The sequence below is a fragment of the Desulfovibrio biadhensis genome, assembly GCF_055388615.1.
The window spans coordinates 1,259,244-1,489,929 of record NZ_AP042477.1 but is presented as its reverse complement, the minus strand read 5'-3'; the positions used below and the strand labels follow the sequence as shown (position 1 = coordinate 1,489,929).

203 protein-coding genes, 1 tRNA gene and 1 pseudogene (1 of these 205 running past the window's edge) are annotated in these 230,686 nt (G+C 54.1%); 104 read left to right on the top strand and 101 right to left on the bottom strand.

Going from position 1 to position 230,686, the window contains the following annotated elements:
- Positions 1 to 209: 209 nt before the first annotated feature.
- Positions 210 to 557 carry a hypothetical protein gene (locus ACZ5EH_RS06540; protein WP_464277325.1) on the bottom strand — a complete coding sequence of 116 codons (348 nt, stop codon included), beginning with the start codon at positions 555 to 557 and terminating at the stop codon, positions 210 to 212.
- Between the two features lie 330 nt (positions 558 to 887).
- On the opposite strand from ACZ5EH_RS06540, the gene ACZ5EH_RS06535 reads away from it, so the two are divergent.
- Entirely contained in the window at positions 888 to 1,247 is a 360-nt protein-coding gene (locus ACZ5EH_RS06535) for a DUF488 domain-containing protein (RefSeq protein WP_464277324.1), read from the top strand.
- A 33-nt stretch (positions 1,248 to 1,280) separates the two neighbouring features.
- Positions 1,281 to 1,796, top strand: a complete 516-nt coding sequence (tpx, locus tag ACZ5EH_RS06530) for a thiol peroxidase (protein ID WP_464277323.1) — start codon at positions 1,281 to 1,283, stop codon at positions 1,794 to 1,796.
- 126 nt (positions 1,797 to 1,922) lie between these two features.
- Here tpx and ACZ5EH_RS06525 read toward each other — a convergent pair whose 3' ends face one another.
- Genes ACZ5EH_RS06525 through ACZ5EH_RS06515 form a run of 3 tightly spaced genes read right to left on the bottom strand, consistent with a single transcriptional unit; the run spans position 1,923 to position 2,837 of the window.
- Entirely contained in the window at positions 1,923 to 2,123 is a 201-nt protein-coding gene (locus ACZ5EH_RS06525) for a hypothetical protein (protein ID WP_464277322.1), read from the bottom strand.
- Positions 2,124 to 2,131: 8 nt separating this feature from the next.
- On the bottom strand, positions 2,132 to 2,509 hold the full coding sequence (locus tag ACZ5EH_RS06520) for a phage holin family protein (RefSeq protein ID WP_464277321.1): 378 nt from the start codon (positions 2,507 to 2,509) through the stop codon (positions 2,132 to 2,134).
- 1 nt (position 2,510) lies between these two features.
- A complete protein-coding gene (locus tag ACZ5EH_RS06515) occupies positions 2,511 to 2,837 on the bottom strand; it encodes an ElaB/YgaM/YqjD family protein (protein WP_464277320.1) in 327 nt (108 codons plus the stop codon).
- A 559-nt stretch (positions 2,838 to 3,396) separates the two neighbouring features.
- On the opposite strand from ACZ5EH_RS06515, the gene ACZ5EH_RS06510 reads away from it, so the two are divergent.
- The 16 genes from ACZ5EH_RS06510 to ACZ5EH_RS06435 all read left to right on the top strand — a co-directional run bounded on the left by ACZ5EH_RS06510 (position 3,397) and on the right by ACZ5EH_RS06435 (position 20,585).
- On the top strand, positions 3,397 to 4,932 hold the full coding sequence (locus ACZ5EH_RS06510) for a 2-isopropylmalate synthase (RefSeq protein ID WP_464277319.1): 1,536 nt from the start codon (positions 3,397 to 3,399) through the stop codon (positions 4,930 to 4,932).
- Positions 4,917 to 6,179, top strand: a complete 1,263-nt coding sequence (leuC, locus tag ACZ5EH_RS06505) for a 3-isopropylmalate dehydratase large subunit (RefSeq protein ID WP_464277318.1) — start codon at positions 4,917 to 4,919, stop codon at positions 6,177 to 6,179. The genes ACZ5EH_RS06510 and leuC overlap by 16 nt, the downstream gene beginning before the upstream one ends.
- A gap of 14 nt (positions 6,180 to 6,193) precedes the next feature.
- Positions 6,194 to 6,691, top strand: a complete 498-nt coding sequence (locus ACZ5EH_RS06500) for a 3-isopropylmalate dehydratase small subunit (RefSeq protein WP_464277317.1) — start codon at positions 6,194 to 6,196, stop codon at positions 6,689 to 6,691.
- Positions 6,692 to 6,977: 286 nt separating this feature from the next.
- A complete protein-coding gene (locus ACZ5EH_RS06495) occupies positions 6,978 to 8,150 on the top strand; it encodes a radical SAM protein (RefSeq protein WP_464277316.1) in 1,173 nt (390 codons plus the stop codon).
- 9 nt (positions 8,151 to 8,159) lie between these two features.
- A complete protein-coding gene (locus ACZ5EH_RS06490) occupies positions 8,160 to 9,047 on the top strand; it encodes a glycosyltransferase (RefSeq protein ID WP_464277315.1) in 888 nt (295 codons plus the stop codon).
- A gap of 77 nt (positions 9,048 to 9,124) precedes the next feature.
- Positions 9,125 to 10,372: a nucleotide sugar dehydrogenase gene (locus tag ACZ5EH_RS06485; RefSeq protein ID WP_464277314.1), complete on the top strand. Its 1,248-nt coding sequence runs from the start codon at positions 9,125 to 9,127 to the stop codon at positions 10,370 to 10,372.
- Between the two features lie 29 nt (positions 10,373 to 10,401).
- Positions 10,402 to 11,163: a hypothetical protein gene (locus ACZ5EH_RS06480; RefSeq protein WP_464277313.1), complete on the top strand. Its 762-nt coding sequence runs from the start codon at positions 10,402 to 10,404 to the stop codon at positions 11,161 to 11,163.
- On the top strand, positions 11,160 to 12,104 hold the full coding sequence (locus ACZ5EH_RS06475; protein ID WP_464277312.1) for a hypothetical protein: 945 nt from the start codon (positions 11,160 to 11,162) through the stop codon (positions 12,102 to 12,104). Before ACZ5EH_RS06480 ends, ACZ5EH_RS06475 begins: the two co-directional genes overlap by 4 nt.
- Positions 12,101 to 13,192 carry a sulfotransferase domain-containing protein gene (locus tag ACZ5EH_RS06470; protein ID WP_464277311.1) on the top strand — a complete coding sequence of 364 codons (1,092 nt, stop codon included), beginning with the start codon at positions 12,101 to 12,103 and terminating at the stop codon, positions 13,190 to 13,192. Before ACZ5EH_RS06475 ends, ACZ5EH_RS06470 begins: the two co-directional genes overlap by 4 nt.
- A 19-nt stretch (positions 13,193 to 13,211) precedes the next feature.
- Positions 13,212 to 14,345, top strand: a complete 1,134-nt coding sequence (locus tag ACZ5EH_RS06465; protein WP_464277310.1) for an acylneuraminate cytidylyltransferase family protein — start codon at positions 13,212 to 13,214, stop codon at positions 14,343 to 14,345.
- 4 nt (positions 14,346 to 14,349) lie between these two features.
- A complete protein-coding gene (locus ACZ5EH_RS06460; protein ID WP_464277309.1) occupies positions 14,350 to 15,168 on the top strand; it encodes a hypothetical protein in 819 nt (272 codons plus the stop codon).
- A gap of 1 nt (position 15,169) precedes the next feature.
- Positions 15,170 to 16,558: a B12-binding domain-containing radical SAM protein gene (locus ACZ5EH_RS06455; protein WP_464277308.1), complete on the top strand. Its 1,389-nt coding sequence runs from the start codon at positions 15,170 to 15,172 to the stop codon at positions 16,556 to 16,558.
- Positions 16,559 to 16,570: 12 nt separating this feature from the next.
- A complete protein-coding gene (locus ACZ5EH_RS06450; protein WP_464277307.1) occupies positions 16,571 to 17,311 on the top strand; it encodes a class I SAM-dependent methyltransferase in 741 nt (246 codons plus the stop codon).
- Positions 17,312 to 17,322: 11 nt separating this feature from the next.
- Complete coding sequence (locus ACZ5EH_RS06445) at positions 17,323 to 18,555, top strand: O-methyltransferase (RefSeq protein WP_464277306.1); 1,233 nt, start codon at positions 17,323 to 17,325, stop codon at positions 18,553 to 18,555.
- A 209-nt stretch (positions 18,556 to 18,764) separates the two neighbouring features.
- Positions 18,765 to 19,250 carry a transcription elongation factor GreA gene (gene greA / locus ACZ5EH_RS06440; RefSeq protein ID WP_464277305.1) on the top strand — a complete coding sequence of 162 codons (486 nt, stop codon included), beginning with the start codon at positions 18,765 to 18,767 and terminating at the stop codon, positions 19,248 to 19,250.
- A 114-nt stretch (positions 19,251 to 19,364) separates the two neighbouring features.
- Positions 19,365 to 20,585 carry an iron-containing alcohol dehydrogenase gene (locus ACZ5EH_RS06435; protein WP_464277304.1) on the top strand — a complete coding sequence of 407 codons (1,221 nt, stop codon included), beginning with the start codon at positions 19,365 to 19,367 and terminating at the stop codon, positions 20,583 to 20,585.
- Positions 20,586 to 20,679: 94 nt separating this feature from the next.
- Here ACZ5EH_RS06435 and ACZ5EH_RS06430 read toward each other — a convergent pair whose 3' ends face one another.
- On the bottom strand, positions 20,680 to 21,444 hold the full coding sequence (locus ACZ5EH_RS06430; RefSeq protein WP_464277303.1) for an N-acyl homoserine lactonase family protein: 765 nt from the start codon (positions 21,442 to 21,444) through the stop codon (positions 20,680 to 20,682).
- A gap of 79 nt (positions 21,445 to 21,523) precedes the next feature.
- Positions 21,524 to 21,781 carry a toxin-antitoxin system HicB family antitoxin gene (locus tag ACZ5EH_RS06425; RefSeq protein WP_464277302.1) on the bottom strand — a complete coding sequence of 86 codons (258 nt, stop codon included), beginning with the start codon at positions 21,779 to 21,781 and terminating at the stop codon, positions 21,524 to 21,526.
- A 350-nt stretch (positions 21,782 to 22,131) separates the two neighbouring features.
- On the opposite strand from ACZ5EH_RS06425, the gene ACZ5EH_RS06420 reads away from it, so the two are divergent.
- The 6 genes from ACZ5EH_RS06420 (at position 22,132) to ACZ5EH_RS06395 (ending at position 27,413) form a co-directional block, all read left to right on the top strand.
- Positions 22,132 to 23,112 carry an arsenic resistance protein gene (locus ACZ5EH_RS06420; protein ID WP_464277301.1) on the top strand — a complete coding sequence of 327 codons (981 nt, stop codon included), beginning with the start codon at positions 22,132 to 22,134 and terminating at the stop codon, positions 23,110 to 23,112.
- Positions 23,113 to 23,125: 13 nt separating this feature from the next.
- On the top strand, positions 23,126 to 23,632 hold the full coding sequence (locus ACZ5EH_RS06415; protein WP_464277300.1) for a universal stress protein: 507 nt from the start codon (positions 23,126 to 23,128) through the stop codon (positions 23,630 to 23,632).
- Positions 23,633 to 23,744: 112 nt separating this feature from the next.
- On the top strand, positions 23,745 to 24,644 hold the full coding sequence (locus ACZ5EH_RS06410; protein ID WP_464277299.1) for an NAD(P)/FAD-dependent oxidoreductase: 900 nt from the start codon (positions 23,745 to 23,747) through the stop codon (positions 24,642 to 24,644).
- A gap of 93 nt (positions 24,645 to 24,737) precedes the next feature.
- Entirely contained in the window at positions 24,738 to 26,081 is a 1,344-nt protein-coding gene (locus tag ACZ5EH_RS06405) for a hybrid sensor histidine kinase/response regulator (protein WP_464277298.1), read from the top strand.
- A 121-nt stretch (positions 26,082 to 26,202) separates the two neighbouring features.
- Entirely contained in the window at positions 26,203 to 26,985 is a 783-nt protein-coding gene (locus tag ACZ5EH_RS06400; protein ID WP_464277297.1) for an urease accessory protein UreH domain-containing protein, read from the top strand.
- The gene (locus ACZ5EH_RS06395; protein WP_464277296.1) at positions 26,973 to 27,413 is read left to right on the top strand and encodes a MarR family winged helix-turn-helix transcriptional regulator; all 441 of its coding nucleotides are present in this window, start codon (positions 26,973 to 26,975) and stop codon (positions 27,411 to 27,413) included. Before ACZ5EH_RS06400 ends, ACZ5EH_RS06395 begins: the two co-directional genes overlap by 13 nt.
- Before the next feature lie 155 nt (positions 27,414 to 27,568).
- Here the strand turns inward: ACZ5EH_RS06395 and ACZ5EH_RS06390 are convergent, their stop codons facing one another.
- Entirely contained in the window at positions 27,569 to 28,483 is a 915-nt protein-coding gene (locus ACZ5EH_RS06390; protein ID WP_464277295.1) for a nitroreductase family protein, read from the bottom strand.
- A gap of 316 nt (positions 28,484 to 28,799) precedes the next feature.
- Here ACZ5EH_RS06390 and ACZ5EH_RS06385 point away from each other — a divergent pair, with 316 nt between their 5' ends.
- The 4 genes from ACZ5EH_RS06385 to ACZ5EH_RS06370 all read left to right on the top strand — a co-directional run bounded on the left by ACZ5EH_RS06385 (position 28,800) and on the right by ACZ5EH_RS06370 (position 32,660).
- The gene (locus tag ACZ5EH_RS06385; protein ID WP_464277294.1) at positions 28,800 to 29,015 is read left to right on the top strand and encodes a hypothetical protein; all 216 of its coding nucleotides are present in this window, start codon (positions 28,800 to 28,802) and stop codon (positions 29,013 to 29,015) included.
- A 365-nt stretch (positions 29,016 to 29,380) separates the two neighbouring features.
- The gene (locus ACZ5EH_RS06380; protein WP_464277293.1) at positions 29,381 to 29,602 is read left to right on the top strand and encodes a hypothetical protein; all 222 of its coding nucleotides are present in this window, start codon (positions 29,381 to 29,383) and stop codon (positions 29,600 to 29,602) included.
- A 221-nt stretch (positions 29,603 to 29,823) separates the two neighbouring features.
- Entirely contained in the window at positions 29,824 to 30,765 is a 942-nt protein-coding gene (locus ACZ5EH_RS06375) for a bifunctional riboflavin kinase/FAD synthetase (protein WP_464277292.1), read from the top strand.
- 23 nt (positions 30,766 to 30,788) lie between these two features.
- Complete coding sequence (locus ACZ5EH_RS06370) at positions 30,789 to 32,660, top strand: chloride channel protein (RefSeq protein WP_464277291.1); 1,872 nt, start codon at positions 30,789 to 30,791, stop codon at positions 32,658 to 32,660.
- Between the two features lie 11 nt (positions 32,661 to 32,671).
- On the opposite strand, the gene ACZ5EH_RS06365 is transcribed toward ACZ5EH_RS06370, so the two are convergent.
- Together ACZ5EH_RS06365 and ACZ5EH_RS06360 are read right to left on the bottom strand one after the other, a co-directional pair.
- Positions 32,672 to 33,484 (bottom strand): class I fructose-bisphosphate aldolase, encoded by an 813-nt coding sequence (locus tag ACZ5EH_RS06365; protein WP_464277290.1) that lies wholly within the window; start codon positions 33,482 to 33,484, stop codon positions 32,672 to 32,674.
- A gap of 89 nt (positions 33,485 to 33,573) precedes the next feature.
- Positions 33,574 to 34,722, bottom strand: a complete 1,149-nt coding sequence (locus tag ACZ5EH_RS06360; RefSeq protein WP_464277289.1) for an NOL1/NOP2/SUN domain family protein — start codon at positions 34,720 to 34,722, stop codon at positions 33,574 to 33,576.
- A gap of 467 nt (positions 34,723 to 35,189) precedes the next feature.
- Here ACZ5EH_RS06360 and ACZ5EH_RS06355 point away from each other — a divergent pair, with 467 nt between their 5' ends.
- Positions 35,190 to 36,902 (top strand): FG-GAP-like repeat-containing protein, encoded by a 1,713-nt coding sequence (locus ACZ5EH_RS06355; protein ID WP_464277288.1) that lies wholly within the window; start codon positions 35,190 to 35,192, stop codon positions 36,900 to 36,902.
- Positions 36,903 to 37,168: 266 nt separating this feature from the next.
- Here the strand turns inward: ACZ5EH_RS06355 and ACZ5EH_RS06350 are convergent, their stop codons facing one another.
- The 6 genes from ACZ5EH_RS06350 to ACZ5EH_RS06325 form a co-directional block, all read right to left on the bottom strand.
- Positions 37,169 to 38,473 carry a TRAP transporter large permease gene (locus ACZ5EH_RS06350; protein WP_464277287.1) on the bottom strand — a complete coding sequence of 435 codons (1,305 nt, stop codon included), beginning with the start codon at positions 38,471 to 38,473 and terminating at the stop codon, positions 37,169 to 37,171.
- Complete coding sequence (locus ACZ5EH_RS06345) at positions 38,470 to 38,988, bottom strand: TRAP transporter small permease (RefSeq protein WP_464277286.1); 519 nt, start codon at positions 38,986 to 38,988, stop codon at positions 38,470 to 38,472. The genes ACZ5EH_RS06350 and ACZ5EH_RS06345 overlap by 4 nt, the downstream gene beginning before the upstream one ends.
- A gap of 102 nt (positions 38,989 to 39,090) precedes the next feature.
- Entirely contained in the window at positions 39,091 to 39,822 is a 732-nt protein-coding gene (locus tag ACZ5EH_RS06340; RefSeq protein ID WP_464277285.1) for a fumarate reductase iron-sulfur subunit, read from the bottom strand.
- Between the two features lie 3 nt (positions 39,823 to 39,825).
- The gene (locus ACZ5EH_RS06335) at positions 39,826 to 41,844 is read right to left on the bottom strand and encodes a fumarate reductase flavoprotein subunit (RefSeq protein WP_464277284.1); all 2,019 of its coding nucleotides are present in this window, start codon (positions 41,842 to 41,844) and stop codon (positions 39,826 to 39,828) included.
- Between the two features lie 9 nt (positions 41,845 to 41,853).
- On the bottom strand, positions 41,854 to 42,516 hold the full coding sequence (locus ACZ5EH_RS06330) for a succinate dehydrogenase/fumarate reductase transmembrane subunit (protein ID WP_464277283.1): 663 nt from the start codon (positions 42,514 to 42,516) through the stop codon (positions 41,854 to 41,856).
- Positions 42,517 to 42,654: 138 nt separating this feature from the next.
- Complete coding sequence (locus ACZ5EH_RS06325; RefSeq protein WP_464277282.1) at positions 42,655 to 42,825, bottom strand: hypothetical protein; 171 nt, start codon at positions 42,823 to 42,825, stop codon at positions 42,655 to 42,657.
- Positions 42,826 to 43,061: 236 nt separating this feature from the next.
- Here ACZ5EH_RS06325 and ACZ5EH_RS06320 point away from each other — a divergent pair.
- Together ACZ5EH_RS06320 and ACZ5EH_RS06315 are read left to right on the top strand one after the other, a co-directional pair.
- Positions 43,062 to 43,253, top strand: a pseudogene (locus tag ACZ5EH_RS06320) (chemotaxis protein CheB); the annotation flags it as partial.
- 40 nt (positions 43,254 to 43,293) lie between these two features.
- Positions 43,294 to 43,458, top strand: a complete 165-nt coding sequence (locus ACZ5EH_RS06315; RefSeq protein WP_464277281.1) for a hypothetical protein — start codon at positions 43,294 to 43,296, stop codon at positions 43,456 to 43,458.
- A gap of 116 nt (positions 43,459 to 43,574) precedes the next feature.
- Here the strand turns inward: ACZ5EH_RS06315 and aldA are convergent, their stop codons facing one another.
- The 8 genes from aldA to ACZ5EH_RS06275 all read right to left on the bottom strand — a co-directional run bounded on the left by aldA (position 43,575) and on the right by ACZ5EH_RS06275 (position 54,846).
- Positions 43,575 to 45,011 carry an aldehyde dehydrogenase gene (gene aldA / locus ACZ5EH_RS06310; protein ID WP_464277280.1) on the bottom strand — a complete coding sequence of 479 codons (1,437 nt, stop codon included), beginning with the start codon at positions 45,009 to 45,011 and terminating at the stop codon, positions 43,575 to 43,577.
- Between the two features lie 683 nt (positions 45,012 to 45,694).
- Entirely contained in the window at positions 45,695 to 46,684 is a 990-nt protein-coding gene (locus ACZ5EH_RS06305; protein ID WP_464277279.1) for a hypothetical protein, read from the bottom strand.
- Positions 46,685 to 46,735: 51 nt separating this feature from the next.
- Entirely contained in the window at positions 46,736 to 47,503 is a 768-nt protein-coding gene (locus tag ACZ5EH_RS06300; protein WP_464277278.1) for an exodeoxyribonuclease III, read from the bottom strand.
- 125 nt (positions 47,504 to 47,628) lie between these two features.
- Positions 47,629 to 47,892 carry a hypothetical protein gene (locus tag ACZ5EH_RS06295; RefSeq protein ID WP_464277277.1) on the bottom strand — a complete coding sequence of 88 codons (264 nt, stop codon included), beginning with the start codon at positions 47,890 to 47,892 and terminating at the stop codon, positions 47,629 to 47,631.
- Positions 47,893 to 48,078: 186 nt separating this feature from the next.
- Positions 48,079 to 51,129, bottom strand: a complete 3,051-nt coding sequence (locus tag ACZ5EH_RS06290; protein WP_464277276.1) for an efflux RND transporter permease subunit — start codon at positions 51,127 to 51,129, stop codon at positions 48,079 to 48,081.
- 22 nt (positions 51,130 to 51,151) lie between these two features.
- Positions 51,152 to 52,345, bottom strand: coding sequence for an efflux RND transporter periplasmic adaptor subunit (locus ACZ5EH_RS06285; RefSeq protein WP_464277275.1), 1,194 nt, complete (start codon positions 52,343 to 52,345; stop codon positions 51,152 to 51,154).
- A gap of 20 nt (positions 52,346 to 52,365) precedes the next feature.
- A complete protein-coding gene (locus ACZ5EH_RS06280; protein ID WP_464277274.1) occupies positions 52,366 to 53,031 on the bottom strand; it encodes a TetR/AcrR family transcriptional regulator in 666 nt (221 codons plus the stop codon).
- A 357-nt stretch (positions 53,032 to 53,388) separates the two neighbouring features.
- Positions 53,389 to 54,846: an IS1182 family transposase gene (locus tag ACZ5EH_RS06275; protein ID WP_464274022.1), complete on the bottom strand. Its 1,458-nt coding sequence runs from the start codon at positions 54,844 to 54,846 to the stop codon at positions 53,389 to 53,391.
- 61 nt (positions 54,847 to 54,907) lie between these two features.
- On the opposite strand from ACZ5EH_RS06275, the gene ACZ5EH_RS06270 reads away from it, so the two are divergent.
- Positions 54,908 to 55,420 carry a WG repeat-containing protein gene (locus ACZ5EH_RS06270; protein WP_464277273.1) on the top strand — a complete coding sequence of 171 codons (513 nt, stop codon included), beginning with the start codon at positions 54,908 to 54,910 and terminating at the stop codon, positions 55,418 to 55,420.
- A gap of 4 nt (positions 55,421 to 55,424) precedes the next feature.
- Here the strand turns inward: ACZ5EH_RS06270 and ACZ5EH_RS06265 are convergent, their stop codons facing one another.
- Genes ACZ5EH_RS06265 through ACZ5EH_RS06240 form a run of 6 tightly spaced genes read right to left on the bottom strand, consistent with a single transcriptional unit; the run spans position 55,425 to position 60,743 of the window.
- Positions 55,425 to 56,159 carry a P-loop NTPase family protein gene (locus tag ACZ5EH_RS06265; protein WP_464277272.1) on the bottom strand — a complete coding sequence of 245 codons (735 nt, stop codon included), beginning with the start codon at positions 56,157 to 56,159 and terminating at the stop codon, positions 55,425 to 55,427.
- Positions 56,156 to 56,464 carry a hypothetical protein gene (locus ACZ5EH_RS06260; RefSeq protein WP_464277271.1) on the bottom strand — a complete coding sequence of 103 codons (309 nt, stop codon included), beginning with the start codon at positions 56,462 to 56,464 and terminating at the stop codon, positions 56,156 to 56,158. The genes ACZ5EH_RS06265 and ACZ5EH_RS06260 overlap by 4 nt, the downstream gene beginning before the upstream one ends.
- Entirely contained in the window at positions 56,442 to 57,467 is a 1,026-nt protein-coding gene (locus ACZ5EH_RS06255; RefSeq protein WP_464277270.1) for a metallophosphoesterase family protein, read from the bottom strand. The genes ACZ5EH_RS06260 and ACZ5EH_RS06255 overlap by 23 nt, the downstream gene beginning before the upstream one ends.
- The gene (locus ACZ5EH_RS06250) at positions 57,460 to 58,920 is read right to left on the bottom strand and encodes an AAA family ATPase (RefSeq protein WP_464277269.1); all 1,461 of its coding nucleotides are present in this window, start codon (positions 58,918 to 58,920) and stop codon (positions 57,460 to 57,462) included. The genes ACZ5EH_RS06255 and ACZ5EH_RS06250 overlap by 8 nt, the downstream gene beginning before the upstream one ends.
- Positions 58,921 to 58,964: 44 nt before the next feature.
- Entirely contained in the window at positions 58,965 to 59,753 is a 789-nt protein-coding gene (locus ACZ5EH_RS06245) for a tRNA1(Val) (adenine(37)-N6)-methyltransferase (RefSeq protein WP_464277268.1), read from the bottom strand.
- Between the two features lie 12 nt (positions 59,754 to 59,765).
- Positions 59,766 to 60,743, bottom strand: coding sequence for an HD-GYP domain-containing protein (locus ACZ5EH_RS06240; protein WP_464277267.1), 978 nt, complete (start codon positions 60,741 to 60,743; stop codon positions 59,766 to 59,768).
- A 215-nt stretch (positions 60,744 to 60,958) separates the two neighbouring features.
- On the opposite strand from ACZ5EH_RS06240, the gene ACZ5EH_RS06235 reads away from it, so the two are divergent.
- Both ACZ5EH_RS06235 and ACZ5EH_RS06230 read left to right on the top strand, forming a co-directional pair.
- Positions 60,959 to 62,206 carry an HDOD domain-containing protein gene (locus tag ACZ5EH_RS06235; protein WP_464277266.1) on the top strand — a complete coding sequence of 416 codons (1,248 nt, stop codon included), beginning with the start codon at positions 60,959 to 60,961 and terminating at the stop codon, positions 62,204 to 62,206.
- Between the two features lie 19 nt (positions 62,207 to 62,225).
- Positions 62,226 to 64,634: a sensor domain-containing protein gene (locus ACZ5EH_RS06230; RefSeq protein ID WP_464277265.1), complete on the top strand. Its 2,409-nt coding sequence runs from the start codon at positions 62,226 to 62,228 to the stop codon at positions 64,632 to 64,634.
- Positions 64,635 to 64,653: 19 nt separating this feature from the next.
- On the opposite strand, the gene ACZ5EH_RS06225 is transcribed toward ACZ5EH_RS06230, so the two are convergent.
- On the bottom strand, positions 64,654 to 65,262 hold the full coding sequence (locus ACZ5EH_RS06225; protein ID WP_464277264.1) for a DUF445 domain-containing protein: 609 nt from the start codon (positions 65,260 to 65,262) through the stop codon (positions 64,654 to 64,656).
- Positions 65,263 to 65,349: 87 nt separating this feature from the next.
- The gene (locus ACZ5EH_RS06220; RefSeq protein WP_464277263.1) at positions 65,350 to 65,619 is read right to left on the bottom strand and encodes a helix-hairpin-helix domain-containing protein; all 270 of its coding nucleotides are present in this window, start codon (positions 65,617 to 65,619) and stop codon (positions 65,350 to 65,352) included.
- A 46-nt stretch (positions 65,620 to 65,665) separates the two neighbouring features.
- On the opposite strand from ACZ5EH_RS06220, the gene ACZ5EH_RS06215 reads away from it, so the two are divergent.
- Both ACZ5EH_RS06215 and ACZ5EH_RS06210 read left to right on the top strand, forming a co-directional pair.
- Positions 65,666 to 67,069 (top strand): cobyrinate a,c-diamide synthase, encoded by a 1,404-nt coding sequence (locus ACZ5EH_RS06215; RefSeq protein WP_464277262.1) that lies wholly within the window; start codon positions 65,666 to 65,668, stop codon positions 67,067 to 67,069.
- A gap of 25 nt (positions 67,070 to 67,094) precedes the next feature.
- On the top strand, positions 67,095 to 67,760 hold the full coding sequence (locus tag ACZ5EH_RS06210; RefSeq protein ID WP_464277261.1) for a precorrin-8X methylmutase: 666 nt from the start codon (positions 67,095 to 67,097) through the stop codon (positions 67,758 to 67,760).
- A gap of 84 nt (positions 67,761 to 67,844) precedes the next feature.
- Here the strand turns inward: ACZ5EH_RS06210 and ACZ5EH_RS06205 are convergent, their stop codons facing one another.
- Positions 67,845 to 68,990 (bottom strand): hypothetical protein, encoded by a 1,146-nt coding sequence (locus ACZ5EH_RS06205; protein WP_464277260.1) that lies wholly within the window; start codon positions 68,988 to 68,990, stop codon positions 67,845 to 67,847.
- A 271-nt stretch (positions 68,991 to 69,261) separates the two neighbouring features.
- Here ACZ5EH_RS06205 and ACZ5EH_RS06200 point away from each other — a divergent pair, with 271 nt between their 5' ends.
- The 11 genes from ACZ5EH_RS06200 (at position 69,262) to ACZ5EH_RS06150 (ending at position 85,961) form a co-directional block, all read left to right on the top strand.
- Positions 69,262 to 71,865, top strand: a complete 2,604-nt coding sequence (locus tag ACZ5EH_RS06200; protein ID WP_464278270.1) for a type VI secretion system Vgr family protein — start codon at positions 69,262 to 69,264, stop codon at positions 71,863 to 71,865.
- A gap of 10 nt (positions 71,866 to 71,875) precedes the next feature.
- Positions 71,876 to 74,470 carry a DUF2169 family type VI secretion system accessory protein gene (locus tag ACZ5EH_RS06195; protein ID WP_464277259.1) on the top strand — a complete coding sequence of 865 codons (2,595 nt, stop codon included), beginning with the start codon at positions 71,876 to 71,878 and terminating at the stop codon, positions 74,468 to 74,470.
- Positions 74,470 to 75,420 carry a pentapeptide repeat-containing protein gene (locus ACZ5EH_RS06190; RefSeq protein WP_464277258.1) on the top strand — a complete coding sequence of 317 codons (951 nt, stop codon included), beginning with the start codon at positions 74,470 to 74,472 and terminating at the stop codon, positions 75,418 to 75,420. Before ACZ5EH_RS06195 ends, ACZ5EH_RS06190 begins: the two co-directional genes overlap by 1 nt.
- A gap of 14 nt (positions 75,421 to 75,434) precedes the next feature.
- A complete protein-coding gene (locus tag ACZ5EH_RS06185) occupies positions 75,435 to 76,109 on the top strand; it encodes a DUF3540 domain-containing protein (RefSeq protein ID WP_464277257.1) in 675 nt (224 codons plus the stop codon).
- An 11-nt stretch (positions 76,110 to 76,120) separates the two neighbouring features.
- Positions 76,121 to 76,513, top strand: coding sequence for a DUF4150 domain-containing protein (locus tag ACZ5EH_RS06180; RefSeq protein ID WP_464277256.1), 393 nt, complete (start codon positions 76,121 to 76,123; stop codon positions 76,511 to 76,513).
- A gap of 180 nt (positions 76,514 to 76,693) precedes the next feature.
- Complete coding sequence (locus ACZ5EH_RS06175; protein ID WP_464277255.1) at positions 76,694 to 77,377, top strand: hypothetical protein; 684 nt, start codon at positions 76,694 to 76,696, stop codon at positions 77,375 to 77,377.
- Positions 77,374 to 78,486 carry a class I SAM-dependent methyltransferase gene (locus tag ACZ5EH_RS06170; RefSeq protein WP_464277254.1) on the top strand — a complete coding sequence of 371 codons (1,113 nt, stop codon included), beginning with the start codon at positions 77,374 to 77,376 and terminating at the stop codon, positions 78,484 to 78,486. The genes ACZ5EH_RS06175 and ACZ5EH_RS06170 overlap by 4 nt, the downstream gene beginning before the upstream one ends.
- Positions 78,487 to 78,628: 142 nt before the next feature.
- A complete protein-coding gene (locus ACZ5EH_RS06165; RefSeq protein ID WP_464277253.1) occupies positions 78,629 to 80,302 on the top strand; it encodes a hydantoinase/oxoprolinase N-terminal domain-containing protein in 1,674 nt (557 codons plus the stop codon).
- A gap of 135 nt (positions 80,303 to 80,437) precedes the next feature.
- The gene (locus ACZ5EH_RS06160; RefSeq protein ID WP_464277252.1) at positions 80,438 to 82,150 is read left to right on the top strand and encodes a hypothetical protein; all 1,713 of its coding nucleotides are present in this window, start codon (positions 80,438 to 80,440) and stop codon (positions 82,148 to 82,150) included.
- On the top strand, positions 82,147 to 82,329 hold the full coding sequence (locus ACZ5EH_RS06155) for a hypothetical protein (protein ID WP_464277251.1): 183 nt from the start codon (positions 82,147 to 82,149) through the stop codon (positions 82,327 to 82,329). Before ACZ5EH_RS06160 ends, ACZ5EH_RS06155 begins: the two co-directional genes overlap by 4 nt.
- 389 nt (positions 82,330 to 82,718) lie before the next feature.
- Positions 82,719 to 85,961, top strand: a complete 3,243-nt coding sequence (locus tag ACZ5EH_RS06150; RefSeq protein ID WP_464277250.1) for an autotransporter outer membrane beta-barrel domain-containing protein — start codon at positions 82,719 to 82,721, stop codon at positions 85,959 to 85,961.
- A 94-nt stretch (positions 85,962 to 86,055) separates the two neighbouring features.
- Here the strand turns inward: ACZ5EH_RS06150 and ACZ5EH_RS06145 are convergent, their stop codons facing one another.
- Positions 86,056 to 87,726 (bottom strand): peptidoglycan DD-metalloendopeptidase family protein, encoded by a 1,671-nt coding sequence (locus ACZ5EH_RS06145; protein ID WP_464277249.1) that lies wholly within the window; start codon positions 87,724 to 87,726, stop codon positions 86,056 to 86,058.
- A 674-nt stretch (positions 87,727 to 88,400) separates the two neighbouring features.
- On the bottom strand, positions 88,401 to 89,393 hold the full coding sequence (locus tag ACZ5EH_RS06140; RefSeq protein ID WP_464277248.1) for a TRAP transporter substrate-binding protein: 993 nt from the start codon (positions 89,391 to 89,393) through the stop codon (positions 88,401 to 88,403).
- Between the two features lie 228 nt (positions 89,394 to 89,621).
- Between ACZ5EH_RS06140 and ACZ5EH_RS06135 the strand changes: the two genes are divergently transcribed.
- Entirely contained in the window at positions 89,622 to 90,677 is a 1,056-nt protein-coding gene (locus ACZ5EH_RS06135; RefSeq protein WP_464277247.1) for a MerR family transcriptional regulator, read from the top strand.
- Between the two features lie 99 nt (positions 90,678 to 90,776).
- Here the strand turns inward: ACZ5EH_RS06135 and ACZ5EH_RS06130 are convergent, their stop codons facing one another.
- The 5 genes from ACZ5EH_RS06130 to panC all read right to left on the bottom strand — a co-directional run bounded on the left by ACZ5EH_RS06130 (position 90,777) and on the right by panC (position 95,098).
- On the bottom strand, positions 90,777 to 91,721 hold the full coding sequence (locus ACZ5EH_RS06130) for a hypothetical protein (RefSeq protein WP_464277246.1): 945 nt from the start codon (positions 91,719 to 91,721) through the stop codon (positions 90,777 to 90,779).
- A gap of 89 nt (positions 91,722 to 91,810) precedes the next feature.
- The gene (locus tag ACZ5EH_RS06125; RefSeq protein ID WP_464277245.1) at positions 91,811 to 92,062 is read right to left on the bottom strand and encodes a hypothetical protein; all 252 of its coding nucleotides are present in this window, start codon (positions 92,060 to 92,062) and stop codon (positions 91,811 to 91,813) included.
- A 296-nt stretch (positions 92,063 to 92,358) separates the two neighbouring features.
- Positions 92,359 to 93,525, bottom strand: a complete 1,167-nt coding sequence (gene metK, locus ACZ5EH_RS06120) for a methionine adenosyltransferase (protein WP_464277244.1) — start codon at positions 93,523 to 93,525, stop codon at positions 92,359 to 92,361.
- Positions 93,526 to 93,537: 12 nt separating this feature from the next.
- A complete protein-coding gene (locus tag ACZ5EH_RS06115; RefSeq protein ID WP_464277243.1) occupies positions 93,538 to 94,218 on the bottom strand; it encodes a DUF502 domain-containing protein in 681 nt (226 codons plus the stop codon).
- A 19-nt stretch (positions 94,219 to 94,237) separates the two neighbouring features.
- Complete coding sequence (panC, locus tag ACZ5EH_RS06110) at positions 94,238 to 95,098, bottom strand: pantoate--beta-alanine ligase (protein ID WP_464277242.1); 861 nt, start codon at positions 95,096 to 95,098, stop codon at positions 94,238 to 94,240.
- A 228-nt stretch (positions 95,099 to 95,326) separates the two neighbouring features.
- Here panC and ACZ5EH_RS06105 point away from each other — a divergent pair, with 228 nt between their 5' ends.
- The 5 genes from ACZ5EH_RS06105 (at position 95,327) to ACZ5EH_RS06085 (ending at position 101,379) form a co-directional block, all read left to right on the top strand.
- On the top strand, positions 95,327 to 97,786 hold the full coding sequence (locus ACZ5EH_RS06105) for a Lon protease family protein (protein WP_464277241.1): 2,460 nt from the start codon (positions 95,327 to 95,329) through the stop codon (positions 97,784 to 97,786).
- Positions 97,787 to 97,974: 188 nt separating this feature from the next.
- Positions 97,975 to 98,799, top strand: coding sequence for a hypothetical protein (locus ACZ5EH_RS06100; RefSeq protein ID WP_464277240.1), 825 nt, complete (start codon positions 97,975 to 97,977; stop codon positions 98,797 to 98,799).
- Between the two features lie 19 nt (positions 98,800 to 98,818).
- On the top strand, positions 98,819 to 99,994 hold the full coding sequence (locus ACZ5EH_RS06095) for a potassium channel family protein (RefSeq protein WP_464277239.1): 1,176 nt from the start codon (positions 98,819 to 98,821) through the stop codon (positions 99,992 to 99,994).
- On the top strand, positions 99,991 to 100,497 hold the full coding sequence (locus ACZ5EH_RS06090; RefSeq protein WP_464277238.1) for a cyclic nucleotide-binding domain-containing protein: 507 nt from the start codon (positions 99,991 to 99,993) through the stop codon (positions 100,495 to 100,497). The genes ACZ5EH_RS06095 and ACZ5EH_RS06090 overlap by 4 nt, the downstream gene beginning before the upstream one ends.
- A 201-nt stretch (positions 100,498 to 100,698) precedes the next feature.
- Positions 100,699 to 101,379, top strand: a complete 681-nt coding sequence (locus ACZ5EH_RS06085; protein WP_464277237.1) for a septal ring lytic transglycosylase RlpA family protein — start codon at positions 100,699 to 100,701, stop codon at positions 101,377 to 101,379.
- Here ACZ5EH_RS06085 and ACZ5EH_RS06080 read toward each other — a convergent pair.
- The 6 genes from ACZ5EH_RS06080 to chrA form a co-directional block, all read right to left on the bottom strand.
- Complete coding sequence (locus ACZ5EH_RS06080; protein WP_464277236.1) at positions 101,366 to 101,659, bottom strand: integration host factor subunit alpha; 294 nt, start codon at positions 101,657 to 101,659, stop codon at positions 101,366 to 101,368. The genes ACZ5EH_RS06085 and ACZ5EH_RS06080 overlap by 14 nt on opposite strands.
- 27 nt (positions 101,660 to 101,686) lie before the next feature.
- On the bottom strand, positions 101,687 to 102,103 hold the full coding sequence (locus ACZ5EH_RS06075; protein ID WP_464277235.1) for an HIT family protein: 417 nt from the start codon (positions 102,101 to 102,103) through the stop codon (positions 101,687 to 101,689).
- A gap of 191 nt (positions 102,104 to 102,294) precedes the next feature.
- The gene (gene truA / locus ACZ5EH_RS06070; protein WP_464277234.1) at positions 102,295 to 103,101 is read right to left on the bottom strand and encodes a tRNA pseudouridine(38-40) synthase TruA; all 807 of its coding nucleotides are present in this window, start codon (positions 103,099 to 103,101) and stop codon (positions 102,295 to 102,297) included.
- Positions 103,101 to 103,697, bottom strand: coding sequence for a MotE family protein (locus ACZ5EH_RS06065; RefSeq protein ID WP_464277233.1), 597 nt, complete (start codon positions 103,695 to 103,697; stop codon positions 103,101 to 103,103). Before ACZ5EH_RS06065 ends, truA begins: the two co-directional genes overlap by 1 nt.
- Before the next feature lie 28 nt (positions 103,698 to 103,725).
- Positions 103,726 to 104,169 (bottom strand): flagellar export protein FliJ, encoded by a 444-nt coding sequence (gene fliJ, locus ACZ5EH_RS06060; RefSeq protein ID WP_464277232.1) that lies wholly within the window; start codon positions 104,167 to 104,169, stop codon positions 103,726 to 103,728.
- Between the two features lie 143 nt (positions 104,170 to 104,312).
- A complete protein-coding gene (gene chrA / locus ACZ5EH_RS06055; protein WP_464277231.1) occupies positions 104,313 to 105,479 on the bottom strand; it encodes a chromate efflux transporter in 1,167 nt (388 codons plus the stop codon).
- Positions 105,480 to 105,591: 112 nt separating this feature from the next.
- Here chrA and ACZ5EH_RS06050 point away from each other — a divergent pair, with 112 nt between their 5' ends.
- A complete protein-coding gene (locus ACZ5EH_RS06050; protein ID WP_464277230.1) occupies positions 105,592 to 106,536 on the top strand; it encodes a radical SAM protein in 945 nt (314 codons plus the stop codon).
- Between the two features lie 239 nt (positions 106,537 to 106,775).
- The gene (locus ACZ5EH_RS06045) at positions 106,776 to 108,122 is read left to right on the top strand and encodes a glutamine synthetase family protein (protein WP_464277229.1); all 1,347 of its coding nucleotides are present in this window, start codon (positions 106,776 to 106,778) and stop codon (positions 108,120 to 108,122) included.
- 216 nt (positions 108,123 to 108,338) lie between these two features.
- Here ACZ5EH_RS06045 and ACZ5EH_RS06040 read toward each other — a convergent pair whose 3' ends face one another.
- The 6 genes from ACZ5EH_RS06040 to ACZ5EH_RS06015 all read right to left on the bottom strand — a co-directional run bounded on the left by ACZ5EH_RS06040 (position 108,339) and on the right by ACZ5EH_RS06015 (position 116,835).
- Positions 108,339 to 109,217 carry a tetratricopeptide repeat protein gene (locus ACZ5EH_RS06040; protein WP_464277228.1) on the bottom strand — a complete coding sequence of 293 codons (879 nt, stop codon included), beginning with the start codon at positions 109,215 to 109,217 and terminating at the stop codon, positions 108,339 to 108,341.
- A 6-nt stretch (positions 109,218 to 109,223) separates the two neighbouring features.
- Entirely contained in the window at positions 109,224 to 111,653 is a 2,430-nt protein-coding gene (gene gyrA / locus ACZ5EH_RS06035; protein WP_464277227.1) for a DNA gyrase subunit A, read from the bottom strand.
- 79 nt (positions 111,654 to 111,732) lie between these two features.
- Positions 111,733 to 114,156 (bottom strand): DNA topoisomerase (ATP-hydrolyzing) subunit B, encoded by a 2,424-nt coding sequence (gyrB, locus tag ACZ5EH_RS06030; RefSeq protein ID WP_464277226.1) that lies wholly within the window; start codon positions 114,154 to 114,156, stop codon positions 111,733 to 111,735.
- Position 114,157: 1 nt separating this feature from the next.
- The gene (gene dnaN / locus ACZ5EH_RS06025) at positions 114,158 to 115,315 is read right to left on the bottom strand and encodes a DNA polymerase III subunit beta (RefSeq protein ID WP_464277225.1); all 1,158 of its coding nucleotides are present in this window, start codon (positions 115,313 to 115,315) and stop codon (positions 114,158 to 114,160) included.
- A gap of 139 nt (positions 115,316 to 115,454) precedes the next feature.
- Complete coding sequence (locus ACZ5EH_RS06020) at positions 115,455 to 116,663, bottom strand: DnaA ATPase domain-containing protein (RefSeq protein ID WP_464277224.1); 1,209 nt, start codon at positions 116,661 to 116,663, stop codon at positions 115,455 to 115,457.
- Between the two features lie 25 nt (positions 116,664 to 116,688).
- A complete protein-coding gene (locus ACZ5EH_RS06015; protein ID WP_464277223.1) occupies positions 116,689 to 116,835 on the bottom strand; it encodes a hypothetical protein in 147 nt (48 codons plus the stop codon).
- A gap of 214 nt (positions 116,836 to 117,049) precedes the next feature.
- Between ACZ5EH_RS06015 and ACZ5EH_RS06010 the strand changes: the two genes are divergently transcribed.
- From ACZ5EH_RS06010 to ACZ5EH_RS06000, 3 genes are read left to right on the top strand one after another with little or no spacing between them, the layout of a single operon-like run.
- Complete coding sequence (locus tag ACZ5EH_RS06010; RefSeq protein ID WP_464277222.1) at positions 117,050 to 117,973, top strand: patatin-like phospholipase family protein; 924 nt, start codon at positions 117,050 to 117,052, stop codon at positions 117,971 to 117,973.
- 27 nt (positions 117,974 to 118,000) lie between these two features.
- The gene (locus ACZ5EH_RS06005; protein WP_464277221.1) at positions 118,001 to 118,522 is read left to right on the top strand and encodes a TRAP transporter small permease; all 522 of its coding nucleotides are present in this window, start codon (positions 118,001 to 118,003) and stop codon (positions 118,520 to 118,522) included.
- Positions 118,519 to 119,796 carry a TRAP transporter large permease gene (locus ACZ5EH_RS06000; RefSeq protein WP_464277220.1) on the top strand — a complete coding sequence of 426 codons (1,278 nt, stop codon included), beginning with the start codon at positions 118,519 to 118,521 and terminating at the stop codon, positions 119,794 to 119,796. Before ACZ5EH_RS06005 ends, ACZ5EH_RS06000 begins: the two co-directional genes overlap by 4 nt.
- A gap of 10 nt (positions 119,797 to 119,806) precedes the next feature.
- Here the strand turns inward: ACZ5EH_RS06000 and ACZ5EH_RS05995 are convergent, their stop codons facing one another.
- The gene (locus tag ACZ5EH_RS05995) at positions 119,807 to 120,394 is read right to left on the bottom strand and encodes a hypothetical protein (RefSeq protein ID WP_464277219.1); all 588 of its coding nucleotides are present in this window, start codon (positions 120,392 to 120,394) and stop codon (positions 119,807 to 119,809) included.
- Between the two features lie 186 nt (positions 120,395 to 120,580).
- On the opposite strand from ACZ5EH_RS05995, the gene ACZ5EH_RS05990 reads away from it, so the two are divergent.
- From ACZ5EH_RS05990 to ACZ5EH_RS05980, 3 genes are all read left to right on the top strand, one after another.
- A tRNA-Phe gene (locus tag ACZ5EH_RS05990) sits at positions 120,581 to 120,656 on the top strand.
- A 79-nt stretch (positions 120,657 to 120,735) separates the two neighbouring features.
- Entirely contained in the window at positions 120,736 to 121,677 is a 942-nt protein-coding gene (locus ACZ5EH_RS05985; protein ID WP_464277218.1) for a hypothetical protein, read from the top strand.
- 79 nt (positions 121,678 to 121,756) lie between these two features.
- Positions 121,757 to 123,007, top strand: a complete 1,251-nt coding sequence (locus tag ACZ5EH_RS05980) for a GGDEF domain-containing response regulator (RefSeq protein ID WP_464277217.1) — start codon at positions 121,757 to 121,759, stop codon at positions 123,005 to 123,007.
- 189 nt (positions 123,008 to 123,196) lie between these two features.
- Here ACZ5EH_RS05980 and ACZ5EH_RS05975 read toward each other — a convergent pair.
- The 5 genes from ACZ5EH_RS05975 to ACZ5EH_RS05955 all read right to left on the bottom strand — a co-directional run bounded on the left by ACZ5EH_RS05975 (position 123,197) and on the right by ACZ5EH_RS05955 (position 128,554).
- Positions 123,197 to 124,293 (bottom strand): IS3 family transposase gene (locus tag ACZ5EH_RS05975; protein ID WP_464277216.1). Its coding sequence is split into 2 segments (ribosomal slippage): positions 123,197 to 124,041 and positions 124,041 to 124,293, totalling 1,098 coding nucleotides; the frame shifts between segments, so codons are not numbered across the junction.
- A 668-nt stretch (positions 124,294 to 124,961) separates the two neighbouring features.
- Positions 124,962 to 125,273, bottom strand: a complete 312-nt coding sequence (locus ACZ5EH_RS05970; RefSeq protein ID WP_464277215.1) for an STAS domain-containing protein — start codon at positions 125,271 to 125,273, stop codon at positions 124,962 to 124,964.
- A gap of 42 nt (positions 125,274 to 125,315) precedes the next feature.
- Positions 125,316 to 126,587: a PP2C family protein-serine/threonine phosphatase gene (locus ACZ5EH_RS05965; protein ID WP_464277214.1), complete on the bottom strand. Its 1,272-nt coding sequence runs from the start codon at positions 126,585 to 126,587 to the stop codon at positions 125,316 to 125,318.
- Positions 126,584 to 127,627 (bottom strand): D-glycero-beta-D-manno-heptose-7-phosphate kinase, encoded by a 1,044-nt coding sequence (gene rfaE1, locus ACZ5EH_RS05960; RefSeq protein ID WP_464277213.1) that lies wholly within the window; start codon positions 127,625 to 127,627, stop codon positions 126,584 to 126,586. The genes ACZ5EH_RS05965 and rfaE1 overlap by 4 nt, the downstream gene beginning before the upstream one ends.
- Positions 127,628 to 127,648: 21 nt before the next feature.
- Positions 127,649 to 128,554, bottom strand: coding sequence for a ParB/RepB/Spo0J family partition protein (locus ACZ5EH_RS05955; protein ID WP_464277212.1), 906 nt, complete (start codon positions 128,552 to 128,554; stop codon positions 127,649 to 127,651).
- A 92-nt stretch (positions 128,555 to 128,646) separates the two neighbouring features.
- On the opposite strand from ACZ5EH_RS05955, the gene ACZ5EH_RS05950 reads away from it, so the two are divergent.
- Positions 128,647 to 129,054, top strand: coding sequence for a hypothetical protein (locus ACZ5EH_RS05950; protein ID WP_464277211.1), 408 nt, complete (start codon positions 128,647 to 128,649; stop codon positions 129,052 to 129,054).
- A gap of 79 nt (positions 129,055 to 129,133) precedes the next feature.
- Here the strand turns inward: ACZ5EH_RS05950 and ACZ5EH_RS05945 are convergent, their stop codons facing one another.
- From ACZ5EH_RS05945 to ACZ5EH_RS05920, 6 genes are all read right to left on the bottom strand, one after another.
- On the bottom strand, positions 129,134 to 129,910 hold the full coding sequence (locus ACZ5EH_RS05945; RefSeq protein WP_464277210.1) for a ParA family protein: 777 nt from the start codon (positions 129,908 to 129,910) through the stop codon (positions 129,134 to 129,136).
- A gap of 54 nt (positions 129,911 to 129,964) precedes the next feature.
- Positions 129,965 to 130,267: a GAK system XXXCH domain-containing protein gene (locus ACZ5EH_RS05940; RefSeq protein ID WP_464277209.1), complete on the bottom strand. Its 303-nt coding sequence runs from the start codon at positions 130,265 to 130,267 to the stop codon at positions 129,965 to 129,967.
- 91 nt (positions 130,268 to 130,358) lie between these two features.
- On the bottom strand, positions 130,359 to 131,372 hold the full coding sequence (locus tag ACZ5EH_RS05935) for an NAD-dependent epimerase (RefSeq protein WP_464277208.1): 1,014 nt from the start codon (positions 131,370 to 131,372) through the stop codon (positions 130,359 to 130,361).
- 66 nt (positions 131,373 to 131,438) lie between these two features.
- Positions 131,439 to 132,104, bottom strand: a complete 666-nt coding sequence (locus ACZ5EH_RS05930) for a hypothetical protein (RefSeq protein ID WP_464277207.1) — start codon at positions 132,102 to 132,104, stop codon at positions 131,439 to 131,441.
- Positions 132,080 to 133,315, bottom strand: a complete 1,236-nt coding sequence (coaBC, locus tag ACZ5EH_RS05925) for a bifunctional phosphopantothenoylcysteine decarboxylase/phosphopantothenate--cysteine ligase CoaBC (protein ID WP_464277206.1) — start codon at positions 133,313 to 133,315, stop codon at positions 132,080 to 132,082. The genes ACZ5EH_RS05930 and coaBC overlap by 25 nt, the downstream gene beginning before the upstream one ends.
- A 22-nt stretch (positions 133,316 to 133,337) precedes the next feature.
- On the bottom strand, positions 133,338 to 133,817 hold the full coding sequence (locus tag ACZ5EH_RS05920; protein WP_464277205.1) for a hypothetical protein: 480 nt from the start codon (positions 133,815 to 133,817) through the stop codon (positions 133,338 to 133,340).
- Between the two features lie 246 nt (positions 133,818 to 134,063).
- Here ACZ5EH_RS05920 and queA point away from each other — a divergent pair, with 246 nt between their 5' ends.
- The 6 genes from queA (at position 134,064) to aroE (ending at position 139,095) form a co-directional block, all read left to right on the top strand.
- Complete coding sequence (gene queA, locus ACZ5EH_RS05915) at positions 134,064 to 135,143, top strand: tRNA preQ1(34) S-adenosylmethionine ribosyltransferase-isomerase QueA (RefSeq protein ID WP_464277204.1); 1,080 nt, start codon at positions 134,064 to 134,066, stop codon at positions 135,141 to 135,143.
- A gap of 254 nt (positions 135,144 to 135,397) precedes the next feature.
- The gene (locus tag ACZ5EH_RS05910) at positions 135,398 to 135,643 is read left to right on the top strand and encodes a 4Fe-4S dicluster domain-containing protein (protein ID WP_464277203.1); all 246 of its coding nucleotides are present in this window, start codon (positions 135,398 to 135,400) and stop codon (positions 135,641 to 135,643) included.
- Positions 135,643 to 136,713 carry a 3-methyl-2-oxobutanoate dehydrogenase subunit VorB gene (locus tag ACZ5EH_RS05905; RefSeq protein ID WP_464277202.1) on the top strand — a complete coding sequence of 357 codons (1,071 nt, stop codon included), beginning with the start codon at positions 135,643 to 135,645 and terminating at the stop codon, positions 136,711 to 136,713. The genes ACZ5EH_RS05910 and ACZ5EH_RS05905 overlap by 1 nt, the downstream gene beginning before the upstream one ends.
- Positions 136,714 to 136,722: 9 nt before the next feature.
- Positions 136,723 to 137,493: a thiamine pyrophosphate-dependent enzyme gene (locus ACZ5EH_RS05900; protein WP_464278269.1), complete on the top strand. Its 771-nt coding sequence runs from the start codon at positions 136,723 to 136,725 to the stop codon at positions 137,491 to 137,493.
- A 12-nt stretch (positions 137,494 to 137,505) separates the two neighbouring features.
- A complete protein-coding gene (locus ACZ5EH_RS05895) occupies positions 137,506 to 138,063 on the top strand; it encodes a 2-oxoacid:acceptor oxidoreductase family protein (RefSeq protein ID WP_464277201.1) in 558 nt (185 codons plus the stop codon).
- A gap of 171 nt (positions 138,064 to 138,234) precedes the next feature.
- Entirely contained in the window at positions 138,235 to 139,095 is an 861-nt protein-coding gene (aroE, locus tag ACZ5EH_RS05890) for a shikimate dehydrogenase (RefSeq protein ID WP_464277200.1), read from the top strand.
- A gap of 60 nt (positions 139,096 to 139,155) precedes the next feature.
- Here aroE and ACZ5EH_RS05885 read toward each other — a convergent pair whose 3' ends face one another.
- Positions 139,156 to 140,772, bottom strand: a complete 1,617-nt coding sequence (locus ACZ5EH_RS05885; RefSeq protein WP_464277199.1) for a LysM peptidoglycan-binding domain-containing protein — start codon at positions 140,770 to 140,772, stop codon at positions 139,156 to 139,158.
- A gap of 374 nt (positions 140,773 to 141,146) precedes the next feature.
- Between ACZ5EH_RS05885 and rlmB the strand changes: the two genes are divergently transcribed.
- Positions 141,147 to 141,908 carry a 23S rRNA (guanosine(2251)-2'-O)-methyltransferase RlmB gene (gene rlmB / locus ACZ5EH_RS05880; protein WP_464277198.1) on the top strand — a complete coding sequence of 254 codons (762 nt, stop codon included), beginning with the start codon at positions 141,147 to 141,149 and terminating at the stop codon, positions 141,906 to 141,908.
- 123 nt (positions 141,909 to 142,031) lie between these two features.
- On the opposite strand, the gene fliQ is transcribed toward rlmB, so the two are convergent.
- From fliQ to era, 10 genes are all read right to left on the bottom strand, one after another.
- On the bottom strand, positions 142,032 to 142,301 hold the full coding sequence (gene fliQ / locus ACZ5EH_RS05875; RefSeq protein ID WP_464277197.1) for a flagellar biosynthesis protein FliQ: 270 nt from the start codon (positions 142,299 to 142,301) through the stop codon (positions 142,032 to 142,034).
- A gap of 19 nt (positions 142,302 to 142,320) precedes the next feature.
- Positions 142,321 to 142,983 carry a flagellar type III secretion system pore protein FliP gene (fliP, locus tag ACZ5EH_RS05870; protein WP_464278268.1) on the bottom strand — a complete coding sequence of 221 codons (663 nt, stop codon included), beginning with the start codon at positions 142,981 to 142,983 and terminating at the stop codon, positions 142,321 to 142,323.
- Between the two features lie 115 nt (positions 142,984 to 143,098).
- The gene (fliO, locus tag ACZ5EH_RS05865; protein WP_464277196.1) at positions 143,099 to 143,644 is read right to left on the bottom strand and encodes a flagellar biosynthetic protein FliO; all 546 of its coding nucleotides are present in this window, start codon (positions 143,642 to 143,644) and stop codon (positions 143,099 to 143,101) included.
- Positions 143,637 to 144,191, bottom strand: a complete 555-nt coding sequence (fliN, locus tag ACZ5EH_RS05860) for a flagellar motor switch protein FliN (RefSeq protein ID WP_464277195.1) — start codon at positions 144,189 to 144,191, stop codon at positions 143,637 to 143,639. The genes fliO and fliN overlap by 8 nt, the downstream gene beginning before the upstream one ends.
- 48 nt (positions 144,192 to 144,239) lie before the next feature.
- Complete coding sequence (locus tag ACZ5EH_RS05855; protein ID WP_464277194.1) at positions 144,240 to 144,725, bottom strand: flagellar basal body-associated FliL family protein; 486 nt, start codon at positions 144,723 to 144,725, stop codon at positions 144,240 to 144,242.
- A 25-nt stretch (positions 144,726 to 144,750) separates the two neighbouring features.
- Positions 144,751 to 145,479 (bottom strand): OmpA/MotB family protein, encoded by a 729-nt coding sequence (locus ACZ5EH_RS05850; protein WP_464277193.1) that lies wholly within the window; start codon positions 145,477 to 145,479, stop codon positions 144,751 to 144,753.
- Between the two features lie 6 nt (positions 145,480 to 145,485).
- The gene (locus ACZ5EH_RS05845) at positions 145,486 to 146,364 is read right to left on the bottom strand and encodes an OmpA/MotB family protein (RefSeq protein WP_464277192.1); all 879 of its coding nucleotides are present in this window, start codon (positions 146,362 to 146,364) and stop codon (positions 145,486 to 145,488) included.
- Positions 146,365 to 146,368: 4 nt separating this feature from the next.
- On the bottom strand, positions 146,369 to 147,130 hold the full coding sequence (locus tag ACZ5EH_RS05840) for a motility protein A (RefSeq protein WP_464277191.1): 762 nt from the start codon (positions 147,128 to 147,130) through the stop codon (positions 146,369 to 146,371).
- A gap of 31 nt (positions 147,131 to 147,161) precedes the next feature.
- Complete coding sequence (locus tag ACZ5EH_RS05835) at positions 147,162 to 147,863, bottom strand: YggS family pyridoxal phosphate-dependent enzyme (protein ID WP_464277190.1); 702 nt, start codon at positions 147,861 to 147,863, stop codon at positions 147,162 to 147,164.
- A 294-nt stretch (positions 147,864 to 148,157) separates the two neighbouring features.
- On the bottom strand, positions 148,158 to 149,087 hold the full coding sequence (gene era / locus ACZ5EH_RS05830) for a GTPase Era (protein WP_464277189.1): 930 nt from the start codon (positions 149,085 to 149,087) through the stop codon (positions 148,158 to 148,160).
- Positions 149,088 to 149,410: 323 nt separating this feature from the next.
- Between era and ACZ5EH_RS05825 the strand changes: the two genes are divergently transcribed.
- The 5 genes from ACZ5EH_RS05825 (at position 149,411) to ACZ5EH_RS05805 (ending at position 158,300) form a co-directional block, all read left to right on the top strand.
- Positions 149,411 to 150,583 carry a pyridoxal phosphate-dependent aminotransferase gene (locus ACZ5EH_RS05825; protein ID WP_464277188.1) on the top strand — a complete coding sequence of 391 codons (1,173 nt, stop codon included), beginning with the start codon at positions 149,411 to 149,413 and terminating at the stop codon, positions 150,581 to 150,583.
- 120 nt (positions 150,584 to 150,703) lie between these two features.
- Positions 150,704 to 152,056, top strand: coding sequence for a glucose-6-phosphate isomerase (locus ACZ5EH_RS05820; protein ID WP_464277187.1), 1,353 nt, complete (start codon positions 150,704 to 150,706; stop codon positions 152,054 to 152,056).
- A 218-nt stretch (positions 152,057 to 152,274) separates the two neighbouring features.
- A complete protein-coding gene (locus tag ACZ5EH_RS05815; RefSeq protein ID WP_464278267.1) occupies positions 152,275 to 153,696 on the top strand; it encodes a sensor histidine kinase in 1,422 nt (473 codons plus the stop codon).
- Between the two features lie 30 nt (positions 153,697 to 153,726).
- Entirely contained in the window at positions 153,727 to 155,100 is a 1,374-nt protein-coding gene (locus ACZ5EH_RS05810; protein WP_464277186.1) for a sigma-54-dependent transcriptional regulator, read from the top strand.
- Between the two features lie 122 nt (positions 155,101 to 155,222).
- On the top strand, positions 155,223 to 158,300 hold the full coding sequence (locus ACZ5EH_RS05805) for a DEAD/DEAH box helicase (protein ID WP_464277185.1): 3,078 nt from the start codon (positions 155,223 to 155,225) through the stop codon (positions 158,298 to 158,300).
- 234 nt (positions 158,301 to 158,534) lie between these two features.
- Here the strand turns inward: ACZ5EH_RS05805 and ACZ5EH_RS05800 are convergent, their stop codons facing one another.
- The gene (locus ACZ5EH_RS05800; RefSeq protein WP_464277184.1) at positions 158,535 to 159,332 is read right to left on the bottom strand and encodes a sulfite exporter TauE/SafE family protein; all 798 of its coding nucleotides are present in this window, start codon (positions 159,330 to 159,332) and stop codon (positions 158,535 to 158,537) included.
- Between the two features lie 14 nt (positions 159,333 to 159,346).
- Complete coding sequence (locus ACZ5EH_RS05795) at positions 159,347 to 160,102, bottom strand: FadR/GntR family transcriptional regulator (RefSeq protein WP_464277183.1); 756 nt, start codon at positions 160,100 to 160,102, stop codon at positions 159,347 to 159,349.
- A 464-nt stretch (positions 160,103 to 160,566) separates the two neighbouring features.
- Here ACZ5EH_RS05795 and ACZ5EH_RS05790 point away from each other — a divergent pair, with 464 nt between their 5' ends.
- Entirely contained in the window at positions 160,567 to 160,866 is a 300-nt protein-coding gene (locus ACZ5EH_RS05790) for an HU family DNA-binding protein (protein ID WP_464277182.1), read from the top strand.
- A 47-nt stretch (positions 160,867 to 160,913) separates the two neighbouring features.
- Positions 160,914 to 161,183: an HU family DNA-binding protein gene (locus ACZ5EH_RS05785; protein WP_464277181.1), complete on the top strand. Its 270-nt coding sequence runs from the start codon at positions 160,914 to 160,916 to the stop codon at positions 161,181 to 161,183.
- An 87-nt stretch (positions 161,184 to 161,270) separates the two neighbouring features.
- Here the strand turns inward: ACZ5EH_RS05785 and ACZ5EH_RS05780 are convergent, their stop codons facing one another.
- Positions 161,271 to 161,882: a DNA polymerase ligase N-terminal domain-containing protein gene (locus ACZ5EH_RS05780; protein ID WP_464277180.1), complete on the bottom strand. Its 612-nt coding sequence runs from the start codon at positions 161,880 to 161,882 to the stop codon at positions 161,271 to 161,273.
- Positions 161,879 to 164,803, bottom strand: coding sequence for a UPF0182 family protein (locus ACZ5EH_RS05775; protein WP_464277179.1), 2,925 nt, complete (start codon positions 164,801 to 164,803; stop codon positions 161,879 to 161,881). The genes ACZ5EH_RS05780 and ACZ5EH_RS05775 overlap by 4 nt, the downstream gene beginning before the upstream one ends.
- Before the next feature lie 194 nt (positions 164,804 to 164,997).
- On the opposite strand from ACZ5EH_RS05775, the gene ligD (ACZ5EH_RS05770) reads away from it, so the two are divergent.
- From ligD (ACZ5EH_RS05770) to ACZ5EH_RS05755, 4 genes are all read left to right on the top strand, one after another.
- Complete coding sequence (ligD, locus tag ACZ5EH_RS05770) at positions 164,998 to 165,975, top strand: non-homologous end-joining DNA ligase (protein WP_464277178.1); 978 nt, start codon at positions 164,998 to 165,000, stop codon at positions 165,973 to 165,975.
- A 16-nt stretch (positions 165,976 to 165,991) separates the two neighbouring features.
- Entirely contained in the window at positions 165,992 to 166,936 is a 945-nt protein-coding gene (gene ligD / locus ACZ5EH_RS05765) for a non-homologous end-joining DNA ligase (RefSeq protein ID WP_464277177.1), read from the top strand.
- 185 nt (positions 166,937 to 167,121) lie between these two features.
- Positions 167,122 to 169,419, top strand: a complete 2,298-nt coding sequence (locus ACZ5EH_RS05760; protein WP_464277176.1) for a hypothetical protein — start codon at positions 167,122 to 167,124, stop codon at positions 169,417 to 169,419.
- Positions 169,416 to 170,693 (top strand): glycosyltransferase, encoded by a 1,278-nt coding sequence (locus tag ACZ5EH_RS05755; RefSeq protein WP_464277175.1) that lies wholly within the window; start codon positions 169,416 to 169,418, stop codon positions 170,691 to 170,693. The genes ACZ5EH_RS05760 and ACZ5EH_RS05755 overlap by 4 nt, the downstream gene beginning before the upstream one ends.
- 28 nt (positions 170,694 to 170,721) lie before the next feature.
- Here ACZ5EH_RS05755 and ACZ5EH_RS05750 read toward each other — a convergent pair whose 3' ends face one another.
- The 7 genes from ACZ5EH_RS05750 to ACZ5EH_RS05720 all read right to left on the bottom strand — a co-directional run bounded on the left by ACZ5EH_RS05750 (position 170,722) and on the right by ACZ5EH_RS05720 (position 181,046).
- Entirely contained in the window at positions 170,722 to 171,396 is a 675-nt protein-coding gene (locus ACZ5EH_RS05750; RefSeq protein ID WP_464277174.1) for a S1 family peptidase, read from the bottom strand.
- Positions 171,397 to 171,419: 23 nt separating this feature from the next.
- On the bottom strand, positions 171,420 to 172,364 hold the full coding sequence (locus tag ACZ5EH_RS05745) for a glycine betaine ABC transporter substrate-binding protein (protein ID WP_464277173.1): 945 nt from the start codon (positions 172,362 to 172,364) through the stop codon (positions 171,420 to 171,422).
- A gap of 39 nt (positions 172,365 to 172,403) precedes the next feature.
- On the bottom strand, positions 172,404 to 174,113 hold the full coding sequence (locus ACZ5EH_RS05740) for a BCCT family transporter (RefSeq protein ID WP_464277172.1): 1,710 nt from the start codon (positions 174,111 to 174,113) through the stop codon (positions 172,404 to 172,406).
- 409 nt (positions 174,114 to 174,522) lie between these two features.
- The gene (locus ACZ5EH_RS05735; RefSeq protein WP_464278266.1) at positions 174,523 to 174,969 is read right to left on the bottom strand and encodes a diguanylate cyclase; all 447 of its coding nucleotides are present in this window, start codon (positions 174,967 to 174,969) and stop codon (positions 174,523 to 174,525) included.
- The gene (locus ACZ5EH_RS05730; protein ID WP_464277171.1) at positions 174,903 to 175,520 is read right to left on the bottom strand and encodes a response regulator; all 618 of its coding nucleotides are present in this window, start codon (positions 175,518 to 175,520) and stop codon (positions 174,903 to 174,905) included. Before ACZ5EH_RS05730 ends, ACZ5EH_RS05735 begins: the two co-directional genes overlap by 67 nt.
- A gap of 19 nt (positions 175,521 to 175,539) precedes the next feature.
- Entirely contained in the window at positions 175,540 to 179,502 is a 3,963-nt protein-coding gene (locus ACZ5EH_RS05725; RefSeq protein WP_464277170.1) for a hybrid sensor histidine kinase/response regulator, read from the bottom strand.
- Positions 179,503 to 179,642: 140 nt separating this feature from the next.
- Positions 179,643 to 181,046 (bottom strand): serine hydrolase domain-containing protein, encoded by a 1,404-nt coding sequence (locus ACZ5EH_RS05720; protein ID WP_464277169.1) that lies wholly within the window; start codon positions 181,044 to 181,046, stop codon positions 179,643 to 179,645.
- 246 nt (positions 181,047 to 181,292) lie between these two features.
- On the opposite strand from ACZ5EH_RS05720, the gene thiM reads away from it, so the two are divergent.
- Positions 181,293 to 182,105: a hydroxyethylthiazole kinase gene (thiM, locus tag ACZ5EH_RS05715; RefSeq protein WP_464278265.1), complete on the top strand. Its 813-nt coding sequence runs from the start codon at positions 181,293 to 181,295 to the stop codon at positions 182,103 to 182,105.
- A gap of 15 nt (positions 182,106 to 182,120) precedes the next feature.
- Here thiM and ACZ5EH_RS05710 read toward each other — a convergent pair whose 3' ends face one another.
- The gene (locus ACZ5EH_RS05710) at positions 182,121 to 183,026 is read right to left on the bottom strand and encodes a hypothetical protein (protein WP_464277168.1); all 906 of its coding nucleotides are present in this window, start codon (positions 183,024 to 183,026) and stop codon (positions 182,121 to 182,123) included.
- 243 nt (positions 183,027 to 183,269) lie between these two features.
- Positions 183,270 to 184,958: an ATP-binding protein gene (locus tag ACZ5EH_RS05705; protein ID WP_464277167.1), complete on the bottom strand. Its 1,689-nt coding sequence runs from the start codon at positions 184,956 to 184,958 to the stop codon at positions 183,270 to 183,272.
- A 359-nt stretch (positions 184,959 to 185,317) separates the two neighbouring features.
- Here ACZ5EH_RS05705 and ACZ5EH_RS05700 point away from each other — a divergent pair, with 359 nt between their 5' ends.
- Positions 185,318 to 186,229: a spermidine synthase gene (locus ACZ5EH_RS05700; RefSeq protein WP_464277166.1), complete on the top strand. Its 912-nt coding sequence runs from the start codon at positions 185,318 to 185,320 to the stop codon at positions 186,227 to 186,229.
- A gap of 1 nt (position 186,230) precedes the next feature.
- Positions 186,231 to 186,857 carry a fused MFS/spermidine synthase gene (locus ACZ5EH_RS05695; RefSeq protein ID WP_464277165.1) on the top strand — a complete coding sequence of 209 codons (627 nt, stop codon included), beginning with the start codon at positions 186,231 to 186,233 and terminating at the stop codon, positions 186,855 to 186,857.
- Between the two features lie 8 nt (positions 186,858 to 186,865).
- On the opposite strand, the gene ACZ5EH_RS05690 is transcribed toward ACZ5EH_RS05695, so the two are convergent.
- Positions 186,866 to 188,101 carry an ATP-binding protein gene (locus ACZ5EH_RS05690; protein WP_464277164.1) on the bottom strand — a complete coding sequence of 412 codons (1,236 nt, stop codon included), beginning with the start codon at positions 188,099 to 188,101 and terminating at the stop codon, positions 186,866 to 186,868.
- A 40-nt stretch (positions 188,102 to 188,141) separates the two neighbouring features.
- Positions 188,142 to 193,034 (bottom strand): CheR family methyltransferase, encoded by a 4,893-nt coding sequence (locus ACZ5EH_RS05685; RefSeq protein WP_464277163.1) that lies wholly within the window; start codon positions 193,032 to 193,034, stop codon positions 188,142 to 188,144.
- 791 nt (positions 193,035 to 193,825) lie between these two features.
- On the opposite strand from ACZ5EH_RS05685, the gene ACZ5EH_RS05680 reads away from it, so the two are divergent.
- Positions 193,826 to 194,893 (top strand): SEC-C metal-binding domain-containing protein, encoded by a 1,068-nt coding sequence (locus ACZ5EH_RS05680; protein ID WP_464277162.1) that lies wholly within the window; start codon positions 193,826 to 193,828, stop codon positions 194,891 to 194,893.
- A 73-nt stretch (positions 194,894 to 194,966) separates the two neighbouring features.
- On the opposite strand, the gene ACZ5EH_RS05675 is transcribed toward ACZ5EH_RS05680, so the two are convergent.
- Entirely contained in the window at positions 194,967 to 196,130 is a 1,164-nt protein-coding gene (locus tag ACZ5EH_RS05675; protein WP_464277161.1) for an MFS transporter, read from the bottom strand.
- A 247-nt stretch (positions 196,131 to 196,377) separates the two neighbouring features.
- Between ACZ5EH_RS05675 and ACZ5EH_RS05670 the strand changes: the two genes are divergently transcribed.
- On the top strand, positions 196,378 to 197,172 hold the full coding sequence (locus ACZ5EH_RS05670) for a 4Fe-4S binding protein (RefSeq protein ID WP_464277160.1): 795 nt from the start codon (positions 196,378 to 196,380) through the stop codon (positions 197,170 to 197,172).
- A gap of 53 nt (positions 197,173 to 197,225) precedes the next feature.
- Here ACZ5EH_RS05670 and ACZ5EH_RS05665 read toward each other — a convergent pair whose 3' ends face one another.
- From ACZ5EH_RS05665 to ACZ5EH_RS05655, 3 genes are read right to left on the bottom strand one after another with little or no spacing between them, the layout of a single operon-like run.
- A complete protein-coding gene (locus ACZ5EH_RS05665; RefSeq protein ID WP_464277159.1) occupies positions 197,226 to 198,794 on the bottom strand; it encodes a DHA2 family efflux MFS transporter permease subunit in 1,569 nt (522 codons plus the stop codon).
- Between the two features lie 9 nt (positions 198,795 to 198,803).
- Positions 198,804 to 200,060 carry an HlyD family secretion protein gene (locus ACZ5EH_RS05660; RefSeq protein WP_464277158.1) on the bottom strand — a complete coding sequence of 419 codons (1,257 nt, stop codon included), beginning with the start codon at positions 200,058 to 200,060 and terminating at the stop codon, positions 198,804 to 198,806.
- 49 nt (positions 200,061 to 200,109) lie between these two features.
- On the bottom strand, positions 200,110 to 200,883 hold the full coding sequence (locus ACZ5EH_RS05655) for a TetR/AcrR family transcriptional regulator (protein ID WP_464278264.1): 774 nt from the start codon (positions 200,881 to 200,883) through the stop codon (positions 200,110 to 200,112).
- A gap of 252 nt (positions 200,884 to 201,135) precedes the next feature.
- Between ACZ5EH_RS05655 and ACZ5EH_RS05650 the strand changes: the two genes are divergently transcribed.
- The 6 genes from ACZ5EH_RS05650 (at position 201,136) to fliD (ending at position 209,069) form a co-directional block, all read left to right on the top strand.
- Positions 201,136 to 201,414, top strand: a complete 279-nt coding sequence (locus ACZ5EH_RS05650; protein WP_464277157.1) for an anti-sigma factor family protein — start codon at positions 201,136 to 201,138, stop codon at positions 201,412 to 201,414.
- Positions 201,395 to 202,057, top strand: coding sequence for a flagellar hook assembly protein FlgD (locus ACZ5EH_RS05645; protein WP_464277156.1), 663 nt, complete (start codon positions 201,395 to 201,397; stop codon positions 202,055 to 202,057). The genes ACZ5EH_RS05650 and ACZ5EH_RS05645 overlap by 20 nt, the downstream gene beginning before the upstream one ends.
- A gap of 20 nt (positions 202,058 to 202,077) precedes the next feature.
- Positions 202,078 to 203,670, top strand: a complete 1,593-nt coding sequence (locus ACZ5EH_RS05640) for a flagellar hook protein FlgE (protein WP_464277155.1) — start codon at positions 202,078 to 202,080, stop codon at positions 203,668 to 203,670.
- A gap of 10 nt (positions 203,671 to 203,680) precedes the next feature.
- Positions 203,681 to 205,765, top strand: a complete 2,085-nt coding sequence (flgK, locus tag ACZ5EH_RS05635) for a flagellar hook-associated protein FlgK (protein ID WP_464277154.1) — start codon at positions 203,681 to 203,683, stop codon at positions 205,763 to 205,765.
- Between the two features lie 9 nt (positions 205,766 to 205,774).
- Positions 205,775 to 207,268, top strand: a complete 1,494-nt coding sequence (gene flgL, locus ACZ5EH_RS05630) for a flagellar hook-associated protein FlgL (RefSeq protein ID WP_464277153.1) — start codon at positions 205,775 to 205,777, stop codon at positions 207,266 to 207,268.
- 94 nt (positions 207,269 to 207,362) lie between these two features.
- Positions 207,363 to 209,069, top strand: a complete 1,707-nt coding sequence (gene fliD, locus ACZ5EH_RS05625) for a flagellar filament capping protein FliD (RefSeq protein WP_464277152.1) — start codon at positions 207,363 to 207,365, stop codon at positions 209,067 to 209,069.
- A 95-nt stretch (positions 209,070 to 209,164) separates the two neighbouring features.
- Here fliD and ACZ5EH_RS05620 read toward each other — a convergent pair whose 3' ends face one another.
- Complete coding sequence (locus ACZ5EH_RS05620) at positions 209,165 to 210,040, bottom strand: flagellin N-terminal helical domain-containing protein (RefSeq protein WP_464277151.1); 876 nt, start codon at positions 210,038 to 210,040, stop codon at positions 209,165 to 209,167.
- Between the two features lie 118 nt (positions 210,041 to 210,158).
- Complete coding sequence (locus tag ACZ5EH_RS05615; protein WP_464277150.1) at positions 210,159 to 210,857, bottom strand: RNA polymerase sigma factor; 699 nt, start codon at positions 210,855 to 210,857, stop codon at positions 210,159 to 210,161.
- A gap of 212 nt (positions 210,858 to 211,069) precedes the next feature.
- On the opposite strand from ACZ5EH_RS05615, the gene ACZ5EH_RS05610 reads away from it, so the two are divergent.
- The 5 genes from ACZ5EH_RS05610 (at position 211,070) to ACZ5EH_RS05590 (ending at position 218,410) form a co-directional block, all read left to right on the top strand.
- Positions 211,070 to 211,846, top strand: coding sequence for a response regulator (locus ACZ5EH_RS05610; RefSeq protein WP_464277149.1), 777 nt, complete (start codon positions 211,070 to 211,072; stop codon positions 211,844 to 211,846).
- A gap of 10 nt (positions 211,847 to 211,856) precedes the next feature.
- Entirely contained in the window at positions 211,857 to 213,326 is a 1,470-nt protein-coding gene (locus tag ACZ5EH_RS05605) for a sensor histidine kinase (protein ID WP_464277148.1), read from the top strand.
- A gap of 367 nt (positions 213,327 to 213,693) precedes the next feature.
- On the top strand, positions 213,694 to 216,651 hold the full coding sequence (locus ACZ5EH_RS05600; protein ID WP_464277147.1) for a hypothetical protein: 2,958 nt from the start codon (positions 213,694 to 213,696) through the stop codon (positions 216,649 to 216,651).
- Between the two features lie 304 nt (positions 216,652 to 216,955).
- On the top strand, positions 216,956 to 217,495 hold the full coding sequence (locus ACZ5EH_RS05595) for a VPLPA-CTERM sorting domain-containing protein (RefSeq protein WP_464277146.1): 540 nt from the start codon (positions 216,956 to 216,958) through the stop codon (positions 217,493 to 217,495).
- Positions 217,496 to 217,831: 336 nt separating this feature from the next.
- Positions 217,832 to 218,410, top strand: coding sequence for a VPLPA-CTERM sorting domain-containing protein (locus tag ACZ5EH_RS05590; protein ID WP_464277145.1), 579 nt, complete (start codon positions 217,832 to 217,834; stop codon positions 218,408 to 218,410).
- 181 nt (positions 218,411 to 218,591) lie between these two features.
- Here ACZ5EH_RS05590 and lon read toward each other — a convergent pair whose 3' ends face one another.
- The gene (gene lon / locus ACZ5EH_RS05585) at positions 218,592 to 220,616 is read right to left on the bottom strand and encodes an endopeptidase La (RefSeq protein ID WP_464277144.1); all 2,025 of its coding nucleotides are present in this window, start codon (positions 220,614 to 220,616) and stop codon (positions 218,592 to 218,594) included.
- 367 nt (positions 220,617 to 220,983) lie between these two features.
- On the opposite strand from lon, the gene ACZ5EH_RS05580 reads away from it, so the two are divergent.
- The 6 genes from ACZ5EH_RS05580 to ACZ5EH_RS05555 all read left to right on the top strand — a co-directional run bounded on the left by ACZ5EH_RS05580 (position 220,984) and on the right by ACZ5EH_RS05555 (position 225,101).
- Positions 220,984 to 221,442, top strand: a complete 459-nt coding sequence (locus ACZ5EH_RS05580; RefSeq protein ID WP_464277143.1) for a hypothetical protein — start codon at positions 220,984 to 220,986, stop codon at positions 221,440 to 221,442.
- A 42-nt stretch (positions 221,443 to 221,484) separates the two neighbouring features.
- A complete protein-coding gene (locus ACZ5EH_RS05575; RefSeq protein ID WP_464277142.1) occupies positions 221,485 to 221,931 on the top strand; it encodes a hypothetical protein in 447 nt (148 codons plus the stop codon).
- Positions 221,932 to 221,988: 57 nt separating this feature from the next.
- The gene (locus ACZ5EH_RS05570; protein WP_464277141.1) at positions 221,989 to 223,080 is read left to right on the top strand and encodes a sulfite exporter TauE/SafE family protein; all 1,092 of its coding nucleotides are present in this window, start codon (positions 221,989 to 221,991) and stop codon (positions 223,078 to 223,080) included.
- A gap of 2 nt (positions 223,081 to 223,082) precedes the next feature.
- Entirely contained in the window at positions 223,083 to 223,931 is an 849-nt protein-coding gene (locus ACZ5EH_RS05565; RefSeq protein WP_464277140.1) for a universal stress protein, read from the top strand.
- Positions 223,932 to 224,006: 75 nt separating this feature from the next.
- Positions 224,007 to 224,300, top strand: coding sequence for a hypothetical protein (locus tag ACZ5EH_RS05560; RefSeq protein ID WP_464277139.1), 294 nt, complete (start codon positions 224,007 to 224,009; stop codon positions 224,298 to 224,300).
- A gap of 336 nt (positions 224,301 to 224,636) precedes the next feature.
- Positions 224,637 to 225,101 carry a hypothetical protein gene (locus tag ACZ5EH_RS05555; RefSeq protein WP_464277138.1) on the top strand — a complete coding sequence of 155 codons (465 nt, stop codon included), beginning with the start codon at positions 224,637 to 224,639 and terminating at the stop codon, positions 225,099 to 225,101.
- A gap of 5 nt (positions 225,102 to 225,106) precedes the next feature.
- Here the strand turns inward: ACZ5EH_RS05555 and ACZ5EH_RS05550 are convergent, their stop codons facing one another.
- The gene (locus tag ACZ5EH_RS05550) at positions 225,107 to 226,294 is read right to left on the bottom strand and encodes a putative sulfate/molybdate transporter (RefSeq protein ID WP_464277137.1); all 1,188 of its coding nucleotides are present in this window, start codon (positions 226,292 to 226,294) and stop codon (positions 225,107 to 225,109) included.
- A gap of 266 nt (positions 226,295 to 226,560) precedes the next feature.
- Here ACZ5EH_RS05550 and ACZ5EH_RS05545 point away from each other — a divergent pair, with 266 nt between their 5' ends.
- Entirely contained in the window at positions 226,561 to 227,319 is a 759-nt protein-coding gene (locus ACZ5EH_RS05545; protein WP_464277136.1) for a hypothetical protein, read from the top strand.
- Positions 227,320 to 227,323: 4 nt separating this feature from the next.
- Here the strand turns inward: ACZ5EH_RS05545 and ACZ5EH_RS05540 are convergent, their stop codons facing one another.
- A complete protein-coding gene (locus ACZ5EH_RS05540) occupies positions 227,324 to 227,695 on the bottom strand; it encodes a helix-turn-helix transcriptional regulator (RefSeq protein ID WP_464277135.1) in 372 nt (123 codons plus the stop codon).
- A 107-nt stretch (positions 227,696 to 227,802) separates the two neighbouring features.
- Between ACZ5EH_RS05540 and ACZ5EH_RS05535 the strand changes: the two genes are divergently transcribed.
- Positions 227,803 to 228,024: a hypothetical protein gene (locus ACZ5EH_RS05535; protein ID WP_464277134.1), complete on the top strand. Its 222-nt coding sequence runs from the start codon at positions 227,803 to 227,805 to the stop codon at positions 228,022 to 228,024.
- Between the two features lie 81 nt (positions 228,025 to 228,105).
- On the opposite strand, the gene ACZ5EH_RS05530 is transcribed toward ACZ5EH_RS05535, so the two are convergent.
- From ACZ5EH_RS05530 to ACZ5EH_RS05520, 3 genes are all read right to left on the bottom strand, one after another.
- Positions 228,106 to 228,963: an amino acid kinase family protein gene (locus tag ACZ5EH_RS05530; RefSeq protein ID WP_464277133.1), complete on the bottom strand. Its 858-nt coding sequence runs from the start codon at positions 228,961 to 228,963 to the stop codon at positions 228,106 to 228,108.
- Between the two features lie 130 nt (positions 228,964 to 229,093).
- Entirely contained in the window at positions 229,094 to 229,789 is a 696-nt protein-coding gene (locus ACZ5EH_RS05525) for a M15 family metallopeptidase (RefSeq protein ID WP_464277132.1), read from the bottom strand.
- A 114-nt stretch (positions 229,790 to 229,903) separates the two neighbouring features.
- Positions 229,904 to 230,686, bottom strand: partial view of a PrsW family glutamic-type intramembrane protease gene (locus tag ACZ5EH_RS05520; RefSeq protein WP_464277131.1) — the 3' portion only. The gene runs 90 nt beyond the window's last position; 783 of the gene's 873 nt are visible here — the last part of the coding sequence; its start codon lies beyond the right edge, outside the window; it ends in the stop codon at positions 229,904 to 229,906.

Sequence of the window (230,686 nt, the reverse complement as noted above, 5' to 3'; positions counted from 1 at the left end):
GCAGCAAAGCGAAAGAACCGTTTGCTCTTTTTCATTTTGCTTGTCAAGCACAATTCATAAAGCTGTAACAATCTACAATTTATACCAAATTAGGATCACCATCGCCACAACAAACAGGACTGGACAGAAGAACAACCTGGACCATGCAGGCCACACTGTGCAAACGCGAAAGCCTGCACGTCATGGCGCAAAAGGCAACGCCCCCGTTATCAGATTTGGTCGATAAACTGCACGGGGGCGAATTTGTTTTCGCTCCCCCTTTCTGCTGGTGGCACATCGATACCCAGCAGTTCCAGCGCCTCGCGGAGCGTGTTGCAGGTTCTGTCTTCAGTCATTTCACCAATAGGGTTGTATTCGCACAAAAGCACTGGCTGGTTCAGCCCTGTAAAAGTCTCGCCTTCGCTAGGCAAGAGGGCCACGCTCCCAGAAGAGCCTTTCTTTCCCAGATATTTGACATATCCAAGAACACCTGCGCGTGTTTGTCGCGGTACAAACCCCTGGGAACATAACAGGCTATCCAACCACCCTGCGGCGTCTTTCTGATGATCTGTTGCCATATGTGCACTGCTCCCTTTCAATACATTACTCCATTCCATACCTTAATGCCCGCCTATACCACAGACGTCAAGGCCACCTGAGAAGACTTTGGGCAATAGAATATGCCGGGTTAATAAGGATTCCCGATTTATCCCGGATTTCTCCCCTATTTCTTTTTTACGAATACTATATTGTGGCTAGAGTAAAAAAATATTTCCAAGCGTGGTTTCACATCGCCCTTATGCCAACGTGGCGCTGTAGCTAATCGTTCCATTGAGCAGGATTTTTATCTGTGCTCTTCGAGATTGCTTCAGATCATTTATTGTTTTTTTCACCACTGGAGGTATATTATGATCAAGACTAAGCGGATCTACGATGAGCCGGAAGCCAGGGACGGCATGCGGGTGCTGGTCGACAGAGTATGGCCGCGGGGTGTTTCCAGAAACAATGCCGCCATCCAGGACTGGTTGAAGGATCTGGCGCCGAGCGAACATCTCAGACAATGGTTTGACCACGACCCCAAAAAATGGGCCAAATTCAGACAGAGGTATCGCGCAGAATTGCAGGCAAAACACAAGGCAATACGCATGCGCAAACTTGCTTCCATGTCGCGCTTGCAACCTGTGACGCTGGTATATGCAGCTAAAGATAAAAAACATAATAACGCCGTCGCCTTGCAGGACTTCATCAGTAAAATGGATCAGAACTGACAAAGCTGGGCGCGGCACGAAAGGAGAACACCGATGCAGGAACGTCAAGGTCTCATCACATTCCAGGGCAACCCACTGACGCTGCTTGGGCCTGAACTCAAAGTAGGGGACAAAGCACCCGACTTCACCGTTCTGGCCAACGACCTGTCGCCGAAAACACTGGCCGATTTCAAGGATATGCCCTTGATCATCGCCAGCGTGCCCTCCCTGGACACCGACGTTTGCTCGTTGGAAACCAAGCGGTTTGATGACGAAGTCAAAAACCTGGCCGCGCCTACCAAGATGCTGACCATCAGCATGGACCTGCCTTTTGCCCAGGCGCGCTGGGTAGGCGAGCACGAAGCCGGCAACCTGGCCACCCTCTCGGACCACGCCCAGGCCTCTTTTGGCGAAAACTGGGGCGTGCTCATTAAGGAACTGCGGCTGCTCGCCAGGGCTGTTTTCGTCCTGGACCGTAGCCACACCATCCAATACATCGAACTGGTGCCTGAAGTGACCAACGAGCCTGATTACGACAGGATCATCGAGGAAGCCAAGAAACTGGCGTAACCAGACCAGTATTCAAAAAAATACGGGGAGATGCGCATGGACGCGTCTCCCCATTTTTGTGTAACCCGTCAAAAATTGTCTGGAGCAGACAAGGGCGGGGCCCATTATAACAGGCCCCATGCGGCGCTACCTGCCGCGGCGAAACAGAGAAGAAAGCATACGCCCGGCGCGCATGCCCAGGCTGAGGAAGTCAAATATCCGGGCTGCGTTGCGCGTGGCTTCACGAGACTCTATCCGCAACATGCCGCGATACATCGCCGCGTTGCTCTGCAGCAAATCCAGCCGCATCCGGGTCATGCGCGAGGAAGTTTTAGATAAAGGGCGCATGGCAATACTCACAGGCTTTCACGGTCACGCCGGAATTCTTCAATGGTCCGACGAAGCGGCTTGCCCAACTGTGTGGCGGATTTCCTGAGCATGACCAGCGCCAGCACAGCCAGCAGGATGAACACCCCTGTTATGCCCAGGAGCACCCACCCTCGCGCGTCCGCCGGCGAGAGCCAGACCGCTGTGATGCTGGCCAGCACAAGCGCCAGCAGCGTTAGCTGCACGGCAAGCAGCGCATTCACCAGCACGCGCACGAATGACTGCATCTCCTCGCGCACTTCCAGAGAAACAAGCTCGAGCCTGTTTTCAAGCAGCAGCAAGGCCAGCTCGGCTGCGCGCCTGGCCTTGTCTGTCAGCTCCCGCACACTGGCGCCGGAAGGGAACATGCTATTTCCTATGCATCACGAGGCCAACAAGCAGCCCCACGCCAAAGGATATACCCAAAGAGTGCCAGGGGTACTCGGCCACAAGCTGCTCGGTCGCCTGGGCTTTTTCGTGCACCGTGTCGGCCACGCGCCCACCGAGTTCCTCGTAGCGGGCCTTCATTGCTTCATAATTCTTTTCCAGCTGGGTGCGCGCCTCGCCGGCCTTGCCGCTCAAATCGCCCTTTGTGGCTTCGAGCAGCGCCTGCGTGTCTTGCATAAGCACCTTGAAGTCGTCGTTCAGCTTCTGGCGCGCGGCTTCGCTATTGCTGGCAGATGTCTTGGCAGCCATGGTGGCCTCCTTATGTTTTTTCGAATGCACAATAATTACCGGTTCTTCTTACCATATAATAATGACACTTGGGCAGTAGTCTGTCCAGGGGAGAAAGCGGGTAGGAGAATATGAGCTGCAAATCGTCACTATGACGGGTGATGGCGGCAACCATGCGGACACAAAGTCGTGCCCCGTTCATCGACTCCACATTACCCCGCTAAGATCATATCCTTTTCATTTCAGACACAAGCTAAGCCTTGATATCATCTTTTTTCAACCTGGTGGTGACTCTGTCCCCGCCCCCCTCTTGACAGCCACCCCACCCCGTGGCTAAGGTCCATGTATGTTCGTTTCCGAAACACCTTCCTTTGCCGCCCGCGAGGCGGTTCACGGCAGCGCCCAGGCGCTAGCCACTTCCATTCTCCTACTACGAGAGTTCTCACTCTCGTAACCTATTTTCGTTTCCACATACGGCGGACAACCGCCACCGTTGATCATGTATATACGCTATCATGCGGACACAGGTGCATTTTTTGTCTGATGTCCGCGGTTTGCCAGCCACACACAGGAGGAAACCATGGCAGACAGCATCATTATTTTCGATACTACACTCCGTGACGGGGAGCAGTCTCCCGGCGCCACCATGAACCTGCAGGAAAAGATTCGCCTTGCCAGGCAGCTGGAAAAGCTGGGCGTGGACGTCATAGAAGCCGGCTTTCCCATTGCCAGCCAGGGGGATTTCGAAGCCGTGCAAGCCATTGCCGGTGCGGTGAAGGACATGCAGGTGGCCGGGCTCAGCCGGGCCATGGAAAAAGACATCGACCGCACCTGGGAAGCGGTGAAGAACGCGGCCAATCCGCGCATCCACACGTTTCTGGCCACATCGCCCCTGCACATGAAGTACAAGCTCGGCAAGGAACCCGATCAGGTTCTGGCCATGGCTGAGGCCGCCGTGCGCCACGCCGCCAAGTACACTTCCAACGTTGAGTTTTCCCCCGAGGACGCCAGCCGCTCCGAATGGGAGTTCCTGGCCAAGGTCATCGAGACGGTCATCGCCGCCGGCGCCACCACGGTGAACATCCCCGACACGGTGGGCTACTCCCAGCCTGATGAATTCGCCGGCCTGATCCGTTACCTCATCGAAAACGTGCCCAACTCGGACAAGGCCGTGTTCAGCGTGCATTGTCACAACGATTTGGGGCTTGCCGTCGCCAACACCCTGGCCGCCCTCCGCGCTGGCGCGCGGCAGGTGGAAGGCACCATCTCCGGCATTGGCGAACGCGCAGGCAACGCCAGCATAGAAGAAGTGGTCATGAACCTGCGCACAAGGCCCACGTATTTCAACCTGGACTGCAATGTGAAGAGCGAGCACATCTACCCCACCTGCAACCTGCTCTCCATGATCATCGGCCAGCCCATTCCGCCGAACAAGGCCATTGTGGGCGCCAACGCCTTTGCCCATGAGTCGGGCGTGCACCAGGACGGCGTGCTCAAGAACCGCCAGACCTACGAAATCATGACCCCGGAAAGCATTGGCCGCGCCAAGAGCGAGCTGGTGCTGGGCAAGCACTCCGGCCGCCACGCGCTCAAAAGCAAGCTGGAGGAATTGGGGTACGCACTGAATGACGAGCAGCTCGTCACCGTGTTCGAGGCTATTAAAAAGCTTGCGGACAAGAAAGAGCGCATTTACGACGAAGACATCCAGGCCGTGGTCCTGGAAGAAGTCTACCGCATTCCGGACAAGTTCCGGCTGGAAGAACTGAGCGTGCAGTGCGGCACCTCTGGCATGCCGCCGACGGCCGCCCTTATTCTCCAGGTGGAAGGCGCTGAAAAGCGCAAGGCCAACTTCGGTGTCGGCCCCATCGATGCGGTTTTCAACACCATTGCTGAACTGGCGGAGCGTAAGCCCACACTCAAACGTTTTACCGTAAACGCCATCACCAGCGGAACAGACGCCCAGGGCGAAGTACTGGTACGGCTGGAAGAAAACGGCCGCTCCGCTGTGGGGCGCGGCGCAGACCCTGATATCATTGTGGCCAGCGCAAAAGCATATATCAACGCCTTGAATCGCATTGCCAAGAAAGAGGAGGAACGCGAATGCGTTACACTGTAGCCCAAAAGCTCCTGGCCGCCATGAGTGGACAGGACGAGGTGCCCGCCGGCGCCATCATCCAATGTCCTGTCTCGTTGGTTTTGGCCAACGACATCACCGCCCCCCTGGCTATCAAAAGCTTTAAGGCCATGGGCGCGGAAAAGGTATTCGACAAGGACAAGGTTGCCCTGGTCATGGACCACTTTACGCCCAACAAGGACATAGACTCCGCAGAGCAGGTCGCCGGCGTGCGCCGCTTTGCCGAGGAAATGGGCATCACCCATTATTACGAAGGCGGCAACTGCGGGGTTGAACACGCACTGCTGCCCGAATTGGGCCTTGTTGGCCCGGGGGATGTCGTCATTGGCGCGGATTCCCACACCTGCACCTATGGTGGCCTGGGCGCATTCGCCACGGGCATGGGCTCCACGGACATCGCCGGCGCCATGGCGCTGGGCGAAACATGGTTCAAAGTGCCCTCCACCATCCGAGTGGAATGTGAAGGGCAGCTCCAGCCCCATGTTTCGGGCAAGGACCTGATCCTCAAGGTCATCGGTGAGATAGGCGTTGCCGGAGCGCGTTACAAGGCCCTGGAATTCGGCGGCTCGGCCATCGACTCCCTGAGCGTGGAAGGCCGCATGACCATGGCCAACATGGCCATCGAAGCGGGCGGTAAGGTCGGCCTCTTTCCGGTTGACGCCAAAACCCTGGAATACGCCAAGGCCCACGGCCGCACAGGCGACAAGGAACTGGCTCCCGACGACGGCTGCGAATACGAGCGCGTGGTCCACATCGACGCCGCCGCGCTTTCCCCGCAGATCGCCTGCCCGCACCTGCCCGAGAATGTGAAGCCCGTGGAGGAAGTGGCCGGGTTGACCATCAACCAGGCCGTCATCGGCTCCTGCACCAACGGCCGCATAGAAGACCTGCGCGCCGCCGCCGCAGTGCTCAAGGGACGCAAGGTAGCCAAGACCGTCCGCGCCATCATCCTGCCGGCCACGCCCAACATCTGGAGCCAGGCCCTGGACGAAGGGCTTCTCAGAATCTTCATGGATGCCGGCTGCGTGGTTGGCCCGCCGACCTGCGGCCCCTGCCTTGGGGGGCACATGGGTATTCTGGCCAAGGGCGAACGCACCATCGCCACCACCAACCGAAACTTCAAAGGACGCATGGGCAGCCTGGAGAGCGAAGTTTACCTTTCCAACCCGGCAGTCGCCGCAGCCAGCGCAGTCAGCGGCGCCATCGTCCACCCCGACAGCTTGAGCTGACAAGGAGCCCGCACATGAACTTCAACGGAAAAGCACATATGGTCGGTGAGCATATCGACACCGACGCCATCATCCCCGCCCGCTTTCTGGTGACCACCGACCCGGACGAACTGGGCGCCAACTGCATGGAAGGCCTGGAGCCCGGTTGGATAAACCGCGTCAACAATGGCGATTTCATCGTGGCCGGCCAGAACTTCGGCTGTGGATCCTCGCGCGAACACGCGCCTATCGCCATTCTGGGGTCGGGTGTACCTGTTGTCATCGCGCACAGCTTTGCGCGCATATTCTACCGCAACGGCTTCAACATGGGGCTGGTGCTGCTGGAAATCGGCGACGACATCGCCAAACTCCATGACGGTGACGAAATCGATGTGGACGCCAAGGCCGGCGTCATCGAGAACAAAACCACCGGGGAAAAGATTACCTGCGCCCCTGTGCCGCCCTTCATGCAGTCCATTCTGGACAAGGGCGGCCTGGTGCCCTACGTGCGCGAACGCCTGGCCAAGGCGTAAGCAGGGTACGATACGGCAAGTATTTGCATGGGGTGTCCTTTCTTTCATGAATGGGCACCCCATGCTCCTTCTCCATATTAATCCGTAATCTATTACCTTTTTACTCTCCCACCCCCTTTTCCTCTTCTCGGGATGATTTTTGCATGCCTTTCCCCGGGCGGCAGCCTTTGCCGCATGATTTGCTGTTTTTTAATAATCGGATAAAAAGTTTACAGGGAGAGCGCGAGAGGCAACCTTTTTCGTAAGATTATCCTCGCAAACCCATACTCTCCCCAGCGAGCCATTGATGCGACAGCAAGCCACGCTCAGGGAATGGTCTCCCGAAAAAAAATGGAACCCGTTCAACAGCTACAAGCTGTTATCACAGGTGTATCGGTGGCGGCTCATCCAGCGCCCCGGCCCGGTGCCGCAACCGGCCCTCGTTACCGTGGACCCGGTGAACGCCTGCAACCTGGCCTGCGCCTGGTGCAACGCGGGGCGCATCCTCACAGACCGCCACGGCATGATACAAAATAAGACCTTGGACGACCTGGCCCACGGCCTGGCCAACTGGCAGGGGCATCCCAAATGGGAAAAAGGGGTGGAAGCCGTGTGCATAGCAGGCGGCGGCGAGCCGCTTTTGCACCCCGGCGTGGGCGATTTCATCCGCAAGCTCGTGGACAGCGGCATCGAAGTCGGCGTTGTCACCAATGGCACACGCATCCACGAGCACATCGAGGCTCTTTCCCTGTGCACCTGGGTGGGCGTCTCCGTGGATGCAGGGAGCGCAGCCACCTTTGAGCAGCTCAAGGGCAAGGACCGTTTCGGCCGTGTCTGCGACAACATCAGCATGCTTACAGACTACATCAAGGGGCGCGATTGCACACTGGGCATGCAGCGCCCCGGCTATGGCGTGAGCTACAAATATCTGTTGTATAACGGGAACATCAACGATGTATACCAGGCAACCCGCACCGCCAAGGAACTGGGGTGCAGAAACTTCCACCTGCGACCCGCCGGCCTTGCCTGGTACAAGCTTGGACAGGGCGAAAAAAGCATGTTCACCCCCGTGGACCGGGTGCGGCTTTCCGAACAGTTGGAAAAAGCCAGAAAGCTGGAAAGCGAAGATTTCGGCGTTTTTGGCATCACCCATAAATTTGATGACGCACTGAACAAGGCCAACCAATTTTCCACCTGCCACGCAGTATTCATGACATGCGTCTTCATGCCCCCCCGCAAAGGACACGACGAAGCTTTCTGTGTCTCGCTCTGTTGTGATCGCAGGGGCGATTCCCGGTTGGAGTTCAGCGCCCCTATGCGCAGCTTTGCGGATGTGGAAAGCCACTGGGGCCGAGACGAGCACTGGAGGATTCACGACGCCATAGATCTGGAGCAGTGCCCCCGTTGTACGTACCAGCCGCACAATCAGATCTTTGAGCATGTGATTCTCGAAGACAGCATGACCTACAAGTTCATATAAGGGAGCAACGTGCTGCAGCCGGAATGCATCGATACGACATTGCCGCCGCTCGTCAGCGTGGTGGTGCCCTCATATAACCAGGCGCATTATCTGCCCATGGCCTTGGACAGCGTCATGTTCCAGGATTACCCGAACATCGAACTGCTGCTCTGCAACCATGGCTCCACGGACGCCACCAGCGCAACCATCGCCGCCTACGTGGAAAGCGTTGCCAATGAGCGCGTTGACTACCTTGCACACATGGAGGTTGAAGCAGGCGCCCCTCGCTTTATCCGGGAAACAGCCTCCCGCTTTCCACTACAGGGGCGCAGCCTCCGAGTTTTTGAAAGCAGAGAAAACATCGGCCCGGCCGCCTCTTTCAATGTAGGGTTCCAGCACGCCACGGGCAAATACTGCATGTATCTGGTGGGTGATGACACACTGCTGCCGCAGGCGCTTACCAGCATGGTGGCGGTGCTGGAGAAGACAGACGCAGACGTGGTCTACGCCGACATGCACGTCATAGATGACAAGGGGCGCATCCTGCAGCGTTTGACCAAGCCTGAATACGATTTCGAGACCTGCTTTGCCAGGTGGTTTCATCTGGGCGTATGCCGGCTGTACCGGCGCGAACTGCATCAGCGCGCGGGGTGGTATGATCCCGAATTTAGAAACGCCAACGATTACGACATGTTTTTGCGTTTTGCCATGGCAGGGGCGCGGTTTCGCCACCTGAACCGGGTGCTCTACAACGTGCGTGTTCACGATGCCGACAACCCGGACGAACCGGCATCCTGGCGGGGAAGCGGGTACCAGAATCTGCTTGACGAAAGCGTGCGCTGCGCCAAGCGCGCCAGGGCCTGGCAAAAGGAACAACAGGGCAAGGCGAGCATAGCGCCTGCTACGCCTGCACCATAACTGTTAAATAGCTCTGGAAGGGGAAGCCCGGGGGGAGGCCCCCTCGGAAACTCTCGCAAAGTACGTAAGGACCAATAATGCGTGTATCCGTATTCGGACTGGGCAAACTGGGCCTGTGCACGGCAGCGTGTATTGCCCGCGCCGGCATAGAAACCATTGGCGTGGACGTAAACGCAGACCATGTGGCGCGCATCGAGCGCGGGGACCTGCCTTTTGAGGAAACCGATCTGGCCACCACCCTTGAGCAGGCGCGCCCCAACCTGCGCTTTACCCTGGATGCGGGCGAGGCCATTGCATCGAGCGACCTCACCCTGATTATCGTGCCGACGCCATCCGGCGAAAACGGCGCCTTTAGCAATGAATACATACTGGCCGTGCTGCGCGCCATTGCCCCTCTTATTCGAGATAAACATAGCTTTCATGTGGTGGATGTGGTCAGTACCGTCATGCCAGGGACAGGAAGCAACAGTTTCATACCCCTGCTGGAGCAGACAACGGGCAAAAAGGCCGGCAGCCACCCGGACGGCTTCGGCTTTGCATACAACCCTGAATTCATAGCCATTGGCAGCGTTATCCGCGATTTCCTGAACCCCGATCTCGTGCTCATTGGCGCTTCCGACACCACTACAGGCGATCGTGTCCAAGAGCTTTACGAAAAGGTCTGCGACAATACCCCCTACTTTGGCAGATGCTCGATCATCGACGCCGAGTTGTGCAAGCTATCCATCAATTGCTACTGCACCATGAAGATCAGCTTCGCCAACAATCTGGCTGCGGTCTGCCAGAACATGGAAGGCGCGGACGCCACCGCCATCACAGCCATCATGGGGCACGACACCCGCATCGGGCAGAAATACATCAAGCCCGGCCTGGGGTTTGGCGGCCCCTGCTTTCCGCGGGACAACGAAGCCTTTGTGGCCCACATGCAGCAAGCAGGGGGCGACCCCGCCCTGCAACAGGCAGTGGTGCAGATCAACAACGCCCAGGTGGAGCGCGTCGTACGCAGTGTGGCCGATGCGGCGCAGGCCTGCGGCCCCCGGGTGGCGCTTTTGGGGCAGGCCTACAAGCCGCACACCTGGCTCACTGAGCGCTCCCAGGCTGTGGATGCGGCAAAAGAACTGGCCCGCCGGCATCCAGAGCTCGAGCTCAGGGTCTTCGACCCCATGGCCCGGGAGCAAGGCCCGTGGACATTGTGCGACAGTCTTAAAGACTGCGTGCAAGACGCCAACGTGGCGGCCGTGCTCACGCCCTGGCCCCAGTTCATGCAGCACGACTGGCATAGCCATTTGGCGCAAGGGGCGCGGGTTCTGGATTTTTGGGCGTAACCCGCAATCATGGAAAAGAGCATGGCGCAATGACCAAAGACCCTGTGGAACAAAGCCTGGACCGCATACGTGCAAGCGCACGGACTGACGGTGACGGCCCCCTGGCCTTTCCCCACGTTCCAAAAACCGGGGGGCAGACGCTACGCAGCCACTTTGCCAACCATCTGCGGCTGCATCGCGACTTTTTCCACCTGGGGCCATGGGGGCTCGCCAGGGCGGAGGAACTCGGCATAGACCTGTACAAAGAGCTGGAAGAACGCAGTGACTACGTGCGCGTGGTCTTTGGCCACGATGTCAGCATTGCAGCCGTCGAACGCCTGGAACGCCGGGTCTCCCTGGCCATAACCCTGCGCGAACCGGCGGAACAGGTGGTGTCTTTCTACAATTTCCGCATGCTCTATGACCCCTGGGAGCCCTTTGAAACGTTTTTTGCCAGGGTTGCCTACCGCGACTGCATGGTGCGCTGGATTGCAGCCAATTTTCTGCGTCTGCCCGTCAAACGCATGTCCATTGACACTGCTTTTGACGCAGTATGCGAAGCCCTGGGGTATTTCCGCCACATTTGCCTGACAGAGCGCCTGGCCGAAAGCACCGCGCCCTTGTTTGAAGAAGCAGGACTGCCGCCCCTGGCGCCCAAACAGCGAAAAAACGTCTGCGGCCGGGATTTTGCCCGCAGCTTCACGCTGACGCCAGCTTGGCGCGCTCGCATAGAAGAGCAAAGCCCCCGCGATTTCGCACTGTACCGCGCTTGCAAGCAAGGGCAGATGCACAACCATAAGGAGTGCGCATGACCACCGTTAGCCCCGGTTCGCGTGACATAACCGTATACATTGGCTTTCGCCCCTTTGAAGGTGAATGGCTCGAACGCAACCAGGCAGTGCTGCAGGGCCTCTTGTGGCAACATGAAAACGGCCCTGCTGCAGGCGGCCTCAAGATAAAATTCGTGTGCTGGCCCAGTGAAGTCTCCACTGCCACCTGGGCCACGGAGCACGGATACGAAGCCATTGTCGTGCCCTGGGTGCGCCACTATCTTTTTACAGGGGCGCAACGCAGCTTCAAAGCCATGTTCGAAACAGCGCTCATGGACTGCGATACCGAAATTTTCTGCTACATCAATGGAGACATCGTACTCGGCCCGGGCATCATTCCCTGGCTGCAGAGCAATGTGGAGCGCTCTACCCTGTACAGCCTGCCGCGCCACAACTGGAAATGGAGCGGCCCGCTTGAAACGCATGCCGACTTTTCCAAGGCCCTGGAAAGCTCTGTGCCCGAAGAATGGACCGCGGTGGACCTTTTTGCCATGCGCGCCACTGAGGCCAGGCGGGATTTCATCCCCCTGCCCCCGTTTTTGCTCACAGCCGGGTCCATGGATTCCTGGCTGGTGGTGCACGCCGCGGCCAAGGGATGGTCGCGCACGCTCATCCCGCCGGACCAGTACCACATGCTGCACATCGAGCATGAATACAGCCACCCCCTGAAGCCTGGCGCATCCCCGGACAAGCTTGCAAAATGGGCTTTCAACTGTGGCGTTTACGCCCAGGCAACCCAAGGGCTGCCTCCCAGTGTCACGGCGGACACCAGTCTTGCCTGCTTCACGGGCGCCCAGCGCTACAGCTTCAAGTACCAACTGCCGCAAAACGCCTACCAGACCCCTGAGGAGTGCCTGAACAACCAGGACGCAGCAGGCGAGGACGTAGCAGGAGAAGACGCAGCAGGAGAAAACAGGGCGTGAGCACACCCAGCAAGGACTCCCGGTCCCCGCTTTGCGGCGGCCTTGCCTACTCGCCACACCTGGTGGCGGAGCTTGCTAGGTTCGCAGGGGGCGCGCAACACCTTGCCTGCCGTCTGCGCAAACTAAGCGACAACCCCGCACCGCTGCGCGTATGGGTCTGGGGCGCGGCCGGTCCCGGTGTCCTTGTGGCAGACATCCTGGCGACGTGCGAAGGAATCGAGGTTCCCGGCCTGGTGGATCGCGCCGCAGAACGCGCCACGCTGTGCAACGTGAGCACCCGCAGTTTTCATACTCTTTCGCGCCCCGTTGTCTCCCCTCATGACTTTGCACCGCAAGCTGGCGATGTCGTGCTCGTTGCCGTGAACCCGCAAGCTGCGCAGGAAATTGTAGCCGAGCTGCAACAGCGCTTTCCCAACTGTCAGACTGTTTCGCTCTGGCAAATGGAGGGCGTGGACGGTATCTGGCCGGAACACCCGCCCCTGGTCGTAGCCACTGTGGGGCGCTGCGGCACGCATTGGCTGCGCGAAATGCTGGAAATGCTGCTCATGCCCCATGGCTATGTGCGTGCGGACGCTCCCCCCCATCAGCTGCAGGCGTCCACTTTCACGGTGGACCATTTTCTACTGGACACGCCCCTGGAAACATTACTCCAGGCTGGTGTGCATAAAAGCGTCTTTCTCTACCGCGACCCGCGGGATGTGCAGGTATCGCGCAGCTATTACAATCACGGGGCCTATCGCTTCGACATGGAAGAAATAGCCGGGATATGCGATCGTATCCACTCATGGCTCGCTTCCCCGGCGCTGGCAGTACGATACGAGGACCTGTTGGGCGACACCCCCAGCGAACTGGGGCGTATAGCCGACATGCTGGGCCTTGATGTTTCCAGTAAGGAGCGCGAGCGCATCGCAAAAGCCTGCTCCTTTACGTTTTTGTCCGGAGGACGCGCGCCAGGCCAGGCAGATTCCACCCACCATTACCGCAAGGGCATTGCCGGCGACTGGCGCAATCATCTGACGCAGCACCAGGCAACCCAGGTATGGGAGCGCTTTGGCCAGGCCTTGACGGCCATGGAATACGAACCATGACAATGAAAAAGGAGTCGCGATGAACATCGGCGCACTGGTGCCTGCGCGCATCGGCTCCAAGCGGTTGCCGCGCAAAAACATAAAGAAACTCGGGGGCAAGCCCCTGATCTGCTGGACCCTGGACGCCCTGCTGGAATCCGGCGTATTTTCCAGCATTACGGTCTCCACGGAAAGTGAAGATGTTGCAGCGGTGGTGCGAGAGCAGTATCCGGGCGGCGAAGTTGATGTGCTTATGCGACCCGAGGAGTTGGCAGGGGACGACAGTCCGCTGGCGGCCGTCAAGGCGCACTATCTGCAGGAGCGCCCCGGCTTGGAGTGGACGGGGTTGTTCATGCCCACCATGCCTTTTCGCAAGGTTGCGACACTCAGGCAAATCCACGCGGCCATCCTTTCCGGCCACCCCTGGGCCGTGAAAACCTGCACCACGCGCACCTGGCCCATCACTGACTATTATTACCCGACAGCCGAAGGGGTGAAGCGCTTCTTTGCCGAGCCCTGCTTCTACGCGCGCATGCTGCACTGCACGTACATGCTGGAGCGCACGGACGCCCCTGCCGCGCTGTGGGATGAACTGGGGCTGAGCCACGCAGAACGTGTTTTCATGGTGCATGCCGACGAGGTGGAATGTCTGGACGTGGACACGCCCGAAGACTTTGCCGCAGCGGAAAAAGTATGCCAGGGGCTGCGCCCCTGTCTGCGACAGCTTGCCGTCCACCAGCGCGACGGGTGGCGCATCGTGGCCCCTGTGGGAACGGACTTTCATGCCCTGGAGGCTTACCTCGCCCCAAAGCTCGACGCCACAGAGCATCCACTGCTTGTTCTGGCAAAGGCCGCCCCACCGCTGACATTTCTTTCTTTGCAGGACGGTGCGCAAAGGCGCCCCTGGTTGTGTCCCGAGGCAAACGCCTACTTGCGCTCACCCCAGCTTGAGGCCACCTGCAACATGGCCTATATGCCCGAGCACTACCTGCACGACCAGGCCATCCGCATCCAGCGCGACCTGGGCGCGGCAAACCACCGCAAGCTCGGCAGCACGGATGTATGGGGCGGTTTCCACGGCATGGACGGCAGCGCTATTCCCATGGAACGGGTCATCATGCGTGAAGATCTGGAACAGCAACCCTTCTATGTTTCACCTGTGGAGTGGGTCTGAAACCATGTCGCGACCAGCCTGCTTTTTCGCCACAGGCACAGGGCGCTGCGGCAGCATGTGGCTGGCGCGCTTTCTGGACGCACAGCAAGGGTGCGCCTGCGTTCACGAGCAATCCGCCACCTATGCCCTGCTGTCCGAAGCCTGGCGCAGCGGCGACCCTGCGCCCATGTATCCGGACGCGTTTTCCCGCATACACGCTTCCCTTGCCGCCGCGCAGTCCAATGCAACCTTATGGGGCGAGGTCTCAGCCCTGCTCTATTTTCTGCTGCCTGAAATCGAACGGCGTTTTGCCGGCCAGGGCGTAAAATACATACTGCAGACACGGCGGGCAGCCGATTTTGCACGTTTCGCCATGGCGCGGGGCTTTTTTACACCAGAGCACCCCCATGGGTTGCAACACGCACTGCCTCCTAAAGACAGCAAAACCGCAACGCTCTGGCCAAAATGGGGGGCGCTGGAAAAGTGTCTCTGGTACTGGCGCGAGGTCAACAGCTACGTGCTGCGTTTTTTTGCCGCGCTCGATGCCCCCGAACGTTGCATGGTGCTGCGGCTCGAAGATTTCTCACCCGCTACGTGCAATACGCTGCTCACCTTTTTGGGGCTGCCGGAGCAGGATACGGCGTCGCTACAATCGATGCTCAAGCGCCCTGTGAACCGCACCCCCTCCGCGAACCAGCCCATAAATGAAGAAACTCCCGAGAGCTGGAATCCCTGGTCCCAGGAGGCTCCTCCGCCTTTTGAACAATGGCCATCGGCATGGCGCCAGGCGTGGGAGGAGCTAGCCCAGCCCCTGGAACAAACGCTGTACCCGGAGGAATGCTGACATGGCACGGGTGCTCCTTGTCAGGCCCTGGCGCTTTCAAGACCAGGGCGTTGCGGTTCAGGATTTATCGCAGCAGTGGCGCAATGCGCCCTACTCTCTGGTGCTGTTGGCGACACTTTTGCGTAGCAAGGGGCACGACGCGCGCATCCTGGATATGGAACGCAATCTGATACACGCCAGAGGGGACCTGGATGTCTGCCTTGCCCTGCTGCACACAGAGATTGCCGCCTATAAGCCGGAGATTGTGGGTGTTGGTTTTTTTTCCGTACACTTTCTCGAAGTTGTCCAGTTGACGGCCGCGCTACGAAAAGCCGCCAGCACTGTTGGCTACGCCCCTCTTTTGGTGGCAGGGGGCATTCACGCCACGGTGGCGCCGGCGTCTGTGCTTGCACCGCCGCCCGAAGGCCCCGGATTCGATTGCCTGGTCATGGGTGAGGCTGAAAACGCACTGCTGCAGTTGGCTGACGGCGCTGCGCCCGCCTCTGTTCCCGGCGTCATGACTTCTCCGGAATACCCTCCCGCGGCCGCGCAAATCATAGAGGACTTGGACACACTGCCCTTTCCGGATTGGGAGCTTATCGATCACGCCTTGTACGCCACACCAACATGGGCGCGCACCAAATTTGAGCTGACCTCCAGCCTTGACCTGCTTATGGGGCGCGGTTGCCCGTATAGTTGCGGTTTTTGCGCCTACGGCGCTCTTTCAAAGGTGCGCACGCACTCTGCGGCTTACATGGCGGACGCCGTTGAACACACCCTGCACCATGCGCCCGGCGTGTATTTTCTCGACAGCAGCATAGGCTCCTGGCGCAAAGAACTGGCGCCCTTTTGTGAAGAGCTTATCCGTCGCGGTTTGCACAAACGCGTGCGCTGGTACGCCAATATGCGTTCAGACCAGGTGGACAGGGAACTCCTGCAGCTATTGTACAGGGCAGGCTGCCGCTACCTGTTCTACGGATTCGAGTCCGGAGACCAGGAAGTGCTCGACGCCATGCACAAACGCAACACCGTGGACAACAACCGCAAAACCGCACTGCTCCATAACGAGCTGACATTCCCATATCATGCAAGTATTCTTGTCAATCACCCCGCCGATTCCCTGGCGGCACTCCGCAAGACAATTGCGTTTTTGGATACAATCGAGCCGCCAAGTTCAGGTGTGAACTGGTATGTGCCGCTGCCGGGTTCGGCGGATTTTGCCGCGCTCCGCGCCCAGGGATTGATTGCCGAACAGGACCCCGCCACTTGGCGAATGGTGGGCGAAGTCAATGCAGGGCGCTTTTGGCCCAAGGCCGACGAAGATGCATACCGCGCCCAGGTGGCGGAACTGGAGCGCCTGGCCTATACTATTCTGCCTGCTCGCGTTGCGGCCAGGTGGAGCGCGCAGTAACAAGGACCACAAATGACCACGCAAGAAGCGCTTTTTTCTGAATGGCTGACGCTTTTACGCCGCAAGTGGCGTGTTGTCCCCGCCCAGGGCAAGGGGCGTGTGGATACCGCGACCCTGGCCGCCATGGACGACCACGAGTTGCTCGCCACCTGGACCGCAATCCGCGATGCCGAGCTGACGCCCGAACGGTTTCCCGTCCGCGGTTGGTACCACGCGCTGTACACCCCCATGTTCCAGCATTCTCACCTGTTGGATGTAGGCGCCGGGCTTGGGCTGGACTGCCTGACCTTTGCGCAGAAAGGCGCGCAGGTTACCTTCATGGACATCATTCCCGAGAACCTTGCCTTGCTTGAGCGGATTGCAGCCCTGCTGGGGGTACAGGCCAAAACGGTTTGTATCGAAGACGCCGCGTCTTTCAACCACCCCGAGCGCTACGACGTGATCTGGTGCCAGGGTTCCATGATCAACACGCCTCTGGAAGTGGCCCGGTTCGAGTGCGCTCAGCTCCTGAAGTTGCTGCGCCCCGGAGGACGTTGGATTGAACTCGCCTATCCAAAGGAGCGCTGGGAAAAAGAAGGCCGCCTGCCCGCTGACAAATGGGGCGAACGCACCGACGGTGAAGGCACGCCCTGGATAGAGTGGTATGACCTGGAAAAAATGCACCAGCGCTTTGCCCCCAGAAAATTCCAGGTGGTGCTGCACCAGAATTTCTACAACGATGATTTCAACTGGTTCGATTTGCTCGTCCCTTGAGGCAAAAGGTCATGGAGCGCTCCGGAAGAGAGGAATACGCGTTTCTGCAGGCAGTCGTCAGACTGTTACGCCCTTTGCGTATACTGGAGGTTGGCACTTCTGACGGAGGAAGCGCCCTCATTATGGCCAGCGCCATGGCCGGGTACGCCTCTCTTGGCGAACTCGTCACCATAGATATCGCGGACCAGCGCAGTGACGCACTCCGTAGTTTTGTCGCACCGCCTCTGATCAGCTTTATGCAGGGCGATTCCGCCTCGCTGCTGGCCAGTATGGTAGAAGCCGGGGAACGTTTTGACCTGGTATTTATCGACGGGGGGCACCATTACGCGCAGGTGCATGCAGACTGGTCTGCGGCACGGCAACTGGCAGACACGATAATTTTTCATGATGCGTTGCAATTCAAGGGTGTTGACCGCGTGATTCGGCAAATCCGAAGCTCCCGGGAGTGGGACGTATGCGTCTTGGACTACCCTGCAGTCACTGAAGCCTCTGGCGGTACAAACGCCCCTGGTCTGGCAATGGCCACAAAAGTCAAACCATTTGCGCATCCGAGCTTTGACGCCCTGCCCGGGCGCCCAACACGTAATTCTCGCAGAGCCTGGCAACGCTGGAAGCCACGGCTGATGCGCTACCTGAACATTCCTCTCCTGGCCGGCGACCTGGGCGCCGCCGACGTGGAGATGCTGTTTCATTTGCTATGGGAGCACGCCCCCCAGGGTATACTCCATGCCGGTCATGCAGGTTCATTGGCCAGCTGTATCTGCATGGAATACGCGCGCGCCAGGAAATCCACATTTCTGGCCTGGGACCCGGAAGGGACTTTTTTACCCGGCAGGCTTCAAGCGCTGCCCGCCGACCTTGCCACTGCGCTTGCAGCCCATGGCCGGAACGGCCCCGAATACCTGCCGGAAATCCTGCCTATGTTGGCCGGCAATTGCCTGGTTATCATTGATCTTTACAAAGCGCCCGCCGCGAGTTTTCTGTATGGACAGGCGCTTCCTGAGATGCTGGCTGCGTTACGTGATGAGGGAATCATCCTTATCCGTAACTTTTCGCCCTACAGAGGAGAGACGCCCCTTGCCTTGGAGACTGCAACCGGCCCTGCTTATTGCACTTTGCCAGGGGGAGAAGCCCTGCACCATGTGCTGGAGCGGGGGGGAGTTACGCTACAGCGCGCTCTCCCCGAAGCTGTATTCGGCGACTACGTGAATGCCGGGCACTGGCTGTACGTGAAAAAACCCTAACTCCATCGACCCTTTGGAAAAATGATTCCTTTTTCATAAGCTTTTTCATCTTTAAGGCGAATAGCACTTGACCCCGGCAGCCTCTTGGCTTACCCAGACCTTTCTTTCTCGGCTGAAGCATCCATACACGTTTGCAGCACACCGCGCAGCGGGCCAAAAGTCCGCTGTAAGCTTTTTTTATTCTCCGTGACTGGAACGAGGAACAGAATATGAGCAGCATACCCATTTCCGTTGAAGGTTTCCGCAGACTGCGTGACGAACTCGAACGGCTCAAGTCAGAACGCCCTGAAGTCATCCAGGCCATCAAGGAAGCCCGCGAAGAAGGCGACCTGAAGGAAAACGCCGGATACGACGCCGCGCGCGAGCGCCAAGGCATGCTGGAAGCCCGTATCAACTACATTGAATCCCGGCTCCCCAGCCTGAACGTCATTGATCTGGACACTATGGGTGGCGAAAAAGCCATTTTCGGCGCCACTGTGACCATTGAAGACGTTGAGACTGGCGATGCAAAAACCTACACCCTGCTCGGCCCCGATGAAGCCGACCCCGCCAAAGGCAGCATTTCCGTTGTCTCCCCTGTGGGGCGCGCGCTGCTCGGCAAAGAAGAGGGTGACGAAGTCGTGGTGGAAGTACCTCGCGGTCGTGTGCAGTACGAGGTCATCTCCATTGAATTCAAGGGTGCGCCGACTGAATAGCTCGCTGCACGCCCTGGAGTGCTTTTTCGAGGCCGCGCCTTATCTGGTGCGGCCTCTTTTTTATACCTGCCCCGCTGGACAGCAACAGCTCCCGAGGCTACACCCAAACTCACTATGCAGCCTTTCACTCTCACCGCCCCTACCCGGGTTCACTTCGGCAAGCGCGCCCTGACCAAACTGCCACGCATTGCTGTTGCTCTGGGCTTTTCGCGCCTCCTCATCGTTACGGGAAAAGGCTCCTCCCGCAAGAACGGCGCATGGGATCAGCTCAAGGAACAACTTGACGCAGCCGGTAAAAAGCATGGCCTGGAATGGCAGGAGTACTCTGAAATTCCCAGCGACCCGACAGTTGACCACGCCGCGGTCATCGCGCGCGCCGCAAAGGATTTTCGCGCCCAGGCGCTGGCGCCAGTGGGCGGCGGCAGTGTGATAGACGCGACAAAGGCCGCGGCCGCCGTGTTGGGGAAAGACCTTTCCGGTCATACAACGCCTTCCGCTGTCTGGCAGCTTTTAGAGCAGGGAAAGGACATCACCTCGGCCTTGCCGCTGCTTGCGGCCTCCACTCTTGCCGGTTCAGGCTCCGAAGCCAATTCCGACGCCGTTATCAGCGACCCCCATAGTGGCGAAACCAGAAGCCTCCGCGGGCCTGCGCTGTTTCCGGCAGTGGCTTTCATTGACCCTGCCTTGCAGCTCAATCTGCCCTGGGAGCAGACGCGACGTGGTGTGGTGGACGCCTGCAGCCATGTGCTCGAGCGCTACGTGCCTGCCCTGTTTCACATAGAAAACGCCCCTGCCTTACCTGTAGAAATGTCCGAGGCATTGCTACGCTCTTTGCTGCAAACAGGTGAAACGTTGCACCATGAGCCAGATAATCTGGCCGCCCGCGCCAATCTTTGCATGGGAGCGCTGCAGGCCCAAAGCGGCTTTATCCCGGCCGCCCTGCCGGAGGGCGACTGGACATGCCATGTATTGTCCCATGCCTTCAAGGACGGGCGCACCACCCCCCCTGCCCATGGCGATCTGCTGCCCCTGCTTCTGACCAGCTGGCTTGGGCTGCTTGCCGCGCTGGCTCCAGGCAGCCTGGACCGCTTCGCCCAAACCGTTTTGGGGGAAGAAAGCGGCCCTGCGGGCATCAATGTTTTACGTGAGATTTTTCAGGAATGGGGAGCTCCAGAGCATCTGGGAGCGCTGGGACTGGACCGGGACGCCATAGCCGCAGCGTTGCAAAGGGCAAAAGACCAGGGACTCAGGCATGGCGGCCTGGGGCGCGCTTTACCCATGCAGGAGCGGCTGGCCGGCTTGCTGGAACTTTGCACGGATGCATCAGCCAAATAAGCCGACTTTCAGGCAGCATTTGTAACCACCATCAAAAAAAGCGAGGACCCCCCGAATTGGGAGCCCTCGCCTGTATGCAGCGGGTGTCTTGTTTCTATGGTTCCGGGATGGCGTCCATTGTGGCAAAGCGGGGTTCATGGACGGGCAGGATTATCTGCACGCCATTCTTCATGGACAGCATGGTGTCATAAGCCTTGTAGGGGTCGATGACCGTGCCTGGAGGAATGACTTCCATTTCCAGGGCCCGCACTTCTTTGGGCGGATTGAAGTTTTCCTCGATAACACAATACCCCGTAATAGCCGCCGTGCCCTTGGCGGTTTCCACCAATACGCTGAGTCCCCCAGGCGTATGGATAGGGGTGGCCAGCACCCGCACTCCTGGCGCAACTTCCATTTCTTCACCAGGCGCAAGAGAGATGGCGCGAATCTGCCCGCTCTCCTCTATTTCCTCCACGTAGTCCTCCACATACCGGTAATCCATGGGGTGCCAGTTATGGATGGCCTCAAGTTCCTTTTCGTGGACGATGAATTCCGCGTTGGTGAAGCGGTAGTCGTTCTCGCAATGGTCGCGGTGCAAATGCGTGTGGATCACAATATCAAAGTCCTCAGGCGTCAGACCGAACCGCGCAAGCCCTTCATCAATGGTCAAAACAGGGGCGCCCAGCTTTTTGGTGCGCTCCTCCCCTTGCAAGGGGTGCATCTCGCCGGTATCGACAAGTATTTTCTTGTCACCGCCTTCCAGATACCAGGCGTAAATGGGAATGGTGTAAGGTTTCCCCGGATCGTGCTGGTACGTCATCATACTCTTATCAAAATCCTTGGACCCCAGCAGAATGGGATGAATCACATATGCAGCCATTGGAATACCTCCATTCAGGCCGCAAAAGGGTGGGGCAAAGTAAGAACCGGGGCAGTCTGCAAGGCTGCCTATCCAGGGCTCATTTTACCTTGTTGAGCTCCTTCTGCAGGCAATGTTCGAGACGCTCGTCAATACAACCGACAAGAATCTCCGTCATACTCTTCCCGGAACATGCCGCGAGGATCTTCAGCTTGCGATGATACTCCTCCGGCAACCGGAGTGTGAGCTGTTTGATCTTTTTGCCGTCCTCCTGGCCGTCCTCTTCCATGACGGCTGCGGCGGCCTTTTTCACCTTGGCGTCGCTTTCTTCTGCGCCCTTGGTTCTGGCTTTGGGCATGCATCACCTCTTTTTAACCAATGATGCTGCAGCAACAGAAAGCTGTCAAGACCTCATTCATGTCTTTCGTGTTTTTCAGACAGCTCTGTATCCCGGTATTTTTTATTCAATTTGCTACGCACTAAAAACAAACTTCATTTCAGCACGTTATGGAGAAAATAATACCTGACACCTTTCTAGTATGATTTATTTATGTCTTGACAGCATTACATGTCGCGTCTACCTTCCGCCCCAGGTTCGGCAATCCGAGCTTTCCCGTGAGGGAAATACCCTCGATGCGCAACGCGGGGCATTGGGGTGAAAAAATCAGTTGCAGAAGGGCGCACACGCCTTTCAAGGAGGTCATGCCCATGTGGTCGTTACTCGGCAAGGTGAACAAGAATCTGGTTGTGGCAATCCCTGTCATGCTGGTGGCGGGTTTTGTCTTTGGCGCTCTGACTGAAGCCGCCTGGCTGAAATCCCTTATTATCCCTTTCACGTTCCTCATGGTGTACCCCATGATGGTTACGCTGAAGATCAAAAAGGTTTTTGAAGGTGGCGACACCAAGGCGCAACTGCTGACCCAGATCATAAACTTTGGGCTGGTTCCGTTTTTCGCTTTTGGTCTGGGGCTGTTGTTCTTCAAGGAGCAACCCTACATGGCCCTTGGGCTGCTGCTTGCCGGCCTGGTGCCCACCAGTGGCATGACCATTTCCTGGACCGGTTTTGCAAAGGGAAACCTTGAAGCTGCCGTTAAAATGACCGTCATCGGCCTTACCCTTGGCTCCCTGGCGACACCTTTCTATGTTCGCTTTCTGCTTGGCGCCAGCATTGAGGTAAACATCCTTGCCGTCATGCAACAGATCGTTCTGATCGTGTTTCTGCCCATGGTTGCCGGCTTTCTTACCCAGCAGCTTCTGGTCAGGAAATACGGGCAAATAGCTTTTCAACAGCAATGGGCGCCCCGCTTCCCTGCTCTTTCCACCCTGGGCGTGCTGGGCATCGTCTTCATCGCCATGGCTTTGAAAGCCAAATCCATTGCCGCCGCCCCCGGCATGTTGCTGGCCATTCTTGCGCCTTTGGCCATACTCTATTTTGTGAACTACGCCCTTTCCACCTTTGCGGGAAAAATGCTGCTGCCCAGGGGGGACGCCATCGCCCTCGTGTATGGATCGGTCATGCGCAATTTGTCCATCGCCCTGGCCATTGCCATAAACGCATTTGGCCAACAGGGGCAGGATGCAGCCCTGGTCATAGCCATCGCCTACATCATCCAGGTGCAGTCCGCGGCCTGGTACGTAAAATTCACCAACCGCATCTTTGCGCCCGCCCCGCAAGCGGCCGCAGCCTGAGGGGAGATTCGCCATGCTGCCTGAAATACGCACAATTCTATACGCCACGGATCTTTCAGAGGGTGCTCGCCACGCAATCTGGTATGCCGCAGGCATAGCCGAAAAATACAACGCAACAGTCACCGTGCTGCACGTCGTCAGCGACGTGACGGAAGAGCTTTCTCAGGGCGCCGGCATAGATCTGGTGGGGCATTTCGGCCAAAAAGCACTGGATGGATTCAATGAAAAAGGCCTGACCCAGGCCGAAGGTGCTGTTCGCAAGCGCATTGAAGAAATCTGTCAGGAAGCAGGGGCAACGTTGGAGCATTGCCCCCTTGCGCCGGACCACGTTCTTGTAAGGCTGGGCAAACCCGCCGACGTTATCGTGAACACCGCCACGGAAGGCGGGTATGACCTGGTCGTAATGGGGACGCACGGGCATGGTGTATTTGCCGAACTGATGTTGGGCAGTGTGGCGCACAGCGTCATCAAACGCTGCCCGCGCCCTGTGATGGTGGTGCGTCTGCCCCATGAGAATTGAATCGAATTGGCCATGCTGCTTGCACCATCATGGTGGCGCGATTATCTTATGAAACGAAACCCCTGCGACGTAGCTGCAGGGGAAAGAACGGAAACCGCCAGGAGGCACTCAAATGGAATCGCGACAAGTAGTGATAGTAGGCGCCGGCCCAGCAGGACTTTCAGCAGGCATTTACACGGCGCGGGCAGGCATGGATACATTGATTCTGGGGTGCGACCCGAAGGTGGCTGGCGATTACGATATCGACAACTACTTCGGTTTCGACCAGACCATCACAGGCAAAGACCTGATAGAAAAAGGGCGCCAGCAGGCAATGCGCTTTGGCGCAAGCATAGAGTGTGAGCGCGTGCTGACCGTGCACCACAACGAGACTGGCGGCTTTCATTTCAAGACGGAAAAACGCGAACTGGACGCCTGCAGCGTGATCCTCGCTACCGGCGTTTCACGTGTGCGCCCCGGCATAAAGAATGCGTCCGAGTATGAAGGCAAAGGCGTATCCTATTGTGTCAGTTGCGACGGCTTTTTTTACAAGGGGCGCAAGGTCGCCGTGCTGGGCGAAGGCATCTTCGCCGCCAACCAGGCCCTTGAACTGCTCAACTATACCAAGGATGTGACCATCATCACGCAGGGCAAGAAACCGAGCATTTCCGACGAGTTCATGCAGCACCTGGCGGATGCTGGCATCCAAGTGCAGGAGCGCAAGATCGACACCCTGGAGGGTGACGGCGTGCTGGACACAGTCGTATTCAACACCGGCGAAAGGGAGCCCTTTGAAGGACTCTTTGTCGCAATGGGTGAAGCGTCGTCCCTAGACTTCGCCTTTTCTCTCGGCGTTGAGCGCAACGGGGTGTTCCTGGTTGCAGACGCGGAACAACGCACCAATATTCCTGGGGTTTTTGCTGCAGGTGATTGTCTGGGCGGTTTTCTGCAGATCAGCGTGGCCGTGGGTGAAGGCGCTAAAGCAGCGCGTTCAGCCATTGACCACGTAAAAAAGAACTGCGCCGCAAAGTAGTCCACCCTGCCGCACACTTGCCAGAGGCCCGTATGCCTTGCCCTGCAAGTGTGCGGCTTGTCTTTTTTTACGGTGTGCACTAGTGATTGTTGCATGCGTACACGAGATACGCCCTTGCCTATGCAGGGCACCCATACTTCCGCCAATATTCTTCTTGTGGACGATTCGGCCACCTCTCGTATGCTATTGGACGCCATCCTGCGTGGTTCCGGGTACAAAAACATCCTCACCGCCCCTTCTGGCACAGAAGCTCTAGACATTTTGCGTACGCGCTCATCCCAGAGCATATCCCCTGCCATGGACCTTGTCCTTATGGACATCAACATGCCGGACATGAACGGCATCAGTGTTGTCAGAACCATCAAGCAGGACGAGCTGCTTGCCGACATTCCCATAATCATGGTCACGGTCAGTGATGAGCGATCCAGCCTGGAGCAGGCTTTTGTAGCAGGCGCCATCGACTACGTGAACAAGCCTGTGAACAAGCTGGAGCTGCTGGCGCGCGTTCGCACCGTCCTGAAATTTCGCGAAGAAATGGAACGCCGCAAGGTCAACGAGCTTGGCCTGATGGATATGACCAGCAACCTGCAGGATGCCTACCGCAAGCTCGAGGAGATGAATGAAAACCTCGAGTCCAGGGTTCAGGAGCGCACCTCAAGGCTGGAAGACGCTTATCAGGAATTCAAGGAACTGGACAGGATGAAGACTGCCTTCTTGTCCAACGTTTCCCACGAATTGCGCACTCCCCTGACGTCCGTTTTGGGTTTTGCCTCCATTATCCGCAGCAGGTTGCTGAAGGTAGTGTTTCCTGCTTTGGAGCGCCCCGGCAGCGTACCGCAAAAGAGCCTTGAAAAGGCGGTTTCTCAGATTGAAGCCAACCTGGACATTCTGCTTACCGAAGCAAAGCGGCTGACAACCCGCATCAATGATGTTCTGGACATCACCCGCATGGAAAGCGGCGAAATGGAATGGGGCGATGGCCCTGTGCGCATAGACGACGTGCTGCAGCTTGCCCAGAACCTCATGGCTCCCCTCTTTCAGGAAAAAGAGCTTGCCTTTGAATTGAGCATTAAAAACGATTTGCCAGAAATCCGTGGCGACAAAGACAAGCTTCTGCAGGCGGTCATGAACCTGCTGAGCAACGCCGTAAAGTTTACGGATAAGGGCAAAGTGGTCTGCAGCGCGGAATACGCCGACAACGAGATACTCATCAGCATCAAGGATACGGGCAAAGGCTTTCAGGAAGCCGAGTACGCCACGGTTTTCGAGAAATTCAAACAATTGGGCGACGACCTGACCGGCAAACCCCAGGGAGTCGGCCTGGGTGTTCCCATCTGCTCCTACATCATAGAGCACCACGGCGGCCGCTTGTGGGCGCAAAGCACCCCTGACATGGGTTCGACCTTCTGGCTTACGCTCCCAGTTACAAAGGGCTGAATCAACACATCCTTTTTTCGACACGGATATATTTTTTACCTTTTTAGTTTGACATTCAAATTATTCAACTGTAGAGATGTCCGCAGTTCAAGACAAAATCAACCGCTCAAGGATATCTCATATGCCTCACGACAGTATTTTTCTCGTGGCCCTGCAAAGTTCGCTGCTGTTAGGCCTTGTTCACGGCATCAACCCTTGTGGTCATTCGTGGCTGGTGCTGGCGCCTTTTGTGGCAGGAAAACGCGATGGAAAGCGGGTTTTTGCGCTTACGGTCTCCTTCATCAGCGGCACAGCGCTGGCGTGCCTGATTATTGGCCTCACCCTTGGCGCGGTGTCTTCCTTTTTCACTCCCACAGCTTCCTGGTGGGCGGAAATCATCAGCAGCGCGGTTGTCATTGTTCTGGGGCTGATACTCTGTATCAAGCCTGGCCTGTTGCACAGCCATGAACATGACCACGGCCATGGACATGACCATCACCATGATCACCACCAAGATCATGACCACCATCATGACCACGAACACCACCATGACCATGCGCACGATCCCGGTGAAAACGCCCACTGCGCCTTGCCGTCATGGAAAGGGAGGCTCTCCCGCGCCACTGGAATCGGCCTGTTCACCGTAGGATTCGTGAATATGATCATCCCTTGCCCAACCGTAGCCATCATGTATACATATGCCATCCGCTCGGGCAGTGCCCTGAAAAGCACCATCGTCTTCGGCGCATACGCCCTGACCACAGCCGCCGCTATCGGCGCTGTCATCTGGGCCTTGCACCGCATGTCGCGACTGGTGACCAGACTGGAAAAACCTTGGCTGGAAAACGCGCTGATGCGCGGCATAGGCCTTATGACCATTGGCTTTGGCGTGTATACCCTTTGGAGTGATTTATGGATGGCATGAGCGACGACAGGGCGCAGCGCGTAGAAGAACTGAGCAGACTGCTGGTGGAATTTTACGAAAAGTTCTCTTCCTGGGAGCATGAGGTGGTCCGCGACAAGGGGCTGACGTTGCCGCAGACCCATACGCTGGAGATACTGGGAGCCCACGGCGCAATGCGCATGAAGGAGCTGGCGGAAAGAATGGGAGTTACCACGGGCACGCTCACGCTTGCCGTGGATCGGCTGGAAGCCAGAAAACTGGTGCGGCGGCGGCCAAACGAGACAGACCGGCGCTCCATCCTTGTGGAACTGACCCACCAGGGAGAAGAGCATTTCCACGAACATGACGCCCTGCATGGCCGGCTTACTGCAGATATTACCAGCGCCCTGGATAACGAGGAACTGGAATCCTTTGCCACCATTTTGAGGAAACTCGCAAAAGCTTTCTGATTACGGGACAACGTCTGCATGCAAGGGGAAAACGGTGAATCAGCCGTTTTCCCCTTGCGCTTTTTTGGGGATATGCGTGTTGCATGCTACGGCGGCATGTGCTCTCAGACAAAACGCCCGATGCCGCGTTGGTCTCTCCAGTAGCTGATAGCAGCCTACTCCACGAACCTTACCAGCGGCTTGCGCCGATCAGTCACAAAGGCGTAGCGCTCTGCGGGCCAGCCAAGGGCGATCACGGCATACACGGCCTCATCACGGGGGATGTCCACCGCATCCTTAATTTTTGGGGCATTGTGCACTGCCGCCACGGCATACCCGATCAGGCACGTGCCCACCCCCAGGGTGTGCGCGCCCAAAAGCAGATTTTGCGTCGCCAGCATGGCGTCCTCTGCAGGGCAACTGGCGCCGGGGCGCATTCCCACCACAATTGCAGCAGGCGCACCGTGAAAAAGACGGTCCACGCCCTCTTCTTCCCATTGACGCATGGCTTCTTTCACCTTCGGGTAATACCCGCGGTAGTAGTCATCGAGCTCTCCCTTGCCGACAAGCTTCAGGCCGGCGCGCAGCCAGGCCTTTTCCGCCGTCCGATTGAGTTTTTGAAAGAAGGCCTTGATGGGGGTGGCCAAACGCAACACCCATTGCCGTGTAGGGAGCAGGGTAAAGCTCCAGAGCTGGCTGTTCGTGCCGGAAGGCGCAGTAATGGCAATGCGCACAAGGTCTTCCAGCAATTCGCGGGGGACCTCGCGTTCCTTGAAGTTACGGCATGAGCGCCGCGATCGCAGCAGGCGCACCAGTTCGGCCGTGTCACCCTCCCCGAAAGGCAGCCACTTTTCCCTGGCTTCAAAATACTGATAGTCCTGAGACCAGGCATCGCCGTGACTCATGGTGACAGCCCCTGACGGGCAGGCCGCGACGCAATGGCCACACGCAAGGCAGTTTTCCTGCCTGGCCTGGGCCTTGCCATCGGCAATGGTGAAGATACCATCCAGACAGACCGTTTCGCAAAGGCTGCACCCTATGCAGGCGTCCTGGTCCACTTTGGCGCAGTTCACAGCATCTTTAGGTTGCATCAGTGTACCTGTTTCTCCTTGTACCCGGTGGGCTTGGAGCCCGCGGCATATTTCCCGGGCATGTTTTTTAAGTCCAAGTCACAAAACGGTAATCATTTTATGCTTGCATCAATTTTGTACATTCGGAAATTGGAGCTTGAAGTCAAGCCGCCCCTTGTGCAATCTGAATCTGCAGCGGGTGGTCCCGCCACAAGATGCAACGAATGATGTGTTGCAAAGAGCCGGGTGTAATGTGTTACACCCCGTGCACTTACGCACTGATAAGCCAAAATTGCAAACGCGCAACGCCAAAAACCTGTAACGAGAGGAATACGTAATGAGTGCTGAAAGCGGAAAACTGGCCGACACCGTAGCTGATTATCTTTTGGCCAACACAGGCATACTCAAGTATTTCGAAAGGTTCGAACATGACGAAGACCTGCTGGAAGAAAAACTCGAGGAATTTTGTAGTGAAGTGGATGCTATCATAGAAGAATTTATCGAAGACCTTGAAGACATGGATGACGACGGCTTTGACGAAGACTACGAATGATGCCGTTGTCTCACACTGTATGCCAATAGCACGGCAGAGAATGGCCCGCTTCATGCGGGGCGCCGCCATGCCGCCTTGAAAAGGCAGTTTTCACCCGGCCAGGTCACTTTAACAAATGCGCATCGCATCCCTGCCGGGAAGTGTGCATGGCCGATCCTACCATACATTCAGGCGGCGCATGACGTTTGTAGCGCCTCCTTCCTGAAAAACCCCTTCCTTGCACTTTTTTGTGATTTTCTATTGACTTTCTCTAGAGCATGGGCCACCAGTGGGCCATGACGATGCAGAGCAGGCTTCTGTCCTGCTCCCCCGCCACAATCGCCTGGGGTTTTTCTCCAGGCCTTCTCCCAAAACGGGAGGCAATCATGCGGCATTTGAGCAAACATAGCGTGGCGCGAGATCCTGAGGGTGAATTGCAGTTCGACAGTGTTGACGAGGCTTTCGAGCTTCTCGGGATGGACCTTCCCGAACGGCTGATGGACAGTATACCCGCCAAGGCTAACATCGCGTCCTTTCTGGTGGATAACGACGTCTTTGGCATGGATGAAGACGCGTTTACGCGCCGCCTGGAAGAAGACAGGGAATAAGCAAGATCGGATGCGGGCCGCATGTTCCGCTTTCCTCAAGGTGCTCCGGCCAGGTTGAGGAAAACCGCAGCTACTTGCTTTTTTTGTCATAACTCCTTCTCTCATTCCAATACGGAGATGGTAGGATTGGGCCTTGCCGTTCGTCTTGCTTTGGAGTATAGACCTGTGTTCTTGCCCATAAGACATGACGGCCCTCACTTTATCTCTTGTAGCGTCCTACCATGCAAATTGCCCGCGAACGCCAGGAAATCCATCTCGACCTCTCAAAAGGGGCCTGTGTTACCATTGGGAACTTCGATGGCGTCCATAAAGGCCATCAGAAGCTCATCCAGCGCGCCATCCAAAAAGCCAAGGCAAGGGACATGTCCAGTGTGGTCATTTCCTTCTGCCCCCATCCGCTACATGTCCTGGTAGGGCCACACACGCCTCCTTTCATCACAGTGCGTGATCAAAAGCTGGACATCATCGAGTCTCTGGGCGTTGATCTCATGCTGCTGATCAACTTCACCCGTGAACTGGCAAACCTCACCCCCGAAGAGTTCGTGGCCACCTACCTTGTAGAGTGGTGCAACACCAAAGAGCTTGTCGTTGGCTACGATTACACCTTTGGCAAAGGGCGTCAGGGCAATTTCCAGCTACTTCAAGTGATGGGTGAAAAATACGGTTTCGGGGTGGAGCGGCTGGATTCGGTCATCATCAACGACGCCATAGTCAGCTCCACACGCATCCGGGACATGATACGCGCCGGTGACGTTTGGGGCGTGAAACCGCTTCTGGGGCGTTTCTATGTTGTCCGTGGCCGTGTGGTGCACGGCAAAAAACGCGGCAAGACGCTGGGGTTCCCCACTGCCAACCTGAAGCTGGAAAACGAGGTGCACCCGGCCACTGGTGTTTACGCCGTGTGGATTCAGCGCAACGGGGATATTTTCCCGGGGGTGGCCAACATCGGCTACAATCCGACCTTTGGTAATGATGAATTGAGCGTCGAGGCCCATATCCTGGACTTTGACGGCGATATATACGAACAGGAACTGCAGGTGCACTTTGTACAACGCCTGCGGCCGGAAAAGAAATTTTCGGGGGTTGATGAGCTCATCGCTCGCATCCAAGAAGATATTGCTCTGGCCAGAAACATACTCCAAGCGCCAGAGGCGCAACTTTAGGCTCTTAAAGCCGCCCCAATGCCATGCAGACTCCCGGCCCCCCTCCAGAAGAACCGAAAACCAGCGAATATCTCCACCACCCGAAACAAGCAGTTATCACCAAGCTGCACCGCTCCTGGTGGCACATTGTCAGAACTTACGCCACTAGCGGCATGGTCCGCTGGCTCATCTTCGGCGCAGCCATGGGCATTGTCTCCGGGCTTGCGTCCATTGTCTTTTTCTGGGGCATTGAAATCCTGAAGCACTTATGGCTGGGGCAACTGGCCGGCCTTGTTCTGCCTGCTCCTGCGGGCGAGTCCATGTACCATCATCTGGGGCACGGCGTGTATCGCCCCTGGGTTGTGCCAGCGCTCACCACGGCTGTGGGCCTGCTGACTGGGTACCTTGTCAGCAAGTTCATTCCGGAAAGTATCCACGGGGGCACTGACGGCACGGACTCCATGATCAAGGCCTTCCACCATCAAGGCGGTGTCATCCGCCCCCTGGTGCCAATCATCAAGGGCTTCACCTCGATCCTGACCATCGCTTCCGGCGGCAGCGCCGGCCGCGAAGGCCCCATCACGCAGATCGGCGCCGGCATGGGGTCATGGATCGCGCTCAAACTCAAGCTATCCGCCCGAGAACGCAGACTGTTGCTGCTTACAGGCGCCGCCGGTGGCCTGGGCGCCATATTCCGCGCCCCCATGGGTGCAGCCCTCACGGCCATAGAAGTCATCTATATGGAAGACTTCGAGGCCGAAGCCGTACTGCCTGCCGTCATTTCGTCCGTAGTGGCCTATACCTTGTTCACCTTGGCCTTTGGCCACGAGCCCATCTTCGGCATACCCCAATTCCAGTTCGCCAACCCCATGGAACTGCCATTTTACGCCATTCTGGCTGTGGTCTGCGCAATCATGGGGTGGATATACGTAAAGACATTCTACACCATCAAATACGCCGTGTTCCGGCGCGTGCAACAACGCATAGGCCTGACCCTGACCACTGGTCTGGGCGGTCTGTGCATGGGCTTGATGGGTATGGCCTACCCGCAACTCCTTACCGGTGGGTACGGCTGGGTAGAAATGGCCATTCTGGGCAACCTTTCCGCAGCCACCATGCTGGCCATAGCATTGGGCAAGACCTTGGCGACATCCGTGACCATCGGTTCCGGCATGAGCGGGGGTATGTTTGCGCCGGCCCTGTTTGTCGGCGGCATGAGCGGCGGCATTGTAGGCAAGCTGGGAAGCCAGTTCTTTCCTAATATCGTGACCCAGCCCGGCGCATACGTGCTCGTGGGGATGGCCGCCTTTTTCGCGGGTGTGGCCAACGCGCCCATTGGTCCGCTGCTCATGGTCTGCGAGTTGACCAAGGGCTATGGCCTGCTGGCGCCGCTGATGCTGGCCTCGGCGTTGTGCCTGGTGCTGAACCGCAAGGTCTCGCTTTACGAAAACCAGACCGACAACAAATTCGAATCTCCGGCCCATGTTGGGGACGCCACCATCAATATTCTGGAGCGGTTGCAGGTGCAGGACGTCTACACACCGGGGCGCGGCACCGTTCTTGAGGAGAGCATAACCCTCAAGGCGCTGACAGACATCATCACCGGCACAAACGAGTTCAACTTTCCCGTTGTGGACCGTGAAAACAAATTCATAGGGGTGATGGCGCTGCAGGACGTGCGCAAGGTGTTGTTCGAAGATGCGCTGCACGATCTGGTACTGGTCAAGGACCTGATGCGCGCCCCTGTGTATGCGCGGCTTGACTATGATCTGTACTCGGCGTTGATGCGTTTCATAGGCACGGACCTTTCCCAGATTCCGGTGCTGAACGAACAAAGCGAAATAGTGGGCAACCTGAGCCGTGAAGCCGTGTTCAAGGCGTACTCAGACGCCATAAAGACCCTGAGCGAAGAATAGGGCAGTTCGCCCTACTCTTCGTTGCCCGTGTCTGCTGCAGGTCCCTTCTCGGCGTTGTGCTCGCGATGCACCAGCTCCGCCAGTGCCTTCAAGGCTTCTGCAGGGGCATGTCGCTGAAATATGTTGCGTCCCGCCAGCACGCCCTTTGCCCCACATTCCAAAGCGCTTTCCACCATTGCCAAAAATGACTGCAGGTCGGGTTGCGGCGGTCCACCCGCCACGAGCACGGGAACAGGACAGGCAGCCACGGCGGCGCCAAAGCTGCTCATATCACCGGAATACAATACGCTGACGATATCCGCCCCAAGTTCGCCCCCTAAACGCACGCAATGGGCAATGAGGCTGGGGTCCAACTCGTTCACGATCTGCCCGCCACGGGCATAGATCACCGCCAGCACGGGCAAACCGGCCTGGTGCGCATCATCGATGACCATGCCGCAATCCGACAGCATGCGGTCCTCGAGTTCGTTGCCGATGTTCAGATGCACGGCCACAGCATCAGCACCCAGGCGCAAGGCTTCTGAAACGGAGCAGATGATACTCTTGTTGTAGGTGGGCAGACCGTGCCGCGTACCCCCGGAAAGCTGGACCAGAAGATTCTGCGTGTGCGGCACCAGCTCCGGCCAGGCGCGTACCAACCCTTTATTCAGCACCACCCCCTGAACGGCGCCAGCGGCTTCGCTGTTGGCGGTATTTACCAGTCCAGGCACGTCGTCCATACCCTGCAACATGCCGCTGCTGACTCCATGGTCCAGAGCCAGAACAAGAGCCCTTTGGCTTTCCGGTGCAAAAAAACGACGCATTTTGCGTCTGCATCCACCCATCACAAACTCCTTTCACGCAATATTCCGCTGCAGAGGGTTACGAAAAACACGGGCTGGCTCAGGCCTCCCGCCGCACTCCCCCTGCATTGTTATCTTTCAGCCCAAAGCAAACGCTTGCCTTTGCGCTTTATCCACCCCAACGGCAACGGCTGCTCCATCCCGGATGCACGAAAATACAAGCCGCAAAGCCCGCCTTTTTCGGAAGACGCTGCAGGCGCCTCCAGACTCTGCCCTTGCAACAGGCGAACAAGCAGACCAGGCTCCTCGGCCACAAGGTCCCCTGGGAGCGGCACGGCAGGTAAAAGCCCCCGTGCACGAGGCAAGGGGCGAAAACCACCTTTGCCCCCTTTTCCATAGCGACCGAGCTGCAACCCCTGCCAGCGAAATGAAGACGGCAAGAGTGCGGCCTGCTCATGGACAAAATGCACGTTTTCGCCGAACAAGCGCAGTTCTCCAGCCTTGAAAGACGTCATATCCCAGGGGCCTTCGGAAATTTCCTCTACGGGCAAGGGCTCACCAGGCAAGGGATGCTCCGCCCTTTCCGGCAGCTCCCCCGGCTTCAGCAGGCGCACAGCAAAGTGCCCCTGCGCCTGAGAGAGTTCCTGATCCACCCGCAAACACCCTTCACATCCATCCAGATGGGGCGCTTCAAAGCCATAGCCCTCGGGTTCCGGCAGCGGGTCCAGCTCAAGCCCCAATTCGCGGGTGGCGTAAAGCACCTGCTCTTCATTTTCCTGTACATTGGTTGTGCAGGTGGAATATACCAGCGCCCCCCCGGGTGCCAGCAACCGGACCGCCTCTGCCAGAAGCAGACGCTGCAGCTCCACCAAAGGCGCCACTTTTTCCCCCTGCCAGATGCGCGCGGCATTGGGGTGCTTATCGGTGGTTCCCCACCCACTGCAGGGCGGGTCCAGCAAAATACATGGCCAGGCACCGTCTTGAACGGGCAAAGATTCCCCAGGATATTGGCAAACACCGGCATTGGCGAGCTGCAGCCGCGCCAGGTTGCGCTTAAGCGTCTGGTGCCGCTCACGGTTGGGCTCATTGGCCATTACAAAGCCATGCTCCCCAGCAAGGCTCGCCAGAAACGAGCTTTTACCGCCGGGACTTGAACACATGTCCAAAACGGCCTGCCCGCCATGTTTTTCCACATGGGGAGCAAGGGCCAGGGGTGAAAGCATGGAGGCGCGGTCCTGGATATAAAGCAGACCGAACCAGGCGGCAAGCGTAGACCCCAATGCGACAGCCCCCTCTGTGGCCCTGAAACACCAGGGAGAGAAAGGTTCTGGGCCTGCCGTTATCCCCTGGGCAGCAAGCATTGCCAGAACGCCATCACGCTCATGGGGTTTGCAGACAAGGCGAAAACTGCGTTCTTCTGACTTGAAAGAGGTATGTTGTCTGGACAGAGCGACAATCCTTACAATATTTTTACATTTCAAAAAGGTGGAATCCAGCTGTCACAAAGCCAAAATTCCCCCTCCGGACAATGGCATCTTGACGTCAAAGAAGAAAAATTTCAAATTGTTCCTTCTCTGTCACCCAATTTAAGAGTACAGCCTCTTACGACCAATGCGGGCTTTGCCAGAGCGGATTCTTCATGCTATTGGCAAGGCCTCTCCGGCATTGTCTGGAGGCGAACCAAAGGGCGCCCCGGCGCCCTGGACAATACGCGCCGCACCAAGCGTCGCATCCTCAAGGAGTCAATATGACAATCCGTACAACCTGTAGATACCTGCTGTTCGCACTTTTTGCTTTGATGCTGCAGCCTTGCGCTGGTTGGGCAGCGAAGAGCTTTGCTGTGGCGCCCTTTTCCATCAATGGCCCCAATGACTACCAATATTTGAGTAAGGGCATCCAGGACATGATGGTCTCCCGCCTGCACTGGGCGGGGAACTTTGAAACCCTGGATAAGGAAAAAGTTGATGCTGCCACCGGCGGCAAAGCCATTGACGATGGCAAGGCGGCCGCGACTCGCAGCCAGCTGGGCGCTGACTATCTTGTTTATGGTAGCGTGACCATCCTTGGCAAGCAGAGCAGCGTTGACGTCAAGGTCATAGGACCTGACGGCAAAGTCGTTCCTCATACCGCTCAGTCCGAACTCGATCGCCTCATCCCGACGCTGGAAGTGGTTGCGACCAAGATCAACAAGGACATTTTTGATCGTCCCACGGATAGTAGCAACAAGGCCAACGATGTTGAACGCGTCAACGCCATGAACCCCGGCCTGATCCACAACGAAACCAGCCAGAACCAGGAATTCTACCTGAACCCGCAGTTCCGTTATGCAGGTGATGCACAGTCCGAAGGCCGCTTGCGCAGCCCAACGCTGCCTTACTCCGGCACAAGCATTGTTGTTGGCGACGCTGATAATGACGGCCGCAACGAATGCTTCATCAGCAGCGAAGACACGATTTACGCGTACCGTTTCGACGTGAATAACAATATGGAGCCCATTGGCGAATACAGCCTCGGCCCCAGGCTGACCATCATCCGCATGAGCCTTGTTGATTTGAACCGAAACGGCATGCAGGATCTGGTGGTATCAGCCATCTTTTTGCCGGTTGAAATGGACGTGCAGAAGGTCGTCAACACTGCGGATATCAACACGCCCCGCGGGTATGTGTTTTCCTTGGAAGGCAACAAGCTCGTTCCCAAGGAGCAGGACATCGACCTGTTCCTGGCCACAGCGCCCACTCCGCCGAACTTCACCCCCATGTTGGTTGGGCAGCGCAGGGGCCCCTATGATACGTTTGACACCACTGTACATGAAATCGTGAAGATGAGCGGCAAGTACACCCTTGGTGGCCGTTTGCTGCTGCCTCCCAAGGGCAACGCCTTCAACTTTGTGTACCTGCCCCAGGGCGATGCGGACTACAAGATCATCCTTACCAACAAGAAAGACAGACTCGAAGTCTACAATCGCTCCGGCGGGCTGGAATTCACCACGGACAATATCTACTCCGGCTCCAGCCTCGGTGTTGTGGACCCACGGGACAAGTTCCACATGAAGGACGATCTGATCATGAACGCGCCCTATTATATTCCGCTGCGCATGCTGCCGGTGGATCTTAATGGCGACGGTTCCTACGAGCTGATCGTGAACCACCCCATTTCTGTGGCTGCCATGTTCTTTGATCGCTACCGCAACTTCCCGCAGGGTGAAATACACTGCCTGTACTGGGACGGCGTGGGTATGACCCTGGTATGGAAAACCCGCCGCATCAAGGGCTCCGTTGCTGACTACGGCGTGGCGGACATCAACAACGACGGCATCAAGGACCTCTATGTCCTGGTCAACACCCACCCGGGCATGGTTGGCATGGGGCGTAAGCGCACTGCAGTGCTGATCTACCCCCTGGATACGTCCAAGACCGACAGCACAACGCCGGTTAACAGCGAGTTCACAGAGGAGCAATAAGCCTCCTCCAGGACATATCACGCAAATATGACGGCCGGGGTATTTCACCCCGGCCGTTTTTTTTCGCCTTGTATAAGAGAGCACTCCACCCCTTAAACCGCAATCATTGCCGCGATACAAACGTGTCGCACTCCAACATACGCCATTGCACAGCACGTGACACTTCGCCGACTACACAAATAATCAAGGGGAGATACTGCGCGAGATTGCGTCATACAAACCGGCTAAAAGCGCAAGAAAGGTTGCTGATCAATTGCGGTGCAAAATCAATTAATCAAATGTGGCAGGAACAGAAAGAGATCGGGGAACAGCAGCATAAGTGCTACGCAGACGACATAGCTGAACAAAAAGTAGGTTATGCCCCGAAAGACATGGGTCATGGGCACTTCCGGCGCCATGGAGGAGACGATAAAAACGCTGACCCCAACCGGGGGCGTGGCTGCACCCATGGTCGTGACCACTGTAATCAGCAGTGAAAACCACAGCGGGTCATAGCCCAACCCTTCCGCCAGGGGAAAAAAGATCGGTATGGTTATGAGCAGCAAAGCCAGCGCATCCATGATCATGCCGCCAAAGACATAAACCAGGCAGACCAGAAGCATGATGACCCAGGCGGGAATGGGCAAGGAAGAGACCCAGTCCGCAGCTTCGAAAGGCAACCGCGTTACGGCCAGGAAACGTCCAAAAAGCACCGCCCCCGTGATGATCATGAAGATCATGCTCGAAACACGCAGTGTATCTTCCACAGAGGCCCACAACCGCTTCCAGGTGAATTGCCCGCTCACAGCGCTGATGCCGATGGACAGCAGGGAACCGGCGGCGCCGGCCTCACTGGGCGTAAAAAAGCCGGCGAACAGGCCGCCCATTACCAGGGAAAACAGCACGATCATTTCTATGGAGCCTGGCAGGGAAGCGAACTTGTCACGCCAGGAGGTGCGCTCACCAGCCGGCCCCCACGAAGGGTGCAGCCGGCAAAGCGTAGCAATGGTCAGCAGGAACATGCCCACCAGCAGCACGCCCGGCAGCATGCCGCCCCAAAAAAGCTTGGCAATGGACTGCCCGGTCTGGAGACCAATTATCAGCAACACGACGCTGGGGGGGATAACCACGCCCAGGGTGGAGCCGATGGCCACGGAACTGGTGGAGAGGATGGGGCTGTATTTGTACTTCTTCATCTCCGGCAGAGCCACAGTGCTCATGGTGGCCGCCGTTGCCGTGTTGGAGCCGCTGATGGCCGAAAAGCCGGCGCAGGCCAGGATGGTGGCGATGGAAAGACCGCCCCTGTATTGCCCAAGCCAGGCGTATGCCGTTCGATACAGCCGTTTATTGACGCCGGCATGGTAGCAAATCTGCCCCATGAGAATGAACAGCGGGATGACGGTGAGGCCATACGAAGAGAAGACGTTCCACAATTCCGTGCCCAGCATGCCGAGAGCCGCCTGGAGATTGATCATCTTCCAGAATCCCACAAAGCCCACCAGGGCCATGGCAAACCCCACAGGCATGCGCAAAAAGAACAGGCTGAGAATAAGGGCGACTATGCCCAGTATGCCGATGGTCGCGGGACTCATGCCTCGCCTCCTTCGGCCTTGATTTTACGTTTGCCGGTTGCGGCACACCAGGCCTCAATGGCGTCGCACATCAGTGCAAGGGCCAGAAGCGCCACCCCGATGGCAACGGCAAAAGGAAATGGATAATAGGCAATGTGCAGGGTTTCGGAGAGTTCGCCCGTCTCCACAAGGGACCAGGCCCAGACAGCTGTGCGCCATGCAGCCAGGGCGAAAAACACGGCGCAGATCAAATTTGCAAAGACATCAACCAGCTTTTCCGTCCGGGGGCGGAACATGCCGGCCAAAATGGTCAATGCTATATGCCCTTTGTGCTCCTGCGTGTGCCCCAGGCCAAAGGAAGCCACCAGCGCGCCCAGAAACCCTACGATTTCATAGCTGCCCTTTACCGGCACCCACACGGCGCGCGTCACCATATTAACACAGGCAAGCAGCATCATGCCCAAAAGGGCTATGCACCCCACCCAGAGCATGATGGTATTGAGCCTGGAGCTGATGATCCGCAATCGTTGAAGCATCTCGCAAAACCCACAAATCAGATATAATTAACCATAATAAAAGCCCCCTGCACCCTCTTCTGGTCAGACCAGCCAGGGGGCGCAGGGGGCTGTCATACATGGTTAACGCTTCCAGGGCAATGCGCTCAGGGCCATCTTTCGCCGCAGATAACCGAGTTGATCCTGCAATGGAAGCTGTTTGGGGCAAACGTCTTCACAGGCCAGCAGCCCCATGCAGCCGAAAATCCCCTCGTCCGTGCCGATCAGGTCGAAGTAGTCCCGGTCCGTACGGTTATCGCGGGGGTCGATGACAAAACGGCCCACCCGGTTCAAGCCGGCAGCGCCCAGGAAATCCTTGCGCATGCGCGCCGTACCGCAAGCTGCAATGCAGCAGCCGCATTCAATACAGCGGTCGAGTTCGTAAATCTCCTCGGCCACATCGTTTTCCATGCGCTCTTCCTCTGCAGTGGGGTCAAAGTCCTTCTGTGTGTGAATCCAGGACTCGATGCGCTGGTACATTTCACGAAACCAGGTGCCCGTATCCACTGAAAGATCACCCACCAGCTTGAAGAACGGCAGGGGCATCAGCGTGATCTGGTCGGGCAGATCCTTGGTCTTCGTGTGGCACGCCAGACCCGGGCGGCCATTGATTGTCATGGCGCAGGAACCGCACACACCGGCGCGACAACAAAAATCAAACATCAATGACGGGTCCTGTTCCTCGCGGATCATGTGCAATGCGATGAACAGCGTCATGGACTCTGCTTCTTCAAGCTTGAAGATGTCCGAATGGGGCTTGGATGCCGGATCCTGCGGATTATAGCGGAATATTTCGAAAGTCAGCTGCCTGCCCATGGCTTAATCCTCACTCTTGGCTGACGGTTTCTTCTTGCTCGAAGTGGCCTTTTTGGCCTTTGGCTTTGCCTTGGCTGCTTCTTTTGGCTTTGCCTTTGCCGCGGTTTTAGGCGCGGCTTTGCTTTTGGGCTTTGGCGCCGCCTTGGGTGCAGCCTTTGCTTTGCTCTCTGCCTTGGGCTTGCTTTCTGCTTCCTGCTTTGGCTCATCCATGGGGATGATCTTGCCGCCGCCGTAGCCGCGGTCTCCCGGAGGAATCTCAAAGGCCGCGGTTGCCGGCTCGTATTGCAACGTCGGCAACGCTGCGCCCTCTTCCCAATAGGCAAGTGTTCTGCTCAGCCAGTCGCGGTCGTTGCGTTCGGGGTAATCCTCACGGGTATGGGAACCGCGACTCTCTGTTCTTTTCATGGCGCCGTAGGTCACGCACAAGGCCAGACGCACCATGCCGGGCAGCTTGATGGCCAGCGCCAGTTCCGGGTTGGCGCCCTTGCCGTTGGTGCGCAGTCCTATATTCTTGGAACGCTCATGGATTTCCTGCAGCTCATTGACGCCCCGCTCAAGGTCTTTGCCGTTGCGGTAAATGCCCGCGGCCCATTCCATGACGTCATACATGGCGTCGCGCACTTTATAGACGCTTTCGTCGCCGTTGCTCCCGGAAATCAGGGCGTTGATGCGCTCCTGTGTCTTAGTAACCGTATCGCTCACCAGCTTGGTGGGGATGGAGACTTCCGCGCCTTCGAGGAACTGCACCACGTGCTTGCCCACGATGCCGCCTGCGACAACGGTTTCAGACAGGGAGTTGCCCCCAAGACGGTTGAAGCCGTGCATGTCCCAACAGGCGGCTTCACCGGCCGAGAACAGCCCTTTCAGACCGTATGCCGCGCCGGTCTTGTCCGTACGCACACCGCCCATGCTGTAATGCTGGGTGGGGCGCACCGGAATGAGCTTGTGCAGCGGGTCGATGCCCAGGAAGTAATGGCAGATTTCATCCACTTCACGCAGCTTGGTGCGGATGTGCTTTTCTCCCAGATGGCGGATATCCAGCCAGAGATGCTCGCCATAGGGGCTCTTCACGCCCTTGCCCTCGCGAATGTGATGCGTCATCCAGCGCGAGACAACGTCGCGGCTGGCAAGCTCGGCCTTGTCGGGTTCGTAAACCTGCATGAAGCGCTCTTCGTTTACGTCCAGCAAGGTGCCGCCATCACCGCGGCAGCCTTCGGTCACCAGGATATCCGTAGGCACTATGCCGGTGGGGTGAAACTGCACGGCCTCCATGTTGCCCAGGGGCACCACGCCCGTATCCAGGGCCACAATCGTGCCGCCGCCATCGTTGATCACGGAGTTGGTGGAGTTGCGGTAGATGCGGCCGAACCCACCCGTGGCAATAAGGGTGGCGCGGGCGACACAGGCAAACAAACCGCCCGTACGCAAACAGCGAACCACCGCGCCCAGGCAGTTTTCGCCGTCATGGATCAGGGACACGGCTTCTGTGCGGTCCATGACGTTCACGCCCAACTGCGCAGCGCGGTTGTCCATGGTATACAATACGGAGTGTCCGGTGCCGTCCGAGGCGTAGCAGGTACGCCATTTTGCCGTGCCGCCAAAGGCGCGGGCATGGATCAGGCCCCGGTTTTCTTCTTTTTCTTCTTTATCAAAAGGCTTGCCGCCCTTGTAATAGGTATGCATGCCGGGCACTACGCGGTTCCAGGGCACGCCCCAGGATGCCAGGCGACGCATCTCAATGGGCGCTGCTTCTACGAACATGCGCACGACTTCCTGGTCTGCGCCCCAGTCGGAGCCTTTGACCGTGTCTGCAAAATGCACGTCCGGGTTGTCGCCTTCGCCCATGGCGCAGTTGCCGAGGGCGGCCTGCATACCGCCCTGTGCGCATACCGAGTGCGATCTTCTGGCCGGCACCAGGCTGAGGCAAACAACATCAAAGCCTGCTCCGGCCGCTTCCACTGCCACACGCTCGCCAGCCAGGCCAGCGCCGATACACAGCAAATCGGTGTAAATGGTCTGCATGTCAGGCTCCTACGCGGTGGTCAGGGTCAAAAAACGGATCAGAGTCAAGATGCCGATGGTCAGGAAGATGCCCAGCAGGATCTTCTCGATCTTCTTGCCCTTGGCGCGGTTGGCGCGCTTGATAAAACCCCACTTCACACCAATGCGGTAAAAGCCGACGCTGACATGCAACTCTACCAGGGGGAGAAGCACCAGATAGAACAACAACCATTGCCACTGTTGGATGCGGGCTGCGCTCTTGGCTGCTGTGATGGGCAAATCGGTAAGCACCACCCACATATGGGCCGCACCCATAATCAAAATGATCATGGCGCTGCCTGCCTGCACCACCCAGAGCCAGGTGTCGGTATGCCGCAGCATTCTTGCCTGAAGCCAGAAAGATTTCTGCTGCTCGACGCGAAAGGGAACCTTGCGCGCTGCAAGTACGAAGTGCAACAGGAAGATCAGCCCGATGATGGGGCCGCCCAATTGGGCCATATAGGTTGCTTCGAAAAAATACGCCAGCGCGTTCATTGCGCCGGCCCCCAGCAGAACGCTGGATACCAGAATCATATGAGACCACATGAATAGAATGAGCACTGCTCCACTGAGCATCTGCAGCCAGTCCATCCATGCAGCCCCGACGCTGGGCCTTTGCCCAGGCGCCACGGTATGCGCGGCGATACGGGACATGCCTCCTCCCAGGTGCGGCTGACAAGCCTGCCGGTTGCGCCCCTTCTGCCAAAGGAGCGATGTATAGATGTGCTGTCAAGCCACGTCTGGATGCCCGTTTGCCTGCGGATTGTCAAGGAAATGGCGGCACAGCTCATTTTACGGTTTTCTACGTCCTGTCATATCCAAATATTCCAGCCTGGGCTTTTCTTGCTCCAAGAGACGCTTTTGCAGCGACTTTATATTTTTTGTGACCACATCTTTCAAAGCAATATGCCTCTCCGCTTCCCCATCGTCTTCAAACGTCAAAAGAATCATGGCGTCTTCCATTGCTTACGCCTTACTATAGTGCGCATTTACTGTTCCGCCTTCCATACCCGGACAGGGCCCATTATTGCAGTATGTTGGCATATTTCCTATAATGGTTAATACCAATAATCTAGGGCTCTTTCCCAATCCTCTTCCCCTCAGAGAAGAGACAGCATGGATAACGACACAAAACCGTTCACAATTGTGGGCTTGGGCGCTTCTGCTGGCGGTCTTGAGGCTTACGAGGAGTTTTTCACCAGCCTTCCCGCACGCCCGGGTGCGCGTTCATTCTCATCATGCACCTGGACCCCAACCACAAATCCATGCTTCCTGATCTGCTGGGCAAGGTCACGGGGATGAAGGTCGTTCAGGCTGAAGACGGCATGAAGGTTACGGTTGACCGTATTCATATCATTCCCCCGGACACGACCATGAACATAGGTTCTTGATCACCCCTAGCCGCAATCCCATAACGCCTGGAAACAAAACATGCCAGAACACGAAGACAGTGCTTCCAACAATGTGGAAGCGTTGCACCAAGGCCAGGCAGACGCCCTTGAAGCCATCATGCCCATTCTCGATGCGCTGACTGCCTGTGACGCCGCTATTGCCGATGACAAAGAGCAGGAAGCGAGCCCGCCTCGAAGTAAATAGACACATTCCCAAAGAAAAACCGGGAGGGGACTCCTTCAAGAGTTCTCCCTCCCGGCATGCTGTATGCGTATCCGTCAACGCACCAAGGTTTTTGGGCTATTGCAGCCCAGGGCGCCCTAGTACTGAATGTAGGCCATGTGGGTCTGCAGGTATTCGTAGAGCCCGTGCTTGCCGTCCGCACCGCCGATGCCGGACTTGCGCCAGCCGGCGTGGAAGCCCTGGATACCCTCGAAGTGTTCGCGGTTCACGTAGGTTTCACCAAACTTCAGCTCATTGATGGCGCGCATGGTCAGGCCGATGTCATTGGTAAAGATAGATGAGGTCAGACCGTATTCGCAGTCGTTGGAAAGGGCCAGCGCCTCGTCAAAGCCGGAGACCTTCATGACGGGCAGCACCGGACCAAAGACTTCCTTGCGCATCACTTCCATATCCTGGGAGCAGTTCGCCAGCAGGGTCGGTTTATAGAAGGGGCCGGTAGGCATATCCGTGGCGGGAGCCCCACCTACCAGTACTTCAGCGCCTTCGCCCTTGGCGCGTTCGACCATTGCTTCGATCTTGCCCAGGTGATCACGGCTGATCTGGCAGCTCATGTCAGGGTTGGGATCGGCAAAGGGGTCGCCGTAGGTCACGGCAGCCATGGCCTTGGAGAGCTTGTCCATGAACTGGTCATAGATCTTCTCATCAACATAGGCGCGCTCTGCGCAGTTGCAGACCTGACCGCTGTAGATAACGCGGGAGGAGACTGTGGCCTTAACCGCCAGATCAATGTCCGCATCGGCGCAGATGATGACAGGGGCCTTGCCGCCCAGCTCCAGGGAGGTCTTGGTGATGTTCTCCGCCGTGGCGGCGATGATCCGCTGCCCGGCTTCCACGCTGCCTGTCAGGCTGACCATACCGGTGATGGGGCTGCGCACCAGGGCCTCGCCCATGGTGGAGCCGCTGCCCGTGACGATGTTCAAAACGCCCTTTGGCAGTCCGATGGTGTCCACCAGCTTGGCGAACTCAAAGGTGGTGTTCGGGGTTTCGCTGCTGGGCTTGACCACGATGGTGCTGCCCGTGAGCAGAGAGGGCGCAACCTTGCGGGCCATGACAAAGAAGGGAAAGTTCCAGGGGCAGATGCCCACCACCACACCGATGGGCTGGCGGTACAGCAGGATATTTTCGTTCTTGCGGTCGCTCTGGATGACCTCGCCCTCGTACTTGCGGGCCCACCCTGCGTAGTAGTCGAAGTATTCGGCCGTCACGTCGATTTCAACCTGGGCCAGGCCGGAAACCTTGGACTGCTCTTCAGCCAGGGTCTTGGCAAGCTCCACGCGGTTCTCGCGGATGACGTTGGCCATCTTCTTCAGATAACCGGCGCGCTCAGGCGCTGTCATCGCGGCCCATGCGGGTTGCGCCGCCTGCGCGGCCTCAAGAGCCAGCTCGGCGTCTTCCTTGCCACCTTTGGGGGCAACCGCCACAACCTGCTCAGTAAATGGATTGAGAACTTCGATTTTGTCTTTGGAAAGGGAGTCCCTGAACTCGCCGCCTATGTATTGTTGGTACTGCTTCACAGCTGCCAACCTCCTCTGGTTGTCGACTGTCCGGCCCTGCCGCGCGCGGTCCTGCCCCCGCGACCCGATGTCGCGGTGGCGTGTGGCCGCAAACGCATCTGCCGGAAACCACAAATGCAGTCAAAATACCAGGAACCATAGGCTGGGGCAACTTCGGGGCCTACATTGGCGCGTTGCATTCAGATGTTCTTGGCGGCTCTCACACACCTTTTGCAAGGATGTTGTACCAGCATTTCACCACTAAAGAGGGCAGCATTGTGGAACGGTGTTTCACGTTGCGACACAGATACACATAACAAAAGCTTCGGTTATGGAGTCCTTACAACAAAGAGATGCCTATTTCTAGCTGACATAAAGATAACAGGATATGAAAACAAGAGTATCTTTGCTAATAATAACCATGTGCATCAAAAAACACTATTAATCATTACATCAAAATATTTTTTTCGACAATATTACAGTCGTCTCAATATATGGAACAAATGTTCCACAATTATGATTATTGCACGAAAAAGCCGCTAGTAGAGCGGCTTTTTATTCTAAATCTAACATAATGGAGAAAAGCTCTCCAAGGCGCGTCCGTTACACTATTGTAAGGCTCTGGTAGCATACCAGGTCATCTTCTTACACATCCAACTCCAGCCCTACGGGGCAGTGGTCGGAACCCATCTTTCTAGATCGTGCTAAAGGTCTGTTGTTGATCTTGCATTTCTTAGTTTTTGCAATGTTGTATATCTTTGATTTTGGACATAAGCGACGGGCCTATCACCTTCCCTATTCACACACTCATTTACAATGTCATTATCCAATTTTACAGTATTTTCATTTTTCTCAGAAGACAATATCATTATTTTATTACGTGTTCTGTCTTCCCATATATCTTCATTATCCAGGATCCCACTGAGATATTTTTCAATATCATCTGGAAATTCGTTTGGTATATTATCCCTCTCACCATAACCAATTTCCTCTACAAAATTATATATCTTCGCAATTTTATTTTTGACTACCCCCTCGTGGTAAAATGCAATGTAATCTACATCTCTAAAATACCTATTGGGCTGGCAGATATATGCACTATAGAAGGAATCTTCTCCCCACTGAAGATATTCATTCCATGCAAGTCTAGCTGGGACCACTACAACCTGATCTTTAACTGGAAGCAGCCCTTTCTCCTCAAATAACTTATACAAGTTGCTTACTAAAAACATTGTATCACTACAAACATATTCATTAGCTAAAACTTCACTTATTGTCTCTTTCAAATCATAAAATGTCTTGTGAATCAATTTCACATTTGTATTATTTTGTATTTCAAGAATATTTTCTTTATCTCGTTCACATGGCGTTAACACTAAAACACATTTATCCCCTTTTTCATTTTTAAAACCTTCTATATGTCTTTGTATTTGATCTTCAACTATACTATCACATACTATCTTTGTCTCTACTCCAATAGATATATTGGCAGAAATGTAGTAGTCATATACGCTTCCTTGTTCTGGCCTATTCCTAACTTGTGGCATGAAAGAAAATAAATTTTTATCCTCTTCTTCAATTAAGGATGTTAAAATCTGATTAACAGCCCAAAAAGGTAAATGTTGTAATACTGTGAATATTGTTTCCGTAACTACATTTTCTCCTTGGGAATATGTGCTAAAAATTGACCTCATAGTCTCCTCCTAATGTAGGTTAACTATTTATAAATTTTTTATAACATTATACTACAAATCCAACTCCAGCCCTACGGGGCAGTGGTCGGAACCCATCACGTCAGGCTCTATCCAGGCTGCCTTCACCTTGTCCTTCAACTCTTCCGATACGAAAAAGTAGTCGATACGCCAGCCCACGTTCCGGGCGCGGGCGTTGGCGCGGAAGGACCACCATGTATACAGGTCGGGTGCGCCGGGGTTGAACAGGCGCAGCGTGTCCACGTAGCCATGGTCCACCAGCTTATCCAGCCAGGCGCGTTCAATGGGCAGAAAGCCCGATGTATCCTCATTGGCTTTGGGCCGGGCCAGGTCGATTTCAGTATGCGCGGTGTTGAAATCGCCCGTCACCACGATGGGCTTTTTGGCGCGCAGTTCCTGAGCGTGCTCCAGGAAGCTGTCGTAGTAGGCCAGCTTGTATTGCAGGCGCTCGTCGTTCATCTGCCCGTTGGGGAAATAGACATTGAAGAGGTAGAATTGCTCATATTCCAGGAGTAGCAAACGCCCCTCGCCCTGAAAGCGCTCGTCGGGCAACTCGGCAGTATGCTCCAGAAAGGGCGCCTTGGCGTAGCAAACCACGCCTGAATAGCCCTTCTTGACCTGGCTGGAACTCCATACAGAGGTATAGCCGTCGGGCTGGCGGTCCTTTTCCGTAAGCTGCTCAGGGTGGGCCTTGGTTTCCTGCAGACAGACCACATCTGCATCCGCGGCTTGGAACCACTCCCAGAAGCCTTTTTTGATGGCTGCCCGCAGGCCGTTGACGTTCCAGGACAAGAGCTTCATTGCGCCCCCTTCATGCGTTGGTTGATGGGTATCTCAAGGAGGCGCAAAGGTATCAGAGCCCTTTTGCAGGGGCAACACCATCAAGGGTGGATTGCTGGCAATACGGCGTATTTCCTGGAATCGGGCTATCGATTGCAGGAGAACTCAACCGGCTCCAGCAAAGGGCCCGGCAAGTCCCGCAGGAGCATTTGGTCCAGGCAATACTCCAGTTGGGGCTGCCGCCAGGCCGGGTGGCGTTCCACCTCGTCTTTTTTACTTTCGCGCGGCAGATCCAGTGGCAATTCACATTCGACCACACAATCCAGACAAACCGCCCCACCTTCTTGCTCAAAATACAAATGCAGCCCTTGCATTTCACTGCCGCACACCTTGCAAAACACCTGACGCATGTCAGAGCCCTCCTGATGCTATTCATTCATGCTCATAATCAGGGGCGCCTTCCAGACAAGCAGCTATAGTCTGCATAAAAAAAAGAGAGGGCGCCCTTTTCCTGCTGTATAAAATAAGCAAGATCCGGACCGCCCTCTCTTCTTAGGGGGGTGTGTGGTATTGAACTAATTCATATCAATAGCGAATCACTCTGCTGCCTTTTCCGGTAAATGTGGTTTGATACGGAAAAACATGCAGTAGAAGATGGGCACCAGCACCAGGGTCAGGAATGTAGCCACAAACAGACCGCCCATGATCGTTGCGGCCATGGAGGCGTACAAGGGGTCTGTGATGAGCGGCGCCATACCCAGAATGGTGGTGCCGGCCGCCATGACAACCGGACGCAGGCGGCTGACGCCCGAATCGAGCACCGCGGCATACGGGTGTTTGCCCTCCTGCCTGTCCAGTTCGATCTGGTCGATGAGCACGATGGCGTTCTTGATCATCATGCCTGACAGGCCCAGGAAGCCGAGAATGGACATGAATCCAAAGGCAAGTTGCGTTGCGACCAGGGCGCCTGTCACGCCGATGACGGCCAGCGGCAGCGTGAGGAAGATGATCAAGGGGCGCCTGATGGAGTTGAACAGCCAGACAACCACCAGGAACATGCCCAGCAGGCAGACGGGGAAGGTTTTTGCTATTCCGCCGCGTGCCGTGCTGGAGTCCTCGAACTCGCCGCCCCATTCGAATGAATAGCCCACAGGCAGATCGATGGAGGCAAACTTGGGCGCCAGGGCAAGACGCAGGTCTTCCGCGGTTCCGTTTGTGGGGTTGCACTGGACGCTTATGCTCCGTTGCCGGTCACGCCTGATGATGAGCGGATGCTCCCAGACAGTTTCCATGCCAGAGACCACCTGTCTGATGGGCAGGTAGTTCTGCGTCCCGGAACTCCACACCTGTACGTCTCCCAGATTGTTCACGGAGACGCGCTCCGACTCGGGCGCTCTGGAAATGATGGGCAGCAGGTCATCGCCTTCGCGATGCACGCCCACAGTGATGCCGGTGAAGTTCCATTGCAGGGCCTGGGCCAGGTCGGAACGCGTCACGCCCGCCCGTCTCGCCTGACTCTCGGAAAAGACCGGGCGTATGACCCGGGTCTCCTGCCGCCAGTCTGTGCGTATATCCCGGGCATCCGGCTCTGAACGCACCATCTCCAGGGCCTGCTGGGAAAGCTTTTCCAGCACCTTTACATCCGGTCCGCGAAAACGCCCTTCAACCTTCAGGGAAACGGCCGGCCCATTGGGCACCTTGGTGCTGTAGGGCTCGGAATCCGGGTAGTTCTCGCTCAGATAGCGTTCTATCTTTTTACTGAGATCGCCGATGTGGTGGTAATCATCCACCTCCACAAGCAATTGGCCAAAACTGGTGTTGGGCAGCTCCACCACATAGGAGAGCATGAAGCGCATGGCCGTGCTCCCCACCACCGTGGTGACGTTCTCCACACCATCCATTTCTCTTACGTGTTTTTGAATCTCCACCAGGTCGGCCGTGGTTTCATCGATATGCGTGCCCTGCGGCTTCCAGTAGTTCACGTAGAACAACCGCTTGGTGGAATCCATGAAAAAGCCTTTGGGCACGTATTTGAAACCGAAGATGGCCAGTCCCAGCGTCAGCACCACAGCAGGCACCACCAGCCAGCGCAGGCGAATGGAGAGATGCAAAAGTGACCTGTAAATCCGAAACATGGGGCGATGGTACGGATCGGCGCCTTCTTTCAGCTTTGGCACCTTCAAGAACCATACGCAGAACAAGGGGGTGATGGTCACGGCCAGCAGCCAGCTAATAAGCAGGGACAAGGCCATGACGTAAAACATGGAGCGGCAGAACTCGCCCACATTGCCAGGGGCAAAGCCAATGGCGGTGAAGGCCAGAATGGCCACAATGGTTGCGCCAAAAAGCGGCCATTGGGTATCGCGCACAACGCTGATGGCGGCGCTTTCACGGTCCTCGCCCCGTTGCACGCGCACGAGAACCCCCTCCGCCACAACAATGGCGTTATCCACCAGCATGCCTAGCGCCAAAATCAAAGCGCCCAGCGAAACCTTTTGCAGGTCTATGCCGAACACCAGCATGGAAAAGAATGTCGCCAGAATGGTCAGCAACAGCACCGCGCCGATGAGCAGGCCGCTCTGCCACCCCATGAAGAGCATCAGCAGCACCACAACAATGGCGACAGCCTCCACCAGGTTGGTCATGAAGATGTTGACGGCCTCGGTGACCTCGTCACTCTGGTAGTAGATGCTGTGCAGCTCCATACCAACGGGGCGGTTGGCGTCCAGGTCCGCCAGCCGCTTCTTGACCACCTCGCCCATGGTCACGACGTTACCCCCCGCCACGGTGGAAATGCCAAAGCCTATGGCGGGCTTGCCGTTATACAACATGAGATCGCCGGGCGGGTCTTCATACCCCTTGCGCACGGTGGCGACATCCGACAGATGAATCTGGGATTCCGTGTTGCCTATCAACAGGTTGGCAATGTCGGAAGCGTCTGCAAACTCCCCGCTTGGTGAAATGCGGATATACTCACCATCCACATCCACCTTGCCGCTGGAAACAACCGCGTTATGCGCCTGGAGAATCTGCTGTATCTGCCCAGGCGATATGCCGAATTTTGCAAGCCGCGCTCGCTCCATCTCCACCCAGACAACCTGTTGCCGCACGCCCCACAAATCTATGCGCGCGACACCGTCGCACAGCAAAAGATCGTTCTTGAGGGAGTCGGCGTAATCTTCCAACTCGGCGTAGGAGTAGCCTTCACCCGTCAAGGCAAAGAACACGCCGTACACGTCGCCGAAATCGTCCTGCACCACGGAAGGCCCGGCGCCGGGAGGCAACCCGCCTTGGGCGTCATTCACCTTGCGCCTGAGCTCGTCCCAGATTTGCGGCAACTCCCAGGACTTGAAGCTGTCCTTGATGTCCACATACACATAGGACGCGCCAGCCATGGACGTGGAGCGGATCTCCTTGACCTGCCCCAGGGCCTGGATGGCTTCTTCCACCACGTCTGTAACTTCCTGCTCCACCTCCAGGGGCGAGGCGCCAGGGTATTGGGTTATGATCAGGGCCGTCTTGATGGTGAAGGTGGGGTCTTCGAGCTTGCCCAGACGCTCGTAAGACATGACGCCTGCAATGCCGAGCACCAGCAGCAGGACCACCATCACGGTGCGATTTTTAAGAGCGAATCGTGCCGGATTCATAATACTTGATAGTCCTGGTTACTTAGTTGCTGCTTTTCACCAAGGGACGCAGCAGCATACCCTTGGTGATGAAATCCATGCCGCCTGTGACCACCAACTCGCCTTCATCCAAGCCGGCAAGGACCTGAACCATGTCGCTCAAAGACGGACCGTCAGGGCTTGCCAGGGTGATGCTGCGAGGAGACGCGGTGGATGTCTTCGGATCAAAAACCCACACGGAGGAACCTTCGCCCTTGCCGGCAATAACCGCTGTCGCGGGTATGACCAGCATGGCGTTACTCCCGCTGCGGGGGGACCACTTCACCTCTGCAGTCATGCCTGGCAGGATTTTCACGCCTTCAGGCGTGGGCATGGTGAAGGTCAGCAGATAGGTTCTGGTCACTGGGTCTGCGGTGGCGCTCCATTCCTTCATATGCGCCTTGAATACGCGCCCCGGCAAAGGGCTGAAGGTCACATCGACCACGGTATCATCCGACATATTAAAGTAGGGCATCTCGGTCTCGGGCACATTCACGTTGATCTCAATATCCGAGATATTGTGCATTTCCAGCACCACCTGCCCTGCCTGCACCTGCTCGTGGTTTTCCACTTCCTGGGATGTGACAATGCCATCAAAGGGTGCAATGAGCTCGGTATCGGCCAGTTGGTGACGCGCCACTTGCAACTGCGCTTCAAGCCTTTTGACTTCCGCGTCCGAACTGGCAAGAGCGGTTCTTGCCGTGTCATAGTCAGACTTGGAAACAACCTGCTTTTTCCAAAGCGGCATTATGCGCTTGTATTCCAGTTCCTGATTTTCCCGCGAGGATTTGGCGCCCTGCAACTGGGCTTCCAGAATGGTGATGCTGTCCTTGAAATCCCTGGGGTCGATGCGCATCATGACATCACCCTTTTTCACCTGGGTGCCCGGCGCCACATTCACCTCGACCAGCGGACCACCAACGCGAAACGCCAGTTTGGCCTGGGCGCTTGATTGCGTGGTGCCCGGATAACTGCGGTTCTGCTCGGTATCCACCATTTCCACAGCCCGCACCGTAATGGGGCGGGGCCTTGCCGGCTCCGCCTTGGCGTTTTCTTCAGCGCCTGTAGGGGCAGCCTGACTATCCACACTTCCATCCGTTGCCCCGGCAAGGCTGTGGGAAAAATCCCACGCCCAGAAACCGGCGCCAGCCACCGCTACAATGGCCAGTAAAACAATTATGACACGTATCTTTTTCATTCCTTGCTCTCCCCGTCCTGCTAACAATCCACCCGATTACCCTGGGCGTCTATGCCCAGAAGCGAAAACATCTGGGGGACGATCATTTTTTCCAGTTTATTGAGATATTCCGTTGAAAATTCTTCGCGGCCCAAGCTGTGTAGTATCGGATAATCATAGGTGCTGTGCATCAGAATGGGCGCAAACAAGAAAACGACATGCAACACGAGATCCTCAAGCTGCAAATCTGGCTTTATGGCCTGCAGCACTTCATAAATAACGAGTGTTGAAGGGTATATGTACTCGTCATTCACGTAATCCCTGTGCGGCGAATTGTATTGCAAAACCTGGTAAACAGCCCGTGTATACCATTTGGGCTTGCTGGGATCGATGATAAGCTCAACATGAAACCGCACTATGGCCCGCACGGCTTCTGCCTGCACTTGCGGGTCATCCAATTTATCCAGATACGGTTCAAGCAATTGTTTGAGACGCTCTGGACTCTTGTCATCCATCACCCTGCGCACCACTTCGTTAAAGAGCTTATCTTTACCTCCAAAGTGGTAGTGAATGCCACTGACATTCACGCCCGCGCGTTCGGCTATGCGTCTGGTGGAAACATTGCCAAACCCCAATTCGGCCGCCAACTGCCCGGCAGCGTCCAGCAGGGCCTCGCAAGTCTGCTCACTTGTTGCGTATTTTGCCATGGTTACCCCATTTCAACGTTTACTTACTCGCATATCTTGCTGCATGCGCATGTGGGGATTTAAACATTTGACCTAATTTGGTCAAGTGTATTAATTTGAATTTTTCATTTTTTTGCGACACCGCTATTTTCTTGCCTTGCCCATGCTCCGCGTGCATAAGCACGAACATACCCATTCAAATGAGGATTGCATGATGAAAACCAGTCTGCTCATGCCACTGATGCTTGCATTGCTGCTGTCGTTCATGGTTGCCCCCCCTATTGGGGCGCAAGAGGAAAAGGAGTCTTTGACTCCCCAGCTCATTGACAAACCCCGCTTTTTGCAAAGTGGGGTTTGTTTTTATGAACCGATTTCTTTTCAGGCCGCTGCCAGCTGGGATGTTGGCTCGATCGGCCCCAATCGAACGAGACAGAGAGACTGAGGAAGAAAGTACAGGCATTTGGGCTGCAAATATTTGTATGACAGCCCCAAAGGGGCCAGCAGCAAGGCCATTTTCTTCATGTTTTGACATGTGGCGGAAAGCAGGCTTTGAACCTGGACCTTAGCCAGGCCGCAGAACCGAGCATAGCGATGCCCGTGCAGTTGTTTGGCGTCGGCAAAGCTGCGCTCTACGGTCTCTTTCCGGCGAGCATAGATTCTTTTTCCGAATTCCGTGAGCCGGTGCGCATCCACCGTATCCACGTATTCCCGCCACACATGGCGTGTCACTGTTTTCTTGCAATTCCGGTTTGTTGTGCACTCTTTCAGTAACGGACAGCGGCGGCAAACCTTTGGTAACGAGTCATAGAGACGATATCCTTCGCGGTTGGTGGTGGAGTAGTGAAGCTCCTGGCCTTCGGGGCAAAGATAGCAGTCCTTGTCCGGCAGGTATTCAAAGGCGCGTTTGGGGAGCATCCCTTTGCGACGAGTGGGACGACGATAGCCAATGACACCATAAATATGCTTTTCTTCCAGCGTCTTGCAAATGTGTGAGGTGAAATATCCTGCATCGAGGCCGACGTGCTTCACAGCAAAGCCGAAGCGGTTGATTTGTCGGTCCAGCCGATCGAGATAGGGCATGCTGTCATGCACCGAGGCCGGAGTTACGTAACTGTCGGTGATAATGTTGTGTCGGCTGTCCACAGTGCGATGATCCAAGTAAAAGAAGCCCTTAGGCTTGCCCTCGCGTACCATGTACCCGCTGTCCGGATCGGTTGTGCTCTGCTTGATCCGCTTGGACCCCGCTTCGCGGTTGTCCTGCTTCAGCGGTTTCTTTCCATGCCTGCGCCTGTCTTCCTCCACGGCGTCTTCAAGTTCGCCCAAGTATGACTTCGTGCTTTGGGCAACGAGCTTTTCCGTAAATTTATGCTTGTTGGCGTTGGCTTTCAGGTGGGTGGAATCGGTGTAAAGCGTGTGTCCGCCGACAAGCCTCTTTTTCATGGCCTGGAACACTATACCGTCAAAAATGTCCTGGGCAACGCTGGTGTCGTTAAATCTGCGCCGCCGGTTTTGGCTGATGGTGCTGGCATCGGGCACTTTGTCCTGCAATCCCAGGCCAAGGAACCAGCGATAGGCAACATTGACCTGGATTTCCTTGACAAGCTGACGCTCGCTGCGGATGCCAAACAGATAGCCGATGAATAGCATTTTGAAGAGCACCACCGGTTCAATGGCCGGACGGCCATTGCCCTCGCAATACAAATCCTTGGTGAGCTCATGAATAAAGGAGAAATCAATAACCTTGGCAATTTTGCGAAGCAGATGATTCATGGGGACAAGTTCGTTGATCGAAACAAACTCCATTTTCACCTGCTGATTTTTGGGCGGCTTTAGCATGAAGATAGTATAAGAAAACCCTCGCCGATTGGCGAGGATTTGTCAGCATTCTGAGGAGTCTTTGACTCCCTTCAATGATAGCGGCACAGGGCTTTGGGGATATAAGAATGCCGCCGGTGATGTGGTCATCCCAGCGCAATTCGCAGTGGTCGGGATTTTTGTGCAACCGGAAGCGATGATCGCCCCTGTGCTATTCGCTCATGGGGATAATGGCTTTGTGTGGATCGACCTCCAAGGCGACAAATTGCCTTACAAGCCTTTTCTCTTCGACAATTGGCCGGACATGTTCAGTGAAGGCTTTTCACGCTATGTGGCGGCGCCTGTCGACGCAGAGCCAGATGCTGGGGGCGAGAAGTACGGCTTCATCAATACCAAGGGCGAGCCTGCCATACCCGCGCAATTCGACTTTGTGCTGCCCTTTGAAAACGGACGGGCCGCATTCTGCCAGGGGTGCACCCGCGTCTACTACGGGGAGCACTGGAGCATGGAGGGAGGCACATGGGGGTGCATTGACACGTCTGGTAAAGTGCTCTCAAAGAATGGCAAAGAAGGGAAAAGCGCCTGCTCCGAATAAGCGATCATTCCATTGAATTTGAAGAGTGGCCGGAGAAAATGGCCGTATCTTCGGGAAGGTCAACCACATCCCTCTCCAGAACGACTTCGGGGCCGCCCTTCTTTTTGGGGTGCAGGGAATAGATGCGCTTGGCGTACATGGCAAACAGATCAACAGGGTGATGGCTGATCACAAAAACCTGCAGGTCCAGAGCCCGGGCAATGCGCGCTATCAGCTTCATGAACACGGGCACCAGTTCTGGTTTCAGCCAGCAGTCCTGCTCATCCAGCACCAGAAAAGGGCGGTGGTTCGCCGGGTCCAGCCGTGAAAGCGCAATTAGCCTGAGCCCCACGGACAGGATATTGCAGACGGAACCGCCCTGTCCGACCAATATGTCTTCCTCTCCTTCCGGACTGAGCACGGAAAGATTCACGTGCAACCTGTTGCTTTTGATTTCCCGGTTGCTGACAACGGTGCGCTCCTGCCCCAGAATCTCGCGGAGCGCATGGGTCAGGTTGGACTCCACGTCGTTCAGTATCTCGCCGAAAAGCGACGTGGTAAGCTCCTCCAAAAGCTCTTTTGCACGGGGAGCCACTTCCAGGAAGTCTTCGGCCTCCTCCATATCCTGCCTGGCGCTGCCATGGGCGGCTATACGCTCTTCAGCCAGCCCCTGCAGCCTGTCCATGCGACGGGTGATGGCTGCCAACTCACGCTCGAGTTCAGCCGTTCCTGGCAGGGTGACACCTTCTTCCATCATCATTGCCGCTCGCCCTGCTCCACCGAGGCCAGGCCTGCATTGATTTCCTGAATGTGGCGGCGGTAATCAGCCACCAGTCGGGCATTTTCCGCGCGTTTTTCCTCCAGCAGCTTTTCCAGGGCTTCAGGGTCAGACGTGCCGTATTCTTCGCGGGCCTGAGCCTCCAAATCCTCAAGTTGCCGCTGCAGGTTCAACAGATTTTCCTCAGTACGGAATTTCTGCTCCCTGAGACGCTCATATTCCTGCTTCAATCTGGCCAGTTCCTGTTCCAGGGCCTGGTCCTGCTCAGTGCTTGTTCTCTGCGCCACTTACAACCTCCTCGTATAATTTCCAGACAAGCCGCTCTTCAGCGCTCGATTCTGGATCATGCGTATCTTTCAGATTCTGTCCCAAAAATTGCTTCAGCCCGAGTCCTTCCTTGGTCCGACGCCAGGCAAGGCGCTCCAGTCCTTGGACGAACAGGGATTCGCTCTCGACCTGCCCCGCGTTATCTTCCGGCAATGCCTGATCCGGAAACACTTCCTCAAAGGGGCGGATCGGCACTTGCCAAAGCTCCAACTCGCCCTTTTCCAGACACTCTGGCGTCCACACAGCCGCTACAGGCTTGCGCTCCTTACTGTACCGCGTGAATTGCATACGCACCAGGCCGCCTGGATTGACCCAGTGGGTATTCCCCTTCACCTGCATCGGCTGGGGGCGATGGATATGTCCGTTGACCATCCAGTCCACGCCGGGCACTTCCCGGATGCGCAGCGGTTTGTCCTCAAAATCAGGGAATCCTATGTTGTGGTGCGTGATCCAGAGCACTTCGTCCTTGTCACCCTTTTCATATCGCTCCGGCAAGGGGCTGAAATCGGGAGAAGCGCCCACCAGCAGGCGGCGGCCATGCGCCTGAAGCAGGAATTGCGGCCCTGGGGTGGAAATGACCTCCAGAACCCCGGCGACTTCAAGCACTGCCATGGAAACATCCGGAGTGTAGCGCGCCTGGTATTTGTCGTGGTTGCCCACCAGGCACCAGGGCTTCAGGTGCTTGCGCCCATGCTCGCCAAACAGTTCGATGAGCCGGACCAAAACCTGGTTGGAGTTCTCTCGCGGCCAGTGAAACAGATCGCCCAGTATCACCACCTGCAGATTCCGCCGCACGGCTTCTTCCAGTATGGCAGTGAGCTTTTCAAGAATATGTTCGAGATAGCCCTCCATCCGTTGCCCGGGAGGCGTAGCCGTCACATGAGGATCAGCAGGCAGTATCAAGCCGTCGGCATGGATGACAGGCAGCGTGGCGGACGCAGCGGAAAATACCTTCTCAGCCATGAAAATGCCCCTTTTCCAAAAATCGCTGGGCATCCAGAGGCGCGCCACACGTCGGACAGTCACCCATTTCCTTAAGCCGCACCTCCAGCCTGTGGCGGCAGGCCTGCAAAGCCTGCTCCTGCCTGGTTGCCTGCGCGCGCAGTGCTTCCAGCCGCGCCCCCATGGTCTTCAAATCTTTCACGCGTTGCTCAAGGGGCTTCGGGTTATGCAGTTCCGGGGGCGCTGCAACGGCGGTGAGCACATCCCCTCCCTTTTGCATTGCAGCAACCTTTTTATCCAGCCCACGCAGTTTGCCTATGGCCTGTTCCAAGGGATAAATACTAAATAATTCCGGTGCTGCTTTAAGTTTTACAAGACTCGTTGCAGCGTGCTGCGCATTCCGAATACCCTGCTGCAACTCGTTTCTGTGCTCCAGCAACCTGGCCATGGATGCGGTTGCTGTCAGCGATGGTGCTTCATGAAGGGGGGCAAGCTCTTTTTGGCGTTTGTTCCACGCCTCCTGCTGGATGCGCCCCCTACGTAAACGCGCAAGCAATGTGGCCAGGCGGGCTGTGGGATACAGCGCAGGCACAGCTTGTAAAGGCGCCAGCGCCTGCTCCCGCTTGCGGGTGAGCACTACGTTCTGAAAAAGGCCGCGTATCTCGCCGGCCATGCGGGCCAAAGCCGCAACAGGCAGCAATTCCCGGGGTGTGGTAAGTGTATCCAGAACCTGTGTTGAACGCCCCAGCGCCAGTAACCTGGATTTGAGCGTGCGCATGGTTTGGATACGTGTGTTGAGCTGCGGCATGCCTGCCTGAAGTGTGGCAATCTCTTCAAGCACTACTTCAGCTTTTTGTCTGGACATTTCAAGGGCGGGCAATGGCGCCAGAGCGTCCAGCCCTGCTTCAATAGCGGCGAGTCTGCGCTTGTTTTCATCGCGCGTGCGGCGGGCGCTTTGGGCTTTGTCTTTAAGCGCATCCTGCATGGCCAGCAAATGCGCCCCTTCTGTGGATGCGGCGAAAAACTGCGCAAAGGCCGACCCGGGCTCATTCAGCAAGAAGATGGGTTCCCGTTGATTCCCCAGGTGCACGTCAATCTTTCGGTTGCTTTCCTCCAGGTGCACCAGGTTCATGCGCAACAGGGCCTGTACGTCTTCCGGAACCTTGCCCCCCGTCTTGGCGTAGACCTCGGGCTCAACGGCGTCAGGAGCCCAGATTTCATAACGGGGGTGGGTCTTGGTACGCACCCAAACAACCCGGTAGCCTTCCTCCAGGTGCACTTCCACCCTGGCTTCCTTGGCGCCATGACGAATATGGTGCTTTGGCGCTGGATTTTCGGCCACGCAGCGTAGCGCCTCGACAACCGCGGATTTCCCCGTGTTGTTTGGCCCGGTGAGCACTGTAAGGCCGGCAGTCAAATCAAAGACCGCATGCTCATGCGCCATGAAATTGTGCAGCACTATTCGTGTGATCATCTATATTCGAGGTTGGTTATCTACATTTAGAGGGTGTCGCCTTATCAGGCATTGCACGCCAAAAACGGGCAAAAGGCAAGGGCCTCCTGTGTGAGGGCGCACTCTTGACCGGCTCCTGCATAAAGCACGAGGGGCGGCAGCAACTGCATACCCGGCCCCCCTCCTTTCCTTGCTTCCACCAGCACCAGTTTGGCGGGTTGGTCGGCCTTGCCGTGGACAGGGAGCACGCGCTTGACCGCGAAACCGCCCTCTTCAAGCACTGCACAGGCCTGGCTCAGCCGCTCCGCCAGGTAGACGATGCAAAAGCGCCCTTTGGTTGTTAGCACCCTGCGCGCCGCCACGGCGAACTCCGGCAGGCCGGCGCCTGTTTCAAAACGGGCGGTCAGCCTGTTCGCATCCGGTGGCGTTCTGCCGCTTTGCTGCGCCCTGAAAGGAGGGTTGGAAAGCACCAGGTCCATGGAATGATCCGGTGCAAGAAGCTTCCATGCAGCATCAGGAGCGGCCAGGTCCACACGCCCGGTTGTGTACTGATCCTCTACTCCCAACAGTCGGGCGTTCTCTTCCGCCGCTGTGAGCATTGCGACATCCTGATCCACGCCCAGCACCCGGCCGGCAATGCCTGCCTGCTGCGTGCGTATGAGCAAGAGCGCCAGACCCGCCACACCGCACCCCGCGCCGAGATCCAGGGCATTCTGCCATTTGCTCTGGGCTGCGAAGGCAGCAAGTAATAATGGGTCCATGGAAAAACGGCAGCCTTTTGCCGGCTGCACGAGCCCCCGGGGAAAGTACTCACGGGCGTCTATTATTGCTGCAGAGGGAGATTCACTGGTCATAGGCGGCAATGATTAAATGATTTCCGCACCACTCAGAATGGAGATGAAGCGTTTGAACACATCCATATCCAGCCCCCTGCCCAATTCATCGCGTATTCTGCACAAGGCTTCGTAAGGTTTCATCCCCTTGGCGTAAGGGCGGTCGGAAGTCATGGCGTCGTATACATCCGCAATGGCGACAGCACGCACATTCAAGGGAAGGGCATCCCCCTTCAACCCCCCAGGATACCCTTTGCCATCCAGGCGTTCATGGTGAAAGAGAATGCAATTCATGGCATCACCCGTAAGGGGCAGATGGGTGCAAAGCGAGACCCCTTGCAGGGGGTGTGTGTTGATCACTTCCCGCTCATCGGCATTCAGGCGGCTCGGTTTGTTGAGAATGCGCTTGGGTACTCGCGTCTTTCCCAGATCATGGAGAATGGCGCCCAGGCCGCTTTGCACCAGCGGCTCTCCCTCCATGCCATAGGAGGCAAGCACGGCAGTGGTGTAGACCATGACCTGCACGCAGTGGCTGTAGGTCATGTAGTCGTGCGAGATAAACGCGGCCATGGTCTTCAGCGCGTTGTCCAGCGAAAGAAACTTTACTGAGTCACGCACAAGGCTGAGCACTCGGTTGAATTGCTCTTCCTGCAGTGCGGGCGGCAGACACTCCTCAAAAGTATTCTTGATTATGCCGACGCTGGCGGAATAAAGCACGGCGGCCCGCTCATGGCGGGAAACCTGCTCATCCTGCAGCAAAGTGCCCAAATGCTTTTCAAGATATTCAAAATAACGTCCCTTTTGTGAGGACTTTATGTATACTTCGTTAACTCCATTTTCCCGCAATGTTTTACGGTGTTTGAAGGTAAGTTGTTCACCTTCCTTGGCGTAAAGGACATACTCTCCCTGCTGCTTAAGATAAAGACTGAACCTGCCCTGTGTGCCGGGGAACAGCATCATCGGCGATATCTCTTCAAAAACGCCTATCTGTTGTTGCGTAACGTCATCCATTCTTGTACCTCGAACCTCCTGGGCGTGATATATTCCCCCCGTGCAGGTAGTGCTTTACACAAAAAAACCTGCAACCTTCAATCACCCACCTAGATGTAAAAATAATTGTGTCAATTGTTTTCATTTACCATTATTTTATAGTACCAATTGAAAAAAGCGACCATCCGTCAAGTAGAAGACTTTTTGAGACCGCAAATACGCAACAAAAAGAGATCATGGTAAAGCTACACATTGACGACCTGGAAGTTGGCATGCGGCTCGGTTGTGACCTTAAGGGGGCAAATGGACGCTTTCTGTTGCCCAAAGGGGTCGAAATTGAAGAAAAGCATTTGCGCATCCTCAAAATCTGGGGTGTGAACGAAATCGACATTGAGGGCGAGATCGAAGGAGAAGGTGCGTCCAAGGCCAATTTCAGTCCTGCCATTTTAGAACGCAGCAAGGAATTGGTCGATGACCTTTTCGCCCTTAGCAATACCGAGTTTCCGCCTGTTATAGAACTCCAGCGCCTATCCCTGAACAAAACCGCCCAACGGCTCAGCCAGGGGTGTCCTTCACCTCTTGAGACCCAGACCGTCCAAGAAACGCCCCTTGTCCCTGTGGAAGAAGAACCAGAGCAATTTGCAGGTCCTGAAGACCTGGCAGGGGCGGAAGTCGAGCTTGCTAGTTTTCCTGACATTTATTTCCAGATTGCTGATGTTCTGAACAGCCCCAGCAGCACCGCTTCCCACGTGGCAGACGTGGTCAGCAAGGACGCTGCGCTTTCAGCCAAATTGTTACGATTGGTGAACAGCCCTTTTTACGGATTTCCTTCCAAAGTTGATTCCATTACCCGCGCTGTGGCGCTGGTGGGCAGCAAAGAGCTTTCCATGCTCGCTCTGGGTGTTTCCGTTGTTGAATATTTCGAGGATGTTCCCCCCGAATTGATGGACATGCGCAATTTTTGGATGCACTCGATAGCCTGTGGCGTGTTTGCCCACATTCTGGCCAGCCATATGGCCGGGCTTTCTGAAGAACGATTTTTTCTTGGCGGCCTCATCCATGACATAGGGCGGTTGGTCATTCTCAAAAATGCGCCCCGTTGCGCCGCCATCACCCTTAATATTGCACGCAGCAAACCGTGTCTGCTGTTCGAAGCCGAACAGGAAGTTATCGGTTTTGACCATTCCGCCGTAGCAAGCAATCTGATGCGTCTTTGGCAGTTTCCAGAATCACTGGAAGAAATGGTAACCTACCACCATTCCCCGGGGCAGTCTCCCCATATTGTCGATGCTGCAGTTGTGCACTGCGCCGACATTATGGCACGGTCCCTCTGGACAGGATACAAGGGACTCTTTTATGTTCCTCCTTTAAATCAGCAGGCATGGGAGGCCTTGGAACTCAGCCCTGGCGTGCTCTCTTCCGTCATGAGCCAGGGGGAACATCTCATCCAGGACATTTTTAACACATTCCTGGGTGAGCACTGATAGCGGGCTAGGAAAGTTCATGGACGACAAGGAACGCATACATAGACTTGAAGAAGAGGTTGCCTATCTGCGGCGGGAGAAAAACGTCGCTGTAAGCGCCTTGGAAACCGCTGCGACACTCGGGCACTTCCACACCAGCCTGAGCAATGTTACCAGCGTTCTGCCGTTGCTTGAAGAAACAGCAGAAAAGGTCCGTTCCTTGATCCGCTTCAAAAGCGTTGCCATTCTTTTGGTCAATGAAGCTGACTCGGACTTTTATCTTGCCTACGCAGATCCGCCTGAAAGCGCCGCGTTTTTCGAGAAACAAGCAGAAGCGTTGATCCAGGACGCCACGTTTTCCTGGGCGCTGCAGCGGGACAAACCTCTCATTGTCTCTTCCCTGGACAAGCAGGAACTGTTGCTGCACAGCATCAGCACCGCCTCCAGAACCAGGGGCATGCTGTTTGGCATACTGGACCAGGAAAAGAAATATATCCTGGATACATCCTACGCCCTTTTGTCCATTATTCTGCTTTCCAGCGCAGCCGTATTGGAAAGCCATCAGCTATATCATTATATCAACGGCATAAACCAGGAACTCAAGGATCACGTGGCCAAATTGGCCGAGTCCGAGTGCAAACTCCTGGAGCACCGCAACCAGCTTGAAGACGAAGTAGCTGAACGCACCCAGGACCTGACCCATGCCAATGACAATCTACTGTGTGAAATACGCCAGCGCAAACGAGCCCAAAGCGAACTTATACACGAACGTGACTTCATCTCCGCCATTCTGGAAACCGCCGGCGCCCTGGTGGTGGTCCTGGATACCAATGGCAACATTGTTCGCTTCAACAGCGCATGCGAGAACACATCAGGGTACCTGACCCACGAAGTGCTTGGCCATAAGATATGGGACCTGTTTTCTCCCCCGGAAGAACGCGAAACCCTTAAAAATACCTTTGCCTCTCTGCTTGCAGGCAAGTTTCCCAACTATCATGAAGATTGCTGGATAAGCCGCAGCGGTTCGCACCGTCACATTTCCTGGAACAATTCAGTGATCCTGGACAGTGATGGCCAGGTGGAATTTGTCATCGGCACCGGCATAGACATCACAGAAAAGAAAAGCGCCGAAGCGGCCCTGCGTGACAGCGAAGCACGGTTCCGCGCTGTGTTCATGATGGCCGGCATAGGTATTGTGCTGCATGACGTGGAGGGGCACTTCCTGGATTGCAACCCTGTTTTCCTGGATATGCTCGGCTACTCGAGAAGAGAACTGTTCGCACTTTCCATAGGCGACATTTTACACAAGGACGACCTGCCCCATAAACAGGTCGCCAATACGCAGTTGATGGATGGCACCCATGTGAACCTTACCCTTGAAAAACGATACGTACGCAAGGACGGTTCCATCCGGCTGGGCAAAACAACCATGACGCTGGTGCGCAACCAGCAGCGGCAGCCGCTGTATTTTGTGGACATGGTGGAAGACGTGACCACAACACGTATGACCCAGGACGCCCTGCGCCAGGCAGAGCAGACCTACCGTAATATTTTCGATAATTCTGTCGAGGGCATGTACATTTCCAACCCGCATGGCAAGCTGCTCAAAGCCAACCCTGCCCTGGCCAGAATGTTGGGATTCGACGACCCAAAATCGCTGCTGGAAAGCGAACTGAGTCTGCTTGAAACGGTATCAGTTGATGATGAAAGCCGCGTAAGCTTTATCCAGGCGTTGCAGACCCAGGGCGAAGCGCTCAACTATGAAATGCAGTTTCGCCGCAGAGACGGGCGCAAGATATGGGTTTCCATAAGCGCGTGGACCTCGGTCAATGCCTCTGGCGACATGGAGCGGGTCGAAGGACTTATAGAGGATGTCACCGAGCGGAAGATTTCCGAATTTCGTCTCAAGCACAAGGCCACCATGGACGGCCTCACCGGCGTACCCAACCGCTACCTGTACCTCGAGCGTTTCGAGCAGATCCTTGGCCACGCAGAACGCAACAACAAGCAGTTCGCCATTTTGTATTTGGACTTGGACAACTTCAAGATCGTCAACGACCGCCACGGGCACCACGTGGGCGACTTGCTGCTCAGCGAAGCCGCCCAACGCTTGCAGGCCCGGGTTCGCGCATCTGACATTCTGGCGCGTATAGGGGGCGACGAGTTCGCGCTGCTGCTCAACGACATCCGTAGCACCATGGACGCGGAAAAAGTGGCCCAAGCCCTGGTAGGGGCGTTGGTGAAACCCTATTTTCCGGAAGGCATTAAGTGCCATGTGGGCGTGAGTATCGGCATCAGCCTGTACCCCCAGGATGGCAACACGGCCGATTCACTGCTGCATAACGCTGACGCCGCAATGTACATGGCCAAAGACAAAGGGGGTAACGGCTACTGCTTCTATTCCGAGGTCTGCGGCAAGGTCTTCAATGACGTCTCCGACGACCGCTAGCCCGCTTAGCCGTCACTGGTTACAGGGCAAAAATCGCGGCCTGCACCAACCCCACCATAAATCCCAGCACACCACCCACCAGTTCTATGAAGCGAAACTCCTGACGCATGATGGCGAACAGGATGGATTCAAGCTTGTCCATGGAAAACGCTTCCACCTTCTCGCGCACCATTTCCTTGAAATCCAGTTTGGATTCCAACTCGCGGGAGGCTTCCTCCACCACGCGGGGGATGAGGGATTCCAGCTCACTGCCGAGCATATCCTTGATCTTTTCAGCCATCTCGTCATTGAGGAACATGCCGATCATGGGGTGCAGCGTCACCAGCCGCTCCCGCACAAGTGAATCCGCATAATCACCAGACATGGTCCTTACCTTGTCCAGAAAGGCCTTGTCCTGCAGCACCCCCACAACATCTTCATGGGAGATGAGTTCGCCTTGCACCATCTCGCCCAGATTGCGCGCCAAGGCCTTCTGCCGCTTGGGAAAAATGCCCTGCATGGTGTAGAAAAGTATCTTCACCGGTTTCCTGGGGTGAAACAGCATCTTCACCGCCAGATAGTTCGTGAGCCAGCCGATGAGCGCACAAATGACAGGCGCCAGGGCCAATTTCAAATGAAATGCATCCATGATTTCCTTTCCAATAAGCAACGTGGTTAACTGATCAACACGGCCCAAAAGCGCTCGACCGTTCATCTTCACCTATGTGCGGCGGCTTTAATCCTTCCAATTCCACCACTTGAGTTTCTCATCCAGAGCATCGTCTGCATGGTCCTGCTTTGCAGCATAATACACGGCGCAGCGGAACACATAGAGCATGCAACGATCAACCCGCCCCCCTTGCAGGGCGCAAAGATTTGCATACATCGCCTGCGGATCCTCCCCCGCCAGCTGGTCGACAGCAGTGTAACCCAGGTCCAACAAATCCTGCGCCACCTGCTTGCCCACTCCAGGGATGCGTTGTAACTCCTTAGACGCGGCGTTCATGGCTCCTCCTTGCGACGGCACACACTGATAATGCACGGATAACGGCTTGGCAATACACAATGAAGTCCCCACGCATACCAAAGGCGTCATGCTGGCCGGCACACACAGCGGGTGCGGCAAGACAACAGTCAGCCTAGCGCTGATGGCCGCCTGCGCCCGCCGCGGCATGCAGGTGCAACCTTTCAAGGTGGGGCCTGACTTCATAGACCCCGGACTCCATGCCGCCGCCTCGGGCAGAACCAGCCACAATCTTGACGGCTGGATGCTGGGGCGCGATTGCAACCGTACACTTTTTCAGCGCCATGCCCACGGGTGCGACATTGCCATAGTCGAAGGCGTCATGGGTCTTTTCGATGGCGCAAGCGGCGTCGATGAAACAGGTTCCAGCGCAGAAATGGCCAAATGGCTCGGTCTCCCCGTGCTGCTCGTGGTGGACGCCCGCTCCATGGCGCGCTCTGCCGCCGCACTTGTGCACGGGTTCGCCACCTTTGATCCCGCCCTGCATTTGGCCGGCGTGATTTTCAACCGCGTAGGCTCCCCCCGACACAGGGAGCTGCTGGAAGAAGCCATGCACGCTACAGGCGTACCCATCGCCGGTTTTCTGGAGCGCGAACCCGATGTGGAACTCCCCAGCCGCCACCTTGGGCTGCATACCGCAGCGGATGGCGTGCTCCATACCCAGCGTGTTAACGCCCTGGCTGACTGGGTGGAAAAAGGAGTGCCCTTGCCGGATATGGTGGAGTCGCTGCCGCAGATCACCACCACTGCTTTTTCCGCGCAATCCCATCAGGAAGCACCGCCATACACCATCCGCCTGGGAGTGGCAAAAGATCGGGCTTTTTGCTTCTATTATCCGGAAAATTTTCGCCTGCTCCAGGAGCTGGGCGCTGAACTCGTTTTCTTTTCTCCGCTGGAAGACAGTACCCTGCCCCAACATTTGGACGGGCTCTATTTTGGCGGCGGCTACCCGGAACTCTACGCCAGGGAGCTCTCACAAAACACTTCCATGCGTCAGGCGGTGCAGGCCTTTGGATTTGCTGGAAAACCAGTATACGGGGAGTGTGGCGGCTTCATGTATCTCATGGCAAAACTGGAGGCCAAGGACGCACCCCCCCCCTGGCCCATGGTCGGGCTTTTTGACATGGACTGCCGCATGGAGCCCCGGCTGCGCTCCCTGGGATATAGGGAAGTGGAAATAAGTGCGCCCACACTTTTTGGCCCGCCTTTGACCACAATCAAAGGGCATGAATTTCATTACTCATTCATATCAAGGCCTGACGCGACAGCCACAAAAGTATATACTGTTTTGGACAGACGCGGCCGGCCTGCAGAAGCCGGTGGCTACATGAAAGGAAACGTGCTCGGTTCATACGTACACATGCACTTCGGCAGCAACCCAAAAGCCGCTGCGGCGTTCCTTGCCGCATGTGCGGACAGTAAGACCCCCTAGCCAATTCACTCCCTGGAGAAACTATATGACCAGCGACCTGCCCACCCCTTTGCCTCCGGAAGCCATTGAGCCCCGCTCATTTGCCATTATTGACGCAGAAGCGCCACAGCCGCGTCCGTTTTCTGGCCACGCCTGGGAGATTGCCCGGCGGCTGGTGCACACAAGCGCAGATTTTGGTCTTTTGGACGTATTGCGCTTCACCCCAGATGCCGTGGAAGCAGGCATCAAGGCATTGCAACAGGGGTGCATCATCCTGACGGATACGCAGATGGCGCGCATGGGCATGCCCGAGCGCAGACTGCGCCCCCTGGGATGTAGCGCCGTCTGTCTGATCAACGATCCGGTTACCGCAGAATTGGCGGCAACCAAGGGCTGCACGCGCACGGCAGCCGCTGTTGATGTGGCTGTAGACGGGCAGTCGGACGCACTGCCCCATGGAGTCGGGGGGGCCATTGTCGCCATTGGCAACGCGCCCACCGCACTCATACGCCTGCTTGATCGTATAGATCAGGGCGCCACGCCCCCGGCGCTTATCATCGGCATGCCCGTGGGGTTTGTGCTGGCTTCTGAAGCCAAACTCTGCCTGCTGGAGCGCCCCCATTTGCAGTCCATCAGTTTGCAAGGGCGTAAAGGCGGTTCGGCGCTTGCCGCCGCGACCATCAATGCCCTGGCGGAAATAGCCGCGCGGTAGCTTCCTTTCCAGTCCACTGCAATGAAAAAGGGGGAAGCTCCGAAAAGTTTCCCCCAATAAATCAAGGCTGCCGCCTGTGCGTTATCACAGCGGTTTTTCGAAAATCCGCCAGGTTTTGTATTTATGCACGTTGTACGCCCTGAGGGAGCGGATGAAGTAACGGTGGTCCTCCATTATCAGAGAGCAATCGCAGCAATCCGCTGTCTTGTATTTGAGCAGGTCGAGATAGGTGGAAATGATCATGGCGTCGTGCAAACGCCGGCGTTGATAGCCTTCACGCACCCCCATGAGGATGGTGCGCAGCTTTTTAAGCGACCCCCAGCGCCCCTCGAGATATACCTTGAGCATCTGGTAAAGGTTCAAGTTGCCGTTGAAGGTTTGCAGAGTGGGGTTGATGTCCGGAATAGTGACCATAAAGGCTACAAGTTCGTCTCCATCCAGAAAAAACCGCACAAGCTCGGGTCTGAACAGGGGCTTCAGCTCCTTCAAGTTGTCCTCGAACTGTTTACGGGTAAACGGAACATGCCCCCAGTTCTTGCCCCATACGTGGTTGAAAAGCTCCAGCACTTCCTCTGCACGGTCAAACATGCTCTTGAAGTCGGGCTTGACCATTTGCAGGCCTTTGGCGTCTTCCGCCAGAATCTTGTCTAGCTTTTCGCGCCACTGCTCCACAGGGGGGTTACGATCCTGTGAGCGCAGGGCAAACCAGTCCGTGGCCTTATCAAGGCCCCAGTTTTCCAAGAGGTCTTTATAAAATGGCGGATTATGCGTTTGCAGCAGGGCTGGCAAACTGTCGAAACCGTCCACCAGAACGCCGACTTCGTCATATATGCCGAAGGACATGGGGCCACGGATGATGGACCGCCCTCGTTCGCGTAGCCAGGCCGCTGCCGTATCCAAAAGGGCGTTGGCCACTTCCTGATCGTTTATACATTCAAAAAAGCCGAAAAACCCTGCGTTGTCATCGTGGTATTTGTCGTGAGCATGGCTTATGTGGGCGCTGAGACGTCCTGCTGGTTCGCCATTTTTGCTGGCCAAAAAGTACTGTACTTCGCCGATCTCGAAAAAAGGGCCCTTTCTCGGATTCAGGAAATCAAGCTGCAATTTAAGGGTAGGCGGCACCCAGCAAGGGTCGTCTTTTTGAATCCGCCACGGCAGACGCACAAAGGCGTCCATCTCGGGGGTGCCGAAGGATATGGGCTCGACGCTGACGCTGTTATTTCCTGACATATATCTTCCTGTGTTCGTACACTAATATTTTGGTTTCCTCGGGCAGCCGCATGCTCGCGCATGGAGCGCACCTTTTCATAAGCCCTTTGTCCTGCAAGGTCAAAACGCCTGCCGACACCTGGGCCGGCACCCGGGGCGGCACCTGGGGTGGAGCCTGTGGCGGCAATATTAAAGACTGGCATCTCCAAAGTTGCTCCAACATGAAGTGCATGATAATTTATCTATAGCGACTGCAATTCCGACTACTATAAATCACTGGAGCAAATGCGTGATGCAGGACAGACGCTTTTCCTTCGTGTCCATGAACCTACCGGCAGACACATTCATGGTCGTCTCCTTCAGCGGCGCCGAGGAGATTTCCAAGCCGTACCTCTTTGATATTTTGCTGGTTTCCTCAAAAAACGACCTGGATATGGAAGACGTTATCGAAGGCATGGCCCGCCTTGTCTTCCTGCACAAGGACATGGACCTGCGTTACCAGGGCATCGTTGTTCGTTTTGAGCAACTGCAGAGTACTGGGGGGTACGTTTTCTACAAGGCCCAGCTTGCACCGCGGCTCTGGGCTCTGGGCATGACCAGCCACAACCAGGTTTTCCTGGAAAAGAGCATTCCCGAGATTCTCGCCTCAGTGCTCCAGGATTCCGGCATTCTCACCAGTCAGGATTTTGAATTTCGCCTGACCCAGAACTACCTCCCGCGAGAATACGTCTGCCAGTACAACGAATCGCACTTTGATTTCTTTTCACGCTGGTGCGAGCGCGAAGGCTTCTACTACTTTTTCGAACAGGGAGATCGCGGTGAAAAGTTGATCGTCACCGATTCGCTCATTTCGCATACAACGCTGCCTGGCCAACCCACCCTGCGTTATCTGCAAGGGGGGGGCATGGAGTTCACACAGCGTGAAGTGGCGGCATCCCGTTTCGTGTGCGAGCAGAACCTCGTGCCTCAGTCCGTTAAACTCAGGGATTACAACTACCGCCTCCCTACTGTTGACCTGGACAGTGGCGAGGCGAATGTCTCCCCATCCGGCATGGGCAAGGTCTACATGTATGGGGACAACCTGAAGAGCACGGACGAGGCCAAGCGCATAGCAAAGGTCCGTGCCGAGGAAGCGAGAAGCAGGCAAAAGCGCTTCAAGGGCAAAAGTTCGGCTCCTTTTGTCCGCACGGGCTATACCTTTTCCCTCAGCAATCATTTCACCCAGGCGCATAATGCAACCTATCTGGCAGTCCGCGTGGAGCATGAAGGCGACCAGACCGCTTTCCTCATGTCCGGGTTGGGCCCCGTGCTTTCAGAAAGAGAAGCCAATAACTACTACCGTAATGAATTCACTGCCATCCCTGCCGATGCCCAATACCGGCCGCCTCGCTTGACCCCGCGCCCACGCTTCAATGGCACCATCAGCGCCACTGTAGATGCTCAGGGAGAAGGCAAATACGCCCAGCTGGACGACAAGGGGCGCTATAAAATCAAGCTGCCCTTTGACCTTTCCGGTAAGCCCGACGGCAACGCATCGCACTGGATTCGCATGGCCGAACCCTATGGCGGCGCCGACCACGGCATGCACTTCCCCTTGCTAAAAGGCACTGAAATCATGCTCAGTTTTGTGGAGGGAGACCCTGACCGTCCTGTCATTACAGGGGCGGTTTCCAACTTTGAAAAACCCTCCATCGTCAAAGACGCCAACAACCCGGTCAATGCCATTAAAAGCGCCCGCGGCAACATGCTGCTGATGGGCGACCGCGAGGGACAGGAATTCGTGGGGCTTTTCTCGCCCTTCCACGAAAGCGGCATCATGGTGGGCAAGTCCAAGCAAAGCGGCGGCAGCATAAGCCAAGCAACCAAAGGCGAGTACGAGGAATATACCGTGGGCGCCAAAAGTGAGGCGACACTGGGCGTAAAGAATGAACTGACCGCCGGATTGACAAATGAAGTATTCATCGGCGTAAAAAGTGAACTCACCGGAGCCATGACGTACAGCGCCACAGCCGCCTCCAAAATTGAATACGTAAGGGGGCCTGCCATAGACCTCGGCGAAGAGTCTACGGACTTGAAAGACGACATTGACCAGACAGGGATCAACTCTCTCACACTTGCTGGCGGAATAAACGAGCAAATGGAAAATCTTGTGAGTCAGGCAAGAAGAGCCCTCAATCTTGGCATTGGCGGTTGCCTGACAGCCGGGGCAGGCGCCGTGGTGACTCAGGGTGTATATTATCCCGAAGGTATCTTGCGCGATGCAGATGTTAATTGGGGCGGCCTTGGCATCGCCATGGATGTCATCGGCGCGGGCATGGCTATTGCCGGCGGGGCAAAAGTCAAAAGTTTTGTCAAAAAATTCGAAGAACTATCAAGTAAGGCCAAAACTTCCGAGATCAAACTGGCCCGCAGTGGCATCGCCATGAAAGTCAATAACGTTGTCAAAGATGACGCCACCTTCACGGCGGAAGTGGACGAACTGGGACCAGACTCCCCAGAAGCCAACAAATCCGTAGTACAGATTACGGCAAAAGGAGAAAAAATAAAACTCGTCAACAAAGAAAAAGCGACCATCCAGCTTGAGGACGGCAACGCCATCACAATCGCCATAGGCACTCCCGACCCCGATATTTCCATCACGCTTTTCGAGGACGGTATCGTACTCTTCAAGAAGAACAGCGCCCAAATCTCCATGGATAATAATGGAGTAAAGCTTGAGAGCCTGCAGGCGGGCAACCCCGGGAAAGCAACTCTTACCAATGGGGAAGCCAAACTGGAATGCGGCAACGACGCCATTGCCGTCACACCCAATGGCATAAAACTGAATTTCATGGGTGGCCAACTCCATGCCGGCACACTTGCCATTAACGAAGCCGGCATCATCCAGCTAGGCTGAGACAACCGCAATGAAGCTGCTGTTACCACCTCATCTATCTCTGCTTACAGTCAGCCATCCATGGCTGCCACGCTGGGAGCTATTGCAACAAGACCGCAATAAAAATAGCGATCTACTTGCCATCGCCGTCATTGCCGGGTTCTCACTCACAAAAGCGGCGCCTGAACCTCTCGAAGCAGACGCACTATGGCAATGCATTGATAGCGCACTGCCGGAAGGCGACGTCCTGGACATCGGCCACCCAAAACCACGTGGCGAGTTCCTGGCGTACGGCGCCTGCAATAAGCAGGAAGAAACCCGCGCTGCGGAAGTCGGTGTCTCGTGCGGCTCGCTTTCCAACAAGCTGCTGGTATTTGGTGACCGGTTCTGGCGCGGCGAGGCCACCAGCGAACCCTTGCCCTTTACACGCATGCCCCTGGACTGGTCCCACGCTTTTGGAGGCGCGTCATTCGCCAAGAACCCCCAGGGCAAAGGCATTGCCAAGGTGGAAGAAGGCATTGTGCCGCTGCCGAATGTAGAGTCGCCCAGCCGACAGATAGCCTCCCCCGCAGACCGCCCCGAGCCTGCAGGCTTCGGCGCCATGCCGCCGCACTGGCCGCAACGCTCCAGGCTATATGGCACACCAGACAAAGGGTGGTTCGAACAGCTTTGGCCCGGTGTTCCCAGGGACCATGCGCCCGAGTACGCATGCAGCGCCCCTAAGGAACAGCGGCTTCCTGACGGAGTATATTTTGCGGGTGATGAGCCCGTCTCCTGCCGCAACATGCACCCTGAGCACGCCACCCTGGCATCACAACTGCCTGGCTGGCGCTGCCGCCTTTTTCTCCAGCGCGACAATCAGACGCAGGAAGAAATCGCCACCCAGCTGGAAACGGTCTGGCTTTTTCCCGAGCAGGAAACAGGGGTGCTGCTGTTCCGTGGCGTCAGCCACACGCAAGGCGAGGATTGCCCTGATATTGCAGCGATAGTGGCAGATCTTGAACCGCTTGACGCCCCTGCCCGCCCTATGTCGACGTACACGGCGCGTTTTGAGCAGGACCAGGAGGCCAGCCCATTTACGCCAGAAGCGCCACCTACCCAGCAGGAATCCGACGCGGCAGGCACAGGGCTTGGAGCAGGCGCAATGGCCGCCGGGGTTGCCGGCCTGGCCGCTGCTACCGGGCTCGGAGGGGAGGCCATGGCGACGCCCTCTCCTCCACCCGTTATGGATTCGGATGCCGTTTCGCAACTGGAAGGACTTGTCGCTGAAATGGAAGGCGAAATGGAAGCCTATCTGGCGTCAGTAGGCATCACCAGCGAAGAAGCCAAAGCCTATCTTGAGACACTTAAGCAAAGCACGCCTGAAATCGAAAGCACCGGCAACCTCGAGGACATGGTCGCGGACATGCACGACGCCGCCATGAAATTTCTTTCAGATAATGGACTCGACACCTCACCGGAAGGATTGCAGAACCTGTTGGAGCAATACCCGCAGGATGCCGTGGAGCAAAATCTCGAAGAAAACCTGACCACCGTACGCGCCATGCTGGCAAAACCGGATATACCGGAGAGCTTGCGTTCCGGTCTGGAGGACTGCCTCAAAGGGTGGATGGAATTCTCCACTGTAATGAAATCGCTCTCCATGCTTGAAGAACAATTTCGCAGTACCGTAGCAGAGGAGCCTCCTCCTGCCGGCACACAACCAGCGCCCCAGGAAGAACCACTCCCCGAACTGGCTTTGAAACTAGATACGGAACAGGCGCTGGAGCGCATCCGCAGCGGAAAATCAATGCAAGGGTACGATCTGAGCGATTGCGACTTTTCCGGCCAGGACCTGCGTTCCGCCAATCTGCGGGGGGCATTTCTGCTGGGCGTGTCATTCACGGGGAGCGATCTCGAGGCCGCAGACCTTGGCGACGCATTCTGCCAGGATTGCGATTTTTCCAAGACCAGCCTCGACCGCACCAATTTTTCCAACGCAACCCTTGAAGGCGCTTCCTTTTTCGCGACCACAGGCAAAGGAACCCGCTTTCGCCACGCAAATATGTTCGGTGCCATATTGCAGGGCGTTTCGCTTCAGGAAACTGATCTGCATCAGGCAGACTGCAGCAACGCAAACCTTACCGATGCGACCCTGGAAGCCTGCAGCGGTGCGGATTTGAAACTAGGCGGCGCCACACTGCAAGGCGCATGGTTCCCTGACGCAAACCTGCAAGGTTGCCGCATGGACGCCGCCACCAACGCAACAGGAAGCAGTTTTGTTCGCGCCAACCTCTCCCGGGCAAAATTTAGTGGAGCAACCCTTGATAAATGCAATTTCGATGGCGCTAACCTGAATCATGCCGTCTTTTACGCCTGCTCATGCACAGATGTCTCCCTGCGCATGGCCATTGCAAAACATGCTGATTTCTCCAAGGCAGTCCTCCAAAAAGCCGACTTCTTCGGCCTGAACCTCTTAAAAGGTTCCCTGCGGGGGGCGGACTGCAGTCAGGCCAACATCACCAACGCCAACCTCTTCGGGGTAGATGTTTACCGCGCCCGCCTGAATCCCGATGCCATTACTGACTGCAATCTGGGGCGCACACTGCTGCAACCCGGCATTTTTGACGATACGAGGCAAAAATAATGGACGCCGCCTGGATTCAAGACGCCATGCAACAAGGCGCTCCCATCCTGAACGCCGATCTGGCCCGCCAGGACCTGCGGGGGGCAAATCTCGCCGGTGCGGTATTCCAGGACTGTGACCTCACGGCCATACGACTCGATACCGCCGATTTGACGGATGTGCTATTTACCAACTGCACCTTGAGCAACGCGTCTTTGCAAAACGCCAACGCCGCTTCTTGCAATTTCAAGCATTGCAATCTGGAGCGTGTGAATTTTCGCGAAGCCACCCTTTCCCGCGCCGCCTTTTACACATGCACATTCACCGAAACCGATTTTCGCAAGGCGCATTTGTTCCGGGCGTCCCTGATGGCTGCCAACCTGACAACCGCGCTGCTGGCCAAAGCTGTTCTGGACACGGCCATGTGCATGGAAGCCGACTTCAGTGGCTGTGATCTGCGTGGATGCACCCTGCATAAGGGCGTGTTCACAAAAGCCCTGCTCAATGAAGCCAACCTGCAGCATGTGGTGCTTGAAAAATGCCGGTTCGATCAGGCCAGCCTGCAAAAAGCCGCCCTTGCCGGCGTCTCCGGCGCGTTTACCTGTTTTGACGCCGCCGATCTGCGCCAGGCCGACCTGAGCGGCGCACACCTGGATACACCCCGCTTCGCCGAAGCGCGACTCGGGCAAGCCCGGTTTACAGGCGCTCGCCTTATCAATGGCTACTTTGCCGATGCGTATTGTGATGGCGCTGATTTCCGTAGCACACTGTTGGACTATGCCGATTTCTCCAGCGCCAAGGTGGAAGGCGCTGTCTTTTCCAACGCCTCATTACGGGGGGCAAATCTGCACCGCATCGACCAGGAAGCCGCAAATTTCACCGGTGCGGACATGCGCGGGGTCAGGGAGACGGACAAAGAACTCCTTGCCGCCGAAACATGGTCCCCGAAACCCGACCGCAACCGTTCATGAACCTGGAGCGTACTATGTCTCGGAACACAGCACGAATCATCCAACGCCGCACAGGCGCGAGCGTTCATAACGACGCTTCCTTGCGCCTTGTGCCGCAGCAATCACAAGAAACGCCCCAGCAGCAGGGCGAACTCGTCACCGCCAAGGTGACGGACCGGCAGGAAGAAGCCTTTACCGTTATCTTTGAAAGCGGTGGCAGTTGCGCGGTCCGCCGCGCGGCTGGCTGCGTTCTGCTTCCTGACCCCGGAGACACGGTGCTTGTTTACCATGCGCCCCAAGGGCAAAGCTGGATGCTCCAGGTTCTGGAGAAAGCCGCATCCACATGGAAATTGCAATGCCCGGCCGACCTGGAGCTTGGCGCTCGGGACAAGCGCTGCGCCATCAAGGGCAATGAGCTGGACATCGATGCTGTACAGACCAGGGTGCGCTTTCTGGGGCTGGAGCTTACAGGGGGCGCCCTGAACGCAAAAGTGCAGCATATACGCAGTGTTGCTGGTTCCATGACCACGTTCACACGCCGCTGTACAGCCGTTGTGGGCCGCATGTTGCGCACAAGCGGTTTCGAGCAGCACAAGGCCAGGCAGTTGCGCACAGAGGTGGAGGGGCGCATGACCACCCGTTGCGGCCAGGCATCCATAGTGGCTGAAGAAGACGTCTCCATCGACGGCTCCACCATCAACCTTGGATAAGGAGAACGCCCATGTTTGCCATAACCGCAGGCGGTGGCAGCCTAATGAGCCCAGCAGACGTGTGCAAAACTCCCATAGGGCCTGCACAGGTGCCTATACCGTATCCAAATATCGTCAGTCCGGCCCAGGGAGCGCCCGTCTCAACCAAAGTCTTTATTTGCGGTTCACCTGCCGTGAACAAGAACACGACATTCTCACCCAGCAATGGGGATCAGGCCGGTGCTACCGGCGGTGTGGCTTCCAATGTGATAATGGGCCCAGTGAAATTTAACGCAGGGAGTGTCAAGATTATGATCGATGGCATCCCCGCTGTCCGGCTCTCCATGCCCACCTCTCACAACGATAACAATGCAGTGGGCCTGGCGGCCGCACCCAGCCAGACCAAGGTAATCATCAAAAGTTAATACGGAGCATGCTTATCTTTGCTCCGCCACCCTTGCGAGGACCTTATGTATAATTACATCAACAAGCACTGGCCGACACTGGCAACGCTGGTCATCGTCTTCATTCTTCTGGTCATGGCCTAGTGGATTCCACACATCAACCTACCTGGCAAGGGGCTGCTCATTAAAACCCTGGAGGTGATGCCTCTCAGCGCGCCTGTGGATAATCCCGACCCCAAAATAGAGTTGCGCGTCAATGGCAAGATCGTCCCCCAACCTTACATTTCCACTGTTATTGTTAAGAATACCGGCAATATCCCCATTGCCCGGGATGAATTTGACACGCCTATTCAAATAACCATCAAGAACGAAACAAAAATAGTCCAACTGAGGCACCGCCTTATTCCTACGGACATAAACACCCACCTCTCGTTCTCCGCAAGCAAAGCAAGTATTGCACCGGCGTTGTTGAATCCTGGTGATACTGTTATCATTGAAATGTTCACCACTGGCGGCGAGCCTGTCTTTGATGTTGGAGCCCGCATCGAAGGAGTCAAGAAAATCGTGTCCGAAGACCTGTTCGACCCTTACTGGGGCGAAATAGGCTGGGTCCAGTACGGCAGTTTCCTTATCAGTCTCATTGGCATGTTCATCATCACTCTTGCCATGCAGGCAAACCTCCACTCCCGATACGTAATAATCAGCAGAAAAACCGCCATGGCTTTTTACGTGTGCTCTTCTCTGGTCTGCCTGAATGCCTACTTCTCCATGCTGGTGGATCATTCCCGCTCTTTCTTTTCCTCGCGCATGCTGCTGATCGCCATGTCCCTGCTCATGCTCCTGGTCGCCATGAGCGTGCTGCGCCAGACCGGGGAAGAAAAATGACCCAAGCCGGCAAAGGGCTCTCGTTTCCGGAACGCATGACACGCATGCTCAACGAAGGCGCACTGAATCTGGCGTGCGCCCTTGGCTATTCCCTGGGATTGTTCGAGGCCATGGACAGTTTGGGCGCCCCTGCAGACGCCGCCACCATCGCAACTGAAGCAGGTCTGGATAAGCGCTACGTGTATGAGTGGCTCTGCGCCATGGCGGCAGGCGACATAGTGGAATCGTTTGCGCCCCTCACAGAGGATGACGGCATGCAGCGTAACGAACGCTTTCTGTTGCCTGCAGAGCATGCCGCCGTGCTTACGCGTAAGGCCGGCAGCGCCAATATGGGCGTATACACTCAGGAAATGCCCCTTTTGACGCAATGCGCCATGGACGCCGTGCAGCAGGGGTTTTCCACCGGAGAGGGCGTTCCCTACGCGAACTACCCCCGTTTCCAGCAGTTCATGGGAGAACTGGCCGAAGCCAAACAGCGCAAGGAGTTTGTCGGAACGTTTTTGCCTGCCATAGAAAATGGCGCGCTCTACAAAAGACTCGAAGCCGGCATAGACGTATGCGATGTGGGTTGTGCAGAGGGCGAAGCCGTGCTGCTCATGGCCCAGGCTTTTCCAAACAGCCGCTTCATGGGCATGGATATAGACCCTGAAGCGCTCACGACGGCGCGAAACAAGGTTGCCGCTGCTGGATGCGACAACGCGACATTCTCCCTCGTGGATGTTGCAAAAGCCAAGGACGGTGGCGGCTGGCACGGCGCATTCGATTATATGATCGCCCTCGATGCGATTCACGACCAGACACATCCCATGCAGGCACTGGAATCCATCCAGGTCATGCTCAGGCAAGGCGGCCGCTTTTCCATGGTCGATATTGCCGCAGAAAGCGATCTCTCCAGCAATCTGGAACACCCCATGGCGCCTTTTCTGTACATGGTCAGCCTCATGCACTGCATGCCGGTGGGGTTGTATGACGGCGGCGCCGGCCTCGGCATGATGTGGGGGCGTAAACGCGCACTGCACATGCTTTCTGCAGCCGGATTTTCTGAGGTGGAAGTCTCACCTGTTCCCAACGATTCCTTCAACCTGCACTATTATTGTAGGAAAGGCTGACCGCCTTTGCTCCTGTAACGGGCAGCGGTCCGGCCGCAGGGGTTGCCTCCTGGACGCAGCCGCGTTACTGCTTCCCGGATTGCGTTGGAACCCAGGCACCACTCATACTGCAAATCAATTTTCAGCTATCATGGAGACAAAAATGACTGAGGGCGCAGCCCAAAGATACGGCATTGGCATCGATACGGGCGGCACCTACACGGATGCCGTTATGATGCTCCTTGATACCAATGAGGTGATCGAGGCAGTCAAGGTTCCCACCACCCACGCCGACATTCAAATAGGCGTGGCCCAGGCCTTGGAGGCCTTATTAGACAATGCCGGCTGCCCTCCAGAGCAGATCAAGCTGATAGCCGTCTCCACCACCCTCGCCACCAATGCAGTACTTGAAAATACCGGCGGCCAGGTCGGATTTTTCTCCATAGGCAACCCTTCCCCCTTGGATCTTCCTGTGCTGGCGCAACATTTCGTCACAGGGGGCCACACCATTGGCGGTACGGAAATCGCCGAGCTCGACCTGGAAGCACTACTTGAAGGTGTGCAGGTCATGCGCAAGTGCGGCGTGGATACCTACGCCGTGTGCGGCGCCATGAGCATGGAAAATGCCAGCCACGAACTGGTGGCGGCAAAGGCCATAGCCATGGTCGATCCCAAGCCTGTTTTCTGCTCACACCAGTGCAGTGACAAGGCTGGCTTCAAGGACCGCGCAGCCACGGCCGTGCTGAACGCCAAACTGATGCCGGTGATGCAATGCTTTGTTGAAGGCGTGGAGGCAAGTATCGCGCGTCTGGGCATTTCCTGCGAAACCATCATGATCCGTGGCGATGCAACGCCTTTGCCCATGCAGGAAGGTCCCATGCAGGCCGCTTCTACGGTTGGCAGCGGCCCTGCCGCCACCACTTGGTTCGGCATGGAAGGCGCAGGCGTTCCGGACGCCGTTGTGGTGGATGTGGGCGGCACGAGCACGGACGTGACCATGCTGCAGGCCGGCAAACCCGTCATTGCCCAGGATGGCGAACGTATCGGCGACTTGAAGACCCATGTACGGGCTGTAGCCATGCACACTGCAGGCGTTGGTGGTGATTCCCATGCCTGTTTCGGCAAATCGAAAAAACTCAAGGTAGGGCCGCGCAGGGTTACGCCCCTTTGCCTGGCTGGAGATGCTTTGCCCGACCCTATGGACTGGCTGGGCGCAGATCAGACCGGCAAATGCCTGATGCTCGAAGATGGCGGCCAGGGCCTTGAAGCGCATAAGGACGACCCCATCGTCCGCCTGCTGCGCGAAAAAGGCCCCTGCACGCCCGAAACCGTCTCTGCTGAGCTGCGCTTCTCTGCACCCCAGATAGAGCGCAGCCTCGACGCCCTGGTGCGCAACCAGGTCGTGAAGGAAACTGGATTCACGCCTACGGATGCGCTTCATGCCCTTGGCCGCATGGACATGGGCAACGGGCAGCATTCTGTGGCGGGCGCCCGCGCCATGGGAAGGGTTCTCGGCATCAAAGGAGAAGAAATCTGCGGCATGGTCTTGAACAAGGCCCAGGAGACTATAGAAGACGCCATCCTGCATTATATGCTGCAGGCCGAAACCAGTGGCTCCATGTCGGGCATTCTGGAACGCCGCAGAGAATTCAAACATTTGGGCGTCCACTTCACCCTGAATATGCCTATTATCGGCGTTGGCGCTGCTGCTTCATTGCTGCTGCCGGGCGTGGCGGAATCCCTGCAGAGCGAGGCAGTTTTCCCCAGGTTCTTTCAGGTGGGCAACGCTTACGGCGCCCTGTTGATTGCACTTGCTGCCATGGCGAACAAGGAGTGATGCAAGCAACTTACCCATCTTGACAGAATAGTGTTTCTCGCGAGATATTATTCGTCAATGAAAAACAGCCCCAACCTACATATCTACAGCACGAGGTTATTTCTTATAGCCTCGTGCTTTGTTTTGTTCTTCTCAGTGTCTTTGTTTGCTTTTGGCGTTCACGCCGCCCCAAAAACAAGTAAGGACATCCCCTCCACGCCTGCATCCAGTGTGGAAAATAAGGATGATTCCAAAAAGAGCCGGCAGGAAGAAGCGCTTTCCATGCTGCAGGTCCTTCTGGATTCCATGACTCGCAAAAGCAGGACGCTGCGCACTCTGGAAGGCCAGTTGCGCATGACTGTGGATGAAAACCGCCGTAAGGATCTGCAAGAGCAAATAGCTGCGTTGCAGGACGACATCGAGGAGCAAAAAGACACTTTTAAAAGTCTCGCTGCTGGCGGCAGGTTGGATGCTCTGCAGGATTCTGAGGAGCAGACTTTTACCTGGAACGATCAGCTTAAAATCATTCTGGCCCCTTTGTTGCGGGAATTGCAGAATCTTACCGAACGTCCCCGACAGATTGACAGCCTGCGTACGGAAATCGACCAGATAAACCAGGCATTACCCCTGTTGGAAAGCGCCTTGGCGCGCATTGACAAGCTGATTGCCGAAACCTCGGATGCAAAGGTCCGTCGTGAATTGCAGGACGTCCGCGCCACATGGGTGGAGCGCAAGACAGACCTGGAAAACAATCTGCAGGTTGCCCGCTTTGGTCTGGAGCAAATCAGGAACAACGAGCGCTCTCTCCCGCAAAGTATAAGCGACCTCTTCGGAACTTTTATAAAGAACAGGGGCAAGCACTTACTTATAGCGCTCATTACCTTCTTTACAGTCTTCATGCTGCTGCGCTGGTGCAAGGAATTCATCTTCAACAGGCCAAAATTCAAGGAAATAGAGAAAAAGAATTTCCTGTTACGCCTTTTCAACATCACCTTTATCTTCATTATCTTTCTTTTTGCCTGTTTTTCGGCGTTGGCAGTGTTCTACGCCGCAGGTGATTGGCTCATGCTTGTTATCTCCTTTGTTCTGGTCTTCTCCATAGTGTGGAGCGCCAAATCAGGGCTCATGCAGTACTTTGAGGAAATTAAGCTGATACTCAACGTGGGCTCGGTACGAGAAGGGGAGCGGATCATATACAATGGCGTGCCATGGCTGGTGGAGCGCCTGCATTACTACACTCGCCTGAACAACCCGGAGCTTTCCGGAGGTAGGCTGCGCGTTCGACTCAATCAGTTTATTGAAAGCTCGTCGCGCCCCTTTGGCCATGACGAACCCTGGTTCCCCACCCGCAAGGGCGATTGGGTTCTGCTTGCGGATGAAACGTTCGGCAAGGTGGTGCAGCAAAATCCGGACATGGTCCGCCTCATGCTCTTTGGCGGCAGTTTCAAAACATACCCTACTTCTGCTTTCATGGATCAAAATCCTGTTGTTCTCTCCACAGGATTCATTGTCCGTTCCGTTTTCGGCGTGGACTACCAAAACCAGAATATAGCTACCTCGACCATGGTGGAAACCTTCAAAGCAAACATGGAGAAAGCCCTGGAGGCAGCAGGGTACATGGAGCACACCACGTCCATTACAGTAGATTTCTACCAGGCGGGCGCGTCTTCTCTGGACATTATCTTTTTTGGCGACTTTTCAGGCGCATTGGCAGACAAATACTTCACCATCCCCCGCATGTTCCAACGTGTTTGCGTGGAAACATGCACCCGTGAAGGCTGGAACATCCCCTTTCCGCAGCTTACGCTGCACAGTGCCGAAGCAAAGCCCGCCCTTCCCGACAACCACAATGAGGAGCCTGACTCGTGATGGACAGTATTCTGCTGTTGATCATTATGCTGGTGCTTACCGGGCTGTTCGTTTTCCTTAAGCTGACCGGACGCGTCCGGTGGTCCTGGCTGTGGGTGGTTGCGCCCCTGTGGTTGCCGCCACTTCTTGGCATTCTGGCGGCGATTCTACTCCCTATCATTCTGAAAGCCAAAGGATGACAAAGCTTCTAAAAGCCCACTGTTACATAAACGCAGTACTAGTTCCGCTGCACTGAAAAAGCCAATATGGCTCTTTCCGTGGCGTTTTTTTTGCGTTGCTGCGTCCTGCAGCAGTACGATTAAAATTGCTTATCAAGGCTCCCACCCCTTTTCTTGTGATCATAAGGCACATTTTTTTTTCCACATTGTATTCAAGACGGCCTCTTCTCTCCTATACACTATCTCCTTAATATAATTTGCCTTTTTTTGTTAATTTGTCTACATTTCGTAGATTCTTCTAAAAAAGGCATAGTTATCGACCCAAAATAACGCACTCGCGTGTTCTCCCTTCATATCCGTCTGGTTCGGGGCCGTCATAGCAAAGTCATACACAAGGGAGAGCTTTTCGCATGCCGAAGGTTTGCGTTGTTGTAGCCATTAAAGGGCACAAGATTTTGGAGGAAAGCATCATGGCTGAGACGTTTGCGTCTTATGCTGCTTGCTGGAAAAAGGGATTACTGTTGTGTGGAGTGCTCTGTCTGGCCCTCTGGGGGCTGTATCCCGTCAGTGCATACGCCCTCATTGTGAACGCATACGATGACAGCACCTACAGTGATGCGCTGGACGAAGTGAACGCAGGTAACGCGGACACCATTGTCTTTGGTGTTAATGCGGACACCATAATTACCGCACCAGGCACCACTCTGAACAACGATGCCTCGTTCATCAATAATTCCGGCTTTGCGGTGGAAATTACCAATCATAATACGAACAACCACGGCTTGGATGTGGCATCAAATGTCACCCTTGATTTTAGCGGTGCATCGCCACTTACTATTGCTACCTCCGGAACGAGCAGTATGGTTGGATTGTATGGTAACGGAGTCTCGTTGTATATCACTAGCTTGGGAGCCAACACCGTTATCATCGCTACGAGCGATAACCATCAGGCCTATGGAATATTTTTTAATGGAGCCGTTGACATCGGCACCTTGTCCGGTTCTGTCAGCGCTACAAGCGGGACCCAATCAACCTATGGGCTGTTTTCTAATGATGATCTGAACATTGGCACATTGTCAGGCTCTATGAATGCATTGAGCAACGGCTTCAGCGCCATTGGGCTTTATTCTTCCATTGGAGACATCACCATAAATACATTGTCAGGTACGGTAAACGTAACTGCAGAAGATGACGTAGCATATGGATTTTATACAAGGACAGGCAACATTGATATAACCACACTTTCAGGAACTGTCAGCGTCACAGATAACAACGACGAAGCTTACGGGTTTTCTGCTAGGGATGACTTGAGCATCACCACACTTTCCGGCTCGGTCAGCGCCACATCAAACAACCAAAATGCTTACGGGCTTTTCTCAAATAATGCCATGAGCATCACCACTCTGTCAGGCACCGTCAGCGCTACGAGTGATGATCTTCGGGCCTATGGGTTGCATTCGTTTGCAGGCGATATCGACATAGGCACACTTTCCGGAACGGTCAGCGCTACGAGCGAAAATAGTTGGACATTTGGCATCCGTTCAAATGCGAACTTATACATAAACACACTCTCAGGAACGATCAGCGCCAAAAGTGAAGGCAACGGCTCCACTGGCATCCACGTTTCCAATATCCTCAACGGGGGCGATGCCGCCACACCCGTAAGGATTACAGGTACGATCAGTGCTATTGGCGTTAACCATGCTGCAGCAATAGAGACAACAGGAGCCGCGAACCTTTATCTTTCCGGCACACTGTACGCCGAGGACACCTCTGGCAGCGGCAACGCCTGGGCCCTGAGGACCGGCGCTGCTGACGACCTTCTGACCCTGGATACGGGGGCGAGCCTCACCGGCCTGGTAGACCTGGGCGGCGGCAACGATCTCCTGACGCTGCTCGGCATGGGCACATTGGCCAACACCTTCCAGAACATAGAAACCTTGAACGTAGGTGACGGCGCCACCCTTACAAACTGGATATGGGGATCAGACGCGAGCCTGACAAACACGAATACCGTGGACATCCTTTCCAACGCCACCTTGCTGATAGACCAGGGCGTAACAGTGAACAATACGCTCAATGTTAAGGAGGGGGGCACTCTCGGCGGCTACGGAACCGTGGCGAATGATGTAAACAACGCGGGCACGGTGAGTCCGGGCGGCTCCATCGGCACCCTGACCATAAATGGCGACTACACACAAACCGCCACAGGTACGCTGTACGCCGAAGTGGACGCAAACAGCAGTGACCAACTCCATGTGTCAGGCACGGCAAATCTCGATGGCGCGCTTGTCATTGTGCCTGAAACCGGTGACCTCTTCAGCTCCGGTACCAGCTGGGAGATTCTCCTAGCCTACGGCGGCATCAACGGCACCTTCAGTGCAACGTCGGTGCTCTATGATTCCCCAACGCTGACCTTCTCAACCACGCAATCAGGCATTTCTATGGATGTTGAGGTGGAGCGCACTACACCCTACACGGCCTTTGCCCGGAGCAGCCGCACCAAGAGCCTGTCCCGGCTGCTGACCGATGCAACCAACGACGCTACTGGTGAAATGGCCCAGATGTTGGCCGGACTGGATTTTTCCTCTGCAGACGCGATCAGCAACGCCATGGAATCCCTCTCTGCAGAGTCCTACGACGCCTTCAGCCAAAGTGCATTGGAAGGCGGCCGTGCACTGACAACGGCCCAACGTGCCGGCCTGCGCAGCGGGGGCGTGGCGTCTGGCCGTCAATTCGCCGGCAACTTCAATCATGCGCCAAACAGCGCTACCGGCCTGGCTGCTGGCGAACGGGTGGGCGAAGCATGCATAGCCCACGATGTCTCCATGTTTCTGCAGCCCTTCAGCTCATACGCCAGCCAGGATTCCAGCAGTGACCGCACAGGCTACGACGCCACCACCTGGGGGTTTACAGCCGGACTCCTGTATCACCCTTCCCCAAATTGGACGTTTGGCATTGCTCCCGGTTTTTTCTCCCAGAATATAGACCAGGACGGCCTTGGCGACGGCAAGGGCACGGTTGTGGAATGGTCCGTGGCGGCGCTTGCCGGATACCACACAGACGCCCTGTATCTTGACGCCATGGCCCGGTTCGGCTTTGACAGGTATACCTCCAGCAAGTACCTGCTCCTGCCCGATATGCCCCGCACTGCAAACGCCTACTGGACCGGCACCAACCTGACATTTGCCTTGGGCGGTGGCTACGACTTCCACGAAGCAGGCTTCACCTTTGGTCCTGTGGCGTCCTTGGCCTGGAGCACCCTCAACGAGGACAGCATAGAGGAAGACGACGCCGGACAGATAGGCCAGAAAATCAGCGCCCGGGACACCCAATCCCTGAACACGGAATTGGGGGCGCGCGTCACGCGGGCATTCGAGACTTCAGTGGGCACTATCACGCCCGAGGTGCAGGTTTCCTGGAACGCCGAATGGTTTGACGGAGGGCGCTCTATCACCTCCTCATTCATAGGCTACAACGGGAGTTACTCCGTAGACACGGCCGACAATCGCTACCACGCGGGGCAGCTGGACGCCGGCGTAACTTGGGGAGTAAGCGACAGCCTCAATATCATGGCGCGCACAAGCGTAGAATTTGCCCGTGAAGACCACAACGCCATCTCCGGCGGACTGCGCTTGGAATATCTGTTCTAAAAAAAGGCTTACTTACCAGAATCAAATAAGAAAGGGGATGGCCGTATGACCATCCCCTTTTCATTTTTATAAGCGAGTATTACCTGACAGGCGCTTAACGCGCGGCAACGTCCTGGATACCATCCTTATCCAGAGCAAAGTCCAGAACAGGCTGGAATTTTTCGTTTTCCAGGTGGGCAGTGAGTTGACGGACCCGTTTAGTGAAAGCAGCCATCAGAGAGTCAGGCAAAGCCGCGGCTCTGGGGTTTTCCACCTTATGGGGATTGAGAAAGTTACCGTTCTTCTTCATGCGATAATCTAGATGGGGGCCAGTGGCTAGGCCAGTGCTGCCCACATAGCCGATAACCTGGCCCTGCTCGACCTTCACGCCTTTCTTCATGCCTTTGGCCAACCGGCTCATATGCATGTAGTAAGTTTCATAACCATTCATGTGCCGCAGCTTGATGGAATTGCCACCGCCACGCATCCAGCCTGCAAAGGTGACCGTACCGTTTCCAACGGCATGAATAGGTGTCCCCGTTGGGGCGGCGTAGTCGATACCAGGGTGGGGGCGGTATTTATTCAATATGGGGTGCAGCCGCCGCCAGGAGAAGTCCGAAGAGATGCGGCTGAACTTCAAGGGCACTTTGAGAAACGCCTTTTTCAGGCTCTCGCCATCGGGGTCGAAATATCCAGGGTAGCCAAGCTCGTCATGGAACAGGAACCCCTGGTAGCGGATGCCCTGGTTCGTGAACTCCGCAGCAAGAATATCACCGTACCCAATCAGCTTGCCATCGTGCATGCGCTTTTCAACCAGGACACGAAAGGAGTCGCCCGCGCGGATATCGCGGATAAAGTCTATTTCCCAGCCAAAAATATCCGCCAACCGCATGGCCAGAGCTCCACTCTCGCCCTGGCGCTCAATGGCGCCGAACAGGCTCAAGCTGATGTCGCCAGCCACGCGAACAGTGTAAATATCAAAATCAACTTGTTTTTCACCGACCTTGAAGCCATCGCTGGTTTTGCGCACAACCAGATTCTTGGTACGGTCTATACTGTATTCGAATCGTTTCAGATCCCCTTCCCAGACGGTGACGGCATAGGCATTGCCCGCCCTCACCTGACTCAGGGGGTAAACGTCCTTGCAAAGCTGCGCCAGCTCTTCCACCTCGGCTGGAGACAGGTAATCGTCAAGCAGTTGCGATACTGTTTCGCCGGGGGCGATAACCCCTTTTCTGACGGTTGGCACACTACTGTCAGCCACTTCCTGGTGTGCGTCATCGTCAGCTTCTGCAGCCTGTTTCGCGCGCATGGCGTCCAGACGCTTTTTCAACCGCGCTAGCCTGTCTCTGTGCTCAGCTCCCTTTTTGGCCTTTTCCAACTCGGCCTCATGGGCAGCCCTGAGTTCGGCCTGCGCGTCGGCCTCTGCCTGTACTCCGGCGCTGGCGACCTTGCCAGGATCAGCCACGATAACGCCATTGTCGGCTGCAGCCTGTGCCGAGGCGTCACCCTGATCCGGATCGTGATCAAGATGCGCATTCATGAGGCTCTTCACATCCCAGCCAGGCTCGAGATTCTGCATCGCAAGCTCATGGCCGGAAACTGCTACCTCCACGTAATCATCGGGATCAAAAGAAGCCGTCTGGTCAGTATTGTCGGCGCCTTTACCGCTCATAATGAGATAGCCGCCCCCCCCAAGAGCCGCTACCAAGAGCAAGACCAGACATCCCAACACCAGTTTTTTGGCAGTACCTTTTTTGGACTCGTCTTGATTCTGCGTACGCATTCCTTATTTTCCTCGGGGCATCAGAGACATGACTTGGGTCTCGGATTTTCAGCTTCAGGGAGCATCTGTCAAATTCATGAGCCAGGCAGATTCATGCACCAGGCTGGCCAGCACAAAGCATAGATCGTTGCAGAAGATGCTGCACACGATGACGCGGCAAACACCCTTCCTGGCAACGTCCAGAAGTAGCTAAAACCGGCCTAGCGTAGGGCGCTAGCAGTCGCAACCCTACACGGGCCGGCAATCCCTGTCTAGACTTTTGCTAGATATTTTACAAACTTTATACACTACTGCTTCCACTGCCCAACAATGGCGCAGCAAAGCAGCTTGTTTCCTTACAATTCATAATGCTTGAGCAAATTACCGCTCTACCCGACGCATGATCGAACCGCTTACTTTACAGAAGCCAGGGACATTAGACGTTTTCCAAGAACACATGACACCTGGATTGCACCGCGTTGTTTGCACCACTGTAACGAAACGGTCGATGCGTCCGGGATCAAAAAATTCTCTTCCAAGTCGTGGCTCTTGTGCAATTGAAAGGCAAAACATGAAGCCCGCAAAGAGGACTTCTCCAGTTTCGCGTTTCTCCTGATAGCAAGGACTTCAGCCCCAGTCGAGCCATGAGTCATTACAATTTGTTCATTTTACGTTGATTGCCATCATGATCGAATTTAATGTGTGGCGGCAAGGAACGCATTGAGCAATTTCTGCACTTCTTCTCCAGCGAATATGGAGTGTGTTTTCAATGTATCAACCCGTTCCCTGAATGATTCAATATCCGGGTTGGTGATGATACTCATGCCCTGGTCCTCCAGGGTCTGTAGAAATGCCTCTTCACTGTCACGATTCCATTTACGCTGAAAAGCGGCAGCGTCGCGGGCTGCCTTTTGCAATAGGGATTGCGTTGCAGGATCTAGTCCGTTGAACCATTCGAGATTGGCAAGATTTATGTGCGCCGAATAGACATGACCGGTTAACGAAAGGTACTTCTGCACCTCATACAACTTGTAGTTCACAATGACGGAAAGGGGGTTTTCCTGACCATCAATGGTGCCCTGCTGCAGTTCACTGTAGATCGGCCACCCCATGGGTGTGGGGTTGGCGCCCAGTGTCCGCCACAGCTCCTTGTGCAGTTCGCTTTCCATTACACGAATTTTGAGGCCTTTGACGTCGTCCACTGTTTTAACAGGCCGCTTGCTGTTGGTAACATTACGAAATCCGTTTTCGGAAAACGCCAGCCCTTTGAATTGCGCTTTTTCCAGACTGGACAGGACCTTGTCACCCAACTCTCCGTCCAGAACCGCATCCACTTGATCGTAACCGGAAAACATGAACGGGAAGGCCACAACTTTTACCTCGGGCACAAAAACATCCAAGGGACCCAAGGTTACTATGGCCATCTGCACTGCGTTCAACTGCACTTGCTGCAGTATCTCGGTTTCCGTTCCCAGACTTCCGGAATGGAATATCTTGATCTCAATGTCGCCCCCACTTCTTTGTTCCACGAGCTCTTTGAACTTTTCAGCGCAAATGTTCTGCGCTGATCCTGGCGTTGTCACCAGGCCAAGCTTAACGGTCATGGCCATTGCATCATGTGAAAATGCCATAAAGACAAGCAATACCAGAACGCAAACAAGACGAGTAAAACGATACAAGGTGCTCATGCAGCCTCCAGTGTGAAGAACAACGAGTTGCCAAAAATACATGAATGGAATCGAGGGCGTTTCCTGTCTCTGTGCTGAGCACCCTTGCTACGCCATTGCAATGGGTGACGCAAGATACTCTCGCGCACACCACATTCTGAGCAGTCTTTTAGGAAATGCGCCTTGACAGGCAGGGGACTCAATGGATATCGATATTCAAGATTAGCACTTTTACAAGGCATAATAAGCATGACGATTGGTGACGATAGCATAACACACAAGGACATCGCCCTGCGTCTCGGTGTTTCTGAAACAACAGTCAAAAGCTATCGCCGCAAGTTTCCGCTTTTTTTCCCCCTGCACAGCCATGGAAAGCCGCTTCGCTTTAAACCAGTGGTGATGGATGTGGCCCTGAGCATTCGCGAGGGGTTTCAGAAAGATCTTTCCGTGGAAGAAATCAGAACTGAACTCAATCATAAATTCAGCAAGATAAAGAACAAAAGTAAGCAATCGTCACCCATCGATATTCAAGCAGAAAGCACCACTGATCCTTCCCCTTGCCCTGGCGAAGCCAGGCTTGAAGCATTGGAAAGCACCCTCGCCACCGTGCTTCAGGAACAGGCAAGAACCAATGAGAAACTCGTGGCCTTGCAAGAATTGATTACCAACTGCCACAATAAACTGTTGACCGCGCATGAAATGCAGGAAAGCGCTCAAGGCAGATTGTTATCGGAGTTGCGACAGCTTATCCAGGAACAGGCGCGCCATCCCCTGCCGGAATCCCCCGAAAAAAGGGTCATCATCCGCAACATGTACGGTGATAGCAGCGAATACCGCCTGGCTACGGCATCTGTCCATACTGGAGAACCCCCAACACCTTCTGCTGCAACAGATTTTTCCCTTCCCGAGACGCCTCCGGAAGCGATTTTATCCCCCCCTCTTGTGGTGCGAAGCGCAGCGGGAGAGTATCTCGGGATCGCTGGCAAATCTGAGGGCGCGTTTTCCTTGAACGATTTCATTGCCATGGTTCGCAGGAGTTTTTCAGCGCCCCATGATTTTACCATCTCCTGGCAAAGTGGGGAGGCTGGAACCTGGTCCATGACGCTGGATCAGGAAGCTGCCATCCGCCCGCAAAACTATGTGCTTCAAGTGGAGAGCGTCACTACGCCAAAAGGCAACACCGTGACATTGCTTACCCGGCTTGATGTTTCTGGAAAGGACATGCCTCCCGCAAACTTGTATGCTTTTATCAAACAGATGAAAGAACTTCCTCGGGCGGAAGACAGGCCGGAGGATATGAGCTGACGCTAATCCAGAACCGGCTCGCGACAAGACAATGCCCTCCTGCGCCGATAAAACGGACAGGAAGCGCAAAACCAGGCGTCATCATGTATGTTTGGAATCCTATACCCGAATGTCGAGTTGGGAGCCGTGAGGCATTAGGGAATTGAAGGAATTACCATGCAGCAAGGGAGCAAGTGACTGTCCGATGAGCGCCTGGTGGTTTTCTGCTTCGCCCCCGTATTGCGCAGCCATATCCACGCCCGCCTGCTCAACAGTCATACGCAGCGCTTTTGTAGGAGAGTTCGTCTCCTGCATGGCAGCTTCAAGCGAATCCATAATGCTCGTTGCCACGTCCCCGCCGTATTGCTTGGCCAGGTCCTGCATGGCTGCGGAAAGCGTGGTATTCTGCATAAGCGTTTGCCCTTGCTGCGCAGTCCCTGCTGTCCCCGTAGCACTGTTGGCGGCGTAGAAGGTCTCCATGAGCCCGTTGTCGAAGTAGTCATTGAGCGCGTTGTTAACACCCTGGTTGAAATGGGCCATGAGCTTGTCACCCGCCGCCATGCCAAAGTTGCGATCAACGAACTTGAGGGCATCGAGCAGCCCTTCGCCCAGTGAATCTTCCGTGATCTCTTCTGTGCCTACATTCTTATAAATGAGGCCCATGGTGGCCTGCGCCGCAGCATCGCCGAAATTGGCCCGCACAAAGTCCACGGCTTCGGCCAGAGAGTGCTCAATCGAGGTGGTGTCTTTTGGTTCAGTTGATTCGCTATCCGGAGGGGCAGTGGCTGTTTCCTGCTCCAGGGTGGCTTCCGCCCCTTCTTCAAGCTGCTCCGTCTTTGTGGCGGCTTCGTCTTCGGGGGCAACCTGGGTGGAGATGCGGTTGATGATATCCTGAGCAAAAGTCTGGCTGATGCCGCTGGTATCGTCTGAGGAAGCGTTATTTCCGGATATCTGACGGACATTGAGCCCATAGGCATCTCCCCCGAACAGGCTGCTGTTCTGAGAAGTGCCGAAGCGGCTGATGAAAGTGTTCAGGCCTGAGCCCATATATCCGTGGATCTGCATGGCTTTCTCCATGGCGCAACACGCCATTGCCATACACTTCGGCAGAAATCGCCCTGTCTTTAGGGGTGGGATGGAAATTTTTTGACTGATTAATCTGGCTGCGATGATTCGTTTGAATTCAAGCCAGGGGCGCTTTGATCTCCGGAATGATCGAGAGAGCGCCCCATTTCGCGAAAACAATTACAGCGCCCGTCATAATATAAATAATCCGGGGCATTTTGCAGCATATCAGAAAAATAGGCGCTGCCCTGCGCTTGGGCATTGCCCTTGTCGTTGTTTCCATTCGGAGCGGCAGCCAGCATGGAGAAGAGTATAGTTGTTGTCAGAACTATGCGTTGCATTCAGTATCTCCACTGAGTAGACCCCCTTTTTTATACGTCTCTCCTTTTTTTAGCAAGGAAATATATATTTCTTCATATCGTGTTTACAAAATTAAAACTTATATTGCATTTCTGCAACTACAGTTTCATACTTTCCCAGTAGAAAATAGGCGCTCCGCACAAGAACGCCCCGATTGTATGCTCTTTCAAATACAAACGGGGCGTTTCAGCCTGGTCTGGAATACGAAGCTACCAGCTATATGCCATTGCAGGATATTCCTGCTTCACATGCAGTCGCGATAAAAAACGAGGGGGAATTACACCTTTGCTGCGGTTTTGAGGTCTTCGACCTTGTCTGTACGCTCCCAGGTGAATTCAACACGCTCGCGGCCAAAATGGCCGTAGCAGGCGGAATTTTTATAAATCGGGCGCAGCAGGTCCAGTTCCTTCACAATATAGTATGGACGCATATCAAAAACTTCATTCACGGCCTTGGTCAGAATTTCGTCAGGGATGTCACCATACCCTTGCGAGGTCACGCGTACGGAAACAGGCTCCGCCACACCGATGACATAGGCTATCTGCACTTCGCAACGCGGCGCCAGCCCAGCGGCAACCACATTCTTGGCAATATAACGGGCCATATAGGCCCCGGAACGGTCAACCTTGGAGGGGTCCTTTCCGGAAAAAGCACCGCCGCCATGGTTGCCCATGCCGCCGTAGGTATCCTGGATGATCTTGCGGCCAGTGAGGCCGCAGTCGCCCATGGGGCCGCCGATGACGAACCGCCCTGTGGTATTGATGAAAACTCTGGTCTTATCGTCAAAGAATTCCTCAGGAAGCGTCTTTACGATGACCTCTTCCCGCACGGCATCCACAAGGTCCTGGTAGGACACATTGTCAGAATGCTGGGTGGCGATTACCACCGTATCGATGCGGGTGGGCTTGCCGTCCACATACTCAAAGGAAACTTCTGTCTTGCCGTCTGGCCGCAGGAAATCCAGAATCTTTTCCTTTCGCACATAAGCAAGGCGGCGGGAAAGCTTGTGCGCCCAATATATCGGGGCGGGCATCAGCGTATCGGTCTCGGTACAGGCGAATCCGAACATCATGCCCTGGTCGCCGGCGCCCTGTGACTCGGGATCGTTCCGGTCAACACCCTGGGCAATATCCATACTCTGCTTATCAATGGACGAAACAACGGCGCAGGTTTCCCAATCAAAGCCCATATCAGAATGGCAGTAGCCAATGTTTTTGATGGTATCGCGAACAATGGCGGGGAAATCCACGTAACCGCTGGTGGTTATCTCGCCTGCGATGAAGGCCAACCCTGTCGTCACCAGCGTTTCACAGGCAACGCGCGAACGTTTGTCCTGCTCCAGCAACGCATCGAGCACGGCGTCTGATATCTGATCGGCCACCTTGTCGGGATGGCCTTCGGTCACGGACTCCGAAGTAAAGTAGTATTTGCCCTTGGGTTTCATGAGAACCTCCCGTTAATTGTTTGTTGCCTGCACGGCTGCAGCGGCCCCCTCGCGGCCGTTTGCTTTTTCAGGACTGAGAATGCCTCCGGACATCAGAAGCTTGAAAGATTCTTCCACTGTCATATCGAGCGGCGTCACATCCTCTTCAGGCACCAACAGATAAAAGCCGGAAGTAGGGTTTGGCGTCGTGGGTAAAAAGACGTTCAGACAGCGCTTGGAGGTTTTCGCCTGCACCTCCCCGGTTGCCTCTCCTGTGACAAAAGCCAGGGCGTAGATGCCACGGCGGGGGTATTCAATGAGCACAACTCTCTTGAAATCCTTGCCTGCCCCGAAAAAAATAGATTCTACGAGCTTTTTGACAGCCTTGTAGACCTTGCTGACAAAGGGGATGTAGCTCATGACATATTCGCCCAGGGCCACGATCTTGCGGCCCAACAAATTGCGCACAAGCATGCCGCAAAGCAGCAGAACCACGAATACGAGGATGAACCCCAGACCAGGAATGGGAAAGGGCAGGAAATTTTCCGGCCGCAGATGGCTGGGTAAAAGCAGCAGGGTTTTGTCCACCCATACGGTGAGCAAATGCAAAAACCAAAAGGTGGCCACCAAGGGCATCAAAAAGAGAATGCCCGCGATGAGGTTCGCCTTCAGTATCTTTTTAACAGCCAGTACAAGTCGTTTGAATACATTCATATAGGTTGGCGTAGTGGGCTCAGGCGCTCTTTCCCGCCTCAAGCACGAGATTATCGATAAGTCTTGCCTTGCCAAAGTAGATGGCAACCGCAGCCAGAGTAGGGGCGGAAACAAGCTCCACCGGCTGCATGGTCTCGGGATCTGCAAATTCCAGATAATCCAATTTTCCCAAAGGCATATTCTTTTCATAATAAGCGGTGACCGCAGCTCGTAAACGGGAGACGTCACGCTCACCTTTCTGAACCATTTGCTGCGCCACCTGCAGGCCACGTTGAATGGCGGGCGCCTGGACGCGCTCCTCAGGGCTCAGGTAGATATTGCGTGAACTCATGGCCAGCCCGTCTTCTTCACGAACAATGGGGCGCCCCACTATTCTGGAGCGTATATTCAGATCACGGGCCACCCTGCGAATGATGACAAGCTGCTGGAAATCCTTTTCCCCAAATACCGCAAAGGTTGGAACCGTAAGCAGCAACAGCTTGGTCACCACTGTGGCCACACCCCGAAAATGGGTAGGCCTGGTCTGACCGCACAACGTCGTAGCCAGCTCCGGCGCTTCCACCCAGGTACAAAATCCCGGCAGATACATTTTTGCAGCAGGGGGAATGAAAAGAATATCGGCGCCATGCTCTCCCGCCAGGGCAGCGTCGCGCTCCAGATCTCTCGGGTAGGCTTCCAAATCTTCTTTAGGGCCAAACTGCGTCGGATTCACAAACAGCGAAACAATGACCTTGTCGGCATTCTCCCTGGCCCAGGAAATAAGACTCAGGTGGCCAGCATGGAAATATCCCATGGTCGGAACAAGCGCTATGATTTTGCCCTCGCTCCGCCAATGCCAGCACATATCCTGAATTTGCGGTGGATTGGCAATCCGTTCCAAAACTTCTCCTTGCGTAGTAAAATTTTTCAAATAGCCCCTTCCATCACCCTTGTCCAGGGGTCCCAGGCCCTGCTATCCCTACCTTTACATCTTTTTTACAACTTGCCTACCAAGAACCCTTAGGCCACTTGCCCCTTTACCACATCCCATGTGATTATCACCTGCCTGGCGCGTCTGCTTCACACGATTGAGCAGCGCACCAAGTTTCATCTTGATAAGGAGCGGCAGATGCCCAAAACACCTTCGAGCGTGGCCAAACGTCTTCGACTTACCCCCCCTAAGCTCCGTACAGCAATGGAGCCGACTAAAATCGCGTATGACAACAGCAGTGAGTTCATCAAACGCTCGGCACGCGCCAAGGTAGCCCCCCCGCAACCACGAGTGCTCCAGGCGCTCGAACACGCTATGCGCATCACCGACAGGGGATACAATGTCTATCTTTGCGGCGAAGCAAACATGGGGCGCACCTACCTATTGCAACAATTCATGGCACCCTGGTCCATGGAGCGCCCTACTCCTCCTGACTTGTTGTATGTCAACAATTTCCAGGACCAGGACAAACCTCGGCTTTTGGAATTGCCTAGCGGTGAAGGTCGCGATTTCAAGGAAAAACTCGGGGCTGCCCTGGCAAAAATCCGGAAGGAAGTACCCAACCGCTATGAGACCGAGGCCTATGTCAAACGCCGCAACGCATTATTGGACACCTATCAGTCCGTGCGGGAAAAACTCCTCGATCAGATGGAAAACCAGGCCGCGGATGAAGGTTTCAACCTGGATGTAGACGATCAAGGCGCCCTGACTCTTTACCCCCTCATCGAGGGCAAGCTGCTCAGCGAAGAAGAATTTGAACGGCTTGATCCGGAATTGCGGCAGAAGCTGAAAGCCAGCAGCGAAAAGCTGATGGCCGGCATGACGCGCCTGATGCGGCGTATCAGCCACGAAGAGCAGGGGCTGCGGCAAAATGAGCAAACTCTGGATAAGGAACTGGTCGCTGAAGTTCTTGACGAATATCTCTCCCCTGTTGTGCGCCGCTTCAGCAAGAAACGCCACTCCAAGGATATCAAGCTATACCTGAACGCTTTGCGGGACGATTTGATGGATAACATCGACCAGCTCGTTCCCCAGGAGTCCCAGCCGCCAACCCTGGAACAGCTACAGTCCAATCCGGACGATTTTTTCGTGCGTTGCGAAGTCAACATCTTTGTAGACAATGCCAATTTGCAGGGCGCCCCTGTTGTAGTGGAGGACCACCCCACCGCTAACAACCTTCTGGGCTGTATCGAACGTGAATCTGAGATGGGCGCCCTCGTCACGGACTTCACCCTGGTAAAGGCGGGTGCTTTGCACCGCGCCAATGGTGGTGTTCTGGTGCTGCATACCGAGGACCTGCTGCAGAACCCTTCCGCATGGGAAGGATTGCTGCGGGCCCTGCGCAGTGGACTGGCGCGCATCGAGGACCAGGGAGACCAGCAGGACCAGACCAAGACCAAGACCATTGAACCCGAGCCCATGCCCCTGGCTCAGAAGGTCGTACTGGTCGGCACGGACGACACCTACGAGATGCTGCTTGCCCATGAGGACCGCTTCCCTAAATTATTCAAGATCAAGGCGCATCTGCAGGAAACCTGCGACCGTAATGCCGCAGCCGTGAAGAACTACTGCTTCATGCTTTCACGCATTGTGGAGGAAGCCCGCCTGCTTCCTTTTGACCGCAGCGCCCTTGCCGGCCTGGTGGATAACGCATCACGCCTGGCGGAAGATCAAAAGAAACTCTCTTTGATGCTGCCCCTGCAACGCGAACTGATGATCGAAGCCAGCGCATTGGCCACTGCTCAAGGCAAAAACGAAGTGGACGCTGATATTTTGGCCCAGGCCAGTCAGGCCCGGGATTACCGCTCCAACCTGTATGAAGAGGAATTCATGGAGCACTACGACCGGGAGTTGATACGCGTAGCCACAAGCGGCGAGGCCGTGGGACGCGTGAACGGTCTTTCCGTCAGCTTTTACGGTGATTACGAAATAGGATTGCCCCACCATATTGCATGTACCGTGGGCGTTGGTGAAGGGGGGATAGTCGACCTGGAGCGGGAAGCGCAACTGGGCGGCCCCATCCATACCAAGGCAATGATGATCCTCAAAAGCTACCTGGTGGCTCAGTTTGCCCAAAACAAACCCATCATGCTCACAGGCAGCCTATGCTTTGAACAAAGCTACGCGCATGTGGAGGGCGATTCCGCCTCCGGCGCAGAGCTGGCCGCCCTGCTCTCTGCACTTGCCGATGTCCCTGTGCGCCACAGTCTGGCTTTTACAGGTGCTGTGAACCAAAGTGGACAGATCATGGCCGTCGGCGGCGTAACCCGTAAAATAGAGGGCTTTTTCGAAGTCTGCAGGCGCAAAGGGCTCACCGGTGAGCAGGGAGTTTTGCTGCCAGTGGACAACAAGGCGCATCTCATGCTCAAGGACGAAGTGATTCAGGCTGTGGAGCGGGGTGAATTCCACATCTATTCCGTAAGCACCATTGAAGAGGCCATGGAGCTTCTTACCGGGCTTCCTGCCGGCAAACGCAGCAAAAAAGGCGGCTATTCACAAGGTACGCTTTTCAGGCTTGTGGATGACCGACTGGAGCAACTGGCGGCGACTTCCATGCGCTTCCATGCGCCCCGGTCCGGCAAACGCTGGCCGGCTTGATCCAGCGCGGCAATACAATGATTTGTCATTTTGCTGCTGCGCGGTATATGTAGAAAATCTGTTGCACAACACTGGTATGCCGCACACTATCCGGGACGTTGAGCGCGGTGCTGTTTTTTTGATTCGGGCAATTCTGATCACAGTATTCTGACTTGCCCCTTACATTCTGTCATACTGGAGTAGTTTCAATGTCCAAGGCATGGATCCAGGCTAAAAGCTGCGAGTTTGCGCGAGACGTCTTGCGCGATTTTTGCCTCGCGACCCGCGAACTTGAACACCGCTTTCTGGAATACGAATCGACCCAACGCATGAACTTTGATGCGCTGCGCGTGCTTACGGGCGAGGAAATGGACAAGGGGCTCTTGTGGCGCCTGAAAGACACCTCGCACCACTTGTTTCGCAATATTCCGGAAACCGATTCAACCGGCAAATTTCTGGACTGGGCCCTGGGCTACATATTCCACGAAACCATCAAGCTCAAGGAAGACGCCTACCAACTCAGCCACTACGCTCCCTGGTTCATCAGCCTTGAACCTGCCACCCTGGATCGTGAAGACCGTATTTTTCGCAAGGAATTGTTGCAGGTGCTGCTGCAAACCCGTGAAAGCATAGAACGCGAAATGAAGCGCATTCGGTTCATCATATCGCTGTGTCTGGATATGTTTCCAAAACATTACGCACGCTACCGGGACAACTCTTTGCTGGCGCGGTTCATTTTTGCCCAGAACACGCTGGTACGCGCCGTATTCAAGGACAAATACGAAAAACTGCTGCTCGTGGTCTATGATGATTGCCCGGAAAAAATGTTCACCCTGGCGGCATCGAGCCTGCGCGATGGTGGATGGCTGGAAGAAGCAGGGAGAGCGGTGGAGGAAGCCCTGCGGCTGAATCCGCAAGACCCTGCTGCACTGGAGGAATACGAAGTTGTCCAGATGCAGCTCAGGACCACGCGGCGAGGCCTGCCCTTGCGAACACAAACCGGTGAACCGCCTTCACCGGATACCTGCATCTGATTTGTGACCGGCAACCCGAATGCGCAGTTTTCTTGAATGGTTCAGATCCCTTGCCACAAACTGGGGCAGAAGCCCTCTGGCGCTTGCCGCTGTTGTTTTCGGGTTGGTTTTGCTCGTAGCATCCTTCGGTTTTTACTGGATCGAACTGCGCCCTGCCGGTAAAGGCGGGTTTTTCAGCGCTCTTTATTGGGCAGTCGTCACACTGACCACGGTCGGCTACGGCGATCTCACCCCTTCCACCTTCACAGGGCGCATTCTCAGCATGATCGTTATGGGGTCAGGCGTTGTTCTTCTTTCCGCCCTGTCTGCAAATCTGGCCTCCCTGCTCGTCGAGCGTCAGGCACAAAAACGTATGGGGCTATTGTCCGTGAAACTGATCAATCACGTCGTCATTCTCGGATGGAACCAACTCGGTACGCAACTGGTGCGCACGCTTGTCGAAGCGCCTGGACTTGAAAGCGCGCATATCGTCATTGTCTCGGAATTGCCCCAGGAAGAGCGCGATGAACTTTCCTACCAACTTGCCATTGGTCACAGGCTGCACTTCGTACACGGCAATCCAGCGCAAAAGAACGTGCTTGCCAAGGCCGGTGTGGACCAGGCCAAGGTCGTTTACATTGTAGCGCAGGAAAACCTTCCGCCTGATGAAGCCGACCAGCAGAGCATCTGCGCTGCCCTGACCCTGCGCAGTCTTGCTCCAAAGGTTTCCTGCTACGGGGAAGCCATGCTTGCCAGCAACCGGGAGCACCTGATGCGAGCCGGTATCAATGAAATACTTGCGCGGGGGGAGACCGGACACCATATCCTGGGTCTCATGGTGGCAACGCCTTCCATTCTCCCTTTTTTCCAGAACCTCATTGGCCTGGGCAGCAAGGGAATGCTGCGCTACAAGCGCCTTACTCCCGATGAAAAGCAGCAAAAGTGGGGAGCACTGTCCCAAACCGAACGCACGCGAAACGGAACCCTCCCCATGGCCCTGTGCAAGGAAAGCAAATCTTTCAATCTTCAGGATATGCTGGATGCTTCCTCCGCCCTGGATCAGTTTGTGCTCGAATTGTTCCAGGCTTCAGGCCGCTCCACGCAACTGGGGCACACTTTGCCGGAAGTCATGGTCAACCCGGACGATTCTCAAGCCCTTGCGGGCTTTGACGGAGTATTACTGCTCGCTCCGGGCGCGCAAGGAGGCGGCAAATGATCGACTGGAAAAGCATTGAGCTTTTTGCCGAACTCGATGATTCCCAGTTGGAATCTCTGGCATCGATTTTCTCACCTTTTCATGTGGAAGCCGGCGAGTACCTCATGCGCGAAGGTGATCCTGGCGAAGAAATGTATATATTGGTGTCCGGGCGCGTACGGATTACCAAGTCCATGCTGCACAGCGACGTCATTCTGCCTCTGTTGGAAATGGAAAACCCGCGCAAGGTACTGGCCAATCTGGACGGGAAAAGCCACCCTGTACTGGGTGAACTGGCTCTGCTGGACAGTGACGTCCGCTCTGCCAATGTGGAGTGTCTTGAGTCCAGCGATTTCCTGTTCACAAACAGGCAGCGCTTTTTCCAACTCATTACGTCCGATCCGGTTTTGGGGTGTTCGTTATTGACCATCCTGGGCCGCCGTTTGGCGCACACCATCCGAAACAACAATATGGAATTACTGAAAATGACAACCGCGCTTGCCCTTGCATTGTCTAAAAGTTGAAGTAACGCTGTACCTTCTCTCTTTGCAAACCACCTGCCTTGCTATTTCTCTTGAGATTATCTAGAGTTCTACTGCCATCTCATTCTTTCAAGGTAGGTAAGCATGGTTTTTAGCGCATTTCTCCGGTTTTCAAGGAAAGTGCACACTTTCTCCGGCTGCTCCCGTTCCTGTATTCTCCGATTTCTATTGCTTGCGCTGGTCATGCTTTCCCTTACAGGGTGCGGGTGGATATTTGGCGAAAAGCGCCAGGTATCCGGCGGCGGCACTTACCGTCCGTACACCATTAAAGGCAAGAAATATTATCCGTTGGAAGATTCCGAAGCTGCAGGGTACAGCGAGGAAGGTCTGGCGTCATGGTACGGGTCCGATTTTCATGGCAAACCAACTGCCAGTGGCGAACCTTATAACATGTACGCCGCCACAGCCGCGCACAAGATTTTGCCCATGGGGACAAAGGTGCGGGTCACCAATTTGCGCAACGGGCGCACAACAGTAGTCAGGATTAACGACAGAGGTCCGTTCGTCAGCGGCAGAATAATAGATCTATCCCGCAAGGCGGCCGAGGAACTGGATATTGTTTCCACCGGAACAGCGCCAGTAAAGATCGCAACGCTGGATGCGGTTCCTGGCTATACAGCTTCAGGTGATATGAGTGGACGCTTTTACGTGCAGATAGGCGCTTTCACCGTGCGCAACAATGCTGCATCCTTGCTCGACAGCATAAAAAGACGCCACCCTGGGAGCAGGATCAAGGAATCTTACATACGCGGACAACTCTTCTGGCGGGTCCAGCTCGGCACCTTCAACTCCCTAAAAAATGCTGAACAGGCGCAAAGATCCCTGAGCCGGACCTACCCTTCGAGCTTCGTTATTGCAGATTAAGTTCGCTGCGGAACTTGCGCGATACGCGAAACACGACCACCTTGCGCGGCGGCAGGATGATGGTTTCGTCAGTCTGCGGATTGCGGCCTTTGCGCGCCTTCTTATCGTAGGCTTCGAACTTGCCGAATCCGCTGATGAGAAGCGCATGGTCCTTCTTCACAGACTGCTTCATGATCTTCAGAAGGGTCTCTACAAAGCCCTTCACCTCGGCACGGTTTCGATCGCTCTTCTCGTAGATGGAATCGACGATGTCCGCTTTTGTCAGAGTCTGGCCGCTCATCTAACCGCCTCCTTCGTTCAAGGCTTTTTATGATGCTGCTTGTTTAATTGCCGCTGCCAGCCGTTGCATCTCTTCCTGGTCTTCATAAGGATTTTGATCCCACAAAACCAATCCGTCGTCATCATGCCGCGGAATGACATGGTAATGGGCATGAGGCACGACTTGTCCGGCTGACTTGTAATTATTCATCCCGAGGTTAAACCCCGTCGCCTGCGTGGCCTGCATCACAGCACGTCCCACTTTTTGTATGGCGCGCTGCAAATCTACAGCGAGTGCATCCGGCATATCGAGTATCGTCTCGTGATGTTCCTTGGCGATGACCAGGGTATGGCCATGCTTGGCAGGAGAAATATCGAGAAATGCCAGAATCTTGTCAGTGGAGTAAACCTCTTGGCAGGGAATTTCTCCACGTATGATCTTGCAAAATATGCAGTCGTCAGCCATTGCCGCTCCTCACCCAGTATCGGAAGACCCGGGACTTCTGGTTGAAAGGCCATATCCAGTGGTCACTATATGGCCCAGTACGAATCCTTTTACCTGACCAGCAGGTCGTTATCAAGAGCTTTTTCCAAAAAATACGGGTTGTTCGTCACTTTTTCATAGAAAAGTGGGGCGGAACTGGTTTCGAAACCAATTCAATAAGCGACATCTAAAAGGGTCAATCCCTTGGCGGGTGCTGTGGCGGGAGCCATGGTCCGGTCTCTGGATTCAAGCAACGTAACTACCTCTGCAGGCTTGATTCGCGCCTGGCCAACTGCTGCAAGCGCACCAGCCATATTGCGAACCATCTGCTTCAAAAAACCGCTGCCCGATACCCGTAAAGCCAGTTCAGGCCAATCATCACTTGGTATAAGTTCGGCTGTGTGCACAGTGCGTATTGTGGTCTTTACTTCACTTCCCTGGTTTTGGAAGGCCTTGAAATCGTGCTCCCCAACAAAATGCGCCGCGGCTACACGCATTGCGTCGGTATCCAGCCTCCCCAAACGCCATACGTAATCACGCCTTTGGGGCAACACCCAACCGCGTTCCAGCCAGAAATGGTAACTGTACGTTTTGCCTATGGCGCTGAACCGCGCATGAAAGTCTTTTGCTGCCGGTCGCGCCATGGTCACGCTTATATCACGCGGGAGATGATGATTGAGAGCAGCCAGCCAGTTGATGCCTGCTTTTTCCAGGGGCACATCCGCGTGAGCGCCTTGCGCCAGGGCATGCACTCCGGCATCTGTGCGCCCTGCGCCTTGAACGCGGCAGGGCTGTCCGAGGATTGCGACAAAAGCCTCCTCCAGGCAGCCCTGTATCGTTTTTGGTGAGTTGCTTGTCGCCTGCTTTTGCAATTGCCATCCGGCAAAGCGCGTCCCTTTGTAGGCTACACGCAATTCAAGACGCATCAAATCCATGCTCTGCCCTTTTGAAGAACTCTGGGCGAGACGCCCTTCATCCATCACTCGAAGGGCGCCTGCAATTTAGTCAACATTTCGGTAAGAACCGCTGCGTTTTCTGCCTTTACGTTGGTCAGAATCTCACCAGCCTGGCGGCCACGCATGCCAGCCAGAATCTTGACCGCGATATTCGGATCCAGTGTTTCCAGCACGGTTGCGGCTTGTTTGGCTTTCATATTCGAATAGACATCAATGAGATGCTTGAGCTTATCATCCTTGATCTGTTCGGCCTTCTCTATCATGCCTTGCAGCTTTGTCTCCAGTTGCTGCAACTTAACGAGTTTGGTGTCGATCTCTTTTTCAAGCTGTTTGAGCGACTGCTCTTTACGGTTCAATTCTTCCTGCTTACGCCGCAGGTCTTCATTTGCCTGACCACCCGGCATAACAGGAGTATCACCACCCTCCTCTGCACCGGCGGCGTTATCTCCCCCGGCAGCAGGCGCTTGAGACTGATCGCCCTGTTCTGAAGAATCATCGGCAGCTTGTGCTTCCGCCATTTCCGCAGGAGCTTGCGCAGTTTGCTGCACGCTCTTTACGGATGTGGCGATGCGACTGGGCACATCCAGAAACACTGTGCCCAGAATAATGATTTTCACCACCAGGATGAAGATAAAGCCCTTGAACAGTCTAGTAAGCGTCGCGCCCGTAGCGCATTGTCGCGAGTTCGTCCTGTTCTTTCTGCTCTTTCTCAAATTCTTCTTTAACATGGCGTACCAATTTGTTTTGCTTCAGTTTTTCAAGAAGCTTCTTGTCTTTGGACGTCGTCACCAATTGCCTGCGAGCGGCATTCACTTCTTTGGCCTTTTGCAGCATATCCTGCTCTGCAAGCTGCAAATCCGTGTGCAACCGCTCCTTGTAATTGCGCCAAAGCCACATTTCCTGGGGGGACAATTCTTTCCCATCATACAAGGACTGTTCATGTGCTGCAAGGGCGTCCCGAAGTTGCTGCACCGCTTTGACCTGTTTTTGATACGCCCGCTGTGCCACACCCAATGCAGCCTTGGCCTCCTCCTCTAACTGGAGGCGGTAATCAAGGACTTTTTGCAACGGGAAATTATAAGGACGGGGCATACATATCTCCGGGAACTGTTCTTTGCATTGTCACGCATGCTGAAGCAAGTATCGGGCCGGACAAAAATTTTACATAATTTCAATATGTTTTATGTTTTACTCCCTTGCGTGCCCCTTCTTTGTGACGGTTTTTCGACATCCTGCTAAAACAGAATAAGCGCGCAAAGTCCTCCCACGAGGACAACCCAGAGGACATCCACCCCCCGTCGTAGCGCCAGGAATGCTGCAGCACAAAGAAGCACCCTGCCCGGGCTCCAGTCAATAACTATCATGAAGCGCAAGGTAACTGCGGCCATCAACCCTACAAGTGTGGCCAGACTGGCCCTAAAAATCCGCTGCACAACCACCATATGCAGGACTTTGTCCACAAAAGGCGATGCGGCGCATAGAATCAAAAAAGAGGGTGTGAATACAAAGAGCGTTGCCGCCACCGCACCAGTCACGCCATGGGTTATGTAGCCTATGAATGTCGCCGTCATGACGATGGGGCCAGGCGTCAGTTGTCCCAAAGCGATGCCGTCCATGAACACGTTTTCGGACATGGCACCTCTTACTTCGACGAATTCGTGCAGCATCAAGGGGACTGATACATACCCACCGCCAAAGGCAAATATGTCTATCTTCAACAAAGCTGCGCAGATTCCCGCCAGTGCTGGAAGAAAAACCAGGAGAATGCACATGCCCGCTGCCGCCAGTAAAGCGAGCCCAAAGAGCATGCGCCACTGTGTGCGTACTGCCCTTTGTGCGTGTACGAACTCGGGGAGTGGCTCCGTAGTAGTATAAATATACACACCAGCCAGGCAGCACCCTACAATGGCTATTACCGGATCCAATTGCGCAGTGAGCCAGGACCCTGCTGCCAGAGCGAGGAGTGCATCGCGCCACCCTGTGCAGTAACGTTTGCTGAAATCCAGCGCCGCATTGGCTACCAGCGCCACCACAACCGTCTTGAGGCCGCTGAACGCATTGACTATAATATCAGTATCCCGCCACCGCACATATATGGCGGAAAGCACGAGCATGAGCACGAAAGCCGGAATGGCGAAGCCGGTGTAGGCAGCAAGAGCCCCTTTGACGCCTCGGGTACGCAGCCCTACATAGGCGGCCACCTGCATGGCTGTCGCCCCCGGCAATGTCTGAATAAGGGCGACCCCCGAGCGAAAACTTGCCTCAGAAAGCCACTGGTTCCTGTCCACTGACATTTTTCTGATGTACGGCACCATGGCCGGCCCCCCGAATGCACTTACTCCCAACCTTAAAAAGGCCAGGAATATGTTCTGCAAAGACGGGGCGCCCTTTTCATGCATCATGCTAGTTCCTTGACTAAGGCATCAATTATCTGTCGGCATCACTTGCATACAGCCATTCTTTGGTCCATTATCAAAGCTTGTTTATCCCTATCTTCTTGGTTCAGGAGCTTTGATGCCTGCCTATCTGGAAAGCCATGCCAAGGGTATTTTGGAAAGTCGTGTTCAGTCAGCGCTTTCTCTACTGAACAACTGTACCCTGTGCCCCCGACAATGTAGAATCGACCGCAGACGTGGGGCGCTCGGTATCTGCCAGACCGGGCGCCAGGCCCTGGTGGCCAGCTACAACCTGCATTTTGGTGAAGAAGCTCCTCTGGTCGGAGAGAAAGGCAGCGGCACCATTTTTTTTGCCGGTTGTAATCTTGGCTGCGTTTTCTGCCAGAACTGGGAGATCAGCCAGCGGACTGATGCCACCGTTGCCGCCACGGCCGAACAACTGGCCGGCATCATGATTAAATTGCAACAGTTGGGCGCTCTGAACATCAATCTCGTAACCCCTTCCCATGTGGTACCGCAAATTCTGGAAGCACTCCCCCTTGCTATCAACATGGGACTCAATATACCACTGGTATACAATTCCAGTGGCTACGACAGCGTGGAGACGCTGCAACTTCTGGATGGCATTGTGGACATTTATATGCCCGACGTGAAATTTTGGGATGAGGAACCAGGTCGCAGGTATTGCAATGCGCCTGATTACGGTGAGCGGGCACGGGAGGCCGTTTCCGAAATGCACCGCCAGGTTGGCGATCTGGTGCTGAATGATGCGGGCGAGGCCGTGCAGGGAGTGCTGGTACGGCATCTGGTGATGCCTGGATATGTATCCGGGAGCGCCGCCTGGATGGACTTTTTGGCGAAACTTTCACCAAACACCTACATAAATGTCATGGATCAATACCACCCCAGTGGCCTTGCGAGTCAATATGAAGAGATAAACGCCCCTTTGTCGCCACAGGAATTCAATACGGCAAGACAGCAGGCCCTGGAATCCGGGTTAACGCGTCTGGACGACAATGAGGGGCGTCTCATGCTGCAACTGAAACGTTTGCTACAAAAATGAGGACCAGAGCAATTTTTGTGTATTATTATTTCAACAAAATCGAAAAATAGGGTCTTTGAAAAAACGCTCTTTTATCAATAGTGTTAAATTTTCCTGGTGTAAAAAACCGGTTTTTCTTTTATATCATGTTTAATTCATGTGTTTTTGCGTTTATGGCCCGGAAGTTGTTAGATTAACAACTACCGAAACTCGAGCCCGGTATGTGGGGACTACTTGTTACAAAATGGAGGAATTTCATTATGGAAAGCATCCCTGTTTTCAACTGCAAGAACGGCGATGACGTCCTGAAAGCCGTTAAGGACTACAATGTAAGCTTTGTACAGTTTTGGTTCGTCGACATTCTTGGTACGTTGAAGAGCTTTCAGATCACTCCTAATGAACTGGAAGCAGCTTTCGAAGAGGGTATGGGCTTCGATGGCTCCTCGATCCTGGGCTTTACCCGCATCCACGAGTCGGACATGGTTGCCTACCCCGATCCCACCACTTTTCAGATCTGCTCCTGGCGTCCTCTGGATCGTCCTGTTGCCCGTATGTTCTGCGACGTGCGCAATCCTGACGGCAGTCCTTACGAGGCTGACAGCCGCTACGTTCTGAAGAGCGTGATCGAAAAAGCTGCCCAGAAAGGCTATACCTATTTTGTAGGTCCTGAACTCGAATTCTTCCTGTTCGCCTCCCCCAATTGCCCTGAGATCCTGGACAAGGGCGGTTACTTCGACGCTCCCCCCCTCGACCTGGCCAACGACGTCCGCCGCGACATCATTTTTAATCTGCAGGCAATGGGCATTCCCGTTGAATACAGCCACCACGAAGTTGCTCCCAGCCAGCACGAAATCGACCTGCGCTACCAGGACGGCCTGACCATGGCTGACGTTGCCATGACCTACAAGGTCGTGGTCAAGGAAGTTGCCCGTAAGCATGGCTGCTACGCCACCTTCATGCCGAAGCCTCTCTTCGGTGAGAACGGTTCCGGCATGCACGTTCACCAGAGCCTGTTCAAAAACGGCAAGAACGCCTTTTTCGACGCTGCTGACAAGCACAACCTGAGCGCTGAGTGCAAGAGCTACATCGCCGGCCTGCTGAAGCACGCCAAAGAACTGGCTTGCGTCACCAACCAGTGGGTCAACTCCTACAAACGCCTGGTGCCTGGTTACGAAGCTCCTGTTTATATTGCTTGGGCGCAGCGTAACCGTTCCGCTCTTGTCCGCGTGCCCATGTACAAGCCCGGCAAGGAAGCTGCTACCCGCATTGAGCTTCGCAACCCTGATCCTTCGGCCAACCCCTACCTCGCATTCGCAGTAATGCTGGCTGCCGGCCTGGAAGGCATTGAAAAGGGCTACAAGCTGGAAAATCCCATCGAAGACAACATTTTCGCCATGACCCCTGAAGACATGCAGAACCAGGGCATTGATTCCTTGCCTGGTTCCCTGTCCGAAGCTGCTGATGCTCTTAAAAACAGCGAACTGATGAAGAAAACCCTTGGCAACCACCTGCACACCAACCTGGTGGCCAACAAGGTTAAAGAGTGGGACGAGTACCGCATGCACGTCTCCGAGTTCGAAATCGAAAAGTACCTGCCCATCCTCTAATTTGCCTGAAGCCATACCTCGCAACGAAGCCCCGGGTCCTGTGTCCGGGGCTTCATCTTTTTTATGCGCAGGTCTCATAGTTCACTTTAAGAATACAATAAGTGCTGCCTTATTTATTTCAATAATAAAGAAGCCTTGCCAGGTTATCTGACAAGGCTTCTTTCATTTAAAACTTCAAGGGCAGCCTGGTTCTACACCAAGCAAACTCTCTGTTGGCTATTTGCCGAGGTTTTTCAACCGCGCCTTTATAACCATGGGATTTGGATACGTATCTGCAATTGAGGCAAATAGTTCTCTTGCCTCTTTATTCTTGCCCTGGGATTCTGCAAGATCGGCCAGCATAAACGTGGCCAGGGCAAACCGCTCCTGGTCTATATTATCTAGGGAACGTATGCGCTCCAAAATCAAACCAAGGGTGTTTTGCAAATCCTTAACATCAACCTTGCTTTCTTGGCTTTCAATGGTCTGCGCCTGGGCCTTACGGATTTGAAACTCTACGTTTTGCGCGGCTTCATACAAACACCAGGATTTGATGTCGTTGTCCTGGGCATTTTCAACACAGGTAGCCAGAACCTGATCCGCCTGGATAAAATCCTTTTGCGTCCGCAATACTCTTGCAAGTCGGATTGAAATCTTCCCCCTCTGTTTCGGGGTCAGAAATCCCAGATTCAGGATTCGTTTCCAGACTTCTGCCGCCGCGGACCAATTATGCACACTTTCATGCAGATCACCCAAATCCGTCAATAAATCCCACGCTCGTTCAGGATCATCTCCAAATTCAAGATACATGGAATCGAGGAGGGTTACTGACTTTTCATAATCCCCGAGAATATCTCTGGATATGTCCAACAATCGATTCCAGACCTCCCAACGATCATTACCGTCGGGATTATCTTCGAGATATTTTTCAAATATCCGTTCTGCTTCTGAAAAGTGCCCTATTGTATAGGCCTGTCGCGCACTGTCCAGGGCGTCTTCGTCTGCGCCCCCCTGCTCCCAACAGCCCGTAAGGGGCATGATTGTTAAAATCAGGAATAAAGCTGCCCACAACGCTCGTGCTTTTAGAGCAGCAATCACCCCAGCAGAGGATGCCATGCCGTCCTAATCCTCTTGTGTCGCGGCATCGCGAACAAGGTCGAAGGCTACAACCTGTCCACCTTCATCGAGCCTGACAAGCCGTACACCCTGTGTGGCGCGGCCAACACTGCTGATATCCTGCAGACCGAAGCGGATGATCTTGTTACCTGATGTGAGCAAGACCACGTCATCAGCCGCACTGACCATTGCAGCGCCAACAACGTTGCCGGTCTTTGCAGTGACCTTCATGTTTATGACGCCCTTACCACCGCGTGATTGCAGGCGGTAGAGATCCAGCAGGCTTCGTTTTCCGTATCCCAGGCTGGATATGGTCAGCAGCTCTTCGCTCGCGTTGCCATTGACAACAACGGCCGAGGCCACACGGTCTTCCGACCGCAGGGAAACCCCGCGTACACCGGCGGCTGTGCGCCCCATGGAGCGTATTTCGCCAACCATGAAACGGATGGACATGCCCTTTTCGGTAACAAGGATGACCTGGTTGTCTTCCTGGACTTCACGCACTGTGAGCAGTTCATCCCCTTCTTTAAGTCCTACAGCCATGATGCCTGTACGGCGGGAGCGGCTGTACTGCTCTGCACTTGAACGTTTGACCATGCCCTTGCGCGTGACAAACATGAAATAGCGATCTTCTTCAAAATCACGGATTGCCAGAACGGTGGCCACCCACTCGTCCTTATCCAGGGGGACGAGGTTGGCGATGTGCATGCCCTTTGCAGTGCGGCTGCCCTCCGGAACCTGGTGCACCTTGAGTTGGTGCATGCGCCCCTTGTTGCTAAAGAGCAGAAGGTACTGGTGATTGGACGTGGTCACAAAACTCTGGACCATGTCATCCTCTCCGGTGTGCACGCCGGCAATACCACGACCGCCCCTGCGCTGCTGCTGGTAGCTGTCCAGGCTGGTGCGCTTAATGTAGCCGCGTCTGGAAAGGGTGATAACCACCTCATCATCCGGAATCAGATCTTCAATGTCTATACCTTCAAGATCCTCTTCAAGAATTTCCGTTTTACGCGGTGTGGCGTAAGTCTTCTTGAGTTCTTCAAGTTCATCACGAATAACGCCTTTCAAAACTTCAACATTTTCAAGAATGCTCTTGAAATATTCGATCTTTTTGAGCAACTCTGCATATTCTTCAAGCAGTTTTTCACGCTCAAGATTTGTCAGGCGTTGCAGGCGCATATCCAAGATGGCCTGGCTCTGTACGGCAGAGAGGGAAAAATCCGCCATCAGCCGTTCTTTGGCTTCCGCCGGTGTTGCAGAAGAGCGGATCAGTTTGATGATCGCGTCGATATTATCGAGGGCAATGCGCAAACCTTCAAGGATATGCGCTCTGTCTTCACTTTTCTTGAGGTCATAGCGAGTCCGGCGCAGAATGATTTCGCGCCTGTGCTCAAGGAAGAGTTCCAGTATATCTTTAAGATTCAGCAGTCGCGGCCGGCTGTCCACAACTGCCAGCATGTTGAAACCGAAGCTTGTTTCAAGGGGAGTGAACTTATAAAGAGCGTTGATGACGATTTCCGGTATGGTTCCCTTCTTGAGGTCGACCACCACACGGATACCCTTGCGGTCGGATTCGTCACGCAGATCGCTGATGCCTTCGATCTTGCGATCGTTGACCAGGGCAGCGATTTTTTCAACGAGGGAAGCCTTGTTCAGGGCGTAAGGGATTTCCTTAATGATAATCGACTGAAATCCTTTTTTACGTTCCTCTACTTCTAGAACACCCCTGATTTTTACGCTGCCACGCCCCGTCTTGTAGGCTTCTTTAAGGGAAGCGCCCCCGTATACCGAAGCGCCTGTGGGAAAGTCTGGTCCTTTAATGCAATCCATGAGCATATTGATGCTGCATTCTGGATTATTAAGGACAAGAAGCGTGCCTTCTATCAACTCCCCAAGGTTGTGTGGCGGAATGTTCGTCGCCATACCGACTGCGATACCAGAGGAGCCATTGAGCAGCAGGCTCGGTACCTTGGTAGGCAGCACCACTGGTTCTTCCAGGGAGTTATCATAGTTGGGGCGAAAATCGACGGTCTTTTTTTCTATATCAGCCAAAAATTCACCGGCAAGCCGCGACATGCGTGCTTCGGTGTAACGCATGGCCGCTGCGGCGTCGCCGTCGATGGAACCGAAGTTACCCTGCCCGTCCACCAAAGGATCTCGCATTGAAAACTGCTGCGCCATGCGCACAAGCGCATCGTACACTGCGGAATCACCATGGGGGTGGTATTTACCAATGACATCACCCACAACACGGGCCGATTTTTTATACGCCCTGTTGTACGTGTTGCCCAACTCGTGCATGGCGAAAAGAATACGCCTGTGTACGGGCTTCAGGCCATCGCGCACATCAGGGATGGCACGGCCGATGATCACACTCAAGGAATACTCGAGATATGATCTTTTTATTTCTTTTTCGAGACTGACAATATCGTTCACGCTGGTACCCGAATCTTCAAGTGCTTTAACGTTTTCCCTGCATTAAAATGAAAGAATACTCAATCATTTCAAATGAGGTTTAAATATCCAACTCCTGAACTCTAAGTGCATTGCGTTCAATGAATTCACGCCTGGGTTCAACCTTGTCGCCCATGAGTTGCGAAAATATTTCATCCGCCTGAATGGCGTCGTCAATATTCACCTGGAGTAGCGTGCGCTTCTCCGGGTCCATGGTTGTTTGCCAGAGTTGTTCCGGGTTCATTTCACCCAGACCTTTGTAGCGTTGGATGGAGATACCTCTGCGTCCTTCTTCAAGTACTACTTCCAGAAGTGAGAATATGTCATCGACAACGTATCCGCCTTCCTGATCTTCTGTCAGGCTTTCAGGCTTGCCCCTGTGCATGACAAAGGTGAGCCCACCGCACATGCGCTTCAGATCGCTCAAGGCGCGATACCCTTCCCGGTAGAGCTTTGAATTGAAGAATTCAGCGCCAACCCGTGCTCTATGACCATTTCTGTTTTCAATGGTGATGAAGGTTCTCGATTCGATGTCGTCATCTTCCATGTGGATGTCGACCAGGAAACCTTCTCCCTTCATAAAGGACTTCACGGCTTCGAATTCCTGCGTATCATGCAGGCTATCCGTGGTGATCTGTCTGTCATGCTGCAACAAGGTAAGGAACATGGCGTTTGATATGCCTATGTTTTCTGCATCTCCCACCTTGTCCTGCACAAAGCGGATGGCATTCAAGAGCTTGACTACCTGGTCCCCATGAAAGGTCACGCCATTGGTGGCCTGAATGGTGACTTCTTCACTGACGCGATTCAGGAGAAAGCTCTCCATGGTCTCTTCGTCTTTGATGTACTTTTCAAAACTGCCCTTATGTACGCGGTACAAAGGAGGCTGCGCGATGTACAGGTGCCCTTTTTCGATGAGATCAAAATACTGGCGGAAAAAGAAGGTAAGCAAAAGCGTGCGGATGTGGGCGCCGTCGACGTCTGCGTCTGTCATGATGACAATTTTGTGGTAACGCAGCTTTTCGAGCTCCATGTCTTCATCAATGCCGGCGCCCATGGCCGTGATAAGGGCCTTGATTTCCTTGTTGCCCAACATCTTATCAAAGCGAGTTTTCTCAACGTTCAGGATTTTGCCTCGCAAGGGCAATATGGCTTGGTGGCTGGGATTTCTCCCTTGTTTGGCAGAACCGCCTGCCGAATCACCCTCAACTATGAAAAGTTCACTCACCGAGGGATCTTTGGCCTGACAGTCAGCCAGCTTGCCAGGGAGCGAGTTGTCGGAAAGGGCGCCTTTGCGGCGTACAAGATCTTTGGCCTTGCGTGCTGCTTCCCTGGCCCGGGCGGCATCAACTACCTTTTCCACGATGAGCTTGGCATCCTTTGGATTCTCTTCAAAGAATGTGTTCAGCTTTTCGTAGACCATGGCGGATACGATGCCTGTGACCTCGCTGTTGCCAAGTTTTGTCTTTGTTTGACCCTCGAATTGCGGATGCGGAATCTTGACGCTCACAACCGCCGTGAGGCCTTCACGCACATCATCGCCAGACAACTTTTGCTTGAGCTTTTTGGGCAGGTCAGCATTCTGGATATAGTTGTTGAGGGCACGGGTGAGGGCGGTCTTGTATCCCACAAGGTGCGTGCCACCTTCCTTGGTGCGAATATTGTTCGCAAAGGTGTGCACATTTTCCTTGTACCCTGCGTTATACTGCATGCAGACTTCAACAGCCACGTCATCAGCCGTTTCCGAGCAGTAGATCATCTCGTGGATGCCCATTTCACCAGAATTCAGGTCCTTGATGAATTCCTTCAGGCCGCCATCAAACTTAAAGGTGGCCTTTTGGTTGGTGATTTCATCATTGAACTCGATCTCCAACCCCTTGTTCAAGTAGGCCAGTTCTTCAAAACGCTTGCGCAGAACATCAAACTGCAACTGATTGGTTTCGAAGATGGTCTCATCCGGACGAAAGCGGACCGTGGTGCCTGTGGTAGTGACGGCGTCACCAATAGGGGTAAGCTGCGTGACGGGAACGCCCTGCTCGTAGCGCTGATGCCAACGTTTGCCATCGCGCTTCACCTGGACTTCCAGATATTCTGACAAGGCGTTGACGACAGAAACGCCGACACCGTGCAGCCCGCCCGAAACTTTGTATGAATCGTTGTCAAACTTACCGCCTGCGTGCAGCACCGTCATGACGACTTCCACGGCGGGACGGTTTTCCTTTGGGTGCATATCAACAGGAATACCGCGTCCGTTGTCCGAAACCGTGACGGAGTTATCCAGATGCAGGTTCACAACGATTCGGGAGCAGTACCCGGCCATGGCCTCGTCAACCGAGTTATCGATGACTTCGTAGACCAGGTGGTGCAACCCGCGTACATCCGTGCTGCCGATATACATTGCAGGGCGTTTACGGACCGCGGAAAGCCCTTCGAGAATCGTAATGCTTGCCGCGTCGTATGCCCGCTGTTTGCTGGGTTCAGTCATTTTATGCGTCTTCCTCGCTGTAGTAGGTCTCGTCCACAATCTTCATGGGCATGACAATGATGGTGTAGCCTTCATCCTGTTGCCCTGTAATGCCACAAGGCCCCTCTGCCCCTGTCATGACCATCTCCAGTCGTTCAGACGAGAAATGGTTCAGAATCTCAATGAGATTGCGCGTAGGGAAAGCAATCCGCGGGATATCGTCATTGGTTTCGCATTCCAGGGTCTCACTACCGGAGCCGACATCCTGCCCCTGGGAAGTAAGGTGCAATTCCGTGCCCTTGAAATCGAAGTAGGTGCAACGGTTGTTCTCGGTATTGAAAAGCAACATGCGTTCGAGAGCTTCCGCAACATCCTGCCGATCGACAGATGCCCTGGTTGCGTCTTCACCCTGAAGGCGTGAAAGAAAATTATGATAATCCGGATACTGGTAATAGGAGAGCGGCAGGGAGAAGGTTTCCTTGCCATCCGCAGTGCGGCAAAAAAGTCGCTTATTGTCTATGGCGCATTCAATGGGATCTGCGCTCAACCATTTTTTGAGTTCCATCAAGTACTTGCGCTGAATGAGAATCCCTTCTTCAGGAACCAGCTCGATGAAATCCGGATCCGTGCTGTCGATCATGGCGAACTGGTGTCCGTTCAGGCCGCACACTTCAACCTTTTTTTCACCTGGTACAGGTTTGATGCTGATGCAGGCCACGGCTTCCATGGTGTCGTCTTCGCTGATGCAAAAACTCACACGATCGATGATTTCCAGCAGGAATTCACCTGAAATGGAAAGGGCGCCGGTCTCGGGAAATACCGAAAAATTTTGAAACCAGTCTGGATCATTGGTAGGCAGGTTGTATTTTCTGCTGCCCTGCTTGACCTGCATGTTCTTGCCCTTTTCTTCGAGGACAAGCGTTGCTTCGCCTGCGGGCAGACGTTTAACCAGGTCATAAAAATTTCTGCCTTGAATGCCAGCCAGTCCATCTTCCTTGATGGTGGCCTGATAGGAGCCAAAGAATTCCAGGTTGGAATCCGTGGCCATGATCTGGAGACCTGATTCTTCAGCCTTTACCCAGATTGTGCGCAGAAATGCGGCTCCTGTCTTGGCAGGTATGATGTTGGCGGCTTTATGCAAGCCTTCAATGATGTCGTCCTTAAAGAACGTAACCAACATAAAGATTCTCCTTGTCGTAGTATATAGGGGCTGAAGCTTTGTTCCTAACTCACGTAACTTGCTGCCCTAACTGTATATATTGCGAACACCGCCTGCCGATAATTTTGCACCGTACGAACAGAACCAAGCAATTTGTTCATTATTGAGCAGCTTGGTGACACTTTTTCTTCAGGCTTGTTAGTAACCGTTGCATATCTTGGTTATCTTCCTGAGATTCATTGATTTTATTTACCGCATACATGGCCGTGCTGTGATCTTTACCACCGAAAATCTTTCCGAGAGCTGGATAAGAACACCCGATGAGTTGCCTGCACAAGAACATGGCGACCTGTCTCGCATGGACAATCGCTCTGTCTCGTTTGTTGCCCACCAGAGCCTTGGGCTGCAGTTGAAAATGCTCTGCCACCACTTTTATGATGACATTGGGATCGAGCCCGACTGCGCTCTCTCCTACAGCGTTGCTGAGGATTTGATTAAAATCCTTGTCCTGGATATTTTTGTGAACAAGCTTCTTAAACGCAAAAATCTTTAATAAAATCCCCTGAAGATAACGTAAATCTGTAAAACGCTGCGCCAGTGTGAGAATCTGTTCCTTGTTTAATTTGATTCTTTTATTTTTACACATACTTTGGATGTATTTTACGCGAACATCCAAATCAGGCTCTTTCAAATTAATAATGAGACCCCATTCAAGCCGTGACTTCAATTTAGGATCAAGAAAATCATAATCTGCTAGACGACCTGTGCAGCAAAAGACCATTTGTCTTTTGGCATCGTGAAATTCATTGAAAAGCTGGATCAATTCTTCCTGCATTTGCGGATGGTCTTTAATTTGTTGTAGATCATCAACGAGCAGGCACTTGAATCCCAAAAAATAGCGACGTGCCCGCAAATTGTCTCCTGCATACGTATTTGCGTAGACATCAGCTATTTTTTCAAGAGCTCCCAGGTAGATTTCACCTCTGTCAAACGTATTGATAAGTTCGTTGGCAATTGCTTTGAGTATATGTGTTTTTCCCGATGTCGGCTCGCCACAAATTATAAAAGGATTGTATTGAGCTTCTTTTTGTTCAGCCACTTCTTTTGCAGAAGCTATTGGAAAATTGTTCTTATTGTTGGTTATAAATGATTCAAAAGTAAATTGGCTGCCAAATGGGAATTCCTGCTGCTTGATCTTATTATTTGTCGGAACGGGCAAAGGACCGCCCTTCTGAATATAGGAGTATTCTATAGAATACTCTTGACCAACAATCTTCCTTACGTGGTCCTCAAAGCCTGTTTGGACGTTCTGGCTGAACCATTGTCCAAAATATGGATGTGGAAAGACAACACGCAGGCTTTTTTCCATGTCATCAGCCTGAATTTGCAATGGTTCAAACCATTGCAGCAATTCCTTTTCGGAATATCTTTGCTGCAGGTGTCGTCGCAAGGTGGTTTTCAATTGAAGCCGTATTGAGGGGGTTTGCCGGAAAATCTAGGCTGTTTTTGACAATTTTTGAAATGCCTTCCTCTTCCTTCACATCTCCTCCCTACTATCACAAAACAAGCCTTCAGCCAAGTCCTGTCATCTTGTGGATAAAATTTGTTTATATTGTAATTCAAGGAGTTTCAAACGCCTTCCCCTTTACTTTTGCTTTTTTCCCCAGGTCGATTTAGACATGTTTTTACAGCACTTGAAACACATGAGAAATTGGATTCGTGATGACCACGTCGAAACATAATCATGAGGCTTCCATGCCCGGAAAAGTTCCAAACGATAAACCCTCCATTGCTGTAGTGATTGGTTCTTCTGGCGCTGGAGCTTTTGCTGCTTTGCCCATGCTTCAAGCTTTGGACGCAGCAAATATTGAGGCTGAACTCGTTATAGCCACTGGTGGGGGCGCTCTCATAGCTTCCCTTTGGAGCGCGGGCTATGACATGAAACAAATAGAAAATATTTTTAATCGCTATTTTACTAGAGAAGCCTACCACGACATCTCGACGTCAAGTTTGTGTGAGTCCATAAATGATAGAATTACTCAAGGAACTGTACATTCCTCGCAATTACTTTATCACCCCAATTCATTATCAAAAGCCTATGATCTGATTTTCAAGGATGCACTGCTCGAAGAACTTAATATAAAAACACTCCTCTATGCCACTGATCTTCAAAAGGCTTCTGGATACTGTATAGAAAATGGTTCCATTGCCCAGGCTGTTGCCGCATGCGGTTCTTTTTTTCCTGTCTATGAACCTGTCTTAATGCATGATAAAATTCTTGCTGATGGGAGTTTTATTTCACCACTTCCTGTCTATGAAGCTGTAACTCGAGGTTTTGACATTATTATTGCTGTTTTCCTCGAAGACTCAGTTTCTTCAAATTTTCAAAACTTTTTGGAAAGCTTTTTACTCTTACATACAATAACCACTCGCTCCTTACGTCAGGCACAGCTATTCACAGCTATTGATATGCACCATTATGAAATATGTATTGCAGAAATTCCATTTATGCATCCAGTTCTACCCTGGGATTTGGAGCATATTCCTGCAATACTTAGTCAGGGACGCTTAATTGCTCAAGATAAAATAATTGAAATCCAATCCATGATTAAAAATTTTACAATAAAAAAAAATAAACATTCACATAACTCTAATAATTTTACATACCATTCACGGTAGAATCTTTTTTTACTTTTTGGATTTTAGATGTTTCTTAAATTATTATTTTTTTTACGGTCGCTGAGTGATCATGTTAATACGTTTGCGGAATATTTACTTTCATTCATTGTTCTTGCGATGTCTTCACTTATCCTGGTTCAAGTTTTTTTCCGCTATGCCCTCAATGATTCGTTATTCTGGTCTGAAGAACTTGGCCGCATGCTCCTAGTGTGGCTCACTTTTATTGGCGCCAGTATAGCTTACAAAAGATGCTCTCATGTAGGCATTTCTTTTTTTGTTCAAAAATTTAGACCTACCATTCGCGTTTATTTTTCGTGTCTTACACATATTGCTACAGCTTCATTGTCCTTTGTCATGCTTTTTTATGGCGCCCTTTTTTTCTCCATGCTCGCCCCACAAATGACTGTGAGTTTGGGATTTAGCAGACAAATACCATTTTTAGCTGTTCCCTTATCTGGAGGAATTTTTCTGATTCATGCCATTAATTTTCTGTTCTCCGATATTTCAACTATTTTTACTTCCAAAAACAATTCTGAGAGCCAGGCATGAACGTTCTTTTGCTGTTCGGCGTCATGCTGACTTTATTCCTCATTCAAACGCCAATGGCCATTGCTATCGGTGTTGCTTGCCTTATTTCCTTCGCCCTCTTAGGCGATTCCAGTCTGATGTTGCTTGTGCAGCGCATGTACGGAGGGGCGGATTCTTTTCCTCTCATGGCTGTCCCCCTTTTTATGTTTGCTGGGTTGCTTATGGAAAAAGGTGGTTTGTCGCGTCGTATAGTAGATGTCGCTCAAAATATAATTGGCTGGGTACCTGGCGGTCTTGCTGCTGTTTCTGTTCTTTCCGCAATGTTCTTCGCTGGTATTTCCGGATCAGCGGCTGCTGATACAGCAGCGGTCGGTGGATTGCTTATTCCCGCCATGCTGGAAAAAGGCTACCCTAAATCATTTGCTGCCGGCGTTCAGGCCGCAGGCGGTTCCATAGGCGTTATCATACCGCCCAGCATACCCATGATTATTTTTGGCGTAATTACCGGGGCGTCCATCGGTAAATTGTTCCTGGCAGGTATCATACCTGGTATTATAATGGGAGTTTCTCTGATTGCCATAATTACCATTAAATCCAAAGGGCAGTATAACGCCTCGTTACAACCGTTTTCAAAACTACTTTTGTTGCGATCTTTGCGGGGAGCATGGCCTGCTTTACTGGCACCCGTCATCATAATTGGCGGAATTTTTGGAGGAATATTTACCGCAACTGAGTCAGCAGCGGTTGCTGTAGGATATGCAATCTTTACAGGATTTTTCGTCTATAAGGAGTTACGTATTCGGGATTTACCAACTCTTGCTTTAGAAGCTGGCATAACGGCAAGTGTGGTAATGTTTATCATTGCCCAAGCAACGGCGTTCAGCTGGTTCATGACCATACAAGAAATGCCACGTATGCTTGCGGACATTCTTCTATCAATATCTGATAATCCGGTTATTCTCTTGTTATGTATAAATATTTTGTTATTACTCGCCGGCTCAGTGATTGAGACAACCGCAGCCCTTTTGCTTTTTGTTCCTGTTTTGATTCCAATGCTACCGATACTTGGGATCGATGTTGTTCAATTAGGCGCCATAGTGGTTGTAAATTTAGCGATTGGAATGATCACCCCCCCTTTGGGGATATGTCTGATAGTAGCTTCTGGAATAGCCGGGACTCCCTTGGAAAAAGCCGCCAAGGGTGTTTTACCGTTTCTCTTTGTACTAATTATTGACTTATTTCTTATTACTTTTTGGTCCCCCTTGACAAACTGGCTTCCAGCACTGGTTGATTGATACGAACTTTTTATTTTTCTTTGCTTTGTTCTTTGGCCAAATGTGCCAGCCATTTCCGCAATTGTTCCAAATCCTGTTGATGAATTTTTTCGGCTTCGTCCTGAAACCCCTTCAATTCCTTAACTTCTTTACGGATTTCTTCAATTACTGTTGTCAGATTATCTATACTTTCGTTACTTGCTAATTTTTCAGTAATATCCACAGGTTCATTTTTCTTGTCTTGTTGAACAAGTATGTTCAATGTCTCTGCTATTTGTTCCATTGCCTTGGTCTGTCTTCTGAATAGTTCTTCAAAATCACGACTTATTGTTTCTTTCAAAACAGGAGTGACCTGATTCTGATTTGGTATTTTTATTGTTTCACTCTTGTTTTCAGAAATCTTATGACGGCTTTCGAGCTTCGCTTCAACGGCGCTTGAATTTTTACTATTCCCCATTTCTTCCAGGATTGTTTCTATTACCGGTAAGCTTTCTTCGAGATAGCGACGCCTTTTTCCATCGCCAATATGGGGAAGAAATTTTCTGAATCTTTTACAGTAATATCTAGCAGTTGATTCAGGAAGATCATAACGCTTTGCAATTTCAGCAATAGTAAGCATTGCTACTCCCTTTTTGATCGTCCATGTTGTTGCGAAGTTGCTTTTATGTCTCTATAACCGCAATTATTCTTTGTATCAATATGTAATGAAAGCTTGCGGTTTTATTTTTGGGATTTTTTTTCATATTTTCTAAAAAAATACTTGCATTCTGCGCCGCATCTTTATAAAAAACAGATTCCCGTTTGGGCCGAGGTAGCTCAGTCGGTAGAGCAGGGGACTGAAAATCCCCGTGTCGGCAGTTCAATTCTGTCCCTCGGCACCATGATATTTTGGCCTTTAGGATTTCTTCCTAAGGGCCTTTTTTTTCATGTTTTGTGTCTTTTTTTTTCTATGAGGCGCCTATGGAAAAAGTAGATGTTTTTATAAACGCCTATGGAAAGCCCTTTCAAACTGCTCTTTCCTTGATCTCTTTACTCAAGTTTTCAGGGCACCATATTGGTACCATTTGGCTGACTTTGGACAGAGCTGATTTTTCCAAATCTTTGGGCACTCAATTTATTCTGGATTTACTCCCTGAAATTAAGGTTTATGAACCATCCTCCTGGAGATGGATCGGGCACATTGACCCTACTCAACTTTCTGAGCCTGAATATAGGTATTCGATCCGATATCAATATGCGTGGGAGCATTCCCGATCACGTTACGCTCTCATCATACATAACGATATCAACGTTTTTGATGATGTAATATCCTTTCTATTAGGCAATATTGGAGATCATCTTGCAGCTGGCGAAGTTGGCCAGTGCTGGATTTGCCCTGCTTCACATCATAAGCTTTGTAGTCCATCAAGATACCTTGAGTACCGCCCTTCTTTGCGAGAGTTTCTCTCTATAGCAAAGGACCCTAGAGGGCATGTATTGACAGATGTTTCAAATTATATGGTTTGCCCTTCCATTAAACGTAATCCTTGGCCATTGCCCATGTGTCGCGTCAATGAATGGTGTGTCTTGATTGATTTAGAAAAAGCCAGGCCACTTACCTGCCCTGTGGGAAAAGCACGTCCTTTTGGCGCCCATGTTTTTGAAGGGGTCATCAAAAACATTGAAGATAATGAAGAATATATTGAATTTGTAAACAATTTGGGAATTGTATACGATACCGGTATCGCTTGGTTCAGGGATATACACCACATGGGGTACACGTGTAAGAATGTTTCACTGTCTCACCACATCGAGCATTTCTTTGGTCATAAGGCGCTTTTTAATTCAGAATTGTACGAAAAAAAGGAAGCCCACGCCAAACAAGTCCTTGTAAAGGATTATAATCTCAAGTTCTCATCTTAATCAATTCAGCCCTTATTTTTATTCATTTTTGATTTTTTTCCATATGTACTCTTAAACATTTTTCCTAGTTGATTTTACCATGAATAAGATTTTAATTGTCGAAGATAGCAAAGTTATTTCAAAGGGTTTACAACGTTGGATCACAACGGATCTTGATTTTCCTTGCGATGTGGCTGGCTCTATGCTCGAGGCAAAAGAGCTTATTACCGCTCACCCGGATGCCTATTTTATTTCTTTATTAGATTTGCATCTACCTGATGCTCCTAATGGTGAAATTGTTGACTTCATACTCAGCCATAACATCCCATCTGTTATTGTTACCGGTACTTTTGACGAGCAGACGAGAAAATTGATGATGAGTAAAGACATCGTCGACTATGTCGTTAAATCACATCCCAAGGATATGCCCCAGTTATTGAAGTTGATTAGGCGTATTCACAGCAATTATCATACAAAGGTTCTGATTGTGGATGATTCGCGCCAATACCGACGCCATTATTCACGTGTTTTGGAGAATCAAAAATTGAATGTTTTTTTGGCTGAGGATGGCATTGAAGCGTTATCAATTCTTGAAGAGAATAAGGATATACGCTTGGTATTAACTGACTACCATATGCCGCGTATGAACGGGCATGAATTGGTGCAAAACATACGCAATGACTTTTCAGAAGATAACCTGGCAATAATTGTTTTTTCTACTGATGATACAGACGGCATTGCACCAAAGTTTCTTAAAGCCGGTGCCAATGATTTCATAAGCAAGACCGCCAGCCGCGAAGAATTTTTATGCAGGATTAATATGAACCTTGATATGATCGACATGGTGTATCTTATCAAGGACGCAGCCAACCGTGACTTTTTAACCAAGATATTCAATCGAAAATACTTTTTTGAGCATGCTGATAAATTGTATAGCAAGCACAAAAGGGACGATAGACCCTTGATTGTTGCCATGACCGACATAGATCATTTCAAGAATGTGAACGATATTTATGGGCACCTGGCTGGCGATATGGTCATCAAACAATTCGCTCAAATGCTGAAGAATAAATGCGGTAATAAAGGGATTGTTGCTCGTTTCGGTGGTGAAGAATTTTGTATTTTGCTCGACAAGCTACCAGATAATGGTGTTGTTGATTTTTTTGAAAATATTCGTCTTACGGCTTCATCAATGAGCGTTTTTGTCGATAACAAAGAAATTAAATTTACTGTTTCCATCGGGGTTACCTCTTCCCTGGGCAACTCACTTGCAGATATGATCAATATTTCAGATCAATATCTCTATCATGCGAAACAAAACGGTCGCAATTCAGTATGCTTTGCAACATAATGTTGTAGTTTCACGTGAAACGCTTCTAATTATGGTTTCTATTCTGACATGTTTATGTGTCTGTCCTAATCACAAGATTTTTAGATTTTTACAGCCATTTTACACGCGTGATTTAGTATTTTGATTACCACCTTTCTTAGCAGCCCTGCACTCCAGTTTTTTTACATATCCCCTTGTAGCCTTCCCAAGTTAGTGCCAGCCAAAAGTAGAGATTTCCTGGGGTGAATGGGCTTCGAGGTACTCGGCTGGCGTCAGGTCGCCAAGTGATTCGTGGGGCCGTTCCTCGTTGTACTCCTTGATCCAGTTCTCCGTGGTCAGAGTGTGAAAAAGATAAAAAATAAGCACTTCATTCCAGTACGTCTTGTTGAACCTTTCGACGTTCGAATTCTGCGTCGGCTTGCCCGGCTGTATGAACTCCAGGTCCACGCCATGGATTTCCGCCCAATCGGCCATGGTCACCGAGACCAGTTCCGGTCCGTTATCCATTTGAATCCGTTCGGGAAGCCCACGCCAGGCAACAATGCGGTCGAGCACTCGCGTCACCCGCGCCGCCGGCAGTTTTGTATCCACCTCGATGGCCAGGCACTCCCGGCTGAAGTCGTCCAGCACGTTGAAGGTCCGGAATCGCTGCCCGCTCATGAAGGCGTCGTGCATGAAGTCCAGCGACCAGCACACATTCGCCTCGGGTGGCACGGCCAACGGTTGCGGATTCCTTGAAGGCAACCGCTTCTTGCCCTTTCGGCGCAGATTCAGCTTCAACAGGCAGTATACGCGGTAGACCCGTTTGTGGTTCCAGCGATAGCCGTGCCGGCGAACGACAGCGAAGAGCTTGCCGAAGCCGTAGCGCGGATAGCGTTCGGCCAGCTTGAGCAGTGCTTCGATCACGGGCGAGTCATCCCGCGGCGTAGGCTGATAGCCGTAGACGGTCCGACTCAGACGCACTGCGGCGCATGACTGCCTGATACTCACACCGTGTTCATGGCGCATATGATCGATCAGATCGCGCTTCTCAGCCGGCCTTAAAGCTTTTTTGCGATAACGTCCTTGAGCGCCTCGTTTTCCAGGCTTAAGTTCGCGAACATGCGCTTGAGCTTGCGGTTCTCCTCTTCGAGCTCCTTGAGGCGCCGGATATCCGAGGCGTCCATGCCTCCGTACTTGGACTTCCAGCTGTAGTAGGTCGCTTGGCTCACGCCGTATTCGCGGCAGACATCAGCAACCTTGCGACCGCCTTCGACTTCCTTGAGAATCTTGAGGATCTGGCTTTCAGTGAATCGAGATTTCCGCATTGCTTCCTCCATGGGATCCTTTTGCCAGAAATCTCCAGTTTTTGCTGGCCCTGTCTTACGGGAAAGCTACATAACGAACACTATAGAAACTGATGTTTACGCCGCATTTCTAGAATGAACCACAACTGTTACGTCCTACGGAGTTCTTCATCAAGGATCAAAGCTAGTACTTTACGAACTGCAAATGCACGAAGACCCTTAGAGACGCAGGTGCTCGTATCTTCATGGAGGGTCCAGACGTTTATTAAACTAAGCCTAGAACGAATGGATGTGGCGTTTACTGAAATTTGAATACGAATATATATCTGAATTCGTAAATCGTCAGCGAATAACGGTGGGCTTTACCTGGTGGATTGATTTATACATCAACTACGTCTGCATAAGATCCTTAACCGAAGAGATATGATGGAGATTTTTAGAATTTTTTTGCAAAGGGCTATATCATCTGGATTGCCCCAGGAAGGCGGCATAGCATCCAGACATGTCCACCTTAGTATTGTCGCTGAGTGGTTTAAAGACGTGAATGTTTTTTATAAGTCGAAAGAATGACGAGATAGATGTGGCGGCCGAGGGGATACTATTCAGAGAACTATCAATTTAAATTTATATAGTACAATTTTCACAGTATTAAAGGCACCATCTCCAGACAAGATGGTGCCTTTTAATATTCATATATTGAATAATTTATCCACCTGAGTAAGTTGAAAAATCTTTTTTACTTCAGGTGTAATGTCTACAATTTCAAGGCTTCTGCCCTGCTCTACCAAATGTCGTCTTGCTTCAATAAAAACTGCGAGACCAGAACTATCCAAGTAGTTTAAATTTCCCAAATCAAGCTTTACTGGTCCTGATGTTTTTTCTATATAATTAAGGAGACCAGTCCTAATTTTAGGAGTAACAGTATAGTCAATTTCACCAGTCATTTTGACGATACCATTTTTATCTACTTTAATTGCCCACAAATCATTTTTTTCTGACATAATTGATTCCCCTAAAAGCAATGTTTCACGTGAAACATAAAATTATTTCCGCCATATCTCAACAAGGGTCAGATCATCATTAGCGTCCACATTCCCACGCCATTGTTCAACCTTATTTATCATGGCGGGACCCTTTACCCCTTCTGGTAAAGAAGAAAGTGTGGAAATAATGTTCTCATCACCGAAAAAATCACCACGACCATTCCTGGCTTCTGAAATACCATCAGTCATAAATAGTAGAGAGGTATTTTCTTTAAGGTGTATTTCCTGCTCAGTAAAAATGCTATTTTCATCTATTCCTACAGGCGGGCCCTGCAACCCAGAAATTTCTGTAATTCCATCTGTAGCGACTATTAACGGGGGCAAGTGCCCTGCTAAGGAAATTAAAGCCCTCCCGTTTTCTGGCCAATATCTGCAACACACAAGTGTAGCGAATAATTGCTGCGCCATTATGTCAAACATTTCTTCATTTAAGGCTTTAATCAAATTGGCAGGATGTTCATGTTCTGTAGAAAGACTCCTGAATGTCGTCCACAAACTGGCGCCGATTAAAGCTGCAGGAAGACCTTTTCCGGAAACATCTGCCACAATAATCAATAAGCTTTCTTTACTACTTATGACATCATAAAAATCACCACCCACAAAAATAGCAGGCTTGGTCTGTGCGTACAGTACATGGTTGTCATCAATTTTTGGGGTCCGAGGGAGAAAATTACGTTGAATACGTGCAGCGGCGTCCAATTGTGCCTGGAATCTTTCCTGCTTAAGCATCGCATCAAGTAATTTTGAGCGGACCAGAGCTACAGCACCCAGATGTGAAAAACTCTCAAGGATTAATAAATCCTGGTTGTCGAAATTATCTTTATCCTTGGCATTTAATACTTGGACAACACCCAGCAATTCAGCATTATATATCACGGGGACGCATAGAATTGATTTGGTGACAAAACCTGAAATTTTATCAATATTCTTATTAAAGCGCTCATCCTGGTGGACATTTTCAACTATTATTGAGCTTCGTGTGGCAGCAACATGACCGGCGATTCCCTCGCCTAGTTTTAATTCTATTTTCTTATTAATAATGGATTCTGCAGTGCCTTCCTGCTCGTTATAAGCGAGGGCAAACTCAAGTGTATTGGTCTCTTCCTTGTAAAGCAGTATGGAAGAAGCTTCGGCATGGGTAACTTCTTGCGCCAAGTGAAGTAATCTGGGCAACAATTCACTCAGCGATTCCACCTGCGCGAGGGCCTGGTTTGCCTCAATGAGTTTTTGTAGGCGTAGAGTCGTATCATCAAAAGATAACGAAGAAATCATATGCGTTCACTATTCCAGGCTTTTACTTCTGGTAATGGCCACCGTTCAATTACTTCTGATATTTGCTGTAGTGATGCAGATGCTGCCCCCACTTCTCCTACCACTATACCAGCTGCGTAATTCGCAAGCAAACTACTAATGAGAACAGAGTTACCAGAAGCAATGGAAAGACCCATCATGGCAATAACCGTATCACCTGCGCCCGTAACATCAAATACTTCTTGTGACATTGCCGGAACATGCCAGATAGTGTCGTTTTCAGTAAAAACAGCCATGCCCTGTGACCCTAATGTAATCAGTAAGTTACTTACTCCGAGACGCTCTTTGATTGTATTTCCGGTATCTATAATGTCGTTGGTTTCTTTAATTCCATGATGCCCGGCACAGGCAGCAGCTTCCTTTGTATTGGGGGTCATTAAAAAAGGTGACCTATATAAATCAAAATTAATTGGTTTAGGATCGATCAAAATCTTTATGTTTTTACCACTTTCACTGGTGATAGCAGCAAGTTGTAACATCAAATCTTTTGTGACAACGCCTTTCCCATAATCAGAAATAATAATGACGCTGATCTCAGACAGTTGGTCTTTGATTGCAGTAATAATCTGATCGGTAATCTCTGGCGCGTTGGGATCCGAGGATTCCCTATCAATTCGTACAATTTGCTGGGTATGGGCAATAACACGGGTTTTGACGGTTGTTGGACGGGAGCTATCCTTAATGAGATTCGCTTCAAGACTGTTCATTTTCAAAGTTTGGCGTAACAAGGTGGACTCTTCATCTGTACCGCAGGTGCACACGAGTTTCGGTGCTCCGCCAAGCGCTTGAATATTTTTGGCTACGTTACCAGCTCCCCCCAGATGCAGGTTTTCGCGTGTTGTACTCAATACTGGAACAGGAGCTTCTGGAGAAATACGATCGACATTGCCGAAAATATATCTGTCCAACATCAAGTCACCCACAATAAGCACCTTGGCATGCTTAAGGGAGCGCAGTGCAGTGAACAAAGAATCTTTGGATATAGAGGGGGTGCTGTTCATAGTTAAAATTGCTTGTAACAATTAAGCCTGTAATAAGTTGAGAATACGCTCAAGCTCATCTTCAGAAGAAAAAGATATGGTCATTTTGCCCTTATCAGGAGATCCGGACATTTTAACCTTAACTGAAAGATCGGTACTGAGTTTTTTTTGCAAATTTTTGAAGGAAGGGTCTGTTGTTCTGGAACTCTGGGGTTTGCTTTCAGAGGGAGCAATTGCCGGTTCCAACGCACCATCTTCAGGCAAGGTTCCGTGGGTGCGAATATGAGCTGCCAATTCTTCCACAGAGCGAACAGAGAGTTGTTGCTCGACTATCCTGTCACGTAATTCCTTTTGCAAACCTGGGTCCTGTATACCGAGCATTGCGCGCGCGTGACCAGCTGATAAAACGCCCTCTTTTACATCATTTTGTAGGAACTCAGGTAATTGCAACAGACGCAATGAATTTGTGACTGCTGAACGGCTTTTCCCTACCGCTTTGGCAATTTCATCCTGGCTGCAAGAAAGTTGTTTCTGAAGATTTGCAAAGCCCAGCGCCTCGTCAAGAGGATTCAAGTCTTCACGCTGGAGGTTTTCGATCATGGCCAGGACCAGGCTGTCATCATCACTCATTTCCCGCACCATGGCCGGGATAACTTTAAGGCCGGCAACCTTGGATGCACGTAAGCGACGTTCTCCAGCAATAAGTTCATATTGCTCTTCATCGCCATTAACTTTACGAACAAGAATCGGTTGCAAGACACCGCGATTTTTTATTGATTGTGCGAGTTCTTCAAGGCTTTCCGCAGGGAAATTGCGACGCGGCTGGAATTGGTTTGGTATTATCGAGCTGAGATCAAGCTGTTTGATATCACCTTCAGAGCGCGGTTCGGCATTACTTTTAAGAAGAGCGTCCAGGCCCTTGCCCAGGCCCCTTTGCATTGCAGCCATGCTTATTGCTCCTTACATTGGGCGGTGTCACTGATTGACAGTGGAAAGTAGCGTCATTAGTTGAAGGTATTGATAGTTAAAAGGAGGCCTAAATGTCAAAGTCTTGGGACGGTGTAACACACCTCTATGATAATAAAGGAAATTTTTTAGGGGTCATGATTGCCCCTGATGTGTGGGAAAAGACAAAACACAAAGTTGCTCATTTTTTTGAGCAGGCTAAACCTGCTGCATTGAAGGTTCTTCCTGAACCTATGGAAGATTGGGAATCGTTGAAGGCGTTTTGGGATTTCAAATACCCAATCAACAAGGAAGTATTCTGTGAAAATTGTCAAAGCTGCACTAATGACTGGGAAGCAGATTCACCCCGAAAATTTCGTTTGATGGCGTGCAATATTGGCGGATTGGCCCGGTTTGAATGTCAGGAGTGTCATGGCCTTGTGACCAAACGCCATTTCAAGGATGAAATTCAATGTGTATGTACGGCATGTGAAGATCGTTAAGAGTACACTTCATAAATAACAATAAGCCCCCTGCTTGCGTGCAAACAGGGGGCTTTTTCTTTACTATCCAGCTTTAATTCTATGCGGATTTGGAAGGCTTGCGCAATACGACTTCTTTGGCAAGAGCCAGATAGGCCTCAGCGCCCTTGGATTTGATGTCGTACTTGATGATAGATTTCCCGAAACTGGGCGCTTCAGAAAGACGCACGTTTCGTGGAATAATCGTTTCGAAAATTTTATCCGGGAAGCACTTGCGCACTTCGTTCTTAACCTGCCGGGAAAGGCGATTACGTACGTCGTACATGGTCAAGAGTACCCCTGTAAGCTTCAATCTGGGGTTAAGGCGCTTCTTGACCTGCTCATAGGTCTGCAAGAGCTTTACAATGCCCTCCAGGGCGAAATACTCGCACTGGAGAGGGATAAGCAGTTCTGTAGCCGCGCAGAGCGCGTTAAGTGTCAGCAGACCCAAAGAGGGAGGACAATCGAGAATGATGTAGTCGTACTGGGACTGGAATGGCTTTAAAAGATCAGCCAGATAATATTCTCTGGCCATCTTATCCACGAGCTCTACTTCTGCTCCAACAAGGTCTTGAGAACCTGGGAGTATGTCTACATAGGAAGAAGGCGTAGCATAAATGGCATTGATTGCCTCATCAGGAGAGAAAAAAGAACTGTACAGTGTGTGAGACAGCTCGTCATGATCCATACCAATACCACTGGTGGCATTGGCTTGAGGATCGCAATCAACGAGAAGTACGCTCTTTTCCATAACAGCAAGGGACGCAGCAAGGTTGACAGCCGTAGTCGTTTTGCCGACGCCGCCCTTTTGATTGGCAATAACAATGGATCGAGCCACTAAGCTTCCCTTTTCAGATAGTATGATACAAACAGCCCTGTTTCACGTGAAACATCACTCAAGGCCGTCAGGACCATAGGTGCGGTGACAAAAAGTTTTGGCGTCGTGGATGGACTCAACTAACAAGATAGCGTCTGCAGTGAGTCCTTGTTTAACACTTTTATGCAATTGATCTACAATATGCACAAAGTCCTCACACTCATCCACCCAATCCTCTTCAGCCATGGTCATCATGCGTCTTGCCAGGCGTTCAAAATGAGCAACATCAGCAGCAGCCGGTAACTCTCCAAGCTGCGTTTGCTCCTGGATAGTGGTGAATAAAGCATCCATCTCTTGTTTAAGCTTCTTCATCTCCATGGAAAACGACCCTTTGAGTGCAACGAATAATTGTCTGGTTTCAATTTATATAGTTGCTAGTGCAATCTGTGGAATCGTGTCAATAGATTTTTCATTTCGTACGAAAGTACTCGTTATACCAGGCAACAAATTGTTCAAGACCGTACTCTATAGGTGTCTGCGGCTTGAAATCAAAGTCGCGAGTCAAATCATCGATGTCTGCATACGTCTCAGGTACATCACCAGGTTGCAAGGGCAAATATTCCTTTACAGCCTCTTTCCCAAGAATTTTTTCCAGAACTTCAATGAAGTAGCCCAGTTCTACTGAATTGTTGTTCCCAATGTTATAAATGCGATAGGGAGCAGGGCTGGAACTCGGATCAGGCTTCTTGGGATCCCACTCCGGATTCGGAGAAGGAGGACGCATACAAACACGGTACAACCCTTCTACTATATCGTCAATGTAGGTAAAATCGCGTCGCATATCGCCATTATTGAATACCTTGATGGGGCGGTTTTCCAAAATGGCGGATGTGAACAGGTACAAAGCCATGTCCGGTCGTCCCCAAGGGCCGTATACCGTGAAAAAACGAAGTCCAGTACATGGCATCCGGAACAGGTGCGCATAAGAATGTGCAATCAATTCATTGGACTTCTTTGTGGCTGCGTAAATGCTGATGGGGTGATCAACGTTATCGTGAACACTAAAAGGCATTTGTGTGTTCAATCCGTACACGGAACTGGATGATGCAAAAACGAAATGCTCGACATCGTTCAGTCGGGAATTGTCCAATATGTTGAAATATCCATCGATATTTGTATCGATGTAAGCCTGAGGATTCTCCAGGCTATAACGGACACCAGCCTGAGCTGCCAGATTAACAACATGCGTGAACTTGTTATCAGCAAAAAGTTTTTTCACGGCAGGGGCGTCATGCATATCAATCTGCATGAATTCAAAATTGGAACCCTGTTGCAGTATCGAAAGTCGATCTTTCTTTATTTGCACGCTGTAATAGGAGTTCAGGTTATCGAGCCCCACTACGTGGTGCCCTTCTGCCTGAAGTCGGCGACAAAGGTGAAAACCAATGAAGCCGGCAGCGCCAGTAACCAAAAATCGTTTCATGTTTCGTCCTTTATGTGCAGTAGCGTGTTTCGTAATCTCGTCAATTATCTGTGCATGCTATTCAGGTCAAGGGAGCTGGATGGCATGTGCCTGCATGAGAGAAAGCAATGTCGGAACAAAGGCCACAGCGTTTTGCGCAGCCATTTCGGTAACTGCTGGAAAAGCATGCAGCGTGATGTTGCCCGGCTGTGCTTTTTTCGCAGCCTCACTTTGCAGCAAAGCTGTCGCCTGTTCACCAAAACTGCAAACGTGAAGAGCGCCATGACGTGTAACGCCCTGCCAAAAGCGAGATACGTCGGGTACAAGCTGTTCGCCTTCCGGTACGCATACAGGCCAGAAGCCTATGCTGCCGCGGGGTAGCCGCATTAGCTGAATAAGCTGTTGCAGAAAGGCTCTGCGCGCAGCACTGGGGGTACCCAGCATATCGCCACCCAATTCCCAATACGTCCAGATGACATGGCAATGCTTTTGCGGGCCATTTTCAAGTTGCAGCCACCCTGTGGAGGGGGAAGAAGAATGTGGCACGTTGGCAGTCGTAGGTTGTGCGGTTTTTGCAGCAGGAGGTTCCTGTGATGCAATTGCATCCACGTTTGCAGCAGCCGGAGCAGCGGTTTCAGACGCAGAGTCAGGTTTTTCAGGAACAGCTCCCTCCCCTTCATTGATAACGTAGTACAACCCGCTAGCATGCCAGGGGCGCAAGGATTCGTTCATGAAAATGCGAGCAATAGCCAATCCCAGACTCTCCAGGCGATTTCAGGTTTAGGCATCAAGGGCCATTGCTCGATGCGCCCCAACCGGTCAAGAACCAGAACCTTGTTTGTGCTGGTTGTGAACCCGGCGCCAGGCTCGTCAATGCGGTTGGCCACGATCATATCGAGCCCTTTGCGTTCTAGCTTGTCCCGCGCGTGGATTTCCAGATCACTCGTTTCCGCTGCAAAACCAATGATCTTCTGTTTATCCTTTTTAGATGCAGACATGGCTGCAAGCACATCGAAATTGGCTGAAAAGGGAATGGAAAGATCACCCTTTATTGCGGTTTTCTTGCGTTTTTGCGCACTTGACTCAGAAGGTCGGAAATCCGCCACTGCAGCAGTAAAGCAGCCTACATCCTGTTGCGGCCAGGTGTCATTGCAGGCTTCGTACAATTCGTTGGCAGATGTAATATCAAGCCGTAAAATGTCATCAGGCAATTGCGGTACGCCGGGCCCGCAGATAGCGGTTACCCGTGCTCCACGGAGCCAGGCGGCAATAGCCAGACTCGCGCCCATGGTGCCCGAAGACGGGTTGCTCCAGAACCGTACGGCGTCCCAGTGTTCGCGTGTTGGGCCTATGGTCAGCAAAACGCGCAAATTCTCCATGTTTTGAGGAGAAAGGGAGCGCAAGCCGGCAAGGTAAATGCTTTCCAGGGAGGCCAAGCGTCCTATGCCCGTGTCGCCACAGGCCACATCGCCAGATTCAGGCCCGACAAAAACATGCCCACGCTCGATGAGCTTGGCGACATTGGCTTGTGTGGCTGACGCGTGCCATAAATTTGGGTTCATGGCAGGGGCAAAAACGATTGGCCTGGGAAAAGAAAGCATCTGGCTGCCAAGCATATCGTCTGCAATGCCAAGGGCGGCCTTGGCCAGTGTTTGCGCAGTGGCGGGAGCAACAACCAGAGCATCGGCTTCGCGTCCTGGATGCAGATGGGCGTATATGCCCTGTGCCCCTGGCTCCACCGGATACATATCGCAATGTACCGGGTCAGCGCCCAACGCCTGAAAGCTCAAAGGCGTCACAAATTGCCTTGCGGACTGTGTGAGCGTAACACCGGCGCTACAGCCGGTGGAAAGGAACTTGCGTAATAGATCAAGGGATTTGTAAGCAGAAATGCTGCCGCTTACACCAAGGTGCAGCCGCTTGTCCCTGAATCCTTCAAAACGCAAAAATGCAGGCAAAGCCATGCGGTTACTCCGAAAAAAACTCTTAATACGTGGAATTCGGGGTTATCACCTGGGCGCCGTCGGAAGAGCGGGGAGATACCCAAATCTCGAGTAAGGTCGTAAACTTGTCGTCAGTAATGTTCATGATGCAGTAGCGGTTCATCTTCTCGAAAACAAGAATGGTCCTGTTGGACTTGAATGCGCTGCGCATCTGCCAGTTATCTTTCATCATATTGTTGATGAAAAAGTTCGTCAGCGAGACAACCTCGACTTTGCCCTCAAACACCATAACGCCGGATTTCATGCTGGGTGTTTCCAGGATGAAGGAGTCCTTGGTCTGCAGCTCCATTTCTTTCGGCACAAGAATGTCATCAAAATCATAATAAAAATCAGATTCTTCTGCCGTGGTGGCGGGTACTGCGCCAGGTTCATTGTCGGAAGCGCCACCGGTCTGCATCTGTGCGCAGGAGACAGTAGAGAGCAAAAGCATCAGAATAAGAATGCGAAAAACCGGGGCTTGCATGGCATCCTCCTGAAAGGTAGTGACGTCGGCGTCGTCATTGTAATTTCTGCGTGAATTGTGCGCACTCGAAAAATTCCGAGATGATCGCATAACTGCGGTATTCGTTTCCAAGTTGCGACCAAACCTCGGAATCCATTACCCGAGCTTCATATAAACCGCAAATTCCAATTACCCCTTGTCAGGAATGAGTAGCCTGGTTTTTCAAAAAAGGGGGCCAGATGTGGTGAGTCTATGGATACAAAAAAAATGAATACAGATAGTGAGTGGTCCCTTGAAGGCTATGATTACGAACTTCCAGAAGCGCAAATAGCACAGCATCCAGCGGAAAATCGCGCAGGTTCGCGGCTTTGCGTAGTGGACAGAAACGGCGCAGACAGCCTGCATCAGTTTGTGGATTTGCAGGATTTTCTCCCGGAAAACGCTCTCATCGTAGTCAATAATTCGAAAGTCGTGCCGGCCCGCATGCACGGACAATCCGAAGCAGGGAAAAAAGCGGAATTTCTGTTATTAACACCGCTCCCCCTCCTGGAAATAATGGAACACAGGGGGTGGCGGGTTGCCCATTGCCAGGGGCTTTTAAAAGGAAGCAAACGATTCAAGACGGGCGATGAAATAATTTTTACGCAGTCACTGCGCTTCACCCTTTCCAGAAAAGAAGATTTTGGTCGTGTAGAGGGTGTTCTCGCATGGAAAGAAGACCTTGAGACATGCATGGAAGTCTGTGGTGAGCCCCCCTTGCCCCCGTATATCAAACGCGATCTCGATGTCGCAGATATGGGGCGCTACCAGACGGTTTATGCAAATGATGCGGAAGCAGGCTCCGTGGCTGCGCCGACGGCCGGGTTGCATTTTGACGCCACGCACCTGGAACAATTACGGCAAAAAGGCCTGGAGATAGCTGAAATCACTTTGTACGTGGGGTACGGTACTTTTAGCCCCATCAGGTGCAAGGATATTCGCGAGCACAGCATGCATGCCGAATATGTGCGTATTTCAAAAGAAACGGCCAACGCAATCCAAAAAGCCAGAGAGGAAAAACGCCCCGTCATTGCTGTGGGCACCACTGTGGTCAGGACGCTGGAAGGCGTTTATCTGGCGACAGGCGGCGTGGAAGAATACGCAGGGTGGGTGAATCTGTTCATTGCACCTGGTTTCAAGTTCTCTGTGGTGGATCATATGATTACCAATTTCCACCTGCCGAAATCATCTTTGCTTGTGCTCGTGTCTGCCTTTGCAGGGCGCAAAAGAATTTTGACAGCGTATACCAAGGCGATAGAATCAGGATTTCGGGTGTTTTCCTACGGTGATGCCATGCTGATTTTATGACGAATGAAAGAATGGCGCATAAGAAATTGCAGCGGCAATACGTAATGGTAAAAAAGAAGATGCAACGCGCGTGAACAGAACGCCTTTCATTTTGAAAGAAAAAACTTTAAAAAGAAATTTCTTTTATATGAACCTAGGGAGCGTCGACCCTTTTTTCGGGCCGGCCAGCTAGCGTAACGGCTTGTCATGCAGGAATATTTCATACTGCAAGACGGTATACGCTTGTAACCTGAAACAACGCAAAGGAAACGCTCATGCCTCGCGTAGAGTTTCTGGATGAACGCTGCAAGGGGTGCCTCCTCTGCACCACGGTGTGCCCTGTCGAGATCATCGTGCAGTCGGAGCGCTTCAACCAGCAAGGGTACAAGGTGGCAGAGGTCAAGCCCGAGGACTTGGAGAAGTGCACAGGGTGCACCTCCTGCGCAATGATTTGTCCTGATTACGCCATCCGGGTTTTCAAAAAGCGCAAATCCAAATCCGCCAAAGAGGAGAACGCGTGATGGCCGAGCAGAATATTGAAAAAATGTTCGTTAAAGGGAACGAGGCAATAGCTTATGGCGCGCTTGCAGCAAAGGCGCGTTGCTATTTCGGCTACCCCATCACGCCGCAGAACGATATTCCGGAAATGCTTTCCAAGGCTATGCCGGAAGCCGGCGGACAGTTCGTGCAGGCGGAAAGTGAAGTGGCCGCTGCCAACATGTTGTTGGGAGCCGCGGCTGCAGGCATCCGCGCGTTCACTTCCTCGTCCAGCCCGGGCGTCTCCCTGATGCAGGAAGCCATTTCCTACATGGCCGGCAGCCAGTTGCCTGGCGTGCTGGTGAACATGAACCGTGGCGGCCCGGGACTTGGCGATATCGGCCCCTCCCAGGGCGACTACTACCAATCCGTCAAGGGCGGTGGCCATGGCGACTACCATTTGATGGTGCTAGCCCCCGGTACCTGTCAGGAAGCTTACGATATGATGATCCAGGCATTTGACCTGGCATACAAGTATCGCAACCCGGTCATGATCCTTGGCGACGCCATTCTGGGGCAAATGAAAGAGCCCCTGGAACCTTGGACGCCGGACAATCTCGATCCCAAAGAAGGGGCGGAGTGGTCCCTCTCCGGAGCCGACGGCAGGCCCTGCCGTTTGCTCAAATCCCTCTATCTGGAAGAAGGGGCCCTGGCCGAGCACAATAAGCTGCTTCAGGCCAAGTACAACGAGATGCGCAAGGAAGTGCAGTACGAGGACTTCCAGACAGAAGACGCCGATCTCGTTGTCGTAGCCTACGGATCCATAGGGCGCATCGTAAAAAGCGCCATCCGCACCATCCGCAAGGAAGGCGGCAAGGTGGGGCTGCTCAGGCCCAAGACCCTGTTCCCCTTCCCCAGTGATGCGTTGGAAGAGCTGGCCAAAAAAGGCAAGCGCTTTCTGACCATCGAACACAACACGGGACAAATGGTCGACGATGTTCGTCTGGCCATCCGCCATCATACCGATTCCGATTTTTATGGCATGATGCCCGGAAACCTCCCCACCCCGGACGATTTCGAGGCGCCCATCAGAGAGCGCCTGAGGAGTTCATAGATGGAAACCATGCTGCACGACGACGAAATACAGGCTTTTACGCTGCCCGAAGTCATCGCCGACCGGCCTTCCCATTATTGCCCCGGCTGTCACCATGGCATCGCCCATCGCCTGGTGGCTGATTGCCTTGTGGAAATGGGGCTCATGGAGAAAACGCTCTGCGTCAGCTCCATCGGCTGCTCGGTCTTTATTTACAACTATCTGCTGGTAGATTCCGTGGAAGCTCCCCATGGCCGTGCTCCTGCCGTGGCCACAGGTGTCAAACGCGCACGGCCCGACCATTTTGTTTTCGCCTATCAGGGTGACGGCGACCTGGCGTCCATCGGCATGGCGGAAATCATGCACGCGGCAAACAGGGGCGAGCGCATCAGTATCGTGTTCGTCAACAACACCGTGTACGGCATGACCGGCGGCCAGATGGCGCCCACCACCCTTGTGGGACAAAAGACCACCACCTGCCCCAGCGGTCGTTGCGAAGAGGTGGAAGGCGGTCCATTCAAAATGGCCGAGATTCTGGCTGGTCTTAATGGCGTGGCGTATTCCGCCCGTGCTGCCACGGATACGGTCAAGAATATCGTCAAGGCCAAGAAGGCCGTACGCAAGGCCTTCGAATGCCAGGTCAAGGGACTCGGCTTCGGTTTTGTGGAACTGCTCTCCGCCTGCCCCACCAACTGGCGCATGACGCCGGTCCAGGCCAACAAGCGCGTGAGCGAGGAAATGATCCCTTGCTTCCCCCTTGGTGTGTACAAGGACAGGACCGAGGAAACCGCCTGCAAGTAAAGGAAAGTGACAATGAGCCTCTATCAGGATGCGATCATAGCAGGATTTGGCGGCCAGGGCGTCATGCTCATCGGCAACCTGCTGGCTTACGCCGGCATGGCCCAAGGCCTGAACGTCACCTATATTCCGGTGTACGGACCGGAAATGCGCGGCGGCACCGCCAACTGCACTGTGGTGCTTTCGGACGACGACATCGGTTCGCCCATCATTTTGCGGCCCCAGAGCCTTATCATCATGAACCGTCCTTCCCTGGATAAGTTCCAGGAGCGTTGCATAGATGATGGGGTGCTGGTGCTCAACTCTTCGCTTGTGGATCCGGAATTGCTGGATACAAAGCGGTTGCGCTGCGTTCCCGTGCCGGCCAACGAAATTGCAGATTCCATAGGCAATACGCGCATGGCCAACATGGTGGCTCTGGGCGCTTATGTGCAGGCCACTGGCATTGTGCCGCTGGAGGCCGTCATCGGCAGCCTGGACAAGATTATCGCCGCCCACTACGCCCACCTCATTCCCAAAAATGCGGAAGCCCTGAAGTCCGGCGCAGAACACGCCGCCGGAGTGCTGGCGTAACGCAACATTGCTACACCTTGTTAACAGCGGGGGGCCTTTCAGTGGAAAGGTCCCCTGTTTTTATTGCACACCAGGCAATTTGCATTGAAAAGAAAGGAACATCCCTTTACAAAAAATGCGTGGCAATAAACGCGGCGCGGTACGCAATGCCGAAAAGCAAGGAGAACGCTCATGGCTGTAGAAACAACAAACTATGACAGTAAGGGCACAAAAAACTCTTTGCGACCTCCTGAGGCCCTCTACGGCGTTTTAGGGCACCCTTTGGGGCATAGTCTGAGTCCTGATCTGCATACCTGGAGTTACGGTGTTCTGGACGTCGCCGCAGCGTATATGCGCTGGGATGTGCCGCCAAAGAATTTTCCCGGATTCATGACCGCCGTGCGCGCCCTGCCCATTTCCGGCGTCAGCGTCACAATTCCCTACAAAGAGCAGGTCATTCCCTATCTCGATGGCATGACGCCCATGGCCGGGCGTGTGGGCGCAGTGAATACCCTGTATTGGGAAGACGGGCGTCTGCTGGGGGATAACACAGACGTCACGGGATTTATGGAGCCACTGCAGGGGCGCAGTTACGCTTCGGCCCTGATATTGGGCGCAGGAGGCGTGGCCCGCGCCGCCCTCGTCGGCCTGCAGGAGTTGGGTGTCAAAAAAATACGGCTTGCCAACCGTTCGTTTCCCAGGGGCAAGGCCATGGCGGAAGAATTCGGGGCCGAGGCCATTGAATGGCAAGAACGCGACAATGTTGATTGCGATTTAATAATAAACGCAACGCCCCTTGGCATGCGTGGAGAACGTGTGAATGATACGCCTTTTCCGCAATTTGCGCTAACCTCAGGAATTACGGTTTTTGATCTGGTGTACAATCCGCTGCACACAAGGCTTTTGCAGGATGCAAAAATGGCGGGTTGCACCATTGTGGATGGCCTTTCCATGTTTCTGGGGCAGGCTCGTGCGCAATGCCGCCTCTGGACAAAAAAAGAGCTCCCCGCCCGTGAAGGCAGGGAGCTGTTGTTGTCCTTCCTGGACAAGTGACCCGGCAGACTGATCGATTGCGGCCAAGGTCCGCTGCCATTCGTCCCTTAGCCGTCGAATCTACTTCCTGTAGAGACTGATCTGATCTCCGGGTTTGATCACCGAATTTTTTTGCAGGCTGTTCCACTCCATCAATTTGTAGGGCGATACCCGGAAGTTGCGGGCAATGCTCCAAAGGGTGTCGCCGTGTTGCACGCGGTATACAGTGCGGCTGGGTGTGGCGGCCGAGGCTACCTGTCTGCTGGCTCTGGAGCTGCTGCCGGGGATGTTGATGACCGCCCCTGCATTGAGAGCGCGGGGGGTGTTCAACCCGTTGGCGCGCTGCAGATCGGATACATTGCAGCCGAAACGCCTGGCCAAGGAGTAGAGCGTATCGCCGGCGCGCACTCTGTATGAGCCTGTGGAAGCGCTGGCCTGGGTACTCACCTTGGTGCTTTTACGCGTGGATACCTTTGTGCTGCGTTGGGGAGTTGCTGCCTTTTCCTTGCGAACGGCAACAGCCTGGCCATGTCCGGGGATGATGATGCGCTGTCCCGGGTGCAGCAGGTTTGATGTGCGACCATTGATACGTTTGAGGGTGCTCATGTCCACATTGTAGCGGCTTGCGATGACGGACCATGAATCACCCCTGCGCACCGTATATTCAAGGGCGCTGTCATAGGTGCGGGAAATGGGGGACTTGGTGTATTTTTCAACGGATGCCAGAGACTCCAGCGGAACATAGGCTGTCGCTTTTCTGGCAGGTGGCGTTGTTTCCCTGCGGAATGCCGGGTTATAGTTCTGGAAATCATTCCAGGACATGTTCGAGGCTTTTGCCAGTCCGCGTAAATCCGTGCCGCCGGGGATGCTGATACTTGTCAGGCGGGGCGCTGCGCTCCAGTTGATCGGCTCCAGGCCAAGCAGTTGCAGGTTGTTGGCAATCTTGACCATGGCGGCGAACCGGGGCACATACGCCAGGGTTTCATCCCGCAGGCGTGTCTTTTGATCAAGGGTGTTGTTGCGTTGCGCAAGTTCAAAAAAGTCTTTGGCGCCGCTTGCCTTGAGAGCTCTGCCCACCTTGCCTTCACCGGCGTTGTAGGCGGCGACAGCCAGGGACCAGTCATCGAACATGTCGTGCAATTTGGTCAGGTAATCGGCGGCAGCGTGAGCAGCCTTGTATGGATCGCGGCGTTCATCCATCCACCAGTCCACTGAAAGGCCGAAACGGCGGCCTGTGAAAGGCATGAACTGCCAGCAGCCAGCAGCACCGGATTTGGAGTAGGCCTTTGGATTATAGCCGCTTTCAATGAAGGGCAGATAAATGAGATCCTCTGGCAGACCGCGTTCCGCAAACACCTGGCGAGCATGGGGAAGGTAACGAGCGCCCCGCTGTGTCCAGTTGTTGATTTTGAAACGAACGTCGCGTTCAAGGAAAAGGAACTGTTCAGTGATAAGCTCTTTGGCATAAGCGCTTTTGCTGAACTTGATCTTGCCTTCATAATTGAGGGCGCGAAATTCCTGCGCGGTGAGTGAGGATTCACCCACATAGTGTGGTGAGGGGTCGGCAAGTTCAGGGTCGACCTTCTCGCGCACGTCAGGTTCATCGAAAACATATTCGGTGCCGACGGGTGCTTTGGACGCGCAAGATGCGGCAAACAATGCAAGTGAGAGTACGATCGTGAGTCGGAGGTATTTCATGGCAGTCTCCTCATCTTTTAGTCAGTTGCTTCCTGCAACTGCGACTGCTCGCTATATTCAATAACGATGCCACAAAAAACTGTAGAAAATATCTAGAAAATTATTATAGTAGATTTAAAGTCTGCAAAGTGAGCGTACAAGCCAACTTTTAGCAGCAGAAGCCTGTAAAAAAAGATACTACTACAGACACTAAAGCAAGAGCAACAGTTGAAAAACTGTGTCATGAGTACCCGATGCGGCAAAACTATAATCTGGCGCTGCTCCGTAAATGCCAAAATTCAGACAGGATAATCTGTTACTAAGAGACAGATGCTTGACGATCCCCCATGGGGGGCGCATCCTTCCAGGACAAGCAAGGCTAAAGGAAACAGTAGATGCAGGATAAAGACAAAACAGGACTGGAACTGGTGGCAGGGCGCAAACCTGTGCGGGAGTGCCTGGAACAGGCGCCGCAACAGGTGGATGGCGTCTGGATTCAACAAGGACTGCGCGCAAAGGATCTTTCGCATATAATGGATTTGTGCAGAAAGGCGGGCTTGCGCTATCAGCATGCGCCCCAGCAACAGATGGATAAAATTTTTCCAGGACGTCACCAGGGTGTTATCGTTAGAATCTTCGCACCCGGTTTCGTGCCCGAGGAGCAGCTCTTTGAAGCCGCCTTTGCTGCACGCTTCAAGGTGTTGCTCGCATTGGACCAGGTGCAGGACCCGGGAAACGTGGGCACAATAGCCCGCACGCTTTCCGGACTCGGGGGCGCTGGAATCATCATCCCCAAGCATAATGCCGCCGGCCTGGGACCCGGTGCAGCCAAGGCAGCAACTGGAGCGCTCTGGCGGTTGCCCTTGTGTAAGGTGACAAATCTTGGTCGCACGCTGGATGCAGCCCGAAACGCAGGCTTGTCGATATATGGCGCTGCCTTGGAAGAAGAAAGCATCGCCTTCCACGAATTGCAGCCCGCGTTACCGGCTGTTCTGGTTCTTGGCGGAGAAGACAAAGGCCTGCGCGAGGGAATTCGCAAACGGTGCGATGCGCTGCTACGCATCCCCATGGAAGGGGGGCTGGGGTCATTGAATGTTGCCCAGGCAGGCGCCCTGCTTATGGGGCACTGGCTGGCGGGCGCTCTTGGCGACGAGTAAATAGCTGAAAAGATGTTTGACGCTAGCAAAAAGGCAGCACCCTTATCGTTACCACTTCCAGATTATCGGGGCGAAACCCTGCTTTGGGGTTTCGCCGCTTGCCAGCAGGAATGAATGCCACCCCTACTGGATGTATTTGGGAAAGTTGATGAACACATCCGTCGTAAAGGTCATCAACTTGTCCATTATCCATGGAAATGAAAATAATAGCGCTAAAAAGATGGCCAGGATCTTGGGAATAAAGGTCAGGGTCATTTCCTGAATCTGCGTGGCGGCCTGCAGAATACTGATGAGAACACCCACCCCAAGGCCAACACCAAGCATGGGAAGCGCCACTGAAAGAGCCAGTTCGATGGATTGACGGGCAAAGCCGATTACGAATTCCGGAGTCATGATTCTATCCCTCGCATATTTATAAGAGAAAACTGTTTACAAGCGAGCCCGTCAACAGGCTCCAGCCATCTACCATGATGAAAAGCAAAATCTTGAAGGGCAAGGACACCATGACAGGGGGCAGCATCATCATACCCATGGCCAGAAGAATACTGGCCACCACCATGTCCAGCACCAGAAAAGGCACGTAAATCAAAAATCCAATGGTGAACCCGGTTTTGAGTTCGCTGATGACGTAGCCGGCCACGAGCATCATGGTCGGAACGTCTTCTTTTGATTGGGGGCGCTCCATCTGCGTGATCGTGTAGAAGATGGAAAGGTCCTTCTCTCTTGTGTGCTTGAAAAGAAACGCACGTAAGGGAATCTCGGCATTTTCCAAGGCGCGGGTGAACCCTATTTCCTCGTTGAGGTAGGGTTGCAAGGCCGTGTCGTTAACTGATTTGGCCACAGGCATCATGATGACGACAGTCATGAATATGGCAAGACTGGCGAGAATCTGGTTCGGGGGCAGCTGCTGCGTTCCCATTGCCTGCCGCAGAAAATGGAAGACAATGATGATTCTGGTGAAGGACGTCACCGTCAACAGAATGGCCGGCGCAAGGGAAAGAATCGTCAGGACGAAAAGAATCTCAAGTAGGACCGATACCTTTTCCGGCTCGGTGGTGCCGCCGGAAAGCTCCATCCTGAGATCGGGAAAGGCTACGTCGGCAGCAGCGTGAACAATAGCTGGTAAAAAGATGGCTGCAAGCAGAAAAAGCGTGCTTATGACGGCAGGACGACGCAGCCAGGCCGCCGCATCAATCAGGAGGGTCGGTTTTTTGAGCTCTGGCCAGTGTGTCGGAAAAGTCTTTGTTTTCAGGTGCATGGTCCGCTTCCAGCGTTGTCAGCAAGGTTATCTGGGTTTCTGTTACTCCCAGTACCATGCGCTTATTCAAAAAACGGACCACAGTTACATATCGTTTGGGACCCAATGCGAGTTGTGATTCAAGTTGCAGGTCGCCACGGTGGAAAGTCTTGAACCCGGCCTTGGGGCCGTAGCGTTTCAAAAGCCAAAACGCCAGGGCCAGAGCAGCCAAAAGTAGAAAAACAGCGCCCAGAGCCTGAAAATAGCCCCCCATCATGTCCTGTGTCGGGACACCGGCAGCCTGCTCAGCGATTTTTCCGGCCGCGGTTCCCACGCTTTCAAAGGCGGTTCTGCCCGTTTCCTGCAAAGCAGGGTCCTTCGCAACCTGGGACGCGGAGCTTCCCATGGATTGCCCGGCTGCTTTGCCAGCAGCCTGGACAGCCTGGTTCACAACCGCGGGTGCGTTGGAATATGCGTGTTGCAACAGCGGATTAGCCAAGTTGTTTCACCCGTTCGATGGGGCTGATGATGTCTGTCAGACGCACACCGAATTTTTCGTTGATGACAACGGCCTCACCACGCGCCACCAGCTTGCCGTTGACAAATATTTCCAGCGGTTCACCAGCAAGCTTGTTGAGTTCGATGACGGAACCCTGCCCCAATTGAAGCAGCTCGTTGATGAGCAGTCTGGTGCGGCCAAGCTCGGCGGATACATCCAGAGGAATATCGAGGATGAAGTCCAGTTCCCGCTTGCCGCTGTCAGGGCGGGGAGATTTGGCCTCCTCCGTCAAATCTTTGAAATCCGCGCTCTGGGCTGAACGGTTCAGCTCCTTGGCAGCCTTGTCGTTCTGGACCTTGGCGCCTTCATCCTCGGCAAGCGCACGGGCCCATTCGTCTGCCAAATCATCATCGGCAAGATCATCGCCAGGCAGATCACCGCCAATGTCTCCATTGTCAACGGCAGCATCATCGCCGTCGCCGTCCTGTTCTTCCAGGGCTGCAGCCCACTGTTCCGCGAGTTCGTCCTGATTTACATCGTCTTGCATAGCGCTCTTCCTTTGCGCTTGGGCAGCGGCTGTTCAGAAAACCTGCCGCTACTGGATGACCATTTCAGTAAAATAGACCCTTAGAATCTTTGATGTCTCAAGGATCAGATTGAGCTGGTTCACAATCTCCATCTTCAATAACTGCTTGTTTTCAAGCGAAGAGAGATCCGCATACGTCTTGCTGGACAACAGCAGGATGATGGCATCCCGCACCTTCGGCATTTCCGATTCCAGAAGCGTCTTTGTCTTCTCTCCCTCCACTTCCACGTCCATGGTCAGTTTCAGGTATCTGCGCCCCAACGGGTCAGCGAGATTCACCAAAAACGTGGGCAGCGTCACCATGTGCGTCTCTTTTGGACCGGCTTCCTCTTCTTCGGTAGTCTGCTCGGTTTCCGCATTATCCTTGGGTCCGGCGAAAAACTTGGTGTATGCAAAGTAACCACCACCACCAAGAAGCAGGATGATAAGGAGCAGCAGAATCCATTTGAGCTTGCTTTTCTTTTTTTTCGGTTCTTGTTTTTCTTCGTCTGCCACGGCGTGCTCCTTGGGTGTTCTGCTGTCAGCGTGTCTGGTATCCGGCAAAAAGTGGTGTGGACTTGATGAGAATGGACACGCGTCGGTTCTGCGCCTGTTCAGTGCCCGTATCACTATCCGCCAGGGCAAAGTTTGGGCCATAGGCGGATATGGAAAAACGTCTCTGCTCTATCCCATTTTGAACAAAAAAATGAAGGACGGCAAGCGCTCGCTCGCCAGAGAGGACAAACGGACGGCCGTTGCCTTCATCGATGCCGGTGTAGCCGGCCAAATTCACGTCTGCTCCGGAATACTGCAACATTTCCATCACCGCCCAGAGAACCCTTTGCGCCAGTTCCGTCAGTTCTTTGCTGTTGCGTGCAAACGCCAGCTTGTCAGAAAGCACGATGGCCAGTCCTTCAGGGTGGCGCATCACTTCTATGTTCTCATACAGCGTGCTGCGGTCTATTTCCTGTGGAAGCACGTCTGCAAAAAGCAAGTCCTTGAAACGGTTAGGCTTTTTTACGACATCTATGGGGTTTTCCAGCAGTTGCAGCAACAGTTCTATGCGCTGGGGTATCTTGCCTGCAGAGCGTTTGGTTACAAACCCTATGTCGCTGGTTAACAGGTTGACCCGCGTCAGCACGCTCTTGTCCATGGAACTCATGGAAAGAATCAACACGAAAAATGTGAGCAACAGGGTCACCAGGTCGGAAAATGTGACCAACCATGCCGGATCTCCCGGTGCTTCTTTTGGTTTTTTTTCGCGGGCCATGCTGTACTACGCTCCGTCACCCTGTTGGGATTCAGGTGGCGGCGTCACTTTGAAGCGCTGCTCCGGCCCCAGTTCCTCGGGCTCCACCTGAATATCGAACTTGAAATCCTTGTATATGTAATTCTTGTCTTTCTGCTTCATGCCCTGCGGCGTGAGTTCTTCCAACCAGAAGGTGTTGCGCTTGTCCAGCACAATGTCCACACGCCGGTTTTGCTTGCGGCCTTGCGGTGTTTTGTCACTATACATGGGGCGAAATTTGCCGAACGCCTCCACCATCAGCTTGTCCGGGTCTATGCCACGGTCCAGAAAGTGTTTGTAAACACTCAGCACGCGCATCAGGGACAGCCGCCAGGAAGGATCAAGACCGTCATCTTCAAGGGACAGCTGGTTGATGGTTGCGATCTCGTCGCGGTCCAGTGCGGTGTGCCCCGCCAGGAGTATCGGATACTCCAACCGAAACAAGATGGGCAACATACGGTCCAGGACACGACGCCCTCTCTCAGAAATTTCCGGGCTCCCAGGCTCGAAAAAAACCTCTTCGTTGATGGTCACTATCTCGACATACTTGTTGGACTGGAAGTTGATGTCTTCCTCCAGGTCTTCCCACAGCAGGTCTTTGAGCGTTTCCAGGTTTTCTATATCCTCCATGGCGCCTGGTTCGATGGTGACGCGTTTGTCTTTTGTGCTGCGTGCGTCAAAGCCGGCGCTGCCCATGCCGAATGTGCCAATGATGGAGCCGAGAACCACAAGGCGCCTGCGCTCGTCGATAGTCGCCATACTCACCAAAAGCACAAAAAAGGTGAGCATCAGGGTCATCATGTCGGAAAAGGTGATCAGCCAGGTGGAGCCGCCGCCTCCCGATTTTTTCTTCTTGCGCCGGGCCACGACATCATCCTTCCTGTTTGCGCTGCTTGGGCGGAACGAAACTGGAAAGTTTCTCCTGGATGATCCTGGGGTTTTCCCCCTTTGAGATAGCCAGGATGCCTTCCATGATCATTTCCATGTTCTGGATTTCCGACTTGCTGCGCGTTTTCAGTTTGCCCGCCATGGGCAAAAAGAGAAGGTTGGCGAGAAGCGCCCCGTAAAATGTTGTGATCAAGGCCACAGCCATGGCCGGGCCGATGGTGCTGGGGTCTTCCATTGTCTGCAGCATCATGATCAGACCGATAACCGTCCCGATCATGCCCATGGCGGGGGCAAAGGCGCCCAGGGTCAAAAGAATCTCTGCGCCGGTTTCGTGGCGGCTTTCACGGTAGGAAATCTCGGTTTCAAGGATTTCCTGAATGGCCTGCGGCTCTAGTCCGTCCACCGTGAGCTGCAGCCCCTTTTTCAAGTAGACGTCGTCAATTTCCTTGATGATGGGTTCCAGGGACAGGATGCCTTCGCGGCGGGCGCGGTTGGCATAGTCCATGAACTTTTCAATAATTGCGTTGGGTTCGTCGATGCTGCTGAAAAAGGCATTCTTGAAGACACCCACAACTCCAAGCACGGTGCCCAGGGGATAGTTGATGAGCGTGGCGCCAATGGTGCCGCCAAAGACGATGAGAGCGGATTGGATATCAATGAAAATAAGCGGACTGCCACCGGTAAGGATAGCCGCGATGACAAGCCCGAAAGCGACGATGATGCCTATTACGGTTGCGAGATCCATATCCGCTTTGTCCTCATGGTGCTGCGTTCATTCAAGGGCGGGGCCCGAATAAAGCCGTGCCCACCCGTACGAGAGTAGCGCCTTCCTCGATTGCAACCTCGAAATCAGAGCTCATGCCCATGGAAAGATGGGGCAATGCCAGGCCCAGCCTGGAGCGCAAGGTCTCACGTAATGCATAAAGGTGTCGAAAATATGGCCGCGCGTCTTCGGCAGTCTGACAGACAGGGGGCATGCACATCAGCCCCTGGACGTCTATGGCGTCCAATGCCGCAGTCTGCGCCACCAGGTTTTCCAATTCCTCTATGGCGACGCCGGACTTTTGCGGCTCGTTGCCAATATTGACCTGCACAAGCACGGCCTGGACCACCCCGGCCTTTTGCGCGGACTTATGCAAAGCCTGGGCCAGTTTGAGTTTGTCCAGGGTATGCACCATGGCAAAGTGACCCGGCACGAATTTGGCCTTGTTGGACTGTAAATTGCCGATAAAATGCCATGCAAGTTGTTGATCAGAAAGAGAATCAATCTTGTCGAGCGCTTCCTGGACGTAGTTTTCGCCAAAGGTGTGCTGTCCCGCAGCGGCCAGGGTGGCAACGGCTTCTGGTGGCTGATATTTCGAGACCGCCACCAGGGCGACTTCTTCTGGATTGCGGTGACTGCGGCGGCAGGCCGCCTCCATGGCGGAAAGCACGTCAGACAAGCGCTGATGCGGTGTGGATGCCTCATTCCGGGGCATTACGGCCCCCTTTTCATAGATGGGATTAGAGTTTTGAATGAAAAAGTCTAAATATGAATAGCGCATCGGCCGCCCGAGGTAAAGCTTGCCAGCGCCCTGTAGTGGGCAAAATATCTCGGATTGCGGGGTAAAAATGAAAACGCCCCCTGTTTTTGGCAGGGGGCGCACTGCAGACATTGCTGGTCATGTGTCAAAAAACCGAACTATTCGACTGCTCAGGCGTGTATTTGGGAAAGCATTGCCGCATGGGACGACAGCAGGTGCGGCAAGCCCCTCACAGACGCAGCCTTATTATCAGGAAGAAAAACCCATGGAGCGCAGAAAGCCGGGGTCTTCGTTCCAGTTTTCGCGGACCTTGACCCAGAGATTCAGGAACACCTGATGTTCGATGAGCTCTTCGATGTCGCGCCTTGCCTGGCTGCCAATTTCTTTGAGCATGGAGCCGTGTTTGCCGATCACCATGGATTTGTGAGTATTGCGCCCAACATAGATGACGGCGTCGATGCGTAAGGCCTGGGTTGGCGTTTCCGGCTCTTCCCAGTTTTCTATGTCCACGGTGACGGAATAAGGCAGTTCCTGGCGCAGATTCAAAAAGAGTTTTTCCCGGATGATCTCCTGCGTCATGAAGCGTACAGGCAGGGTGGATATCTGGTCCTCGGGATACATTGGGGGGCCTTCTGGCAGGGCGGCGACCACGGCTTCCAGGAGTTGGGGCAAGCCTTCTTCCGTCAGGGCTGAAACAGGGTAGACCTGCGCGCCGGGCCAGTAATCGTGCAGGCGTTCCATAACAGGAAGCATGGTGGATTTGTCTTTGAACAAATCGATTTTATTCAGCGCCACAATCAAGGGAGCGCCCCCTGCAACCGCTGTCTGGTCCTGGATGCGTTCGAGGTCATTTTCCAGAAAGTGGAGTTTGCGTGTGTACATGTTGGCGTCCAGCACAAGCAGGAGGCAGTCCGCCCCCACTTGGGCCTGCCGGGTCGCGTGCATCAGCATTTTGTGCATCACGCCCTTGTTGGAGTGCAGACCAGGCGTATCCACGAAAACAACCTGCGCGTCATCACGGCTCAGGATGCCGTTGATCTGGTTGCGGGTGGTCTGCGGCTTTGGTGAGACAATGGCCACCTTTTGCCCGAGATAAGCGTTGAGCATGGTGGATTTACCGGCGTTGGCCGGTCCGATCATGGCCACGTAGCCACTGCGGTGAGAAGCTTGTTCGGTCATCAGCTAAGAATTCTCCCTTTGCTGCATGAGATGCTGCAAGACAAGGTAAAACTTGTTTTGTGATAAATAATTAAGGCCCCATGCACCGTTTTTTTGCCGGTGGCAAACCGTGCGGTATGCGCCGCGAGAGCAGGGGTAAAACCGGACTCCGAGAAAAACGTGAGGAACAAGACTATACTGACAACGCTCCATGAGCAAGAGGATAACATGGCAGAGTAGGGGCTGAACTATTTACCTGTAAGAAGTTTTGCCCTACAGAAGGGCGAGATTATGGGGCAGCAGCGATTTCCAGATTACACATGCCAGAAGCAAGGAGCCTGCACATGCGCATGGCATCACGTTTGTCGCGCATCAAGCCGTCGGCCACACTGGCCGTAAGCACCAAGGCCATGGAACTGAAAGCCCAGGGCAAGGAAGTCATCAGCCTTTCAGTAGGCGAGCCTGATTTTCCAACCCCGGGAAACATGGTCGAGGCCACGAAAGATGCCTTGGACCAGGGCTTTACCCGCTACACCCAGGTGCCGGGCATACCAGAGCTGCGGGAGGCCGTGGCCGGGTATTTCCACCAGCATTATGGCGTGGAAGCTCCCAAGGAAGCGACCATTGTCACCAACGGTGGCAAACAGGCGCTTTTTAATATTTTTCAGGCGCTGTTGGATCCGGGTGACGAAGTCATCATCCCTGCGCCCTATTGGGTGAGCTATCCCGACATGGTTTTGCTGGCCGACGGTGTGCCTGTACCCGTCGCCACCGAGCCCGAGGCGGATTTCAAGCTGAGTGTGGAGCAGCTGGAAAAAAGCATCACCAGCCGCAGCAGGGCGCTTATCCTGAACTCACCCTCCAATCCCACAGGGTGTCATTACACCCAGGCCGAGTTGGACGCCCTGGCCGAGGTTGCCATAGCCAAGGGGCTGGTTGTGGTTTCCGATGAAATTTACGATCTTTTGATCTACCCACCGGCTACGCCTGCCAGTCTTTCGCACATGTGGCAGAAGCATCCAGAGAATGTTATCGTGGTCAACGGCCTGGCAAAGAGCTGCGCCGCCACAGGCTGGCGGGTAGGGTTCGCCCTGGCGCACCCTGACTGCATCAAGGCCTTGAGCAAGCTGCAGGGGCAAAGCACCTCCTGCATTTGTTCCTTTGTGCAAAAGGGCGCACTCGCTGCGTTGACGCAGCCCATGGAACAGCTGGAGACCATGCGTACCGCCTTTATGAAGCGTCGCGATCTGGTGTTGGACATTCTTTCCGGCTGGTCCGGGGTAAAATGCCCGAAGCCTGATGGGGCCTTTTACGTTTTCCCGGAAGTGGATACATACTATGATGCTTCCGCGCCGGATTCAGCTACGCTCTGCACAAAGCTGCTCGAAGAAGCTGGTGTGGCTCTGGTTCCGGGCGCCGCTTTTGGCGATGACCGTTGCGTGCGCATTTCCTACGCAGTGAGCGAGGAGACGCTGGCCACGGCCTTGGACAGGGTCGCCAAGGTGCTATTCAAGTAGCCTGTCGCAATAAGGATGCATCTTCTGCCCTTATGAAGCAGCGTCTCTGCTTCAGGAAGATGCATCAGGAGCATGCCGGCCGTGAACTGGCCGCAATGCTCGCAAAAAAAGGAGCAGACCATGAAAGCCAATATGCTGGACTGGACCAATGCCCATGCGGGGCGCCTTGCCCCCGCTGACCAGGAAGCCTTCGAAAACAAGGCCGCTGCCGTTGCAGAGGAATTTTTGAAGCGCACCGGGGAGGGCTCGCTCCCTTACCTGCAACTGCCTTTTTGGAGCGAACTGGAACCTGCGCTGCAAGAATTCAAAAAAAATACCGCCGGCTTCGAGCACATGCTGCTGCTTGGCATCGGCGGTTCCGCCCTGGGCGCACGGGCGTTGCAAAAAGCTTTTTTTCCAGAGCAGGATCACCCCGGACACAAGGGCCCCTGGCTATGGATAGCCGACAATGTCGACACCATTACCCTGGAAGCCTGGTTCGATAAGTTGCCTGCCGACAAGACCATTGTTGTCGTTGTCAGCAAATCCGGCGGCACCATCGAGACCATGTCACAGTATTTGCTGGCAAGCGAATGGTTGCAGGAAAAAGCCGGCAAATCCTGGCGCAAGCATCTCTTCTTCATCACGGACAGCAACAAGGGCTTTCTGCGGGATCAGGCCAGGGAGCTCGGCGTTGACGCTTTGCCCGTACCCGACAACCTGGGGGGGCGCTACTCCGTGCTTTCCGCGGTGGGGCTGGTGCCTGCCACCTTCATGGGGCTGGACTGCAGCGCCCTTGTCAAAGGCTCCCAGGATGTGAACAAAGGGTTGAGCGCGCCTGACGTGACCACTGCAAGTGTGGCGGCCCACCCTGCCTTCAAGCTGGCGTCCTGGGCGTGCGGCTTGATGGACAAAGGCTATTCCCAGCTTATTTTCTTCAGCTATATTCCGCTCTGGGCGCCCTTTGGCGCCTGGTTCGCCCAGTTGTGGGCCGAAAGCCTGGGCAAAGAGGGCAAGGGTAGCATGCCCCTGCCGGCCGTTGGCGTTACCGATCAGCACTCCCTGCAGCAGATGTTTCTGGATGGCCCCAAGGACAAGGGCTGCCTGTTCATGACCTGCCCCTCCTTGCCGCAGGGGCGCGCTTTCTCCCCAGACCTCCCCGAAAAATGGGCGTTTCTGAAGGGCAAGCATTTTGGCGATCTGCTGGATGCCGAGGCGCTGGGAACGCGCATGGCCCTGCACATGAACGACGTGCCCCTCCTTGGCCTGGAAATGGCCGATGCCACCCTGTACAATGCAGGCAAGCTGATGGGGCTGCTGGAAACCGCCACCGTCATCTCGGGCTGGCTTTTGGGAATCAATCCCCTGGATCAGCCTGCCGTGGAACTGGGCAAACGCCTGGCCAACGCCAAGCTCGGCGCCGCTGGCTATGATGAGGAATCCGCCAACCTGAAGCGTTTTCTCGACCGGCCCGGCACCGCGCAAGAGTTTTAACATATTCGATTGCAAGGCTGGTTTTCGGGGGGGGAAACTTTTGAAAAAGTTTCCCCCCCGAACCCCCTCTTCAAAACTTTTTGATTGAATGAAAAGTTAGGAAGGGGGAGCACGAGGGGGAGAACCCTTTCAAGGGTTTCCCCCTCGTAGCTCAAGCAATAATAAGGAAATCTCCATACGTGAGTGATAAGAAGAACAAATCCGCGCCAAGGACGGGCATGGATTACAAGCGCACGTTCGGCATCACCAAGATTCTATCATGGAGTTCGTTGCTCCTGATTCTGGCTTCCGGGCTGTTTCTTTCTGTGATCATTGCCGATTCTGCGCGCCGCACGCTGCTGGAGAAGCAAAAGGAATTTGCCCTGCTTTTGGCGGAAAACCTGAACCAGCAGATTTACCGGCGTTTTACGTTACCCACGCTTATTGGCGTGGGCTATATAGCGTTGAGCGAGGAAAGCCAGTACCAGCGGTTGCAGAGCGTTATCGAGTGGAGCACGCACGGGCTGCACGTCAATGAGATTCGCATCTACGGTGATGACAGACGCGTTTCCTTTTCTACAAATAGGGAAATGGTCGGCCATGAGAACCTGGCAGGCGAGCGTGTGGAACGCGCCTTCAACGGCGAGCACAGCTTTACCATCCTGAGCAAGATCAACCCTTTTTGGGCCATTTTCACGGATATCAAGCCCGGCAGCGTCATTCTCGAGACGGTCTACCCCCTGCGTGATGAGCGCGGCGCACTGGGAGGGGGCGAAGACCAGGAAGAGAAGTTCATCATGGGCGTCCTGGAAATGAGCCAGGATATTACCCAGGACTACAAGACGGTTATCAGCTTTCAATGGTTGATCATTTCCACGACACTGGTCACCACCCTTACGGTTTCGCTGGTGCTGCTGGTGGTCATCCGGCGCGTGGACCGCATCAACAGGGCGCGCCTGGAAGAAAAGGACCGCCTGGAGCGCGAACTGCACCAGAACGAGAAGCTGGCCAGCATGGGGCGCATGGTTGCCAGTGTGGCGCATGAAATCCGCAACCCCCTGGGCATTATCCGCTCGAGTGCGGAGCTCTTGCTGAAACGCGCGGGCGACAAGGAAGACATTACCTCCAGGATTCTGCGCGCCATTTTTGACGAATCCAAACGACTTTCGCAGATTGTCACCGACTTTCTGGATTACGCGCGCCCCAAACAGCCTAAGCAGGACCCTGTAGACCTTGGCCACGTGCTGGATCAGGTTCTGGGCTTTTTGGAAAGCGAGTGCTGCAAGGCTGAGGTCCAGGTGGAGCGCAGCTATGAGCACGGCAAGATGGTCACGGGCGACAAGGACTTGCTGTATCGCGCCTTCTACAACATCCTGGTTAACGCCTTGCAGGCCACACCGGGAGAGGGCAAAGTGACGTTGAGCATAGAATCGGATGAAAAGCACCATAAGGTTGTGTTCACCGATTCGGGAACGGGATTTGAAGAGGATTCCCAGCACAAGCTCCTTGATCCGTTCTTTACCACCAAGGATACGGGCACCGGCTTGGGACTGACCATCGTCAACAACATCATCAAGAGCCACGGGGGGCGCATGGAACTGGCCAACGCTCCCGATGGCGGCGCCAGGGTCGCTGCAGAGCTGCCCAAGCGCATGGATTGATATATAAATCGCATCAGGGGTGGTAGGGACATGTCCAACCAGATCCTCATACTCGACGACGAACCGAACTTTTTGCTCATCCTTGAAGCCATGCTTTCGGATGCGGGGTATTCCATCACCGCGCTTTCCGATCCGGAAATGGGGCTGGCCTACCTGGATGAAAGCGAAGTGGACGTTATTATTACCGACATGAAAATGCCCAAGCTCTCCGGGCAGGACGTGTTGGAGCATGTAAAGCGCAACTTTCCGCATATCCCGGTGCTTATCATGACAGCCTACGGCTCCATCGAAGCCGCGGTGGAAGCTATGAAAGTGGGCGCTTTTGACTACATTACAAAACCTTTTTCCAACGACGAGCTGCTGCTTTCCGTGAGTAAGGCCATGCAGCTGGCAAACGTGCGCCGCCAGTTTCGGCTGCTGCATGAAAACCTGGAAGACCGCTACGGCCTGCATCAGATCATTGGTAAATCCAAGGCCATCCGCGATGTCTTGAGCATGGTGGATCGTGCGGCGCCCAGCCGCAGCACCGTGCTGATTACCGGTGAGTCCGGCACGGGCAAGGAGCTTGTTGCCCGCGCCATTCATTTTGCCTCCCCACGGAAGAACGGCCCCTTTGTGTCTGTCAACTGCATGGCGTTCAACGCGGGCGTGCTGGAGAGTGAACTTTTCGGCCATGAAAAAGGCTCGTTTACAGGCGCCGTGGCGCAAAAAAGAGGCCGTTTCGAGCTGGCCCATGAAGGCACCCTGTTTCTGGATGAAATCGGCGAGCTTTCCCAGGATATTCAGGTGAAATTGCTGCGCGTGCTGCAGGAGCGCCGCTTCGAACGTGTGGGCGGCAGCAAGGAAGTGGAAGTGGACATTCGTGTTGTCACCGCCACTAATAAAAACCTGCAGGAAGCCGTGGAAAAGGGCGAGTTCCGCGAAGACCTCTACTACCGGCTGAACGTGGTGCACATCACCCTGCCTTCCTTGCGGGAGCGGCGGGAAGACATCCCCATCCTTGCCCAGCATTTCGCCCAAAAGTACGCTCAGGATAACGGCATGGAGCCCAAAACCTTTTCGCCGGAAGCCGTGGACTACCTTACCGGCTATGAATGGCCCGGCAACGTGCGGCAGCTTGAAAATATCATCGAACGCTGCATGGTGCTGGCCTCGGGAGATCATATAGGTGTGGAAGACCTGCCCCCCGAGATCAAGGACGAAGAAGCCCAGTTCAAAAGCGCGGTGGACCTGCTGCCCGTCCAATTGAATCTGGCCGACACCCTGGAGAAGATCGAGGCCGCCCTGGTGCGGCGCGCCCTGGCCAAGGCGGATTTTGTACAGGTCAAAGCTGCGGACTTGTTGGGACTTTCCAAGAGCAATCTCCAGTACAAACTGAAGAAGTACAAGATCACCGGGCACTAGCGCTCCTCACCCATAAATCAAAGGGTGCAAAGGGAGCGCCTTTAGTTGCGCACGGCTCTGGTGGTGACGCTGCTAAGCGTTCTTCACCCCTTTTCCAATGTATTACTAAGTTTGAAAACTAAATGAGTAAAAAGAAGTATGGGAATGGAGAGCACGAGGGGGAAACCCTTTTCCAGCAACTTTCCACCCCGCATGATGCCCTTCCTGAAGATTCCGTAGCCGATTACGTGGCCTCGCTCCGCGAATCCGAACGCCTTGGCGACCAGGTGGTCTATCATCACGTTGTACAGCCGCAGGAAGCGGCGCACGCGCCAAACGCCCGCCCCTGGCCCAAGGCGGTGCAGGAACTCTTGCGCGCAAAGGGCATAGACGAACTCTACACGCATCAGGCCCGGGCCGCAGACATGGTCCGCATGGGGCGCAACGTGGTTGTGGCCACCCCCACAGCGAGCGGCAAAACCCTGGTCTATACCCTGCCCATTGTTGAACGTTTTCTACAGGATCCCGAATGCAGGGCGCTTTGCCTTTTCCCGTTGAAAGCTCTGGCGCAAGACCAGTTCAAAAATCTTGAAGCCTTGCTGGAACCCTGGCCCAAGGACGCCAGGCCCACGGCCGCCATCTATGACGGAGACATTTCTGATTACCGGCGGCGCAAGGTGCGTCAGGACCCCCCCAACATTCTGCTGACGAATCCCGAGATGCTGCATCTGTCTCTGTGCCCGCATCATGAAACCTGGAGCGCCTTTCTGGCCGGGCTGAACTTCATTGTGCTGGATGAGGTGCATACCTACAGGGGGGTGCTTGGTTCGCACATGGCGCAGGTGCTGCGCAGGCTGCTCAGACTTTGCCGGCGATACGGCGCCAACCCGACCTTTATTTTTTGCTCGGCAACAGTTGCCAATCCGGCCGAATTGGCGCGACAGCTCACAGGTCTGGAAGTGGAAGCCGTTACAGAGACCGGCGCCCCCCAGGGAAAACGCCATTTCGTTTTCCTGAATCCTTACGAAGGCGCAGCCCAGGCAGCCATCATGCTTTTGCAGGCCGCCTTGCACCGTGGTCTCAGGACAATAATCTACGCACAGTCACGTAAGGTAACGGAGCTCATCAGTCTGTGGGCGCAACAGCGCTCCGGCCCCTACAAGGAGCGTATCAGCGCCTATCGCGCAGGGTATTTGCCGGAGGAGCGCCGCGAGATCGAGGAAAAGATGTCCAGTGGTGAGCTGCTGGCCGTGGTCTCCACCAGCGCCCTTGAACTTGGGATAGACATAGGCGCTTTGGATATCTGCATCCTGGTGGGGTATCCGGGCAGTGTCATGTCCACCATGCAGCGTGGGGGGCGTGTGGGGCGCAGCATGCGCGAAAGCGCGGTTGCCCTGGTGGCGCATGAGGATGCTCTGGATCAGTATTTCATGCGTTGCCCGCAGGCGTTTTTCGAGCAGGGCGCGGAAGCAGCCGTGCTCAACCCGTACAATGAAGTGATTCTGGCGCGGCATTTGGAATGCGCAGCCGCGGAGGCCCCTTTGCGGGCGGATGAACCCTGGATGCAGGACCCCCTGATAGCGCCTACCCTGGCCAGGATGGAAAATAGCGGGCAACTGTTGCGCAGCGCGGACGGCAGGGAGATATACAGCAGAAGAAAGCGCCCCCAAAGGGATATAAGCCTGCGCGGCACGGGCTCCACCTATTCCATCGAGATCGGGAACGCGCCCGCCTCCGATGTGGAGCAAAGCGCGCTCAGCGTGGGCACTATAGACGAGCACCGGGCCTTCAAGGAGACGCATACCGGCGCTGTCTACCTGCACAAGGGGCAGTCCTTCGTAGTGCATGACATGGACACCACAACGCGCACCGTACGGGTAAAGCCCCAACGTGTGGACTACTTTACCCGCGCCCGTGGTAATAAGGTCACCGAGATCATGGAAGTGTACGCCGAGAAGCCGGCCTGGGGCACGCGGCTCCATCTGGGGCGGCTCAAGGTCACGGAAACGGTTACCGGCTACGAAACAAGGCGTATTCGCGGCAACAAACTGCTGCGCATCACCCCACTGGATTTGCCGCCTTTGGTTTTTGAGACGGAAGGCATCTGGTTTGCCATGCCCATGGACCTTATCCGCGCCTGTGAAAGGGATTTTATGCATTTCATGGGCGGCATCCATGCCATGGAGCACGCTTCCATCGGCATTCTGCCATTGCTGGTGATGACTGACCGTAACGATTTGGGTGGCATTTCCACCCCTATGCACGGGCAACTGGGGCTGCCGGCCGTGTTCATCTACGATGGCATCCCAGGCGGGGTGGGGCTAACCCGGGAAGCCTACGAAAAGGGTGAAGAGCTTCTGGAAAAGACGCTCATGGCCATTTCCACCTGTGAATGTGAGCAAGGGTGCCCTGGGTGTGTGCACTCGCCAAAATGTGGATCGGGCAACCGCCCCATTGATAAGGCGGCATCCATGTATGTGTTGCGTTACTTGAAGAATGCGCCGCCCATGCCCGGGCCATTGGATATTTTCATGGAGGCGCAGGAGCCGCCAGAACCCCCTACCGTCCATGCCGTTCAGGCGGAAAATTCGCAACATCCTGAAGTTTCACGTGAAACAATAAAAGATGAGGCAACACATGAAGTCCCCATGCCGGTGCAGTCTTCCAAGCGTGTGGTACAGCCGCTCCCTGCATATGGTGTGCTGGATGTGGAGACCAGGCGTTCCGCCCAGGAAGTAGGTGGGTGGAACAAGGCGGAGCGTATGGGCGTGAGTGTGGCTGTGCTCTATGATTCTCGCGCTGACGCTTACATCCATTACCTTGAAGACGACATGCCCCAGATGATGGAGCGTCTGAAGACCTTTGATCTTCTGGTGGGCTTCAACATCAAACGTTTTGACTACCGTGTGCTGTCCGCTTACGCGCCCTTGCCATTCCTTACTTCCTTGCCCACGCTGGACATGCTGGAGGAGGTCAAGAACCGCCTTGGTTACCGGCTTTCCCTGGACCACCTGGCCCAGGCCACCCTTGGGTCGGAAAAGTCGGCCGACGGCTTGCAGGCCCTCAAGTGGTGGGCAGAGGGGCGCGTGCAGGAAATCATCGAGTACTGCACTAAAGACGTTGCCATCACCCGTGCTCTCTACCTTCATGGCCACGAGCAAGGCTTTCTGCTGTTCACCAACAAGGCCAAGCAGGTCGTTCGCGTTCCCGTGGCGTGGTGAACGGAAGCGTGGAGAAAAAGGTACGACTCTCCCTCAGGCTCCCCTTCCACTGATGCTTATTTTCCGAGGGGGCGTTACGATAGCAATCCGGAGCGGAAAACGTCTTCTTCCGGTGCGTTGTATGCTGCTGAAGAAAAGTTAAAGCACGCGTGAAATAACTATCAAAATTTCATGAAGTACAAGAACGAGGGAGGAATTGCTTGCAAACAGCTCCCCCCTCGTCATGTCATCTTATCAGAACAATCCAATGAGCATTTTGGTGGCCACTATGAGCAGCAGCACGGCAAAGAAGCGTTTGAGCTTTGCGGTGGGCAGGCTGTGGGCCAGCTTTGCGCCAATGGGGGCGGTGAGCACGCTCAAACAGACAATGCCGATGAGCGCAGGCAGGTAGACATAGCCCAAGGCCATGGAGGGCAGGTCAGGATCGCTCCAACCGTTGACCATGTACCCGACAGCGCCGGCAATGGCGATTGGGAAGCCAATGGCCGAGGCCGTACCGATAGCCTTATGCAGGGGCATGTTGTGCCAGACCAGGAATGGAACGGAGACAGTGCCCCCGCCGATACCGACAAGGCTGGATATGATGCCGATGACGTTGCCCGCAGAGAACATGCCGACAGCGCCCGGCAGCTCGCGCGAGGGTTTGGGTTTTTTGTTCAAAAACATCTGGAAGCAGACGTAATACAGGAAGACCACGAAAATGCCTTTGAGCAGTGAGGTGTTCATAAGCGAGGCAAAGTAGGAACCCAGGTAAGTGCCGGTGAGGATGCCGAAGACGATGCGTTTGAGCACGGTCCAGTCCACGGCGCCCCGCTTGTGGTGCGAAAGGCTGCTGGATATGGCGGTGAAAATGATGGTCGCAAGCGACGTGCCCAGTGCCAGGTGCATGATCACGTCGGGAGAGATACCCTGGAATTGGAAGCAGAAAACAAGCATCGGCACGATGATCAAACCGCCGCCGATGCCGAACAGGCCTGCCAACAGCCCGCCAACGATACCGGCCAGGGCATAGATTAGAAAAGTGGTAGCCACGGGAAAATACTCCTTTACAGTTTATGGTGGGGCGCTTTGCCCTTGCCTTTGCTATTCTTTGTTGTCTCGGCCTCCAAGGCCAGCCGCTCAGCTTCATGGATGTGGTCTTCCATTGCCTGGTGACAACGCTCGGGGTCCTTCTCTTCAATGGCCTGAATGATGGAAAAATGCCCATCTGGTGAGTAGGCGCGCCTGGCTGATGATTGGGCTTCGCGTTCACGGCTTTCTGTAAAAACGTTTTCCAGAGCGCTGAAGACTTCCAAAAGCACTTCATTGCGAGAAACACGCGCCAGTTCCAGGTGAAAGGCTGTATCCAACTCGTTACCGGAGTGCTGCTCCCCCTGCGCTCCACTGCCTGCAAGGGCGCGTTGCTGGTCATAGACAATGGCCTTCAGCCGCTCCACATCCCTGGGGGTTGCGTTTGCAGCGGCAAGGGCCGCCATGCCTGGCTCTATTATCCGCCGGAAAGCAAAGATATCCTTGAGTCGACGATGCTTGCGGGAAAGCTGCTGTTCAAGCTTGTGTTGCAGTTTAGTCGTATCCTGAAGCGTTAACGCATCTGCACCAACCAGCAGGTAGGTGCCAGACCCGCGCCGACTCTCAAGCGCTCCCGCTTCAATGAGAATACGCAGGGATTCGCGAACGCTGTTGCGCGAAACACCGAATCTCTCCGCCAACACGCGTTCAGGGGGTAGCCTGTCTCCAGGAGCAAGCCCTTGGCTGACAACCAGCTCACGAATACCCGATACGATGCTTTCAAGCCGCGACATAAAATTACCTCACCTGCGTCAAGGATATTGGTTGGACCAATATGCCTGAATAAGGTGGCTGTCAATAAAGGAAATTAAGATTTTACGTCTTAATTGAAATTTTGGTTGGACCAAAAAGGTGTGGTTTTCAAAATCTGGAGAATACCTTCAGTATACTATACGAGCCACCCGCGAAACAATACTGACTTTTGAAAGTAATAAAGCAAAGAATGAGCATTTTAAGTTGGTAATATTGTCGAGTAAGGTGGATGTAGCTTACTGTGTTATTGTGACAATCGTGAAGTAAAGTATGTTATACATATAAATAACATAACTTAATCAACCGGCATAATGAAGTAGCTACATATTTTTATGGCCGAATAACGGGTATATGTCGGGCATATGAATTGAATAAGTCTTCACATGCTACACAACAATACAAATAATGGTAAAAGAAAGTAGAAATACAAAAAGGAGGTTTCAAAATGAGAAAGGCAGTTGTCAGAAAAGAAATGGCCGACGATACGCGGAAATTTGTGAATGAGGTGCAGCAGAAAACTGGACTGAGTGAATCGGACGCAGAAATGGCAGTGGATGTGCTTATCTCCACCATACCAAAAGCACTGAAAAACGCTGACTCCATGGAGCTGGCCGGGCTTGGTGCTTTTTCCGTGAAGTACAAGAAAGGGCAAGAAAGCCCAGGCTCCGAGCACTACAGGATAGTAAAGTTCAATCCTGATGGTCGACTGAAGGATTTGGCCAGCAGTTGCAGAACAAATGTCTGAGCCGGGTGAACACTACAAACCAGCATAAAATACAAGGAGAATGGACCATGCCTGATAATACAACCATGAAGAATGCCCTACTGGACAGCATGCCCGGCGTGATTGGTGACGACGCCAAAGCCGAAACGGTGGTTGACGCTTTTTACGAAGTCATCAAAAATTCTATTGAAGGGTGCGAAAACCTTACTCTGCATGGCGTAGGTGAATTCGTGCTTGATGGAAGCGGTCAGGAGAAGGAGCTGATATTCACGCCAGACAGGATCCTTCTGGACGCTGTAAACGAAGGGACAGTCGGCGTCGGAGCTGAACGTAAATGATGTCTGTGTGTGAAACCGGAGTGTGCGGGGTGGATTTGTTACCGCCCCGCACATTCATTGCATATGTCAGTTGATCTTATCCTTTCTTTACGAACTTGCAGCTTCTTCGGCGATTTCGTCCATGCTCATCCCGCTTACAACGGAATCCGGTTGCGTACTTACGGGATTGCGGCGGGCGTCGGCAGCGTCGTCGTCCATTTTGACCAGCAGCCAGCGGGCATCTTTTTGGTCTTTTTTCCCGGTACGGATCAGCGCGTACCCCCCAGAGATCTTCTCCCCTTCAAGCCAGACCAGAACGTGGCCATCTTTGAGGGATTCCTGCATGCTCTTGCCCTTTTCCTCCTCGGCCAGGTTTCGGTAGCTCCCCTTGTCCCAAACCATGACCGTACCGCCTCCGTATTCCCCCTCTGGAATGGTGCCTTCGAAATCCGCATAGGCAAGGGGGTGGTCTTCAGTGGGGATCGCAAGCCTTTTTTCCCGCGGATCTGTTGAAGGGCCCTTGGGCACGGCCCAGGATCGCAGTACGCCGTCCACTTCCAGACGGAAGTCGTAATGCAGGGTAGAGGCGTCGTGCTTTTGGATGACAAAAACAGGACGGTCTCCATTTTTCCCGGATGACGCGCCCTCTTTGTCGCTGGGCTCACTGGTTTTACTGAAGTCGCGTTTCTTTTTGTATTCTTCCAGGGTTTCAGGGCTCACTCTTGTGTCTCCTGTCCGTTTTGGGTCTTGGTTGCGTTGTCTTCGTCAGGAGCGGCGAGTTCCTGCAGCCGTGACAGGCTCTCAGAAAGGGTTTGCAAGGCTTGCTGCGCCTCGGCAAAGGATTTTTCACCAAAGCTCTTCATGGCCGTGTCAAAGGCATCGGCGGCCTGTTTGATAAGGGCGTTCATGGACAAGGTGCCTGCCTCGCCTGGCGTCATGGCAGGTAGCCGGGCTGGCGCTTCGCCCAGGAGCCCTTTAAGAGCTTCCTCAAAGGTAGCTGCGTAGCTGAGCGTGTCTTCGTGCATCATGACGACCATACGCAGCTCAGGGTAGGCCGCGGTTTCGGCCTGCAGGTAAATGGGCTCCACATAGACCAGGGTCTCTTCCACGGGTATAGCCAGCACATTGCCGCGTATGACGTTTGAACCCCGCTGATCCCAGAGGGTCAATTGACCGGAAAGGTAACTGTTCTGGTCTATTTTGGTTTCCACCTGCTGCGGCCCCAGCACCCGTTTCTCTTTGGGGAACTTATAGGCCAGCAACCGGCCATAGTTCTCGGCGTCGCACATGCCTGCCATCCAGCCGATGAGCACCTGCCGATTCTTGGGCGTGAACGGCAGAATCAGCACGTACTCCATCTGGTCGCTTTCGGGGGGCTCCCACATTACATAGTAGGGGGATACCGGGATGATGTTGTTGTAATACTTTTCCGTTGCGCGCACCCAGAGGTCTTCCTGATTGTAGAAAACCGACGGGTCGGTCATGTGATACTTGGAGTACACAAGCCCCTGGAGTTCCAGCATGTCCGCCGGATAGCGGATGTGGCTCTCAAGGGCGGCATCCATTTCGGAGCGGGGACGCAGCATATTTGGAAACGCACGCTGCCAGGCGCGCACGATGGGGTCTTCCTTGTCAAAGACATACATATCCACATCGCCATTGTAGGCGTCCACAACGACTTTGACGGAGTTGCGCACGTAGTTGACGTTGTCATCGCCAACAGTTCTCAGGATGCGCCCTCCTCTGGTTGCGGATTTCATGGACATGACGCGCCGAGAAAGGCCGCTTTGCCGGAAGCTCTCGCTGTACGGGTAATAGCCGCTGCTGGTATAGGCATCGATGATCCAGTAGAGCTTGCCGTCAGCTATGACCACATAGGGGTCGGCATCAAAATCCAGAAACGGTGCAACCCGTTGGACACGCTCCCTGATCTGGCGGCGGAACTGAATGCGCGTACCTTCGCGGGGGTAGTCCGACATGAACAGGCTGGTGCCCCCGTATTTCCAGCCAAAAAGGAATTTGCGCCAAAAGCTGGCCATGGGCACGCCGCCTGTGCCGTCGTAATGAACGTAAACATTATCTTCGCCGCTGGGGTAATTGAGCTCGGATTCCTTGGAATTGACCACAGCAAAGGAGCCCGTCAGCTCACCATAGTAAATGGAAGGTTGGTCGATCTTTAATGAGTCATACGCAGACTGCGGGGGCAGGTCCTTGACCAGCAGGTCCGGCAGCCCCTGCTCGGTGAACTTGCTGACTTCCGTCAGGACGGCGCCGTACCCGTGTGTGTATTTGAAGCGTTCGTTCACAAAGGTGGCGCTTTGGGCTGGCAGATTGTCCACATTCATTTCTCGGGCAGAAATCATCACCTGACGATAAAGCCCGTCAATGTGATAGCGGTCCACGTCCACATCCTCAAACTGGTAATAGAGGCGTATCTCCTGGAATTGTTTGAAGACGGCCTCCAGGGCGCGCCAGTCCCATAGTCTGATATTATCGAAAAGCTTCTGGTTGTTGGCAACCAACTGGTGGTTGAACGCGCCGGTCTGGGGAAATCTGCGCTCCTCGACCTTGTCCAGGTTGAAGGCCTGGCGCGTCATTGCGATGCTGTTGGCTATGTACGGCTTTTCGTAGGTAATTTCGTTTGGCTTTACCAACAGCCACTGCGTAAGGGTTGGCAGGGCGCCGAAAAGCACAAACCAGGCCAGAGCCAGAATGGCTGCAAGCATTCCCACTGTTGAGCGCAAAGGGCGCAAGGGCATGGTGCGTTTTGCCAGGTTGCCCATTTTTGTGCGTAACGAGGGAGTACCGCATACCAAAGCGGCAAAAAGCAACAACACCGCAAGAATGATGCGGCCGGGTAAAAAGACGTGCATATCCGTCCACCCTGGCCCCTGGACCACGCCGAAGGAGGAGAACAGCAGCCGTGGCATCTCAAGCAGTTGCAAAAAGGCAAGTGAAAGCAGAGCAAAGACCAGCAAAGGCGCGTACAGGCCAAAGGGGCGGCTGGTGATGAGCTGCAGCACTTCCAAAGGGCTGTCGGCCTGCGCGAAATCTCGCCCCAGTCCTTCTGTGTCAGAACCCGAAAAGCCCATCACCCCGGCCAGAAACGTCACGCCAAAGCCGGTGAGCACAATAATCAGCAGCAGGTCCTGCAAAAGCTCCAGCACTGGCAGGGTAAACAGATAAAAGCCGACATCAAGCCCAAGGGCTGGGTCTTTGACGCCAGCAGAAGGGGCGTACACCAGGCGCAAGACGTCCTGCCAGCTACCGGAAAGCATCAGACCGCAGATGAGCCCGGCAAAGATGCTCGCACCCAATCTTGCGTATCGTGTGGGCTTTCCAAGACCTCTGGATCCGGCAGTGAGCGGATGGAGCAGGAAATAGAGCGTGCTGCCGAAAATAACAGCCCCCCCGCCAAACAGGGCAAGACGTGTCAGCAGTTCGGTCCAATATCTGGAGCGCAGGCCGAGTCCCTGAAACCACAGGTCCTCGATGCGTATCTCCATGAAAAGGACCATGCCCAGCACAAGCAGGGCTACGCCACCCCCCAGAAGTATGCGCCCTTTTGATTTACGTTGCAGCCCCTGTGCGATGAACATGATTGCTATGGCAAGGGCAACGAGGATGATGAGCATGTACATAAGGCACGTCCTGAAATTTGAAACGTTTGAACTAACAAGGCAATCAAGCAGCAGTTTACACCCTAGCGCAGGGCAAATGAAGTGCAACAGGTGTTTTTCGGGGAGCCATGGGGGAAAAGGTCTCATGGTCGTTGCAGAGAATGGGCGGCAGGGTATGCTTTCAATAAACAGCGTAGCTATGGAGGACTCATGGAATGGCTGTTCCCGTAAAGCGATATGACGTCATGCTGGCCACGTTGGAGCATGAAGAATTTTCCGCCCCAGGTTGGATATTCGAAAGGAAATTGGACGGAGAACGCTGCTTGGCAGTGAAGCTGGGCAGCGACGTGGCCCTGTATTCGCGTAACGGCAAGTTACTGAACGCAACGTATCCCGAACTAGTGGACGCCTTTACAGAGCAAAAGACGGAATCCTTTGTTGCTGATGGCGAGATTGTTGCTTTTAAGGGGAGTGTCACCAGTTTTTCCAGATTACAGGGGCGTATGCAAATCAATGATCCAGAAGCGGCGCGGGAGTCCGGAATCGCGGTTAAATTCTATGTCTTCGACATCCTGGAGCATGAAGGAAAGGATATAACAAGTCTTCCTTTGGAAAAGCGTAAAGCCAGGCTGAGAAAATCGCTGCATTTCACTGACCCCATTCGCTATACGCAACATAGAAATGAAGACGGGGGCGTATTTTATCAAGAAGCCTGCCGTAAAGGATGGGAAGGAGTGATCGCCAAGGATCGCAAGGCGGCTTATGCTTCCAGTCGCTCCCGTTCGTGGCTGAAGCTGAAGTGTTCGGCGCGGCAGGAACTTGTCATCGGCGGGTTTACCGAGCCGCATGGCAAGCGGGATGGCTTTGGAGCGCTTTTGGTAGGATATTATGAACATCCGGGCGGCGATACACTGCGCTATGCAGGCAGAGTAGGAACTGGATTCGATGAAGCTACCCTTAGTTCATTACATGAGAAAATGCGTGGCATGATTCAGGACGCCCCTCCTTTTGTCTGGCAAGAAGATGAAGCCGTCTCTGAAAAAGAAGTGACCTGGATAGCACCGGAAATGGTATGTGAGGTTGCTTTCACAGAGTGGACCGCGCCCAAGGGGCAGGCGGCCAAACTGCGCCACCCTCGTTATCTTGGCTTGCGTCGGGACAAGAATCCGGAAGATGTTGTCCGGGAAGGATGACCGCAAAGGAACCGCAATGGCAAAGCGACAGTTTGGGCCGTATACGGTGACATACGAGCATGGCGACAAGATCTATTACCCTGCCCAGGGCAAACGCTCGGGCATAACCAAGGAAGAGGTGGTGGCGTATTACGCCGACATATCCCCCGTCATGCTGCGCCATATTGCAAAACGCCCCTTGACCGTACAGCGTTTTCCGGACGGAATAGCAGGGGGTGGTTTCTACATGCAGGAAGCCCAGGATTATTTTCCGCCATGGTTGGGCCGTGTGGCGGCAGAAAAGGCTGATGGTACTTCCATCGAGCACCCCATGGCGCAGCGGGCCGCGGATCTTGCCTATCTGGCCAGCAAAGGCGCCCTTGTCTTTCACATCTGGCTCGCCCAGCAAGGCGTCTTGAACCAGCCCGATTGCCTGGTCTTCGATCTGGACCCCCCTGGCGATAAAAACAAAGAACCGGACAAGAACTTCGCTATGGTGCGCGCTGCTGCTCTGGACGTACGGGAATTGCTCGACGAACTGGGATTGGCGTGCTTCGTCAAAACGACTGGTTCCAGAGGATTGCATGTGGTGGCGCCTCTGAAACCGCAAAAGGATTTCGACGCGGTGCGTGAATTCTGCCGGGAGGCGGCTTTGGTGCTCGTAAGGCGAAAGCCCGACAGCTATACCCTGGAGCAGCGCAAGGACAAGCGCAAGGGGCGGCTTTATCTGGATGTGATGCGCAATGCCTATGGCCAGCACATGGCAGCGCCCTATACGTTGCGCGCCAAGCCTGGCGCCCCTGTTTCCGCCCCCGTCTCCTGGAGGGAGGTGGAAAACGGCGCACTCGGGCCGCAGGATGTAGGGGTGCGCTCTGTGCGTGATCGGCTGGAAAGAAGGGGCGACCCCTGGCGTACCATTTGGCGGCACCGCCGTAGCCTGAACGCCTGCTTCAAGCGGTTGGACGCCCTGCTGGAAAGATAGCTCCGGGGGATTTCAACATGCAGCATCTTGTCTTCTGCGATGTACTGCAGTTTTATTTGCCTACCTTCAGAATACCCGTTTAGTTCACTTGGATGTCACCTGCTGCAGGACTTTTTGTGCTGTAAGGGCAGTAATCGAGAGAATGTTTCGTTCTCCTAAGGCAAAACGAAAAGGAGTCTCGTTCCATGCTTTGGCGATTATTGCCCATGAAATGGATTTTTCGCATGGCCGCGAAACGCTACGGTATCATTGACCCCCTTGAAGTTTTGGGGCGCATTCGCAGTTTTTCGAAGCCATCGGAAGTCAAGGAGCCCATTGAACTGCTGCGCGCGGGCATCCTTTTCCAGGCGCGGGGGCTCGTGAATACAAGGGCCATTCAGTTCAACCTGGACTGGGTGTGGCCCTACTGGGTGCACCGGCAATTCGACCCTGCCGATATGTCCTTCATACCCAGGGCCTATTCCTTTACCCATGTCAACCTTACACACCGCAACTGGACCGCAGTGGGGCTGCCTGACCTGCCGCTGTATCCGCTGGTTGCGCCGCGGGGGCTGGTGACGCCGCTGTATGACGGGTGGTCAATCGACTTCTGGATTCTGGGGGATGATGGGGCGCGTCTTTTACCTGCTACCCTTACGGCTCCTGAAAGCGATGTCTCCCAAAAGTATGCCTGGGAAACGGCAGGCGATGCGGACACCTTGCGGCTTGTAACCAGAACCTCGGCCAAGGAAATGCGGTTGCAAACCGAAGCCGCCATGGCAATGGAAGAGGGCGAGCCTGTTTTGCAGTGCGCCGCCACTGCGTATGCGCCGCAAGGCGGCTGGTTGGCAATTTCTGTGCGCCCCTATAATCCTGAAGGGGTGCAATTCATAGAAACCATTGAATGGGACAAGGATGCCGCAACATGGTGCGTCAATGGCGAGGACAGGATACGTCTCGATACGGCGCCCCATGATGTCTTGTTTTCGAATTTCGAGGCCGGCGACGTGCTGCACAAGCTGCTGTCTGCTGACAGGGAGGATGCTGCAGGTGATGCGGTCCGGTGTCGCGTGGGCATGGCCACTTCGGCGGCGCGGTACCGGCTGGAACCAGGGGAAGAGCGCACCGTATCGCTGCGTGTCCCCCTGGGGCGGGAACTCAAGCGCCAGTACCCAGAAGCGCGGGTGCAAAGCACTGGATGGCGGGAGGCCTTGTCGGGCGTTTGCAGGCTCGATGTGCCCGATCCTCGTTTGCGGCAACTGTTTTCAAGCGCCGTAACCACGCTGGTGCAGCTTTCCGCATACGAAATAGTACCCGGCCCGTTCAATTACCGGCGTTTCTGGTTCCGGGACGCCGTTCTTATGAGCAACGCACTTATTCTGATGGGATTAGGGCGCAGGGTGCGTCCGCATCTCGATAACTTTGTCAATCTGCAAAAAAGTAATGGTTATTTCCGCTCTCAGGAAGGTGAGTGGGATTCCAACGGGCAGGTGCTCTGGCTGTATGAACGCTACTGCGCCATGACAGGTGAACAGCCCGACGCTGCATGGCTGCGCGCCCTGCGTAAAGGAGCGCGTTGGATACAGGAAAAGCGCGTAACAAACGCCCAGGGTGAACGGCACAACGGACTCTTTCCGGCTGGTTTCAGTGCGGAACACTTGGGCCCCAATGATTATTACTACTGGGATGATTACTGGGGCATCGCCGGGTTGCAGGCTCTGACGCGGCTGGAACGCAGATGGGGGGATAAGAGCCAGGCGGAAGCATGGGAGGCTGAAGCAAGCGACTTCACCAGGGCCGTGGATTCCAGCATAGCGGCGATACCCCGGGCCATGGCAGGAGGGGCAATTCCCGCCTCCCCCTACCGGCGTATGGATGCGGGGGCTATCGGCTCCATGGTTGCGGATTACCCCCTTGCCCTTGTTGCTGCGGATGATCCGCGCATCCATGGCACCCTGGAGTTTCTGCTCGAGCATTGCTTTTTCAAGGGCGGCTTTTTCCAGGATATGGTCCATTCCGGGGTCAATTGCTACCTTACCTGCGCCATTGCCCAAACCCTGCTCCGCAAGGGGGATCTCCGCTTTGGCGGGATTATCGACGCCCTGGCTTCCATGGCCTCCCCCACAGGCCATTGGCCAGAAGCCGTGCACCCTTTTTCAGGGGGGGGATGCATGGGCGACGGGCAGCACGGCTGGGCTGCAGCAGAGTGGGCGCTTTTGATGCGCAATCTCTTTGTGCGGGAAGAAGGGGATATGCTGGTTTTAGGCGGGGGCATCCTGCCCCGCTGGCTCGAAAAGGGGGCGGTCTCCCTTGGCCCCACACAAACATCATGGGGGCCTGTTTCTGTGTTTTGTGAGCGAAAAGACGGCGCTGCATATCTTACGCTGGAAGCCGCATGGCGCGAAGGGAAACCGCAGCTTGTGATTGCGGTTCCAGGCTACGCTCGTGTGCGTGTGGCGACAGGCGACGCGACCAGAGAGTGGAAACTGGAGCCAATAGTATGAAGCAAAAAGAACAGCAGGTGGAAATGGTCCAGGCCCCTGAGCTACGCCTGTGTGATGTGGTGCAGGCTTATGCTCCCCAGAGTGGCGGCGTGAAGCGTTACCTGCATGACAAAATGCGATTTTACGCACAATTCAAGAACATTCAGCATCTTTTGATTGTTCCAGGGGCAAAGGACGAGGAGCAAGCCCTGTTCAAAAGCAGGGTTGTTTCGGTTGCATCGCCCCGGATTCCCTTTTCAAAGGGGTATCGTCTGCCGGTGCGCATGGATAAGATCAGAGACATCATTTGGGAGTACGGGCCGGACGTGGTGGAGGTGGATTCGCCCTTGCTTCATGCCTGGGCGGCTGCGGACGCTGCAGACGAACAAGGGGTTGCGAGTGTGGCGTTCTATCACTCCGATTTTCCGCGGGCTCTGGGAAGCAAGCTGGACGGGATGAGCAAACTGGAGCGTCTGCGCCCTTTTGACAGGGTGCTTTCACCGTTGTTTCAGGCCTATTTGCGCAGTCTTTTCGGAAAAATGCATGCAGTAATCACGGCTACAAACGATTTCAGAGAACTTTTGCAGTCGTTTGGCGTGAAAAACGTTGTGGAATCGCCACTGGGCACGGATACGCAAGTGTTCCGCCCCATAAATGGTGCAAGAGAGCAGGTTTTCCAGGAACTGGGCTTAGCCGAAGACACCATGCTGCTTCTTTATGTGGGGCGTTTCGCCGGTATGAAAAATCTGCCGCAGCTTCTGGAGATGATGGAGCTGGTGCAGCATGAGACGCGTAAACTGCATCTGCTTTGCATAGGCGAAGGCGAATTGGCGGAGCTGGTGGATGAAGCCGCCGGGGCGCGGGGAGATGTTACCCGTAAGGGATATGTGGCGGAAAAGAGCGCGTTGGCGCGCTATTATTCCGCGGCCGATCTGTTTGTCCATGCCGGCACCCTGGAGACTTTCGGTCTTGTAGCGGTAGAGGCCCAGGCCTGTGGCACACGCGTGCTCGGGGTGCAAGGAGGCGGCATGGACCTTACTCTTCAAGGGGAAGATCCGTTGATAATGGCGGCAAGCGAAGAGCCGGAGGATCTGGCTGAAGCCCTGCGCGCCATTATGGAGCTGAACGAAGGAGAGGACGCGGCCAAAGCCAGAAGGGAGCGCATGCGCAGCCGTTTTTCACAGGAAACCAGCTTATGCAGATTGCTTGCGCTTTATGATCACTTGCGTAAAGGCAACCCTGCCGCCCAATTCAGCGGCAGGGATGTCTGTGCGAATCTTTTGCAGGATGCGTGAATCGGCGCTTTCTTGGCGTTTCCTACAATCAGATGATCTCCAGCCCTTGTTGCTCCATAAGGGGCAGGGCGTATTCAATGGACACAGCGTAGGAAAAGCTGGTGTGCATGCCGGAGTCGTTGGTGGCGGGGGATGCCTCCAAAGGATCGAAACGGCCGGAGACGATGCCTATGACACGGTGGTCGTCCATGCTAACCAGCGGTCCGCCGCGGCTGCCGTCATGCACGCGGGAATCAAAAAGAAAGATGTTGGTGTCATTGGTGGAGCGGATTTTCGAGCAGATGATGGCCTGTTGCAACAACTGGTTGTAAACGCATTGGAAGCCGAATCCAAAGCCGAGGCAGGCAACGCCATGCCCCACGACAATCTGGTCCGGAGCCCCAACGACATGGTCGGGCATGGTGGCTTCAATGGGTTCGTCAAAGGCCAGCAGGGCCACGTCGCGCTCCTTGTCCATGGCTGCCACGTGGACGGGAATGGCCTGGAGCGTATCGCTGCTCAAAGGCGTGAAGTCGTCTTCGTCCGGCGGTATGGGCACCACCATCAGGCGTTCATGCCGGGAAAGCACATGCGCGGCGGTCAGCAAATAGCCGCTGGAATGAATGAGAAACGTCGTGCCGAGAAAGATAAGGGCATTTTGTTCATCAATTGTGAACAGCTTCATGCACCCGTAGCGGTAACGTATGTAGACTTCTTGAAGCATGTATATCTCCGGTTGATTTCTGTTCAGGGCAGCCAGGAAGCCACACGCTCCTGGTGAGAGCGTATCCAGCGTTGCGCCTTTTCATAAGGGAACATGCCCTTGTCGTCCTGAATCCAGAGCATGAGCTGCCCCATTTCTTCTGGCGTCCAGTGGAAGTTGTCCAAAAGGGCGTAGACGTCAGGCCTGTCCTGCTGCAGCCCTTTGCGAACCATGGTGCTGATGTGGCCTCCATTGCCAAAGACATTTTTCGGGTCGTCCAAAAATTCCAGCTCCCAACGGGAGAAAATCCAGTGGGGTTTCCAGCCGGTGACGACTATCCAGCGCTGTTGGCGGATGGCGTGGCTCAATTCTGCAACCATGGATATCTCGCTCCCCGTAATGAGCCGGAAGTCGTCCTGCAAGCCATAAACGTCCATTGCCTTGCGCGTCTTGAGCATGACGCCTGCGCCAGGGTCGATGCCGATGATACGGTGTTTGTACTTGGCCGCGTCCGCAGCAAGCTGGGGTATGCTTTCTGTCGTCAGATAGGGGCGATTGCGCAACCCGGTGCCTGCGGATAAACGCCCTGCCGTGACTTTTGGCACCACAAGGCCGATCTTGGTGCCTTCCAGGTTGGGCCCCAAGTCAACAAGTTTGTCACCGTATGTCTTGTAGTAGCCTTCGTGAGTAGAGGGCAGCCAGGCGGAAAGCATGGCGTCCACCTCGCCCGTGGCGACCATGCGCCACATTTCTTCTGCGTCGACCAGCACCAGTTCGCAGGGCTGCTTGAGCTTTTCTTCAAGGACCACCTTGATCAGATTGCAACTGGCAATGGCGGATGACCACTCCACATAGGCGATTTTCACAGGCTCCTGCGCCTGTGTCCTGGCGGCAGGCGCAAGGCAAAAAGCGCATAGCAGAAGCGCAATGACAAGAGCCACAATACGCCTGGATTGGTGCGGATCATGATTGTTAGGCTTGGAGAACATGGGTGCTCCTCCTTGGTGATTGCTTGCAGTGGGCTGGCATTACCAAAGTTTGCGCCTGCCGAAAGTCTTGTTCAGGTCAGGTTTTCTTTTCACACGAAACGTGGATGTTTTGGTGGTAGTGCCCAGAGAGAATTCCTGCGGGCTGGTGTACTGTCTGAGCCCCTTGTACAGGGAGTAGCACATGCCCAGCAGGATGGCGGCAAAGGGTAACCCCGTTGTGATTGTTGCCGTTTGCAGTGCGGCCAGCCCCCCTCCTATCAACAATGCCGCAGCCACTGCGCCTTCGAGCAGAGCCCAGAAAAGCCGGGACAATACGGGCGGATTGGGATTGCCGCCAGAGGTTATTATGTCGATAACCATGGAGCCGGAGTCTGAAGATGTGACAAAAAAGGTGATGACCACGATTACCCCAAGAAGGCAGGTAACGGTGCTCAATGGGAAGTTTTCCAGCAATACGAAGAGCGAAACAGGGATGTTCTCCTGTACTGCGGTGGCTATGCCGCCGCCGCCAAACATCTCGATGTTCAGGGCAGTGTTGCCGAAAATCGTGATCCAGAGGAAGGTTATCAGGGTGGGGACCAGAAGAACGCCCAGGATGAACTCCCTGATGGTCCGGCCAAAAGAGACCCGGGCTATGAACATGCCCACAAAAGGGGACCAGGCTATCCACCAGGCCCAATAAAAAATTGTCCAGCCATGCTGCCATTGCGTGTGTTCGTAGGTCTCGTTCCAGGTGGAAAGCTGCGGCAGGAACTGGATGTAGTAGCCGATGTTTTCTAGGGTGGCGTTGAGGATGAAAAGGGTTGGCCCCAAAAGGAGTACGAACAGGGCCAGCAGGCCGGCCAGGGTGATGTTGATTTCACTCAACCGGCGGATGCCTTTGTCCAGACCTTTGACCACGCTCCAGGTAGCCACGGCCGTGATGCCGCCGATGAGCAGAACCTGTATGGTGGTGGACTGCCCTATACCCCAAAGATGATCGAGCCCTGCGTTGACCTGCTGGACGCCAAGGCCAAGAGAGGTTGCCACACCAAAGAGCGTGGCCACTGTGGCCATGATGTCGATGATGTTGCCCTTCCAGCCGTATATGCCCTCTCCGAATACAGGGTAAAACGCCGTGCGGATGGAAAGGGGCAGTCCCTTGTTAAAGGAAAAGAATCCTAGGGATAGGGCCACGATGGTGTAGACCGCCCACGGGTGCAGCCCCCAGTGCAGAAAGGTAATGTCCATGGCCTTGCGCGCTGCTTCCGTGGTGCCGGGTTCTGTGAGCGGGTTTGCCACGTAGTGGAACATGGGTTCGGCCACCCCGTAAAACAGCAGGCCAATGCCCATGCCTGCCGAAAACAGCATGGCAAACCACCCCATGGTGGAAAACTCTGGAGCAGCGTCCGGCCCTCCCAGGCGTATGTCGCCAAATCGACTGACAATCAGCAACAGAACAAACAATAGCACGATGTTCATGGTCGCGATGAAAAACCACCCTGCATAGGTGGACATGGCGCTTTGCAGCGTCTGAAAAACATTGCCCAGGTAATGCTGAAAAAGGATGGTGGCGATCACGAAAAAAATGATCAGCCCTGCAGAACAGAAAAATACCCAGGGGTGTACATCAAGGTGAAAAAACCCTTCCTCATTTCCTTCCTGGGGGGCATTGCCGTTCTGCTCAGGAGAAGACCCTCCGGAGTTTTCTGCTGCGGGGTCTTGCAACGAAATACTGGTATTATTGTCTTTTTTGTCGTGATTGCTCACAGCGGCTCCTCGGCTAGTCTTTCCCTGCCAGGGTATGGGCATGGGGGGCCTGGGCAGGTGGGTTTAAAAAAGTGCCATTCTTGTTCGTGCTCTGGAGCGGATGAATCCTGCCAAGGGTGCAGACACAAAATAGGGCTGCAACTCCCGGCAAAAAACAGTTTTCGGATGTATCGCACATCTCCATGAACCGTGAACCTTGTACATACCATTCATGCTCCCTTTGTGTAAAATAAACCCGTTGAAACTTGAAATTATACAGTATTAGCAAAAATACCCGACAAAAGTGCGACAATAGATGCCGTTTGGCGCTACTGTCGCGGGTATAAGCAGGTTTATGAACAGGATATTTGATGGCAAGGGCGCGCCCCGAACAGGGCTCTGGGGATTCAATCAGCTGGCGGCAGGGGGTTCAAGCGCTTTCAACTTTGTTACGGCCACTCTCCTTGGCAAGGTAGAGGCCTTTGTCAGCGAGAGCTATAAGGTCCACGGCGGATGCTTCTTCAGTAGGGTGTATGGCGGTTGCGCCAAGGCTCAAGGTGACGATGGACGCCGCGTCTGAACTCTTATGGGGGTGGGCCATGTCTCGAATTGCCTGGAGCAGGTTCTCTGCAATATGCAGCGCGCCTTTTATATCGGTATCTGGCAGAATAACGGCAAATTCTTCGCCCCCGTAGCGCGCGACCAGGTCGCCGGGACGCTCAAGGCGCTGCTGTATGGCCTGCGCCACGCTGCAGAGGCAGCTGTCGCCGGCGAGGTGGCCGTATGTGTCATTGTAGCGCTTAAAAAAGTCTATGTCCGCCAGTAGCAACGCCAAGGGCGCGGCATTGCGCTGCGCCCGCTGCCACTCCGTTGCCAGGGTCTGCTCAAAAAAACGCCGGTTCGCACCATGGTCAGGCCATCCAGGTGGGCGAGCTTTTCCAATTCACGGTTGGCCATGGCCAGGGCGTTTTGGGCTTTTTTCCGCTCTTCAATTTCCAGCCGCAGCAGTTCGTTCTGCTCGGCAAGGGCTTTGCTCATCCTGCGCAGGCCCAGGTGGGCTTCTACACGCGCCACCACTTCTTCCGCCCGGAATGGTTTGGAAATGTAATCCAGCCCGCCGGATTCAAAAGCCTTGACCTTGTCCTGGGTTTCGGAAAGAGCGCTGATGAAAAGGATGGGGATGTCCCGTGTGGCAGGGGCTGCCTTGAGTTCGGCGCAAATCTCGTAGCCATCCGCCCCCGGCATTAAAATGTCCAGCAACACGAGGTCGGGCGAGCGCCGGCGTATGGCCTTCAGGGCCAGTTCACCAGAGAGCGCTGGCCGGATGTGGTGGCCGCGATTCTCGAGAATGCCCTTGAGCACGCTGAGGTTGTTGGCTTCATCGTCAACAATGACGATATCACTGCCCGAGGTGAAGATGTCCTGCATGGTGTGTTAACTCTTTATGTCAGCGGCTTTCAAGGATTTCCTGAACCACATCGAAACGGTATCGCTCCACAAGCCTGGTCAAACCCGTGGCCAGTTCAGGATGACTATGCCGCACGCTGGCAATTACCTGGAGGCAGGCTTCCATGTCCACCTCTTCCGCTGCGGTTTGCAGCTCCTGCCGGAGGTTTTCCGGGAGAGTTGCTAGGCCTGCGGCAAGCGCATGCGTATCGCTGGGCGTTATGGAGTTGCTGTCGGCTTTGCGCTCTGATTGCGGTTCCTCGTATTCAAAAACAGCATCGAGCTGGCGTCCCAAAATATCGAAGAGCAGCGCCTCGTCCATGGGTTTGCGCAGATAGTCATCGCACCCGGCATCCAGGGCGTTTTCGCGCTCTCTCTGGAAGCTGCTGGCGGTGAACGCCACAATGCGGGGCTGTACTCCGTCTGATTTTCTGATGGTACGGGTGGCCTCATAGCCGTCCATGCCAGGCATGCGCATGTCCATAAGTATTAATTCCGGCTGCCATTCCTGCCACAGGCGCAGGGTTTCCTCGCCATCTATGGCGCTCCGTACGCTGAATCCCATGGGGGTGAGCAGTTTGTGGATTAGTGTACGGTTTTCTTCGTTGTCGTCAGCCACCAGAATGCGGTAGGCTGGCAGCCCCTGTGCTAGGGAAATGACACGACGGTGGTTGGCAAGGGTTGCCGTCAGGGGAGAGTGCGCCTCCTGTACGGGAATGGCGAAAGAGAAGGTGGCGCCGCACCCTTTCTCGCTGCTGATGGTGATGTCGCCGCCCATGAGTTGCACCAGGCGGCGGCTGAGGGGCAATCCCAACCCTGTGCCCTGGGAGGCGTTTTTTCCGGATTCGGTTTGCCCAAAGAGTTCGAACACCTTGTCCAGCTCTTCTGTATCAATGCCGGCGCCCGTGTCGCTGACGGCAAAGAACAGGGTGAAGTCACCGCTTGTCGTTGTTTCACGCCGCTCCACACGCAGGATGACACTGCCCTGGCTGGTGAATTTGAGCGCGTTGGAAAGCAGATTAATGAGCACCTGGCGCAGTTTGACATCATCAACACGGATATGGCGCGGCAGGTTTTCCGACCAGCTTGTCTCCAAGGAAAGTTCCTTGGTGGCGGCCTGGTCTGCAAAGATGTCCACCAGATCGTCGAGCATCTGATGCAGGTCCAGATCGCGCAGGTTCAGCGCCATCCGTTCGGCTTCAATTTTAGAAAGGTCGAGCACCTGGTTGATGAGCGAAAGCAGGTGATCGCCGCTGCGCATGATCACGTCCAGATTTTCTTTTTCTTCAGGGGGCAGCTTTTTGTTGCGCCCCATGATTTGGGAAAAACCAAGGATCGCGTTGAGCGGCGTACGCAGTTCGTGGCTCATGTTCGCAAGGAAGATGCTTTTGGCGCGGTTGGCGCTTTCTGCTGCAATCTTGGCCTGTTCTAGCTCGCGGTTTGTATCGTTCAGTTCGCTGGTGCGCTCCTGGACCAGCCCTTCGAGAACCGTGTTGCGGCGGCGTATGGCGCCAATGCGTATCCGGTACAGACTCCATGCAATGAAAAGCAGCAATGCAACCGTGGATACGCGGAACCAGACCGTTCCCCACCACGGAGGCAGCACGGCGAGCTGCAGGTTTGCTTCGCTAGTGCCCCACGTTCCCCCACTTTTGGCCTGCACGCGGAAGCGGTACTCGCCCGCAGGCAGTGTGGTGAAGGTTGCGTTGCGAACGCCAGCTTCTGTTTCCACCCATTTTGGGGTCAGCCCTTCCAGCATGTATCTGTAGCGTATTGTCTCCGGGGCAATATAGTCCAAAGCTGCAAATTCCAGGGACAGGCTTTTCCACCCGTGCTTGAGTGTCAGGGTTTTTGTATCCCACACAGGCCTGGTCGGGAGAGTGTTCTCTCCTGGCTGGAGTCGGGTGTTGTCCAGCAGTATCCGGGAGATGGTCACAGGAGGGCTGAAGGTGCTGTCTTTGACCGCATCCGGATAAAACGCCAAGAGCCCTTCTTCTGTACCAAAATAGATGCGTCCGTCCTTGGCCTGCCAGGAAGCACGGGGAAGAAATCTAAGGCGTGGCAAGCCATCGCCAGCATCGTATTGCCGCAGCTTTCCCGTTTCGGGTGTAAATCGCATGAGCCCTTTGCCTGTGGCGAACCAGAATCTGCCCTGGCCGTCCTCCTGCAAGGCGAGGATATTAGTGGCGGGAGCGCTATGGTGTACAAGGCCTGTGGCCGGATCGAGGGTTACCAGGCCGATGTTGCTGCCTGCCTGGATTTTGTGGTCACGTGAAATCATGAGGGCCTGAATGCTTGATCCTGGAACAGGGAAAAGAGTCCACAAGCCGGAATGCCCCAAGCGTGAGATGATGTCGCGCCCCCCTGCCCATAATGCGCCGCGATCGTCATTCGCCAGGGCGACTGCCAAAGGACTTTTGGGCGGTATGCTGAAACGTTCCTGCTCCGTGTGAAAGAAAAAAACATCCTGGCTTGCGGTTGCGATTGCCAGCGTTTTCTTTGCCGCCTTTGCTATGGACGTAATCACGGGGCGCTGCTGGTCTTGGCTTTCCGGCTCCAGGGCAAAGGCTTTTGAGGTTTGCTCTGCTGGGGAGTGTTTGATGAGATAGCCACGAGCGCCCCCCCATATGGTGCCGGAATCATCCACGTAAATTGCTTCTACCTTGTAGGGCAGAAAGGCCATGCTCCGTGGCAATCGGTCCTCCACCATGCCTGTTTCCAGGTTCAAGCTGGAGAATGCTCCGTCACGCGCCAGCCAGATGCGGGGGGATTGGCCACCTGCTATGGCCCGAACCGCATTGCGGTTAGTGACAGGGATTGCGTTGCTGAAGAAAGCGTAGATTGCGAACTGTTCCTGCCTGGGGTCGAAAATCTGTACACCGGCATTGTTGGTGCCGCACCAGATGGCGCCGGCTGCATCCTGGGTGATGGCGGTGACGTGATCGCCCCGCGGTCCAGATGCCAGTATTGGACCATGGCGCCTGGCATTGGAGAAATAGCGGATGACGCGCTGCGCTTTTGCGTCAAAAAGGTAAACCCCGTTGGGACTGCCCAGCCAGACATTGCCGGTGTTGTCCAGGCTGATTGACGCCAGGGGAGCGTTGGCAATGGTGAATTTTTGGGTGGTGTTCTGCTTTGGGTCGTACCGGGTCAGGAAGTGCCCGGCAATCCATATAACGCCGTCAGGAGCAGCGCGGACCAGGCATCTTTTCACAGGGCCATCATAGGCTGCGTCATGGCGCACCGGCTTTAATTCATCCTGCTGGTCAGGAGCCAGGCTGTACACGCCCTGCGAGGTGCCAAGCCACAGTTTGCCCTCTGCGTCCTTGTCTATTGACCATACTGTCGCCGGGACGGGGGTATCCTTGCCTGGCACGGGAAACGCTATTGTCCGGGTCTCTCCCGTCAGCGGCTGCAGACGTACCAGGCCTGTTTCCAGGCCGCCTGTCCAAATATATCCGTTATCGTCGGCCAGCAGGCAATGGAGGGTCTGCTCCTTGCCCTGGGCTGCGGGAATCGCGAAGTGGGTAAACGCCTCTGCGTCGGGTTCGAAACGAGTAAGGCTTCCTTCGGGATTGGCCATCCAAATGGCGCCAGCAGCATCTTGCGCCAGCGCCGCGACGGTATCGCCAGCCAGCCCTCCTCCAGCAATAGGGGAGGAGCGCCGCCATACCCTGGCTTCGTATCCATTCCAGCGGGCAAGTCCACTTGGTGTGCCTACCCACATGAATCCCTGAGCCCCCTGTAATAGGCTAAGTACGGTGTCAGAGGGCAGGCCCTGCTCACTGCCGACGGTGGAAAATCTGGAAACAAGTTGCAGAAATTCAGGGGGCGGTGGCGGGGGAGTGGAGGAAATGTCGGGAGCGGCGTAAAGAAGAGTGGGCAACAGGATCAAGAGTGCCAGCAGTAACGCAGGCAGGGCGCACGAGGCCGGGTGCTTTCGCCGCCGAAGGCGGAGATCCATGAGACAGCTCCCGTCGTGCATTTTTCAGACTTCCCCTCAGGACGGTTATTAGGCGGACGGTACTCTGATGATTGATATTTTCAATACCAGAAAGGGATGGGAAAAGCCAGCTGTAAGGAAATACTATGCTTAAATCGGAGTTATGGAACGTTCTCTGTTGCGAGGCGAGCACGTATGTCGGGAAAAAGATCGCGCTGCACGAGCAGTTCATCGCCCCGTATCTCGAGCAGCAAGGGATCCAGAGGATCGGGCAGGGCGAAGCGCGCTGCTCCGTCTGGTAATTGGGGCAAGGGGAGAAGGCGCAGTGGCGTCATGCCGGGGAACAACGCAAGGGACAGTCCGCCTCCTTTCTTGTCGGTAACGAGTTCAAGCACGCCGCCGTCGCTGGTTTCGTAGCTTCCGGCATACCGTGTGGCGCCTTTTCCGGTGGCGCTCCAGTCCGCTGGCGGGAATCCGGGCCAGCCGTAGGCCCTGGCCACGGCTTCGAGAATCTCGAGTATCAGCCCCCTGCCGTTTTCGGCATTGGTCATCACCACGAGCCCGGAGCGCCGCTCTGGCAGGAGAAGCAGCAGACTCTTGTAGCCATGGTTCGAGCCCTCGTGGAAGGCGATGCGCTCTTCGCCGAGTTTCAGGAACAGGCCGAGTCCCACGGCCAGATTGCCGGCGCGATACTCCGGCGCGAGCATGACCGCGCTCCAGTCCGAATCCAGGGGTGTCCGCCATAGGCCCGAGGCGGCCTCGCAGATGGCCAGGCCGAGCCGGGCCAGGTCCTCCGCCGTTGACCAGAGTCCAGCCGGCGCCAGTTCCGGATAGTAGCGCCAGCCTCCAGGAACAAGGGCGCCGTAAGCGTCATGGGCCAGCGCCACGTTTTGCAGGGGAGGAGCGAAGCCGCTGCGTACCATTTGGGCTGGAGAGAGGACGTATTGCCGGACGAGTTCGGCGAAGTTGCGGCCGGTCACGTCCTCCAGCAAGCGCTGCACGGCCAGGGTGCCCCCGCCGGAATATCGGAAACCCCCGCCCGGCGGCGTCGTCACCCGAACAGGGGGCGTTACCGCCGGGGGCACGCCCCGCAACACTTCGCTTACGGTTGGAATGCGCTCCTCCCGGGGGTAGCCGGGAAAGCCAGGCACGTTGACGCCCCCTGTGTGGGAGAGCAGCATCCTCAACGTCACGGGGCGCAGGGCCATGCCCGGATAGGGAGGGAACCGCCAGGAGAACAGCCAGTCGTTCACGGGCGCGTCCAGCGGCGGCATGTCTATGGACGCGAGATTCAGGGCACAGAGCGCGGCCACGACCTTGCTGATGGATGCGGCCTGGAACACGGTGTCCGCCCTAACCGGGGAACCTCCTGAGGTGGTGACTCCATACCCGGCGGCCCAGTCGAGCACGCCGCGGTCGAAGACCGCCACGGCAACGCCCGGAGTGCGGTAGTGGCGCATGCGCTGCCGAATATCTGACGTATCGCTTGAAGTGTTTCCCCAGGGCGCCAGGCCGCTCTCCACCATGGTGCGGCGCGACTCCACCGCTTGGCAGAGTTCCGGCATGCTGAATGCCCCAGGAAGGGCGGTAAGCAGAAGGAGGGGAAGAAGAATCGCCCGAAGGAAGCGTGGTTGAAACGGTTTCATCGTCTCATTCTATGTCAGCAGGTTTGTCAGGTCCACATCATTTGCGAAATGGGCGCGGGGTGGAGGACGAAAAGAAAGGACCTTGACGTGACCTTGCGCAGCAGCCAGTATCCGGGGCTACGGCCGGAACTATTCTTCAACCAACACATCAACAGGATAGCAGCGATGAATTCTGAACAGCTCGCCCCCCAGGCTTCGGAAGCCCTGCGCCGCATGCGCGACGCGCGCCCCCTGGTGCATAACATCACCAATTTCGTGGTCATGAATTTTACCGCCAATACACTGCTTGCCTCCGGTGCGGCGCCTGTCATGGCGCATGCTCCGGAAGAAATGGAAGAGATGGCCGCCATTGCAGGCGCTGTGGTGCTGAACATTGGCACCCTGAGCACACCCTGGGTGGAGTCCATGCTGGCTGCAGGGAAAGCTGCCGCAAAATTAGGCAAGCCCGTGGTGCTGGATCCGGTGGGAGCCGGGGCGAGCAAGCTGCGCACCGAGGCGGCATGGCGGATTTTGCGCGAGACGGGTGTCAGGGTCTTGCGCGGGAATGCTTCGGAAATTATGGCCCTGCATAATGCCGACTCAAAGACCAGAGGTGTTGACTCGAGCCATGAAGCAGCAGAGGCAGTGGACGCGGCCCGTGCTCTGGCCAAGGAACTGGACCTGGTTGTGGCTGTCACAGGCAAGCAGGATATGGTTACTGATGGCGACACCATCTATCATATTGATAACGGGCACGAGTTGATGTCTTGCATTACGGGGACGGGGTGCTCCTCTTCTGCGATAACCGGCGCTTTTCTCGCTGCCGAGCCGGATACGCTGCAAGCGGCTGTAGCAGCCCTTGCATTTCATGGACTGGCTGGTGAATACGCCGCGAAAAAGGCAGCAGGGCCGGGCAGTTTTTCCGTGGCGTTTTTGGACAGCCTGTACGAAACCACTCCGGAGTTGCTGGCGCAGGGCGCCCGCATCAGCAAAGCATAGCGAAACAGCGCAGGACTACTCTTTCGGGGAGGGGTGGTCCTGCGCTTTGTTTTGTTTTTGGGCGTCGGCAGACGGGAGCACGCAACGTTGGTGAGCGTTTTCCAGACGTTCGCGAGCGTCGGCAAGCGCGGCGACCAACTGCTCTATGTCCTTTTCCGTAAACAAACGCTGCATGATGACTACGCCTGTGTTGCTGCGCTGTTTGCGCTGCAGGCTTTCAATGGCCATGAGGTAACGCTCCACCCCCATGTTCATGATCCGCTCATGCACTTCTGTCGCCAGTCGAAGCGCCACCATCTGGGTACGTTTGTCCAGCAACACCCCCTGCCAATAAATAGGGGCGCTTTCCCCTTGCTCGTCCATATCACCTATGACGTAATCTCGCAGAATATCATCCATTTCCGCCGTCAGTTCTTCTATGTGAGTCATGTTGGTGCCAAAAAGAAACGGGAGCGCCCTGAATGCATCAAACTCCTCCACGGAACCGCGTATGGAAATAAGGAAGTAGTCTACCAAAGGACCTGGGATGATGCCGGGGACGAACTCTGATATCGAGGTGTCATAGGCTTCTGAACCTTGGGGGGGAACGCTGTAGCGGCTTTCAGGTGCTAGAAAACAGAATGCCTTGAGAAGACGGCCAAGAACATCGCGCCCCCCATCCTTGGCATTGAGAAAATCTTCCACAGTGGAGGCAACGAGCTCCATGCACTGTTTATTGTAGAAGCTGCGTTGCGTGGCATGCTCGGTAAGCGCGGCCTTGATGAGTTTCTTTGCCTTGTCTTCTGCAACACCGCCTGACACAAGCATTCTTATGATGATGTTGGCGAAGGAGTAAAGTTGCTTGCCACACTCACTGCCGGTTACGCCGCAAAGAAAATTGCGCACTTCCTTACTTCCGAACTGGATTTGTTCTGTGGCCATTTTACCCCCAAAGAGAAGATGTTAAGCTGATTCATACAAATGATAGCGTTTCATCAGGCATGGATCAAGGTAATTCGTGCAAAAGTGTTGCAGATTGGTAAAATATTCCGGCGCTCTATTTCAGGGAAGTATAAGGAAATGAAAAATGGAAATGCCGCGCATTCAATTGATGCATATATGTTGCATAGGAATAAGGCGGGAAGCACCATTGGGAGGAAGAAGGAAACCGGCTTTGAGAGTTGCTTATACTGTGTCTATTTTAGCGATTACTTTTGTGAGTACCTGGCAAAGATCATGTCGTGTCAGGGGCTTGGCGATGTATTCATCCATGCCGGCTTGCAAAAAAGTCTCCTTGTCGTCGGCCATGGCGTAGGAGGTCATGGCAACAATGGGAACAGGCTTGTTTTTTTCTCCGGCATCGCCTCTTCTGATCAACTTTGTGGCTTCCACCCCATCCATGACAGGCATCTGAATATCCATGAGCACGACATCGAAGCTGCTTTCCTGAAGTTTTAACAAAACAGCCTGGCCATCTTGAACAAGCGTGACTTCATACCCCTCGATTTCCAGAAGGCGTTTGGCGGAATAGCCGCTGATGGAATCGTCTTCGGCCAGTAGAATGTTCAGCTGTCTGCCCTGGATGCCGTTTTCCATTGCTTGAGCACACAGTTTTTCCGGGGCGGGCACGGGCCGCAAGGGCAGTGTGAAAACAACAGTGGTCCCGCTCCCGTATGTGCTTTCCAGGGAAATTGATCCCCCCATGAGCTCCACAAGCCGTTTGCAGATGGAGAGCCCCAGGCCGGCGCCCTGGTGCTTGCGCTGGTAACCTTCAACACCTTGGGTGAACGGCTCGAAAAGCGAAGCAGCCTGATCTTCTGGAATGCCATCCCCGGTATCGGTCACGGAAAACATGATCCATTGTTTTTCGGACAGGGGGGAAGAAATATTTTTGACTTCCATTAAGACCTGCCCTTGAGAGGTGAATTTAATGGCATTTCCTACGAGGTTGGAAAGCACTTGCTGCAGGCGGAGCGAATCGCCGTTGACGTAACGGGGTATATCCTCACCGTAGCTGAAATTGAGCTGAATGTTTTTTTGCCTGGACTCAGGCATGAACAGTTCTATGACCTGATTGATGACCTCGGGCAGTTCGAAGGGAGCCTTCTGCACATGCATCCTGCCGGACTCGATACGGGCAATATCCAGAATATCGGAAAGCAAACTGGTAAGGCGTTTGCCGGCTTGCAAGGCCATTTCCGCATAATCCATATGTTCTTTGCTAATAAGGTTTGTCTTGAGCAATTGGATCATGCCCAGAAGTCCATTGAGGGGGGTGCGGATCTCATGGCTCATGTTGGCCAGAAATTCGCTTTTTACACGGTTGGCGGCTTCGGCTTCATTTTTAGCCTGCAGCAGCATGGAGTGCGCCTTTTTGATGTCCCCCAGATACACGTCAATGCAGTACATTTCCTTTTCGCCCTTGGCGTTGGATTGCATGACGTGGGATGAATAAACGGGCACGGAGGAACCGTCCTTGTGCAGTAAATCAAGTTCGCCGGCAGGGATGCGAACATCATTTTCAATCCAATCGGCAATGCCTTGAACGACACCTTCGCGCATGAAGTCCGGGATGATCAGATCTTCGAGATGTTTTCCATAGGCTTCTTCTTTGGAGAAACCGTACAGGCGCTCGCTGGCTGTGTTCCAATAAATGACACGTCGCTGGGCGTCATATCCCTGCACGGCGACCATATCCATGTCTTCCATAAGTTTCTGGAAGCGCCCCTCGCTTTTGGTGGGAATGGTGAATTGTGGGGTAGCGTCGGAGTCCTGGGCGCTTTGCAGGCGTTTTTCAAGTGCAGCTATACGCCGGTGCGCTTTTTTCAGTTCCTCGATACATTCTGCTTTTGTTTTTTTGGTATAGTCAGTCATTTACCACCTCGGGGGGCGCTTTGTGTCGGTAAGCATATCCTGTTTTCGAGCGATATATCACCGCGATCAGGCGATATATCTGCCTTGCAAACACAGAAAAAACGCGGCATCCACTTGCTTTTTTTCATATTTATAGGGCGGTTCTTTGTGTAGACGAAAACCTGAAAATGTCCGCTATATATTCTGTACTACAGCAATTGTAACTGTAGAAGACCTTTTTTTATAACGACGGGTAGCAAAAGCGCCCCCCTCTTTACATTTTTATATTCCAGGATAAGCTGTCGGATAAAGGTTTGTTCAGGTTGACTTTAGGGGGGGTATCGTTGGTTAGCAGGCCAAACGTCTAAGGGAGACAGAGGATGGCCAGAAAAAGAAACATCGCCGGTATTGTCATCTTTGCCTTATTGGCAGGGGCGATGCTTACTGCGGCCATGCAGATTCCACAACTTGGCGGCGGGCTCATTTACGAGGGAGAATCCCCCTACCAGACCGTGTTCGTCACCGAATCCCTGGGCATACGTCGATTGCATGCAGGGTCGTTGCGTCACAATAGCAGCGCCATGGACGTGAACACACCTCTGCGGCATGTATTTGAATACACCGCCCTGATGATGCTGTCCCTGGGGTATGTGGATGCGCCTGAGAGTTTTCTTGTGGTGGGGCTCGGCGGCGGCACCATGACCCGTTATCTGCGGGAGTGCTACCCGGATGCGCGCATAGTGAGCGTGGAGTTCGATCCCGAGGTGGTGCACGTGGCCAAGGAGTATTTCGGGCTCGAACCGGATGACGGTATGGAAATTGTTGAGCAGGACGCCAGACGTTGGCTGCGCTCCACAAAGGAAACGTTCGATGTTATTTTTTTGGATGCCTACCACGGGGGGTATATTCCGTTTCATCTGACCACACGCGAATTTTTGCAAATGGTAAAAGATCACTTGAACCCTGGCGGTGTGGTCTGCTCCAATACGTGGACGTCCAGTGACCTGGCCGAGCGGGAGTCTGCGACCTATCAGGAAGTATTTGGCAACTTCCATAATTTTATCGGGAAAAAAAGCAGAAACAGGGTGATCGTCGCTGCGCCGCGGACGTTACCCGACAGGGAAACGGTGCTGCGGCGACTGGGTGCTTTGCAAAAACAGCTTTCCCCCCCGTATATGAACATGCAGGCGCTTTTCAAGCGGCATTGGTCCGAAGTGCCACCATGGCCGAAACAAACAAAGGCGCTTACTGATGACCATGCGCCCGTCAACCTGTTGCTGGAGCAAGACTGACATGAAATTGTTGTGGTCCCTGCTGGTCTATGGTGTGGCTTTTCTTTCCGGAGCGGTGCTGCTGGCGCTGGAGATTGTCGCCAGCCGTGTTCTGGCCCCCTACTTTGGCAATTCCGTATACGTCTGGGGCAGCCTTATCAGTGTGTTTCTGCTGGCGCTGAGCCTTGGGTACTGGCTTGGAGGGCTGCTGGCGGACAGACGGCCTTCATTGATGACCCTCGCCGGAGTGCTGGCCTTGGCTGGCGTGTTCATCTTGCCTTTGCCGCTGGTCTACATGCCGCTTAGCCGGTTCATTGTGGATTTGGAGCTGGAGTTTCGTACGTCTGTTTTGCTGGCCTGTGTGGTTTTTTTCCTGGCGCCTTCCGTGCTCATGGGCATGGTATCGCCCTTTGCCATCAAGCTCAGCGCCACAGGGCTCGAGGTGATAGGGCGCACATCTGGCCAGGTCTATGCCGTCTCAACCATGGGCAGTATCAGTGGGGCGCTTGCCGTATCATTCTTCTTGATACCCTGGCTTGGTACCCGCGGGATAGTATTTGTGCTGGGGTTGGTCCTTCTCGTCCTGGCGGGGGCCTGCCTGGTGAGTTCGAGGCTGCCTCTCGCGCGGGAGAGGGCCAAGGCGCAGTAACAGGTTTTTTAAAAATCCCTGAGCAATTCGTTCAGCTTCTCCACCTGCAAAGGCTTGGTAAGATAGGCATTGAAGCCGCTTTCCATGTAGTGGTCCAGCTCTTCCTTGAGAGCATACGCCGTCAGCGCGATGATGGGGATATCAGGGTCGACGCCCGGAGGCGGGGAGTTGCGAATAATGCGTGTGGCTTCATCACCGGTCATTTCCGGCATGAGAATGTCCATAAGAACCAGATCGACATTGTTTTCCGCCAGTTTTTCCAGGGCTTCCGAACCGTTACTGCTCATGATGACGCTGTGCCCCGCACGGGAGAGCAGCTCTTTGATGTAAATCTGGTTCACTGCGTTGTCTTCTGCAACCAGGATGCGCAAGGGGCGCCCGCTCTCCGCAACAGGCTGCAATTCCTGCGTCGCATCTCCGGATTGCGTACTAATCCCGAAAACAGCGGTGAAAGAAAACGTGCTCCCTTTTCCCTCTTGGCTGTCGACTGAAATTTGTCCACCCATCAGTTCCACAAGGCGACGCGAGATAGACAGCCCCAGACCCGTGCCGCCATATTTTACATGGGAAGAGGAGCGGACCTGCTCGAAACTCTCGAAGATTTTATGCAACATCTGTCGCGGGATGCCGATTCCGGTATCGCTCACCTTGAACTCCAGTGTGCAGTACGCCGAAATCCGTTCGCCGTTTTCCAGGGTCTCGGTATCATCCTCTGAAGATTCTTCTTTTTCCAGAAGATTGATGAATACGTTTACGTTGCCTTGGTCAGTGTATTTGACGGCGTTGCCTACGATATTGATAAGCACCTGGCGTAAATGCCCAGGATCACCAAGCAGGAAGCGGGGCAAAGAGTCGTCCAGGTCGTAGGCAAGGGTTACGCCTTTCTTGCTCGCGGCAAGCTTCAACGGGTCCATGCAGGAATCGAGAAGCTCGATCAGAGAGAACAGCTTTTTATCCGCTTCTATCCGACCTGCTTCGATTTTGGAAAGGTCCAGAACATCGTTGATGAGGTCCAGCAAATGCACCGACGACTCTTTGGCCAGGCTCAAGTATTCCTTTAAGCGTGGTTCCGTGGTTTTCATGTCCGCCAGTTGGATCATGCCCATGATGCCATTGAGGGGGGTGCGTATTTCGTGGCTCATGGCTGCAAGGAAAGCTGATTTTGCGGTGTTGGCCGTGTCGGCGGCTTCCTTGCTTTTGACCAGCTGGTCAAAGAGTTCCAGCTTGTCCATTGTTACGGACACAAGGTCTGCCAGTGACTGGAGGACCTGTATTTTACTGCTTTCAGGGACTTGCTTTACGGCCCAGTAAATACCGATTGCACCAACAGGGTTTTGGCACCATGACCAGGCTTTTTATAAACGTGTCGGCGTAGAATTCCTGCGGAATGCGCGGGTCGGTCGTTATGTCCTCAATGATGGCGCTTTGACCGTGGCTGATGACCCAGCCGCAAAGGCAGGTGTCCATGGGAAACTGCCGGCCCTTCCAGAGCGGTTGCCTGGAGTCCTCATCCACGTAATGGCAGAAATCGCCATTACGCATGACAAATGTTGCGCCATCCGCTTCAGTCAGTTCTCTTGCAGCGGTGCTGACGATAACGCTCACTGTTTCCAGGTCGCCCGCCAAGGAAAGCTTTCGCGCGGTATCGGCAAGAAGGCTGCGCTCCCTTATGCGCTCCTCCTGCTGCTGTTCGGCGCGCTTACGGTCGGTGATATCTCTGCTTGCGCAGGCGATATAGCCAACATTCCCGGCACTGGACAGCATGGGCGAGAAGATATTCTCGTACACGCCGTGCTCGCCAGTTACCGGGCTGACGTAGCGTGTTTCATTGGCAATGCTTTTTCCAGTAGTAAAAACATGCTCTACGCCCTCGAGCAGCTTTGCTTCCACCTCTGGAGGGTAATCCAGCTCCTTCATGGTTTTGCCGATGGCCTGGTCGGCCGAAAGGCCCCAGAGATCCAACAGCCTTTGGTTGGCAAAGGCAAAAAGCCCGTCACGGTTGAAAATGCAGATGTAATCCTGGACAGAGGAGAGCACGGCGTCCAGTTCCCGGCTGCGCAGGGACAATTCCTCCAGAGCGCGGCGCAGTTCCTCCTCGGTGCGTTTGCGGTCCGTGATGTCCTGTGTCGTGCCAAAGCCGCTGACCAGTTGGCCGTCCGCGTTGAATTCCAGGCTGCCAAGCTCCCGTATCCAGCGCTCTTCCTTTGAGGAAATAATCCGGTGTTCAATATCGTAGGGAGCGCCGTTCAAGGCGGCCTGCCAGGCGTTGTCGACCATTTCCTGATCCTCTGGGTGCACGCACTCCAGAAAGGAATCATAGGTCATGGTCGTGCCATGGGGGATGTTGAAGATGTGATAGATTTCATCCGACCATTCAAACGTGTTGTCCTGCACCGTAAGTCGCCAGTTGCCGATGCGTGCAACCTGCTGCGCGCGCTTCAGGTCTGCGCGGCTATCGCGCAGGGACTGGTTCAGTTTCCGCCGCCGCAATGTGTGCCAGGTGGCGTCCAGCAATACGGTCACCTGAAGGATGTCCATCTGGTCGTATGCGGCAGCCTTATTGGCAAACAGTCCAAGGAATACGACCTCCCCGCCTTCAATGATAGGCACAACCATGACACGGCTCAGCTGTATGTGACCTTTGGGGAATCCACGTCTTTCCGGAGCATTCGGGAAATCGTTGAAAATCAAGGGTTCCTTGCGGCGGATGGCTTCTGCCCAAACGCCCCCTTTGCTCACATGAAAAGAAAGGGATTTGTCACTCACGCCGCACTCGTTCATGATATTTTCAGTCATGCCCAGAGTGTCAACTACAGTTCCGTCTTTGGTCATTGTGCCTATAAAACCAAAAGCACTATCGGTCAGGCTGGAGATTTCTCCGAGGATGAAACTGGCTATCTCCTTGTCCGAATTTTCCTGCATCTGCGCCAGGGATGCCAGCGCTTGCAGTCGCTGGGTGGTGCGGAGCATCTCCATCTCGGCTTTTTTGCGCAGGGTCACATCCAGGGCGTACAGGTTGACGTAAGCGCCCTCACGAATTGAGGCCAGGGAAATGTGATACGTGCAGTCCGGCAGGTCAATTTCGAATTGTTGCAACTGCCCTGACTCCAGTGTCTCCGTAATCAACTCACGCATATCGGGGGGCAATTCCTGCCCGTCGGCCTGTTTCCAGAAGTGTTGCAGTTTGGAGCTGGCGGAGTTGGCGAACAAGAGTTGGCCATCCTTGTCAAAACGCATGACAGGATGGGGGTTTTCTTCAGGAAATTTTGCCAGATTCCGGGCTTGGCTTTCCGCTCTCACCTTGTCTGTCAGGTCGAGCCCTGTCGACATGAGCATCTTTTTGCCTGACATCTCGATGGCCTGGGTTGACCAAATCGTGTTTTTGATGTCGCCGGATTTCGTATTCACCAGGATCTCAATGTTGCTGGCCTTGCCTGATGCAGAGAGGGCGCCGATAAATAATTTCCGCTGTTCCGCTGTTATGAGACCGATTTCAATGGGGGTTTTGTCGATTATCTCTTCCCTTGAGTACCCCGACATTTCACAAAATGCGTCATTGACGTCGATATACCGACCCGTCTCGATATCGCTGATGACAGAGAAAGATGCGGTTGCGTAAAAGAAGTTTGAAAAGCGCTCTTCGCTTTGTTGCAGTGCAGCGGTTCTTTCGTTGACAAGCTGTTTAAGCTTCTCATGGGATTGACGCAGTTCCGCTTCAGTATGTTTGAGTTGGGTGATGTCGACAAACGTCACCACCACACCGTCCATTTCACTCCGCTCACTCTTGTAGGGTGTTACTTCGACCTGAAAGGTTTGTTCGTCGTTTGTTTGCATCACCCGCTCTATGTGCTTTGTCCCGGAAAGCACGGCGTTACAGTCTTCGAGCAGCGTAGCATCGCCAATGAGGGAAGAGCCGAGATCAGCAAGGGGGCGGCCTTGGTCTCCTTCCCTAAGGTGATAGATTTTGGAAGCTTTAGGGGTAAAACGACGAATGCGGCGTTCGGTGTCCAGGAAGATGGTGGCGATGTCCGTGCTGGAAAAAAGATTCTCCATGTCGGAATTGAGATTGGCCAGTTCGGAGATCTTGAACTGCAGCTCGGTATTGATCGTCGTGAGCTCTTCGTTCATGGCCTGCAATTCTTCTTGAGATGCTTCGAGTTCTTCGTTGGAAGACTGAAGTTCCTCGTTCATGGAGACAAGCTCTTCGTTTGCCGCACGGAGTTCCTGCCCCGTGTAGTCCCTGCTGCTGAGGGTCTCCTGCAACTCCTCGCCCGTTAATCGTAGCTGTTCGAGCAATCTTTCATTGAGGTCTGTAAGCTCCATATCCTGCTCTTGGATCTGGGACGCACTCTGTGCGTTGGATATGGATTCGAAAATTATGAGCACCGATTGAGGATTCGCGTCATCCTGGCTGACACGTATATCCACATGCGCTCCATTTGGGGTGGCGATGTTACGCAGTTTAAAATCCACCCCAGAACGTGCTTCCGCTATGGCTATACGCAGATGGGCGCGCAAATACGGTCTGGCGCAGGAATGGATATTGGAAAAACAAGTGCCGCTGGAAAATGCCAGGTAGGGATCAGGATCGCCAAAGATAGAAATGACCTGATCGTCAGGATTTATGAGTACGCCAGTGAAAAGCGATGCGAGGCGGTGCTCAATGCTGTCTGCGGATTTGGGCGTAGAAGTTGTGGCGGCATCATGCGATTTGTCCATAACGAATTTCTTGGGCGACCGCAGCATTGTCTGGCTGCGGTCCAGTTCGTTCTTGTTGCGTTTGAACAGCTTCCATTTCTTGTCCAAAACCGTAAAGTAATCTTTGAACCCCGATATATTCTCCGAGGGGCCGAGAAAAAGCACACCATCTTCTTGGAGCCCCTCAACGAAATAAGGGAAAATCTTTTCCTGCACACCCGTTTCAAAATAGATGAGAAGATTGCGGCAGCAGATCATGTCCAACTTGTGAAAGGGCGGATCGTGCAGCAGATTATGGATTGCAAACACGACGCTTTCACGGAGTTCTGCGGTGACGGCCCAGCCGTTTGATGTCTTTTGGAAATAGCGATTGCGAAGGTGGCTCGGTACTTTGGCTACTGAGTTTTCGGGGTATACGCCGCGGCGGGCGAACTCTATGGCTTCGAAATCCGCGTCTGTGGCGAAAATCTGTATGCGCCAACGTCCACCTGTTTGGCGCTGATGCTCATGAAAAAGCATCGAGATGGAATAGGCCTCTTCTCCCGTGGCGCATCCAGCAGACCAGATTCTGATTTGCTCCTCGTTGGTCTTGCCCTTGTGCAATTGGGGAATAACGTTTTGGGCCAGCAGGTCGTAGGCATCCGTGTCCCGGAAAAAGCTGGTGACGCTTATAAGCAGGTCATTGGCCAGGACTTCTGCTTCCTGGTTGTTTTCCTGAATATATGCTGCATATTGTTCTGGTTCGCATATTTCCAGGTTTGTCATGCGTCGCTGGATGCGGCGCCTTAACGTACTGGCCTTGTATTCCCGGAAATCCCTTGCGGATGCTTTGAGTACGGCTTCCAGAATGACTTCCATACTGTTTTCATCGACTTGCAAGGCCTGGCGAAGCTGGGTCTTGCGCTCGTTACGCTGATTATCCTTATCCAGGTGTTTCATGAATGTTTGGGCCATAAGCTCGGTAGGCAATATGGCGTCCGGTTCCACTACCTTACTGGCGGCGTCCGGCATGCCAGTAAATTCGGAATCTTTTTGAATGAGACAAAATCCGCCCTGCTGCTTTATGGCGGCCACACCTGCAGCGCCATCCGTTCCTGTGCCGGAAAGAATGGCGCCCATGGCCAGGGGGCCACACTCGTCCGCCAGACTTTTGAAAAATATATCTACAGGATGGTGTTTTGATGCGGCATCTTTCGGTGAATGCAATTTGAAATGGCCGGAATGCAGCACAAGGTTCATGCCGGCAGGCATGACGTAAACCATATTGCTGGATACAGCCATATTGTTCTCAATAGATACCACCTGCATTGTGCAATGTGCGGAAAGCAGGCTGGCGAGATAACTTTTCTGGCCTTTGCTCAAATGCGTGACAATGGCGATGGCCAAATCGGGAGCAGCGGGAAACTGCTCTAGAAAATTCTGTAGCGCCTGAAGACCGCCGGCTGAAGCGCCTACGCCTATGATATGGCAATGTGCCATGGTGGTAGACTCCGAGGTGTTATCCATCAAAAAAAGTATGTTGGATGCGCCTGTTGCAGTGCTATTAAATACCCTGCCGCCTAAAGGGCAGTTCTGCAACTATAATCTGGTAGTTGCGCCCAAAGTTTCCGTGCTGCATTGTCAGGGGAAACCCCCAAAAAAAGTCGGTTTTTCTAACGGTAACACAGTAGGAAAAAGCTGAAAAGACAGGGTATATTTAAGAACATGAACCAATTAGAATGGGTATGCCGCTCAATTAAAGGGGTAAATAGCTAAAAAATTTGAACAATTTATTTCCAGAGCATTATTGCAATTGTGGGGGTAAATGATAATTCTATTGTGATGAACATCTATAAGGCACTACTTTGAGACAAAAAAAGTTATGAAAAAAAATTTAAAAATAATGAAAAAATAACGCGTTGAATAGAATATATCCATTGTGCAAGAGTAAGCATATATAAATTAGTAGTCTGAATATTTTTCATAAAAGATATAAAACTGAAATATATACATGTAAAATGAGCATAAAGATTCTGTAATGAGTTTAAAAATAGTTATGAGTTGAATTTTGCATATAATATCACAAAATATAAATCCAAGCGTTTCAGTTTCAAATACGCGCTGCATTGAAAAAATATAAGCAAGCGCAGCATGTTCAAAGCAGGGTGGTATCACCTGTTTCCTTGACTTTGAACGCGTATGTCGCTTTGGTGGTGCGGCTCTTCGATGCTTTGGGGGGCGTTTGAAGGTCTGGAACAATACGTTGTAATCAAGACGAAAAGGATCGGAGCATGAAGACTGGACGCAATGACCCCTGTCCATGCGGCAGTGGCAAAAAATACAAAAAATGCTGCCTGGCCAAGGCCGAGGCGGAAGATTTTCCATACCGTCGCATCAGCCAGGTATATGACAATCTGGTCGAACGCATACTTGCTTTTGTGAACAAGGAAATCGACCTGGACCTGATGGACGAGGCGCTGGACGCCTTCATGCTCAGGAAGGGGCAAAGCGGCCCCCTTGTGCCATTTGACGGCTTTTCACAGCTTTTTGTACCGTGGGCGCTTTTCAGCTGGCGCATCCCGGGGAAAACAGCCGCCAAATTGCAGCCTCAAGCCGACCAGCAGAAGCTTTCAAAAACAATTGCGGCATTGTACTTTTCCGTGAAGGGCAAAAAGCTGGACAGCTTCGATCAAAAGGTGCTGCACTCCTGTGTCGACGCGCCTTTCAGCTTTTGCGAGATAACCGAAACCACCCCTGGAAAGGGATTCATCTGCAAAGATCTTTTCACAGGGCAGGTGCGGGAGGTTTTCGAGCGGAGCGCCTCGGAAGCTCTGGCAAAGGGTGACATTTTCTTTTGCTCCATCGCCCCCGTGGATGAATTCGAGATTTTATTGGGCACAAGCCCCGTCAAGTTCGGAGCTGCAGCCAAGGTACGGGTGCTGGCGCTTATAGAAAGCTTTGGCGCCGAGGCCGGCGGCATGAAAGCGGATACGTTGCTGGAGCACGATGCCGCCATCAGAGCCTTGTTCCTGGAGCTGCATACTGAAGCCACGGGGGCAGGTACACCTTGCTCAAGTGCTGCGCAGGGCAAAAACGGGCTCCAGTTCAACGAGAAGGCCATGCAGGACCCTGAAGTCCGCAACAAGATTATCGCAGTGTATCGTGAGCAGTGGCGGCAATGGGTGGACACACCCCTTTCTGCACTAAAGGGCAAGACACCCCGCCAGGCCGTGCAGAGCGCCTCTGGCAGGGAAACGGTCGAAGCCTTGCTAAAGCAGGCCGCATCCACGCAGTCAGCGCAGTTGGAATTGCAATTGGAAGGCATTGCCCAGGCCAGGGAGGATCTGGGGCTGGAGTGACGCATCTCCAGGAAAAAGAACGCTATCAAAAAGGGCGGCGCTTTTATGTAAGGCGCCGCCTTTTTTATTGTCTTCAGCTGGAAGGAGCGTTCTTTTCAGAATTTTGCAGGAAGAACACGGCCACCAGGGGCACGATGCTGCCAATGGCGCCCATGACGCCGATGGCCATGGGTTTGGAGGGCCAGTCAAAAGAAATGGTCTCCATGGCCAGCCCGCCACAAAGAAAGATAAAGAACGTCAAAAGAGAAGCAGCGGTCCCGGTGTCCTTGTGCACCTGCTCCAGAGTCACGTGATTACTGATGGGGCGGCTCATGCCCAGAAAAAAGCTGTACAGGAACATGGCGCCGGCAAAGCCTATGGGTGTTGAGCCACCCATGGCCAGCAGCAGCGTGCTGCCTGCAAGCATGCCCGTCAGGGATACGAGCAGGATTCTGAACGAAGCAATGGAAACGCAAAGCCGGGAGCAGGCAAAAGACCCTGCCATGAGCGCAAGGGCATTGATCGCGAAAAAGAGGGCGAAGCTTCCTTCCTCCAGGCCGAAACCGCGGATGTAAATGTCTGACGAGCCGCCAATAAAGGCGAAAAAAGCAAAGTTCCCAAGGGAAAAAGAAACCGCATACGCCATATATGGAATATTGCGCCCCAGGTTCAGGTAACGTTGCAACGCAGCGCCGAGCCCGCCGGTGTGGTTGCCGGTATCGGGTTCCTGCAGACGTAATGAGCCGTACAACGCAGGCAGGGCAAGGAAGGACTGGAACACGAATATGCCGCGCCAGGAGACGTAATGCATCATCAGTGCGCCAATGCTGGGCGCAACCATGGGGCACAGAGGGATGAGCACACCTATGTAGGCAAGCAACTTTTTGCGGGCATCCCCTTCATAGAGGTCCTTTGCCAGCGCAAGGGACATGGCGGAGGCGGCAGCGGCGCCAAAAGCCTGCAATATGCGCGCGAGCACCAGCATGGTGATGGAGGTGGAGCCGGCGCACAGCAGACAGGCTACGATGTAGATGGCAACCCCGGCCAAGAGCACGGGCCGTCTGCCGAAACGGTCCGCCGTGGGGCCGTGTACCAGCAAAAACGCGCTGAAGCTCACAAAAAAAGCGGCCAGAGAAAGGTTGGCCTGCGTCAGGGGAATTTCCCAAATCTCGCAAAGCAGGGGAATGGCCGGAAGATACATGTCTGTCGACAAAGCCGGAAAAGCGGCTAACAAAAGTATAAGAGCGAAATTGTTCATAGTAATGTGTAAATAGGGGTGGTGAAACCTGTGACGTATTAGATTTTCCTACCCGCGGTGTTGCAGAGTGGGGAAGAGGTCGCGAATCCTGCAGCAGTTTGCGAATAATGTAAAGTGATCGCTTTTTGAGTTTTCCTGGTCAGACGCTCTCCAGAGGAGTAGAAGACTGCGTGTTAGATGTTTGGAAACCATTACAAATTTTATTGCGGGACTAAACCCGGACTCTGTTTCTACAGGTGAGGTTGGTATGGATTGCAAAAGCACGACGTCTATTGTTTTTTCGCCTACGGGCACCACACGCACCATTGTTCAGGCCATTGCCGGCGGCCTGGGATTGGAGAATTCTCTTGTGGATATGACCATGCACTCTGCTACAGCGCCGTTGCAAGTGCCTGCCACGGAACTCGCCATTATTGGTGCTCCTGTTTATGCGGGACGTGTTGCGCCTGTGGCTCGTGAGCGTATCAAAAACGTTACAGGAAAGGGCGGCCCTGCTGTTCTTGTCGTCGTCTATGGCAACAGGGCCTACGAAGACGCCTTGCTTGAACTCGCCGATCTGGCCCAGGAAGCCGGTTTCAAGCCTCTGGCTGCAGGGGCGTTTATTGGCGAACACTCCTTTTCCAGTGCTGTTTCGCCAATTGGCGTCGGACGTCCGGACGCTGCGGATATAGACACCGCGACCGCCTTTGGCGTTGCCATCCGGTCCAAGCTGGAAGAGGTCCCGCAACCTGCAGACATTGCGCCCCTGGAAATCCAGGGCAACTACCCCTATCGTGAGGGGGTTTCCCGCAGTGGAATCAGCCCGGAAACACGGGAGGAGGATTGCGTGCGTTGCGGAGTGTGCGTGGAAGTCTGCCCCGTGGACGCCATTACAATGGATGACCTGCCCGTCACAGATGGCATGGAGTGCATCCGCTGTTGCGCCTGCATCAAGAATTGCCAGACGGGCGCGCGCGTCATGATACAGCCGAAGCTGCTCGAACTGGCGGCCAGCCTGAGCGAACGGTGCGCAACGAGAAAGGAGCCTGAAGTCCTGCTGTGATGCTCCCGGAAGGCGTCTGGCGGGTGTGTTTTGCATGCCGTTTCAGGGTGCTCCTATTTTGCTTTCTTCATGGTCAGGGCCAAGAGTCTTGCGCGTGTCGGCAGGAGAAAGACCATGGGCACGAGCAGGAAAAAAAGCATGCCGAAGAACAGGGATATGTCGTTGTAGGCCAGCATGGTCGCCTGCTGCGAGAGCGTTCTTTCCAGGGTTGCCAGGGCGAGCTTCGCAGACGTGATGGCATCCATCCCCATGTTTTGGAATGTCCCCTGGAGCGCGGACTGGTAGTTGTGGGAAATCATGTTGAGATCGCTGATATGCTCAGAAAGCCGGGCATGGTGAATCTGCTCGCCCCTGTTGAGAAGCACGGCGACCAGGGCGTAGCCGATGTTTCCCCCCACGCGGCGCGCCAAGGTGTATAAACCCGAGGCATCCGTCATGTCGCTGCGGGGAACGCTGCAAAGCGAAACCGTGCTCAAGGGAATGAACATAAAGGGCATCCCCATCCCCATGATCATGAGCGGCGGCACAAGGTCCTGAAAACTCGCCTGCATATTGAGCTGTGCAAGGTCATAGTAGGACCAGATGATGACGAAAATGCCAGTGAACACCATGGCCCGTGCTCCGGTGCGCTGGTAGAGCCAGCCGACCAGGGGCATGAACAGTATCAGCGTCATGGCTCTGGGCGCCAGGGCAAGGCCTGCCTGAAACGCGGGGTAGCCCAGTAGTTGTTGCGTGAACTGCGGCAGAATGAAGGTTGTGCCGAACAGAGATATACCGAATATCAACCCCATGACAGAACCAAGAGTCAAATTGCGGTCTTTCAACACGCGTAAGTTGACGACTGGGGATTTGCAACGCAATTCCCAATAGATAAGTGCGAAAAGAGACAGTGATGTCGCAATCGTCATTGCGATTATGAATTTGGATTCGAACCAGTTGTCGTCTTGCCCGCGTTCGAGAATAATCTGCATGCCCGTCAGCATGACGGAAAGCAGGATGATCCCTGTCCAGTCCACGGACTGCACGCCGCGGCGCAGATAGGGTGGGTCGTGCACGAATTTCACAATCAGAAGCATGCCCAGAATGCAGATGGGCACGTTGATGTAGAAGATCCACGGCCATGACCAGGAATCCGTAAGCCAGCCACCAAGGATGGGGCCCAGTGCGGGAGCCAGTACCACGCCCATGCCATAGAGCGCCATGGCGATTCCTTGCTGCTTTGGGGGGAAGGTCTCGCGCAGGATGGCCAGGGATACAGGGATGAGAGCGCCCCCGCCAATACCTTGGATGACCCGGTAAATGATCATCTGGGTAAAGGTGTTCGCCGTGCCGCAGAGGATTGAGCCTGCAGTGAAGATGGCGAAGGACGCCAGAAGAAGGTTCTTGCGTCCAATCAGGGCACTCCACCATCCGGACATGGTGACCATGATTATTTCTGCGATGCTGTAGCTGGTGGCAACCCAGGTGATGGACGAAAGGTCTGTACCGAAGCTGCCCATCATGTGCGGGATGGATACGTTGACCACGCTGGTGTCCATGACGGCCATGAACGCCCCGAACATGACCGTGAAAGCGATGAGCCACCGCTCTCCGGACGACATCTCCTCCGGTTCTTTAAACATGATGGCGCCTTATTGTCTGGATGACGCCACTGCGGTGGCGCTTTCCTGAACTGCCAGGCCGGTATCTTTGCCTGGCGCGGAAATGTCCACCATGGGGACGACAGACATGCCAGGGGCAAGCACGAATCCCCCCTCAGGCGTGGGGTCGTCCAGCACGATCTTTACAGGCACGCGCTGTACAACCTTAATATAGTTGCCGGTGGCGTTTTCGGGTGGCAGCAGGCTGAAGCGGGAGCCGGTGCCGCGTTGGATGCTGTCCACGTGGCCGTGAAAGGTGGTATCCGGGTAGGAATCCACTTCGATGTCCACGGGTTGGCCGGCCCGCATATTTGCAATTTGTGTTTCCTTGAAATTGGCCACAACCCAGACTTCAGGGCTGACAACGGAAAGCAGGTTTTCGCCAACAAGGACATACGTCCTTGGTTCTACGACTTTTTTGGTGACATGCCCCGCACAAGGGGCGGTAATTTTTGTATACGAGAGATTCAACTCCGCCTGCTTTACATTCGCTTCCGCTTCGGAGAGTTCAGCTGCGCGGATAGCCGCCTGGGCCTGGATGCCTCTGTATTCATCCTCGGCTGTCGCCAATGCGGCCTTTGCCTGCAGAATCCTTACGGAATGCGTATCCACCTCGCGCAGGGCGGAATCGTATTTGGCACGGGTCATGGCTTCATTGGTTTTGGCGTGGTCGAATTCCTGGCGGCTGATGGCTTTTGCAGCGATCATCTTTTGCAGACGCTCAAGGTCGCTCATGTCGCGTTGGTGTTCCGCATCCACTTCCGCCACCTCGGCGCGGACTTGTTCCAGGGTGGCCTGTTGCATCTGCAATTCCGCCCTGCGTTGGGCCAGGACGTTGGCTGCTGCGGAGGTGTTGGCCGCGGCTTCCTTGACGGCTGCCTTAGCGGACTCAAGGCGCGCCTTGGCGGCTTCAAGGGCCACCTGAAAATCACTTGGGTCGATTTCCGCCAGCAGCTGATCCTTCTCTACCCACTGGTTGTCTTCCACCAGCACGCGAGCCACATGCCCTGCAACGCGGGGGCTAATACTTAAAACATGTGATTCCACAAAAGCGTCGTCCGTTGATTCGTGGGACAGGGCTTCCAAATAGTAGGGCATCCCGATGAACGCTGAAGCTGCCAGCACTACGGCTATGACGCCCATGCTTACCAGTCGTTTGGTGCGGGATTTGGGGCGCCGTTCAGTTTTCATACTGTTTTGGGATGTTTCTTCTGGGGCGGTGTGCGTCTCAGTCGTGTTGCTACTCATGTCGTTATCTCTGTGTGGCTCTATAGTTTGGTGGCTGCAAGGGTGGGGGCTATGAACGTGGCCGCAGACCGTTAAGGATGAACGAACAGGCGTGTTGCACTATTTCCTCGGTCGTGGTGCCTTCATCACGAGACAAGGATACTGAACGGAGGAGTCCTGGGATGTAGAGGGAGGTAAACTTGGGGTTTTTGTCTTCAAAAATACCTTGTTCAATGCCGCTTACGATGACCTGCTCGATGAGGTTGCATAACTCCATCTTCTTTGCTTGCCATTCCCCGGATTTAGGAAAATGCACCAATGATCCCCGCATCAGTTCGACGCTGCAAGACCTGTTGAAAAGATGGTAGGTGATTTCTTCTACAATGCGCTGCATCTGTATGTTGGCGGGTGCTTCCGCCTCGAGGTGCAAACGCATTCTATCCACCAGTTCTGCAAATTCCCTGAACAGAACTGAAAGATAAAGTTCGTCCTTGTTCTTGAAGTAAAGATACAAGGTTCCCTTGCCGACACGAGCGGCGCTCGCAACGTCGCTGAGCAGAACTTTGTGGAAAGGCAGGCTGCCGAACAGTGTTGCCGCCGCATCGAGAATGCGGCTTTTTTTATCGTCGTCGTTGTCTGGCATTTCGGTTTCTTTCTTGGCGTAAGCGCCGTGTTTCGCAAAGAGCCATTTCTTCGGTTTTCTTAATGCCGGGCAGTACTGACCGGTCAGTACTGAACTAATGGCGTCGATCTGATTTGTCAAATCATATCTCAAAATATTCTTAAAAATAATATATACTAGCAAGTTACATGTTTGTTTAGTTGCGTTCCCTTGTGGGCGCACGGTCAACAGGCGTGGACGCCCCTCCATAATTAGTAAGGAGTGGTCAATGCCGCTTTCCAAGCCTTACGGACGCGGGCTTCCTTTAGGTGTACGTAACCAACTGAAATATATCATGTTGTAACCTGCTTAAGAAGTCTCAAGCCAGCTTCACATTCCTCCACATAACATAAGCCTTCCCATGATTTCTTTTGCAAATGTTAATGGATGTTTGGTGGTCCATTCCACGTATATTAATTCAAAAGGAGGGATTAAATGCGAGTGCATGTAGAATCATACATTCATGATACGGGAATAAAAATATGGGGGGGAAATATGTTTGATGGACTTTCAAAGAGTTCATTTCTTTGTCCAGGGCATAATACAATAGCAGCATATATAGACAAAAATCTGCCAGCAAAGGCAAGAAAAGCAGTAGAAGACCACATGGCGTCCTGTAAAGAGTGCAGAATAGAAGTTTTGGAGATCAGGAAAATGTTAAGCGCCATCAATGATCCTGAAATGGAGGAAGATCATGAATATTGCGTCCGTTAGCAGCGCTACCACGACCACCACAGACAGTACTTCGTCGAGTGATCTGAGCAGCACTGATTTTATGACGCTGCTTCTGGCGCAGCTCGAAAATCAGGATCCGCTGAATCCCATGGAAGATACCGAGATGTTGGCTGAACTCGCCCAGTTCTCAAACCTGGAGCAGCTCGTGGAGCTGAATGAAACCATGGAAACCGTGGCGGACACCGTCAGCACCATGTTTGTCACCAGCGCGGTCAGCTTCATAGGGCTGGAAGTCACAGCCGAAGGCAACACCATCACCAAGGGTGAAGACGGCACCACAGACCTCACCTACACCCTGGAAGATACCGCCACCACGGCAACTGCCTACATCTACAATGAGGATGGAGACCTGGTCACTTCCGTGGAACTCGAGGAACTTTCGGAAGGTGAGCATACCTTTGATTGGGATGGCCTTGATGATGACGGTGAAGAGCTGGAAGACGGCATCTATAGCGTCAGCATCCTGGCCTACGACGCCGAAAGCGACAGCGTTTCCGTCTCCATGGAGTGCCAGGGAACGGTTGTCGGCATGACATCCCTCAATGGCAGTGCAGTCTATGAGCTCGATAACGGCAGCTATGTGGACGTGATGTCCATCAGCAGCGTCACAAGCCCCAGCTAAGCCGGCACAAGGAGCCTGTTATGAGTACCCTTACAAGCGCCATGTACGCCGGTATCTCCGGCCTCTCGGTCCACAGCAAGGCCATATCAGTTGTTGGCAACAACCTGGCGAACGCGAACACCATCGGCTACAAATCCACCACAATCCAGTTTCAGGACATTTTCTACTCCTCGGTGAACACGGCCAACGGAGTCAGCCAGATAGGCAACGGCGCCAGTGTCTCCACACTTTGGAACGACTGGTCCCAGGGGTCCTACGAGGACTCCACCTCTTCTACCGACGTTGCCATCTCAGGCAATGGCTTTTTCATGGTGAATGACCCTGTTACGGGCTCCACCTATTACTCCCGGGCCGGTAACTTCACCTTTGATGAAGACGGCTACCTTGTGAATGCCCAAGGCTACAGGGTTCAGGGGTGGGCGTACGATACGGAGCGCACCTCCAGCGGCGTCAATACCAAAGGTGCGTTGGGCGATATCGTCATAGAAGACCTGCAGTCGGAACCCAAAGCGACCTCACTGGTTTCGATGCTGGTTTCTCTGGACAAGGAAAGCGAAGAAGCCTCCACCAATGCCACAGACCCCTTCTTTGCCCTGCAACAGGAATGGGATGGCACTGCCGACCCGCCTCTGGGCGAAAACAGCTACACCTATCAAAGCACCATCACGGTCTACGACGAAGCAGGCTCCGCGCACGAACTGACCGTGTACTTCGACCCTGTTCAGGACGACTCGGTTACAAGCCAGGCCGGGGGCTCGCAGGTGTGGGAATATATCGTTACCTGCGATGCGGACGAGGACGGCCGCACAATAGACGGGCAACAGCTTGCCGGAACCTCCAGCGCCGGCCTGCTGATGACTGGCACCATAACTTTCAACTCCTCCGGACAGATGCAGGGGATGACCGCTTTCACCCTGGACGGCACGGCTACCGGAGATTTGCACGACCTGAGCAATTGGACGCCGGCAGATATAAATGATGACGGCTATCCGGTGTTCACCGCGAACTTCTCAGGCTCCAGCGACGCAAGCTATACGGGCGCGGCAGAAGCGGTGAGCATTGGTCTGGACTTTGGCGTGCACGACAGGACCCCTACGTCCACTTCCTGGGACGGCGCCGTGTCGGATGCTTCCGCCATCGGCACCAACCTTTCGTCCCTGTTCAACTTTGAAGATCCGGTGTTCGATGCCAACTGCACCACCGCCTACGACAACTCCTCCTCCACCCTGTCGCAGACCCAGGATGGCTATGCCCCGGGATTTCTGGAATCCGTGGAAATCGACGCAAACGGTGTCATCGTGGGTAACTTCACCAACGGTGAAAACATCGAGCTGTACGTCCTCGGACTTGCTGATTTCGATAACTACCAGGGTCTTATCAGTGAAGGGGGCAACCTTTTCTCGGCCAGCCGCGAATCGGGAATCGCCATAACAGGCATAGCAAACACCAACGCCTTCGGTTCTGTGGCCTCCTGCACCCTGGAGCAATCCAATGTGGATTACTCCTCTGAGATGGTGGATCTGATCACCTACCAGCGCGGGTACCAGGCCAACTCAAAGGTCATTACCACTGTGGATTCACTGCTCCAGGAAGCATTGAATCTGAAGCGCTAGGAGCTGAGCCATGATTAATGCACTGCTCAGCATGGGGAAACAGTCCCTGATGAATTCCCAGGTGGGGATAACCGTCACAGGGGACAACATCGCAAACATTGACACCGACGGGTACGCCCGGCGCACTGTCACCTACTCCACAAACTCGTCCATAACAGTGGGTGATCTCACGGTAGGCACGGGCGCTTCCGTGGAAACCATCCGTCGCAATTACGATTCGCTGCTCGAGGCGCAGTTTCTCTCCTACAACAGCGACTCAGCCTACTGGGGGGCTCAGGCCGAAACGCTCTACAATGTGGAGACCCTGTTTACGGAAAGCGATTCCTACAGCGTATCCACGGCGTTGGATACGTTTCTGGATAGCCTTACCGCCCTGGAAGAGGCCGCGGATGATGCTGCAACGCGTCAGGAACTGATCAGTTATACAGAGACTCTGATCGACAGCTTGAGCATTATCGACGCAGGCTTACAGGACGCTGTGGAAACCGTGGAGACTGATCTGGAAGCCGGCGTGGAGAGCGCCAACGCGCTTATGGAGGAGATAGCAAGCCTGAACAAAAGCATCGTGGCCAGCCCTGATGATCTGGACTTGCAGGACCAGCGTGATGCAGCCGTGCGGGAACTTTCAAACCTTTTGGACGTCAAGGTCGTGGAGGACGGTGACAGCTATACCGTGCTCACCACCAGCGGCCAGACACTGGTAAACGGCGCCAAGGCCTACAGCCTTTCCTGGGAAGGGCCGCAGGTGGAAAAGGACCTGACTTCCAGCTCCACATTTGATGGGGAATTGTACTTCGACGGTACAAGCGCGGAAGAACTGCTCGTGGAGTTTACTTCTGGGGGCGCCGCCGATGGCACGGCCGCAGCCGCCACCTTCAAGGTTTCTCTCGATGGCGGTGAAACCTGGGTCACCGATGAAAACGGTGACGTAATGGAATTCACGGCTGGCAGTTATGACGACAGGGTAGAGGTCAATGGCGTGGAAATATGGTTCGGCGCCAGCGACGATTCCTACGCCACGGCCACAGGCAGCCTGGCTGCGGATGACACCTTCGACATCATGGCCAAATCCGGCATTTATTGGAATGCAACAACAGGGGGCAAGGTCAACATCACCCCTTTGAGTGGAGCCAATGAAGACGACACCCGCCTTTCTGGAGGTGAACTGGCAGGGTTGCTGACAACTCGTGACGAAGATTTGCTCGCGTATCAGACGGAACTCAATGCAATCGCCAACGAGTTGATCTGGCAGGTGAACTACCAGCACAGTCAGGGCGCCGGCCTTGAACATTACAGCTCCACCAATGCATCCAATGCCGTGGATGACACAACGGTTCCCCTGGCCGAAAGTTCTCTGGCGTATGCCGACAGGCTTGAATCAGGGGCCCTTTCCTTTGCTTTTTACGATGAAGATTCCGGGGACAGTCTCGGGGTCTCTTCGCTTGATTTTTCCTCCATCACACCCGGCACCGCAAATTTCGACCCTTCTGTGCACTCCTTACAGGATGTGGCCGACGCCATAAACGCAAGCTATTCAGGCCAGCTCAGCGCCACCATAGTTGACGGACAATTGCAGCTCGACGCCGCAGACGGTGTGGAGTTCGAATTTGCCGGGGACAGCAGCGGCGTGCTGGCGGCCTTGGGCCTGAACACCTTTTTTTCCGGCAGCAGCATCTCGGACATGGCCGTAGAGGAACGTGTGGCCAACAATACGGACAGAATCAATTCCGGTGTGGTCAACGCTTCCGGGGTTGTGGCTTCCGGAGACAACACCAACGCCCAGGCAATGGCCGCGCTGGGTGACAAGGACGTGTCACTTGATGCCTTGGCCAGCAGCGCATCCCAGACCCTTTCTGAACATCTTCACGCCCTGGTCGCCGATGTCGGCGCAGATACCGACACCGCTGCACGAAATTATACGCAAACCACAGCTTTGGCCGAAGAGTTGGATGAACGGCAGCAGGAAGTAGCCGGAGTCAGCCTGGATGAGGAGCTTACCAATCTCACGCGCTATCAGCAGGCGTATCAGGCGGCAAGTCAGCTCATTCAGACTGCCAATGAAATGTTTGAAATCGTGATGTCACTGAAATCGTGAGGTGGATTTATGCGCGTTTCCTTCAACATGATCTACTCACAGTCCGTTTCGAATATGAATTCGCGGTTATCCGAATTGATGCGGATAAACGAGCAGACCGCGAGTCTGAAAAGTATCAACCGCCCCTCGGATGATCCGGAAGGGACGGCCAGAGTCCTGGATCTGAGCAGCAGCATGAGTCGCATGGAACAGTATCTGGAAAATGTGGATACGGCCGTGGCCTGGCTTTCTTTGGCGGATGAGGAACTGAGTCAGGCCAGCGATGTGCTGACCCGGCTTGAGGAAATCTGCGAGCAGGGCGCCACCGGCACCTACTCGGACGATGAGCGTGAAATGATCGCCGCCGAAGCCAGAGAACTCATGGAGGAACTGGTCAGCATTTCCAATACGGAATACGCCGGGGATTCCATTTTCGCCGGCTCCATGATTGCCGACGACGCCTACGCCATGGGCCTGGGCGCTACCGTGCGGGATGGCGAAGGCGCTGCCGCGTCAGTGCTTTCCGTCACAGGAGAAGCAGACTCCACAGTCTACATAGAATTCATGGATTCCGGCGAAGTCGGTGTGGATGCACTAAACTACCGCTACTCCACCGACGGGGGCGATACCTGGACCGAAGCAACCCTTGCGGCGGGCGATACCGAATTGGTGTGCGATGGCGTGCGGACCACCCTGGAATCAGGTTCCACCGTGACAGCCAGCAGCGAGGAAGGCGAAGGCGACGGGAGCGTTATCTGGTTGCGCCCTGCCGCCATATACCAGGGGAATGGCGTTGCGGACGCCGTGGTGCGGCATAGCGGCAGCTCTACGGTTGCCGCCTCATGCGAGGGAACATTCTACTCCAATGTCACCATCCGCGTTGATTCAGGCGGCACCCTGCCCGGTCCCCTTGAATATTCCTACAGCCTGGATTCCGGCGCCACCTGGAACACCGGATACACCACCACTGACAGTACGTTCATGATTCCGGGAGGAGAGGTGGAATTGGCCTCCAACGGCGGCTCCACGGTTGTGGCTGGGGATCAGTTTGTAGTGCAGCCGGAAAACGCGGAAATTTACGTGGATATCTCGGACACGAGCAGCGTGCAGATAAATAACGTGGGGTGCGACATCTTTGGCGGATTGGTGGAAGACGCGGCAACCGGCGCCATGGAAGCCGTTCCAGATGGAGATGACAATCTGTTGGAAGCGGTGGGCGAGTTGGTCGGCTATCTGGAAACAAATGATGTCGAGGGGGTGAGCGAGGTTCTGGAAAAGCTGAGTGCGGCCCATGAAAACCTCACCGTGACCCTTGGCGATATCGGCGGTCGAGAGAATCGGCTGGAATTTACCCAATACAACCTGGAAACCATCATCGACGCAGCAGAAGCCAATATTTCCGACATTGAGGATGCAGATATCACACAACTTTCCACGGACCTTGCCAAAGCGGAATACGCCTATGAGGCGGTGTTGCAAAGCAGCACGCAAATAATGGGCCTGAGTCTGCTCGATTACATTTAGCGTCTAAAAGTATGTAACTGGCGAGAATCCAACATGTGTTCCCTTGAAATAATGAGCATTGTTTCGCGGCGAAATAACGCCGGGGGAGAGCGCCATGACTGAATACTGGTCAGGTTCCATTACCTTTACAGGGCTCGGCAGCGGCACGGATTTCGATTCCATTATCGAAGCCACCATGGAAGTCGAGAGTTATCGCCTGAACAGAATGGAAAAATGGGAGGCCATGTGGTCCTCCAAGCTGGAGCAGGTGGAAGAGATCAGTTCGGAACTATCTTTATATAAAACACAGCTTGAAACTATGGACACCATGAGCGAGTTCCTGGTCAAAGGCGCCACCAGTTCAGACACATCCATTCTTTCCGTGACGGCCAGTTCCGACGCTATTGAAGGCACGCACAGCGTAGAAGTGGGGCAAAAAGCGCAGAATGACGTGTGGAGTTCCACCTCTGGGTGGGAAGATGAAGATACGGTATTTACCGAAGATGACGCCGTGTTCACCATAGAATACGGGGATGAGACCATTGAGTTGGAAGTTGCCGGAGGCACCACCCTGGAGGGGTTTGTCAGCCTCGTGAACAATGACTCGGAAATGAGTGACGCCATCAGAGTGAGCGTCATTGATGATGGCGACGAGCTGCATCTGCAGATTCGCGGTCTGGATCTGGGGGCGGATAACACGGTGACGATAGTGGATAACGGCACTTCTGGCATCGATGGCCTGACGCCGGATGATTTCGAACATACCAGCGAAGCGCAAAACGCCCAGATCAAGGTGGATGGCTACCCCTCGGGGGAAGACGAATGGATCGAACGCGATTCCAATACCTTCAGTGATGTCATCGAAGGGCTGACCTTTTCCATCTACGCTTCCAGCGAAGGGGAAACCGTGGATGTGACTGTCGCCACAGATACGGACGCAGTCATAGAGAATATTGAGAGCTTTGTGGAGCGCACCAATACCATCCGCGAAGCCATAAGAGTCCTGGACGAAGACGTGGAGCTCTACGACGACGACGGCGAAGAGGTCGATACCACGGGGTATCTCGTGCGCGGCAACTACGGCATGGACATCATCGAGCAGAGCCTGCAGGACATTCTTTCGAATAAGGGCCTGGGGTTCATGTACTATGATGCAACGGAAAATTCCGGTGACCTGTACTCGAGCCTCGGGTCCGTCGGCATAACCACTGATGCGGATGAAGACTCGAGCACCTTCGGCAATCTGATAATAGACTATGACGAGCTGGAGGATGCCCTGGCGGAAGACCCGGACGCAGTCGCCAGGATATTTGCAGCAGAGAACGACGGGGTATCTTACGACTCTTGCCTTACCTACGAATCAAGCATCACATCCATTACCAGCCCGGGTGAATATGATGTGGAGTACACCGTCTCCGGAGGCGCGATAACCAGCGCCACCATCAATGGCAATGAGGCGAAAGTGGATGGCTGGACCATTGTGGGTATGAGCGGCAACGATGAAGCCGGTCTTGCCGTCACTGCCAACAGCCACGGAGACGGCAGCTATTCCGGAACCGTTTGCCTGCGGCAGGGCAAGATCAACGAAACCCTGGACAAGTTGGATTCGTTCACGTCAGCCGAAAACGGTACTTTGCAAATCATTGAGGACAGTTACCAGGAAATCATCGATAACAATGCCGAAGCCATGGAGCGTGAAGAGGCCAGGCTTGATGCCAAGCAGCAATACCTGGTGGAGCGCTATGCCGAGCTGGAAAGCCTGCTTGGATACTATGAAGACCTGAGCGATTCTCTGGAAAGCCAGCTCGCCGATCTCGAATAAGTTACTTCTTCCCCACGCTACAAATGAGCGCGGCCCCTCAGGCTTTCGCCGGAGGGGCCGCTAGCTCGAAAAGGCCAGACAGGGGGTCCGGTTGTCTAGCCGATGAGCTGCAATGCCATTTGCGGCAAGGAGTTGGCCTGGGAAAGCATGGCTACCGCAGACTGTGTAAGCACCTGTTGCCGCACGAATTCCGTCATTTCCAAAGAAACGTCCACGTCGGAAATGCGGGATTCTGCCGCCTGCAGGTTTTCAGACTGGATTTCCAGGTTGCTGATGGTGTTCTCCAGCCTGTTCTGCAGGGCGCCAAGGTTGGCGCGGATCTTGTCCTTGGAAACAATGGCGTTTTCAATCTTGTCCAGGGCCTCCTGGGCAAGCTGCTGGGTTGATATGGAATTGCCCGCTGCCAGACCAAGGCCGAATGCGGAAGACGTGGCCGTGTCTATCTGGATGTAATAGTAGTCCTCCGCCGAATCGTTGGATGTGCCGAAGTGCACCTTGAGCTTGCCCGTGGAGTTCAACGTGGAGCCGTCATGGGTGGTGCTGGAAAGATTCCCGTTGAGCAAGGATATGCCGTTGAAGTCGGTGGCGTTGGCGATACGGGTGATTTCCGATGCCATTGCCTGATATTCCGAATCAATGATCATGCGCTGGTCGGACGTGTAGGTGCCCGTTGCGGCCTGTTGCGCCAGCTCTTTCATGCGGATCAGCTTTTCATCGATGACGCCAAGGGCGCCGTCAGCTGTTTGGATAAGGCTGATGGCGTCGTTCGCATTGCGAACGCCCTGGTTGAGTGAAGAAATGTCCGCACGCATCAATTCCCGAACCGCGAGACCGGCAGCGTCGTCCGACGCGGAATTGATTCGCAGGCCGGAAGAAAGACGCTGTGTTGAAGTGGAAAGATTTCCATAGGAGCTGCTCAGATTGCGAGCAACGTTTGCCGCCATAAGGTTGTGGTTGATGACCAGGCTCATGATACTCCTCCTTGAATATTATGATGTGGTAACTTTACCGATGCAGACCGACAGCCGGCCTCCGTTACACACATCGAACATTCGAGACGGAGCATAGAATTTTCGACCATGATGTATTCTATATAATTTCAATATCTTGCATGAACTTTAAAGTTCTTTGCGTGAGCTTCACCTTTCTAGAGGAGTTCTTAACAGATTCTTTGCTTTCGCTTGCGCTACCATTTTTGGGGCCAAAGTAGTGCCAGCGCATTCTGGCAAGGGCGCTATTGCGCATGCTGCGCACGGTTTGCGGATGCACATCCATAAGTTCCGCGATTTCTGTGGTGGTGGCGTCTTTTTCAAAGCACATGTGCAGCACGTATGCCTGACGCGCGGTGAGCACATCGCGAGGGAGGGAGAGCATGCCGCCTTCAGATTCCTGTGTGGCGACCAGATCGTCCAACTCGCGGGGGCTGGTCTGCATGGAGTATTTCTGGTTGCGCAAGTGGTCCAGGGTGGCGCTTCTGGCCACAACGCAGAGCCAGGTGGAAAAAGAACTGCGCTGCGGGTCGTAGGTACGCAGAAGACGGTATTCGCTGCGCACCAGCCGGAAGCACACGTCCTGGAAGATGTCGTCGGCATCAGATTCCAGCGCAGAGTAGGTATTTTTTTCCGACTTGTGTTTCAGGGTCCAGCGAATCGCCTTGCGCAGCAGCGGTCCGTAATCCAGGAGCAAGCGCCTCCAGGCTGCTTCGTCTCCTGCAAGACAGGATTCCAGTTGGGAAATCAGGGGATTGTCAGAAGCGGGATTATTGTTCGATTTCAGTGTACTCAGCATGTGCATGCTCTCCTTAGTGCATAGAGTCATTGGCGACCCTTTTCATCGGGGGGGCGATTGTTACCACCCGTTACAGGAGATGCAGGAGCAGCGCCTGATACGCTTAAGCAGGACCAAAGAAGCCTGTAGAAAAGTTATGCTGCCTTAATATTTCTTGAGTTTTAGTAGCAAAATGTTGGCTCTTTCTTTGCTATTGTCAGGATGCGGCAACTATGGCCGGTAAAACCTGCAGCACCGAGATTATCATGAAATCCATCGTACTCATTGATGATGACAAGGAACTTTGCTCCATGCTGAGTGAATATCTCCTTGCTGAGGGAGTGGAAGTAAACTCTTGCTATGATGGCGATTCCGGTTTGGAAGCAGCGCTGTCTGGCCACTGTGATCTGGTCATTCTGGATGTTTGTCTGCCGGGTGCCAGCGGGTTTGAGATTCTAGCCAGGTTGCGCGCCGCATCTTCAGTACCCGTTCTGATGCTCACCGGGCGCAGTTCCACCCTGGACAGGGTCGTCGGACTCGAGATGGGGGCGGACGACTATCTGCCAAAACCCTTTGAGCCCCGCGAATTGCTGGCCAGAATCAGGGCCGTGATTCGCCGCGCCGATGCGGCCAGTACGCCGCAAGTACATGACAAGAAGACTTACACGGCTGGAGACCTCGTGTTGTGCACGGCGACCAGGAGTGTTCAGGTTGGGGGCGCCCCTGTTTCACTGACAGGGGCGGAGTTCACCATTCTGCAGATGCTTCTTGAAGCCCAGGGAGGGTTGGTCAGCCGTGAGGATATTTCGGAAAAGGCGCTCAACAGGGAGCTTGCTCCCTTTGACCGCAGCATAGACGTCCACATCAGTAACCTCAGGCGCAAGCTGGGGCGGTCCCAGGAAGGGGGCAACCGCATCACCACGGTGCGGGGCGCTGGTTACATCTACACGGACCTCAAGCCTTCGCATGAAGACCTTGCAAAAGAGTCTTTGCGAATGGTCCTGGATTGAGGAGCCTCCCATGCGGCACATTCTCTTGCGCGTCATCGTGTTTTTATTTTTGACCTTGGGTGTGGCGGCTGTATCCATCCTGATTTATATCCAGTTTTTTGAGCATGATAACCAACTGGAAATGCGGGGTGAAATACGCAGTGAACTCCTGGAGAACGTCGGACGTTTGTTAGTGGAGTGGCATCGCGACGGCGCCAGCGCCAGCAGTAAAGCCTACCTGGCAAAACAGCTTGACCATGGCTTTGGCTACACGCTCTTTGATGCTCATGGCAGGGTGCTTTTGGGGCGGCAGCCGGATCAGGAATTGGTTTCGCTGACCCAGCATGCGTTGCAAAAGCAGGGATACGCTTACAAGGAAATGCAGTCCGGTTTTCCGCCCCCTCCTCCAATGTCGCCACCAGGCAGGGAGAGTCTTGCCTTCATTGATCGCGAGGGTGTGCAGTACGCCATTGGGCTGGCGGCGACGCCGCCCCCGTTTCCACATGAAGGGCGTCCCCGGCCATTGTTGTTCATAGGGGCGGGCGCATGCGTTGCCATTCTTCTTTTGTTTGCGCTGCTGCGCATATCTGGCCGCACGGTTATGGATATGCGTGCTGCTTTGGGGCGTCTGGCAAAAGGGGACTTCGACACGCGCCTGGACTCTGCCCTGGAACAGCGCAAAGACGCTTTTTCAAAGCTGGCCAAGGATTTCAACCTGGCTGTCACGCAACTGGCTGATAAACACGCCGAGCAACGGTATCTGATTAGCGAACTCACCCATGAGATGCGTTCGCCTTTGACGCGTATGACCTTGGCCATGGAGCTGGCCAAAACGGCTGCTCCGGATAAGAGCGGTCAGCTTATGCAGCGGCTCAAGGCGGATTCCGACGCGCTCAATTCCATTTTTGAAAAGCTCATGGACTATGTGCGGCAGCAATGGGATGAAACAGAGAAAACTTCCATGGATTTGAGTGCGCTTGCGTGCAGTGTTGCCAGAAGCTGCGATGAAGAGGCGCGTTTGAACGGCAAGCAGGTGCTTTATTTCGATTGTGGCGATTGTCGTATCTGCGGCAATTCCAGGCAATTGGCCAGCATGATTCGCAATGTGCTGCGCAATGCTGTGCGGCATACGAAACCCGGCACTTCTGTAGAACTCCATATCGCAGCTGGGGCGGAAGACGCCACCATCACCATCACCGACCATGGACCCGGGCTCCCCCCTGACATGCTGGAAAAGGTCTTTGAGCCGTTTCGCCAGAGCGGCTATGCAAAGGGTGAGGCCGGTCTTGGCCTGGCCATTGCCAGGCTGGTGGCGACACGACATGGTGGCACCATTACCTTGCAGAACCGTGTTGATGGCGGCGCCATGGCCACTATCCGGCTGCCCCTGCTGCAAGATAAGACGGACAAAGATGAAAAGTCTGCTGCTGTTCTGGAAGATGTGCAAAGCGCCGTGGCCAAAACACTCCACGTCTTGCGCGCGTCCATCAGCAACGACTGAACCCCGCCGGTTGGTGCGGTAATACTATGAGGGGTGCGCTCCCACAAAGGGGGCGCATCCTTTTTTGTATTGCTTGAGTAAAAAATAAAGAGTGCATCGCAACTGCGCACTCCTTGGCGAGAGACATTTGAATATAATCCAAATCACTATATGATGGAGTACTCTGGCAACGTGCAATACTTTTTGAAGCGCCATGATTGTACGGCGTTTCATTTGTGGCGCGACTGCGTAATGGAGGCGCGAGGTTTTTTATTTTGACCCTCCGCCGCCCCCCGGGACGTAAGGGGCGCAAAAAAACAGTTGCGCCCTGTAATGTGAGAAAAGTATCAATATTGCGACGAAATCGAGATAAACAGGTTACGATATTATGACGAAGACGTGTGCGGGAGCAGTCTCCCGTTGTGAATTAAGCCTGGTCAAGCGCAGGTTGCTCTTTGATCGCCAGGATCACAGGCTTATCCAGATAGTGAACGATGTTCTGGATCGCAAGGCGAGCGAGGACTGGAAAAAGACGCTGGAGCCGTATCTCCACCCCCATGGCATAAAGGAGATGGCCTCCACCTTCGGGCTGCGGGTAGCCTATTCCACGGCAAGGGTGCTTGATTCTCTGGAGACCGGAAAGGCAGAAGAACGTCTGGAGGCGCTGCGCTCCCTGCGTGACGAAGTGTTGCTGGCGCCGCAAAGCCCCCTGCAATATAATACCTCCCGGGTGCTGCTCCAGATAATGAAGGAGCTGGTGCGCTCGCAGGGGGATTACATCCGGCAATTGAAGCTGGCGCATGATTTTCGCCGTTGCATTTCCGGAAAACCCAGAAGAATTCGCGCTCAGCTCGATAAATACCGCCTGCTCGAAATGCAGGAAGACTTCACGCACATGGCCTTTGATGACCATGTACACGACGCCTACACAAAAGGGCGCAAGTCGCCTTCACATCTTATTATGGACGCCTGGATCAAGGGGCTGCGTAAAATCACCCTGGTCTACTACAACCACATTCCTGAAAATGTCGCTCACGAAGTACTTGAAGCCGCCAAAATAATGGATGTCTCCGTGCGTATCGGCATCGAGATGCGCGCCAGACACATGGGGCGTTATGTGAAATTCATCTGGACGCCGCGCGGTCTGCAGGAACCATCTGATTTCATTAGTTTTCTTAATAAAGACGATGTGCGCGAACTGATGGAAAAAGGGCGCATTGTTTCTGCGTATCAGCACGAATATGTCTGGAAAATTCTGGACAAGTACAACAGCACCATCCGGCATGCGGTGGGCAAGGATATGGGGTGGGAAGCGCCCCTAATCGACAAGAAGGATTTCATCTCCTGTCTTGGGCCGGGGCAGCCCAATCTGGACCAGCTCGGCAACTATATTTCCATGCTCTTGCCGCAAGAAGCGGAAGAAAAGGCCGATCCCGAATACATCCTGGCAAACTGGCTGGCGCCGGATGTTAATCCGGATATCTCTAATCCGTTTCAGCCTGCGGAAGATGCGCCTGCCCTGCTGCACCATACACCCTCTTCCCTGGTGTCCTTATTGGGGAAAATTCATTTCCATAACTGGATAATCCTTGATCCGGAAAATCTGGACACGGCGGATATCATTCTCACCCTGTACCATTGTAAAGGGAGCATCACCCATATAGAGACCTTCAATCTGAAGGAATACACGAAGGGCAACTGGTCCATATATCAGAAAAGCCTTGATATTCTAAGTATGCTCAACGGCGGTAACGACATTCGCTGCAAGCGCATGCTTGCCAAAGTGCTGCACGAGGTGCAGCAGCGCCGGAAACCGGGGTGGGAGGAAAAACAGGCCGAGCTGGCAGATATACTTGAGAACTTGCATGCCTTTTCGACCATGTATCGGAACAAGGCCCTGCGAAGCAGGGTGGGAACAGACTCTACAGGGCGCCCCAGACTGCGTCATGGCATGGGGTTTGTTGTTTTGGATACGTTGCCGGGAAGCGCCCGGAGGCGAGTCCGAAAAAATCGGCATACCAGCTACAAGGCGTTACCGCTCTCCTTGGACGTCTCCAGACAGATCGGCTACAGGCCGGTCAGGGTTTTTGATAGGGGCAGCAGAATTTTCAATTTGCTGCAAGGCTCCGGCATGCTGGGGCACAAGATGCTGCAGTCATGGATAAAAGGGGACTTCAGGGTCGCGCCTTCTGGCAAGGGCAACATCTACACCCTTGGAGGCAAAGGAGGGGGCAACAGCGCCATCACTGGACGAAGGCACAGTGAAGAAACCAAGGAAGACGCCAGATTGGAGTGGATGTACCTCAACAGCCATTTGAAGAATTGCCTCAAGATTCTCATGGGGCTTCTGCCGGCAGCCATTTCCTTTTATCTGACCAAGAACTGGTGGGTGCTGGCTTGGTTTGGCGCCATAATCTGGTTCACCATCACAGGGTTTCGAAACATCGTACAATCCGTGCTCGGCTGCGGTGGCATCAGACGCTCTCCGTTTTTGCAATGGAAAGACCTGGTCAACTGGGACAGGTTCTCGGATTCACTGCTGTTTACAGGGTTTTCTGTGCCGTTGCTGGACTGGCTGGTGAAATCGGTCATCCTGGATCAGGGGTTCGGCATCAATACGACAACCAACCCCCTTATCCTTTATACAGTCATGGCGTTGGTCAACGGCGCCTATATTTCCGGGCATAACATTTTCCGCGGCCTGCCGCGCAGCGCTGTTGTGGGCAACCTGTTCAGGAGCGTTCTCTCCATTCCCCTTGCTTTTTTGTTCAACATGGCGATCGGTGGGGTGCTTGCCTTTTATGGGGTGGCGGCAGTGGATGTCATGCTGCAGAAATGGGCTGCCATCATCTCGAAGTTCGCTTCGGATTGCATAGCCGGCATCATTGAAGGCTTCGCCGACAGAAGCAAGTACATTTTTATCAGAAAACGAGATGTCGGGCGCAAGCTGGAGCAGATAGTGGAAATCTACACCCGGCTTGAACTTATGTACCCGCAGGATGATATTCTTGAGCTGCTTGAAATGCCCCAGGCGTTTATCGAGACCATTTCTTCGGAGCAAAAGGGGTTGGAAGGGATAGTTATCGTTAACGCCCTGGATATGATGTATCTTTGGATGTACCAGCCCCGAACGCGATTGGTGGTGCGGCGCATGCTCCACGGTATGACGCCCGATGAAAGAAGGGCGTTTTTGCTTTCCCAGTATATTTTGCAGCGTGAAAAAGAGATAAGCGTTTTGTTGGCCAATGGCTTGATCGGTAAGAATTTTGCCCGCGCGCTGGCGTTCTATCTGGGCAATTACAAGGATTATCTGCACCAGATCCAGAAAACGGCCGCTGTACATTGAGTTGTCTGGCTATATCGTAATCCCGTCCTTATTTTTCAGATCAAATCAGGGGCAGAACTCTTGTTTTTTCAGATTTTTGAGGCCAATTTATCGGGTATGTGTCGATAGCTCTTTGAAATGGCGTGACAATTTTTTTTGGCATGTCATTTGCTGATTGGAAAGCAACTAGTGGCAAAGTGATCCGTCGCCTCCTGTAACGGATCCAGGGGCAACCAGCCTGCCCGGATAACCCGGACCCGCAACTGTAGGCTAAGGAGATACTCCAATGAAGAAATTACTGACACTCATCGCAGCGACAGTGTTCATGTCTTTAATGGTGACAAACGCCATGGCGGATATTTACGCAAGCGAAGTGGATTGGGTTCAAGGCACCAATGTAACTGATCCTGCCCGTATGATTCCGACCAATGCTCTCGGTGCGCCTGACGGCAACTTCCTGAGTCTTGGCCTGGGCGGCGTGGCGATGTTCGGTTTCGGACAACAGTTCGATACCACTTCCTCCGTGTTCGAGATCACCAGCGGCAACAGGGAAAACTACCTTGAAACTGCCAACATCTACGTGGGCAACATCAAGAGTACCAATATTGCCGATTTCACCTTGGTGACATCCATCGACAACTCGAACGCACAAACGATCGTGGACCTGTCCGGTGTTGCCGGATCACCCTTCACCTACCTCCTGATTGTGGACACCACAGTGGCCAGTCAGGGTGCTACCCAGGGCGATGGGTTCGACGTGGCAGCAGTAAGCGTACAGCCGACCCCGATTCCAGGCGCTGTTTGGTTGCTCGGTTCCGGTTTGTTCGGACTGGTCGGTTTTCGCCGGCGGATGAAACGCAATTAGTATACTACTCCCCCCGTATTGAAACGGCGGTTCGTGCGAGCGAGCCGCCGTTTTTTATGTCGTATCCTCTCACTTCGGGAGGGGAAAGCGGGTGTTCACACGTTTTTTATGTACAGCATTTTCTGAAGACTCTGATTTTTCCAGACTCTTTGAGGAGGATTGTGAAGAGGTTTTTTATTAATGCGCTGAAAAATAAAGACAAGTTTATTTGGCATGTTGTTTGCTTGTTCTAAATAGCAAATGTGCAAATAGATCCGTCATCATCATATATCGGATCAAGGGGCAATCAGCCTGCCGGAAAATCCGGACCCGCAACTGCAGGCAAGGAGTAATCCAATGAAAAAATTAATGACACTTATCGCAGCGGCAGTGTTTATGTCTTTGATGGCGACAAGCGCCATGGCGGATATTTACGCAAGCGAAGTGGACTGGGTTGAAGGCGCCAACGTCACAGACCCTGCCCGTAAGGTTACCAGCAATGCTCTCGGTGCGCCTGACGGCAACTTCCTGAGCCTGGGCCTGGGCGGTGTGGCGATGTTCGGTTTCGGCCAACAGTTCGATACCACGTCCTCTGTGTTCGAGATCACCAACGGCAACAGAGAAGGTTACCTTGAGACTGCTGACATCTATGTGGGCAACATCAAGAGCACCAATATTGCCGATTTCACCCTGGTAACGTCGATTGACAACTCGCTTGCCCAAACGATCGTGGACCTGTCCGGTGTTGCCGGATCACCCTTCACCTACCTCCTGATTGTGGACACCACAGTGGCCAGTCAGGGTGCTACCCAGGGTGATGGGTTCGACGTGGCAGCAGTAAGCGTACAGCCTACCCCGGTTCCTGGTGCGGTCTGGTTGCTCGGTTCCGGTTTGTTCGGACTGGTTGGTTTCCGCCGCCGCATGAAACGCAACTAGAACAACATACACCCAAAAATAATAAAACAGCGGTTCGCATAGGTGAGCCGCTGTTTTTTTGTTTGTTGTGTCTTATGCCGCCAGATGTCCAGAAAAAAAGGCATCTGCACCAATCCATCCGATCAGGCCCATCCGAACAGGCCCACTCCTGCAGCCGTGACATCGCTTTAATGAAGGGGTGTCACTCCTGCAGTGTCAAAGCGAACACCTCTTCCAGACGCTCCACATATAAAATTTCCACACCATCCGTTATGGACTGATCGAGCTGCTCCACGTCTTGTTTGTTGGAAGCAGGCACGATGACACGGGTTACGCCGGCGCGCGCTGCAGCCAGAATTTTTTCACGCAGGCCGCTCACGGGCATGACTCTTCCGGTCAGTGTCACCTCTCCTGTCATGGCCGTATCTGCTCTTAAAGGGCGCTGCGTCAACGCTGACGTCAATGCCGCGCCTATGGTGATACCAGCGGAAGGACCGTCTTTTTGCACTGCCCCTTCTGGTATGTGGACATGGATATCGCTGTCCTTGAACATGCTTGGTTCTATGGAAAGCGTGGCGGCATTGCTGCGTATGTGGCTGAGAGCCGTCTGGGCCGATTCCCGCAGCACTTTGCCCAGGGAGCCGGTCATAATAAGCCTGCCGGTTCCTTGCATGACAACTGATTCCACTAACAGCACGCGCCCCCCGTGTTCACTCCAGACCAGCCCGGGCGCCAGCCCTGGAGGCAGGGATTCAGGCAATTCCTGGCGGCGGAAAGGCGGGGGGCCCAGCAGACTTTGCACGTCTTCCTCATGCACTGAAAGGGGCAGGGTGCGTGTATTCTTCAAAAGCGCGCGCCCCAGCTTGCGACAGATGCCGCCTATGGTGCGCTCCAGGTTTCTTACTCCAGCTTCACTGGTGTACTGCTCTATGACCATGGTGAGGGCTTCTTGAGAGAACGCGACATTCTGTGGGGACAGACCGGCGTATTCCAATTGCCGCGGCGCCAGGTGTTGGCTGGCGATCTGAAGTTTTTCCGGGGTGGTGTAGCTGGAGTAGGGGATGACCTCCATTCTATCCAGTAACGGGCGCGGCAGTTCCTCCACTATATTGGCGGTCATGATGAACATGACGCCAGAGAGATCGAAAGGAACGTCTACATAATAATCCAGAAATTTGCTGTTCTGCTCCGGGTCCAGCATTTCCAGAAGCACGGCCACAGGATCGCCCCGGAATCCCTGACTGGCCTTGTCTATCTCGTCGAGCATGAAAACAGGGTTGTTCACCTCGAGCCGGCGCAGTTCATTCATGATTCTGCCTGGCATTGCACCCACATACGTGCGGCGGTGTCCCTTGAGTTCCGCTTCGTCGCGCATGCCGCTCATGGACAGCCGGACGAACTTGCGGCCCAGCGCATCTGCAATGGACTGCCCGATGGAGGTCTTGCCCGTCCCTGGAGGCCCGGAGAAGCACAACACAGGGGCGCGCCCCATGCTGGAGCGCTGTTTGGCGGCCTGGCACTCACGTACGCTTTGGCGCAGTTTTTCCAGGTTCAGAGGTTTGGAGATGTAATTTGCAGCGCCTTTTTGCATGGCGCTGACGGCGCTATCCACGGTGGCGTAGCCGGTGACCACAAAAAACGTGGTGCGCGGCGATATTTCATGAAAGGCTTCAAGGAGCTGCATCCCGTCCATGCCTGCCATCTTGAGATCGCTGATGACCACGTCAAATTCGTAATCATCCAGAAGCGCCAGGGCTACGTTGCCGTTTTCCGCCTGCTGTACCTTGTGGCCATCCTTACCCAGGGCGTAGGCCATGTTTTCCCGGGCTATGGGTTCGTCATCCACAACCAGCACGGACAAAGGGCGCGACTGCCGCATGATGTTCAGAGCCAGGTGCTCGAGAACACGCTCCTTCACTCTGTCCAGACCGGCATGTCTGCTGTGCAGCACAGCTTCGGCCTTGTCCATGTCCAGTACGTCAACGGTTGCCTTGCGCCAGGGAAGCTGCAGCATGAATTCTACATAATTGCAGCCGATTGCGTATTCCGGAAAAGAAGGGTCAGTCCTGGCCAGCCGCTCCAGCTCCTTTTCCAGAGCCTGCATGGGCGCAGAGGGCAGATGCGCCTCCTGCACCTGCTTGCGCAAGATATCAAGAGGGCTTTCTGGGGGGGGAGGAGTGTCGTCTTGCTGCGCCGCTTCTGGCTCTGAGCGCTTGAAAAGGGCCATGCCGTCTCACCTGCCTGGAAAGAGGTTTACACCGATCAGCAGAGCAATTCCATAATGAAACGTTTTGTCCTCTAGGCTTGCCTTCACCAAGAGAATAAAGACAACGCTGCAAAATAGGATCTTTATTTATGCTGTAAAGATTGCAGGTTCTGTCTATTTTGTCCATCTGTTGCAATTTGCACCGCCTCCGCCATTCTGTTCGCAAAGATAAAATCATATTAAAACAAGGTGTTGGGATAAAAATGATGCAAAATGCACCACTGTGCCCAAGTATGTCTAAAAATAAAATACAATTATATCAGTGGGATAAATAAAAAAATAGAATGGCACGTCATTTGATTAAGGGGGTGTGAAGGAGGCGCAGCATATGAAGAGGTTTCTGGAAGACATGGGCGTTGCAGCAGGACTTGCACAAGAAGGCGACCAGGCGCAGGCGTGCGCAATCATCGAGGAGCTGAAAAGGCTTCGCGAAGAGCCTGGCTGCAGAATCGTGCTTGTTCAGGAAGCATCGACCATGCCTTTGCGGGTGGCCAGGTATGTGAGCCGGCTAGCCCGTAGAATCGGCGCCAATCTGCTTGTCGTAGCACCAGGGAATGAAAACGAAGGTGCTGCAGATCGCAACACGCATCTGGAGTGCCTGCAAAAAGAAGCAGATGGGTTGCACATTACCAGTTTTTTCTCTTCAGGCGACTGTCTTGAGCTTGCCCGCAGCATTTGTGACCAGGTCAGAGGGGTGGAGCTCATCCTTGTTCATGCTCCGGATACCGCAAAAAAAGCCCTGTGCCTTCATCGTCAGTTCAAGGTTCCTGTCTATCAGATCGGATAAGGAAAGATAGGCAGACAAGCACGTAACGCAACGGAGGACATCATGAACATTCAAGAATCGCTCGAGGACTTTGGTGTAAAGCTGGCGTTTGCTGAAGCGAACGCATCTGATCTGGTGGTTGGTAAAAATGACGGGGGACCATCGCATCATGTACCTGAAGGAGGAAAAAAGATGGATGTTGCAAAGCGTGCTGCAAAACGTAAAGCAGTAGTTTATGGTTGTATCTCAGCGGCTCTGTATGCAGTTCTGTATGCCAAGTCTGAGACGATCATGACCTACTTCACCAAGGGACATTTTTTCGCAGTGCTCCCTGTTGCCGCCGCATTCCTGTTTTCGTTTGTTCACGGTAATTTCACCGGCAATTTCTGGACGGCTTTGGGTGTCAATGCCTCTTCCAAGGCGACCAGCAAGCCTACCGTTGAAAAGCCTCTTACGCAGCGCCCCACAAAGCGTCCGGACCAGCGTCCAAGGGCGCGCGCGCAAATGTAAGTGTGCCTGAACTGAAACAACGAACTTTCCAAACAGGAAGCGGAAAAGGAGCAATCCATGGGACACGGAGTTGGACTTGAGACTCTAAACTTCATAGACCTGACCCTGCTCAGCGCACTGTACCTGCTGGCAGTTGGTTTCGTAGGCGGTCTGGTCAGCGGCTTTATCGGTTCTGGCGGTGCATTTGTTCTGACACCGGGCATGATGAGCCTGGGCGTACCCGGCCCCATCGCGGTGGCCAGTAACATGTGCCACAAGTTCCCCAAGGCCCTGGTGGGCGCCATGAAGCGCTATCGCTACGGTCAGGTCGACATCAAAATCGGTGTCATTATCGGTATCTCGGCGGAAATCGGCGTGCAGGTCGGCATTCAGGTCCAGAAGGTTATTCTGGAAACCTGGGGCGAAGCCGGCTCCAACCTTTATGTGAGCCTGGCTTTCGTGTTGATTCTCGCAGTGGTCGGTTCCTTTGTCTACATAGATGCCATTAAGACCAAGAAAAACGGCACAGACGAGGTGAAGACCACCAAGCTGGCCAAGTGGGTGCAAAGCGTCAACCTTTGGCCCATGATCAACTTCCCGCGCAGTGGCTTGCGTATTTCCTTCTGGTTCACCGCACCTCTTGGTTTTGCCACCGGTATGATGGCGGCTACTATCGCGGTCGGCGGCTTTGCCGGCGTCCCAGGCATGATCTACATCCTTGGTATGACCAGCCTCATGGCTTCCGCTTCCGAGTTGGTCATCGCCTTTGTCATGGGCATGGGTGGTTCCCTGATCTGGGCCTGGTACGGCATGGTGGATATCAGGCTGACCCTGATCATCCTTGCTGGTTCGCTGTTTGGCGTGCAACTGGGCGCCATCGGCACCACGTACGTCAAGGATTATATGATCAAATACGTCATGTCCACGATCATGCTCATCGTAGCAGTCAGTCGCGGGCTTGTTATTCCCAAATACCTGACACAACTTGAAATGCTCGGCCTCAGCGAGACGACCATGAACATCCTGAGCAAGACCAGCTTCTACCTTATGAGCTTTGCATTGCTTCTGGGCGCGTTCATTATCCTGAAGGCCATGATTGTAGGCATTCGCGAGCAGAAAAAGGCTGAAGAAGACGCCGCCAAAGGCGCAGAAGCTGTTGGAGCTGCGTAGCCATGTATGATTCACACCTGCTAGTTGCGGTGGTTGACACGGAAGCCGGGCGGAACGCCGCCCGGCAGGCCGTGCAACTGGCTGTTTCTTCGGGCTCGCGTCTATCCGCCGTGGCGGTGATGCCGGAACTGGAAGGTGATGTGGATAGACTGCATGTGGATGACGTGGTCCACGTTATGGAAGAGCCCCATGAAGCTGCGCTGGAAACAGTGCGGCAGTATGCGCGGGAAGCTGGCATCAGTGTGCAGACCTATTTGCGCCAGGGGCAGCCTCATGAACAAATTGTGGACCAGGCTGAGTCGTTGGACGCCAACGTTATCGTTCTTGGTGAGTCCAGAAGAAACATTGTGGAAAGAGCGTTGATCGGCCCCACGGCGGCGCGCGTCATAGGTTACAGCCGCATGGACGTGCTCGTCATCCCGGCGGGGACAGAGATCGGATTCGACAAATTGCTACTGGCTCTTGATGGTTCTGCCGGGAGCAAGGCCGCGGCCGGCCGTGCACTTGATCTGGCAGATCAGTATGCGAGCAGGATTTTGGCTACCACAGTGCTGCAAATGCACCCTGAAAGCAGCATTCTGGAAAATTATGTAGCCGGATTGCTGGAAAAAGCCCGGGCGATAGTAGCGGAATTTGAAAAGGAAGCTGCTGCAAAAGGGCATTTTGTTGCCAGCCATGTAGCCCAAGGTGGTGATGTGGCGTCGGAAATTGTGCAAAAGGCTGCAAGCTGGGCTGCGGACATGGTTGTCATGGGATCTCACGGGCGCACTGGATTGCGCAGACTGCTCATGGGCAGCGTGGCCGAAAGCGTTTTGGCGCGTGTCCACTGCCCTGTGCTGATCGTGCATTGAGAAGAGCGGCGTCTGGAATTTTCACGAGCGAGGCTGCGAGGGGTCGCAGTGCAAACGGGACCAAGGAGTTGGAGCATGGAAAGGTACATCACATACAAGGACGAATGGGGCGCTTCCATGGATGCGCTGACCGACAATCTGGAAAAGCCCGTCAAAATTTATGAGGGAAATATATTTAAAACCAGGGAAGATGACGGAAGTCGCAGGCATTATTCCATAGAAAGTGTTGCGGATAATGATCTGGAGTGTGAGGTCCGGCTGCGTGAAGTGCGGCCGCAGGGTTACAAATCGCTCCTCCTGGCCGGAATTCTGGTAGGTACCTGGTTTATCATCAAGTATATTTTTACATCTTTGGGGTTTGTTCTCTGAGAATTTCGAACTGACCTCACTACCTGAATTCAATGCGCCCCTCACCGCAGAGTTCAGGAAGTATCCCCCTCACCTCGCCCCCCGCTGTTCGGCGCCATGTCTCTTCCCCGGCGTCTGGATGGCGGGGGATCGTTTTTTGCCGCCTACGTTTGTGCAATTTCAAGATCTCGAAGGATATTTTCAGAAAGCCTCGAAGTCTGTATGTAATGGAGCAACAAACGCATTTGTTGTGATAAAGCTGGTTCTGAATCATAACATGCAGAGGTGTCCATGAAACGAGCTGCCATACTTCTTCCGATTCTGTTGTTCTGTCTTCTATCACACGCATGGGGCGCAATGCCCGTAACCAAACAAGAAGTATTGAAGGCCCAGGATGCATGGGGCGCTGCCGTGGTGGCCATGGGCGAAGCCTGGGCGCAAAAGAAGGATTATCGCAGCGTTGCTTTACAATCCGTGGACGAACTTTACGGGTACGATCAGGGGCAAGTGCTGTTTAAACCCACAAAGGCGGCGCAGCAGCAATTCCGTAGTCGCAAAGAGGACGCCGTATCGTATTTTGTCGGGGGCAATGTCGCCGAGGACAAGGGCTTTGCCCTGCAGCCCTGGTCCGCAGTGCGTTTTGGAGAACAGCAAATGGCATTTTATGGTGAGGTGGCGGTTGCCATGGGTAATTATTACTTCACCGACGCAAATACGGGGAAGGAAACCAAGGTTGAATTCACCTTTGGCTATTACAAGGACAAGGATGAAGGCCTTAGAATATTTTTACACCATTCCTCTTTGCCCTATGCTGCACATTGACGCCTTTATACGGAAAAGCGGTCGGACTGCAGCAGGCGATGCACTATGGCGCCGATGACAAACCCCACTGCAAGGTTGGACGCCATGGTGATGCCGAGAATCAGCAGGGTGACAAACATGTCCTTGCGCTCTCGCAGGTCGCTTATTGTAAGGGCCAGTTGCAGGCCGGCAAAGAGCAGCAGCACGCCAAGAACGGAAAGGGGGATCATTCTGGCAACATGAAGGACGCCATCCCCGAGGAAAAGAGCGAGTAGGGCAAAAAGGCCGCCGAGCATGATGTTTGCGCCGGCTGTACGTGCGCCAAAGCGAAAATGCGCAGCCAACCCCCCCGCGCCGTGGCACATGGGCATTCCGCCCAGGCAGAACGAAGCGACATTGGCAATGCCCATACTGACACAGAGTGTCTTGTTGGTGGTGCGTGCGGCGTCTTTGCCAAAGTAGTCCTTGGCAAGGTCGGCGTTTGCCAGCACGGCGTTGCCAAGGGTCATGGGCAGTTGCGGCAGCGCCAGTAGGGTGCCGGCAGTGGCAAGGGTTGCCCAGTCAGGAAAGCCCAAGGGGAAAAAGCCAGGGAACTTTGGGCCCATGGCGACATCATTGGCGTCATACCCAAGAAAAGCCCCCAGCAAAAGACCGCCTATTACAATCGCCAAGCCGGCTGGCATTTTGCGGTTGTTTATCAGAGCCAGCGCCGCAATAAACGCCAATGCGCCCAGCAGCCAGTTGAAAGGCAACGGGCCGATGCTTTGCCAGATCAAAAACGGTTCGGCGGCGTTGTTTTGCGCCTGTAGCGTGGATGTTCCCAGAATGAATTTGACGCCCTGGGACATGAGCAGCGCACCGGTAGAGAGCTGGACGCCGCGGATGGCCGGCTTGGGTACGTATTTGGCTATTCTTGTCATGGCGCCGGAAAGGCCGATAACCAAAAGCAGCACGCCCATTATCAGGCCGGCAGCCAGCACCTCATCTCCGGGCAGACTGCGTGCAATGGCGTAAGCGCTGATAACCTTCATGGGCTCAACAGGTGTGGTGGTCTTGAAATAAAGCCCGGAAAGAATGGTGTAGAGCCCAAGGCAGAGAAAAACGCCCTGTGGGCTGAGCCCGTTTACAGTGATGAGGGCGATGGCAATGGGCAAAATGGTGCCAAGGTTGCCAAGGGAACCTGCCAGCTCGAGGCGGTTGAATCGAAGGTTCATGAAGTATCCCTCCTATGCTGTGCAAGGCTTACAGGCCCTTTTCAAGGCACGCGGTACAAAGACAATGTTATTTACACGAATAATATAAAAATAGTGTCAATTGTCAAGGTGCGACGTCTGTTGCTATTTAGCTATTTTAGTCATAAAAAGTTATTCTTTTGATTCAAGGGGGCTTTGCCAGTACGCGGTGCTGCTCTCAACCCACCGATAATACAAATAAATTAGCGGATGCTCTGCGCCCGCCAGTGCAGTTGGACAAGGAAAGCATGACAACACAATTTTATTTAGGCCTGGATGATACTGACACCATAGATGCGCCCCGTGGTACGGGCAAGCTTGCACGCTGGATGGAGCAGGAACTTCCAGAAGGGTGTACTCTTTGGGGAGTTGTACGGCAGCAACTGCTGGTACATGAGGATGTCCCGTACACGTCGCATAACAGTGCAGCGTGCCTTGTCATTAATGCGCAAGACGCCACTGTGCGCCAGTTGCTTTTGGAAAAGGCCATTGCGCACATTGGGCATCATTTCATGGAAGGGAGTGATCCTGGTCTTTGCCTGGTAGAGCGCGGTGCAGCGGCATTGCCGCAGCTTGTGACGTTTGGGCAGCGCTGTGTACAGGAAGTTGTGCGGCAGGAAGAGGCCTTGACTCTGGCCGCCAGTCTGAGCGGCCCGGACGGCGTGCATCTCTCGGCACACGGCGGCACAGGAGATGGCGTCATCGGCGCCCTTGCCTGCGTTGGGCTCACCGCCTGGGGCTGGACAGGGCGGTGCATAGAACTGGGCGGATTGCGCTCCCTTCCTGATGATTGCACTGTGGAGCAGTTGCGGCGGCACGGTATGCAGGTTGTGTCCATAGACCGCGACGCGCAAATGCCAGGGGACAATGATTGCGTGCGTACGTTCGGCTGGTGCCGCCCCCGTCTTATGGGGGGGGAGGCAGTCTTGCTGGTGCGCAAGGCCGAAGACGGCGTCTGGGAATCTCTGGGGCGTAAGCGCAACAAAAAACACGGAACGGCAGCATGAAAAACTAGCTGCCGCTCCCTTTTCTGTAGCGGGCAACAAAGCTCTCGAGATTTTTAGCCTGTTGTTCCATGAAGTCCACCCACCCCGCCAGGGCGTCTTTTCCTTCCGAGGTTATCTCGTACATTCGTTTGGCAGGCCCGCTGTCGTCGGTCTGCCACGTGGAGAGTACGAAACCATCTTCCTCCAGTTGGCGCAGGTGCCGGTACACCATGCCCGGGGGGGCTTTTCCCTGCATGAATCCATACTCCTGGATTGTGGTCAGCAGATCATAGCCATACCGTGCGCGCCCTTCTTCCAATGCCAGTAACAAGGACGGTTTCATGTACCGTTCTGCTTTGCCTTGTCCGCGCTGGCCACCTTTTTTTTGTGTCGCCATAATAAACTTCCTTGACATATGTGCTATGAGGATATAGCTTCTACTTAAGCATAGATCGTAGACGTGTTCATATCCGCAATAGACTTAAAATGTATCAGGAGGGTGTCATGGCTGGCAAGATATTCATCCGCGAGCGTCGCAAGATCGAAACAGGCGAGAAAAAGCCCCGCTTTCGCGTTGTTGCCGTTAGCAACGTCAACGTGAAGTTTGAAGCGCGCCACGTGCGCAAGCAGGAAATTGAGGATATTGCCACTGCTGTTGATGCAGAAGTGGTTCTTCTCAAGCCTGAAAAGGGGCGCAGCAACCCGGAAAAGGCGATAAACGCCTAGCTACAGCATTTGGTCCAAGAAAGTAAAAAGGCTGCCCGGAAATATCCCGGCAGCCTTTTTTTAATTGGAAGGGCTGTGTGATCAGCCTTTGTAGATGATGGTCCCAACGTGCTCGCCATCCAGGGCTTTACCGATGTGCTCGGGATGGTTCAGCGCGTCGATGATCTGAATCTCCTTGATGCATTTGGCGTGCTGCAGCATATTCACGATGGGGCGCTCGATGATCAAATCGTCGAGGTCAAGTTTCGACAGTTCAGAGGTGGAAATCTTGTCATAATAGGTGAGGTTCGCCCTTTCTGCCGCGTCCACTTTTTTGGGATCCTTTTCATAGAGCCCCTTTTCGTCCTTGAGGAAAATCACCGACTTGGCGCCGATGTTTTCGGCAAGCAGAAAGGCACCGGAGTCCGTACGGTGTGGCGGAATGGAACCCAGCTCCGCAGGATGCTCGAAGAAACCGTAAGGCGGAATGCCAGTGGTGATGGGCAGATAGCCCAGGCGGCAGAACATGGTCAGCTGCTCAAGATGGTCGCCGTGGCCTATTTTGACACCACCATGTTTGCCCAGCAGAACGGCCAGCATTTCGGCATTCTGCCAGGAGACTTTATCGCCAAGCTTGGAAAGAACACCAGTGGGCATGCCCAGGTCGACACCTATGCTGTAGACATGGCGGGCGCGTGTGCCGCCGCCGGTCATAAGCAGAAGCTTGTGCTCTTCCTTGAGGCGGATCAGTTCGTCCAGGATCGGCAGCAGGGCGGACGCCCCCCTGTCCATGATGCTCTGGCCGCCGATTTTAAGAACGTTTATCTCAGGCTGCATACGGAAATATTCTTCTGATTCCGTACGCTTCAAGAATTCTCTACTGACCAGGGATTCTCCCATGAGAGGCGTATCGATGTGCAGCCTGCCGCCCTCTTGCTCTTCCTTGATGAGTTTAGCCATATCTGCTGTCTCCTTGGTTTTTCCCGGCATTCGCGGTTTGTTTTCGTAGGGAGTGGTTATTTTTACTCTTAATTTGTAAGTTGTAGCACACCTTGCAGGCGATGCAAGTGAACTGGTTCAGTTTTCCGCATTATTCCACTGGAAAGTCGAAGTACTTGTCCGGGAACGGTTCGTTCTTGAGGTTAAAGTGCCACCATTCCTTTTTATAGGGGATGAAGCCATTGTCGAGCATTATCATGCGCAAAAGCATGCGGTGGGCTCGCTGTTGCGCATTCACGGCCATGGATTCCGGCCATGATACAGGAGAAAAGAAGTCAAAACCAGACCCCATGTCCAACTCTTCACCCGTTTCCAGGCCGACTATGGTCAAATCCACTGCAGAACCGCGAGAATGGCTGGAGCGCCTGGCAACGTAGCCTGACTGGAACAGTTCGCTTTTCGGGACCTCCGGGTAATACTTGTCCTTGGTCTTGATGTCGTTCAGGTCTTTGGCCCAGCGGACAAAATGATCCACGGCGGATTGAGGGCGGTATCCGTCAAACACCTTCAGCCCCAAGCCAAAAGGCGCAAGCTGTTTCTGTACCTTGGCCAAAGCATTTGCCGTCTGCTCGGTCACTATGATGACTGGCGCCTGGTATCCATCAACACGTGCGCCCACAAAGTTGTCTTCGCTGAAGTACCGTACCTCGCATACCACGTTTGGAATGACGTCCTGAAGATGCACAAAGCCCTTGGGCAATGTAGCAGCATTAACAGCAACAGATATTGCGATCAGGCCAAGTAGTGTCGTGAGAATTGTCAGGGTGATTCTGGTTTTTAGCCGCATCCTTAAGCTCCTGTGGTTGCAATGTCGCAATGTAGATTGCGATTATTGCGGTGTCTTATACATAACGTTGGGCACTGTCGGGTAAATCGCCATGGCCTGGTTGGCTGCACGGTATCAAGGAGAAAGCGGCGCCTTTGTGCCGCATCTTGGGCAATATTTCATCTCCCAACCGAGTTTTGCGCCACAGCCGCCGCAGGGTTTGAAAAAATCCTGGCGCAACGGGTTACCGCAGTATTCGCATATCATTTCTGCTGGGGGGTTCAGTGCCCCGCAACTGGCGCAAAAGCCTGCGCGAATAAAAGGGGATTGCTCCACCAGGTATGTCAGGCGTTTGCGCATCGATCGAATAAGCATCCAGCTGAGTGCCCCGGAAACAAAAAGCGCCGCCAGGCTGTATTCTTCGGGCGCAGCGAAAAGAATGAAATCGTACCCGGCATGAAGCAGCGCCGCCAAAACATACCAGGGAAATACAGCGCTGACGCCGGCGCGGGGTATGAACTTCCAGCGTGCAAGCCCGTACCCCCAGAGCGCGGCAAGTCCAAGATGTAAAGGCAGGGCCGTCACACTGCGAATAAGCAGAACGCCCAGGCCACCTTCCATTGCATAGTCCAGGTTTTCGAATGCGGCGAAGCCCAAGGCAACCGTTGTGGCGTAGACAACACCGTCAGCGGGTTCGTCAAAGCGTTTTGACCATCCAATAAGCAGGGCGGTTGCCAGAAGCTTGCACAGTTCTTCATTGGCGCCAACGAACATGGAAAACATGAATGCATGCCCCGGCGGCATGATATCGTGCAGGGAAATACCGCTCAGGGTGAGAAACAGCACGTTGCACTCGCCAGCTGGAATGCCGCTCAACAGGCCGCCCAGGATGCCCACACGGATCAAAGCCCCAATGGG

Coding starts and splice junctions, on each gene's coding strand:
- ACZ5EH_RS06540 (WP_464277325.1), bottom strand. CDS start 557: ATGGCAACAGATCATCAGAAAGACGCCGCAGGGTGGTTGGATAGCCTG.
- ACZ5EH_RS06535 (WP_464277324.1), top strand. CDS start 888: ATGATCAAGACTAAGCGGATCTACGATGAGCCGGAAGCCAGGGACGGC.
- tpx (WP_464277323.1), top strand. CDS start 1,281: ATGCAGGAACGTCAAGGTCTCATCACATTCCAGGGCAACCCACTGACG.
- ACZ5EH_RS06525 (WP_464277322.1), bottom strand. CDS start 2,123: ATGCGCCCTTTATCTAAAACTTCCTCGCGCATGACCCGGATGCGGCTG.
- ACZ5EH_RS06520 (WP_464277321.1), bottom strand. CDS start 2,509: ATGTTCCCTTCCGGCGCCAGTGTGCGGGAGCTGACAGACAAGGCCAGG.
- ACZ5EH_RS06515 (WP_464277320.1), bottom strand. CDS start 2,837: ATGGCTGCCAAGACATCTGCCAGCAATAGCGAAGCCGCGCGCCAGAAG.
- ACZ5EH_RS06510 (WP_464277319.1), top strand. CDS start 3,397: ATGGCAGACAGCATCATTATTTTCGATACTACACTCCGTGACGGGGAG.
- leuC (WP_464277318.1), top strand. CDS start 4,917: ATGCGTTACACTGTAGCCCAAAAGCTCCTGGCCGCCATGAGTGGACAG.
- ACZ5EH_RS06500 (WP_464277317.1), top strand. CDS start 6,194: ATGAACTTCAACGGAAAAGCACATATGGTCGGTGAGCATATCGACACC.
- ACZ5EH_RS06495 (WP_464277316.1), top strand. CDS start 6,978: ATGCGACAGCAAGCCACGCTCAGGGAATGGTCTCCCGAAAAAAAATGG.
- ACZ5EH_RS06485 (WP_464277314.1), top strand. CDS start 9,125: ATGCGTGTATCCGTATTCGGACTGGGCAAACTGGGCCTGTGCACGGCA.
- ACZ5EH_RS06480 (WP_464277313.1), top strand. CDS start 10,402: ATGACCAAAGACCCTGTGGAACAAAGCCTGGACCGCATACGTGCAAGC.
- ACZ5EH_RS06475 (WP_464277312.1), top strand. CDS start 11,160: ATGACCACCGTTAGCCCCGGTTCGCGTGACATAACCGTATACATTGGC.
- ACZ5EH_RS06465 (WP_464277310.1), top strand. CDS start 13,212: ATGAACATCGGCGCACTGGTGCCTGCGCGCATCGGCTCCAAGCGGTTG.
- ACZ5EH_RS06460 (WP_464277309.1), top strand. CDS start 14,350: ATGTCGCGACCAGCCTGCTTTTTCGCCACAGGCACAGGGCGCTGCGGC.
- ACZ5EH_RS06455 (WP_464277308.1), top strand. CDS start 15,170: ATGGCACGGGTGCTCCTTGTCAGGCCCTGGCGCTTTCAAGACCAGGGC.
- ACZ5EH_RS06450 (WP_464277307.1), top strand. CDS start 16,571: ATGACCACGCAAGAAGCGCTTTTTTCTGAATGGCTGACGCTTTTACGC.
- ACZ5EH_RS06445 (WP_464277306.1), top strand. CDS start 17,323: ATGGAGCGCTCCGGAAGAGAGGAATACGCGTTTCTGCAGGCAGTCGTC.
- greA (WP_464277305.1), top strand. CDS start 18,765: ATGAGCAGCATACCCATTTCCGTTGAAGGTTTCCGCAGACTGCGTGAC.
- ACZ5EH_RS06435 (WP_464277304.1), top strand. CDS start 19,365: ATGCAGCCTTTCACTCTCACCGCCCCTACCCGGGTTCACTTCGGCAAG.
- ACZ5EH_RS06430 (WP_464277303.1), bottom strand. CDS start 21,444: ATGGCTGCATATGTGATTCATCCCATTCTGCTGGGGTCCAAGGATTTT.
- ACZ5EH_RS06425 (WP_464277302.1), bottom strand. CDS start 21,781: ATGCCCAAAGCCAGAACCAAGGGCGCAGAAGAAAGCGACGCCAAGGTG.
- ACZ5EH_RS06420 (WP_464277301.1), top strand. CDS start 22,132: ATGTGGTCGTTACTCGGCAAGGTGAACAAGAATCTGGTTGTGGCAATC.
- ACZ5EH_RS06415 (WP_464277300.1), top strand. CDS start 23,126: ATGCTGCCTGAAATACGCACAATTCTATACGCCACGGATCTTTCAGAG.
- ACZ5EH_RS06410 (WP_464277299.1), top strand. CDS start 23,745: ATGGAATCGCGACAAGTAGTGATAGTAGGCGCCGGCCCAGCAGGACTT.
- ACZ5EH_RS06405 (WP_464277298.1), top strand. CDS start 24,738: ATGCGTACACGAGATACGCCCTTGCCTATGCAGGGCACCCATACTTCC.
- ACZ5EH_RS06400 (WP_464277297.1), top strand. CDS start 26,203: ATGCCTCACGACAGTATTTTTCTCGTGGCCCTGCAAAGTTCGCTGCTG.
- ACZ5EH_RS06395 (WP_464277296.1), top strand. CDS start 26,973: ATGGATGGCATGAGCGACGACAGGGCGCAGCGCGTAGAAGAACTGAGC.
- ACZ5EH_RS06390 (WP_464277295.1), bottom strand. CDS start 28,483: ATGCAACCTAAAGATGCTGTGAACTGCGCCAAAGTGGACCAGGACGCC.
- ACZ5EH_RS06385 (WP_464277294.1), top strand. CDS start 28,800: ATGAGTGCTGAAAGCGGAAAACTGGCCGACACCGTAGCTGATTATCTT.
- ACZ5EH_RS06380 (WP_464277293.1), top strand. CDS start 29,381: ATGCGGCATTTGAGCAAACATAGCGTGGCGCGAGATCCTGAGGGTGAA.
- ACZ5EH_RS06375 (WP_464277292.1), top strand. CDS start 29,824: ATGCAAATTGCCCGCGAACGCCAGGAAATCCATCTCGACCTCTCAAAA.
- ACZ5EH_RS06370 (WP_464277291.1), top strand. CDS start 30,789: ATGCAGACTCCCGGCCCCCCTCCAGAAGAACCGAAAACCAGCGAATAT.
- ACZ5EH_RS06365 (WP_464277290.1), bottom strand. CDS start 33,484: ATGGGTGGATGCAGACGCAAAATGCGTCGTTTTTTTGCACCGGAAAGC.
- ACZ5EH_RS06355 (WP_464277288.1), top strand. CDS start 35,190: ATGACAATCCGTACAACCTGTAGATACCTGCTGTTCGCACTTTTTGCT.
- ACZ5EH_RS06350 (WP_464277287.1), bottom strand. CDS start 38,473: ATGAGTCCCGCGACCATCGGCATACTGGGCATAGTCGCCCTTATTCTC.
- ACZ5EH_RS06345 (WP_464277286.1), bottom strand. CDS start 38,988: ATGCTTCAACGATTGCGGATCATCAGCTCCAGGCTCAATACCATCATG.
- ACZ5EH_RS06340 (WP_464277285.1), bottom strand. CDS start 39,822: ATGGGCAGGCAGCTGACTTTCGAAATATTCCGCTATAATCCGCAGGAT.
- ACZ5EH_RS06335 (WP_464277284.1), bottom strand. CDS start 41,844: ATGCAGACCATTTACACCGATTTGCTGTGTATCGGCGCTGGCCTGGCT.
- ACZ5EH_RS06330 (WP_464277283.1), bottom strand. CDS start 42,516: ATGTCCCGTATCGCCGCGCATACCGTGGCGCCTGGGCAAAGGCCCAGC.
- ACZ5EH_RS06325 (WP_464277282.1), bottom strand. CDS start 42,825: ATGGAAGACGCCATGATTCTTTTGACGTTTGAAGACGATGGGGAAGCG.
- ACZ5EH_RS06315 (WP_464277281.1), top strand. CDS start 43,294: ATGCCAGAACACGAAGACAGTGCTTCCAACAATGTGGAAGCGTTGCAC.
- ACZ5EH_RS06305 (WP_464277279.1), bottom strand. CDS start 46,684: ATGAGGTCAATTTTTAGCACATATTCCCAAGGAGAAAATGTAGTTACG.
- ACZ5EH_RS06300 (WP_464277278.1), bottom strand. CDS start 47,503: ATGAAGCTCTTGTCCTGGAACGTCAACGGCCTGCGGGCAGCCATCAAA.
- ACZ5EH_RS06295 (WP_464277277.1), bottom strand. CDS start 47,892: ATGCGTCAGGTGTTTTGCAAGGTGTGCGGCAGTGAAATGCAAGGGCTG.
- ACZ5EH_RS06290 (WP_464277276.1), bottom strand. CDS start 51,129: ATGAATCCGGCACGATTCGCTCTTAAAAATCGCACCGTGATGGTGGTC.
- ACZ5EH_RS06285 (WP_464277275.1), bottom strand. CDS start 52,345: ATGAAAAAGATACGTGTCATAATTGTTTTACTGGCCATTGTAGCGGTG.
- ACZ5EH_RS06280 (WP_464277274.1), bottom strand. CDS start 53,031: ATGGCAAAATACGCAACAAGTGAGCAGACTTGCGAGGCCCTGCTGGAC.
- ACZ5EH_RS06275 (WP_464274022.1), bottom strand. CDS start 54,846: ATGCTAAAGCCGCCCAAAAATCAGCAGGTGAAAATGGAGTTTGTTTCG.
- ACZ5EH_RS06265 (WP_464277272.1), bottom strand. CDS start 56,159: ATGATGATGGAAGAAGGTGTCACCCTGCCAGGAACGGCTGAACTCGAG.
- ACZ5EH_RS06255 (WP_464277270.1), bottom strand. CDS start 57,467: ATGGCTGAGAAGGTATTTTCCGCTGCGTCCGCCACGCTGCCTGTCATC.
- ACZ5EH_RS06250 (WP_464277269.1), bottom strand. CDS start 58,920: ATGATCACACGAATAGTGCTGCACAATTTCATGGCGCATGAGCATGCG.
- ACZ5EH_RS06245 (WP_464277268.1), bottom strand. CDS start 59,753: ATGACCAGTGAATCTCCCTCTGCAGCAATAATAGACGCCCGTGAGTAC.
- ACZ5EH_RS06240 (WP_464277267.1), bottom strand. CDS start 60,743: ATGGATGACGTTACGCAACAACAGATAGGCGTTTTTGAAGAGATATCG.
- ACZ5EH_RS06235 (WP_464277266.1), top strand. CDS start 60,959: ATGGTAAAGCTACACATTGACGACCTGGAAGTTGGCATGCGGCTCGGT.
- ACZ5EH_RS06230 (WP_464277265.1), top strand. CDS start 62,226: ATGGACGACAAGGAACGCATACATAGACTTGAAGAAGAGGTTGCCTAT.
- ACZ5EH_RS06225 (WP_464277264.1), bottom strand. CDS start 65,262: ATGGATGCATTTCATTTGAAATTGGCCCTGGCGCCTGTCATTTGTGCG.
- ACZ5EH_RS06220 (WP_464277263.1), bottom strand. CDS start 65,619: ATGAACGCCGCGTCTAAGGAGTTACAACGCATCCCTGGAGTGGGCAAG.
- ACZ5EH_RS06210 (WP_464277261.1), top strand. CDS start 67,095: ATGACCAGCGACCTGCCCACCCCTTTGCCTCCGGAAGCCATTGAGCCC.
- ACZ5EH_RS06205 (WP_464277260.1), bottom strand. CDS start 68,990: ATGTCAGGAAATAACAGCGTCAGCGTCGAGCCCATATCCTTCGGCACC.
- ACZ5EH_RS06200 (WP_464278270.1), top strand. CDS start 69,262: ATGCAGGACAGACGCTTTTCCTTCGTGTCCATGAACCTACCGGCAGAC.
- ACZ5EH_RS06195 (WP_464277259.1), top strand. CDS start 71,876: ATGAAGCTGCTGTTACCACCTCATCTATCTCTGCTTACAGTCAGCCAT.
- ACZ5EH_RS06190 (WP_464277258.1), top strand. CDS start 74,470: ATGGACGCCGCCTGGATTCAAGACGCCATGCAACAAGGCGCTCCCATC.
- ACZ5EH_RS06185 (WP_464277257.1), top strand. CDS start 75,435: ATGTCTCGGAACACAGCACGAATCATCCAACGCCGCACAGGCGCGAGC.
- ACZ5EH_RS06180 (WP_464277256.1), top strand. CDS start 76,121: ATGTTTGCCATAACCGCAGGCGGTGGCAGCCTAATGAGCCCAGCAGAC.
- ACZ5EH_RS06175 (WP_464277255.1), top strand. CDS start 76,694: ATGCCTCTCAGCGCGCCTGTGGATAATCCCGACCCCAAAATAGAGTTG.
- ACZ5EH_RS06170 (WP_464277254.1), top strand. CDS start 77,374: ATGACCCAAGCCGGCAAAGGGCTCTCGTTTCCGGAACGCATGACACGC.
- ACZ5EH_RS06165 (WP_464277253.1), top strand. CDS start 78,629: ATGACTGAGGGCGCAGCCCAAAGATACGGCATTGGCATCGATACGGGC.
- ACZ5EH_RS06150 (WP_464277250.1), top strand. CDS start 82,719: ATGCCGAAGGTTTGCGTTGTTGTAGCCATTAAAGGGCACAAGATTTTG.
- ACZ5EH_RS06145 (WP_464277249.1), bottom strand. CDS start 87,726: ATGCGTACGCAGAATCAAGACGAGTCCAAAAAAGGTACTGCCAAAAAA.
- ACZ5EH_RS06140 (WP_464277248.1), bottom strand. CDS start 89,393: ATGAGCACCTTGTATCGTTTTACTCGTCTTGTTTGCGTTCTGGTATTG.
- ACZ5EH_RS06135 (WP_464277247.1), top strand. CDS start 89,622: ATGACGATTGGTGACGATAGCATAACACACAAGGACATCGCCCTGCGT.
- ACZ5EH_RS06130 (WP_464277246.1), bottom strand. CDS start 91,721: ATGCAGATCCACGGATATATGGGCTCAGGCCTGAACACTTTCATCAGC.
- ACZ5EH_RS06125 (WP_464277245.1), bottom strand. CDS start 92,062: ATGCAACGCATAGTTCTGACAACAACTATACTCTTCTCCATGCTGGCT.
- metK (WP_464277244.1), bottom strand. CDS start 93,525: ATGAAACCCAAGGGCAAATACTACTTTACTTCGGAGTCCGTGACCGAA.
- ACZ5EH_RS06115 (WP_464277243.1), bottom strand. CDS start 94,218: ATGAATGTATTCAAACGACTTGTACTGGCTGTTAAAAAGATACTGAAG.
- ACZ5EH_RS06105 (WP_464277241.1), top strand. CDS start 95,327: ATGCCCAAAACACCTTCGAGCGTGGCCAAACGTCTTCGACTTACCCCC.
- ACZ5EH_RS06100 (WP_464277240.1), top strand. CDS start 97,975: ATGTCCAAGGCATGGATCCAGGCTAAAAGCTGCGAGTTTGCGCGAGAC.
- ACZ5EH_RS06095 (WP_464277239.1), top strand. CDS start 98,819: ATGCGCAGTTTTCTTGAATGGTTCAGATCCCTTGCCACAAACTGGGGC.
- ACZ5EH_RS06090 (WP_464277238.1), top strand. CDS start 99,991: ATGATCGACTGGAAAAGCATTGAGCTTTTTGCCGAACTCGATGATTCC.
- ACZ5EH_RS06085 (WP_464277237.1), top strand. CDS start 100,699: ATGCTTTCCCTTACAGGGTGCGGGTGGATATTTGGCGAAAAGCGCCAG.
- ACZ5EH_RS06080 (WP_464277236.1), bottom strand. CDS start 101,659: ATGAGCGGCCAGACTCTGACAAAAGCGGACATCGTCGATTCCATCTAC.
- ACZ5EH_RS06075 (WP_464277235.1), bottom strand. CDS start 102,103: ATGGCTGACGACTGCATATTTTGCAAGATCATACGTGGAGAAATTCCC.
- truA (WP_464277234.1), bottom strand. CDS start 103,101: ATGGATGAAGGGCGTCTCGCCCAGAGTTCTTCAAAAGGGCAGAGCATG.
- fliJ (WP_464277232.1), bottom strand. CDS start 104,169: ATGCCCCGTCCTTATAATTTCCCGTTGCAAAAAGTCCTTGATTACCGC.
- chrA (WP_464277231.1), bottom strand. CDS start 105,479: ATGATGCATGAAAAGGGCGCCCCGTCTTTGCAGAACATATTCCTGGCC.
- ACZ5EH_RS06050 (WP_464277230.1), top strand. CDS start 105,592: ATGCCTGCCTATCTGGAAAGCCATGCCAAGGGTATTTTGGAAAGTCGT.
- ACZ5EH_RS06045 (WP_464277229.1), top strand. CDS start 106,776: ATGGAAAGCATCCCTGTTTTCAACTGCAAGAACGGCGATGACGTCCTG.
- ACZ5EH_RS06040 (WP_464277228.1), bottom strand. CDS start 109,217: ATGGCATCCTCTGCTGGGGTGATTGCTGCTCTAAAAGCACGAGCGTTG.
- gyrB (WP_464277226.1), bottom strand. CDS start 114,156: ATGACTGAACCCAGCAAACAGCGGGCATACGACGCGGCAAGCATTACG.
- dnaN (WP_464277225.1), bottom strand. CDS start 115,315: ATGTTGGTTACGTTCTTTAAGGACGACATCATTGAAGGCTTGCATAAA.
- ACZ5EH_RS06020 (WP_464277224.1), bottom strand. CDS start 116,663: ATGGAAAAAAGCCTGCGTGTTGTCTTTCCACATCCATATTTTGGACAA.
- ACZ5EH_RS06010 (WP_464277222.1), top strand. CDS start 117,050: ATGCCCGGAAAAGTTCCAAACGATAAACCCTCCATTGCTGTAGTGATT.
- ACZ5EH_RS06005 (WP_464277221.1), top strand. CDS start 118,001: ATGTTTCTTAAATTATTATTTTTTTTACGGTCGCTGAGTGATCATGTT.
- ACZ5EH_RS06000 (WP_464277220.1), top strand. CDS start 118,519: ATGAACGTTCTTTTGCTGTTCGGCGTCATGCTGACTTTATTCCTCATT.
- ACZ5EH_RS05995 (WP_464277219.1), bottom strand. CDS start 120,394: ATGCTTACTATTGCTGAAATTGCAAAGCGTTATGATCTTCCTGAATCA.
- ACZ5EH_RS05985 (WP_464277218.1), top strand. CDS start 120,736: ATGGAAAAAGTAGATGTTTTTATAAACGCCTATGGAAAGCCCTTTCAA.
- ACZ5EH_RS05980 (WP_464277217.1), top strand. CDS start 121,757: ATGAATAAGATTTTAATTGTCGAAGATAGCAAAGTTATTTCAAAGGGT.
- ACZ5EH_RS05970 (WP_464277215.1), bottom strand. CDS start 125,273: ATGTCAGAAAAAAATGATTTGTGGGCAATTAAAGTAGATAAAAATGGT.
- ACZ5EH_RS05965 (WP_464277214.1), bottom strand. CDS start 126,587: ATGATTTCTTCGTTATCTTTTGATGATACGACTCTACGCCTACAAAAA.
- rfaE1 (WP_464277213.1), bottom strand. CDS start 127,627: ATGAACAGCACCCCCTCTATATCCAAAGATTCTTTGTTCACTGCACTG.
- ACZ5EH_RS05955 (WP_464277212.1), bottom strand. CDS start 128,554: ATGGCTGCAATGCAAAGGGGCCTGGGCAAGGGCCTGGACGCTCTTCTT.
- ACZ5EH_RS05950 (WP_464277211.1), top strand. CDS start 128,647: ATGTCAAAGTCTTGGGACGGTGTAACACACCTCTATGATAATAAAGGA.
- ACZ5EH_RS05940 (WP_464277209.1), bottom strand. CDS start 130,267: ATGGAGATGAAGAAGCTTAAACAAGAGATGGATGCTTTATTCACCACT.
- ACZ5EH_RS05935 (WP_464277208.1), bottom strand. CDS start 131,372: ATGAAACGATTTTTGGTTACTGGCGCTGCCGGCTTCATTGGTTTTCAC.
- coaBC (WP_464277206.1), bottom strand. CDS start 133,315: ATGGCTTTGCCTGCATTTTTGCGTTTTGAAGGATTCAGGGACAAGCGG.
- ACZ5EH_RS05920 (WP_464277205.1), bottom strand. CDS start 133,817: ATGCAAGCCCCGGTTTTTCGCATTCTTATTCTGATGCTTTTGCTCTCT.
- queA (WP_464277204.1), top strand. CDS start 134,064: ATGAATACAGATAGTGAGTGGTCCCTTGAAGGCTATGATTACGAACTT.
- ACZ5EH_RS05910 (WP_464277203.1), top strand. CDS start 135,398: ATGCCTCGCGTAGAGTTTCTGGATGAACGCTGCAAGGGGTGCCTCCTC.
- ACZ5EH_RS05905 (WP_464277202.1), top strand. CDS start 135,643: ATGGCCGAGCAGAATATTGAAAAAATGTTCGTTAAAGGGAACGAGGCA.
- ACZ5EH_RS05900 (WP_464278269.1), top strand. CDS start 136,723: ATGCTGCACGACGACGAAATACAGGCTTTTACGCTGCCCGAAGTCATC.
- ACZ5EH_RS05895 (WP_464277201.1), top strand. CDS start 137,506: ATGAGCCTCTATCAGGATGCGATCATAGCAGGATTTGGCGGCCAGGGC.
- aroE (WP_464277200.1), top strand. CDS start 138,235: ATGGCTGTAGAAACAACAAACTATGACAGTAAGGGCACAAAAAACTCT.
- ACZ5EH_RS05885 (WP_464277199.1), bottom strand. CDS start 140,772: ATGAAATACCTCCGACTCACGATCGTACTCTCACTTGCATTGTTTGCC.
- rlmB (WP_464277198.1), top strand. CDS start 141,147: ATGCAGGATAAAGACAAAACAGGACTGGAACTGGTGGCAGGGCGCAAA.
- fliQ (WP_464277197.1), bottom strand. CDS start 142,301: ATGACTCCGGAATTCGTAATCGGCTTTGCCCGTCAATCCATCGAACTG.
- fliP (WP_464278268.1), bottom strand. CDS start 142,983: ATGGAGCTTTCCGGCGGCACCACCGAGCCGGAAAAGGTATCGGTCCTA.
- fliN (WP_464277195.1), bottom strand. CDS start 144,191: ATGCAAGACGATGTAAATCAGGACGAACTCGCGGAACAGTGGGCTGCA.
- ACZ5EH_RS05850 (WP_464277193.1), bottom strand. CDS start 145,479: ATGGCCCGCGAAAAAAAACCAAAAGAAGCACCGGGAGATCCGGCATGG.
- ACZ5EH_RS05840 (WP_464277191.1), bottom strand. CDS start 147,130: ATGGATCTCGCAACCGTAATAGGCATCATCGTCGCTTTCGGGCTTGTC.
- ACZ5EH_RS05835 (WP_464277190.1), bottom strand. CDS start 147,863: ATGCCCCGGAATGAGGCATCCACACCGCATCAGCGCTTGTCTGACGTG.
- era (WP_464277189.1), bottom strand. CDS start 149,087: ATGACCGAACAAGCTTCTCACCGCAGTGGCTACGTGGCCATGATCGGA.
- ACZ5EH_RS05825 (WP_464277188.1), top strand. CDS start 149,411: ATGCGCATGGCATCACGTTTGTCGCGCATCAAGCCGTCGGCCACACTG.
- ACZ5EH_RS05820 (WP_464277187.1), top strand. CDS start 150,704: ATGAAAGCCAATATGCTGGACTGGACCAATGCCCATGCGGGGCGCCTT.
- ACZ5EH_RS05815 (WP_464278267.1), top strand. CDS start 152,275: ATGGATTACAAGCGCACGTTCGGCATCACCAAGATTCTATCATGGAGT.
- ACZ5EH_RS05810 (WP_464277186.1), top strand. CDS start 153,727: ATGTCCAACCAGATCCTCATACTCGACGACGAACCGAACTTTTTGCTC.
- ACZ5EH_RS05805 (WP_464277185.1), top strand. CDS start 155,223: ATGAGTAAAAAGAAGTATGGGAATGGAGAGCACGAGGGGGAAACCCTT.
- ACZ5EH_RS05795 (WP_464277183.1), bottom strand. CDS start 160,102: ATGTCGCGGCTTGAAAGCATCGTATCGGGTATTCGTGAGCTGGTTGTC.
- ACZ5EH_RS05790 (WP_464277182.1), top strand. CDS start 160,567: ATGAGAAAGGCAGTTGTCAGAAAAGAAATGGCCGACGATACGCGGAAA.
- ACZ5EH_RS05785 (WP_464277181.1), top strand. CDS start 160,914: ATGCCTGATAATACAACCATGAAGAATGCCCTACTGGACAGCATGCCC.
- ACZ5EH_RS05775 (WP_464277179.1), bottom strand. CDS start 164,803: ATGTACATGCTCATCATCCTCGTTGCCCTTGCCATAGCAATCATGTTC.
- ligD (WP_464277178.1), top strand. CDS start 164,998: ATGGCTGTTCCCGTAAAGCGATATGACGTCATGCTGGCCACGTTGGAG.
- ligD (WP_464277177.1), top strand. CDS start 165,992: ATGGCAAAGCGACAGTTTGGGCCGTATACGGTGACATACGAGCATGGC.
- ACZ5EH_RS05760 (WP_464277176.1), top strand. CDS start 167,122: ATGCTTTGGCGATTATTGCCCATGAAATGGATTTTTCGCATGGCCGCG.
- ACZ5EH_RS05755 (WP_464277175.1), top strand. CDS start 169,416: ATGAAGCAAAAAGAACAGCAGGTGGAAATGGTCCAGGCCCCTGAGCTA.
- ACZ5EH_RS05750 (WP_464277174.1), bottom strand. CDS start 171,396: ATGCTTCAAGAAGTCTACATACGTTACCGCTACGGGTGCATGAAGCTG.
- ACZ5EH_RS05745 (WP_464277173.1), bottom strand. CDS start 172,364: ATGTTCTCCAAGCCTAACAATCATGATCCGCACCAATCCAGGCGTATT.
- ACZ5EH_RS05730 (WP_464277171.1), bottom strand. CDS start 175,520: ATGCAGGACATCTTCACCTCGGGCAGTGATATCGTCATTGTTGACGAT.
- ACZ5EH_RS05725 (WP_464277170.1), bottom strand. CDS start 179,502: ATGGATCTCCGCCTTCGGCGGCGAAAGCACCCGGCCTCGTGCGCCCTG.
- ACZ5EH_RS05720 (WP_464277169.1), bottom strand. CDS start 181,046: ATGCCGGAACTCTGCCAAGCGGTGGAGTCGCGCCGCACCATGGTGGAG.
- thiM (WP_464278265.1), top strand. CDS start 181,293: ATGAATTCTGAACAGCTCGCCCCCCAGGCTTCGGAAGCCCTGCGCCGC.
- ACZ5EH_RS05710 (WP_464277168.1), bottom strand. CDS start 183,026: ATGGCCACAGAACAAATCCAGTTCGGAAGTAAGGAAGTGCGCAATTTT.
- ACZ5EH_RS05705 (WP_464277167.1), bottom strand. CDS start 184,958: ATGACTGACTATACCAAAAAAACAAAAGCAGAATGTATCGAGGAACTG.
- ACZ5EH_RS05700 (WP_464277166.1), top strand. CDS start 185,318: ATGGCCAGAAAAAGAAACATCGCCGGTATTGTCATCTTTGCCTTATTG.
- ACZ5EH_RS05695 (WP_464277165.1), top strand. CDS start 186,231: ATGAAATTGTTGTGGTCCCTGCTGGTCTATGGTGTGGCTTTTCTTTCC.
- ACZ5EH_RS05685 (WP_464277163.1), bottom strand. CDS start 193,034: ATGGCACATTGCCATATCATAGGCGTAGGCGCTTCAGCCGGCGGTCTT.
- ACZ5EH_RS05680 (WP_464277162.1), top strand. CDS start 193,826: ATGAAGACTGGACGCAATGACCCCTGTCCATGCGGCAGTGGCAAAAAA.
- ACZ5EH_RS05675 (WP_464277161.1), bottom strand. CDS start 196,130: ATGAACAATTTCGCTCTTATACTTTTGTTAGCCGCTTTTCCGGCTTTG.
- ACZ5EH_RS05670 (WP_464277160.1), top strand. CDS start 196,378: ATGGATTGCAAAAGCACGACGTCTATTGTTTTTTCGCCTACGGGCACC.
- ACZ5EH_RS05665 (WP_464277159.1), bottom strand. CDS start 198,794: ATGTTTAAAGAACCGGAGGAGATGTCGTCCGGAGAGCGGTGGCTCATC.
- ACZ5EH_RS05660 (WP_464277158.1), bottom strand. CDS start 200,060: ATGAGTAGCAACACGACTGAGACGCACACCGCCCCAGAAGAAACATCC.
- ACZ5EH_RS05650 (WP_464277157.1), top strand. CDS start 201,136: ATGCGAGTGCATGTAGAATCATACATTCATGATACGGGAATAAAAATA.
- ACZ5EH_RS05645 (WP_464277156.1), top strand. CDS start 201,395: ATGAATATTGCGTCCGTTAGCAGCGCTACCACGACCACCACAGACAGT.
- ACZ5EH_RS05640 (WP_464277155.1), top strand. CDS start 202,078: ATGAGTACCCTTACAAGCGCCATGTACGCCGGTATCTCCGGCCTCTCG.
- flgK (WP_464277154.1), top strand. CDS start 203,681: ATGATTAATGCACTGCTCAGCATGGGGAAACAGTCCCTGATGAATTCC.
- flgL (WP_464277153.1), top strand. CDS start 205,775: ATGCGCGTTTCCTTCAACATGATCTACTCACAGTCCGTTTCGAATATG.
- fliD (WP_464277152.1), top strand. CDS start 207,363: ATGACTGAATACTGGTCAGGTTCCATTACCTTTACAGGGCTCGGCAGC.
- ACZ5EH_RS05620 (WP_464277151.1), bottom strand. CDS start 210,040: ATGAGCCTGGTCATCAACCACAACCTTATGGCGGCAAACGTTGCTCGC.
- ACZ5EH_RS05615 (WP_464277150.1), bottom strand. CDS start 210,857: ATGCTGAGTACACTGAAATCGAACAATAATCCCGCTTCTGACAATCCC.
- ACZ5EH_RS05610 (WP_464277149.1), top strand. CDS start 211,070: ATGGCCGGTAAAACCTGCAGCACCGAGATTATCATGAAATCCATCGTA.
- ACZ5EH_RS05605 (WP_464277148.1), top strand. CDS start 211,857: ATGCGGCACATTCTCTTGCGCGTCATCGTGTTTTTATTTTTGACCTTG.
- ACZ5EH_RS05600 (WP_464277147.1), top strand. CDS start 213,694: ATGACGAAGACGTGTGCGGGAGCAGTCTCCCGTTGTGAATTAAGCCTG.
- ACZ5EH_RS05595 (WP_464277146.1), top strand. CDS start 216,956: ATGTCTTTAATGGTGACAAACGCCATGGCGGATATTTACGCAAGCGAA.
- ACZ5EH_RS05590 (WP_464277145.1), top strand. CDS start 217,832: ATGAAAAAATTAATGACACTTATCGCAGCGGCAGTGTTTATGTCTTTG.
- lon (WP_464277144.1), bottom strand. CDS start 220,616: ATGGCCCTTTTCAAGCGCTCAGAGCCAGAAGCGGCGCAGCAAGACGAC.
- ACZ5EH_RS05580 (WP_464277143.1), top strand. CDS start 220,984: ATGAAGAGGTTTCTGGAAGACATGGGCGTTGCAGCAGGACTTGCACAA.
- ACZ5EH_RS05575 (WP_464277142.1), top strand. CDS start 221,485: ATGAACATTCAAGAATCGCTCGAGGACTTTGGTGTAAAGCTGGCGTTT.
- ACZ5EH_RS05570 (WP_464277141.1), top strand. CDS start 221,989: ATGGGACACGGAGTTGGACTTGAGACTCTAAACTTCATAGACCTGACC.
- ACZ5EH_RS05565 (WP_464277140.1), top strand. CDS start 223,083: ATGTATGATTCACACCTGCTAGTTGCGGTGGTTGACACGGAAGCCGGG.
- ACZ5EH_RS05560 (WP_464277139.1), top strand. CDS start 224,007: ATGGAAAGGTACATCACATACAAGGACGAATGGGGCGCTTCCATGGAT.
- ACZ5EH_RS05555 (WP_464277138.1), top strand. CDS start 224,637: ATGCCCGTAACCAAACAAGAAGTATTGAAGGCCCAGGATGCATGGGGC.
- ACZ5EH_RS05550 (WP_464277137.1), bottom strand. CDS start 226,294: ATGAACCTTCGATTCAACCGCCTCGAGCTGGCAGGTTCCCTTGGCAAC.
- ACZ5EH_RS05545 (WP_464277136.1), top strand. CDS start 226,561: ATGACAACACAATTTTATTTAGGCCTGGATGATACTGACACCATAGAT.
- ACZ5EH_RS05540 (WP_464277135.1), bottom strand. CDS start 227,695: ATGGCGACACAAAAAAAAGGTGGCCAGCGCGGACAAGGCAAAGCAGAA.
- ACZ5EH_RS05535 (WP_464277134.1), top strand. CDS start 227,803: ATGGCTGGCAAGATATTCATCCGCGAGCGTCGCAAGATCGAAACAGGC.
- ACZ5EH_RS05530 (WP_464277133.1), bottom strand. CDS start 228,963: ATGGCTAAACTCATCAAGGAAGAGCAAGAGGGCGGCAGGCTGCACATC.
- ACZ5EH_RS05525 (WP_464277132.1), bottom strand. CDS start 229,789: ATGCGGCTAAAAACCAGAATCACCCTGACAATTCTCACGACACTACTT.